The following is a 230,686-nucleotide window of genomic DNA, read 5'->3' on the forward strand; positions in this document are numbered from 1 at the left end:
CAGGGTGGGGAAGAAGGTCAGGATCTGGGCGATATTTGCCGAGATATTGCCCTGGGTGAGCTCTGCGCCCTTCGGGGTGCCCGTGGTGCCGGAGGTATACAGGATTAACGCGGTGGAATCACTGGTGACACAATCTGGGGTGCGAATTTCCCGCCCGTCGCCACCGAAGGCTTCGCTGGCCAAAGATTCAAATGAAATGGTGTTTGGGGCGAACTGGGAAAGCTGCTTGCGTTTTTCGCGGATCGACGGCAAGGGCAGGTAGCGCAAGGCCAGCTGTTTGGTGCGGGGCATCGCATTAATCATGTTGACCGAGATGATGGTCTCGAGCGGGGTTTTGCTGCGGACTTGCTCCAACATTGGGGCGGCTTTGTCCCAACAAATCGCGATGCGGGCGCCGTGGTCGCTAAACAGGCTTTCTAGCTCGTGCGCCGTGTACAGCGGGTTGTGCTCGACGACGGTTGCGCCAATTTTTTGGATGGCATAAAACGCAATAACGTGCTGCGGGCAATTCGGTAGCAGGACCGCCACGCGATCACCAGGGCCGACACCGAAGGCCTTCAGGCCAGCCGCCACAGCGCGCACATTCTTGTCGAGTTCGCTGTAAGTCATCGACTCGCCAAAAAAGTAGGTGGCCTGCCGATGGTGGTTATTGGTCAGATTCGAGTCGTACAGACTCAGCAGCGTCTTGTGCTCGTATTCCGGCTTTTCTGGGATATCGCCGTAGTGCTGTAGCCACGCTTTGGTATCCGAAGCGGTCATTGCTACCTCCTTGCGTAGGGGTGCTTTACATCACACGTTTTTGAGATGGTCCCCACACTACCAATTGGTGAGTCGTTTCACATAAACTACGCAAGTTTTTAGTGCGGTTTGTTAAAACCGCAGCATAAAAGGGATGAAAAATGGAAGTGGGGCGGATCGACGTAGCGGTATCGACGTCGGCCCGCCCAAAATTAGCGTGATTTTACGAATCTATATTCGTGCCCTGTGCTCGTGGGATAGCGAACAAAAACTTCGCCTACGCCTGCTCCAAGCGTGCAATCAGGTCAGCCTGGACCTCGCGGCGACGAATCTTCCCCAGCTGGTCCCTGGCTAGTTCCTCGAAGTGGTAGAAGGTGCGCGGAACCTTATACCGGGTCAAACGTTCACGGCAGAACTCGCGCAAACCTTCCGGATCTAGCTCGGCACCGTCGTTAAGAATCACACAGGCAACAACGTCCTCCGAGCCGTCCTTGCGTGGGCGACCCACCACAGCAACGTCAGCGATATCCCGGTGGGCGCTGATGGTTTCTTCTACCTCGGCAGGGTGGACGTTAAACCCGCCAGTGATGATGATTTCTTTCAAACGCGAAACCAGGCGCAAGAAACCGTCTTCTTCCATCACGCCCATATCGCCAGTGCGGAACCAGCCATCATGGAATGCTTCCTCGGTAGCTTCCGGCTTATTTAAGTAGCCCTGGAAAACCTGTGGTCCCTTGACCAGTACCTCGCCTTCCTCACCATCCGGCATGGTCTCGTCGAGGTTTTTGGGGTTTGCAATACGGATCAGCGTATTTGGCATCGGAACGCCAATGAAACCTGGGCGTCGGTTTTCATTGACGGGGTTGGCCACGATCACCGGCGAGGTTTCGGTCAAACCATAGCCTTCGACCAACAAGCCGCCTGAAAGTTTTTCCCATTCGTCGACGGTGGATGCCGGTAGCGGGGCAGCACCGGCAAAAGAATAGCGGATGCCCTGCAGATCGAGGTCCTTCTTTTGGGCTTCCTCGGAAATTTTGTCGTAGAGTGTCGGCACACCGGGCAACCAGGTGGGCTTGCGCTTCTTGATGGCATCGAGAATCAAGGGGATTTCCGGTTTAGGCAGCAGGATGATCTCACCGCCGACGTAGGAAGCCAGCGCGCCAATGAGGGTCAGACCGTACACGTGGAACATAGGCAGTGCACCCATGAGAGTTTCGGGCTTTTCGCCAATTCCGGGCAGCCAGTACTTTGCCATTTGCACGTTGGAGCAGATATTGCGGTGGCTAAGCATCGCACCCTTCGGGGCGCCGGTGGTTCCGGAAGTATAAAGGATGAATGCGATGTCGTCCGGGGTCAGCGTCGGCTCTGGTTCCAGGTTTTCACCAGTGCCGCCGATCGCGCCGTCGAGAAGCATGCGGTAGGGGATCGCGTTATCGGCTTTTGCAGTGAGCATCTCGCGCTTTTCACGCACCGCAGGTAACGGCAGATAGCGCAACGCCAGCTGCTTGGTTACGGGCATGGCCTCAACCATGTTTACCGCGATGAGGTTTTGCAGCGCTGTGGCGTGGCGAAGCGGCTCCAGCGAACTAGCGATTTTGTCCCAGACGATGGCAGTGCGCGCTCCGTGGTCTTTGAATAGGCCTTCTAGCTCATATGGGGTGTACAGCGGGTTGTGCTCGACGACGGTTGCACCTAACCGCAGGATGGCGTGCACCGCGACGATGTGCTGCGGGCAGTTAGGGAGCACCACAGCCACCCGGTCGCCTTTGCTGACTCCTAGTGATTTTAGGCTTGCGGCTACCGCGCGGACCTGCTTATCAAGTTGCGCATACGTCGTCGATTGCCCGAAAAACCAGGTGGCGTTGCGATCCCGGTGATTTTTGAGGTTTTCGACGTAATTGTCGACAAGGGTGAGATCCGCGAAATCGATTTCGGGAGGGCAGGCGTCGTTATAGTGCTGTAACCAGGCGCGGTTTTTGAATGCGGTTGCCGCACCGGTGTTTGCGTTGTCGTTTGGATTGTTGTTTGTGTCCTCATTTCTGTTGTTGTTTGTGTCGGTGTTGAGAGCATGTTTGGGCTCTGACATGGGAACAATCCTCCTGTATTGGCGTTTGCTGGCTTCGCTTGCTGGGCCGTAGGTGGGCAAACCTTGCGGGGTGTACGAACCGTCGCTAGCGAACTGCACCGAAATATTGTGACCTGTATTGCAGTTTTGGTTCCATAACCACAGTAGGCGATTGGGGCTCGCTTGGCTAGGGTGTGTTCGTTAAAGCGGTACTTTGGGGCCAGACTGCGGCACGTGGAAAGCACATTAACTGATTTGCAGGCAAACAAAATAGTTGGTGTTCGTAAGGGGGTGGTTAGCGAAGATCAACCGGAAAAGCGGGGAGGGGCTGTGCCAGCCTGACAGAAAACTGGCAGACAGAAACCGGCCGAGAGAAAATTGACAGAGAGAAACCGGCAGACAGAAAACCGACAGAGAGAAACTGGCAGACAGAAACCGGCAGAGAGAAAACTGGCAGACAGAAACCGGCAGAGAGAAAACTGGCAGACAGAAACCGAGAAAAAGAAAACCGCCCGGAAAACCGGGCGGTGAAAACTGTATCCAGAAGCGATAAGAAGGAACTACAGAACCTGTAGCCCTCCGCTAGCTCGCATCCTCTAAACGTTTCAGCAGGTCAGACTGTACCTCGCGTCGGCGGATCTTCCCCAATTGGTCCTTCGACAACTCCTCAAAGTGGTAGAACGTGCGGGGAACCTTATATGGAGTCAGTCGCTCCTTGGCAAAAGCACGCAGCCCTTCTGGGTTCAGCTCGGCGCCATCGCGCAAAACCACACAAGCCACGACATCCTCGGCACCGTCGGAACGCGGACGGCCCACCACGGCGCACTCGACGACGTCGGCATGGCTCAACATCGTCTCTTCCACCTCACCCGGATACACGTTAAAACCACCGGTAATGATGATTTCCTTGATGCGCGAAACCAGGCGGATAAAACCATCCTCTTCCATTACACCGACATCGCCGGTGCGGAACCAGCCGTCGTGGAACGCAGCCTCTGTAGCCTCCGGGTTGTCGTAATAGCCACGGAAAACCTGCGGCCCACGGGCGAGAAGCTCGCCTTCCTGGCCGTCGGGAAGCGTCTCATCCAGGTTGTCCGGGTTTGCGATCCGAATTTCGGTATCAGGAAATGGGACACCGATATAACCGGGCCGACGGTTCTGACTCATGGGGTTACCCACCAAAATCGGCGAACATTCAGTCAGACCATAACCTTCCACCAAAAGGCCAGAGGTGGCTTGCTCCCAGTTTTCCACGGTGTGTACCGGCAGAGTAGAAGCACCAGAAAATGCATTGCGCACCTGAGAAAGGTCAATATCTTTGTCCTTGGCTGCCTCGATGATTTTCTCGTACAGCGGTGGCACACCCGGGATCCATGTCGGCGGGTGCTTTTTCATAATGTCCATCAGCAACGGAATCTGTGGCGACGGCAGCAGAACCATCTCGGCGCCCAAAAATGGCCCCAACGTGCCGAAAAATGTCAGACCATACGCGTGGAACATGGGCAGCGCCCCCAACAGGCGTTCTTGTTCATCTCCTAGCCCGGGAACCCAGTGCTTGCCCTGCAAAATGTTGGCATACAGATTGCCGTGGGTCAGCTGCGCGCCCTTCGGTGTGCCAGTAGTGCCCGAGGTATACAAAAGCAGTGCGGGTGTGTTCTTGTCGACGCCGTCGGCAGGCACAAAATCGCCCGCCGAACCGCCCATAGAGCCGTCGGCAAGCACAGAAAACGGAACCGTGTTTGGCGCAGGTGCGGTCAACTGCTTACGGGTTTCGCGAATTTTCGGCAGTGGAATGCGCAAGGCCCACTGTTTGAACTTCGGCATCGCTTCGACCATGTTCACCGAAATGATCGTTTCCAGCGCTAGGTCGCGGTCCTGGCGTAGCTTCTCCACCGTTTCCGCGGCCTTATCCCAGACAATCGCCACACGGGCGCCATGGTTGACGAAAGGATCGTACAACTCATGTGCCGTGTAGAGAGGATTGTGTTCGACGACGATCGCGCCCAGCTTGAGCACAGCATAAAACGCGGCCACGTGTTGCGGGCAGTTCGGCAAAATGAGTGCGACACGATCGCCCGGGCCGACGCCAAGGGAGCGTAGGCCAGCGGCAATACCGCGAACCTGCTCATCAAGCTCGCCGTAGGACATGCGGTGGCCGAAAAACCACGTCGCGGGCTTGTTCCGGTTGATCGCTAGGTTGTTGTCATAAACATCCAGCAAGGTGACGTTGCCGTAATCAAGCGTGTGCGGAGTCGATGGTGCGTAGTGCTGCAACCATGCCTTCGATTCAAAAGCCGACATAGAACTACTGTGCTTCCTTCATGCTGGGTGGGTGTACCGGGACTGGTTTTGTAGTGCGGATTGTTTTGTCCGGACTGGAGAACTCTTTCCAGTGTACTCCCGGCAACGTGGGGCGTTTCGTGGGAGCGTGTCAAGTTGTTTGTATGCGAGGTCTAGTGGTTACGCTGGGCTTATAGTTCTAGGTCGCGACCTATAGAAGCTCCAGTTCTGCTGCAGTACGCCAGTATCTTTAGGATGCAAGTATGCGCATCGCCATGATCTCTATGCACACCTCACCCATCGAGCAGCCGGGAATCGGCGATGCCGGGGGCATGAACGTCTACGTCTTAAATATTGCCCGCCAGCTCGCGAAACAGGGTATTGGTGTCGATATCTTCACCCGCGCCACCCGATCCTCCCAGCCGGAGGTCATGCAACTTGCCGATAACCTCCGCGTTATCAACATCATCGCGGGCCCTTATGTCGGATTAGAAAAAGAATCGTTGCCGACGCAGCTGGTTGCTTTCACCGGGGGCATCGTGCAGTTCGTCAACAAAGAATCCCAGCCGGCGGCAAAGCAGGAATCCCGTACTGGCTACGCTCCCTGCCACGCACCGTACGATGCGATCCATTCCCATTATTGGCTCTCCGGCCAGGTTGGCTGGTTGTTACGCGACCTGTGGGGCATCAGCCTGGTCCACACCGCCCACACGCTTGCGGCGGTGAAAAACGCCTACCGCTCGGCTGACGATACCGCCGAATCTGAGGCCCGGCGCATCTGCGAACAGCAACTCGTCGACAACGCCGACACTCTCGTCGTTAACACCGACGAAGAAGCCCGCGACCTCATCGGCCATTATGATGCCGAACCTTCCAAGATCATGGTGGTCCCGCCAGGTGCCGACCTAGAACTGTTTACCCCGGGCACAGACCGCAACACTGAGCGCTCCCGACGCGAACTCGGCATCCCACTACACACGAAAGTGGTCGCTTTCGTCGGCCGGCTACAGAAATTCAAAGGCCCTGAGGTGCTCATCCGCGCCACCGCCGAGCTTTTCCGCCGCGAGCCGGACCGGTGCCTACGAGTGGTGATCTGCGGTGGCCCTTCGGGAAGCGCAGCCAGCCCGGATTATTATCACAATCTTGCCTGTGAACTGGGCGTCGGCAAATGCATCCGGTTCATTGATACCCGCCCGCCGGAGGAGCTGGTCGCGGTGTATCAAGCTGCTGACCTGATTGCGGTGCCGAGTTACAACGAATCATTCGGGCTCGTTCCCATGGAGGCACAGGCTTGTGGCACCCCGGTGGTGGCTGCGCGGGTCGGTGGCCTGCCGATTGCGGTCGCTGACGGTCGCACGGGCACGCTTGTCGACGGCCACGACCCTGCTGATTGGGCCGATGCGTTGGCAGATTTGCTGGACGACGACGAACGCCGTGTCCAGATGGGGCAGGCCGCGGTGGGCCACGCCGCGCAGTTCTCGTGGGCGGCGGCTGCGGACCGGCTAGTGGGGGTATTCCAGGATGCGATTGCGAGTGCTGATGGGGCAGCAAGGTTGCACAACCGGCAAGCCAGCGGGAATTAAAGGGGAACTGACGGGGAACTGAAGGGGTGCGGAGTCTGGCGAGCTCGCCGTGGCTCCGGCACTGATTCCGCCGACCGTGGCATGCTAGAAGCTATGACTGGACCTAATTCTGAACCGAATTCTGCCAACGGCAAGCTCATCTTGCTGCGCCATGGCCAATCCACCTGGAATGAATCCAACCAGTTCACCGGCTGGGTTGATGTAGACCTGACCGCACGTGGAGAAAGCGAGGCGCGCCGGGCCGGAGAATTGATTGCCGCTGCTGGGCTGCAGCCAGAGGTGGTCTACACTTCGCTGCTGCGTCGTGCTATCCGTTCGGCAAATATTGCGTTGTCTGCGGCCGACCGCCACTGGATTCCTGTAGTCCGTAACTGGCGCATAAACGAACGCCACTACGGTGCCCTGCAAGGCTTGAACAAAGCCGAAACCCGCGACAAATACGGTGAGGATCAGTTCATGTCGTGGCGTCGTTCTTATGACACCCCGCCACCGGAGCTTGCCGACGACTCCCAGTACTCCCAAGCTGGCGACCCGCGTTATGCGGATGTGGACAACCCGCCCCGCACTGAATGCCTGAAAGACGTCGTAGCCCGGGCCATCCCATATTTCGAGGCGGAGATTTTGCCACGCCTGCGGGATGGTCAGACCGTGTTGTTGGCTGCGCACGGCAACTCGCTGCGCGCACTTGTTAAGCACCTGGATGCGATTTCGGACGAAGATATTGCCGCGCTGAATATCCCGACCGGTATGCCACTGGTGTACGAATTTGCCGCCGACGGCAGCATCGTGAACCCAGGAGGCGACTACTTGGACCCAGAAGCCGCGCAGGCGGGTGCTGCTGCCGTAGCGAATCAGGGCCAGGCCAAGTAAATCACGTGACGACAACCCAGATTGTTGTTCTTGCCGTCGTGGTGACGGTACTGGTCACCGCAGTGCTACTTGTCGCTGGGGCGGTGTGGTTGCGCCGCGGTGGGCAGCTGGGCCGGTTCGGTGCTGAAGAACAAACCCAGGACTCGGACCGGATTTTGGAATCTAACCAGGTTGCCACCGTCGGCCAGATGTTGCATTTGGTTATTCAATCATCGCCGACGGGCATCGTCGTAGTGGACCGCAATGGCGATGTCATGCTGTCGAATGCCCGCGCTCACGACATGGCTCTGGTGCACGCGCGCACCATTAACCCACAGGTGTGGCGGGTGGCTGCAAACGTCTTTGACGACGAAGAAAAAGAAAACCGCTACCTCGAGCTTTCCGTGCCTAAGCATCGCACGGGTAATCGGATTTCCAACGTGCGCGCGCTGGTTAAGCCCTTAACCCTTGTCGACGATCGTTTCATGATTGTCTATGGCACCGACGAATCCGAAAACGTGCGTATGCAATCGGCACGGCGGGATTTCGTCGCGAACGTATCCCACGAGCTAAAAACCCCGGTTGGGGGGATGGCGCTGTTGGCCGAAGCGCTGTTGGGTTCGCCGGATGATCCGGAGCACGTGACGCATTTTGGGCGTCAGCTGCAGCGCGAAGCTAACCGCATGGCGGATATGGTCAATGAGCTGATTTCCTTGTCCAAGTTGCAGGGGGCGGAAGCGCTTCCAGAGATTGCGCCGGTCTCCGTGGCCGAGGTCATTAGTGCGGCGATTGCGCGTAACCAGGTGGCAGCAGAAAACCACGGCATTATTCTGCGAAACCTGGGGGCTGTGAATGGAACCAGCGGCGCAACTAGCGACGATGCAACCAGCGGTGCAACTGGAGGCGACGCAACTAGTGGTGACGCAACCGGTGGTGCCGAATCAAACTCGGGGCTATTCGTCGTCGGTAATAGAAATCTGTTGGTTACGGCAGTGTCGAACCTAGTCTCCAATGCCATTAACTATTCCCCAGATTCCACACCGGTGACTGTGAGTTACGAGGCAGTATCCGCTGAGGAAATCTGCATCCACGTCGTTGATCAAGGCATTGGTATTGCTTCCGAAGACCAGGAGCGCGTATTCGAGCGGTTTTTCCGAGTCGACAAGGCCCGCTCCCGACAAACCGGTGGCACGGGCCTGGGGCTGGCGATCGTGAAGCATGTGGTCGCCAACCACGGTGGCAATATCAGATTATTTTCCGAATTGGGCGAGGGCACCATGTTTACCCTGGCGTTGCCGCGTTACCAAGGTGACGGCATGGGCGGGCATGAACTGGAAGACTTAGAAGAATTAGAAGATTTGAAAGGCCTAGATAACCGGGGAACCCCAGAAAATCCGGAAGGCCTACCCAGCCGGGAAAAACCAGAAGAACCGTGATTTTTTAGCGGCGAGCTGTTATAGAATCGCCCCTGTGGCAGGAAACAGGTTGCGGCCGTCGAGCCGGCGAAACGTTACACGCCGTTGAACGTCGAAAGGACACAAGCCCCATGGCTACTGTTTTGATCGTGGAAGATGAAGAGTCGTTATCTGATCCGCTGGCATTTCTTCTGCGCAAAGAGGGATTCGAGACGGTCATTGCCGCTGATGGCCCCACGGCGCTGTCGACGTTTCAGTCACAACACGTCGATATCGTTTTGCTGGATCTGATGCTTCCCGGGATGTCGGGCACTGAGGTGTGTAAGAAAATCCGGCTTACCTCGCAGGTTCCGATCATTATGGTCACCGCACGTGACTCTGAGATTGACAAGGTGCTCGGGCTCGAGCTTGGCGCCGACGACTACGTGACCAAGCCATATTCTGCTCGTGAACTCACCGCCCGCATCCGGGCGGTGCTGCGTCGAGGGGCCGAGAAAAACACAGAAGCAGAGACTATCGAGGCCGCCGATAACGTTTTGGAAGGCGGCCGCGTGCGCATGGACGTCGACAGCCATATCGTTTACGTCGATGGCGAAGCAGTTCCAATGCCGCTGAAAGAATTCCACCTGTTGGAATATTTGCTGGAAAACGCCGGACGCGTTCTTACCCGCGGGCAACTGATCGACCGCATCTGGGGCTCTGATTACATCGGCGACACTAAAACCATCGACGTGCATGTCAAACGGTTACGCTCCAAAATTGAACCGGAACCATCCCGCCCGACACACCTGGTGACTGTGCGCGGGCTAGGTTATAAGTTCGACGCCTAGTTTCTTTCAGGTTTAATTTCCAGTTGCCGCCCGCGTCGCCGGATGCTGGGGGAGATTCACGCCTGCCGCGCGGGCAGCATCACGCATCTGGCAGTGGTTCGCCAAAATTTCGTAATTGCGTTGGCCCATTACCGCCACCAACTCTTCCCGGTGTGTCTTCCACAACGGATCAGTCGTCGTGTGACACTGCGGAGCCGAAGAACACCACCAGTCGAATTCCTCGCCACCGTTGCCCCACGCGCGGCGGTCATACTCACTGATTACCGTGCGTAAAATTTCCACTTCGTCGCTGCGAGTTTCATAATCCTCGTGTCGACGAATAGGAACCTGCCAGCATACTTCGGGCTTGACAACGGTTAGCTCTTCATCCTCCGCGACTGCCCACTGGTGTAGCGCACATCCTGCGCCAGTTGCCCAGCCATGACGGTTGGCGAATATACAACCACCATCAACAGTTCGGGTTTTCAACGACGGCTCCATTTCACCATCCTCGTTTTCCTCTTCGTCCCACACTAGCCACGGCTCTAACTCGCCAGCAGGCGCTATTCCCGACAAGTGCTCATCAGTATTGCTCGGGCGCAATTGCCAGTATTTCGCGGGCATGTTGCGGACGGCGTCGAAAAGTTGATCCTGGTCGGTTTCGTCGGCAAGAAACGCCCCATGCGTGCAACAAGCCACGTCGGTAATTCCTTCGCGGATGCCGAAACAATCCGAGGTGCCAAACTTGCAACTGTAATGAGATTCAACCCATGTCAGGTCGACGGAAAAGACATGCTCGGGATCGTCCGGGTTGGTGAATTCGAACCACTCGCGAGCAAAATCCGGGGCAACCTCCCGGCCAGCACGAATAGATTTGCCGGCAGGAGAGTTTGCAGGAAAACCAAGGAAAATGGAAGAAGACTGTGCGTGATTCACACCTAGACACCGTAGACCGTTTAGGCTAGGAGTGTGCGATTAGGTGTAATTGATGTGGGCAGCAACACTGTCCACCTAGTAGCAGTAGATGTTCGGGACGGCGGTCGGCCAACGCCCATGAGCGATTGGAAGACTTCGCTAAAGCTGGTGGAGCAGCTCGACGCTGACGGAAATATCCACGAGCGAGGTTTGAAGAAACTGATCTCGTCCGTTGGGGAAGCTAAAGAACTCGCCAACAAACTCGGATGCGACGAATTCATGCCCTTTGCCACGTCTGCCATTCGCTCCGCCACGAACTCCGCCTATGTGCTGGATGAAGTGGAAAAACAGACGGGGGTGCGCTTAGAAATCCTCTCTGGCAAGGACGAAGGCCGGTTGACATTCCTGGCTGTACGACGTTGGTTTGGCTGGTCAGCTGGTCGCATCACGAACATTGACATCGGTGGCGGCTCGCTCGAATTATGTACCGGCACCGACGAGCACCCCGATGTTGCCAGTTCGCTGGATTTGGGTGCCGGCCGGTTGACGTATAACTGGTTTGATGCGGATCCGCCGGGCAAAAAGAAAATCAACACGCTGCGCGACTACATCGACGCTGAGCTCAAGGATGTTGCCGCCGAGATCCGCGCCTACGGTGCCCCAGGAATCGCGGTAGGCACCTCGAAGACAATCCGTACCCTGGCGCGACTTACTGGTGCCGCTCCATCGTCGGCAGGGCCCTATGTACGACGTAATCTGACCGCACCAGGTTTGCGTCAATTGATCGCATTCATTTCCCGCATGACTGCCGCCGACCGAGCCGAATTAGAAGGCGTGAGCAATGACCGTTCGCATCAAATCGTTGCCGGTGCTTTAGTTGCAGAAGCTAGTATGCGAGCATTAGGAATCGACGAACTCGAAATCTGCCCCTGGGCACTGCGCGAAGGCGTAATTCTGCGTCGCATCGATAAAGGACTGGAATAGGGAGAAACAGCATGTCTGACGACAAGCAATTAACAGTCGCGGAATTGTTGGCCCGCGCCGGGAAAGAGAACTCCGATGGCCAAGGGAAAGCCGACGCTCAAGGCGGTTCTGGTGCACGGAAATCCGGAGGCGACTCGGAGAAACCACGTCGACGTCGGCGTCGCAGCATGGAAGACGGCGGAGGTGTCTCCGTCGCTGAGCTGACTGGGTCATTTCCGAAAGTCACCGCGAAGCCAAAGGAATCCAAGCACGGGTCCCCCATTGATGAAACCAGTAGCAATGAGACCAGCAGCGGTGAGACCAGCAGCAACAAGGGTGCAAAAGCTGCAAACGCAGGTTCCGGGGCTGCGCAGAATGCGGCGACGGAAAAACCATCGGGACCAAAAGCGCCTGTGGCTGCCGAAAAGAAGCAACCGGCAACACCGCCAACTACCCGGAAGAAGTCCAAAACCATCACGGTTGGCCATAAGAGCGGTGACAAAAACAATGGCGGTACAGGGACAAAGACCGGTGGACAGGCCAACAGTGTTCAGGATTCCAGCCAAGAGAAGGTAAGCAGTGTTAGTGCTGGTGCTAGCGGTAGTGGTGCTGGTATTGGTAGCGCAGCTAAAGGTGTTGGTATCGGTAACGCCGGTAACGTTGCTGGTGCTGGAAGTGCTAAAGCTCCAGAGAAACCGACACCGGCCTCAGACGAGACCGCAGAAATCTCCCGAGTTACCGACACTACGAGCGCACGAACTGAGGGCGGTTCTGATAAACAGAACCAGCGCCCCAACGGCCGCGATCAGAAGAACCAAGAACGCAAGGAAACTAGTCGCGAGGACTCCGAGACGACTGGTGAGATTCCGCGTGTGCAAGGCGGCAAGCCAGTTGATAAAGCTGCGAAGACAGCAGACACCGCTAGCCAGCCGGTGAAACCGGGTAAGCGAGCTGATGACGATACCTCCGAATTTCAGAACATTCCGGATTCGCTTACGCAGGCAGCCGCGGGTGCCCCGGTTGGTGGGGCTGGCCAAAACGGTGCAAAATCTACCGGAATAAATTCCACGCAGAAGAAAGCTGCTCAGGGTGCTCAGCAGACAGGGCGGCCTGATAATTCGGCGCAGGAGAATGGCCAACCGTCGGGCGGACCATCTCCCGTCCACGCTGATGCGGATCAGGATGACGCAGTCTCCGAAGGCGAAGGTATGAGTCCGGTTGCGGTGATTTTACTGGCACTGGTCGGCATCGTGCTTGGCGTCGTTGTATTCAAGGGCTTCGAAATGCTTTGGGGTGCTCTGAATAACTACCTGGTTGCCGCGTTGGCAGTCGGCGTTACCGGTGTTATGGCTGGCATAGTTCACGCCCTGCGCACGGAGCGTGATGGATTGTCGATGACATTGACGGCTATCGTGGGCTTGTTGTTGACTTTTGGTCCGGCGATCTTGGTAGTGCTCTAGTGTTTCAGTGATTGGCTATCTCGCCGCTTGGGACAAGAACGTCTAAAAACTGGTTGTGGTTAACACGACCGTCACGAGCTAAGCTATGAACTCGATTGCACATTAAACCCCTAGTCTTCCACAGTGTGGTGGCTAGGGGTTTTGCTTTCTGGCATCGTAGAAACCATGACTAACATTGCAGTTCTAGGTGGAGGCCAGATCGGAGAAGCTCTCGTTTCCGGTCTCGTAGCCTCTGATTACGACCCAAAGTCCATTACCGTGACTAACCGTAGTGCCGAGAAATCGAGCTACTTCGAAGAAAACTACGGTGTGCACACTACTTCGGATAACGCGGCTGCGATCAAGGACGCCGATTATGCGTTTTTGTGCGTCAAGCCTTATCACATTATTGATCTGTTAGAAGATGTTTCCGAGACTCTGCAGTCGAGGGAAGGTAAAACTGTGGCCGTATCCATGGCCGCAGGTTTGACCTTAGAGGCTATGGAAAAAGCGGCTGGCAGCGGGGTGCCAGTGGTTCGTGTGATGCCAAACACCCCGATGCTGGTCGGTAAAGGAACTAACGCTGCAGCGCCAGGAAGCAGCGTATCCGATGAACAGATGTCGGGAGTTTCAGAACTGCTCGAGGCAGTTGGTGAAGTAGTCATCGTAGAAGAAGGCGATATGGATGCTGTAACCGCGATGTCAGGTTCCTCGCCAGCGTATTATTTCTTGGTCACTGAGGCTCTTATCGACGCCGGTGTGCAGATGGGGTTGAAGCGCGATGTCGCCGAGAAACTGGCTACCAATGCCGCCCACGGTGCAGGAAAGATGCTGACGGATTCTGGTCGTGATCCAGCAACCCTTCGGCAGAACGTCTCTTCTCCAGGTGGCACCACTGTGCATGCTCTTCGTGAACTTGAAGAGTCTGGTCTACGTGGCATGTTCTTCCGTGCAGCTGAGGCCTGTGCTAACCGCTCCAAGGAACTTGGCTAAAACTTCTTTTATGCAACGGCAGGACACTTGCTCGGTGATATGACTGTCTGGTTGTTTAATGCCTACTAAAAAGCTCGCCGCATCATGACCGGTTGAGCTTCAGAGATAACGCCCGCCGACCGCATCGTTGCCAGAATACATACTGGCACTGGTGTGGTGCGGCGGGTTTTGCGTACTTGTGAGCAGTTACGTTCCAGGAGATATTCGGGGGTTGCAAGCGATAGATGGGATTAATGTGCAGGGCGGGTCGCAATAGTCACAAGTGACACGCTAGACTAGTTTGAGCACGTGCGTGTGAAGTCCTGCGGGAGGGGAAGCCTGCAGCGCACTACGAGCTGAAGGGTGAGATACATATGGCACATGAAGACAAAGGAACGTTTCTGACCATCGCCGAGGTTGCGGAGATGATGCGCGTCTCGAAAATGACGGTCTACCGCCTTGTGCACGCTGGCGATTTGCCGGCTGTTCGCGTGGGACGTTCTTTCCGGGTTCACGAAGAAGCCGTGAACGAGTACCTGCACTCGTCGATTTACGAGGTTGGGTAGTTTTACGGACTCATCACAATAGCGATTGAGTTATTACCGGAACTTGCAAACCTTTAATCGGCTTTGCACCCTCGCGGCAGGCATCTGTTGATGCAGGGACACCGAGCCAGGCTACGTCATTAAGACTTGCCAGTTCTGGGAAATCCCCGGAGTTTGCCCAGATTTGGGTAAGCTTCTTGACAATCGCTAAAGTGTGAGCATTAGTGTCGGCAGTTTGTACACATATCAACTAAGAATTGAGGGTACTGACCATGGGTTCAGTCATTAAGAAGCGCCGTAAGCGCATGTCCAAGAAGAAACACCGCAAGATGCTGCGCCGTACTCGCGTTCAGCGTCGTAAACTGGGCAAGTAAACTAGCTCACGTTATTCAGTTGGAGCCAGATCCTATGTGGTCTGTCTACCAGCACGCACCCTGTGGAACAGGCTGGAGTTCGGCATCCAAATTACCGTCGAGTCTCCATGCCACTAGTTTCCACAGGGATTTTGTGTATCTAGTGCAGATCCGGGCTATGCGGCTCTGTTTTTGGTGCGCGCCTTGGTCGGCGTTGGAGAGGCTGCCAGCAACCGACGACCTGGAGCATTGTGTGCGGCAATCGTTTCATTGATGTCGATCTTTCCGGTGCTGGGGTTAAATTTGCCTACAAGATGAGTATCGTTTTCTCTTTCCATGTGGCCCATGTTGTTTTGGCCGTCACGTTGGTCGTTATTGCCTCGGTGATGATAGGCGCAAAGTAGCGTGAGGTTTTCGATGTTGGTCTTTCCACCGTGAGAATACGCAGTTATGTGATGGCCTTCGCATTTCGCCGCTGGCTCTGAACAGCCAGGGTGGCTACAAACTAGCTGCATTGCAGTGAGAAAGGCTCTTTGGATCTGAGTCGTGTTGCGTACTGAACCCGCGTCGAGAAGCTTTGCCCTGCCATTGTCCGTGATTCCAAGATGGCATTCGGAGATTCCCAATTGCATAATTTCTGCCGGGGTTAGCGTAGTGCCGGTATCTGTCCGGAACCTCGTTCGTGGTCCCATATTTAGGTAGTCATCGATTGTGCCGACCAGCACCAGTTGCGCAGACACTCTAGCAGTTGTTGCTTTCTCTGCTGATTCCGCTGTGACTTGGGACGCTTCCGAGTTTGGTGTAGGCCCGAATATAGCGTTCATGAAGTAGTCGTGGACAAATTGTGAAAGTGTTCGAGTCTCCGTGACAGTGGCGTCGGCCTGACGGGCTTTCCAGACTCGTGTGGCTTTTGCCCGAATAGCTTCAATGCGCGTGGAGAAGACAGGGTCGGTGGTAATTCCGAAATTTATCATTCCGTTGGGAAGCTCTCGGGGTTGAGAAATGTAGCGCTTAGAGCGTGCAGATTCTTGGGTTGCCCGTGCCTTAGCAGGCGACGAATAAGCGTCAGGATGATTATTTGCGTTGCGTATACGCTCACGACACCAGTGGGTGAGGTCGGCACAGTTGCGTCCCTTGTCAGCCTCTTTCATGGATTCTAGACGAACCTGGTGTTTTCCTGGCACCGCGGTGTCGTTAAGGTGGCGTAACTCCCGATCAATTACGTCGACCTTGTCTGTGGAAATTTTTCGTGCAAGTTCACGACCGGTAGATTGGGCATATCTTTCCTGGTTAAGCTTGTTTTTTGCTAAACGCATCCGTTTTGATCGCTGATTGCTAGATTCAACTTCGACTTCCTCGTCATCTGGATCGTATTCGGCGATATGGATGTGTCCGTAGGCGGTTGTTGCACGATTTTTTACAGTATTGGCGTGTGATGTGGAATAACCTAGGCGTTTGGTATAAAACCCACGAGCGGTCGTTGTGCCTACCAATCGACCAATTTCGGTTCGCTCTGCACACCATGCAAGGGAAGTTTCGCTGGATCGACGGGCAGAAGCAGCCTGGGAAAGGTATTCGAGTGCTTGCGCAATAGATGCTCTGTGGTCGAGGTGTTTACTTTTAGATTGCGCTAGTTCATCGCAAAGATCTGCTAATTCTGCGTCTAATTTCGAGAGGATGGACGCAATGTCGGAGACTCGTTGCCAAGCGTCTGCCCGTTTTTGGTTATGTAGGTGTGGAGGACGTTTCCGGGAACCATGCTGGTGCTGTTCTGGGGAAAACTCACGTAGCTTGCCTAAAGGTGTCATGGAACTGACGTTAAGAGCCCGGGGCGGATAGTTGCAGTGGAAATGGGGGAACAGTCCGAAAAGCTGTGGAGAAACGGAGTTATCCACAGCCAATGATGGGGTTGGGTTGCAGCAAAAGATGAATGAACGTTGTTAAATTTATTGGGCAGCAATCTGTGCTTGAATTAACCAGCTTTTGATTTACCTGGCTTTTAGTTTGAACGGTGGCTATTTGCTTTCTATGTGGTGGATTTTTTCTTAGAAGGCCCTAATATTTTCCAGCCACCGTAAGCACCGTAGGAAAATAGTGCGGTAATTAATGCTGGTACACCGAAGGACCGCACGGCCTTGCGTAGGGAACGGTAGTCGTTGATTTTCCACCCTCGCGATTCCGCTTCCTTGCGCAGTTCCCTATCTGGGTTAATAGCTACGGCGGTGCCGACCATTGTCAGCATCGGAATATCGTTGATTGAATCTGAATAGGCAGTACAGCGATCAAGATCTAGCTTCTCCATCGCAGCCAAAGCAGCGACTGCATGTTTTTTACCTGGTCCGTGCAGGATGTCGCCGACTAGTCGTCCAGTGAATTTGCCGTTTTGCACCTCTGCCACGGTGCCAAGCGCACCTGTAAAACCAAACCTTTGGGCTAGAATTTGGGCGAGTTGCACAGGTGTTGCCGTCACGAGCCATACTTGTTGGCCGGCTGCCAAGTGTTTGTTCGCTAGTTCACGGGTAGCAGGATAGGCTTTGTCTGCAACCCTTGAGTCCACGATTTCTTGGCAGATGTCGTTGAGCTCTTCTACGGTGCGGCCTTTAATAAATTCCAGGGCTTGTTCGCGCCCTGAGGCTACGTCATTGATGTTTTCGGAGCCGGTAACGCGGTATTTTATTTGTTTCCACGCGATCGGGGCGATATCGCGCAAGCGAAAAAACCGCTTCCGTGCCAGGCCCATAGCGAGAACGACGAGTGATGATCCTTGAATGAGGGTGTTATCTACGTCAAAAAACGCAGCTGCGCCGATATCTTGCGGTATGGCGGGGTCGGGCTGAGTGAGTTTAAAGCTTCCTGCGGCTTTCACTGATCCCGAGACCGAGGCGACGCCCGAGTCAAAGTCGGGGAGGCCGATGCCAAAAGTTTCGCTAATGGCGTTTGCGGCGGCGGCTTCACCGGCTTCTTGTTGGTGTGCCTCGTCCAGCGGTGGCATAACGGTGTTTTCTAGGAAACGTCGTAAATTGCCGCGACTTGCAGACCATTCCGCGAGGAAATCTTCTGCTGAGTTCGGCCCACTGCCGTCAGGATCAGACAAGAAATTCACTCGCTAAACTTTACCTGTTGTATGTAAAAACCCATTAATATTTCGTGCTGTATTTTCTCTGGTGTAGAACTGCTTGGGCGAACTTTCGGGGGCCAGTTCAACTGCGGTCGGGTGGATTGGCCAGATAGTATGTGGTTGTGGAGCGGTTTCTAGTCGCCTTGAGAGTGTAGTTCGGGGAATACTGTGTTCGAGATGCAAGCAGAATTTGGTTACCCAGTGTGCAGCTAAGATGGTGCCATGAAGCTGGCGTTGAGCCGCACTGGACCTGGGGCTAGAGCGGCCCGCAGAACATAGACCCGTATAGCTTAGAAGTTAGAGAGGCTAGTTTGCATGATGAATGACGCTTGGCGATCCGGGGAGTCCGCGATGCAATCGCGCCACGATAATTCTGTTGGGGTCGCTCGAGCTGAGGAAGATGCCACCGAGAATAAGGCTGAAGCTGGTTATATTCCTAGACCTAACTCCACGCCCACGCACATCGTAGAATTGATGGTTCGGACAAATTGTGGGTCGTGTGTTCGCGTTCGCGAGCAGATCGCCCCAATCGTTGCAGCCGCAGATGCAAAACTGGTCGTGCGTAACGTTGATAATGATGCTGAGCTTGCGGTCGAGTTTGGAGACCGGGTGCCGGTGGTGGTTCTTGATGACGAGGAATTCGCGTGCTGGGAGGTCGACAACGATGAGTTGGCCGCTGCTTTGCAGAATGGGCTCTAGGAGCTGGTAATTTGCTTGCCCATTGCCCTGGAGATTCTGCTTTCTGTGGCCATTGGGGCTATCCTTTTGGTTGATATCATGGGTAGACCTCAGTCGTGAGTGTGGGCCTACCCAAATCCGGGACAGCTGGAGGGCTCTAGCTGGAGTGCCCTAACTGGTGGGCGCGGAGTGCTGGGCGAAGCCCTGAGTCGTTCCAATCGTGACGTGGATTACTGTAGTTAAGTTTTGTAGTTGAGTTAGTGAGATTGCGGAGGAAAATGTGAGCGTGCTCGTCGTGGGAATGTCCCATCGTTCGGCTCCGGTCGCTTTGTTGGAGCGACTGAGCGTAGATGGCATGCAACGCGAGGAGACGAATGCTGAGCTCGTGGCCACTTCGTCGCTGAGTGAGGCAATGATCATCTCCACGTGCAACCGCTTGGAGGTCTACTGCGTCACGAATTCATTCCATTCCGGAGTTCAAGATGTGGTGGAAGTCCTGCACCGTATTTCTCACATTGATATCGATGAACTGCGTAGCTATCTCTACGTGCGCTATGCGGATGCTGCTGCTGAGCATATGATGGTGGTCGCCTCCGGGTTGGACTCCATGGTGGTCGGTGAGCAGCAAATCATCGGGCAGGTACGCAAGGCGTACCAGCGTGCAGTAGCCGCAAACACGGCTGGAAAAACTCTTCATGCCCTGGCGCAATCTGCTCTGCGAGCAGGAAAGAGAGTGCATACCGAGACTAAAATCGATGAGGCAGGCGCATCTATGGTTACTGTTGCGTTGAACGAAGCGCTGCAGTATATGGATTTGGGTTTGCAGAGCGGTGATGCCTCCGCAACTGTTCACACCCCCGACCATGTCGACGAGCCTTTGCTGATCGGGCGTACAGCTTTGGTATTGGGAGCCGGCGCGATGGCGTCCTTGGCTGCCACACATCTGGGGCGGTTGGGCGTCGACAAGATCATTGTTGCTAACCGCACCCGCGAACGGGCTGATAATCTGGTCGACCATGCGCACCAAGCTGGCGTGTGTGCAGAGGCTGTGAACTTCGAAGACCGTCAGCAAGTTTATGGCAAAGTAGACATCATCGTTTCGGCGACGGGCGCAGACAATTACACGGTCGACCGGGCTTCCATTCCGGAACAGCGCCACGGTCACCTGGTACTCATTGACCTTTCATTGCCACGCGACATTGCGGATGACACCGCAAAGCTTCACGGGGTTGATCTGGTCAACATCGAGAGGCTGCATCAGTCGTTGACGTCGCAAAGCGATGAAGATACCACTGTCGGCCACCAAGACGCGAAACGCATTGTTCGTGAGGAGTTACAAGCCTTTGCTTCTGAACAGCGCGTACGCGAAGTGGTCCCCGCAGTTTCTGCCTTGCGCAAGCATGCTGCTGGCGTGATTGAGTGTGAGATGGCGCGTCTTCGGCAAAGGCGTCCGCACATGTCGGAGGATGATTTCGGACAAGTACAGGTAGCGATTAGGCGTGCCGTCGACAAGCTATTGCACGAACCCACCGTGCGGGCGAAAAAACTCGCAGCGGAATCAGGCGCGGTCAGCCATGAAACAGCACTCCAAGAAATGTTTGGTTTGGAGATCGATGGTAGCTCGATTGCTGTCGATGCCGATGAGTTACCGTCCGTGCAGGAAGTTATTGCTCTGGGTAATAACGCCGGGAACCATTCCAGGGCCGAGGATAAGGCTGGGACGAATAAAAATTCCGTGGATAATTAGCGTTAAAGAATCCCTTTAAAAAGCTTTAAGAGACGCAGAAGGCACCCGCATGGGGGCCTAAGGAGTAGAACATGTTGCAGATTGGTACCCGGGGCTCGAAGCTAGCTACTACCCAGGCTGGCCACGTGCGTGACTGGATTATTGCAGCTGGTGCGCCCGCGGAGTTAAAGATCGTTAAAACGGAAGGCGATGTGAATATGGCCCCGGTTGAGCGTATCGGAGTGGGCGTATTTACACAGAAACTGCGGGAAGTACTTGATGCAGGAGGCTGCGACGTGGCCGTGCACTCGTTTAAAGACTTGCCGACGGCTGCGGACGACAGGTTCCATTTGGTAATCCCGAAGCGCGAGGACAACCGGGAAGCCCTGATTGCGCGCGATGGTCTGCGCTTGGATGAATTACCGGAAGGTGCCCGCGTGGGTACTTCGGCGCCTCGCCGAATCTCACAATTGCTGTCCTTACGCCCGGATCTCGATATTCGTCCTCTGCGCGGGAATATCGAAACGCGAATGAGCAAGATTGACGACGGCGAACTCGATGCAGTGGTATTGGCATATGCCGGGCTGATCCGAAATGGCTATCAGGACAAAGCGACCCAGGTTTTTGCTGTAGATGAAGTGATGCCAGCTCCAGCGCAAGGGGCATTAGCCGTGGAAGTACGCATGAATGATGCTGCGGTTGTGGAAGTCGTCGACAAGCTCACCAGTGTCATCGACCGTGACTGCGCATTTGCGGAACGCGTGGTGCTGAATCGTTTGGAAGCAGGATGCACCGCTCCGGTCGCGGCGTATTCCACCTTCGATGAGCAGACTGGAATGATTACTGCCCATGGTGGGGTGTTTGCACTGGATGGGAAAAAGAGGTTGCTCGCCGCTGCCAGCGGTACCGACCCTATCGCGGTAGGCGAAGAGGTTTCGCAGGCATTGCTTGCCGACGGCGCTGCGGAACTCCTGGGTGATTCCTAGCGCACCACCGGTGCCACGCTGGGACACTGAGATTGGGTGCTAAAGGGGTGCATACTACTCGCCCTAAGGGCGCAACCTGACGTTAACCCTCGAGTTTCAATGAGTCCCGACTAATCCGTTTGTTTTTTAGTTTTCCGGCGTCTACTTTAAGCTGGTACTAGCACACGATAATGCACCGTCTACGGTTTGGGTCCGGTTAAAGGCAAAACCGCAGATGACGGTGCTTCGTCGTGGTTTATTTTTGTTTACTGTCCGTGACCGCGCGTAGAAAAGGTCTATATGAGCAACGCCCCCTCCGTCGCCCACCAAGGCAAAGTGGTGTTCGTCGGCGCCGGACCCGGCAACCCGGACCTTCTAACAGTTCGCGCCAGGGAAGTACTCGCGTACAACGCTATTGCGGTCGCAGACTCGCAGGTGCTTGCTGGGGTACGCGAAATTGTGGGCTCGGCACTGCCAGTGCCCCAAGAAAAACTAGATGCTGCAGAGCAGGAATACGCCCGCATGTGTGCTGAGGCGAAAGCCCAGGGGGCTCGTCGGAAGCCGCCAAGGCCAGCAGCCCCGACGGCTGCTGATGTGCGGGAGTTTGCTGGTTCGGAGCAGGTCGTCACCCAGCTGCACACGGCGTTAGAAGAGGCCGGAGGCAGTGATGTCATCCGGTTGGTTGCCGGTAACCCATTAAATCGGGAAGCGATTTTGGCGGAAATCTCCGCCGTGAGTGCCGCTGGCATGGAATTCCAGGTGGTTCCTGGGATGTCGTTGCCTTCCACAGTGCCGTCGTTTGCAGGATTAGCACTGGGCTCAACCTACACCGAAGCCGATATGACCGATGGCGACGTCGACTGGGACCAATTGTCTGTCGCCACACAACCTATCGTGTTGCAGGCTTGGGCTTCGGACTTGCCGACGATCGCCGACGAGCTGAGTACGCGTGGGATGAGCGTTGACACCCCCGCGTTTGTCACAGTCAATGGCACAACACGCTTGCAGCGCACCTATGAGGCGACCCTAGCAACGCTGGGCAAGCTGAATGCAGAGCTTGACGGCATCTTAGTGGTGACCTTAGGGCGCAGCTTTGATGACCGTTCCAAGTATTCCTGGTGGGAGAACCGCCCCCTGTACGGTTGGCGGGTGTTGGTTCCGCGCACGAAAGAGCAAGCCGGTCCAATGTCGGCGCAGTTGGCTTCCTATGGGGCAATTCCGCAATTGGTGCCGACGATTTCTGTGGAACCGCCGCGAAACCCAGCCCAGATGGACCGCGCAATCAAAGGCATTGTCGAAGGACGCTATAAATGGGTCGTGTTCACCAGCGTGAACGCGGTAAAAGTAGTTTGGGACAAGATCGCGGAATTGGGCCTGGATGCCCGCGATTTTGCTGGCGTGCACTTAGCTGCGGTGGGAGGAAAAACCGCCGAAGCTATTCGTGAAAAAGGCATGGTTCCGGAAGCTTTGCCGAAGGCAGACGCACAAAACGCTCATGGCTTGGTGGAATCTTTCCCACCATATGTGGAAGATATTGACGCTGTTGGTCGCGTCCTGCTGCCGCGCGCGGATATTGCCGGTGATGCGTTAGTAGACGGGCTACAGGCGCTCGGTTGGGAAGTTGACGATGTGGTCGCGTACCGGACGGTTCGCGCGGCTCCACCATCAGCGGAAACCCGCGACATGATCAAAACGGGTGCCTTTGATGCGGTGGCATTTACCTCCGGGTCGACGGTGCGCAACCTCGTGGGCATCGCGGGGAAACCACACCAGCGCACTATCATTGCTTGCATTGGCCCGATGGCGAAAGCCGCGGCAGAAGAGATGGGGCTGCGCGTCGACGTCGTCCCGGAAGTCGCTGATGTTCCACATCTTATCGATGCCCTGGCGGACCACGTGGCACACCTCCGCGCAACGGGCAACCTTCCGGCTCCGCGGAAAAAACGTCGTACGCGTCGGAAAGCGGCGGCTTCGGTAAGTACTGATTCTGGAAAAGCTGCCTCTGGAGAAGCTGATTCTGGAAGTACCAATTCTTGAAATACTGATTCTCGAAATGCTAGTTCTTGAAATTTGCTGTCGGAAAGTAGTACCCAGGCAAACAAGAGTTAGAGCGGAGCCACCGTGTTGTTTCGCTGACTATGTAACTGACTATGCACTAGCTCCACAGCCCCTCTTACCTGGAAAATAAGAAATTTAAGGAAGGTCCCCGAAGTGGATTACCCGCTGTCCCGTCGCCCCCGTCGCCTACGCACCACCCCCGCATTACGGGAATTAACAGCGGAGACGCACCTGCGCCCCGCTGATTTCATCCTTCCGATGTTCATCGCTGATGGTTTGGACGCGCCGAACCCGATTTCGGCGATGCCGGGCGTTTCTCAGCACACTTTTGATTCCTTGACCCGAGCTGCAGAACAAGCACTGGAACAGGGAGTACGTTGCGTCGATTTGTTTGGAGTCCCGCTCCCAGAGCACAAGGATGAGAACGGATCACAAGCGTGGGCAGAAAGCGGCATCTTAAACCGCGGGATCGCACACCTGCGTAAAGAGTTCGGCGATGACTTGTTAATCATGGCTGATACCTGCCTGGATGAATTCACCAGTCACGGACATTGTGGGCTTCTTGACGCCAACGGAGACGTGCTTAACGACGCAACAGTGGATTGTTACGTGGATATGGCAGTGAGTCAGGCGGCAGCAGGCGCACACCTGGTTTCTCCATCAGGAATGATGGATGGTCAGGTGGCAGCGATCCGCCAGGGGCTGGATTCTGCAGGGCATTCCGATGTCGCAATCATGGCTTACTCGGCGAAGTATGCGTCGGCGTTTTTTGGCCCGTTCCGAGAAGCCGTCGGTTCTTCATTGCAAGGGGATCGGCGTACCTACCAACAAGACCCGGCAAACCGACGGGAATCCTTGTTGGAGGTGCAGCTGGATATTGATGAAGGTGCAGACTTTGTCATGGTAAAGCCTGCTCTGGCGTACTTGGATATCATCAGCGAGGTTGCCGAGTTTTCCCCTGTGCCAGTTGCCGCATATCAGGTTTCTGGTGAATATTCGATGATCCAAGCTGCTGGTCATAACGGTTGGATTGACCGTGATGCCGTAATGATGGAGTCATTGTTGAGCATTAAGCGTGCGGGAGCCAATCAAATCCTGACGTACTTTGCGACGGATGCAGCCCGGCTGTTAAACCAGCGCTAAGAAGATGCCCGCCGGGTGGCCCGTTCTGTCTTCTACAGTGCACAAAAACCACACAGTGTATAAGGTGCACCCTATGGTGAATTTGCAGCCTCAGTCCCGTGAGCCAGAGTTGTCGACTAAGAATGCCACTAAGGCGAACAGCGTTTCACCAAGGGCTGATGGCGCGAAAGGGAAGAATTTGCAGGAGCAGAGTGTGACAAGCCCGTCCCCGAAAAAATCCCAACGCCCGCAACAGCCGGAATCTGTGCGTTTTTATACGCGGCTGTGGGCGTTCGTACTGGTTGTGGAGTTTGTCCACCAAGTTCTCAATATCGCGCTGGCGCTGTGGGATCCTTCCGAACTGCAAGCCCAGGCTGCTAGCAGTATCGAAGAAAGCGGCCAAGCAATTAGTGAGAGTTTGCTGAACTTTGGTGTTTATGGCTCGATCGTATTGATGGGGCTGATCTCCGTACTGCTGCTTGGACTACTGGCAACGATGCTGTATTTGCTTAATAAGCAACATAAGCGGGCAGGTTTGGCACGGCGGATGCTGTTTTTCTTTGGCCTATATTTCACGTTCCGCCTGGTTGTGATTTTTGGGTCTTCTGGCAACCCGTTGTCCGAAATTCCGGAAGTTTTCTACATTATTGACGGCAATCTGCAGGTTCTTGTTGGTGTTGCTGCTGTCCTTACTCTCATATTCGGAGGCCGAAATGAGACGCTGGACTACACCGGGGAGCTAGAACGTATGCGCCAGATGGAGCAAGAGCTACGCGCTGAGCAGGAACGGCGCGCGCAAAAGAAAAAAGAGAAGCAAGCTAAGAAGCAGGCGGAGCGCGAGGCCCGAAATTCCGGGAAAAGCGAAGATGCCCAAAAAGCGCAGAAGACCTCGCAGGACGCAGAGCGCTAAAGAAAAAATGCTGGTGGAAGTTCCTGCATGACAGCCTAGGGACGCTGCTAGGCCGGTTTCGTTCTAGGTTGCGACCTCGTGGATAATGGGAGCTATGACGCGTCGGAATTTAAACAATTCGCCTTTCCTTGATGCCGCCTTTGGGCGGACCCCAAGCCGCACTCCGGTGTGGTTTATGCGCCAGGCTGGCCGTAGCCTTCCTGAGTACCGGAAGTTGCGCGAGGGCACGAGCATGTTGGACGCGTGCTTTCAGCCTGAGATGCTCGCTGAAATTACAATGCAGCCTGTGCGGCGCCACGATGTCGACGCCGCGATTTTGTTTTCAGACATTGTGATCCCGTTGAAAGCAGCGGGTGTTGATGTCGAAATTGTTCCGGGGCGGGGGCCGGTGATGGCGCAGCCTGTGCGTACGCCTCAGGACGTGCGCGATCTACCGGTGCTGGACGACGACATTTCGGAGGTATCCGAGGGAATCGAGATAATTCTGGATGAACTGACGGATTCGCAGGCGCTGATTGGTTTTATTGGTGCGCCGTTTACTTTGGCTAGTTACCTCGTGGAAGGTGGGCCGTCGAAAAACCATGAGCGTACAAAATCGTTGATGCATTCTGATCCAAACACCTGGCATTTGCTGATGGAGAAAATCACCCCTACGGTGACGCGATTTTTGCAGACGCAGATTACGGCGGGAATTGATGCCATGCAGCTGTTTGACTCCTGGGCTGGGTATCTCACAGAGCGTGATTACCGCCTATTTGTGTTGCCGTATTCGCAGCGCATTCTGGAATCGGTGCGAGGTGAGATCCCCCGTATTCATTTCGGTGTTGGCACGGGTGAGTTGCTGGGTGCCATGAGTCAGGCAGGTTCTGAGGTTATGGGTGTGGATTGGCGCGTGCCGCTGGATAGTGCAGCTGAGCGAATTTGCCAGGCCGCGGGGCCACGTGTGTTGCAGGGCAACTTGGACCCAGCGATTTTGTTTAGCGGCGAGCAGGCGATGGCCCGCGAGATTACCCGTATTAAAGGGGAAGCTGCGGCTGCGGTTTCCGCTGGTAATGCCACGGGACACATTTTCAACTTGGGGCATGGCGTGCTACCTAACACAGTCCCGGAAGACATTACGAAGGCTGTGGAACTTATTCATGAAACTGGTACTGGGGCAGTTGCTGCGCCAGGAACTCGTTGAAAGAGCATGGGCGCCGGAACTCGCGCGCCTAAAGCTATTTAGACGGCTACCGCCGTCGCCTTCACAACCTGACTAATTCGGAGTATTTTTCTCATGACTCGTTGCGCAATTATTGGAGCCGGACTCGCCGGTTTGACTGCTGCTTATCAGCTGCGCCAGGAGCTGCCCTTTGCACAAATTGATGTGTGGGAAGGTGCGGAGCGCATTGGCGGTAAGTTGCACACGGTGCCCTTTGACGGTGGCCCGGTTGATATGGGGGCGGAAGCGTTTTTAGCCCGGCGGGATGATGCGCGTGAGTTTTTTGCAGAGTTGGGCCTTGCTGACGAGATTGTTTATCCCTCTGCTTTGCGCCCGTTGCTGTATTCCCAGGAGACCACTCATGCGTTGCCAACCGCCGGGGTGATGGGGATTCCGGCAACAGGGCAGGCTGTGGCGGGTCTTGTGAGTCCAGAAACGGTTAAGTCCATTGATGCGGAAGCGCAACGAGAGTCAATTGCCTGGGAGCTGGGTGGGGATCAAAGCCTGGGATTATTGGTGCGTGATCGTTATGGGGATGAAGTCGTCGATCGTTGTGTTTCTGCGTTGTTGGGTGGGGTGTATTCCTGTGCTGCGGATGATTTGGGGGTTCGTGCCACGGTTCCGGCTTTAGCGAATGCTTTAGATGAGTTGGTGCGCGAGGGCAGGCCGGTCACGCTGAGTGCTGCTGTTGCCAAGGTTCTTGCTGCGGGTGAAAAAGCCGCATCGCCGCAGACTTCTAGTGGGGCGAAGCCCGCCCCGGTTTTCGGCACTTTCCGCAACGGGTATGCCACTTTGTATGAGCGGTTGGCGCAGGCTTCTGATGCTGAGATCTACCTGGAAACTTTTGTGACTGGAATTGCGGAGGTCCCGAGTTCGGAGGTCCCGAGTTCGGAAGGTGCAAGCCATTCGGGGGCTACTAGCTCCGACCAGATGGGCTCCGACGCTCAGCAATCTGACTCTGCTACTTTGCAGTCGGCACCTGCCGCAGCTTCCAGGTATCGGCTGCTTGGCCTGGGCGTGGATGAAACTCTTTACGACGCCGTCTTGGTTGCGGCTCCAGCTCCGATGGCAGCGCGGATCTTGAAATCCTTACCTGGTCCTACCGCGAAGGCGGCGGAGATCATGAGCTCCATCAAGTTGGCAAGTTCTGCTGTTGTCGGTTTGCGTTTTGCTTCGGATGTGGATCCAGAAGGTAATGCGCTTCCGGAAAATTCTGGGATTCTTGTCGCTGCTGATCAACCCGGGGTGACGGCGAAAGCGTTTACATTGTCATCTCGGAAGTGGCCACATTTGGCGGAGCGAGGCACGATAGTGCGCGCCAGCTTTGGTCGTTTTGGTGATGACACGATCACGCGGGCGCCGGAAGATGAACTCGTGGATTATGCTCTTGATGATCTCGCCGCACTCACTGGTTTCGACGGTCGTGCGGCTGGTGTTGAAGAGATTTATACGCAGCGTTGGTTTGGTGGGTTGCCGCGTTATGATCACACCCATACAGAAACTGTGCAGCGTGCGGAAGAAGTGCTTGCCGACGTAGACCGCATCGCCGTGACTGGAGCGTGGGCTGGTGGCGTTGGCGTCCCGGCGGTGATTGAGCATGCGCGCAAGGCAGCGCAAAATCTTGCTCGTCAGTTGTAGGAACTCGCAGGTTCTAGAGGGGGCACCACCTCTAGGCCTGAATTCTCGTAGATGACAGACCCCGTAAGCTAGGGGTTATGACTCAGGACAATTCACATACAGCTGTAGATTCCTCGACGGTAGAAACCACAAGTGTAGAAACCACAAGGCATTCTGCTTCCGGTGCCTCTACAGGTAACGGGGCTGACGTTGATGCCAGTTCCGGTGCTACATTGCCTTCGGCACGCTCGGAAGAGTGGTTTCGTCGCGCTGTGAATATCACCCCGGGTGGTGTGAACTCTCCAGCTCGTACCTTTGATTCGGTTGGAGGCACTGCGCGGTTTATTGCTCATGGCAAGGGCTCTCGTTTGTTTGACGTTGACGGAAACGAGTATGTCGATTTGCTGTGTTCTTATGGACCAGGAATTCACGGTAATGCGCATCCGGAGATTGTTGCGGCGGTAGCTCGTGCCGCGGAGAAGGGGGTAGGTTTCGGCACACCGACCACGGGTGAGGTGGAACTGGCTGAGTTGATTGCGCAGCGCACTGCCGTGGACAAGGTCCGCCTGGTTAATTCGGGTACTGAGGCCACGATGACTGCGGTTCGCCTGGCACGCGGTTATACGGGGAAGAGCAAGATCATCAAGTTCCAGGGCTGTTACCACGGGCATGTCGATGCTCTGCTGGCTTCCGCAGGTTCGGGTGTATTGACGTCGTCAAGCCCGGATTCTCCTGGTGTGACTAAGGCACAGGCCTCGGAAACCATCGTCGTCCCGTATAACGATTTGGAGGCTGTGCGCCAGGCGTTTGCCGAGAATCAGGGGGAGGTTGCTGCGGTGATCGCGGAAGCAGCCGCCGGGAATATGGGAACTGTCGCCCCGGAGGATGGGTTCAACCAGGCGTTGAAGCACCTTGCGCACGATAACGGTGCTTTGCTGATCCTCGATGAGGTCATGACTGGGTTCCGTACTTCGTATCAGGGGTGGTACGGCATTGATGGTGTGGCTGGTGATTTGGTGACCTTCGGCAAGGTCATTTCGGGAGGGTTGCCCGCCGCTGCTTTCGGCGGCCGTGCTGACATCATGGCTCACCTGGCGCCAGAAGGCCCCGTTTATCAGGCTGGAACCTTGTCTGGTAATCCGGTTGCTGTTGCCGCGGGCACCAAGTCGTTGCAGCTTGCCGACGAATCCCTATACCAGCGCATCGGCGCGCACGCGGATACTCTTAGCGAGATGATTTCGCGTGCATTGCAGGCGGAAGGCGTTGCCCACAATATTCAGCGTGCCGGCACCATGTTGTCCGTTCGTTTTGCTGAGGGGCCGGGGCGCAACTTCGCTGATATGCAAGCTGCCGATACGTTCCGTTTCGGTCCGTTTTTCCATGCTTTGCTGGATAACGGGGTAGTAGTTCCACCTTCGGCTTTTGAGACCTGGTTTGTGCACGACGCTTTGGGCGATGCAGACTTTGAAATTCTCGAAAAAGCGCTCGCACCGGCGGCGAAGGCTGCAGCTGCTGCACAGCCGATGAATTAATGGTTGCGGTTTAGTCTCCGCGCACCGACCACGCCTCGACTGGGATTCTGGGATTCTGAGACTCTGGGGTTCTGGGGTTCTGGGGTTTTGAGGTTCAGGGATTGCGAGCGTGCTCTAGTCGCTCGCGTCCAGCCAACAGTGAACCTGCGCTAGGCTGGACGCTATTCGAAATGCCATTTCGTGCAGCTGACGAATCCTAATGTCAGGAAAAGGAGAATTGCCCCATGCTGAATATCTCATCCAGTGATCACTCTGCAGCCAACCAAGCGAAACAAGCCAACCCAGCCAACCAATCGCATGAAACCAAGAAATCCGGTGGTACTGGTTCGGAGGTTCCGGTGACTATCGTGCACCTGGTACGGCATGGGGAAGTTTTTAACCCGGGCAAGATTCTTTATGGCCGGATTCCTGGTTATCATTTGTCTTCCCGGGGCCACTCTATGGCTGCCCGCACTGCGCAATCTTTCGCAGGTCATGATGTGGCTTATCTGGCGGCATCACCGTTGCTTCGGGCGCAGCAGACAGCGCAACCAATCTCTAAAGTCACAGGCCTAGACGTTGAGGAATGCCCACAGGTTATCGAATCGGGTAATGATTTCGAAGGTCTGCGCACGAAGGGCTTGCGTTCGCAGTTGTGGAACCCAAAACGCTGGCTGCAGATGTATAACCCTCTGGAGCCATCTTGGGGCGAGCCGTTTGTGGATATTGCTGATCGTATGATGGCAGCAGTGCACGATATCCGCGATAAAGCCGAAGGCCACGAGGGTATTGTGGTTTCTCACCAGTTGCCGATCGTCATGGTGCAACGCACGGTGCGCGGCCAGGCGTTGGCACATGCCCCATGGAATCGCGAGTGTGCGCTGGCGTCGGTAACCAGCTTGGTATTTAGCGGAAAGGATATTATTGATATCCGCTATTCCACGCCGGCTCGGGAAATATAATTTCCATACCAAGGTGAACCATCTGGGGTTTGGTGTCCAGGTCTCAACTTGGCTCAGCTGTCATGTTGGGTGATACTAGGGGCACTATGATTACGACTTTTGGACCATCCCGGCGTTCCCGTACCGTCGCGTCTCTTGTGCTGGCAGGTGTAATGTCGTTGACTTTGGCGGCATGTGCGTCGGAAGAAGCCAATAAGAATGCTGTTTCCGACGTGGGCGGTACTTTCGAGTTCCATACTCCGGGTGGGCAAACGGAAATTTTCTATGACGAATCTGAGCGTCGTCCGATTGCGAATCTACGCGGTCCGTCTTTGATGAACGAAGATGAGACCTTGTCTCTTGATGATTTTGCTGGAGAGGTCGTCGTTCTGAACTCGTGGGGCCAGTGGTGTGCTCCCTGTCGCGCGGAGGTAGACGATTTGCAGCGTGCTCATGAGGAGCTCAGTGAATCGGGCGGCACCGTGTTGGGCATTAACGTCCGGGACTACAATCAAACGATCTCACAGGATTTCGTTAAAGATAACGGCGTGGAGTACCCGTCGATTTATGATCCGCCGTTCCGTTCCGCGGCTGCGTTGGGTGGTATTCCGACTTCTGTGGTGCCGACGACGATCATCCTGGATAAACAGCACCGCCCAGCTGCGGTTTTCTTGCGGGAGGTTACCGATCAGGACATTCTTGATGCGGCATTACCGCTTCTCGACGAAAGTTAAACGCTGGTAGTGTCTGTCGTGCCTGTAGCCTCTATGGATTTTATGAACCCATCAAACCTGTCGAACCTATCGAACCTATTCAATTCGGAGTTCTCGCGTGCAGCGTTGTCGGAACAAGCAGCGAGCGCCGGTTTTATCGCAAGTGCGAGTGTCAGTGCTAGTACTAGCAGTACCGCGGTGTCCTCGGTTGCTGCTGCGTCGGCGTCTGCGTCATCATTCGCAGACGCCGCGGCAAGTGGCCCGCTTGTCCTAGGTTTTCTTGCCGCCGCGTTGGCCGGACTCGTGTCTTTTGCTTCCCCGTGTGTCGTTCCGTTGGTGCCCGGCTACATTTCTTACCTTGCGGGTGTTGCGGGTGGCTCGGTGGAGCTGGATGATCGTTATGGTGTCCGCGTCGCCAAGCGTCGCCAGTGGGCAGTGGTTGGGGCTTCGTTGCTTTTTATTGCCGGTTTTACCACGGTCTTTCTCCTGGCAACCGTCTCTGTTTTTGGGGCCTTGAGTGCCATTAACGCCAATGCCGAAACCCTGCAACGGGTTGGTGGTGTCGTCACGATCCTGATGGGTGTCGTGTTTTTGGGTGGCGTGAGGTTCCTGCAGCGTGACACCCGTGTGGAACCGAAAAAATGGAGTACCTGGGTGGGTGCTCCGCTGCTGGGGGGCGTGTTTGCGCTGGGCTGGACTCCGTGTTTGGGGCCGACTCTTGCAGCGATCATTTCGATTTCGGCCGGTACTGAAGGCAGTACCGCGGCCCGGGGTGTGCTCATGATCATCGGTTATTGCCTGGGTCTGGGGCTGCCGTTTGTGCTGTTTGCGCTGGGTTCGGCCAAGGCCATGCGCTCTATTGACTGGTTGCGGAAGAATTCCCGCATTATCCAGACCATCGGAGGCGTACTCATGATCCTTGTTGGGCTTGCCCTGGCAACGGGTGTATGGGCGGAGTTCATTAACTATATTCGGCAGTGGACTTTTGATTATGGAACGACTCTGATTTAGCCTGCCGCCCCAGGCCCATCACCCCAGTTCTATCACCCTAGCCACCCAACCCGCTGACTATTCCCGCGATTTTCCTTAAGGAGCTCACCGTGGACAACACCGCGCGCAAATCCTGGTTGCCTTGGCGATTGTTGAAGCGAGCCTGGCGTTGGTTAACCAGTATGCGTACGGCGTTGGTGTTGTTGTTCCTGCTGGCCATCGCCGCGGTGCCGGGTGCGCTGTTGCCACAGCGTTCGTTGAATGAGGAAAACGTCAACGAGTACATCGCAAATAACGGTAAGCTCGCCGAGGTTTATGATTCGTTGCAGCTTTTCGACGTCTTTCAGTCCTCGTGGTTTATCGCGATTTTCACGTTGCTGGCGGCCTCGTTGGTTGGCTGTATTATCCCGCGTAGTTGGGATCACTATAAGGCGTGGCGTGCGCGCCCGACTCGAGCCCCGCGTTTCTTGCACCGGATGCCGCATCACCACACGGGCACCTTGGACAAGTCGCTTGCCGACGCCCGTGCGGAGACGTTAAGGCTGCTGCGCCGCTGGCGGATCTCGGAATTTAGCGCCGATGAGGACCGCGCCGGGAGACCGTCTATTTCTGCGGAGCGCGGTTATGGGCGTGAATTGGCGAATTTGTTATTCCACATCGCGTTGGTTGCCATTTTGGTGACGGTGGCTGCAGGGCGCATGGTCTATTACGAGGGCCAGGTCATTATTGTTACTGAGTCTGGTAGTTATGACCACGCGGCGGAGCTGGATCAGTCCACTGAATTCTGTAATACTTCCGTCTCAAGCTATGACTCTTTCCGCGCCGGGCCGCTTTTCGACGGCACGGGCCTGAACCCATTCTGTTTCATTGCCCATAATTTTCAGGCAGATTATCTGCCTAGTGGGCAGGCGGAGATGTTCAGTTCTGATATTTCCTATGCCCTGGGCGACGAGATTTTCTCGGACCCGGAGACGTGGGACGACTATCAGTTGCGGGTGAATGATCCGTTGCGTATTGATGGCGATCGCGTGTATTTGCAAGGTCACGGTTTCGCTCCGACGTTTACCGTGAAGTGGCCTAATGGGGAAACCCGGACCCAGACTTGGCAGTTCCGGCCGGATGATTTGGTGAACTTCTTGTCTTCCGGTGCGATGCGTTTCGATCCTCCCGCCGGCATGTATCCCGATCTGTATGAGCGCCGACAGAATCAGATTGCGCTGCAGGGGCTGTTCGCGCCGACGGCTGATTGGCAAGGTGAAAACGGTGAGCTATTGACTTCGGCTTTCCCAGAGATGCGTGATCCTGCGGTCGCGATTGATGTTTACCGGGGTGATGCCGGATTGGATACGGGTATCGCACAATCGATTTTTGACCTGGACCAAACGCTGATTCATAGCGGCCAATTGCAGAAGTTGGAGCGCGTGAACTTGGAAGTAGGCGAGTCCATCACCCTGGACGATGGTACAGAGTTGACTTTCGACGGTGCTTCGGAGTTTGCGAACTACCAGATCGCGCATGATCCGTTCCAGCGGTGGGTGTTGCTGTCGACGATCGTGATGTTGTTGTCGTTGGTGGGTTCGCTGGTGATTAAGCGCCGCCGTATTTGGGTGCGGTTTACGGATAACGGCGATGGCACCACTGGTATCGAGATGGCTGGCTTGGCGCGCACGGACCGCGCCGGTTGGGGTGAAGAACTGGACAGGATGTACCGGGAGTTGTTTGCTTTGCCGGATCCGGATGATGTGGAAGAAGACGATTTGTATGCGCGGGATTAAGTCATCTGGCTGCTAAGCCAGATCGGTTGGGCCAGATCGGTTGGGCCAGATCGGCTAGGTCAGATCGGCTAAGCCGGTGGTGCTCGGTTTGGTGGGACACCGCCTGGTGGTTCAGGCTTAGGTATTTATCATCCGAAAGGATTATGTCCAACCTATCGTTAGTTGAGGTGGGGACTCGTTCTGCTGTAGTTTGAAAAGGCCATGTTTCCTGCAACATCCGCTGGTGTTCGCCCGGAAACGTCGAAATCACGATAGGAAATTGTGAATTAATGCTTGCTGATCAAACGCTGTCCAACTTCTCGGACTTGATGTTCCGGACGACGTTCGTTATTTATGCGATTGCCCTGGTTGTGGCCCTGGTGTTTTATGTCAAGGTGCAAAGCGTGATCGACGCACATCGGCAACGCGAACACGTTGGGGCCGACGGTCGCGCTGCTGACGATAACCGCGATGCTGATGCAGGGGCCGGTGCTAAAACAGTCGGCAAATTGGAAGCTGGTGCCCGCAAGTGGTCAGGTATGGCGCAGACGCTGATCTGGCTGGGAATTATTGTTCATGCAGGGGCTGTGCTTACTCGTGGCTTGGCGAACAGCCGGTTCCCGTTCGGCAACATGTATGAGTATTCGCTCATGCTGACCTTGTTTACCATGGTTGTGGCGGCCGTCGTTATCGGCCAGCGGCAGGAATGGCGCGTGCTGTGGCCCTGGCTGCTGATTCCGGTCATCATCTTGATGTTCGTTGGCGGTTCACACCTATATGCAGAATCTGCCCCATTGGTTCCAGCGCTGCGTTCGTTCTGGTTGCCGATCCACGTGGGCATTGCCGTCTTAGGCGGTTCCATCGGCATGCTTTCGGGTGTCGCTTCGCTGTTGTACTTGTTGCGACGTTGGCAGCCAAAAGACGAGGAGAGTGACGGCATTGCCGGCGCGATCGTGAAACCACTGCCTAGCGCGAAAAAGCTTGACGGGCTGGCCTATAAGTCTGCGATTGTGACCTTGCCGGTCCTTGGCCTGGGAATCGTGCTCGGTGCGATTTGGGCAGAAGCCGCGTGGGGCAGGCCGTGGAACTGGGACCCGAAAGAAACCGTTTCCTTGATTTCCTGGATTTTGTACGCTGCCTACCTGCATGCCCGTGCCACAGCCGGGTGGCGTGCGATGCGGGCGGCTTGGATCAATATTATCGCGCTGGCCACCATGATCTTTAACTTCTTCTTTATCAACATGGTGGTGTCGGGCCTACATTCTTATGCTGGGCTGAACTAGGCTGCAACGTGTGCCCTGAGATGCGCGCGCTGCGGCGTGTGTCCGGGGCAGCTGTGTCCGGCAACTAGTGCTCGGCAAACAGTGTTCGGGGGAGCCCATGCCCGCGGCTATTTTCGGACTCTCCCCCCAACGGTGCCAACTTAAATGACGCGATACCGCCATGCTTAATGTCGGCGGTATCGGCTGAAGTAGGTTTTACTGGTCGTCGGGTTTCGCGTCGTTTTTCTTATTATTTGGGTAACGCGAGTCGTTTGTTGGGTCTGATCCAGTTGCATCGCCCGAGGGGGTTGTGTCGCCGGGGAGATTTGTATCGGGAGCATCATTTGTTTGGGATGCTCCCTTGGCCTCGCCTTGGCTACGAGGTTGCCGCTGTTGATGCTCGTGGCGTTGCTGTCGCTCTTGTTCTTGACGGCGACGTTCTTTAAACCGATTCTTTTCGATATTCCACAGGAACTCTTCGTCATCGTCTGGCCCTTTAATCGCTGGGCGTTCAGCAGTTTTCATCTGGCGATTTTGATTCCAGGATGCTGGACCAAAAGCCTTCCACACCAAGACTGCAGCCAGGATTATTAGCGCTAACAAGATCAGCTTTCCCATACTGATCATTTTACGGCACGATCGGTGCGTTTTAGGATGAATCTTGTGACTAATCAACCAGACAGTAATGGTGCACGAACCCGTATCCCGAATGGGGTGGATCGGGAAGGCGCACAAGGCGCAGAAGGCTCGGGTCCGTCCAGCAATAGCCCGCGTGCCACCGATAGTGCTAACCCAGCCTCGCGTGATGAATCCCAACACAGTTTTGCACCTGCTGAAGAACCCCAACTGGACCCGCAAACTCGCAAGCAGGCAACCCGTGCGATGCTGAAATACGGGGCTGCCCGCTTGGGGCTGTTTTTGGGGCTGACCATCGTGATTCAGGCGCTAGCAGTACTCATCGGAGCCCAAGTTCCATTAGTTGTGTCTGCACTTCTGGCGCTGTTGGTGGCGCTGCCGCTGTCGATGCTGATCTTTAAAAAACTTCGCATCGAAACCACCGAGGCCGTCGCTAAGCTGGCGCAGCAGCGCAAAGCCCGCAAAGAATGGGTCAACCGGGAACTAGCTGGCCGTTAGCAACCTGCCGTCACGTTAACTACCGAAAATCCCGGCCACCACGGCCATGACCGGCAGGGAAGCAAACGTCGTCAAGAAAACGGTATCGCGGGTAACAGTGAGACCTTTTTGGTAGGTCGCGGCGTAGTTGTACACGTTTTGTGCCGTCGGCAAGCAGGCTAAGATCACGGCGACGTAGAGGTGGTCGCTGCTTAGCCCCAGTGCCAGGCCAGCCAACCACGCGAATACCGGCATGAGCACGAGCTTCATGACAGTGGAGGTGATGACGGCGGGGCGGTCTGCTGGGTCGTCGAGGAGATGGATTGAGGTCAGAGAAGCGCCAAAACTGATCAAAATCATCGGGATGGATGCGCCACCAATAATCGACATCGGCTCCATCACAACCTCCGGGATTTCCCACCCAGCCACCGCAACAATCATGCCTGCAATTCCCGCGAGCACCAGCGGAGACAAAAACCCGGAACGGATGCCATCAACAATCTTCGCACCTCGGGTGCGCCCGTGCCCGTCGTTGAGCGCAGCCAGAATAAACGGGGTGAAAAACACCATCTGCAGCATCAAGATCGAAATTACCCAGGTGGCTTCACCTACCACGTAGATGCTCACCGGCAGCCCGATATTCACGGAGTTGAAATAAAACGATGAGGCCGCGCCCATGGTGGTCGTCGGCAAGTCTTTCGGGAAAAACAGGCGGGAGGCGATGATATAGCTTGCGCCGGTGAGCAGGCTGGCGACAACGACGGCGGCAAGTACCGGGGAAAAGAGCGTGCCCGGATTGGATTTCGCGAGCGAGGTAAACAGCAGGCAGGGTGTGGCGGCGTAAAAGGCAGTTTTGTTCAGGACCAGCCGTTGGGAATCGTTGCCGATGACACCGGATTTGGATAGAGCAAAGCCCACGGCGATGATTGACAAGATGATGGTAAAAGCAGTGATCACACCTGCCATATATGCCCTCCTATGGGCTTTTTGAGGCTTCTTGGGCCTTTCTTAGGCTTGACGACGACTACTGACTCCGGTGTCGGTCAAGACCAGAACTAATCCTGACTTACGCTCAACCTAGGCCAACGGAATCTAGGCTAGCGCAATCTAGGCCAATGCCAGGGCGATAAACATGAGCCCGGACCACAAGGCCATCGCGCGCCCAGTCAGTGCCAACACGGTGACCAGTTGCCCACCGCGTGCCCCCGAATTTACTCGGTGCAGGGCTTTCAGTGTCCAGTAACCGGAAACAAACGCGATCCAGGTGGCCGGGAATGCCAAGATGCCGACAAGAAACGTTACGACGTATGGGATGGCAAGCAAAACGGTATATAGCTTGCGGGAGGCTGAGTCGCCCAGGATCACCGCCAGGGTGCGTTTGCCTGCTGGCTTGTCGGTGGCGATATCGCGGATGTTGTTGGTTAAGTTCACCGCGGACGACATCGCGCCGACGGAAATAGCCAAACCCATACCGACTTCAGAGATGGCACCGGCTTGGGTGTATTCGGTACCCAACACGGCGATGAGGCCAAAGAAAATGAAGATCGCGACCTCGCCCAGGCCCTTATAGCCATACGGGTTTTTCCCTCCGGTATAAAACCAGGCCCCGGCCAAGCACACCGCACCTACAAGGATCAGCCACCAGGCAGAAAGTAGCGCCAGGATCAGACCTGCCACACCTGCGACGCCGAAGGAGATGAAAGCAGCCTTTTTCACGTCTGCAGGCCGGGCAAGCTTGCTGGCGGTGAGCCGGGTGGGGCCGGTGCGTTCGTCGTCGGTGCCACGGATGCCGTCCGAATAATCGTTCGCGTAATTGACCCCGATGACCAAAGCCCAGGAGACGATCAGGGCTAATAAGAATGGAAAGAATTTCCCGGAATTTTGGTACAGCGCTGCGCCTGTTCCGGCCAGAACCGGAGCGAACGCATTCGGCCACGTATGCGGTCGTGCCGCCTGGATCCAATCGCGGGTAGTGGCCGAATATGTTGTAGCGCTCATGCATTCATTGTGCGCTACATTGCATGTCATTAACAAACACCAAATGACATTGATGGAATTCGGTGCTGCGGGGGTCAGCAGGTTTTCGTCATGGCTTGACTGAAGCATTCGTGAGGCTTAGCCAGGAACAGAACTAGTTGAAGGTTGCGACCTAGAGTGGGGGTATGACGCATCCACACAATCCGAAGTCGAAAACCCAAGACCACCCATCCCAAGATCACCCAACCCAAGACCAGCCAGCACCCGTCGGGCCATTAAATCTATTCCCGATTGGGCTGGGGTGCACCGGCATGACCCCGCATTCCTATTCGGACTCACCCCGCCGCCAGGAAATGATCCAGGTGTTGCGCACCGCTGCCGAGCTTGGCGTGGAATTCTTCGACACCTCTGAGATCCAGGGTCCGTACACCGGTGAACAGCTGCTTGGCGATGCCTTCGCCCGCGCCCACACGCCACCTGCGGTCTCTGCAGGTTCTTCTGCGCAGCCCCCAACGATTGCCACGAAGTTCGGTTGGAATATCGACAACGGCGAACCCACCGGCGAGCTTAATTCCCGTCCGGAAACCATTCGCCGTGTCGCCCAGGAATCCGCCCGCCGTTTGGGCGTCGAGCGCCTGGACCTTTTTATGCAGCACCGCGTCGACCCGGAGGTGCCCATCGAAGAGGTCGCAGGCACCGTTGGTGAGCTTGTCGACGAAGGCCTCGTCGCCCACTTCGGTTTGTGCGAGGCTTCGGCCACCACCATCGCCCGCGCCCACCGTGAATTCCCGGTTGCGGCGGTAGAAAGCGAATATTCCTTGTGGTCGCGAGGAGTAGAAGAATCCGTGTTGCCAACTTGCGCGGAGCTCGGAATCGGGTTTATCGCCTACAGCCCGCTGGCCAAGGGAATGTTGTCCGCCCAGCTCACTGAGCCCAATGCGGATTCCAACAGCCCACGCCTGCACCCGGACAATTTCGCGCAAAACCAGCGCAACGCAGCCCGGGTTGCGGAAATTGCGCACCGTTACGACGCAACGGCCGCCCAGATTGCCTTGGCGTGGTTGTTGGACCGCGGTGCGCGACACCCGGGCGGCATGCTGGTTTTGCCGGGCAGCATCAACCCGGCGCGCATTAAGGAGAACGTGGCGGCAGCCAACGTGACGCTTGCCGACGACGATCGTGCCGCGCTCGACAACCTCTTAGACACCCACCCTTTGGCGGGCGAGCGCTACGTCGACAAGCATCTGCGGTTTATTGACCGAGACTAGGGACAGTTCCCGTTGGCTAGTCGGTAGCTAGTCGGCAACCAACTAGACCCCGCGACTAGCTAGCCCCGTGGCTGGAATAGTTCGGCCACACCAGCCCGGTGGATTTTGCCCAGCGACGTCCGTGGCAGTTCGTCGACACGCAGCAGTTCTTTCGGTAGTTGCCAGCGGGGGAGCTCGTAGAGGGCATCGAAAATTTCTCCGACCTCGGCGCTACCTTCATAGGCTGCCATGATGGCTTGCCCGAAACGGCGATCATCCACGCCGACGACGCAGGCCTCTTTGACCCCGGGGACGGCCAAGAGCTCTTTTTCGATGATTTCCGGGTGTACCTTCAAACCACCGGTGATGATCACCGCATCGAGGCGCCCGCTGACCTCCAACCGGCCGTCGACAATGCGCCCGCCGTCGGAGGTGGCGAACCAGCCCGGCCAATCGGGGTGGGCGAAGGCTTCGTGGCCCGGCATATTGCGGTATCCGGCGGCGATGGTGGCGCCACCGAGCATGATACGGCCGGATTCCACGGCGACGGAGCTGCACGGTAAGGGGTGGCCGTCGTAGATGCAGCCCCCGGCGGTTTCGGCGCTGCCATAGGTGGCCACGAGGTGGATGCCCAGCTTGCGAGCCGATTCCGCCAACTGCGGGTTCAGTGCCGCCCCGCCGATCAAGATGGCGTCGAAGCGTCGTAAAGCAGTAATGCCCTCTAGGGTTTCTAGGGCTTTATCCAGCTGCATCGGGGTTAATGCGGTGTACATGGGTTCGCGGGCATCGGGGGTTTTTCCGCCCCGGGCGTGGTCTAAATATTCCGTGGCGGCGGCGAAAGCGGGAATGCGGAAACCCTGCGAAAGATCCAGGCACACCGGGTCCACCCCGGCGACCAGGCTGCGCACCAGAACCTGGATTCCGGCGATGTGATACGCAGGCAGGGCCAATAGCCAGTGCCCGGGGCCGCCCAGGACTTCGTGGGTGGCATCGGCGGAAGCCACCAGGTTGGCTGCGGTGAGCTGTGCGCCTTTGGGCGTGCCAGTGGAACCTGAGGTGGGCACCACTAGGGCAATAGCATCGTCGATTGGCTGGCCGACGCGTTGCGAGGAATACAGCAACTCAGTACGCGCCCGGTCGCCAGCGGGCACCGGAAGATAATGCGCTTGGCCTGCGATGGCGGCTTCCAAGTCGTCGAGGATCGCTGCGGGATCATCAAGCCGGACCGGAAGCGCGGTCAGCACCGGTTCGTGGGCGGGGGGAGGAACGGGCATTGGGCTTGGACTCGGTTGTCCTGCTGAGTCGGCCGCGCGTGAGCTACTTGCGCCTGCGCTACTCGCTCCTGAGCCCCTACCACTGGAGCCCTTATCACTGAGGTCCTTAATAGTAATAAGGAAACTCCTCCCAATTCGGGTCGCGCTTTTCCAAAAACGCTTCCTTACCTTCCACAGCCTCATCGGTCATGTATGCCAAGCGGGTGGCCTCGCCGGCGAAGACTTGTTGACCGGCCAGCCCGTCGTCGGCAAGATTGAAGGCGAACTTCAGCATGCGTTGCGCCGTCGGGGATTTGGAGTTGATCTCGCGGGCAGCCTGGATGGCTTCGGCCTCAAGCTCGGCGTGATCGGCGACGATATTGACCGCCCCCATCTTCATCATGTGGGTGGCATCGTAGGACCGGCCCAAGAAGAAGATCTCGCGCGCGTTTTTCTGGCCCACCATCTGTGCCAGATAGGCCGAACCATAACCGGCATCAAAGCTTCCGACGTCGGCGTCGGTCTGTTTAAAACGGGCATGTTGGCGCGAAGCGATCGTCAGGTCGCACACCACATGCAGCGAGTGCCCGCCACCAGCGGCCCAACCATTAACTACCGCGATGACTACCTTCGGCATCGTGCGGATCAGCCGCTGCACCTCCAGGATGTGCAAACGCCCACCCTCGACTTTCTCGCGGGCGGTATCCACGCCAGATTCGTCGGCACCGGCGACATCCGTGTCGTGGTTAGTGGCATAGCGGTACCCGGAACGACCACGAATGCGCTGGTCGCCACCGGAACAAAACGCCCACCCGCCATCTTTCGGCGACGGCCCATTACCGGTCAACAACACGGTGCCCACATCAGGGGTGCGGCGGGCGTGGTCGAGAGCGCGGTAAAGCTCGTCGACGGTGTGCGGGCGGAAGGCGTTGCGTACCTCTGGCCGGTCGAAGGCGATGCGCACGATTCCGTCGCGCCGGGTGTTGCCTACGTGACGGTGGTAGGTGATATCGGTCAACTCTTCGAAGCCTGTGACGGTGCGCCATTGGGTGGGATCGAAGGGGTTGGCCTCGGGGTTGGCCTCGGGGTTGACGTCGGCGGTGGTGTCGGGTGCTGTATTGGGGCTGGCCTCAGTTTTGTGCTCAGGTGTGGTAGTCATGGCCTTCAGTCTAGCTAGGCTTGGGGCATGAATTTTCCGAATAGTGGCGCTCGGTTGCCTCAGTCACCGCGCCCATCGAAGCAACCTCGCTCATCTCAGCCGTTTCTGGCTCCTCTGCCCCCTCTTGCAGACATTCTCGAGCGCGCCCACGTCGTTTCTTTGCCCATGGCGGTGAAATTCCGCGGCCTGCGCCACCGGGAAGTGGTGCTTATCGACGGCCCGGCCGGCTGGGGAGAATTCGCCCCGTTCGCTGATTACTCCGCCCGCGAGACCGCGCCCTGGCTGCGCTCTGGGTTGGAAGCTGCCTACCAGGGGTTTCCTTCCCCAAACCGTGACTATATCGAGGTCAATGCCACGGTCCCGGCGGTGGAGCCAGCCCAGGTTCCGGAGGTGCTTTCCCGCATGCCCGGCGCACGTTGCGTCAAGGTGAAGGTGGCTGAGCCTGGCAAGGATTTCCGGGATGCGCTTGCCGACGACATCGCCCGGGTGTCCGCGGTGCGTGAGGAGCTGTCCGGAATTCCGGGCACCCGCATCCGTGTGGACGCTAATGGTGCGTGGACGGTTGAGCAGGCTGTGGAAGCGGTATCAGCGTTGGCCCCGCTGGATTATGTGGAACAGCCGTGCGCCACGCCAGAGGAACTGGCGGAGGTTCGCACCCAGCTGATGCGCCGCGGGATTTTTGTTCGCGTCGCTGCCGATGAGAGCATCCGGCGGGTGGAGGATCCGTACCGGGTGGCGGATTTGCAGGCGGCGGATGTAGCCGTCGTCAAGGTGGCCCCGCTGGGTGGGGTGCGTCGGGTGTTGCAGCTGAGTGCGGATCTGCGCGCGCGCCATATGGATGTGACAATTGCCTCGGCTTTGGACAGCGCGGTGGGGATTAATGCCGGTTTGGCGGCGGTGGCGAGTTTGCCGAAGTTGAACGACGACGAGGACATCGATGTGGCTCCGGCACCGGCGGGCTTGGCGACGGGCTCGCTGTTTTTGGAGGATGTGGCCGCGCCGCGTTCGCTTGTCGACGGCATGCTGGCGACTGCCCCGGTGGCACCCGATGCTGACCGGCTGGCCGCTTTGGCAGCGGACGGTGCGACGCGCGACTGGTGGTTGGACCGGTTGCGTGCGGCCTATGCGCAATTGGAAGCGCACCGTGCCCGAGAAAATGGTGAAAGTTGGGCACCGCAGTAAAGGTCCGCCCCCGGCTAGACTGGAGGTTATGCCTTCTTCGGATCCTGCACACCTGCCACAAACCGACGCCTCTGACCAGCAGCAAACCATACAGGTCCCGACCTGCGTGAGCATCCATGATGCCCACCTGCACAATTTGCGCCATATTGACGTGACCATCCCGCACGGTCAGCTGGTGGCATTCACCGGTATTAGTGGCTCGGGTAAATCCTCGTTGGCGTTCGGCACTATCCATGGGGAAGGCCAGCGTAGTTACCTGGAATCGGTGGCTCCGTTTGCGCGCCGCTTGATCAGCCAGGCGACTGATCCGCAGGTCGGTTCCATTGAGGGGCTATCGCCGACGGTTGCGCTTCAGCAGCAGACCACGGCGCCTGGGGCGCGTTCGACGGTGGGCACGATTAGTTCTACATCGAATATTGTTCGTCTGTTGTATTCCCGGTGTGGTGATTACAGCGCACTGTCTGGCGCTACAACGTCTGGCAGCGCCCCATCCGACACCCCGATCACACGCTTGGCCTCAGATGCTTTCAGCCCGAATACTGCCGATGGCATGTGCCCGGAGTGCCGTGGAACGGGCACGAAGTTCGTCGCCACGGAAGCGTCGATGGTGCATGAGCCGGAGTTGTCGATCCGCGACGGCGCGATTACTGCATGGCCGGGCGCCTGGGCGGGGAAAAATTTCCGCGACATCCTGGAGGCCCTGGGCTATGACCTTGACCGCCCGTGGCAGGAACTTTCCGAGTCCGACCGCAACTGGATCCTGTTTACCCGCGAGCGCCCCGTCGTCGAGATTGTTCCGCACCGCGGTGCTGACCAAGTTCAGCGCACTTACCAGGGCACGTGGCGTAGCGTGGCCGAGTATTTGTATAAGACACTGCAGGAAACGGAATCGGATTCGTTGCGACGTCGCACGGAGTCTTTCCTGGAATCGCATACCTGCAGCAATTGCGGTGGCGCGGGTTTGCGGCCGCAGGCGCTGCAAGTGCGCTATTTGGATGTTCCGATTAATGAGCTGAATGCGTGGTCCTTGGACTTTCTGCACCAGGCGTTGTTGGACCGCCAGCAGGAGCTTGGCCAGCGTGCCGGCGCAAGCAACGCCGCCCGTGATGACCAACCCGACACTGCTGCGGCCCCGGCCACCCGTACTGCGCAGGATGATGCCGAGGCCTTGTTATTAACCCAGATTGTCCCTCCGCTGGCTGCTGCACTGGAGCTTGGCCTGGGGCACTTGAGTCTGGACCGAGCCGCAACCACATTGTCTGCCGGGGAGCTGCAGCGCTTGCGCCTGGCTTCCCAGTTGCACAGTTCCTTGTTTGGCGTGACCTATATTCTCGACGAACCCACCGCGGGTCTGCATCCGCAGGAACGCACGGCCGTGCTTACGGTGATCCGTCGCCTGTTGGCCGCGGGAAATAACGTTTTTGTCGTTGAGCATGACATGGATTTCGTGGCCCAGGCTGATTACCTCATCGACATCGGCCCTTATGCCGGTGACGGGGGAGGGACCGTGGTATTTGCGGGCAAGCCAAGTGAGCTTGCCGACGCTAATGGGCAGCTAGCGGAATCCCCAACTGCCCAGGCCTTGGCAAACCGACGTCTCGAGCTTGCCGACGCCCCGCGCGATGCTAACGGCCACTTGGTGCTGCGGGGAATCAACCACCGAAACCTGCGCGAGCTTGACCTGGAGCTCGGATTGGGCCAGTTCACCGCGGTGGCTGGGGTATCTGGTTCGGGTAAGTCGACGCTGGTGACAGATGTCGTCGGCAAGCGCGCAACGGAGCACCCGGACATTAGCCGTGTCGTCACGATAACGCAGAAACCCATTGGCCGTACTCCGCGTTCCACCCTGGCGACGTATACAGGAATGTTTGACCGCGTCCGCAGCATTTTCGCTGCCCAGGCGCGCCGGGATGGCAAGGATGCGAAGAAGTGGAATGCCTCGAAGTTTTCCTATAACACGAAAAAGGGCCAGTGTCCGGAGTGCTCAGGGGCTGGCCATATCGAGGTCGAGTTGGTGTTCTTACCTGGGACCTACACGTTGTGCCCGCGGTGTCAGGGCGGCCGGTTTAACGACGAGACACTGGAAGTGCGTTGGCACGGGCGCACCGTGGCTGATGTGTTGCAGTTGCGAGTTACCGAAGCGTTGGAGGTTTTCCGTGACCTTGCCGGCGGCGGTACTAAAGATCCCGACCATTCCCAGATCGCCCAGGTGGTGCGGGCTCTAGAGGTTTTGGATGAACTTGGCCTGGGCTACCTCCGCTTGGGGCAGGGTGCGCCGGAGTTGTCTGGTGGCGAGGCCCAGCGCATCAAGTTGGCGACGGAGCTGCAGCGGACGCAGAAGAAATCCAGTTTGTATTTGCTCGACGAGCCAACCATGGGGCTGCACCCGCACGATAGCGCGAAGTTGCTGGACAAGTTGGAAGCGCTTGCCGACGCCGGCGCCACCGTCGTTATGGTGGAGCACAATCTGCAGGCGCTGGCTCGTGTGGATCGTGTGATTGAGCTTGGCCCTGGGGCGGGAGCTGCTGGAGGTCGCATCCTAGCGCAGGCGAGCCCTAAGAAGTTGGCGGAAGAAGATACTGCTACGGGTCGGGAATTGGCCCGGCGGGTGGGGCCGTAAAATGTCTAGACTGGGCCCAAGCCTTGAGGAGGATTGATGACACCTAATTCTGGCAATTCTGGTCATTCCGGCCGTTCTGGAGCGAACCACGGCGGAGCAAACCATGGTGGCTCGAATCATAGTGGCCGCCCGGGTCGCGATGAACGTACCGAATTTTTCCGTGGCGACGATCGCACGGAATATTTCGGTTCGAACGAGCAGACACAATACATAGACCGTCCGAACATAGACCGTCCGCGGCAGTACTTTCCGGATCAGGACCAGAACCAGGGGCCCCAGGGCCAGCAAGGTCAGCCGCAGACTCAGCAGTACCAGGGCCCGTACACCCAAGGCTTTGGCCAGAATCAATACGGGCAACAGTATGGACAGCCATATAACTCCGGTTATGCCCCTGCGGCACAGCAGGCTACCGTGCACAACGCGCACCAGCCGCAGCAAACAGCACAGGCATCGGGTGGCTCGAGTTCCTGGCAAATGTTGCTTGGCATCATTTCGGGTTTGGCGTTACTGCTGGCCGTAGTGTTTTTCTTCCTGTGGCGTTCCGCTGATAATGAGCAGGCTACGCCGCCGACACCAACTACTGTGACCTCCACACAAACAGAAGAGGTTAATGTCACGGTGACAGAACCAACCACCGTTATCGAAGAACCCGTTTTACCTGGCGGCGACGGTGGAAGTTGGCGAGACCAGATCCCAACTGAGGTGCCGGAGGAACTGTTGCCGCCAGAAGGTGAAGAGTTCGATCTGCGCAGCTGGTTGAGCAATATTTTCGGCTAGTTCTTTACCTGAATAGGCACCTGATTAAGCCTGACTAGTCATGACCTGCCCGTATCAACGCTCACCCGATCGTAAATATTGCGCTCATAAATACTGAAACTGTAAATCCTGAGTAGGAGATCATGCCCGAATCCCCACAGACCGAATCCCCACAGTCCGAAAACCAGGTGCAACCTGCGGCCGTCCAGTTGGCCCAACAGGTAGCTGCCCGGCTCGCAGAATTCGCCACCGATGTCGTGCTGTGTCCGGGTTCGCGTAACGCCCCGCTTTCGTTGGCGCTCATTGCGCACCCAGGATTGCGGGTGCATGTGCGCCTGGATGAGCGCAGCGCAGCCTTTTTGGCGTTGGGGTTGGCGCGCGTGCAGCAGCGGCATGTTGCGGTGGTAATGACTTCGGGCTCGGCGGTGTCGAATTGTTTGCCTGCCGTCGTTGAGGCTGCTCATTCTCATACGCCGCTGCTGGTGTTGAGCGCGGATCGGCCGCAGCGACTCGTCGGCACGGGGGCTTCGCAAACAATCCAACAACAGGGCATTTTCTCCACGTTTACCCAGACCACGCAGATCAACACCGTGGATGACCTCCCCGCGTTTTCTAAACGCCTTAGCGCTGACCGCTTGGCACACATCAATGTGGCTTTTGATGTGCCGCTGGTGGGAAGCGAACTGGCCGAGCCTCGTACAGATGGTCTTGCCGACGCCCACTTTGCCGATGCCAACCTTGCCAGCGCCCACTTTGCCGACGCCCCCGCAATTGCACCGGTGGATCCCGCGCACCCTGCCCGCCGCAGGCTGCCTACCTGGTCTGATCACGGAGAGGTTGCCGTTGACCTGAGTAAACCAACCCTGGTGATTGCCGGCGATGAAGCCTGGCGTGTCGACGGGCTCGAAGATGTGCCGACGATTGCCGAGCCGAGCGCCCCGGCTCCGTATGTTCCGGTGCACCCGGGGGCGGCCGCGATTTTCGCCAAAGATGATGCCCAGGTTGGCGAGTACTACGTGAGCACCAAACCTGACCAGATAATCGTCGTTGGGCACCCTACTTTGCACCGCCGGGTGCTGTCGCTGATCACGGATCCGGATACCGAGGTTATCGTGCTGTCCCGCACCGATGATTTCTTGAGTCTGCGTGAGGGCGGCGCTCAAGAAACCCGCGGTACTCGTGTGAAAACCAATGGTGAACCTACCCGGGAGTGGTTGCAAGTGTGCCAGGCCGCCTCCGATCTGGCTGCTGGGGCAGTACGCGAGGCGCTGGAAGATGAATCGTACGGTTTTACAGGACTGCACGTTGCTGCTGCTGTCACGGACACGTTGGCGGTTGGAGATACCGTGTTCGTCGGCCCGTCGAACCCGGTCCGTGATGTTGCCCTGACTGGTTTGCCGTTTGATGGCGTCGACACGTATTCCCCGCGGGGAGCTGCCGGGATTGACGGCAATATTTCGCAGGCCATGGGTGTAGCTATTGCTGCGCAGTCTTTGCGTGCCGACGAAATCCGCGCCCCGCGCACCGTTGCCCTGCTCGGTGACATCACCTTTTTGCACGATGTCGGTGGACTGCTGCGTGGGGTGGATCAGCCGGAGCCGGAAAACCTCACGATCGTGGTGGCCAACGATGACGGTGGCGGAATTTTCGAGTCCCTCGAAGTAGGACAGCCCGGTTTGCGTCGTGATTTTGAGCAGGCCTTCGGTACCCCGCATGGGGTGGACATTGCCGCGATCTGTGAGGGCTACGGCCTGCCCTACCAGCGTGTGGAGAGCCCACAGGAGCTTCTCGACGCCTTGGCCGCCCAAACCGAATTTCCGGAATCGATCCTGGTTATTGAGGCGGCGACCACTCGGGCGACGCGTCGGCAATTGCACCAGGCGATCGATGCAGTTCTTGGGGGATAAATCTGGTTCCCTATGGCAGATTCTGTAGATCCCCAAGCCACGAGTGCGCAAGAAGCCAGCCCGGATAAAACTGCACCTTCCGCCGCACAGTCTTATGATCCGCGGCGGCGACGTCGGCAGTGGCAGCGGCGCATGCACCAGCTGGTTGCAACCTTGTGCTTAGCTGGGCTACTGGGCTCAGTTGCCATGATTGGCGGGGCAGCGGCGAATGATCACCGGATTGAATCTGATCCAGGTCGCGCCCTAGCGACGGTCACGGGTACCTCCTTGTTGCGCACTACCGTGGAATTCCGGGACGGCGAAGGTCTGTATCGGGCACCGTCGACAGGCGTGTTGTACCCCACCGGGCTTGCCGAGGGTCAGCAGGTTTGGGTGCAGTATTCGCGCGTGGATCCGGACCTGGTGAAAGTAGCAGGCCGTGGTTGGACGTTGGCGATTATCCCTGGGCTGAGTGTCGCGGCGCTGGTTGTCGTCGTCACGTTGGTGTTGTGGCAGTTGATTAGCTTCGCGACGCGTCCCACAGCGCATCCTCACAGGACGCCGACGAGCACACCAAGAACTCCCAAGACAAGTAATCGCGGGTGATGCTAGTTGTTGTCTGCACCTTCGGCCCGATCGCGGCTGCGCGTAGCCATCGTCGCCGAATCTTTTTTGCCGCACGTGAACGGGGTCAGCAACTCCGTCCTCCGCATTCTGGAATATCTGAACGCGCACGGCCACGACGCCATCGTTATCGCACCCGGTCCACACGGTAGGGGGCCAGACAGCAGAGTCCCGGACCATCCAGAAATCTCCCACTACGCGGGTTTCCGGGTCGTGCGCGTGCCGACGATTCGCTTGCCGTTCGTCGATTCTCTGCCCATCGGCGTGCCAACGCCGACCGTCTACCGCACGCTCGCCGAATTCCGCCCGGATATCGTGCACTTGGCCAGTCCCTTCGCGCTGGGGCGCGGTGGTGGTTGGGCTGCTCGGCGTTTAGGCATTCCCAGGGTGGCGGTTTTTCAGACTGATATTGCAGGTTTCGCCGGGCTGTACCAGCTGGGGGCATTACAGCGCGCTACCTGGCGTTGGATCAGGCGGATGCATAACCATTGCCAGCTGACGTTGGCGCCGTCGACGGAGACCATCCAGCAGTTGGAATCGCACGGGGTGCGCAATCTTGCGCATTGGGGGCGCGGGGTGGATACGCAGTTGTTTCATCCGGAGAAACGCTCGGATGCGCTGCGTCGGAAGTGGTGCGCAGGGCGGCCGAAACAATCACCGCCAACTATCGTCGGTTACGTGGGACGCCTGGCTAATGAGAAGGGTGTGCACCGGTTGGCTGCCTTGTCTGCCCGGACTGATGTGCAGCTCGTCATCGTCGGTGATGGCCCGTGCCGTTCTGAGTTGGAAACGGCGATGCCGGATGCGGTGTTTTGCGGAGCACTCAGCGGTCAAGATTTGGCTGCTGCCTATGCCAGTTTCGATGTTTTCGTCCACCCTGGTGAGCTGGAGACTTTTTGCCAAACCATCCAGGAAGCGCAGGCTAGCGGCGTGCCGACGATCGCCCCGCGGGTAGGCGGCCCAGTCGACCTGATCCGGGATGGTAGCAACGGGAACCTTGGTGACAGTAACGGAAACTCTGATGGCTGCACTGGGCTGCTACTGGATCCCGATAATTTCGAAGCAGAGCTTGCCGACGCGGTCAGCTGGCTGGCCGCCCCGAGCCGTCGGCAAGAATTATCCGCTGCAGCTCGCGAGCACGTGGAGGATAAGACCTGGCCGAGGATCTGTGCTCAGTTGGTGGACTATTACCGGCAGGTGCTGGCGGAGGTGAACCCAGCTGCGTGGGAATCTCCGGGTGCCAACCATTAAGCTGGTGGGGTGGATTCTTCGAATAAGGCTGAGCAAGACAATAAAGCCCAAGGTGCTAGCGCCCAGGACAAAAAGGCCCAGGACAAAAAGGGCCAGGACAATAAACCTCAGCAAGCACCGAAACTCACTCGTGCGACGCTGGATAAGGCGCCGGTGGATGTGGCGTCGATGTTTGATACGGTCAGCAAGAATTATGACCTGACCAATACCGTCCTCTCGCTCGGAATCGATAATTATTGGCGCAAACGCACTCGTGAGCGTTTGGATCTGCAGCCCGGGGATAAGGTGCTGGACTTAGCAGCCGGAACCGCGGTGTCTACCGTGCAGTTGGCGCGCTCTGGAGCCTGGTGCGTGGCCTGCGATTTTTCCACCGGCATGCTGGCCGCCGGCGCCCACCGTGATGTGCCTAAGGTCGCTGGCGATGGAATGCATTTGCCGTTTGCGGACGATAGTTTCGACGCCGTCACGATCTCGTATGGGCTGCGTAATATCCACGACTTTCGCGCCGGGCTGCGGGAAATGGCGCGGGTGACCAAACCGGGCGGCAAGCTCACAGTGGCTGAATTTTCTACCCCGGTGGTGCCCGTATTCAGCACGGTGTACAAGGAATATTTGATGCGCGCGCTGCCGGTGATCGCGCGGGTGATTTCTTCGAATGCGCAGGCGTATGAATACTTGGCGGAATCGATCCGTATGTGGCCGGATCAGGAGACTTTGGCTGCCGAGATCAACGCTAATGGGTGGACTGAGTGCGGTTGGCAGAATCTGACGGGCGGAATTGTGGCGCTGCATTCGGCTGTGAAGGCTTAATTGGTCTGGGCTGGAGTTCTCTTAGCATTACCCGCTGCATGGGTTCTTTATCGCGCTACTACCGGCGGCCTCCAGGAAATGCCTCTACATGAAGTCATCGCGACTGCTGTTTATATTTTCGTGCTTCTGGTGCTTGTAGAAACAAAACTCGTGCTGTCGGAGCGTAAGAACACAGGAGTCACGAGTGACGAAAACACTAAAAAGCCCAGATATTAAAAAGCCCAAATAAATTGGCCAGATTCCTTAATATCGGAGGTGGCTTTGTTTGGCCGTGTTTAGTTATGCCTCGCCATTGGTTTTAGCATCGCAGGTTCCCCATATTCCCTAAACCGTTGAATCCCACAGCGGCGTGTCGGCCCGCACCGTTGCCGCGTATTTTCCGGCCTTCTTCCACAACCGGGAAATCAGGTCGCGGTCTTCGTCGGTAACTAAGTTGCCCATCAACCGAGCAGCCGCTGGCATTAAATAGCGCGCCGCCGGGCCCCGCAACCCTAACGGGCCGAACACAGGCAAAAACTGCGGGTAGGTCAAAAGCCGGGCCGCGGTGCGTGCCCACATGAACGCCTCGCCGAAATGCGCCCGCAACACTTCGGGCCACACCAAGGTGAGGTCGACGCCGTTGCCCAACAGGCCCACGGCTAGCTCGGCGGTTTCCAGCCCGTAGTCGATACCTTCACCGTTTAATGGGTTCACGCATGCCGCCGCGTCGCCGATCAGCATCCAGTTCGCCCCGGCTACGTTCGATACGGCCCCACCCATGGGCAATAACGCCGAGGCCACTTCGTCCGGATCCCCTAAACCCCAGGCTTTGCGCTGTTGGCTGGCATAAAATTCCAGCAGTTTCTTGGTGTTGATCGCTGCCGGACGTTTATCTGTCGACAATGCGCCGCATCCCAGGTTCACTGTGCCGTCGCCAAGCGGGAAAATCCACCCGTATCCAGGTTGAACGGTGCCTTGTTCGTCGGTCAGTTCCACGTGCGAATGCATCCACGGTTCATCGGAGTATGGCGAGCTGCAATACGACCGCGCGGCGATCCCATAGACTTCGCTGCGGTGCCAGGTACGCCCTAGTTTTTTGCCAAACGTCGAGCGTACCCCGTCAGCCACGATCGTCCACCGCGGGCGCAGCGTAATCTCGCTTGCCGACGGCTGCTGGTCGTTTGTTGGCTGTTGGCTGCCCGAGGATGCCGACCGCTCCGCCGCCCGCTGGCCACCGACCCGTCGCACCGTGATGGTCTCAATCGAATTGTTCTTGACGACGACATCAGCACCCGAATACCCGGTCCACACCCGTGCGCCTGCTGCCGCGGCTTGCTGCACCAGGTAGTTGTCTAATTCGCGCCGTGGCCAGGCGGTGCCCACATCCCCAAAATGTCCGTTTGGCCACGCGGCGGTCACTGATCCGCCGAAGCCGTGCAGTTTTAATCCCCGGTTGCGGTATCCCGGGTTCACTCCATCCAGAAGCCCTAGCTCTCGGAGTTTCGCCATCGCGCGTGGGGTGAGACCATCGCCGCAGGTTTTATCGCGGGGAAAGGTTGCTTGGTCTACCAATACGACGTCCCATCCGGCGCGTGCGGCATAAATCGCAGCCGCGGCTCCAGCTGGGCCACCGCCAATAACCGCGACTTCGCAGGAGACAGCGTCATTGCCGGTGCTGGAGGCGTCGGCAAGAATTTCGCTTTTCGGAGGTTTCGACGTGGAAGATGCAGTGTGGGACCCGGAATCGGGCCGAGCGGGGGAGTCGTCGGCAAGGCTCATGGGCATTATTGTTGCATGAATAAGCCCCCGGAAGTGTTTTGCCCTGTTTCGTCGGCTACTGTTAGGACGGGAATTATGGGAACGAATAAGCGCAAGGATAAACCTCGGATATGACCACTGGCCAAAACCAGGTTTCTGGTTACACCCCCGCTGTGGATTTGGGGGATGAACAGCTCAATTCGCGCATTGCTGCCGGGATGGAAACGGTCGAAGACCTGCTGCGTTCGGAGCTTTCGCAGGGCGCGGAATTCATCACGGATAAGGTTTTGCATTTAACTACCGCTGGTGGCAAGCGGTTCCGTCCAATGATGGCGCTGCTTGCTGCTGAATATGGCCCGCATGCAGAATCGGACAACGTGTATAAAGCAGCGGGTGTGGTGGAGATTGTGCATTTAGCCACGCTTTACCACGACGATGTGATGGATGAAGCCGATCAGCGGCGTGGGGTCGAATCTGCGAATTCGCGCTGGAGTAATTCGGTGGCGATCTTGTCTGGTGATGTGTTGCTTGCGCACGCGTCTCGGATTATGTCGACGATGGATAGTCTGACTGTGCGCCACTTCGGGGAAACTTTCCAGGAGCTGGTTACTGGGCAGATGCGTGAGACACTTGGCGCGGGTGAGTCCGACCCGGTGGAGCATTACCAGAAGGTGATTGAGGAAAAGACCGCCGTGCTGATCGCCTCGGCTGGGTACTTGGGTGCGTATCATGCGGGTGCGGATGAGCCGACGCAGCGCTCTTTGCAAACCATTGGCGGTGCGATCGGCATGATCTTCCAGATCGTCGACGATATTATTGACCTGTTTTCTGATCCAAAAGATTCTGGCAAGATTCCGGGTACTGACTTGCGTGAAGGCGTGTTGACGCTGCCGGTGTTGTATGCATTGGCAGAAGATAGCGCTGCTGCTAATGAGTTGCGTTCTTTGTTGACCGGCCCATTGGAGGCTGAGGATGATGTGCAGCGTGCGATTGCATTAATTCGGGAGACAGAAGGACGTGCGAAAGCACTTGCCGACGTCCAAGCCCATTTGGATGTTGTCGACCGTGAGTTGGACAAGCTGCCGGATATTGCCGCGACGCGCGCCCTGCGCTTGCTTGCGGAATACACCATGCGCCGGGTGGGCTAGCAGGGTGCTTGCTGGTAATCGTGGCTGTTTCTGGCTGTCGAAACCCTGTTTGTAGTGCTGGTTTGTAGGTTTATTGGGGGTTTATAGTAGGCTAAGAAACCGCACCAAATGGTGCTTGCCAGGTTGCCCGAGCGGCCAAAGGGAGCGGACTGTAAATCCGCCGGCATTGCCTTCAGAAGTTCGAATCTTCTACCTGGCACAGTTTGAAACCTCACGCGAATTATCGCGTGGGGTTTTTGCATGTGGGGGTCTGGGGTTAAGTAGGGGTTAAGTAGCAAAAAATGTGTCTGATCGGCGTGTCGCCAATTCCCTAGATCTGGCCTTTCCGGATACCGAATGAGTGTGTGTATTCAACATCGATGCCCTGGTCGTAGAAGGCTGGCTGACCAGATTACTGGCCAGTGGTGGAACTGGATGCATCCTAAGGCATAACTTGATTTCAGGTCGCATTTCTGTCCGTATAGTCCACAAGGAAGCGTAAAAACAGCCGTGCTGGGTCGGAGAGTCGGTTCTTCGAGCTCCACACCACCCGCAGCGGACGGTCGAAATTGACTCCAACCACCGGAACCTCGAGGTATTCCCCGGTGGCTAACTGCGATGATACCGCGCGCCTCGCGATCACCCCTGGTGCTCCTAGAGTGCCTATCCCGGTACGTTGTGCTCCTAGCGATCCAAACTCTCCTATCGGTGGGGCGAGACCTTCCAGAGCGTCTTCTACGACTTCTCGAGTGCCGCTTCCCTGCTCGCGCAGCACCAAAGGTGTGGATTGCAACTCCTCTTTCGTTATCGGAGCCGTCCCTGTCACTGGTATGGATGCTGAAGGCATATCCAGGTCATTGTGATTGTTTGATTTTGCCCAGGGGTGATGCGCGGGTGCAGCAACGATTAGCTCATCGTGCCCTATCACTCGCTGGTGTAGTTCATGGGCCACCCAGTTACCCTCAACTAGAGCTAGTTCCGCATCTCCCTGGATCACGTGACGTTGGGCCTCCCGACTGTTGAGCTGACGCATGTGCAGATGAGTCTGCGGGTGACGGCGTTGGAAGGCCGCTGCCCACCGGGGGTAGTCTATTTCCGCCACAGTATGAGAAACCACCAGCGTAAGCCCCTCGGTTACAGCGTTGTTGGTGGCTGCTTTCAGACCATGCGCGCAATCGTTGAGTGCCCTTTCTAAGCCCTCAAGCACACGGATCACTTGGTGTCCCACTTTTGTCGTGGAACTGCCCGCGGCGCCACGCCAAAAAATACGTGTATTTAGGTGTTTTTCCAATTTGGCGACGCGTGTGCTGACCGTCTGTTGGGAAACATTGAGATATTTCGCAGCCTGATTCATTCCTCCGTGTCGGGCTACAGCGAGGACGACGTCAACCGTGAGGGCATCGGGAACGTAGCTTCGTCGAACGGAAGAGAACCGAGAGTCATCACCATCTCGTGCGGGGTACATGCTTTCATTGTAACCCTGTACGGATTTTGTGCCCTCCCGTAAACGTTCAGCAGTACATAGCCTGAAGCGCATGCTTAAAATTGAGAATAAAATGGAACTTCCGCCACTCGGACCTGGCTGGGCCGGAGCAGTAATGGGACTAGGGATATCCTCGTCCCTCATTGAGACTCATCTCAGCCCCGTTGTGGGGCATCTCCCCGCGAAGATCATGATTGTTGCCGCAACTCTTCTCGCTCTGGCGCTCTCCATAGGCTTCATTAGGCACCGCAATCCGGGCTTTCGCCCCAATAACATGCCCGCGTGGGGCATGGTCTCTATGGGGATTTTAGCTTTAGGCAGCGCCTACTCGCTTATTTTTAATGCCTGGATGATTCATATTTTGTGTTGGGCAGCCGGAACCATCCTTGGTGTGATTACCTGCCTAAGGTATCTGCAGTTCCTTATTTTTGACCGTTCCGTTGCTCCTGCTTTTACCTTGGGGTTGCCCCTGGTTGCACCGATGGTTTCCGGAACCTCCTCGGCTCAGTTGGTGCCGCACGCGGGGGAGTGGGGGTCGCTGGTGCACGACATTGGCGTAATGTGCTTTGCATTGGCATTGGCTACGTCAGTGCCGACGTTCGCCTTCGTTTATTTGCGTACATTCCCCAATCTTCCCACCAGCTTTGCCGCCACTGCCTGGATTCCGCTGGGCCTTGTCGGCCAGTCCACAGCGAGTGCGCAGTTGATTGCCGGTGAGCAGTGGCATTTCCGGGCAATGATCTATGGAGTTGTGATGCTTAGTCTCGGGATTCCGTTGGCTGGTTATGCCATTGTCAAGCATTGGGGGGCAGTTCTTGGCAGCAGCCCAATGTCGTATAACCCCACGTGGTGGGCCAGCACTTTTCCGGTCGGCACCTGTTGTCTCGGTACGCATACCTTGTCGACGCAACCCGCAGCATTGGAGTGGGGTATGGGATGGATTGATATCGTCAGTGTCGGCCTGCTTGTTCTTCTTTTGCTCCACGTTATGTGGGCATCTTATGGAGCCGTCAGGATTACTGTGTTTAGCCGAGGATGATCCGGAAAGAATCTCGGTACTTCAGCAATGCTGGTCTCGACGTCGGTTAAAATTTGGTCACCTTTCAGCCCCCCGCGCAACGTCGTAGGTTTCTAGTTCTGATACTGCCTGCAGTGACCATAAGGCGGCCTAGTGCCTGTGGCCATCATAGGACAATGACCTGTCGATAATCGTGAACTGTTGAATGTGGATGATTGTTCCAGAAATTCCGTCTTGAACTGCGGATTTGTGTATTTATAATAAACTGAGTTAGGCTGTGTGAGGCTTCAACGGAGCGCAACAAAGTAGATCGAAAGACTGCAAAGTTGGTTTCGAGGCTGCGCCCCCTTAGCTCAGTCGGTAGAGCGTTTCCATGGTAAGGAAAAGGTCGACGGTTCGATTCCGTCAGGGGGCTCTGTTGCTGTTTAGGGCCGAACGCCTTAAACGCTGCAACACCAGGCGGTGTAGCTCAGTGGTAGAGCATACGACTCATAATCGTTGTGTCGCGGGTTCAATTCCCGCCATCGCTACTGGGATTTTTCCCATTACCTCAAGCCTTGTGCTGACCGGTTCCCGGTCTGCTAAGGTGAAGGCTGCTGTAAGTTCAGGTTTCATCTTTGGATCCCTGTTCTTTTACCCAGCACCCTCTAGGGGCGTGGCGCAATTGGTAGCGCAACGGTCTCCAAAACCGTAGGTTGCAGGTTCGAGTCCTGTCGCCCCTGCCATTATTTTTATGAGGTCATTCACCAAGGTCTCCAAGGCCATTGAGGAGTTATTGACGTGAGCGAAGAAAACAACGCTACCGGTGGAGCGGCTCGCCCAGTCGGTAAACGTCAACTCTCGGGTGCTTCCACGACATCCAGCGCTTCCTACGAAGCGAAGCGCGTCGTCAATGTCGATGACTCATCTGTTCGTGATGACAAGCCCGGTGGCGGTCCAACCAGCTTTGTTCCAGAGGTCGTCTCTGAAATGGGTAAGGTTGTCTGGCCTACCGCAAAGCAGATGGTGCAGTACACCATCGTCGTGTTCGCCTTCCTGTTCGTCCTTACTGCGCTGGTTTGGAGTATTGATACTGTTGCCAGCTTGGGAGTTGATGCAGTTCTTAACCCTTAGGTATAGTTGCTATATATCTGGTTGTTATCCCGCTTATCCCTCGTTGGATAAGCGGGATAATTTATGAGACAACCGCACCAGAATTACCCAATGACCCTATGCATAAGGGAGTAGAACGACCGTGAGCGAAGATACGCAGAACGAAAACCTTAACGACAGCGACGTTTTTGAAGACGTCACCCCGGAAGTAGCCAGGGCGAGCGAAGCGGCAGAGCTCGCTGCTGAGGAAGACCGCGAATCGCTTGGTGATGACTACGATGCGGATTCCGATGATTTCGCCAAAGACCACGAAGAGGCCGTCAAGGCTACTGAAGCTGCCGCAAAGTCTGTAGAAGGCGCAGACGATGCCAGCGCAGAGGCTACTAATGATTCCGCTGAGTCTGATGCTTCTGCAACGGAGACGGATGCAGATGCGGATGCTGCCTACCGTATGCGTTTGCGGGAGTTCACGAAAGAGCTGAAGAAGCAGCCGGGGCAGTGGTACATCATTCAGTGCTATTCGGGTTACGAAAACAAGGTGAAAACCAACCTGGATATGCGCATCCAAACTCTTGAGGTTGAGGATTCCATCTTCGACGTCGTAGTTCCGATTGAAAATGTCGTGGAGAAAAAAGACGGCAAGAAAAAGATCGTCAAGAAGAAACTCCTGCCAGGCTACGTTTTGGTTCGCATGGAGATTAACGACCGCGCCTGGTCTGTGGTTCGTGATACCCCGGGTGTAACTTCTTTTGTGGGCAACGAGGGCAATGCGACTGTCGTCAAGACCCGTGAGGTGGCCAAGTTCTTGCTGCCGAAGACCACCGAGGCACGTGAAGAGGCGCCGGCACAGGCAGAAGAAGAGCAGGTGGCAAGCCCGCAGAAGCCAGCCGCATCTGGCATCAATCACGATTACCAGGTTGGCGAAGCCGTCACGATCCTGTCTGGTGCGCTGGCTTCGGTTTCGGCTACTATCTCCGAGATCGACCCAGAAACCGGCAAGATGCAGGCGCTGGTGTCGATCTTTGGTCGCGAAACCCCTGTGGAACTCACCGCAGATCAGGTCGAGCGCATTATGTAGTTTGAGCCTGGCGCCCGGGTTTGGGCTTGGCGCCCGGGTTACAGTACGCTAGGTCTTCGTGTGTGCGTACTGATGCGTGCGCAATCGCGTTTGCAGCAGCACACCGGAAAAGAATTGCACATCCCCGGTTGCCGGCGAAGGCCGGAATCCGGACAGCCCCCGTTATTCATCGTGGCGGGGTGCTGGTACCACGGAATTGAGGTAAAACGATGGCTCCTAAGAAGAAAAAGAAGCAAGCAGGCTTTATTAAGCTGCAGATCCAGGCTGGTCAGGCAAACCCTGCTCCTCCAGTCGGCCCTGCCCTGGGTGCCCACCAGGTCAACATCATGGAATTCTGCAAGGCTTATAACGCCGCTACCGAAGACAAGCGCGGCGAAGTTATCCCTGTAGAAATCACCGTCTACGAGGACCGCTCCTTCGACTTCAAGCTGAAGACCCCACCTGCTGCCAAGTTGCTGCTGAAGGCTGCTGGCGTACAGAAGGGCTCCGGCGTTCCGCACACCCAGAAGGTCGGAACCGTAACCTGGGAACAGTGCAAGGAAATCGGCAAGACCAAGTTCGAAGATCTGAACGCTCGTGACGAGGAAAACGCTGCCCGCATCATCGCTGGTACCGCTCGCTCCATGGGCCTGAACGTTGATGGACACCCAGACGCGTAAGTCGGAGACCTCGCAAGCGTTAAGGTCTGTCGTACCGCAGCCTTGATGTTCGCCATGGCCGCATTCGGATGCGGCCACATCCACCGTGGCAGAGCCAGCTACGGCTCGCTGACCACGACAATCCCCAAACTTAAAGGAATTGAGAAATGAGCACTAAGTCCAAAGCTTTTAAAGAAGCCGCGACCAAGATCTCCCGCGACCACCTGTACCGCCCACTAGAGGCAGTAAAGCTGGCTAAGGATACTTCTTCGAAGAACTTCGATGCCACCATCGACGTCGCTATGCGTCTGGGCGTTGACCCACGTAAGGCTGACCAGTTGGTTCGCGGCACCGTGTCCCTTCCAAATGGCACCGGTAAAGATGTTCGCGTTGCTGTTTTCGCGGCTGGCGAGAAGGCCACCGAAGCTGAGCAGGCTGGCGCCGACATCGTCGGTGTTGATGAGCTGATCTCCCAGGTCACCGAAGGCAAGATCGATTTCGACGTCGCAATTGCTACCCCTGACCAGATGGCTAAGATCGGTCGTATCGCGCGCGTCCTGGGCCCTCGTGGCCTGATGCCAAACCCGAAGACCGGTACCGTCACTAACGACGTCACCAAGGCGATCAAGGAAGTTAAGGGCGGTAAGATCTCTTTCCGTGTTGACAAGGCTTCCAACCTGCACGCCCTGATCGGTAAGGCCTCGTTCAGCGAGCAAGCTCTGGCTGAGAACTACGGCGCATTGTTGGATGAAGTTCTGCGTCTGAAGCCATCGGCTGCAAAGGGTGTTTACCTGAAGAAGGTTACCGTTTCTTCCACCACTGGTCCTGGTGTTCCAGTTGACCCATCGGTGCAGAAGAACTACACCGTAGAGGCTTAAACACCTCCAGGCTTAACCATCCTACGCTTAGGTAGCTCAAGACTTAAGCAACTGAGTGCCCGTGTGTTTTGCCCGAGGATCTCGCGCCCGAAGCACTCGTACTGCACTCCGCCCACCTTCACTCCCGTCCATTGGGATAGTGCAGGTGGGTTTTCTAGTATCCGTCAATTACCCTGCTATTGCCCCCTATTAACTCTGTTGTGCACGGGGTAATCTTGAAAGTACTATGCGGTATCTCTATCTGGCCCTTGGGCTGTTGTGCGTGGGGCTCGGTGCTTTCGGTGCGGTAGTGCCGTTGGTACCGGCGACTCCGTTCGTGCTGCTGGCGTTTTTCTTTTTCACGCGTAGTTCGCAGCGGTTGGAATTCTATATCGTGCACCGCTCACCGCTGCGTAGTTATCTCATTGATTTTTACTCTGGTTCGTTAAGCCGCAGACGTCGGATATACATCATTGCGACGGCCTGGGCCTCAATGATCTTGTCAACGATTTTGGTGGGAAAATTGTGGTTCGCGGTCATGATGGTAGGCATCGGGATGATTGCCGCGACCGTAATTTGGCGCCGCGAGCCCAAACCAGAAAAAGTAGCTCGTTTTTGGCGCCGTTATGAAGAGTCTGCTCGTCTCCAGAAACGTCGCCAGCAGGAACAGCACCAACTGGATCAGCACCAACAGAAACGTCGTCAGAAATGACGCCGCGGATAGGAACGCCGTCAGAAATGACGCCAATACGGTCGCCGCATATCGCAGATGCTTAGATTTAACCTATGAGTTGTGGTTTTGCCCGGTCTTCCTTCGCCCACAATGGCAAGGCCCGGGTCGCCGTGATTGGTGCCGGCCCTAACGGCCTTACTGCTGCAGCAGTTTTAGCGCAGGCTGGCTGCCGGATAGAAGTTTTTGAATCCGCCGACCATATCGGTGGATCAGCACGCACCCACCCTGCGTTCGGGGCGGGGAGCGCGGTTGATTTCGGTGCTGCGGCTCATCCGTTTGGAGTCGTGAGTCCGGTGTTTCGCCAATTAGGCCTCGAAAATTATGGGCTGGAGTGGAAGCATCCGCAGTACCCGATGGCGCACCCGCTTGTCGACGCACCTGCGGTTATCTTGCATCGCGATCTTAAGACCACCGCCGCACAGTTTTCCGACCATGACCGCCGCGTGTGGAACCACCTGCACAAGCCGCTTGTCGACGACGTCGGCAAGCTTGTCAACTCTGTGCTTCCGGTCCGCCCACGTTACCCGCTTGCTCTCGCGCGCTTGGGCCTGCGGGGTGTGTGGCCGGCGAGAAGCTTAACTTCGCGACTGCTTGTTGACGAAGCTGCCCGGGCCTTGCTGGTTGGTTCTGCTGTGCACGCGATTCGCCCGCCGAGCCAGCCAGGTACCGCAGCGTTTGGATTGTTGTTTAATTCACTCGGGATGACCACGGGTTGGCCGGTGGTTTCCGGCGGTACTGGACAATTAGTTAGGGCTTTGGCACGCGTGATTAAGCACTACGGCGGGACAATCAAGACCGGTGCTAAGGTCCAGGATCTTTCTGGTTTTGTAACCTATGACGCTGTGGTGACTACGCAAACTCCGCGGCAGCTACTGGCCTTGCAAGGGCTAGATTTGTCTAGGCCGCGTTCGCGGAGTCTACGACGATGGAAGTACGGTACCGCGGTGTACAAGGTGGACTATTTGGTTAATGGTCCGGTGCGGTGGAATGATCCGCGAGTAGCAGGGGCGGGCACGGTGCACGTGGGTGGAACCGTGTCTGAGATGCAGTTAGCGGAAAGCCAGGCTGCAGCGGGGACGTTGCCGGAGCGCCCATTCGTGATGGTCTGTCAACAACAGACCGCGGACCCTACGCGTTTTTCTGGCAGTTGGCGGTCGTTGGGGGTTGGGAGGGTGCTCTCGGCGCAGATAGATGCAGGGAGAATACCGGAGGATGCCAGGCAACCGCACATCCTCTGGGCCTATGCCCACGTGCCGCATGGTTACCAGGAGCAATTCCCGGGTGAAGTAGCAGGCCTGATAGAAACGCAAATTTCGCGATATGCCTCTGGGTTTTCCGCGCAAATTATCGAACGCCACCAGGCTTCTCCAGTCCAGCTGCAGGAAGCCAACGCGAATCTGATCGGCGGGGATATCGCCGGTGGGGCTATGAATTTGGCGCAGATGGTAAGGCGGCGTCAATACGTTGGCACGCTGACGATGAATCCGGAGGTTCCGGTGGTGCAGGCGAGTGGGGCCAGCCTGCCAGGCGCAGGTGTGCACGGCATGGCCGGGTGGCGAGCAGCCCAAACGATTCTCCGTAGATTTGGTGCTACCGAATTCAGCTGATAGGCTTTTTCCTGAAGTTTGAACGGCTTTTGCCGCGCTCAAGTTTCACCGAAGACCGTCGGTTATCCGCGTAGCGGATCGAAGGTCACCCCACGAGTTGCTCGTGGTGGCGACGACCCACGCAGGAGACACTTGTGCATTCCAACCAGAAGGTTGTATGCGCCCTGTGCTCTTGCACGGGGCTTTTTTGTTGCTAGCTTGCCAGCCCCAGTGGCATGGTCTTGCTAGAAGCAGGGGAGTCTCGTGGTGACACCACTAGGATGTATCGAAAGGAGGCGTGAGTAACCATGGCAAACCCGAAGAATGTTGCGGAATTGGCCAAGCTGAAAAACAAGCTGGCTGAGTCTGACTCGGTAGTTCTGACTGAATACCGTGGTCTGACTGTTCCGCAGATTTCCGAGCTGCGTGATCAGCTGGGTTTCGATGTTGAATACTCCGTCGCCAAGAACACCCTTCTGAAGATTGCCGTTAACGAAGCGGGAATCACTGACCTTGACGAATACTTCCAGGGCCCAACCGCCGTCGCCTTCATTAAGGGCGAGGCTGTTGACGCCGCGAAGGTATTCAAGAAGTTCGGTTCCGAAAACGACGCTCTTGTCGTTAAGGCCGGCTACATGGACGGCAACGCACTGAATGCCGACCAAGTCAAGGCATTGGCTGACCTGGACAGCCGCGAGGTAACCCTTGCGAAGCTGGCCGGCGCTATGAAGGGCAACTTGGCAAAGGCAGCAGCAGTGTTCAACGCACCTGCTACCAAGATGGCTCGCCTCGGCGCTGCTCTCGAAGAGAAGAAGCAGAACGAAGGCTAAAAACCACACGGTGCTGGCCCTCGCGGTTGCAAGACCTGGCTGGATTATCCAGCCCGGCTCGCATGCCGACGATGCGCCGGAACCAACGACAAATTGTGCACTGTGAAGCGCGAAAGCGCAGAACACGCAACTATAGAAAGGAAGCCTGACATGGCTAAGCTCTCCAAGGACGAGCTCATTGAAGCGTTCAAGGAAATGACCCTGATCGAACTTTCCGATTTCGTTAAGGAATTCGAGGAAGTATTCGACGTTGAAGCTGCTGCTCCTGCAGCTGTAGCTGCTGCTCCAGCCGCTGGTGCTGGCGAAGGCGCTGCTGAAGAGAAGGACGAGTTCGACGTTGTCCTGACCGACGCTGGCGCTAAGAAGATCGGCGTTATTAAGGCTGTCCGCGAAATCGTTTCCGGCCTGGGCCTGAAGGAAGCCAAGGAACTCGTAGAGTCCGCTCCAAAGGCTATCATCGAGGGCGCTTCCAAGGACGACGCCGAGGCTGCAAAGACCAAGCTGGAAGAAGCTGGCGCTTCTGTCGAGCTGAAGTAGTCTTTACTACCCCAAGCATTCTTGCCACCGCCGCGAGTCGGTTATAACTCGTAACAATCGCTAACCCGCGGGTTCACCTTTTCGGTGCCCGCGGGTTTTGTTATGGGATTTGGCAGCGTTTCCGGTCGTTTAATCCGATAAACCCCCAATTAACCCTGGCGCGGCTCGGGGTGTTGCCACAACGATGTCACTGGAAGGACAAATATAGTGTGCCCGTCGTCGTGGAATCGGAGTGCCTTATCCCCGAGGTAGATAACGACGGTTGCCGCTACGCGTTGACCTAGCTGTGAGCCAATGGTTTTTAGGTGTTTCCACGCGCGTGCATCGACGTCATGCGAGCTTTTTACTTCGATGAGAATAACCCGCCCGTCGGCAAGCTCAACAACGATATCGATTTCTTCGTTTCTTCGCCGGAAATGAGCGATGGAATACCGCTCGGTAGACCAGGTCTGTTGTTTGCGCAGTTCTCCGACGATGAATGCTGCTAGAAGTGCACCGTATAATTCAAAGCCGCCGGATTGCAGCGATTTTTGCACGGTTAGTCCTGATAAAAACGCGGCGAGCCCTGTATCGGAAACGCTGATTTTTGGGCGTTTCACGCTGCGGTTGGTAAAACCGACGCCCCAGCCGGGAATAGAGTCGACCAGATACATCCGTTCAGCGAGCTGTAGATAGTCGGTAAGTGCAGTTTCGGAGATTCCTAGGTTCCGGGCGACTTTTGCTTTGACAAGTTCAGCTTGTCCTTGGCTTGCCAATATTTTTAACAATGGTTGCAGATATTCTGCGTAGTCACTGCTTCCTGCTAATTCACGTGCGCCATGGGTAGCTAAGCGTTCCAGATATGAAGAAAATCATCGGTCCCGTCGGTGACCAGGCTCTCTCTTTAGTGGCTCTGGGTATCCACCTGCAATAACAATCGATCTTTGCTGCTCAGGGCGAGCAATATTTTCGTGCTGGTAGTGCTCGCCGACGGAGTCGATCGTGGTACTGGAAGTGACAGAAAGGATCCAGTGGACCCAATCTTCTGGGGTTGACCTATTGGCTAATTCTCCCTGACTGAGCCCGTAGAGACGTAGTGATTCCGCTCGTCCGGCAAGAGAATCGGATACCCCGGGGAGAGTGAGCAAATCGGTGGATCCGGTAATGGCATACCTGCCCGGACGGCGGTCTAAGTCAATGACGCGTTTCATGGCCAAAGCGAAATTGGGCGCGCGCTGTGCTTCGTCAATGACAAGAGTCTTGTTTGGTGCTTGTTGTAGAAATCCGATTGGGTCAGCCTGTGCATATTCGCGGTCTACGTCGACATCCAAGGTGACAAAAGCGGCTTCATCGTTGCTGAATGTTTGCCGTAACAGGGTTGATTTGCCGACCTGGCGTGCTCTCTGTACTACCAGTAATGGAGAGTCTTCAATGATCTCTCGAGCGATTACCGTAGGCTATGCCTACGTACTTCGTACGAGAGGTTCTTCATGGCTAAATAATAGTAGGTGAACACGCTGCACGGGGTTTGTGTAGCTCAAGCGCGAGGATTTACCGAAGTTAGCACGGGGAAAAACCAATGATAGCGCAAGGATTAACCACAATAGACGCGAGGATTTTGTCGAACAAGCAGGTGCGGTTCCGGCGGGTGGGAAATCGTTCTGCCGTCGAGTGTGTTCCACACAAGGGCCCTCCACCATTTACTCATACTTTCGGATGATTTTTCGGATCCAGAAGAGGTAAACTAAAGCCTAGTGCTGCCACCACAATTGGCGGCAGCGTCGGCACTGTCGGCATGCTACCCGCGCAGATGCCACCATTTGTGAAGAAAGGATTCCCCATGACTGGCACCCCGAACACCCTTCTCGTTTTCTTTTCTCGTAGCGGTGAAAATCTCTGGGATGGTGGTCGCCGCACACTAGAAATCGGTAACACCAAGCGTGTCGCCGGTATGATCGCCGAACGCATCGAATGCGACATTTTCGAGATCACGGCCGCTGACCCTTATTCCGACGAGTTCGATTCCGTTGACCAGCGCTCGGCACAAGAACTACGCGACAATGCTCGTCCAGCCATCGCTGGCGAATTGCCCGACGTCGGCAAGTATGAGCGCATCATCGTGGGCAGCCCGGTGTGGCACGCAGAACTCCCCATGATTCTGCGCACCTTCTTCGATGAGACCAACGGTCTGGCAGGCAAGGACGTCTATCCGTTTGTGACGTTTACTGGCGGTGCGGGGGCGGCATTGTCGGAGGTGGCTGCGGCATGTCCGAAGGCGACGGTGCACCAGGGGCTGCCGGTTCGCGGTGAGGATGTGGACAATGCAGGGGAAGATGTTGACGCCTGGGTGGCAGTCGAGTTCCACGGTGAGGAGCTTTGAGTAACCACTATGTAGCGCGATCATCTCACATGGTGTGACATGATGCGGCATAGTGCGGGGGCCACCCAGGCGCCTCTCGGTCCCTGGGTACGGTAAACTGCCACACATGCTGCCTGCCTCACGCGTTTTGTCTGCCATTGCGATCGGCATTGGCCTTGCCTTGGTGGTCGGCGCCGGCCTGGCTTCGCGTTTCGTGCACATTGACGCGCGATTACCGCTTGATGTCCAGCACACCACCTTTCGGCTTGTAGACGACGCCACTGGTTACCAGCGCCAGTTGCATTGGGACCTGCTGGAGCCTGCTGATGCAGAATCGGTCGCCGTTCGCGTTGGTTCGACGCTTATACGAAGCACCGAGGAAAACCAAGCAGGCCAGCCCGACGAGCAGCCAGGGGGTAACCACGCGCAAGACAACCCGGACGCAACCGAGCTTGTCGACGCCGACGTTTGGGCCTTCGATATGGACCGTCGGAGCGGGCAAGCGCTGAGTACTGCGCAACTCAGCCACACGTTGGTGACTCCGGCTGCACACGTCGAGATCGATGGCCAGTGGTTAAAATTCCCAGTTGACGCGGAAAAGACCAGCTATGACGTGTTTGACGAAACGCTTCGGGAATCCCACCCGGCGGCGTTTCAGGAGGAAGTTACAGTAGACGGGGTGGAGCTGTACCGTTATCGTCAGGTCATCGATCCGGTGAACGTCGCCTCGAAATACGCGGATGCGCGCAACACTAAACAGGAAGACCCGGTGGTTCCTGATAGAGCTCCTGCAGAAAACGCTGAAGAAGCGCCTGTGAAAACTCCAGAAGAAAACGCAGAAGAAGCGGACGCGCTAGAACAAGTTCCGGCACCCACAATCAGGCGGCAGTTGTATTTGCATCATTCGGCGACGCGTGATTATTTTGTGCATCCACGCACAGGCATGATCGTCGACGTGCACGAAACTGTCGACGATTATTTTGCGACTCACACGGGAGAGCGTATCGAAGACGGCATTGCATATGAGGCGCAGCTTGCCGACGCCGACGTCGAAAAGCTTATTACCCAGGCGGAGTCATTCCCTGACGATGACACAGTGCGTCTTATCCGCTACATTGTGTTGGGACTTGGTGCGCTTATTACAGTGCTGGCGTTGATCGGCGTGTTTGGTGGCTTTCGGCGAGTCCGACAGAACTAGGTCTGAGCAGCAGGTGCTCCGTTAACTCCCTCTGCCACAGTTGCTAATCAGGACTTTACAAAATAAGCAAATTGCAATAGACTGCTACGTTGCGCTGGAATCTGTGGACTAGTGCATGCTTGAGCCTTGTTGATTTTCGTGAAAACGTTCACTTGACAAGGTGATTTTATGCTATCTGATCACGGAATTCCACAGCAATAAAAGATGCTAAAAAATACCAGCGGTTGTAGGGCAGTCACATGCCAGAGTGGCTGAAACCCGCTTCCGCGTGAGGTGCTGGAAGGACCCATCTTGGCAGTCTCCCGCCAGACCAGTTCAGTGGCTAATATTCCCGGAGCCCCGCAACGGTACTCGTTCGCGAAGATTAACGAACCGATCGCCGTCCCGGGGCTTTTAGACCTACAACGAGACTCTTACGATTGGCTCATCGGTACGCCCGAGTGGCGTGAGCGCGAACAAGAACGTCGCGGTGCCGATGCGCAGATTACTTCAGGGCTCGAGGATATCCTGAATGAGCTTTCGCCGATTGAGGATTACTCCGGCAACATGTCTCTTTCGTTGTCTGAGCCCCGTTTCGAACCGGTGAAAAACACCGTCGACGAGGCGAAAGAAAAAGACATTAACTACTCCGCACCACTGTATGTGACTGCGGAATTCATTAATTCCGATACCCAGGAGATCAAGTCCCAGACTGTTTTCATCGGTGATTTCCCGATGATGACCGAAAAGGGCACCTTCATCGTGAACGGTACAGAGCGCGTCATTGTTTCGCAGCTGGTCCGTTCCCCGGGTGTTTACTTTGATCGTTCTATCGACAAATCCACCGAGCGTCCGCTGCATGCGGTGAAGGTTATCCCTTCTCGTGGCGCGTGGCTGGAATTTGACGTTGATAAGCGTGACACCGTCGGCGTGCGTATTGACCGCAAGCGTCGCCAGCCGGTTACTGTGCTGTTGAAGGCTTTGGGTTGGACCGAAGAGAAGATCCGGGACCGTTTCGGCTTCTCCGAACTTATGATGTCCACGCTGGAAGCTGACGGCGTTGCCAATACCGACGAGGCTTTGTTGGAAATCTACCGCAAGCAACGTCCGGGCGAGCAGCCTACCCGCGATCTGGCGCAGTCGCTGCTGGACAATTCTTTCTTCAACCCAAAGCGCTATGACTTGGCACGCGTTGGTCGTTACAAGATCAACCGCAAGTTGGGCTTGGGTGGCGATCATGATGGTCTGAGCACCCTAACTGAAGAAGACATTGCCACCACGCTGGAATATCTGGTGCGTTTGCACACCGGCGAGCGGGAGATGCAATCGCCGGAAGGTCAGCATCTGATGTTGGACACCGACGACATCGACCACTTTGGTAACCGTCGTCTGCGTACTGTCGGTGAGTTGATTCAAAACCAGGTGCGCGTCGGTTTGTCTCGTATGGAGCGCGTCGTACGTGAACGTATGACCACCCAGGATGCAGAGTCGATCACTCCGACTTCTTTGATTAACGTCCGTCCGGTCTCTGCTTCGATTCGCGAATTCTTTGGTACTTCCCAGCTGTCCCAGTTTATGGACCAGAACAACTCACTGTCTGGTCTGACCCACAAGCGTCGTCTCTCCGCGCTGGGTCCTGGCGGTCTGTCGCGCGAGCGCGCCGGCATCGAAGTTCGTGACGTGCACCCTTCGCACTACGGACGCATGTGTCCAATTGAGACCCCGGAAGGTCCGAACATTGGTCTGATCGGTTCATTGGCATCGTACGCTCGAGTGAATTCCTTCGGCTTTATCGAGACCCCATACCGCAAAGTTGTGGATGGTCGCGTTACTGACGAAGTTGAGTACCTGGCTGCCGATGCGGAAGACCGTTATTCCATTGCCCAGGCTGAGGTCCCAACCGCAGAAGACGGCACGATTACCAGTGACCGTATCGAGGTCCGCCAGAAGGATGGCGATATCGCCGTTACCACTGCTGACGGCGTAGATTACGTTGACGTTTCCCCACGACAGATGGTTTCTGTCGCTACCGCGATGATTCCGTTCCTGGAGCACGACGACGCTAACCGTGCTTTGATGGGTGCGAACATGCAGCGCCAGGCGGTTCCTCTGGTCCGTTCCGAGGCACCATATGTTGGCACGGGTATGGAATTGCGCGCCGCTTATGATGCTGGCGACGTAGTCATTACGCCGAAGGCAGGCGTTGTGGAAAACGTCTCTGCGGATCTGATCACCATCATGGATGATGATGGCATTCGCGATACCTACATGCTGCGCAAATTCGAGCGCACCAACCAGGGCACCAACTACAACCAGACTCCACTGGTTAATATTGGAGACCGCGTCGAGGCAGGCCAAGTGCTTGCCGACGGCCCTGGTACCCATAACGGCGAAATGTCGTTGGGCCGCAACATGCTGGTGGCGTTCATGCCGTGGGAAGGCCACAACTACGAGGACGCGATCATTCTGAATCAGTCCATCGTGGAAGATGACTCTTTGACGTCCGTGCACATCGAAGAACACGAAATCGATGCTCGTGACACCAAACTTGGTGCCGAAGAAATTACTCGCGAAATTCCGAATGTTTCGGAAGATGTTCTACGAGACCTCGACGAGCGCGGAATCATCCGCATCGGTGCAGACGTCCGCCCAGGCGACATCCTGGTCGGTAAGGTCACGCCGAAGGGTGAAACTGAGCTGACCCCTGAGGAGCGTTTGCTCCGTGCCATCTTTGGTGAGAAGGCTCGCGAAGTTCGCGATACCTCGATGAAGGTTCCACACGGTGAGACCGGCAAGGTCATTGGCGTGGCGCGCTTCTCTCGTGAGGATGACGATGATCTCTCGCCAGGCGTCAATGAGATGATTCGCGTCTACGTTGCCCAGAAGCGCAAGATCCAGGATGGCGATAAGCTCGCTGGCCGTCACGGTAACAAGGGTGTCGTCGGCAAGATCCTGCCGCCGGAGGATATGCCATTCATGGAAGACGGAACCCCGGTTGACGTCATCCTGAACACCCACGGTGTTCCTCGTCGTATGAACATTGGTCAGGTTTTGGAGATTCACCTGGGTTGGCTGGCACATGCCGGTTGGAAGGTTGATCCCAACGATCCGCAAAACGAAGAACTTATCAAGACCCTGCCGAAGGAACTGTACGACGTTCCAGCCCATTCGCTGACCGCAACCCCGGTTTTCGACGGTGCTTCCAACGAAGAAGTCTCTGGTCTGTTGGCTAACTCCCGTCCAAACCGAGACGGCAATGTCATGGTGGATCGCCATGGTAAGGCTCGTTTGTTTGACGGCCGCTCCGGTGAGCCATTCGAGCACCCGATCTCCGTCGGTTACATGTACATCTTGAAGTTGCACCACCTGATCGACGAGAAGATTCACGCTCGCTCGACTGGTCCTTATTCCATGATTACCCAGCAGCCGCTGGGTGGTAAGGCACAGTTCGGTGGTCAGCGCTTCGGTGAGATGGAGGTGTGGGCAATGCAGGCATACGGTGCCGCCTACACCCTGCAGGAGCTTCTGACGATCAAGTCCGACGATGTGGTTGGACGTGTGAAGGTCTACGAGGCGATCGTGAAGGGCGATAACATTCCGGATCCGGGTATCCCAGAGTCCTTCAAGGTCTTGCTCAAGGAGCTGCAGTCGCTGTGCCTGAACGTTGAGGTTCTTTCCTCTGACGGAACTCCGATGGAGCTGTCTGGCTCTGACGAGGACGACGAAGCCGGACCATCGCTGGGCATTAACTTGTCCCGCGATGAGGGCGCCGCTGCAGACATCTCCTAAACGGCAAAACCAACGCCGAAATACCAAAAGTCCTTAATAGTCATTGCAATCCCTCCTTCATCGGAGGGGAAAGGGTATTTACGTGTTTGACGTAAACCTCTTCGACGAACTCCGCATTGGTCTTGCCACTGCCGACGACATCCGCCGTTGGTCCAAAGGCGAGGTCAAGAAGCCGGAAACCATCAACTACCGCACCCTGAAGCCGGAACGTGACGGCTTGTTCTGTGAGCGCATCTTCGGACCAACCCGCGACTGGGAATGTGCCTGTGGCAAGTACAAGCGTGTCCGCTACAAGGGCATCATTTGTGAGCGCTGTGGCGTTGAGGTGACCAAGTCCAAGGTGCGCCGTGAGCGCATGGGCCACATCGAGCTGGCTGCTCCAGTGACCCACATCTGGTACTTCAAGGGTGTTCCTTCCCGTCTGGGCTACTTGTTGGATTTGGCTCCAAAGGATCTGGAGCGCATCATCTACTTCGCGGCGAACATCATCACTTCAGTAGATGAGGAAGCCCGCCACAACGACTTGTCCACTCTGGAAGCAGAAATGCTTTTGGAAAAGAAGGACGTCGAAGACGACACCAATTCTGAGATCGCCGAGCGGGCTCAGAAGCTCGAGCAGGACCTAGCGGAACTGGAAGAAGCAGGTGCGAAGGCCGACGCACGTCGTAAGGTGCAAAACGCTGCCGAAAAAGAAATGCAGCACATGCGTGAACGCGGCGAGCGCGAAGTTGATCGTCTCGACGAAATCTGGAACCACTTCGTCAAGCTGGCTCCAAAGCAGATGATCATCGACGAGACCATCTACGAAGAACTCGTCGATCGCTACGAGGATTACTTCACCGGTGGCATGGGTGCGGAAGCCATCCAGACTCTGATCCGTAACTTCGATCTTGAAGCTGAGGCTGAAGAGCTTCGCGGCATCATCAATGAAGGCAAAGGCCAGAAGAAGATGCGCGCTCTGAAGCGCCTGAAGGTTGTTGCTGCATTCCTGAATTCTGGTAACGATCCTGCTGGAATGGTTCTGGATTCCATCCCAGTTATTCCGCCAGAGCTTCGTCCAATGGTGCAGTTGGATGGTGGCCGATTCGCTACCTCCGACTTGAACGACCTCTACCGTCGTGTGATCAACCGCAACAACCGTCTGAAGCGCATGCTGGATCTCGGTGCTCCGGAGATCATCGTGAACAACGAGAAGCGCATGCTGCAGGAGTCGGTGGATGCACTGTTCGACAACGGCCGACGCGGCCGTCCTGTCGCTGGCCCGGGTAACCGCCCACTGAAGTCCTTGTCCGACCTCTTGAAGGGTAAGTCGGGTCGTTTCCGTCAGAACCTGCTTGGTAAGCGTGTGGACTACTCCGGCCGTTCGGTTATTATCGTCGGTCCGCAGCTGAAGCTGCACGAGTGTGGTCTGCCGAAGTTGATGGCGTTGGAGCTGTTCAAGCCATTCGTCATGAAGCGCCTGGTGGAAAACGACTATGCGCAGAACATCAAGTCCGCCAAGCGCATGGTTGAGCGTCAACGTCCAGAAGTTTGGGACGTTCTCGAAGAAGCAATTTCGGAGCACCCAGTGCTGCTGAACCGCGCACCAACCCTGCACCGTCTGGGCATTCAGGCATTCGAACCGAAGCTGGTCGAAGGTAAAGCCATCCAGCTGCACCCACTTGCCTGTGAGGCCTTCAACGCCGACTTCGACGGCGACCAGATGGCGGTTCACCTGCCGCTGTCCGCCGAGGCACAGGCCGAAGCTCGCGTGCTGATGCTGTCGTCGAACAACATTTTGTCCCCAGCATCCGGTAAGCCATTGGCCATGCCGCGTCTGGATATGGTCACCGGTCTGTACTTTTTGACCATGAACAAGCGTGCCGACGAACAGGGCGGAGAGGGCCGCTACCAATCTGCCGACGAAAATGGTCCGGCACAGGGCGTGTACTCGTCGTATGCGGAAGCCATCATGGCACGCGACCGCGGCGTTCTGGGCTTGCAGGCGCCTATCAAGGTCCGTATTTCTCACTTGCGTCCACCGCGCGAAATCGAGGAAGCGCAGTTCCCAGAAGGTTGGCAGCGCGGCGATACTTGGTTGGCTGATACCACCCTGGGTCGCATCATGTTCAATGAATTGCTGCCATGGGACTACCCGTACCTTGAAGGCGTCATGGTGCGTAAGGGCGGTGGCTCGGAGAAGATCCTGCTGGGTGATGTCATTAATGACTTGGCCGTAAAGTATCCAATGATCTCCGTCGCACAAACGCTGGACAAGATGAAGGATGCCGGCTTCTACTGGGCAACCCGATCCGGTGTGACCATTACGATGCATGACGTTTTGGTGCTGCCAAACAAGACCGAGATCCTCGAGTCTTATGAGGCCGAAGCAGAGCGTATCGAGCGCAAGTACTGGGAGCAGGGTGCTCTGACCGAGCGCGAGCGCTATGAGCGCTTGGTCGAACTCTGGAAGGATGCGACCGACAAGGTCGGTACTTCTGTTGAGGAGCTGTACCCAGACGACAACCCAATTCCGATGATCGTGAAGTCGGGTGCCGCGGGTAACATGCGTCAGATCTGGACGCTGGCCGGTATGAAGGGCATGGTTGTGAACTCGAAGGGTGACTACATCACCCGTCCGATTAAGACTTCCTTCCGCGAAGGTCTGTCGGTTCTCGAGTACTTCAACAACTCGCACGGTTCCCGTAAGGGTCTGGCCGATACCGCTCTGCGTACCGCAGACTCCGGTTACCTGACCCGTCGTCTGGTCGACGTTGCCCAGGACGTTGTTGTCCGCGAAGAAGACTGTGCGACCCGCCAGGGCGTGCGTGTGCCAATCGGTGAGCAGATCACTGACGACACATACGCAGTGCACGAGCTCTGGGAGACCTCCGCTTCCGGTCGTGTGGTTGCCTCCGATGTCAAGGACGCCAATGGTGAGGTTTTGGTCGCTGGCGGCGACGATTTGACTGAGGAGAACACCCAGAAGCTGGTCGATGCCGGAATCACCGAGATCAAGGTTCGTTCGGTTCTTACTTGCCAGACTCCAGCAGGTGTCTGTGCGAAGTGCTACGGCAAGTCCATGGCTTCCGGCAACTTGGTCGACATCGGCGAGGCCGTCGGTATCGTGGCTGCCCAGTCCATTGGTGAGCCTGGTACCCAGTTGACGATGCGTACCTTCCACCAGGGTGGTGTCGGTGGAGACATTACCGGTGGTCTGCCGCGTGTTCAGGAGCTGTTTGAGGCCCGCAACCCGAAGAACCGTGCCCCAATTGCATCGGTCGCCGGTGAGATCTCGTTGTCGGACGAAGGAAACTTCTGGACCCTGACCATCCACCCAGATGATGGTTCGGACAATGTCGTTTACGAGAAGCTGTCGAAGCGTCAGGGCCTGGCCCAGGTGCGTCGCCCAATGGAATCCAACCCGGATGCCATGATTGAACGCGCACTGCGAGACGGCGACCACGTCGAGGTCGGCGAGCGTTTGCTACGCGGTGCTGCCGATCCGCACGATGTTCTGGAAGTTCTGGGACGTCGTGGCGTCGAAAAGCACCTTATCGACGAAGTGCAAGCCGTGTACCGCACCCAGGGTGTGGCTATCCACGATAAGCACATTGAGATCATCATCCGCCAGATGCTGCGCCGCGGTACGGTCATCGATTCCGGTACTACATCGTTGTTGCCGGGCAACCTGATCGACCTCTCCGAGGCCAAGCAGGTCAACGCGGCCCAGGTCGCAGAGGGCGGACAGCCTGCCGAGATGCGTTCCGAGATCATGGGTATTACCAAGGCCTCCCTGGCTACCGAGTCGTGGCTGTCGGCTGCTTCGTTCCAGGAGACCACCCGCGTTCTTACCGACGCCGCCATTAACAAGCGCTCTGACTCGTTGATCGGTCTGAAGGAAAACGTCATCATCGGTAAGCTCATCCCGGCTGGTACCGGTATTAACCGTTACCGCAACATCACCGTTAAGCCGACGGAGGCTGCTCGCAATGCGGCATACTCTATCCCTACCTATGGTGACTCCATCTACGGCGACGATGGCTACAGTGACTTCACTGGCGCTTCCGTCCCACTGGACGAGACCTTCGAGCTCTAAAGCGCTGTTTGTGTCCCGCAGCTTCCATAGGCGCAGGGACCCACAGCATTAGGACTATTATCGCCACTCGGTGCTAGTCCTAAGCCGTTCTGCAAGGCCCTATCCCTTTTCGGGGTAGGGCCTTTTGCGCGCCCAGATCGTGCTTGGTGTTTAGACTCGAGTGAGCCTTGTGGGCGGGCTGAGCCGAAATTACCGGCATTTCAGACAGGTCAAGGCCGTGCGTGCCTGGTGCACCACCTGGGTGTGGTGATTGTTCCCATAAGTGCTTGGAAAAACTTAGCCTTGGGTATAGCGTAAAGCGGGCTTAGAAACTTAAAAGGATCATTAGAATTTCAGAAAGGCAGCCATGTCTGATCATTCCTCCAATGCGCGCGCGACAGCAGAACCGAAACGTAGCCTGACTTGGCGCCCGATCGACATCGTCATCGTCGCCATCTTGGGTGTGGCGACTGGATTCATCTTCGTAGTCTGGAACAACATCGGTTACGCGTGGTTTACCGCTATGGATAATCTCACGCCAGGGCTGGGTGGTCTGGCGGTGGGCATTTGGCTGCTCGGTGGTGTGCTTGGTGGATTAATTATCCGGAAACCGGGTGCGGCGATCTTCGTCGAGGTTTTTGCGGCCAGTGTTTCTGCAGCTCTGGGTTCGCAATGGGGGCCGGAAACCCTCTATTCCGGTTTGGCACAGGGGTTGGGTGCGGAATTGATCTTCCTTATCTTTGCCTACCGCAAGTTTAATATCGTCGTCGCCACGCTTTCTGGTATCGGGGCAGGTGTTGGCGCCTGGACGTTGGAATTGTTCCTCTCTCCGAACCTGGCAAAATCGCTGGAATTCAACATTATCTACCTCGTATGCGTTGCCATTTCGGGTGCGATCCTGGCTGGCATTCTGGGTTTTTCGTTAATGAAGTCACTGGCGAAAACGAGTGCTCTCGACCGTTTCGCGGCTGGTCGGGAGCACCGCGCATAGAGCTTCCGGACCAAAAACACTAGCTCTCCATCATTCGACACCAATCGCATCCTTATCGATATGTCAGCAACAGCGGTCGAAATTGCTAATTACACCTGGAGGCATGCTGGGCGCGCGAAGCCAGCGATCGACAATCTGAACCTAGAGATTGCGGCCGGCGAACGTGTGCTCATTTGTGGTAATTCGGGTTCAGGGAAATCCACTTTGGTCGCTGCCATCGCTGGTGTGTTGGGCGGTGATGAAGAAGGCGATGAATCTGGCCGGTTGTTGCTTGCAGATGCCAGCGGTAGAAAAGAGCCTGCAGGAACCTCAACACCAGTGGGCCTGGTATTACAGGATCCGGACTCGCAGGTAATAGCTGCACGCGTGGGGGACGACGTCGCATTTGGCTGCGAAAATCTAGGATTGGAGCGCACCGAAATTTGGTCCCGGGTCCGTGAGGCCCTGCCATTGGTGGGTTTGAATCTCCCGTTAGACCATCCGACTGCATTCTTGTCTGGTGGCCAAAAGCAGCGCTTGGCTCTGGCGGGTGTTATTGCCATGCGTCCGGGCATCATCATTTTGGACGAACCCACCGCGAATCTTGACCCCGAAGGCGCGCGTGACGTGGTGCAAGCGGTAACCAACGTTGTAAACCACACTGGAGCGACATTGCTGGTCGTCGAGCATAATTATGACGTTTGGCTGCCATTATTAGAGCGTGGTTTGGAGTTTTCTGCAGGTAAACTTGTCGACGACGCACCGGCCAAAGACATCGTAAACCGGCGCCGCATTGGAAACCTCCCAGAGGCAGCGCCGAAGTTAGCAAACAATGCCGCAGCGCTCACGGCGCATGAGGTCATAGCAGCGGAACAACCTGCTCATTTGCCTGCACGCAGCCTGCACCTGCCTGAACATGCGTCGACGGTGCTTACCGGCGCTAATGGTACTGGTAAGACTACGCTGCTGATGACGCTGGCGGGCTTGCGGCCTCTTGCCTCAGGCCGGATTGATTTGGCAGATTCTATCCGTGATGGCCTACGGGGCAACGTCGCAAAGTGGAAGTCTCGGCAGCTGGCCCAGCGCATTGGATATGTGTTTCAGAACCCGGAGCATCAATTTGTCGCCCGCACGGTATTGGAAGAACTGCAAGTGGGTCCGAAGGTGATGGGTCTGGAGGTCAGTGCGCGCCGCTATGATGAGCTGTTGGAGCGGCTGTCCCTGGCCCATCTTGCACGAGCCAACCCCTTTACCTTGTCCGGTGGAGAAAAGCGGCGCCTTTCTGTGGCTACTGCCTTGATAGCCGCACCGAAATTATTGCTTTTCGACGAGCCGACTTTTGGGCAAGATCCCCATACCTTCGGCGAACTGGTCGCAATTGTGCGTGGTTTGGTTGACGAAGGTGTAACCGTGGCCTCAGTGACGCACGATGAGAACTACCGTAATGCGCTTGGTGATAACCATGTCGAGTTGTTAGCGACAGGGGGTAAGTGAGATGGCTTCCGAGCAGATCCCTTCTGTAACGCTTATCCCTTCTGGGGCGCCGAAGATTAACCCGTTGACCCGCATTTTGATCATGCTGTTGGTGACCACCCCTTTGTTGCTGAGCCTGGATTGGCTAAGCGCCACGGTCTCGTTGGTTATCACTATCGTGGCAGCTCTTATCGGGGGAGTGGGATGGAAGAAACTGGTGGCCACGCTTTGGCCTTTACTGTTGGTCGCGCCGTTGTCGGGCATCTCGATGCTGCTATATGGCGCCGAAGGCGGCGAGGTCTATTTCGAGTTTTGGTTGATGACGATCTCTGACAACTCCATTGAATTGGCCATTGCAATCATGATTCGAATCCTTGCGGTGGCGAGCCCGGTGATTTTGTTGGCCCGGAATATTGATCCCACACGCTTGGGCGATGCGCTGGCACAGATAGTGCGTGTTCCGGACCGCTTTGTCATTGGTTCGGTGGCAGGTGTACGAATGACGGGCTTGTTCAAAGACGATTGGGTGGCGATGAATCGCGCTCGTCGTGCTCGCGGCTTGGGTGATCGGGGAAGAATTGCCCATTTCTTCACTATGGCTTTTGGCCTGTTGGTGCTGGCTTTAAGGCGTGGCGGCAAACTTGCCACCGCCATGGAAGCTCGTGGGTTTGGCCGCCGGCCGCTCTATGGGGAGCACCGATCGTGGGCGCGGCCCTCGCGCTTGCGCACCGCAGATTGGCTGGCTTTGGGGCTTGCCCTCGTGTGTGCCGCAATCCCGGTGGTGGTCGCAGTGATGGTCGGCAGTTGGCGCTGGTTTGGTCTCTAATCTGCTTAGGTATCCGCTGTTCTGGCCGTATTTTGTTGTGCGGGGTGAAGGCCTTTGGACGGTGCTGGTGCGGCACTTGTCGACGCCGCTTGCTAAGGAAATACACTGAGTAAGCCAGTTGAGGGCCCAATCCAGGCCGGAAAATTGTTGCGCTCGGACAAACAGGTGCACTGAGGCAATCTTCTCTGGCAAGGACGGTCCTGGATTGATAGCCCCGCCGATTGAACTCGCGCTTGAGAAGTGCTATCCTACGAGTTGGTTCGTCTCACTTAAGTGGTGGGATGATAAGTCTGATCATCTTCTTGGCGCAGAAACGCCAATGGAGACGTTCTGGACACGCGGAAGGGCCCCGGAAAAGAGCCCCCATTTTTGCGTGTTTGGATGCGTTGTCTAGTCCAGCTCCGGCTGGCGCCACAAAGGTGAAGAAAACTCAACCGACAAGAAAGACTGGTTTATGCCAACTATTCAACAGCTGGTCCGCAAGGGCCGCCACGATAAGAAGTCGAAGGTGGCAACCGCAGCGCTGAAGGGTTCCCCACAGCGTCGTGGTGTCTGCACTCGCGTCTACACCACCACCCCAAAGAAGCCAAACTCGGCGTTGCGTAAGCTTGCTCGTGTTCGTCTGACCTCTGGTGTAGAGGTTTCGGCCTACATTCCAGGTGAGGGTCACAACCTCCAGGAGCACTCCATGGTTCTGGTCCGTGGTGGACGTGTAAAGGACCTTCCAGGTATTCGTTACAAGATCGTCCGTGGCGCTCTTGACACCCAGGGTGTTAAGGACCGTAAGCAGGCTCGTTCCCGTTACGGCGCAAAGAAGGGGTAATAAACAATGCGTAAGAATCAAGCTCCAAAGCGTCCAGTTGTTAAAGACCCGATCTACCAGTCGGAGCAGGTATCCCAGCTGGTCAACAAGGTCCTGCTCGATGGTAAGAAAGCTACCGCTGAACGCATCGTGTATGGCGCTCTAGATAAGTGCAAGGAAAAAACCGGAACTGACCCGTTGGGCACCTTGGAGAAGGCACTGGGCAACATCCGTCCAGACCTTGAGGTCCGTTCCCGCCGTGTCGGTGGCGCTACATACCAGGTTCCAGTAGAAGTACGCCCAAGCCGTGCGAACACTCTGGCCCTGCGCTGGCTGGTTACCTTTACCCGTAAACGTCGCGAGAACACCATGATCGAGCGTCTAGCTAACGAGATCTTGGATGCCTCCAACGGTTTGGGTGCTTCCGTCAAGCGTCGTGAAGACACTCACAAGATGGCTGAAGCCAACCGCGCTTTCGCCCACTACCGCTGGTAATTCGCTGTTTAACCAGACTGCGAAGCTTCTCCCGTTGAGTTATGTCTCGGCACGGAAGCAAACGCAGTCCGGACACGACAGATTGACCCGCAATGCGCCAGCCCAACCTGGAGGATTACGGGTCATTTGTTTAGCAGCCCGCATGCAAAATCGGCGACAAAAGCTTCGGCCAAGACTGTGCAAAGGACGTCGATAATAGCTAAACGGCTGCCAAACGAAACTTTTCGTGGCATTATCGCAATTAACGCGACTATCGCGCGGAAATTTACAGCAACAACTATTTTGATGGGGTAAAACTGTGGCACAAGAAGTGCTTAAGGATCTAAACAAGGTTCGCAATATTGGCATCATGGCCCACATCGATGCTGGTAAAACCACCACCACCGAGCGTATCTTGTTCTATACCGGTATTAACCGCAAGGTTGGTGAAACCCACGACGGTGGTTCGACCACCGACTGGATGGAGCAGGAAAAAGAGCGCGGTATTACCATTACTTCCGCTGCCGTTACCTGTTTCTGGGAAGGCAACCAGGTCAACATCATTGACACGCCTGGCCACGTCGACTTCACCGTCGAGGTTGAGCGTTCCCTGCGTGTGCTCGATGGCGCCGTAGCTGTTTTCGATGGCAAGGAAGGCGTTGAACCGCAGTCCGAACAGGTTTGGCGTCAGGCTGCGAAGTACGACGTTCCGCGTATCTGCTTCGTGAACAAGATGGACAAGCTCGGTGCAGACTTCTACTACACCGTGCAGACCATTATCGATCGTTTGGGTGCCAAGCCACTCGTTATGCAGCTCCCAATCGGCGTTGAGGATGATTTCGACGGCGTCGTCGACCTGCTGCAAATGAAGGCTTATATGTGGCCTGGCAAGGTCGAAGTCGGTGCTGAACCTCAGCTGACTGAGATTCCTGCAGACCTGCAAGAAAAGGCCGAAGAATACCGTGAGAAATTGGTCGAAGCTGTTGCTGAGACTGATGAAGAACTCATGGAAAAGTACTTCGGTGGCGAGGAAATCTCCATCGATGAGTTGAAGGCACAGATTCGTAAGCTGGTTGTTAACTCTGAAATCTACCCGGTTTACTGTGGTACTGCGTACCGCAACAAGGGTGTCCAGCCATTGCTGGACGCTGTCATTGATTTCTTGCCAAACCCAATGGACGTTGGCGAAGTCATTGGCCACGAAATGGGCAACGAAGATGTTGAGATGCGTCGTAAGCCATCGGCTGAAGAACCGTTCTCCGGTCTGGCGTTTAAGATTGCTGCGCACCCATTCTTCGGCCAGCTGACATTCGTTCGCGTTTACTCCGGACGTGTGGAGCCAGGCAACGAAGTTCTGAACTCCACGAAGAATAAGAAGCAGCGAATCGGCAAGATTTTCCAGATGCACGCCAACAAGGAAAACCCTGTTGACGAAGCACTCGCAGGAAACATCTACGCGATTATTGGTCTGAAAGACATCACCACCGGTGACACCATCTGCTCCAAGGAAGACCCAATCATCCTGGAGTCCATGGACTTCCCGGATCCAGTTATCCAGGTTGCAATCGAGCCAAAGACCAAGGCTGACCAAGAGAAGCTATCGACCGCTATCCAGCGTCTCGCTGACGAGGACCCAACCTTTACCGTTAAGCTGGATGAAGAATCCGGCCAGACTGTTATCGGCGGCATGGGCGAGCTGCACTTGGACGTCCTGGTTGACCGCATGAAGCGCGAATTCAAGGTTGAGGCAAACATCGGTAACCCACAGGTTGCCTACCGCGAGACCATCCGTAAGTCGGTTGCTTCCTTGGACTACACCCACAAGAAGCAGACCGGTGGTTCCGGACAGTTCGCTAAGGTTATCGTCTCGATCGAGCCTTATGCTCCAGACGAGAGCGAGCTGGAGGAAGGCGAGAGCCCGTTGTACAAATTCGAGAACGCGGTTACTGGTGGCCGTATTCCGAAGGAGTACATCCCTTCAGTCGACGCAGGTATCCAGGACGCCATGCAGTATGGCTACCTGGCTGGCTACCCGCTCGTCAACATCAAGGCAACCCTTGAAGACGGCGCTTACCACGACGTTGACTCTTCGGAGATGGCCTTCAAGCTGGCCGGATCCCAGGTACTAAAGGAAGCAGTAGCTAAGGCTAAGCCTGTGCTACTGGAGCCATTGATGGCCGTAGAGGTAGTTACGCCCGAAGAATTCATGGGTGACGTCATTGGCGACATCAATGCTCGCCGTGGACAGGTCGAATCCATGGATGACCGTTCCGGCGCCAAGGTCGTTAAGGCCCGCGTGCCGCTGTCCTCTATGTTCGGTTACGTTGGCGATCTGCGTTCCCGTACCCAAGGTCGTGCTAACTACACCATGGTTTTCGACTCCTACGGTGAAGTTCCACAATCTGTTGCAGAAGAAGTTATCGCCGCACGTACCGGCGGTTCCACAAACTAAATCGAGAAGAAGTGGGGAAATGGCTCCCCACCTGAGTCCGGGCGCCAAACATTCGGCAACTAACAACCCTGTTAAGCACCGTTTATTGGGTCGCTCGGCTCAATTCTCGCCGGGTTGCGGCCGCGCTGAGCTCATTACTTTCCGTTCTTTCGCATCGTAGATTATGAACTTTCCTAATCGCGAAGCCATTCGTCTCCGTTGATACAGAGCGGTTCAAGTGTTTAGGACATTGCTAGAATGGGCTGAGCCGGCCGTTACCCGATGGCCGTTGATCTGACTGATATGGTTACTTAAAACCGTTTATATGCATGAACGGTTTGATATATCTGTGCCATAATTCTAGGATCAGGTAACGGGCACACCTGTAAGACGTTGCCTGCCGCTTGTCTGCGACCTAGTCGTAGACGACTTAGTAGGCAAAATATACAAACCACGTGGCTGCGAAGGTCGTAGCCACCGATAAAGTCCAGGAGGACATACAGTGGCAAAGGAGAAGTTCGAGCGTACGAAGCCGCATGTGAACATCGGCACTATCGGACACGTCGACCACGGCAAGACCACCACCACCGCAGCTATCACCAAGGTTCTGTCGGACAAGTATCCTGATGAAAACCAGGCATTCGCGTTCGACATGATCGACAAGGCTCCTGAGGAGAAGGAGCGCGGTATTACCATTAACATCTCCCACGTGGAGTACTCCACCCCTAAGCGCCACTACGCGCACGTGGACGCCCCAGGCCACGCTGACTACATCAAGAACATGATCACTGGTGCCGCTCAGATGGACGGCGCTATCTTGGTTGTTGCAGCTACCGACGGCCCAATGCCACAGACTCGCGAGCACGTTCTGCTGGCTCGCCAGGTTGGCGTTCCTTACATCCTGGTTGCACTAAACAAGTGCGACATGGTTGACGACGAGGAAATCCTCGAGCTCGTCGAGATGGAGATCCGCGAATTGCTGGCTGACCAGGAATTCGACGAAGAAGCTCCAATCGTTCACATCTCCGCAGTCGGCGCCTTGGAAGGCGAAGAGAGGTGGGTTAACGCCATCGTTGAACTGATGGATGCTTGTGACGAGTCGATCCCTGATCCAGACCGTGCTACCGACAAGCCATTCCTGATGCCTATCGAGGACATCTTCACCATTACCGGTCGTGGCACCGTTGTTACGGGTCGTGTTGAGCGTGGTTCCCTGAAGGTCAACGAAGAAGTCGAGATCATCGGCATCAAGGAAAAGTCCCAGAAGACCACCATCACCGGTATCGAAATGTTCCGCAAGATGCTGGACTACACCGAGGCCGGCGACAACGCTGGTCTGCTGCTTCGCGGTACCAAGCGTGAAGACGTTGAGCGTGGACAGGTTATCGTTGCTCCAGGTGCTTACAGCACCCACAAGAAGTTCGAAGGTTCCGTCTACGTTCTTTCCAAGGACGAGGGCGGCCGCCACACCCCGTTCTTCGACAACTACCGTCCTCAGTTCTACTTCCGCACCACCGACGTTACCGGTGTTGTTACCCTGCCTGAGGGCACCGAGATGGTTATGCCTGGCGACAACGTCGACATGTCCGTCGAATTGATTCAGCCAGTCGCTATGGACGAGGGCCTGCGCTTCGCTATCCGCGAAGGTTCCCGTACCGTTGGTGCTGGTGTCGTTAACAAGATCCTGGATTAATTCCTTGACTTGTTGGCGTAGTGTCAACGCCCATGGCGTTCACTAGGCTAGACGCTTTTCGCCGCTACCGAATTTTCGGTAGCGGCTTTTTGCGTGGTGCGGGAGATTGTGTGTTGCAAGTCTATTAGGTTTAGCCGTACGTGCCCGGTTTACGCGGCTATTCGGTTGGAATAGTGGCCGTGGTGCTGCAACGATCCCACCTGGAGTATTGCTGATTTACCTTCCTTGACAGGCGACTCCCTTACTATAGTAGGGTGCTGCGATTGCGTAACCTTATACTTTTTCGCAACGGATCGAAAACAGATGTGATTCTGAAATTGTGGTCACGTATTGATGGCCACGCGAGGGAGAAGGTATTACGAACTCGTCGGGGTGAGGACCAGTTCGTTTTGATGTCTTGTGTTTTGTCAAGCTTTCTTCAACACCCAATGAGGTTTGCTAGGAATGGGGAAATAGCGACGGTTAGTGCTCCTCCTGCCACGAAATAGATGCCGTGTGTTGCTGCATCAATTTGGATTCGATTGCCACGCCGGTGACCGCAACAATGATTGGCAGACCGCTCGCGGAATACATCCCGACTTTCAGCCGCTCGCGCGGATTTGTGATTCCAGAGCCTGTGTTGCTGAATACCTCTCGTAGGTACACCGGCGGGACGTGCGTTACCAAAAATAGAGCGGCTGAGAATAATTCCAGCGGCAAATGGGCCTGGCGCAATAGCGACATTCGAAAGCTGCAGCTACTGCCCTCAGAATAGCCATATTCATTATGATTAGGCGCAAGCTAGTTTGGTTCGTTGCTCCGGCGCCAGATACGAACGCACGCCCGATCCCAGGGATCGCGTGAATTATTGCTGCGGGAGTTGAATGCACTGAAAAATACGCGCCGATACCGCAGCGATGGCGCAGATAACCCAAGTTGATAAGGCGGTTTTGGCTTGCTGGAACGCATCGACTTTAGATCAATTTCGTAACCTGCGAGTAAGAAGACGCGCCCCGGCCTAGCCCTTTACGTATTCCTATGCTCGTATCTTCTGTTGCAAGGTCTAGCACAGGCGGGCCGATAAGCATCCCAAAAAATAATAAAAGTGTGACAGCAGGGATGCGATTAGTGAAGGCGAAGGCCATCAAAGGCGCGAGTAACGCCGCAGCCATGATCCCAGCGAAGGAAACCAGAGCATCGGCATATTCCGTTGCCCCAGCTGTGAGTACTAACGTGCCAGTAGTGTCTATGCTGTCAACTGCCATACGTTGTTGCCTAAGCACTAACTAGGACGAATCATAATCCTGCACTCATCTAATGGCAGGTTTTAGTATTTGGTGAAAAGAAAACCGCGTGTCGGGAACAGACTTCCACACGCGGTCTCTTTAGTCTCGCAAATTCGATGGCGCTGAATAATGTATTTGCGCAGATTTTGCTCTCTAACGGCCTTTCCGTGCCGTGATGTCTTCGTTAGTAGGCGGGTTTTACCTTTTCCATGTGCAGCAAGTAGACAGTATCGATATCAACATCTTCGATTGCATCACGAAGATCTGCCTCGCTCGTTTCAATCATGTCATTGAGCTTGTTTAGATCGGCCTCTGGACGCGCATTAATGGTGAACTCGATAGTTGGCCGTTTTCGGTCGATAGAAACCTTCTGCTTTGCTGAAGTCACGTCGGAGTCTGTCGCTAACTGAGCTGCCACTGCCTGCGCGATATGACTAATGTGCATAGAAATATCGCCCTTTTCGTCGGAAGCTGAAGAACCAACTTGCGAAAAGGTCCGGCGGCGTAAGTTGATGATGATCAGCCACAAACCAATGATAATCGTTCCCGCTAGGATGCCCCAGAGTAGGTATTCATACCAATTTTGGTCTGGCAATGACCGCCAAGCGTCTGGGTCGCGCCAGAGTGCGAGCTCCTTCGCGAACTCTACATCGAAGTGCGCTAACACTGGCCAGAGTCCAAAGAGGATTAGCGTAATCGCGAGCAAGAAGAATATGAAGCGGTCAATGAATGCGGTCAGTTTGCTCATGATACGCCCTCCTGAGAACTGTCACCCTCGACCTGAACCTCGATCTTCGGCTGTTGTTGCAAGAATGCAAACTTAGTTTTGATTGCTTCCTCTACGCGCTGGGGTAACGAGGAGTCGTTGGTATCACCTTCGACAATGACTTGCAACCTCTTCCGCGAAATCTTGGAATGCGCGGAACGCGCACCAGGCAATTGTTGCGCAGTTGCAGAACTGACTCGAGCCAGATCCACGGGACGTACCCAGACCGCCGCATTGCTGTTTAGTATGCGGTGTGTTTGTCTACGTGGTTTGAAGGCAACAATCAGGAGCAACACTCCGAGCACGATCGCGCCCGCGCCCACCCATACGATCCATTCGGGAAGCTCATTCTGTCCAAAGAAGTCCGTAATTGGTGTAATCCAGCTCTGCTGGTCTTGATTCGGTAAGACGAACCAGATTTCCCGGATCATTACGCCGGCTACCGCGAGTAGAAGTAGGCCAAGCAGCACAGCAAGCCCACGGGCGATCGGTGACGCCTTTGGCGCTTGGCCACGATAAGCCTTTTGTTCAGCCACGTGAGCCTCCTCTTAGATCTCGAAGTACTTCCTTTGTGTCTTTCCGGTAGATAGCGCGCAGTGGGGCTGGTTTCGGAACGGTCACCGTTCGGAATGGGTGATCGGCAGGTGCGTAAGGCTTACGCAGTTGTTGTTTCATCGGCGTCCGTACTTTGCGAAGAGCACGGGCCTTGGGGACCTCCGGCTTGCGTGGCTGGCCCCAACTCGCAACATTTATTTCACGCAATGCGTGTTGTTTAGGCGGCTGTATTTTTCGCAGTTTTTTACGTCGAATGTTTACTGGTTGTGGCTTGCGGGGTTTCGGCACTGAAACCGAGCGAAGTTTCCGTTTCCTTGGCGTTTCGACTGACCGTAGAGCGAATGACCGTGTATTGACGTCAATAAGTTCCCGCGGTTGTGGCGAAACCACTTCGCGCAGTGGCTGAGGTTCGGGTGCTTGTACCGAAATGCTTCGCATTTCACCGACGGTAACCGACCGCAAAGCAGCCGGTTGCGGCACGGAAACTTCACGCAACGGGGCTCTTTTCGGAACCGAGATTGCCTTTAACTTCCTTTGCTCCGGTACTGAAGGAGAAAATGGTGTTCGAGGCTTCGGTGCCTCCACCTTTCGCGGACTCGGTAACTCGTTTACCGTGATTTCGGCTAGGGGCCTTGCTTCCGGTGCAGAGACGCGGACGGGCTCCTTGGGGTCATCCACAGAGATAACTCCGAGAGGTTTTGGCCAGGGAGTTTCTACTTTCCTGCGGATAGCTAGTTCGCGGGTCTCAACTGCAGTGAGTTCCGCAAAGCCAGGCGAGATCGTTATCTCCCGCAAAGGAGCAGCTTCTGCCGTCTCAATCTCCCGCAGGGTCTCGGTCTTTGAGGTCACGTGAGGATGCGCAACTTCGAGTTCATTGACTGAAATCGCGCGCGGTGTGAACTCGGAGCGAGCCTCGACGTCATCGCGGGTGATTCGTTGCTTCGACGGCACGGCTTCGCCGATTGTGACATTGACCCGCGTGGCTTCATATCCAATATAAGTGTCAAGCGCTTCGGCTATAGCTTTTCGCACTTCCGCAGCAACCCTCACCGCAGGAGATGGCCAAACCACGGCGATGACAGCATCGACCGAAGCGACCCGGCGCTCTTGATCCAATCGGATATCAAACCTTGGGTAGTTGCGTGATAACAAGCCGCCGTTAATGTCCGTGGTGCCCGGTACTTGGTAAATCGCGCGCTCAACGACGTGTTCGGCGACGCGAGTTTTGTATGTTGTCACGCCTGCAGCCTGCGACGAACCTGAAGACTTGACGGCCTTATGGGCCTGCTCGGTCTTGTCGACGGCGCTGGGGGAAGAAGTCGCAAGTGATTCCGTGGTGGCCGCAGGTTTATCCTGCTTTTCCATTAGCCCTGACCTTTACCCGAAGAGAAGATGTTTGTCAGATCGATACGACCATCGAAATGAGCGCCAATGGCGGCGCCGATCAGGGCAAATGGGATAGCCCAAAGGGAGTACCATCCGGTGATAGCGATCAGCAGCATTATACCGATGCCGACCAGCGCGCCAATCAAAGTGTAACTAATGTTGTTCATAAAACCCGTCCTCAAAAGTCTTACTACTGGGTAGATGTGGAGCTATCGGTGGCATCAGAAAAGATCACGTCCACGCGGCCTAAATCGATGGAGCAGGCTTTCTGAGCAACATCGCGGATGTCAGATGCGAGATCGTGTAAATTCACGCCCGCGGAGAAATCCGCGGTGATGTGAATTTCGATGTGTAGTTCACCTGCACCAGAAACGCGGCGTAGGCCAGAAATGCGTTCTCCGGAGTACAGCAGGGCGACTTCGCCGAAACGGCCGGAGTGTAGCCCAGCGACCCCGTGAACATCTTTAACTTTGGATGCGATGGATCGCGCATCCGCCACCTCAAGCTGGGGTGCTTGAGTTGCGGCCATTTTTAGCGATCCTGGCCAGAAGAGATTGCGGTTTGCTCGTCTTCGTTTTCGTCTTCTTCATCACCAGGAAGCTTGACGTCGTGAACGTTGACATCGACGCCGGAGACGTTCAAACCGGTCATGCGCTCGACGGCGGAAATAACGTTACGGCGGATAGCGTCAGCCAGCTCGTGGATGGCAACACCGTATTCTGCGGTGATTGCAACCTCGACGGAAGCGGTACCTTCTTCTACTTCGACAGAAACGCCTTGCTTGACGTCTTCGCTACCGAAGGTTTGGCGGATAGAGCCCATGACACGCTGAGAAGTCGATCCCAGGGCAGCAACTCCCGAAACTTCGCGGGTAGCCAGGCCAGCAATCTTGCCAACTACACCGTCGTCGATGGTGGTGGTGCCGTGCTCGGTTTCCAAGTTGCTGTTTACCTTGCGAGCAGGGGTGTTGTCAGACGATTGGTTCTGGTTTTGTTTTTGGTCGGCCATTGTGGCGCCTACCTTTCTGCTGTCTCATGGTTAAGAAATGAGACCCCGGTGACTTGCTAGCCGTGGCGGTACCGCCGTTGAGAATATGGAGGTACCCGGGGTGTATTTGAATCTGCCAAGCGGTGGAAATCACACGTTGATGTGTGCCATTTCCCTTGACTGACTTAATCCTACGGAAAAACGTTTATTAGCGTCGTCTCGTAGTGCTGTATATCCTACAGGTGGGGAGGCTGTGGGGGTAAATAGAGGTAGGTTGAGTTTTTCCGAATGACGTGTTTAAATGGCCAAGTTGCTTAAACAGGGTGTATTCCATCTATTGGTGCGCTGTCAGGTGCCGCAATATACGGTATTCCGAGTGCTGCCTCAATAGTCGGAGATGCGCTGTGGTTAAGCAAACATGACACCTTCGCCGTGCATGGCCCCTAAAAAACTCTCAAAACATCAGGGGCTGACACATGTGCACAGAAGGGCTACCAATCGGGCTAGGTTCGTCGTCATAGACAGAGCATCCCGAGAGGTAGTGCCGGAGAAGGGGCATAGCAAGTAAACAGCGGCAGTACACAGTCAGGTTCCATCGGAACGTTTGGCTTCAGTGCGCGCAAGAATTGTGTGCCTGGCCGGATCCGGTGCGTGTCAATATAGACCGAATACTGGCGTTGTTTGCCTTCAGCTAGCCCTGGATGCGGACAACGTTGAAGAGAAATCGAAGAGCGAGCTTTCATCGTCCGATGACGGAAAGCAAGCGAGGAAGAGGATAATCGTGGCGGGACAAAAAATCCGCATTAGGCTAAAAGCCTACGATCATGAGGCAATTGACGTCTCGGCAAAAAAGATTGTCGAGACCGTCACCCGCACCGGCGCCCGCGTGGTTGGGCCTGTGCCGCTGCCGACTGAAAAGAACGTCTATGCCGTTATCGGTTCTCCACACAAGTACACCGATTCGCGTGAACACTTTGAAATGCGCACACACAAGCGCTTGATCGACATTCTCGACCCGACGCCTAAGACCGTTGACGCATTGATGCGCATCGATCTTCCGGCCAGCGTTGATGTCAACATCCAGTAATCGCGAAGCGAACACTACATAAAACTGTCTAAAACTGTCAGTGGAGAACAAATAATGAGCGAAAAAGAGATCAAGGGCATTCTGGGCACCAAGCTCGGCATGACTCAGGTCTTTGACGAGAACAACCGGGTCGTCCCGGTTACCGTCGTCGAAGCTGGTCCTTGCGTGGTTACCCAGATCCGCACAAAAGAAAAAGACGGCTACTCGGCCATCCAGATTGCGTACGGCGAAATCGATCCCCGCAAGACTGCTAAACCACAGGCTGGCCACTTTAAGAAGGCCGGTGTCACCCCGCGCCGTCACGTAGCTGAAATCCGTATGGATGACACTTCGTCCTACGAGGTCGGTCAAGAAGTTACCGTCGACATCTTCGAGGGAGTTAACCTCGTTGACGTGACCGGCATCACTAAAGGTAAGGGCTACGCCGGCGCTATGAAACGCCACGGCTTTGCAGGTCAGGGTGCTGCACACGGTAACCAGGCCGCCCACCGTCGCGTCGGTGGTATCGGTGGTGCTGCAACCCCAGGCCGCGTATTCAAAGGAAAGCGTATGGCCGGGCGCATGGGTCGTGACCGCGTCACCACTCAAAACCTGAAAATCCAAAAGATTGACGCAGAATCCAACCTGTTGCTCATCAAGGGCGCTATCCCAGGTGTCAACAAGGGCGTCGTCACCGTTAAGACTGCTGTGAAGGGTGGTGCATAAGCATGAGTAACCTCACGCTAGATGTACAGACCGCTGAAGGCTCCACCAACGGTACCGTTGACCTACCAGCAGAAATCTTTGACGTGACCACCTCGGTTGCCACCATGCACCAGGTAGTTACCGCTCAGCTTGCTGCCGGTCGAGCCGGTACCCACAAGGTAAAGACCCGCGGAGAAGTCCGTGGTGGTGGCCGTAAGCCATTCCGTCAAAAGGGAACCGGTCGTGCTCGCCAGGGTTCGATTCGTGCTCCTCACTACACCGGTGGTGGCATTGTGCACGGTCCAGTCCCACGTGACTACGCACAGCGCACCCCTAAGAAGATGATCAAGGCTGCTCTCTTTGGCGCACTATCCGATCGTGCTCGTAACGGTCGTATTCACGTCATCGACGAATTGGTTCCAGGTCAAGAGCCTTCCACCAAGAAGGCCAAGGCATTCCTGGAGCGCGTTTCATCCAACAAGAAGATCTTGCTGGTAATCAACCGCGAAGATTTGAACGCTCAGCGCAGCGCCAACAACTTGCCGAACGTGCATATTTTGGACTCCGGCCAGCTCAACACATATGACGTTTTGAACGCTGACGACGTTGTCTTCTCGGCCGCAGCCCTGCATACCTTCATCAACCGCGGCGCAGAAGCAGCCGTTGCAGGGGAGGAAAACTAACATGGCTAAAATCGTAAACCCACGCGATATCATCATCGCACCGGTTGTTTCCGAGAAGTCCTATGGCCTTATGGAGCAGAACACCTACACGTTCTACGTCGCCAAGGACTCCAATAAGAACCAGATCAAGAATGCCGTTGAAGAAATCTTCGGCGTGCAGGTCGCATCCGTCAACACTCTGAACCGTGAGGGAAAGCGCAAGCGTACTCGCACTGGTTTCGGGCGTCGGAAGGCAACCAAGCGCGCCTACGTAACTCTTCGCGAGGGCAGCGACTCCATCGATATCTTCGGCGCTAACGCCTAAGACTTCGGAAGGTAAGGAAGAATTATGGCTATTCGTAAATACAAGCCGACAACTCCGGGTCGCCGCGCGAGCTCCGTTTCCGAATTCGAGGAACTGACCCGTTCCACCCCGGAAAAGTCACTTTTGCGTCCACTGCACAAAACCGGTGGTCGTAACGTACACGGACACATCACCGCTCGGCACATTGGTGGCGGTCACAAGCGCCGCTACCGTCTGATCGACTTCCGTCGCAACGACAAAGATGGCATCCAGGCCAAGGTTGCGCACATTGAGTACGATCCAAACCGCACCGCGAACATCGCGTTGTTGCACTACGCCGACGGTGAAAAGCGCTACATCATCGCCCCTAAAGGCTTGAAGCAGCACACCATCGTTGAATCCGGCCCTGACGCCGACATCAAGGTAGGTAACAACCTACCTTTGCGCAACATTCCAACCGGTACTACGATTCACGCAGTTGAACTGAAGCCAGGTGCGGGCGCCAAACTTGCACGCTCCGCTGGTTCCTCGATTCAGTTGCTGGGTAAGGAAGGCAAGTACGCCATCCTCCGTATGCCGTCTTCGGAAATTCGTCGCGTAGATATCCGCTGTCGCGCTACTGTGGGTACCGTAGGCAACGCTGATCAGATGAACATCCGTTGGGGTAAAGCTGGACGTATGCGCTGGAAAGGCGTTCGTCCAACCGTTCGTGGTGTCGTGATGAACCCGATCGACCACCCACACGGTGGTGGTGAAGGTAAGTCTTCCGGTGGTCGTCACCCTGTGTCCCCATGGGGCAAGAAGGAAGGTCGCACCCGCAACCCGAACCGCTATTCCAACAACATGATCGTGCGCCGTCGTCGCCCGAACAAGAAACGCTAAGAGGAGGTAAAACGATATGCCACGCAGCCTAAAGAAAGGCCCGTTCGTCGATGAGCACCTCCTCAACAAGGTGGACGCTCAGAACGAAAAGGGCACCAAACAGGTAATCAAGACCTGGTCCCGCCGTTCCACCATTTTGCCGGATTTCATCGGACACACCTTCGCGGTGCACGATGGCCGCAAGCACGTTCCCGTCTTCGTAGAAGACTCAATGGTCGGACACAAACTCGGCGAATTTGCACCTACCAAGACCTTCAAGGGTCACGTCAAAGAAGATAAGAAGAGGCGATAAGCGATGAGTGACGTTATCACCAGCGCAACCGCCACTGCTCGGTACGTGCGTGTAACCCCAATGAAGGCACGTCGCGTCATCGACCTGGTGCGCGGAAAGTCAGTATCTGAGGCTCTAGCCATCCTGAAGTACGCACCACAGGCCGCTGCGAAGCCAGTTGCAAAGGTCGTTGCCTCGGCCGCGGCTAACGCAGAAAACAACTTCGGGCTGAATCCTCGCACATTGGTTATCTCCGAGGCATACGCCAACGAAGGACCAACTATGCGTCGTTTCCAACCGCGTGCTCAGGGTCGTGCGTTCATGATCCGCAAGCGCACCAGCCACATCACTGTGGTAGTCGAAAGCCAGGAAGAAGGTGCCAAGTAAATGGGTAACAAGATCCATCCACACGGCCTACGTTTGGGAATTACCGCTAACTGGAATACCCACTGGTTTGCTGAAAAAGACTACGCAGACTACGTGGCCGAAGACATCAAGATCCGCAACTTCTTGTCCAAAGGACTAGACCGCGCGGGTATCGCAGATGTGGTCATCGAACGCACTCGCGATCGCGTTCGCGTCGACATCCACACTGCCCGCCCAGGCATCGTTATTGGCCGCCGTGGTGCAGAAGCCGACCGCATTCGTCGCGAGCTCGAAAAGCTGACCGGCAAGATGGTCGCGCTAAATATTCTTGAAGTTAAGCAGGTCGATGCCAACGCAACCTTGGTTGCCCAGTCGATCGCTGAACAGCTCGTGAACCGCGTTGCTTTCCGTCGTGCTATGCGCAAGGCAATCCAGTCCGCGATGCGTCAGCCTCAGGTCAAGGGCATTAAAGTCATGTGCTCGGGCCGCCTCGCTGGTGCCGACATGTCCCGCGTTGAGCGCTACCACGAAGGCCGTGTTCCCCTGCACACCCTTCGTGCAGAGATTGACTACGGAACCGCCGAAGCCCACACCACCTTTGGCCGCATCGGCATCAAAGTGTGGATCTACAAGGGCGACGTCGTCGGCGGCGTACGGGAATCCGAACTGAACGCACCATCCGAGCGTCGTGGCCGGGGCGATCGTCGTCCTCGCCGTGGTGGCCAACGCCGCCAGCGCGCTCAGCAGAAGAAGGACTAAAGCATGCTTATTCCTAAGCGCGTGAAATTCCGTCGCCAACACCGCCCAAACCGTAGCGGTGTCTCGAAGGGCGGAAACCGCATTAACTTCGGTGACTACGCGATCCAGGCCCTCGAGCCAGCGTATGTGACCAACCGCCAGATCGAATCCGCACGTATCGCCATCAACCGCCACGTTAAACGTGGAGGTAAAGTGTGGATCAACATCTTCCCGGACCGTCCGCTGACCCAAAAGCCACTCGGTGTACGTATGGGTTCCGGTAAGGGACCTGTCGAAAAGTGGGTAGCTAACGTTAAGCCGGGCCGCGTACTTTTCGAAATGTCGTACCCGAACGAGGCAGTTGCGGTTGAGGCTCTGCGTCGTGCCAGCCAAAAGCTGCCATGTAAGGTCCGCATCATCAAGAAGGAGGACCAGCTCTAATGGCAACCGGTACCCCTGCATCCGAGTTCCGCGAGCTCGACGAAAAAGAGCTCAAGCAGCGTCTAAGCGACGCTAAGGAAGAACTATTCAACCTGCGTTTCCAACTGGCAACCGGTCAGCTGACGAACAACCGCCGCATCGGCGTCGTCAAGCGCGACATTGCCCGCGTTTACACCGTGCTTCGGGAACGTGAGTTGGGTATGACCGAAACTCCAGGAGCTGAGGCATAACTATGAGTGAGGCAACTGTGACAGATTCCACCAAGGGCCCTACCCCGAAGAAAGAAAAGGAAAAGGGCGCCCGCAAGGTTCGGATCGGCTACGTCGTATCTGACAAAATGCAAAAGACCATTGTCGTCGAGCTCGAAGACCGTAAGCAGCACGCGCTGTACGGCAAGATTATGCGCTCGAACAGCAAGGTTAAGGCTCACGACGAAGACGAGATCGCCGGCATTGGTGACCGCGTCCGCATCGTCGAGACCCGTCCGCTGTCGAAAGACAAGCACTACCGTCTCGCAGAGATCGTCGAAAAGGCTAAGTAGTCCAACAACGGACAGAACTTATACCTGTCGACGGCGACACTCGTTTGAGGCGCCTGGTCGTTAGCTAACTTACGACCTACCCGAATGCCCCGCATTGGCTTGCCTTTGCGGGGTCTTTCTGTAACTTAGGGCATCCATATCATGATAGGCTAATCTGAGTTGACTTCAGCCGATTTCAACGAAACACGACGAAAGGTGAATGGATGTTCCGCCGTTTTAGCATCAAAACCGCAGTAACCGCGAGCCTGGCCGGCTTTGCATTGCTCGCTGCAGGATGCTCGAACTCGCAAGACTCTGCCGACAGCGCAGATAGCTCTGACGAAAAGATGGAGGCCACTTCGGAAGAACGAATTGCGGCAGTCGGCCTGGGCGATGCCGATACGGTCCTGGCTCTCGGCGAGACCCCAGTCGCGATTGCCCCGTGGGCAGGCTCCAACGATGGGGTAGGACCGTGGTCGGAAGATCTATTGGGTGACGCTGAGCCTACCCTGATCCGCGATACTTCCGCCGGCTTCGATCAACAGCACATCGAGACGATAGCGGCAACTGACCCCACGAAGATCATCGCGGTCAACCACTCAATTGATGACGAAACCAAGAAGAGATTCGAAACCATTGCGCCGACCACGCTGCACTCCGCAGAAGATAGCGATTGGCAAATTCCGTGGGAAAAGCAAGTAGAAACCATCGCCAAGGCATTGGACAAAGAAGACGAAGGCCAAAAGCTTATCGACGAGACGAATGCTGCCTTCGAGAACTTCCGGGAGGACCACCCAGAACTGCAGGGCAAAACCGCGGCCATCGCATTGCCATCCGACAACCAGCTGAGCCTGTACACCTCTGGTGATGGTCGTGGGCAATTCATCGAAGACCTTGGCTTTGTCATTCCGGAGGATCTGCAAGAAACCGACGGCGAATTCTACCGGACCATCGCGGCTGAAAATTTCAGCGAATATAACCAGGTCGACTACCTGTTCATCGTGGACTGGGAAGGTGCAGCCGACAAGATTAAGTCCCTGGAGGCATTCCAAAACATCGATGCCGTGAAAAACGGCAACGTCTTTTACTTCGATGACCTCACCGGGACCGCCATGTCCTTGCCGAACCCTCGCACCATCCCATATTCCATCAGTAAATTCACTGAGAAGCTCACTGAAAAGCCCAGTGATAGCACGAAATAGACTCGCGCTAGCGAGGCTTTCGGGGGTCCAACGGGCACACGGACGGTGTGCCCGTGACGGGGTCGGGGACCACCATTGCCGCTAAACCGTAGACGTCTTCGACCAATTGGGCGTCTAATACTTCACTGGGGGCCCCGGTGGTCACGATCTCGCCTTTTTTCATCACGATCAAATGATCGGCATACCGTGCTGCTTGATTTAAATCGTGCAATACCGCGACGATAGTTTTTCCTCTTTCGTGGAAATCGCGCATGAGCTCCATCAATTCGTACTGGTGCGCAATATCCAGAAACGTAGTTGGCTCGTCCAGCAACATGATCGGAGTTTGCTGCGCCAACAACATGGCAATCCACACGCGCTGGCGCTGCCCACCCGATAATTCAGCTACCAATTTCCCTGAAATATCTTCCAAACGAGTAGCGGCCAGTGCCTCAGCGACAGCCTGCTCATCCTGCTTGCTCCACTGGTGAAACAGGCTCTGATAAGGAGCACGCCCACGCGCAATCAAATCAGCCACCCGAATTCCATCTGGCGAACTAGAAGACTGCGGCAATAGCCCCAACTGTCGCGCGACCTGTTTAGCGGGCAAGCTGGCGATGGCTTTGCCATCAAGAAGCACCTCACCTTGCGATGGGGTGAGTACCCGCGAAAATGCGCGCAGCAAGGTTGATTTACCACAACCATTCGGGCCGATGATTGCGGTGAAGGAATTATCCGGGATATCGACGTTGATATCGCGGGAAATGGTGGCGGTGTCATAACCGACGGTGGCATTGACGACGCGGAGACGTGGAGCAGTAGAGTTCATCGTTATTGCTTCTCAGAGTGGGGGAGTATGTGTGGGGGAGTTCGCGTGGGTTAGTGAGTGGACAGCAAGGTGTGAGCCGAGGTGGATCCTTCTTTGTCAGCCGGTGCCGTAATGTCGCTTAGATTCGCGTATCAGTAGCCACAACATGTACATGCCGCCGATGACGACGGTGATCAAGCCGACCGGAATTTGCCGGTAGAACGTGGCAATAATCAACGACAATACGTGCGCTCCGGTTAACAACACCGCGCCCATAGCGGCGGCGCCGAGGAGAGAAACCCCAGCGGTGTGCATTAATCGGCGCGCGATTTGCGGTGCGACCAATGCAATAAACGAAATTGGTCCGGCAGCTGCTGTCACGAGCGCAGTGGTAGCAACCCCCACCACGATTAGCAGCAGGCGCGCACGGTTGACTTCGAAGCCTTGCGTCGTCGCGGCGTCGTCGCCAAGCTCTAAGTGCCGTAGCGGACGCGACAGTATTGCAGCACCGATGATGACGATTACGCCGAGCACCAGCGTGGGCAGCAGACCTTGCCAGGTCACTTTCGTGATGGATCCGGCTGCCCAAAAACCAACCTGCATGCCTTCTTCCACATCGGCGCGGGTGATGAGATACGAATTCAACGATGTCAACATGGCGGAGATGCCAATGCCGACGATGATCAACCGGAACCCCTGTACGCCTTTACGCCACGCCAAGACGTAGACCGCTAAGGCGGTGATGATGCCACCGATAATGGAGGCGGCGGCGATCGACCAAAAACTACTCGTGCCGATCACCAGCATCGTGATGACGACGGCGGTATAAGCACCCGCATCGAAGCCGATGATGTCCGGCGAGCCGAGCGGATTGCGGGTCAGTGATTGGAAAATTGCCCCGCCGATGCCAAGTAACGCACCGAAGGCGACGGCGGCTACGGCGATGGGTAAGCGCCATTCGCGCACGATGGTGGTATCGAAACCATCTCCGCCGCTGAACAAGGCGGTTATCACTTCGCCCAAATCCAGTGGATATTCGCCGAGAGTGATGGCCGCGATCGCTCCGATCACAGCTAGGGCGAACAAGCCCAGCGCGGTCAGTAGCAGGCGGGTAGGGAAGTGCAGTGAGACCCACCTGGTGCGCACGACGAGTTTGCGGTAGCCAGGGTCCACCGACGCAGGTGCTTGTGTGTCCTGAGACTGTGTACTCATAGTCCACTCGCTTTCCGACGGCGTACCAGCATGATCAGCACTGGTGCGCCGACCACTGCAGTGATGATGCCGACTTCAATTTCTCCAGGACGCGCGATGATGCGGCCGATGACGTCGGAAGCCAACACCAGCACGGGTGCTGCCAGCGCTGAATAAATAATGATCCAGCGCTGATCCGGGCCGACTATCCACCGTACGACGTGGGGAACCATCAGACCGACGAAAGCCAGACCGCCCGTCAGTGCGGTGGCACCACCTGCCAGCAGCGTGACTGCAATGATGCCCAGCACGCGGGTACGCACGACTTTGGTGCCAAGTGAAGCAGCGAGGTCGTCGCCAAGCGCAATCGAATTCAGTGACGACGAAATCGCCAGCGCGAGAACCAAACCTGCCGCGAGGAATGGTGCGACGAGAGCGGTATCAGAGAGGTCAGCGCGGGCAACAGACCCCAAGCTCCAGTTGCGGATGGCTTGGAAAGTGTCGGGGTCGATCAGGGTAAGAAACTGTGTGATTCCAGAAAGCACCGCCGCCAAAGCCACACCGGCTAGCACCAACGTCGCGGGGTTTGCCTTGCCGCTCGCGCCTAACGATGCGCCAGAGCCAATGAAATAAACCACCACGGTGGTGATCGCTGCGCCCAGGAAGGCGAACCAGATATACCCGCTGATGCTGGTCAATCCGAAAAACCCGACGCCTAAGGTGACCGCGAATCCGGCGCCGGCATTGACTCCGAGGATGCCGGGATCGGCCAGTGGGTTGCGTGTTAACGCCTGGATGAGAGCACCCGCCACGCCGAAGGCCGCGCCGGTCGCGATCGCCACGACGGTGCGGGGGATGCGCAGGGTCCAGACAATGATGGCGGCTTCGGAGTTATCGCGGGCGAGCAGGCCATTCCAGACTTCACCCCAGGGCAAAGGGTTAGCGCCGAGGGCGATGCTGAAGCAGATCATCACCACGATGGCGGCGAGTATCGCCAGCATGCCCAGCGTACGGCGGGCAAAAAGTGCAGGTGCCTGCATGAACCATCCTTCGTTTTTAGCAGGCCGGAGAGTTTTTGACCGTCGAGACCTGCCACCGAAATGCTTTCAACTTGGACAGCCTACCCTCTCAGGAGTGGATTAGCCATGCCTAGGCTATTTGTTTGATTTAGATATGCGTTATCGCGCATCGATTGCGCAAATTATCCCGGACGCGACCACCGGCACGGCCGCAGCTACAAGTCGCGAACTGAGTTGAACAATCATCCCAGGCTGTGGTTGAATGGCAGGGTTGCCGATGCAGGTCGGCGGATTTGTGATGCGTTTCCGAATCGCAACCGCCGAGACCCTTCGACCGTCACTGACTTTTTCTGTGGTGTGTTCGTCGACAAGCATCAGGTAGCTGCAAGAACAAGACCGAGTGCGATCAGGACGGAAATCTTTTCGCACATTAATCCAGGTCAGGAGACCAACTGTGATTCAACAAGAATCGCGCCTGAAGGTCGCCGACAACTCCGGTGCACGAGAAATTCTCGTCATCCGGGCCCTCGGCGGATCCGTGCGACGCTTCGCAGGCATTGGTGACATCGTTGTCGCTACTGTCAAAGAAGCAGTCCCAGGCGGAAACGTGAAAGAAGGTGACGTCGTTCGCGCCGTCATCGTTCGCGCAAAGAAGGAAACCCGTCGTGCGGACGGTTCCTACATTGCTTTCGACGAAAACGCTGCTGTCATTCTTCGTTCCAACGATAATGACCCACGCGGTACCCGTATCTTCGGGCCTGTCGCTCGTGAGCTGCGTGAGAAGAAGTTCATGAAGATTGTTTCTCTCGCACCGGAGGTGATCTAGGTGAAGGTACATAAGGGCGATATGGTCCAGGTCATTTCGGGCCCAGATAAGGGCGCGCAAGGCAAGGTCATTGAGGCATACCCAAAGACCAACAAGGTTTTGGTTGAGGGCGTCAACCGCATCAAGAAGCACGTTGCGAACTCTGCGCCGGAGCGCGGCGCCGAGTCTGGCGGAATCGTTACCCAGGAAGCACCAATCCACGTCTCGAACGTCGCGGTGCTGGATTCTGACGGTAACCCAACTCGCGTTGGCTACCGCTTTGACGAGAACGGCAAGAAAGTCCGCATTGCTCGTCGCAACGGGAAGGATATTTAAGGCATGAGCGACAACTACACTCCACGTCTGAAAACCCGTTACCGCGACGAAATCAAGAACAAGCTGAATGACGAATTCTCTTACGAGAACGTCATGGAGATCCCTGGTGTTGTCAAGGTTGTTGTCAACATGGGTGTTGGCGACGCTGCTCGCGACTCCAAGCTGATCAACGGTGCGGTTGAGGACCTGACTCTGATTACTGGTCAGAAGCCACAGCTGCGTCGCGCTAAGAAGTCCATCGCGAACTTCAAGCTGCGCGAAGGTATGCCAATTGGCGTGCGCGTCACCATGCGTGGCGACCGCATGTGGGAGTTCTTGGACCGTTTGTTGACTATCGCGCTGCCACGTATTCGTGACTTCCGCGGCTTGTCCGATCAGCAGTTCGATGGCCACGGAAACTACACCTTCGGTCTGTCTGAGCAGACTATGTTCTACGAGATCGACATCGACAAGGTTGATCGTCCACGTGGTATGGATATCACCGTTGTTACCAGCGCTACCAACGACGATGAAGGTCGCGCACTACTTCGTGAGCTGGGATTCCCATTCAAAAAGTAGTTTTGCAGTACTGAATAAGTCTGTTTGTTAAGAACTTTAACCCCTCCGACATGAAACCGGAGGGGTTAAAGTCATTTTTTGGTGTCCTTGGGTTGTTTTCTTCTTGGGTAGAAATACCATGCAGCTAGAAAAGCGATGAGGCTGGGGATGACGGCGATGATTAACTCAGAAGAATCTCGTATGAAGTACAACAACCAGTGAAAAAGACCGAGCAACATCAGCGTTGTAAAACAAATCCAATCATCGCGCCGTTTTTTATCTTTTGTCGCCACAGTACGCGTACCTCCTTATCGCGCCAGTGCAACGGCAACCTGCTATGCAATGGATCTGGCGGTCATTGTCAAATTAATCACCTGCGTGTATTGCTAGAATAGCTACAATCGCTATTTAGAGTGGTGATGCAAGAAACCTACAAGGAGCCAATAACTATGTCTACAATCCCAAGCATTCTTCTCCGCGCTATCCCAGGTGCCCTCATCGCGGATTCTGGCATTTCCAAGTTGGGTATGGATGCAGAATCCTCGAAAGGTCTACAGGACTTTGCTGCTACGGGCATTCCGCAGGTGAAGGAACTGCCGTCCGATAAGTTTGGCACTATCATCGGTGCTTCCGAAGTCGCTGTCGGTGGCGCGCTGTTGGCGCCATTCGTTTCCAACCGCCTTGCCGGTCTCGCGCTGACCACCTTTGGCGCAGGTCTGTTGAGCATTTACTTCCGTAACGACGATATGACCCGCGAGGATGGCATCCGCCCAACTCAAGATGGCATGTCTATCGCAAAGGATTCCATGATGGTTGCGATTGGCACAGGGCTGATCGCTCTGGATCAGCAGGATCGTATCTCTGGTGTACTGCAGGAACGCAAGATTGCTAAGGCAGAAAAGAAAGCTGCCAAGAAGGCCGCACGAAAGGCTAAGAAAGACGCAAGGAGAAACTCCTAAAGCTAATTTGCCGGTGACATTGGCACGCAGAGTCGGCTAAGCGTTCTAATGGTTGGCCGAATCGCCTCAATCCTGCTAGGGTTGGGGCGTCTTGTGCTTTTTGGGATACGTGTGTCTAAAACACCGTAGCCTGAATAGAGATTTAGCGTCGGCGGGAAGAACCGTTTTAGCGTTTACTCTGCACGCACAGACTTGCAAGTTTTTCCTACGTTTGTTGTAGGCCCCTCGCCATCATGGCGACCGAGCTTCATTGAGGTAGCGAGCAAACATGCTATTGAGCATGGGAGCGTTAAGTTGCCCAAAACAGCCCGGTAACGCCCTTAAGGTGAGTTCGGGAACCGCAACGAGAAAGGTTCAAGGTCAACACATGACCATGACTGACCCGATTGCAGACATGCTCTCACGGGTGCGCAACGCTAACCACGCGCAGCACGACACCGTGTCCATGCCTGCATCCAAGATCAAGGCGAATATCGCTGGAATCCTGAAGCAAGAAGGCTACATTTCCGATTATTCCGTGGAAGGCGAAAAGGCAAAGAAGACCTTGTCGCTGGACCTGAAGTACAACGGCCGCGAGCGCGCTCTGTCTGGCCTGCGTCGCGTTTCGAAGCCAGGTTTGCGTGTCTACGCAAAGGCTACGGAGCTCCCTAAGGTTCTGGGCGGACTGGGTGTGGCTATCATTTCCACCTCCCACGGCCTGTTGACCGACCGCGAGGCTGAGCAGAAAGGCGTAGGCGGAGAAGTCATCGCCTACGTCTGGTAAGGGAAGGGTGATTATTAATGTCACGAGTTGGTTTGGCACCAATCGCCGTCCCTAGCGGCGTCGAGGTAAAAATCGATGGCCAGAACGTTTCTGTCAAGGGCCCAAAGGGCACCTTGGAGGTGGACGTTCCAGAGCCAATTTCCATCGTCCAGGAAGACGGTGAACTTCGCGTTTCACGCCCGGACAACCACCGCAAGAACCGTTCTCTGCATGGTCTTGCACGTTCTTTGGTGAACAACTGCGTTATCGGTGTAACCGAAGGCTACGAAATCAAGATGGAAATCCACGGTGTTGGTTACCGTGTGCAGCAAAAGGGTAAGGACCTGGAGTTCGCTCTGGGCTACTCGCACTCCGTACCAGTCAAGGCTGATGAAGGCATCACCTTCGCTGTAGACGGCAACACCAAGTTCTCTATCTCTGGTATCGACAAGCAACAGGTTGGCCAAGTTGCGGCGAACATCCGTCGTCTGCGTAAGCACGATCCTTACAAGGGTAAGGGCATCCGCTACGTCGGCGAACAGGTACGTCGCAAGGTCGGAAAGACGGGTAAGTAAGCAATGTCTAATTCTGAAAACACCAAGCGCACTCCGGTCGGTAAGGATATTTCCTCCCGCCGTCGTGAAGCACGTGCCCGCCGTCATTTCCGTATTCGTAAGACGCTGCGTGGAACCCCACAGACCCCACGTTTGGTCGTTCACCGCACCGCGCGTCACCTGCACGCCCAGCTGATCGACGACCTCGCCGGCCACACCCTGGCTGCCGCATCTACCATGGAGATCCGCGACGCAGAGGGCGACAAGAAGGCACGTGGTGCCGAGGTCGGCAAGCTTATCGCACAGCGTGCCCAAGAAGCAGGCATCGAAGCAGTTGTATTCGACCGCGCCGGTTACAAGTACCACGGTCGCGTTGCTGCTTTCGCTGACGCCGCACGTGAAGGTGGTCTGAAGTTCTAATGATCAACGCAGTTGCACACACCAACGGAAAGGACGCGTAATGTCGGATCGTGATCAGCGCGACGGCGGACGCTCCGCCGACAACAAGAAGAACGATCGCAACAATCGTCGTAACGATCGTCGCAATCAAGACAACGAGCGCGATAAGTACATCGAGCGCGTTGTAGCCATCAACCGGGTTTCCAAGACTGTCAAGGGTGGCCGCAACATGAGCTTCACCGCTCTGGTCATCGTCGGTGACGGCGAAGGTATGGTCGGAGTTGGCTATGGCAAGGCCAAGGAAGTTCCAGCAGCAATCCAGAAGGGTGCTGAAGAAGCCCGCAAGAACTTCTTCCGCGTCCCAATGGTGGGCGGAACTATCACCCACCCAGTACAGGGTGAAGACGCAGCAGGCGTCGTTATGCTGAAGCCTGCAGCTCCAGGTACTGGTGTCATCGCTGGTGGCGCCGCACGTCCAGTACTGGAGTGCGCTGGTGTACAGGACATCCTGTCCAAGTCGCTGGGCTCGGACAACGCTCTAAACGTCGTTCGCGCCACTGTGGACGGCCTAAAGCAGCTGGTGCGCCCTGAGGAAGTTGCCGCACGTCGTGGCAAATCCGTCGAAGAGGTTGCTCCAGCCCGTATGCTGCGCGCTCGCGCAGGACAGGAGGCATAAACCGTGGCTCTGAAGATTACTCAAACACGTGGCTTGGTCGGTAGCACGCCGAACCAGAAGGCCAACATGGAAGCACTGGGCCTGAAGCGTATTCGCCATTCTGTTGTCCAGAAGGACACGCCGGCGATCCGTGGCATCATTCAGAAGGTGCGCCACCTGGTCACCGTAGAAGAAGTGGCAGGGGAGTAGATACACCATGAGCGATATCATCAAACTGCACGACTTGCGCCCAGAAAAGGGTGCGAATAAGGCTAAGCGTCGCGTCGGCCGCGGTGAAGGCGGCAAGCGCGGTAAGACAGCTGGTCGTGGTACCAAGGGTACAAAAGCACGTAAGCAGGTAGCAGCAAACTTCGAGGGTGGCCAAATGCCAATCCAGATGCGTTTGCCAAAGCTGCGTGGGTTCAAAAACCCGAACAAGGTTGTATTCCAGGTTGTTAACGTTACCGATCTGGAAAAGGCCTTCCCACAAGGTGGCGACATCACCGTCGCTGACTTGGTCAACAACGGTTTGGTTCGCAAAAATCAGCCGGTTAAGGTCTTGGGCAACGGCGAGATCTCTGTCAAGGTCAACGTTACCGCGCAGAAATTCTCTAAATCGGCCGTCGAAAAGATTGAAGCCGCTGGCGGATCTACCACCAAGGCATAATTTCTATGCGATGACTAGCTTATGGGCTTCCCAAAGAATGCTCTAAGCATCGCTATCGCCTAACGCCCCTGAGGCTGCACTACGCAGTGTCAGGGGCTTTGTTATACCCGCACCCTGGGTCGTTTTCCCAAGAATGATTAAGGTTGTCCTATCACACATCGACGCGAGGTGTTTTCAGTTAGAGAAGACTGGTAGGCTACTAGGGTCACGCGCGCATAAGCTTGCACGCAGGTATTTGGATTTAGTCGGCGACGGCTAACCCTCAAATGCACACAAATAAGAACTAATCGGTTGCCTTTGCGTCACTTTCCACGGTGGCAGTAGTTGGGCTAGGAGGCTTTAGTGTCTGCCATCATTCAGGCTTTTAAGGATGCGGATCTTCGGCGCAAGATTTTGTTCACGATTCTTTTGATCGTGATCTACCGCGTCGGCGCGCAGATCCCATCACCGGGCGTGGATTATCAAAACATTTCTGGGCGACTCCATGAGTTGACCCAAGAAAATGACAGCTTGTATTCCGTCATTAACCTGTTTTCCGGTGGCGCACTGCTGCAGCTATCGATATTTGCCATCGGCATCATGCCGTACATTACGGCCTCCATTATTTCGCAGTTGCTCACCGTCGTGATTCCACATTTTGAGCAGTTGAAAAAAGAGGGCCAATCCGGCCAAGCGAAGATGACCCAATACACCAGGTACATGACGCTTGCCCTGGCGCTGTTGCAATCGGCGGGCATCGTCGCCTTGGCGGACAGGAACCAGCTGCTGGGGCAGGGTGTAGAGGTTTTGGATCCTGACCGCACCGTTTTTGACCTCGTTCTTCTCGTGACGGTGATGACTACCGGCGCGATTTTCGTGATGTGGCTTGGTGAGCTCATCACCGAAAAAGGCATTGGAAACGGCATGTCGTTGCTCATTTTCGCCGGTATCGCAACACGCCTTCCTACCGATGGTTACAGGATCTTGCAGGACAACGGCGGAGTCGTTTTTGCGGTCGTATGCGCAGCTGTGGTGGCGCTCGTTGTCGGTATTACCTTCATGGAGCAAGGCCAGCGTCGGATTCCGGTTCAATACGCAAAGCGGATGGTCGGCCGTCGTCAGTACGGTGGATCTTCGACTTACCTGCCACTGAAGGTCAACCAGGCCGGAGTTATCCCGGTTATCTTCGCTTCGTCGTTGATTTACATGCCGGTTTTAATCACCGAGATTGTGAACTCTTCGAACCCGACACCACCTGACAACTGGTGGATGCGCAATGTAATTGCGAATCTGCAATCGCCATCGTCGTATGTCTATATCGCGGTTTATGTCACGCTGATTATCTTCTTCTCTTATTTCTATACCTCGATTCAGTATGACCCGAATGAGCAAGCAGAAAACATGAAGAAGTACGGCGGCTTCATTCCTGGTATCCGCCCAGGCCGCCCAACCGCGATGTACTTGAGCTTCGTCATGAACCGGCTTCTGTTCGTTGGTTCTATTTATCTCGCGTTCATTGCGATCCTTCCGAACCTTGCGCTTGACTTGGGGGTTGGCTCCAATGATTCCGCAGGCATGACTGCGTTTGGTGGTACTGCTATCCTGATTATGGTATCTGTGGCTCTTACCACAGTGAAGCAAATCGAATCCCAACTTCTGCAATCCAACTATGAAGGGCTGCTCAAATAATGCGATTGGTACTCCTTGGCCCAGCTGGCGCCGGTAAAGGCACCCAGGCTGAAATCCTCAGTGAAAAACTTAATGTTCCGCATATCTCTACTGGTGATATCTTCCGGGCAAATATCTCAGAAGGCACACCGCTCGGCGTCGAAGCCAAGGAATACATCGACGCCGGAAAGCTGGTCCCTACTGACGTTACAGCTCGGATGGTTGAGTCCCGCTTGGAAGAGCCGGATACCGAGGAAGGATTCCTTCTTGATGGTTTCCCGAGGACCGTGGAACAAGCTCAGATTCTGGAAGACTTGCTCGGCAAGAAAAATCTGCGGCTCGATCACGTAGTCAACTTCGAAGTTTCGGAGGATGTTGTCGTTCAGCGCATGAAGGCACGCGGGCGTGCTGACGACACGGAGGACGTAATCCGCACACGGTTGGAGGTATACCGTGACGAAGTAGTCCCGCTGATTAAACACTACGGTGACAACGTCATCAATGTGCAAGCCGAGGGAGAAGTCTCGGAAATTAACCAACGCACCATGCAGGCGCTCGGGAAATAGCCAGCTATCCGATAAGCTATGGGGGATCGCCAGCAGGCGTCCCGTTTTATTAAAAGGACAACTCTTCCATGACTACACGCAAAATCGTTGCCGGCCTCGTAGGCAGCTTGGCAATGTTGGTATCCGTTATGCTTCCGGGCGTCTCCGCGCAAGCACAGCCACTGCCAGGCTCGTCGGCGGCTATTGACCGGTTCCAAGCCCCGCAATTCCCAGACTTCAATCAGCTGGTCCAACAGTTTGATCAAGGCAACCGAGACGGTGCTTGGCATTTGCGAACACAACTCGTGCATCAGGCTAACATCTTGAACCCTCAATTTGCAGCGGGTCTTGCGCAGACCATCGACCAAGCGCTGGAGTTCGTATTCCCGGGGCTGATCGCCCAAAAGCAACAAGCCGCTCGTGGTCCCGCGGAGCCAATGACCCCGGCCCCGTCACGCGGCCCGCACATCGACACCGGAGCATGTCCGGCTGACGCTCGCGTTTGTGTGGATATCGACGGCCGACGCACTTGGCTGCAAGATGGTCATGGATCTGTCACCCATGTCGCGTCCGCGATGGCTCCCGGTAAACCAGGTCAGGACACCCCTCGAGGTACTTTCCACGTAAACCGTAAGGTTAAGGACGAGATCTCTTACGAGTTTAATAACGCCCCGATGCCATACGCGATTTATTTCACCAATAACGGACATGCGTTCCACGAAGGTTCTCCGGCTTACGATTCCGCCGGATGCGTACGTCTTCCAAATCAGGATGCGATCACCTTCTGGAACCACTTGAATATCGGAGACAAGGTCTTCATTTACTAAAATCGCCTTAAGCTTCCTGACAGGCAGGCTCCGTCTGAACTGAGCGAAAGCACAAGCAAACCTGGAAAAGTTTGTTTTTGCTGCTAGTGCTCTGTATAGTTGGAGCTTGGTCTGTCAAGGTTTAGTCTTGCTGCGTTTGACCAGCATGACGCGACTCAATGACACCGGCCGCGGCCGGTGTTTTTGCATTTATAAGACTCTTTCAGGCCGGTAAAGCATTAGACAAGCAATCGGCGCAGTTCGCCCTGTGCCAGGAAGCCGGAGGATATGGCTAAGGAAGGCGCAATTGAGGTTGAAGGTCGGGTAACCGAGCCTTTGCCAAACGCAATGTTCAAAGTCGAGCTAGACAACGGACATGAGGTGCTTGCTCATATTTCGGGTAAGATGCGCCAGCACTACATCCGTATCCTTCCCGAGGATCGGGTCGTCGTGGAGTTGTCTCCATATGACCTGAACCGTGGCCGTATTGTCTATCGCTACAAGTAAAGACTGTAAGCCTCCCTACTCAAAACAATCTGTCCGCAAATAACTCTGCGGACAATTGTTCGTATACCTCAGGCCGCGGTGGCCCGAGCCTGGTGTGCATTACGGCGCAATATTTTGCGTCTACGCCGCACGATCCAGGGCGGGTAGGGAGAAAACCACCGTACATACCCCGAAAGGACTCGCCTTATGGCACGTCTCGCTGGTGTGGATCTCCCACGCAACAAGCGTATGGAGATCGCTCTCACCTACATTTACGGCATCGGTCCAACCCGTGCCACCGAGTTGCTGGAAGCTACCGGCATCTCTCCTGATTTGCGTACCGACGCCCTCACAGACGATCAGGTGTCCTCGTTGCGCGACCAGATCGAGGCTCAGTACACCGTCGAAGGTGACCTTCGTCGTGAAGTCCAGGCCAACATCCGTCGCAAGATCGAGATTGGAAGCTACCAAGGTTTGCGCCACCGCCGTGGTCTGCCAGTCCGTGGTCAGCGCACCAAGACCAATGCTCGTACTCGCAAGGGTCCAAAGAAGACGATCGCAGGAAAGAAGAAGTAGTTTATGCCTCCAAAGACTCGCTCTGGCGCACGCCGTGGCCGTCGCGTCGTAAAGAAGAATGTGGCCCATGGCCACGCCTACATCAAGTCGACCTTCAACAACACCATCGTGTCTATTACTGACCCTGCCGGTGCTGTTATTGCATGGGCTTCGTCTGGTCATGTTGGTTTCAAGGGCTCCCGTAAGTCCACCCCATTCGCCGCACAGATGGCTGCTGAAAACGCCGCCCGCAAGGCAATGGATCACAACATGAAGAAGGTTGACGTTTTCGTCAAGGGTCCGGGCTCTGGCCGTGAGACCGCCATTCGTTCCCTGCAGGCTGCAGGCCTTGAGGTCAACTCCATCACTGATGGCACACCGCACCCATTCAATGGCTGCCGCCCACCGAAAAAGCGTAAGTTCTAGGGGAAGGAAGAGGTTTAAAACATGGCTCGTTATATTGGCCCCGCAACCCGCGTATCCCGCCGTCTGCGCGTCGACCTAGTCGGCGGAGACTTGGCATTCGAGCGTCGTCCTTACCCACCAGGACACGCTGGACGCAACCGCATTAAAGAATCTGAATACCTGCTGCAGCTGCAGGAAAAGCAGAAGGCGAAGTACACCTACGGTGTTTTGGAACGCCAGTTCCGTCGTTACTACACCGAGGCTAACCGCCTGAACGGCAAGACTGGTGACAACCTCGTCATCTTGCTCGAATCCCGCCTGGATAACGTCGTCTACCGTGCAGGTCTGGCCAAGACCCGTCGTCAGGCACGTCAGTTGGTTTCCCACGGACACTTCACCGTGAATGGCAAGAACATCGACATCCCGTCCTACTCGGTTACCCAGTACGACATCATCGACGTTCGCCCACGTTCGCAGAAGATGCAGTGGTTCGAAGAAGCCCAGGACTCCCTTGCCGACGCCGTCGTTCCGGCTTGGTTGCAGGTAGTCCCTGATACCTTGCGCATCCTCGTGCACCAGTTGCCCGAGCGCGCTCAGATCGACGTTCCGCTGCAAGAACAGCTCATCGTCGAGCTTTACTCGAAGTAATCTGGCTTCGGATCTGCAGCTTTACATTCCTCATTGTTGTCCTAGCCGGCGTCAAATAGCGGGCGCCAAAGGAGAAAATTCATGCTTATTTCACAGCGTCCCCAGCTGAGCGAAGAATTTATCGATTCTTCCCGCTCCAAGTTCGTCATTGAACCATTGGAGCCGGGGTTCGGCTACACGCTGGGTAACTCGCTGCGTCGTACGTTGCTGTCCTCGATCCCTGGGGCGGCGGTCACCTCCGTCAAAATTGATGGCGTACTCCACGAGTTCACGACCATTAACGGCGTTAAGGAAGACGTTTCTGAAATCATTCTCAACGTCAAAGACCTTGTGCTGTCCTCGGATTCGGACGAGCCGGTAGTGATGTACGTCTCCCAGCAGGGGGCGGGCACTATTACGGCCGGTGACATCCAGCCACCAGCGGGTGTGGAGATCCACAACCCGGATCTGCACATCGCAACGCTGAACGACGATGCTCGTTTTGAAATGGAGCTCGTTGTTGAACGCGGTCGTGGCTACGTACCTGCTGCGGCTACCTCGGGAGACATCGGACGCATCCCAGTAGATCAAATCTACTCGCCAGTGCTGAAGGTGTCCTACAAGGTGGAAGCAACTCGTGTTGAGCAGCGTACTGACTTCGATAAGCTGATCATCGACGTCGAGACGAAAAACTCGATTTCCGCTCGGGACGCGCTCGCTTCCGCCGGCGGTACCCTGGTCGAGTTGTTCGGTCTGGCGCGCGAACTTAACACGCAGGCAGAAGGCATTGAGATTGGACCATCCCCACAGGAATCCGAATACATTGCCGCTTACGGTATGCCTATTGAGGAGTTGAACTTCTCTGTTCGCTCGTATAACTGCCTGAAGCGTCAGGAAATCCACACTGTTGGTGAGCTCGCCGAGTGCACCGAGTCTGATTTGTTGGATATCCGCAACTTCGGCCAGAAGTCGATCAATGAGGTCAAGATCAAGCTGGCGAATCTGAATCTGACTCTGAAGGACGCACCTGAAGATTTCGACCCAACTGTGTTGGAAGGCTACGACGCAGAAACCGGCGACTTCAAGGATCCTGCAGAAGATTCCGAGTAAAGCGCATATGTTCTGGCAGGTTCACTGTTTAGTGAATACTGTGCCGACACTGCAAGCACAGTTCCCTAGTGTCCCTGCTTACGCGCTCACTTAAATAATACGAGGAGAAACACTATGCCTACTCCAAAACGAGGCGCCCGAATTGGAGGCTCGGCTCGCAACCAGCGTCACATTCTGTCGAATCTGGCCGCTGCACTGTTCGAGCACGACTCCATCAAGACCACCGACGCCAAAGCTAAGCTGCTGCGTCCATACGCAGAGAAGCTGATCACCAAGGCCCGTTCCGGCACCTTGGCTGACCGTCGTGAGGTACTCGCACAGGTTCCGCAAAAGGAAGCTGTTGCTCGTCTATTCAACGAACTTGCTCCAAAGTTCGAAAAACGCGATGGCGGCTACACCCGCATGGTGAAGCTGGAAAACCGTACCGGTGACAACGCTCCTATGACCCAGATTTCCCTGGTTCTGGAAGAGACCGTGTCCGCTTCCGCAGAACGCACCACTCAGGCTGCTGCTGCGAAGGCCGATTCCGACTCCACCGATCCATCTGACGAATCCAACATGGATTCTGAAGGTGCCGCTGCTAACACCGAAGCAGACTCCGAGGAGAAGTAATCTCGCGGCTTTCTAGCGGTGGGCTAGTGGTTTGTTATTTATGACCAACTGCTAGCTCTCGGTACCTTATCTGCAGCACACCAACACGGTTGTGTGTAATGAAGATCACTAAGCTCTATTTCCTTGACGAAGAGGAAATAGAGCTTTTGTGCATTAAAGTGAAGTTATGAAACGCAACGAATCTAACCAAGACCGTGGAATCCGTGCTGTAGTCGGCATTATTGCTTTGCTCATTGGGCTGTTTGCAGTAGGCGGTTTCCTCCGCGCACTGTTGATCATCGTCGGCCTCGTTCTGGTGATCACCGCAGCAGTGGGCTTCTGCCCGCTGTACCGCCTGCTGGGAATCAATACCTGCAAAGTGCGGCGTTAACAAAGCCTGGCGTTAACACATACTGGTATTAACATAGTCCGGCATCAAACCAGGGCGGCGTTTACCTAGCGGCGGTCTAGCCTAGGCAAAAGCGGGAGCACGTTTGCGACCGTGCCGCCCCAAAGACATTGAGCCGAGCGCCGCCACCAAGAGCAGGGCATAAGCGAGGGTGATTGCCACAGCCGCGGGGATGTCTATGCGATACGCGCTCCAGAATCCCACCAGGCTGCCTATTAGTGCAATCACGACGGCACTGCCCAGAATTTGGGTCAGCATGGAAATGCCCGGTAGGCGAAAAGTGACAGCGAAGATTCGCCCGGTAGCCGCAGGCAATACCATCATCGCGATCACCAGCATCACACCGGCGGCGTAAAAACTCGCAGTGACCGTCAAAGAGGTTAAGGCGAGCGTCGTCAAGCGCAATGCCCGTACCGGTACGCCAGCGACTTTGGCGGCACGGTCGTCGAAGGCACAAGCTCCAAGCAGGGGGAGGAGCCAGCCGACGAAGACGATGTTCGCCAGCATGATCGGCACTAGCGTCCATAGATAAGACGGTTGCGAAAGTGCGGCCAGATTGAGATTGCCGACTAACACGGTGTGCACGTCGAAGTGCACGTTCGAGAAATTCAAGCTTAGCAGCACGATCCCGACGGCGAACATGGAGGGAAAAACCAACCCCAGTGCGCCGCCTTCTGCGATTAACCCGGTGTCAGCTAACCACCTCGTGCCCAAAGCCACCAGAAACGCCGCGGCTCCCGCGAATAAAACGAGTAACGGGGACTGCACTGATCCGGAAATCAGCGCGCCCACCACGATTCCTGGGAGCACGGCGTGCCCCATGCCGTCGAGAAGCATTGCATCCTTGTTTGCCACCACGATCACCCCAGGAATCGCGCAGGTAATAGCGGTAACGACGGCCAAAATACTGACGGTGACGACGAAACTCATTGGGAAAACACCAATCCGCGCTTAGGGGCGAAAATCAAAGAGACGAGGGCGAAGCAGGCCTGCACAACGGCGATAAGTGGGCCGGTAGGGATCGAGCCAATGACCACGGCCAAGTAGACCCCGATTAAGCAACTAGCAGCACCGATCACAGCGGCAAGGACCGTGACGACGCCGAGCTGATTAGACCATTGCCGTGCGGCCACGCAGGGGGCGATGATGAACGAGACCATCAAGATCACGCCGACGACTTTGATGCCGTTGACGACCACTAATGCGAAAGCGGTCATGGCGACGATGTGCAGCAGGCGGGTGTGTACCCCGGAGGTTGTGGCGAAGGTTGGGTCGAAAAGCCAGCATTTCAGCGTGGGGAAGTACCAGATGAGTCCGCTGAGAATAACCAGGCTGAGTACGACGGAAATCCGTAAATCTGCGATGGTTACCGAGCTAGCATTACCCAACAGATAGTCTTGAATTCCGCCTTTGCCGGGCAGTGGCTGCTTGGTGATGATGAACAACCCCAGCATGCCTAAGGCAAAAGACACGCTGAGTGAGATGGCCATGCCGGTATCGACCGACAACGGCGTGTGGTGAAACAACCAGTGGGACAGGCCGACGGCTAGTAATGCGGTCAGCAACGCACCAGCCGCTAAAAACAGCGGGTTGCGCGTCGGCAAGTTGAGGTACGCGGCGATAAGAAACGCGAAGGTAATTCCCGGTAAACTGGCGTGGGAAATCACGTCGGAAATCAGTGCTTGCTTGCGGAAATACACCACGGGGGACAATGCACCGGCTGCGACGCCGATGACCATGGTGCCGAGCACCGCCATGAGATACGTGTGGGTGGTCAGCAATTCCCATGGTGTGATCATGACACCGACCTGCGATCCCGCGTGAGGTTCGCGGAGAAGTTGCCCGGCAGATTATAAGCGTCGCTGATGGCGGTGTCGGTGAGAGTTTTGTGCGTTGGTCCGTTAGCGGATACCTTGCCGTTGGCTAACAACGTCACGTGGTCGCAGTATTCGGCGACTTCTGCCAGGTTGTGGTGAACCATGATGATGGTGGTCCCTGACTGGTGTAGTTCGCGGAGGATGTCGACGATTGTTTCTTGGCTAAATGCGTCGATGCCCTGGAAAGGTTCATCAAGGACCAGCAGCTCCGGGCTGTTGACGAGCGTGCGGGCTAATAGTGCGCGTTGCCTCTGCCCACCGGAGAGTGCGCCAATCGCTGCGCCGGAATATTTCTGCAAGCCGACGGCGGCAACGGCCTGGCGCGCAGCTTTTTTATCTGCCGAATTTGGCCAAGGCCACCACGAGCGTTTGCTAGCAGTACGCCCCATCAAGGCCACGTCCAGGACAGTGGCCGGAAAGTCCCAGTCCACCTGTTGACTTTGCGGCATATAGCCGAGATCTGTCCGGATGGCACGCAGCGGCTTGCCAAAAAATTCCACCTGTGCCTGCCCCCGGGTGGCTTTGGGCAATAACCCCAGGCAGGCTTGCAACAACGTGGACTTGCCGCTCCCGTTTGCGCCGACGATGCCGGCGAAACTACCGCGCGGGATTTTGACGTCCAGCTCATCCAAGATGACGCCGGTGCCGTAATTGACTGTCAGGCCACGTACCGACAATGCAGTGGTGGTAGTGGGGGCGGGTGCAAGCATGGCGGTCTCCTGGACGGTGGTTGAAACCTTGATTTTCTTGATTACTGGGGCCGGTGCACACTGTGACCGGTGGTGCTATGACCGGTGGGTGCTGTGAATGCTGGGTACATAGCCCAGAGTTGCTGGTTCGGTCTACTTCAGTGCGGCAGCGATTGCTTCGAAGTTGTGGCGGAATGCGCCAAGGTAAGTATCAACTGGGGCTTCGGCTCCGAGGCTATCGGCGAACAGTTCCTCATCAGAGATTTCGACATCCCATCCGCGCGCCGCGATGGCTTCGCTCAACGCGTTGATGGCCTGTGGGTTGACCTGGTTATCGTAGAAGATCGTCGGAACCTTGGCTTCTGCGATCTTTTCGGCCAACTCATCGAGTTCACTGGCAGATTTCTCGGCTTCGGTGGACACGAAGTCGGTTGCTTCCACATCTAGGTCGTAGGTATCGCCGAGGTAGTTGAAGGCATCGTGGCCGGTGACCAACAGACGAGAGGACAAATCGCTGAGCGCATCTTTGGCTTCTTGGTGCAACGTCGCGATTTCGTCGTTGTACTTCTCGGCGGCCTCGTGGTAACCCTCGCTGCCGTCTGGGTCGATTTCCGAGATATGGTCGGCGACGATATCGACGACTTCTTGCCACAGTTCCGGCGAGTTCCAAATGTGTGGGTCGTATTCTGGTTCGCCTTCTTCCTCAGCTTCTGGCCAAGGTAGCAACTTGGTTTCGTCGAGCTGATCACCAACGGCAACTTGCTTATCACCGAGGGCTTCTAGCTGCTTATCCATCTGGGCTTCGAGGTGCAGGCCGTTCCACAACACAACATCGGACTTTTGCATTGTGTCGATGTCTTGCGTGGTGGGCTGGTAGGTGTGTGGGTCGCCGCCAGGGCCAACCAGGGTGATCACCTCGGCATCTGGTGCGATGTGCTGGGCGGCGTCGGCAAGGTAGCCGGTAGTGGCGAAGATGGTCAGTTGTTCGTCTGCGCCGTTGCTGCCATTAGTGCCGCTGGCATTGGAATCGGAGTCATTGCTGCATGCAGCCAAGCCGCCTAAGCAGGCTAAGGCTGTGCCGATGGTGGCGGCGGTGCGGATGGATTTGCGTGTCATGCTTACCTTTCGTGGATGAATCTTATTTTATGAAAGTATGCTTAAAAAAGTTCAGCAATATGGATAATTGAAATCCTAGACACTGGTGTTTGAATCTTCAACTGAGTTTCTGTGCCTACCTGCCCTAACAGTGACGTGGCAGGTATTTGCCAGCTAGAATGGCCGCATGCATATTGGTGAGCTGCCGCAACGGACCCAGGAATATCTGAAATTGCTGTGGGGGATCTCAGAACGTTCCGGTGAATCCGGGGGTCAAGCATCGGTAAGCCTTTCCGAATTATCCCGTCGTGCGCAGCAAAAGAATTCCACTACTTCTGAGGCCATCAAACGCCTGCAGGCTCGTGGCCTGGTGGAACACGAACCTTATTCTGGGGTGAAGCTCACTGAACTGGGCGCACGGTTGGCACTTGTGATGATCCGCCGCCACCGCTTGATCGAAACGTTCCTGGTGGAAACCCTTGGTTATACCTGGGATGAAATTCATACCGACGCCGACCTGCTGGAACACGCAGCCTCGGACCGTTTTATCAACCGCATTGATGCGCTGTTGGATTTTCCAACTCGTGATCCGCATGGCGACCCGATTCCGTCTGCCGACGGTCAGGTGGAAGATCTTGGTGTGATGAGCCTAGCGGAGTGCGAGCCTGGATTACCGGTGGTCATCGAACAGGTTAATGATGAAGATCCTGAATTGCTGCGGTATTTGGCCGCGCATGACATCGCACCGGGTTCTCGAGTCCGGGTGACGAGTCCGTCGGTGGCAGGTTTGGTGCACGTGCAGGTGCTTTCGTCGACGACTGATGAACCGGCAGGCGATCCGGTGGCGTTGGCTGTGAAAGCGGCTGCAGATGTAAAAATTAGTGTGGATAACGATTCGCTTGCCGACGTGCACCCCACTGCCGAAGACTCTATTGCAGAGCCCATTGCAGAACGTCACTCTAATGAAAACTAGTACTGAATTGTCTCGCGAGAAGTGTTCTGACAAGGTGCGCCTGCGTATCGACCTGGCCTATGACGGCACAGATTTTCACGGTTGGGCCCGACAAAAACCACAAGACGGCCAAGAATTGCGCACTGTGCAAGGCGTTGTCGAAGATGCCTTGTCCTTGGTGCTGCGTGCGCCGTTACAACTGACGGTGGCAGGGCGTACAGATGCCGGGGTGCATTCGGCGGGCCAAGTGTGTCATGTCGACGTGCCCGTGGACGCTCTGCAACAGCGCTCAATTGATGGCCAGCCGTGCAAACTGGTGCGGCGCTTGTCGCGGCTGTTACCGGAGGATATTCGCATTAATGCGGTGGAGTTTGCACCCACAGGTTTTGATGCCCGGTTTTCTGCGTTGCGCCGTCATTATGAATATCGTGTGACTGCGCATCCGGGTGGGGTGCTGCCGACGCGGGCACGTGATACTGCGTTATGGGGTGCAACAGTTGACCTTGCTGCCATGCAGGATGCCGCAGATGCGCTGGTGGGTTTTCATGATTTCGCTGCGTTTTGTAAAGCGAAGCCACATGCCACCACGGTGCGGGATCTGCAAATTTTTCAGTGGGAAGATGTCTCTACTGCCACTGAGCCGGCGACGTATCTCGCGCACGTAGTTGCTGATGCGTTTTGCTGGTCAATGGTGCGCAGTCTCGTCGGCACGTGCCTGCAGGTGGGGTCCGGGAAACGTGATGTGGATTTCGCCGCGACGTTGTTGGGGCAGGATTCGCGTAGCTCGAAGATCCAGGTGGCGCCGGCAAATGGGCTGAGTTTGGTACGCGTGGATTATCCGGCCGACGCGGAACTGGCGGCGCGTGCTATTGAAACTAGGCAGCGCCGTGACTAGGCAGTGGCGCGAATCGTGATGTAGCATACTGGCGTCTGTATGAACTTTCGGGGAGGGGACGTTCTATGGCCGCGGGGGATAATAACGAGAATTTGCAGAGTCCTGGCCGTGCTCTGGCGAGTAACGATGGTGGGCAGAAGAAAAGCGGTGCGCCGCAGACCATGCTGCCGACGACGAAAGCGCAAGTTAGTGGGCATAAGTTTTTGCGTCGCCGGGTGGAACATGGGGTGGTTACTGGCGATATCCGGATGATTCATGATCCGCTGGCCACGCGTCGGCGAGCGTTGATTTTTGGTACTGTCGCCACGGTGCTCATCGGTGCTGGTGCTGGCGTGTTGGCGTGGTTGTCGCCGGAACCAGATCCGGGCGATGCTGTGATCGTGCGCAGTGAGCACGGGCAGCTCTACACGCTGCTGGATGGGCGTTATCATCCGACGACGAATCTGGCCTCGGCCCGGTTGCTGGCTGGCAGCCCCGAGGACCCGGTGGCGATCGGTGCAGATAACCTCGCGCAGCGCCCGCACGGCATCCCGGTGGGTATTGTCGATGCACCAAATAATTTGCCAACGGCTGATGATCTTGCCGACGCCGCAGCTGGCGGTAGTTTTGCAGGTCGTATGCCTGTATCCGGTTCTGATGCTTCTGATTCACCAGCTCCCAGCCCGTGGGCGGGGTGTATTGATTTTGCATCCGCTGCGTTGAGCGTGGTCGCCGATAATCCGGAAGAGGCATTCTTGCTGGATACGGTCGACGACGATGCCGCCGCACTCGTCGAACATGATGGCGTACAGTGGCTGGTCAGCGCCGATGGGCGTGTAGAACTCCCGGATGGTGCAGATCAGTTTTCGCGTGCCGTGCGGCGCGGCCTAGGCGTGAACCACGACTCTGCCGTGTGGGAGGCGCCGCCGGAATTACTCGCGAATTGGACAGCAAAGCCAGCTTTTTCTGTGCCACCGGCTGAAGAACTTCCTGAGGTTTTAGAGGTAAAAGCCCCAGCCCCGGATGCCAATCAGTGGTGGGCGTTGCTTGAGGCTGGTGGCACCCCACAAGAATCACGCGGCATCACTCCGTTAAGCCAGCTAGAAGCGCAGATCTTGCAGGATATGGGTGCACAATCGCGCCGCACAGATTCCGCTGAGGTGCACCGTTACCCGGATGCGCAGCCAGCGGCTGTGAATTGGAATCTGCCTGAATTCAGGCCGGATTTGCTTGACGACGCTCACGGCCAAGTGTGTGCTGGTGGTAACGGAGAATTGGTGGTGCTGAATCACGTTACAGAACCTGATCCCGATGATCCCAGTGCTCCTAGTGATCTCCGTGAGCCAGGTGCTCCCAGCGCCGAGGCCTCGGATCCGGTCCAGGTCAGCACGGTAGAAATTTCTGGCGCCGCGGCCGCGGATTATTTTGTCTCCACGCGAACCTTCAGCCATGGTGTTGCCAGCGAACACGGCTATCATGTGTTGACGCCTTCGGGTCGGATACATGATGTCGATGGTGCAGAAGCTATGCAGGCTGTGGGCGCGCCGGTGGTGCAGGATGAGCTGCTCGTGGAAGAAGTTTCTTGGGACTTGCTGCGTCTTTTGCCGGAAGGCCCGAGCCTGGATGAGCGGTCCGCACGGCAAGCTAGGGAATAACCTGGCTATCCTGGCCCCTGAAGCGGGAACCCTGCTGGCAGTTAAAACCCTGTTCGCGACTGAAACCCTGTGCGCAATGGAGATTCTGTGCACAGGGTTTTTCGTGAGTGGAGGCACCGACTACGTCTGCTCGTTTCTCCGCATGCGTGCCGAAATCCCGAAGGCCAGCAAGGTGACAACAAGCGCGCCGGTAAGTACCACAACGGCCAGTGCCACCAGGCTTCGAGCTGTAACCAGGGTTTCATTACCCGGTGGACCAGCCATTACCATGCGCGGCTGCGCGACAGCAGCCTGGTCGTGCTCGGAGGGCGCACCAGCATTCTGAGCACTGTCACCACCGGCACCACCGTCATCATCGTTACCAGCAGGTTCTACACCTGGGGCGGGGTGCGTGAGCACGCGCACCGGGTCGATAAAACCATGCTGTGGGTAGCTAGCAGTAACCAAAAGCTCCCGGATTTCTGCTGCACTGGCATGCGGATAGCGTTCCCGCAGCAAAGCCACGGTTCCGGTCACCACCGGGGCCGCGAAACTCGTGCCATGCAGCCCGGATGGTTGCCCATTACGGATGATCCCGGACGCCCAGGCCTGCGATTTTGGTGATAGTCCAACAGAAACTCGGCCCGGCGCGGAAAGTGCCACGTCGTTCGGGCCGCCGGAGTTGTACGCGGCATCCCCGTCGTCCCTGGCATCCCCGCCATCTCCGTCACCTGCGCCGGTCGGGTGACCAAGCTGCGGCATGGAATATTCGGCGTGCTCGTGTGGGGTGGCGAGTGCACCGACGGTAACGACGGTTTCGTTGTTTCCTGGAAAAACGATTGAGCCGCGTTCGCACCCCTGTCCGGCATTTCCGGCGGCAGCGACGACGGGAACTTGCTGGTGTTCGGCGCGGGCGAGTGCGTCGTCAAGGGCTTGTGTGTGTAGATGCTCTGCGTGTTCCGGTGGGATGCAGGAAACCACTGAGGCGTTGATGACCTGTGCGTCATGGTCAATCGCGGTGTGGATGGCTTGGGCAAAACTGCTGAGAGTGCCGGTGAGCTCTGGTTCCTCGGCATCGGGTGCGTGCTGATGGTCTGGCGTGTTGTTCGACTGGCGGGAGCTGTAGTGCGCCGAGGATTGTCGGATGGACAAGATCTGTGCGTTCGGTGCAACGCCCGATTGTTCGGCTCCGATGATGCCCGCGACGATGGTGCCGTGCCCGTCGCAGTCGAGTAGTGGGTTGTTCTCAGCCGGGGAAACCAAATCGGCGACCGGTTCCACGTGCAACTGTTCGTGGTCGAAAACTCCGGTGTCAATAACTGCCACGCGTACCCCGGCTCCGGTGGCGAATTGGTGGGCGGTGCGGTAATCCGTGCCGACGGTGAGCGGCTGTTGGTGGTGTGTGGGCTCGGATCCTGTCTGTTCCGTGCGGCCATAATGGTCTGGCGCAGAACCGGGGGAGCTGCCAAAAGCATCCTGCCAGGGCCTCGAAAATTCAGCCTCGGCTCCCGGAGCCGCCGGAGTTGGTGCCGGAGCCACAATGGGGTCAACGCAGTCAACGGTGCGGCGGACCTCGACGTCGTCACGAGTTTGTGCCTGCGCGGTCGCGGAACCCGTGCTGCCTCCAACCGGGAAGAACATAAAACCATGTAGCCCGAGAGCACCGGCGGTGCTTGCCACTAAAAGCTGCTGTACTTTCTGCATTAACCCAACCCCCGAATCATGGCGAATACTCCGATGACCTGCAGAGCGAGTGGCAAGCATGCGGCAACGGCAAGCGATTCTGCTCGTTCCAGCCACACCATTGTGGTCGGTTCCAGGTCTTGTACTTTTGGCACCCACACCGGGCTTGCCGACGCTGCCACCATGACCACCAACGCCACGCCGATCGCGCCGGGGTGGTCTAGCCCGGCCCAAATGCTGCTGCCGATGGCAATGACTGCGGCTGCGACTACCAGCAGCAATGCCCACACCGCAGCGCCGTGGTGGTGCCGGGCGGCGTGCAAACAGACTGCACCAGCTACTGCGAGGCACAGCATCTGTGCAAAAATTTCGCCTTCCATGCCTACTGCCAATAGCGCGGGCACCACCATTGCCGCAATGCCGCTGACGATTCCTGCGTGCACATCGTGAGTTCGCTGGGCTAATGTGAGAGATTTTTCTTCGTCCGACCGCGTCCGCGCAGCAGCATGGTCAGTGGTGGACAGCTCCTGCCCGGCGGTGGGCAAGCGTGGAATAGGAATGCCGGAAAATTTGGTTGCGAGCATCGGTGCGAGTGCTAAACCGAGGACCCCGCAAGCGATGAGTGCGCCCGCAAAAGCGCTGGTAATGCTTGCCGACGGCAATGACAGCGCAGAACTAGCCAGCACGAGCAACACCGCCGCGGTTGTGAGTGCGGCAACCGTGCGCATGGGTAAAGCGCGGTAAATGATCATAAGCACCAGCAATAATGCTGCCACCGCCACGCCGGATAATAACGCCCATGCGGTATCGGCAACGGAAAGTTGTGCTATCAGATCCGCTGGTGCTCCAGCAGGCTGTAGCCCCCAGGCAACGAGAAAACCACCGGCTAGTCCGGCGGAAATAATCGAAGAGAGTGCAACTGCAGAACTGTCACCATCGACAGTCTTGTGCCGTATGCGCTGCTGCCAAGGCACGATGACCACCCCGATAAACGCAGCCACCGCAAACGCCAGCCACCACCACGCCAACCCGGCGGTCAGAAGTGCTGCCCCGGTTTGCGCGGCAAGTACCACCGCGGACAGCTGCCGACCACCACGATTGCCGTGTGCGGTGGCAGCCAGTGATTCTGCAGAATCCCGCACCACCGGCGAGCGCAATTCCGCTCGTGGGTGCACCAGGATGGTGTCGCCGTCGGCAAGCCCAATTTCTCCCACCGGCGAGCCCATATCCAGTGGTTGGCCCACCACGGTAGAGGCCTGCCATGGCTTGGAAATTCGTGGTGCCTGGCACAGCTGCGTGCAGCGCGGCAACAACTCCAGTATTGATGCGTGCCGCGGGATTGCGACATCGACCTCGCGGGAAAATTCCCCGACAACAAAACACAAAGAAACACGCAAACACTGCGTGAGAGACATAGAATTCCCCTCCCGAAATTCCCCTCCCGAATGCGGGTACGCGGTCACTGGGGGCGTACCCGCCCCTACATCACCCCCATGCTGCAATTGTGACCTACAATGTGGTCTGTGTCTAATGATCGGGGGAGAGACATAATTCGGGGAGGGGTTATGAATTCTGCGTATCCGACAACCACGGAAGCAAGTAACACAGCTGCCATTAACCAAGCAGCCAGTGATAATGCTGTTGCGGCTGCCGTGGGCACTCGGCAACCCACAATAGGCCCGCAAGAGTTTACGGTGGAGCCAATAACGCAAGCCCAGCGTGATCCGTTGCCGCCGTTACCGCAGGGCAGTCTGCGTGTCGACGCGGTTCCGGCTGCACAAAAACCACAAGCAGTGCCCATGCTGCGGATTCTGTTGCCGGTGGTGATGATCGCGGTACTGGTGCTACTGGTCGGCGTGATGTTCTTCGGTGGCGGTTCGGTCAGTGGGGTGGGCATGTCACCGATGCTGCTGATCTTTCCGCTGATGATGGTGATGTCGATGGGCATGATGTTCATGCCGCAGGGCCAGCAGGCCGACGCCGACGATACGCGGCGGACCTATCTGCGCCACTTGGATGTCATCCGGGATAAAGCAGAAAACAATGCCGATAAACAGCGTGCACACCAGTTGGCCCGCCATCCGCACCCGGAGGATCTGCACGCACGGCTGAGCACTAGACGGCTGTGGGAGCGCGCTGGCGATGACGACGATGTGTTGCAGGTGCGGCTTGGACTCGGCGAAGCGGAGCTGTGCACCCCGGTGGAAGTCAGCGAATCGGGTGCTCCGGAAGATCTGGATCCGGTGTGTGCGGTGAGCGTACGTCGTACGGTTGACCAGGTCTCGCAGGTTGCGGAGCTGCCCATCGTCGTCCAGTTGCAGGCTTTTGGCTGCATTGGGGTATCAGGTATTCGGGCGCGCGCACTGGCTCGTGCGCTGCTGGCGCAGTTGGTTGTTCACCACGGCCCGGAAACCGTTGGCATCAGTGTGGTGGACAACAGCACAGCACAGAACTGGGAATGGCTGAAGTGGCTACCACATACTCGCAGGCCAGAAGATGCGCAGTATCGAATTCTGCTGGTTGACGACGTGCCGACCACCGGAACTGAGGATTTTTTGGTCGACGATGAGTGGACCACCATTATCGACATCAACTCGCGGAGCACCACTGCGCTGGGGATCCGTGCCGAAATGGAAGGCCTATTGCTGTTTGCCGACGACGAACTGGCGGTGCAAACAGAAGCCGGCTTGGAAAATCTTGGGTTAGCCGATGGGCTTGCCGACGGTCAGCTGTATGCATTAGCGAAAGGTCTGGCGAAATATTCCCGGCCTTATGCCACAGGCAGCGCCGGAGAGACCACGCGCAATGAGATGGGCTCACTGCTCGGCATCGATGATCTGCGGCAGTTGGATAATTCCACAATGTGGCCAGAACGTGAACGCGATGACCGCCGCCTGACCGTGCCGATCGGTCTCGGGCCAGATAAGACCCCGGTGCAACTGGATTTGAAGGAATCTGCCCACGGTGGCATGGGGCCGCACGGTTTATGCATTGGCGCCACCGGGTCCGGAAAATCCGAGTTGTTGCGAACACTGGTCACAGCATTGGCTGCCACCCACAGCCCGGAAGAACTCAATTTCGTGTTGGTTGATTTCAAAGGTGGCGCGACTTTCTTGGGGTTGGACTCTTTGCCGCATACCTCTGCCGTGATCACCAACCTGGAAGATGAAGCCGTGCTGGTGGACCGCATGTTCGACGCCCTGTCCGGAGAGATGAACCGGCGGCAGGAGGTACTGCGTAAGGCCGGGAATTTCGCCAACGTCGGTGAATATAACCAGGCGCGCCGGAGTGGCCGGGATGATCTGGAGCCGTTGCCTGCTCTGGTGATCATCGTCGACGAATTTTCTGAGTTACTTGGGCAGTTCCCAGATTTCGCTGACCTGTTCGTGGCTATTGGGAGGCTGGGGCGTTCATTGCATGTGCATTTGTTGTTGGCTTCGCAGCGGTTGGAAGAAGGCCGGTTGCGGGGGCTGGATTCCCACTTGTCGTATCGCATCGGCCTAAAGACATTTTCGGCGATGGAATCACGTCAGGTGTTGGGTAGTGCTGACGCCTATCATTTGCCTGGCCAACCTGGTGCGGGGTATGTGAAAACTGATGCGGAAGAGTTGCAGCGTTTCCAGGCGGCGTATGTTTCTGGCCCGTTGGAGGTTCCGGCAACAGCTGGTTCCGGAACAACCGCCAGGTTGGGCCGTTCGGGAGCTGGTGAACTCGAGCAGGAAACTGCTGATGCGCAGGTTATTGAATTTTCTTGCTGGGCTGATATTGACCAGCCGTTGGCATCAGAACGCGATCCGATTGCTGATCCCGCAGGCGAATTGAAATCTGCCGGAGACGTGGAAGCTGCCGATGCACTGGAACCTGCCGATGCGGCAGAACCAACGAATATGGACACACTTGCCGTCGCCAGTGAGCCCGCGGGTACCACCATGGACGCCGTGGTTGATGCTGCTGTGGCCACGGCGCGCACTAGGGGCCAGGAGGCACACCAAATTTGGTTACCGCCGTTGCCGAAATCCATTGAGCTGGCCAGCGTAGCAGAACGCAGCGCACACCTTACCGCGGGCATCGGAATTATCGACCAGCCGTATCACCAGCGCCAAGATTTGTTGGAGATTGATTTCTCAGCCCACGGTGGCCACGTCGCATTGTGCGGCGGTCCGCAAATGGGTAAATCAACCGCCTTGCGCACTATGGTGGCGTCGCTAGCTGCGACCCATTCCACCGCGGAGGCACGTTTTTATGTCATCGATCTTGGTGGTGGACAACTAGAAACCTTGTCGCGGCTGCCGCACGTGGCCGGGGTCGCTGGACGTCATCAGCCAGAACGTATTCGTCGTGTCGTTGACGAAGTCTCTGGTCTGCTCAGTGATAACACCCAAGCCCACAGCACAGTGAAAACCCAGCAGCAGACTTTTCTGGTGGTCGACGGTTGGCACAATATCGGTACCTCTACCGCGGAGTTCGAGGACCTCGCTGAACCAATTACCCAAATTGCCGCCGATGGTCCGAGTGCTGGAATTCATCTACTGGTTGCGACCCCGCGGTGGAATACGCTGCGCCCGGCGATCCGCGATCTCATCGGCACACGCCTGGAGCTGAAACTCGCAGAATCCATGGATTCGCTGTGTGATCGCAAGATGCAAGACAAACTGCCGGCGCTTCCGGGGCGCGGACTGAGCGTCGACAAGAAATACTTGCTGATTGCGCAAAGCTCGAATCAAGACCTGGCACATATCGCTGCGGTCAGCGCTGAGCGTGGCGACGAGCCGGTTGCTGCGCTGCGAGTGCTGCCGGAGAAGATCGAGCGCACAGAACTTACAGCCGCTGGCACGCTTGCCGACGCCGACCCCTCCGGCACCGCTGCAGTGCCCGGCTTGCCAGTTGCGGTGGGAGGTCCGAGGCTGTCGACGTTGGCCTGGGATCCGTCGACAAGCGATCACTTCTTGTGTGTGGCTGCGCGCGGAATGGGTAAAACCACCACGCTGCGCACCGTCATGGCTGGCATTAGTGACTTAGGCCGCGAGCAGGCGCGGATGGTCGCGATTGACCACCGGCGCGCACACCTGGGAACGATCGATCAAGACATGCTGGCGGCCTATTCGCATTCCGCACCGCAGACAGAAAAAGTTCTGGCCGATGCCGTGACTACGCTGCGCCAGCGCCTGCCTTCGGCTGATATTTCCCCGGAACAACTTGCCCGTCGTGACTGGTGGGACGGCCCAGAGATCTACCTGGTTATCGATGACTATGACTTGGTTGCCGATAATGTGCTGCACCCGCTGATCGAACTGATCCCACACGCTCGGGATATTGGCATGCACTTGGTGGTTGCGCGGAAGGCTGGTGGGTTTAATCGTGCTGCCTTCGGGCCGGTGCTCAGCGCGATCCGCGATTCACAACCATGCGTCGTGGTTTTGGGCGCAGATAAAGACGACGGCCCTTTCTTCGGTATTAAACCAGCGCCGCAACCTTCCAGCGGACCACTCCCAGGGCGGGGTATTTGGCACGACGACGGTTCGACGGTCGGCACTTGTCACGTTGCCGTGCCGGGGCCTGCTTCCTCTGCAGACGGGCCTGAAATTGAGTCGCAATCTGTACCCGTGAATGGATTGGCAACCACGAATGTAAGCTCCGCTGCTGATTTAGAGGTGGAGTCATGATCCGAGCAGACTACGAGACAGAAAGTCAGCCACAGCATTCCGGGGCGCAGGTCTCGGTATATTTCTACGATGATGCCACCGTCTTCGGTATCGCGGGCACTGATGAGACTATCGTGCGCTACGACCTTCCCGCACGCGGAATTACCGAGGGATGGACGGTATCTGCCGTGTTGGAACAGACTGAGGCAATGGCTGAAGAAGAATGGCCACAAATCGATGTAGAAATTTTTGCGGCTGATGCCGAAGTTTACGACGATTTCGCCCGCGTACTCACCCAACATGGCGTGCGGGTGCTTGCCGACGACGTTGGAGCCGTTGCTGCAGAACCGGACAACGCTTCGCATGTTACGGATGCTGCGCACTCCGCCCCGATGCACAGCGACGAGGATGCTTTCGCTGCTGCCCGCGCCGGGGTGAGCCAGCGTGCTACGGAAAACCAGTCGGTGGGGTCGAATTTTGTGCAGCTGATTGCGCGTAAGCCGAAGCGTCGTCGGCACGCGAAGGCTGGTTGGCGGCCCAGCCCGTTTCAAATTTTGGTGGCTGCGGGTATAGCGGTGACTGGTTTGTCTGGGTGGTGGGTATTGGATCGCTATGGCGGTGCTGTTGGTGTCGATGAGGTAAATGCAGTGATCACTGCTGATAGTGCCGGTGGTGCTGGCTCTGCCGAGACCACTGACTCCGAGACCACTGACGTTGAGACTCCTGATGCTGAGACTACTGACGTTGAGTCGGCTGGTGTTGGCGAGAGTGCCGCTTCTCTGCGTCCTGCGGAAAGGCCCCAAATGGTGCACGAGCATTCTGGGATGCGGCTGGTCACACCACGTGGTTTTGCTATTGGTGATAGTTCACAACCCGGGGTGTTTGCTGCGACGGGGGAGGACCCGAATTTACGCATTTATGTCACTGCCGATCAGTTGCATGACGACGCCGCAGCTCAGATCAATCATGATGAGGTGTTGACTGACATCATGCAGACGGTTGTCAGCAGCCCGGACTTGCAAGAAGGGCGCCGTGAACACGAACCACGCGAACAAGTTCGTTATGTGGAAAACCCGGGTGATGGATCGCGTATTGCCTGGACTAGTTGGGTGGAAGAAAACCAGCAGTTGACCGTCGGGTGTCACAGTAGGCACACAGCAACAGCAGAACACAAGCAGGCATGTGAGCTGGTCGTCGGGAGTTTAGAACGAATTTAAAAAATTATTTGCTTGTATTGGGAACCACAGTCGGTTATACGCAGTCCAATGACAATGAGAGCGATGAGATGACGACGGCAGGATGCCGGGATCTCTTATCGTTCGGGCAAAATTTTTTTAGACTTCTAATCCGGGGAGGGGATTTTTTATGGCACAACAATTTGCCACCGAAGCAGATGTCATGGTCGCAACCGCAGGCCGTGTAGATACCGTCAACAATGAGGTGCAGTCTGAGTTAACGCGCCTGCAGGGCACAGTCGATGGGGTACGTGCTAATTGGCAGGGCGCGGCACAGGTCTCGTTTGACAACCTGATGCAGCGTTATCAACAGTCGGCAAACGAACTACAGAATGCGCTGGCCTCTATCAGCGACAATATCCGTAATAACGCGCACCACTTTGACGACATGGAAGCGCAAAACGCGCAGGCGTTCAACAACGTTGGTGGCGGAGGCCTGGCTCTCTAACGCCAGCCTGCTGCAACCATGAGTGCTATTGCGTGAGCACGTTATCAGAAACTCCGTGAGCATCACGGAAACAGAGAAAGGCGAAAATTCAATGTCACAGATCAAATACCAATTCGGTGCCATCCAGGCTGCTGCGGCAGATATCAATTCCACCTCGGCTCGTATCAATGGGCAGCTCGATGACTTGAAAGCACAGCTGCAGCCGATGGTTTCGACCTGGGAAGGCGAATCAAGCATTGCTTATCAGGAAGCGCAGGCCCGTTGGGACCAGGCAGCGGCAGAACTCAACCAGGTCTTGGCGACAATCTCGCGCACGGTGACTTCTGGCAATGACGCCATGAGTGATGTCAACCGCGCAGCTGCAGCTTCCTGGAGCTAACGGCTGGTCTAAATCCAAGTCTCTTTTCGTCTGCTGCACTCCCGTATTTGCTGCGGGAGTGTTTTTCTGTGCGGTTAGGGCTTGGATTCTCAGGGTCGTTGCACAGGTTGTTATAGCTGTGCGTTTCCAGTAGAGTTATCTAGCTGTGTGCCCTGCTGGCTCATAAGCGATTTCGTCAGAAAATGCAACAGGTGTTTTCTTGACGTAATCATTATGTGAGACGGCAACGCTACCTGCAGGTCTCCACCGGCCGCTGTGGGGTAGTGCTGAGGCATTCGATAGAAGTTGGCCGGCAGTCCAAGACAGACTTTCAAGGAGTCATTGTGTCTACATTCCACCCAAAAAGTGGTGACATTACCCGCAAGTGGTATGTCATCGACGCCACCGACGTGGTGCTGGGTAAGCTTGCTTCCACCGTCGCAGACGTCTTGCGCGGTAAGCACAAGCCACAGTTCGCACCAAACGTTGATACCGGCGATCATGTCATCATCGTTAACGCTGACAAGGTTCACATCTCCGCTAACAAGCGTGAGCGTGAGATGCGCTACCGTCACTCCGGCTACCCAGGTGGTCTGAAGACCATGACCCTTGGTCAGTCGCTGGATAACCACCCGGAGCGCACCGTCGAAGAAGCTATCCGTGGCATGATGCCGCACAACAAGCTTTCCGGTGAATCCATCAAGAAGCTCCACGTTTTCGCTGGTTCCGAGCACCCATATGGTGGCCAGAAGCCAGAAAAATTCGAATTTAAGCAGGTGGCACAGTAATGACTGATCAGAACTTTGAAGAAAACACCGTCGCTGACGCTTCCGACATTGCTGCTGCAACCGCAGCTACCGAGCAGTTCACCAACACCATTGGTGATTCCCTGGCTCCGGAGGTTTCCGACGAGGTAGAAACCGCTGCTCCAGAAATCCACGAGGGCCCAATCCAGACCGTCGGTCGCCGTAAGCGCGCCGTCGCTCGTGTACGCCTGGTGGAAGGTTCTGGCCAGATTGTTGTTAATGGTCGTAGCTTCGAGGATTACTTCCCATCTAAGCTGCACCAGCAGGACATTATGACCCCGCTGACTTTGCTCGAGCGAGAGAACCAGTTCGACATCAAGGTTACCCTTCACGGCGGTGGCCCAACCGGTCAGTCCGGTGCACTGCGTCTGGCTATTGCCCGCGCACTGAACGTTTACAACCCTGCTGAGCGTGACCAGCTGAAGAAGGCTGGCCTGCTCACCCGTGATGCTCGTGCCGTTGAGCGTAAGAAGGTTGGTCTGCACAAGGCACGTCGTGCCCCGCAGTACTCCAAGCGTTAAATTTTCTTTTACGCTTTTCTATCTCGTTGTCCGCCCGGCGCACCCTGCGGTGCACGGGCCGCGAGAAAAGCCAAGCCGTCGCTTCCAATTCGGAAGCGGCGGCTTATTTGCTATTTAGAACGCGGAGGCCAACGACGAGGGTGGAGGAGTGGGTGGTGCTATCATTTGCGGGCTACTGGTTTAAGCGTAGTAGCAAGAATAGCCTGTGGAGGGGTTTTAGCGCTGATTGCAATGTTCGGATGTGAAGAAGCGAAAAAGCGAGTTTGTCGTAATGCGAGAGGGTAAACTCTTCCATTGCATGAGCATAGAAGTTCTTTCTTCAGAAAGGCATCCGATTTCATGACTGATGGCACCCGTGCGACTGAAAAAATTACTTTTCCGAGGGTATTATACGTACTGGTTTTACTTGCTATATCCTCGCTTTTTGGTCTATTTTTATTTTTTGCTACGTATCGAAACATGTTGGCAAGCTTTTTAGTGGTTATAGCCATTCTCTTATTATGGCTGGGGTGGGAGAGACTGTCTCGTAAAAATCTTGTGTATGCACATCAAGAGGTGAATGCACAGAAAATGCCTTTGCCGAAAAGGCTTGTAACCGTTAGCTTGCCATTTCTGTTCTTCATTATCAGTCAACTTGGGCCAGAACAGAATTTATTTGCAGCGACGACGGCTGTGCTTGGAATGATAGCAGTATTTAGTATATCGCTAGTTAATAGCTAACTGAATAAGTTGTACTATTATGAATGTTTGCTGAGGATACTTGGCGAGTTTCAACGGTACCGATGTCTGGGCCTAGCGAGGGTATCTGATTTTTTGTGTGCGGGGCTTTGGTTTACAAATAGTCCGCGAATTGATCCGGGTAAGCCACGGCTAGTTGGTTAATGGATTGTTTCCACCCGGTGGCTTTCGCTCCTTCAATATAGCCGTTGCATTCGATCTCGCACTTGGCTTTCTTCGCTTGCTGGGCAGCACGCTTGTCTTCGATGTTGCAGATCATCAGCCACAGCGTCTTTAGTGCGGCAGTATCGTTCGGGAATTAACCCCGGTTACGGGTAGCTTTACGCAGTTTAAGCGTTGAGCGATTCGATCGAGTTGGTGGTGTAGAGCACTCGCAGCGCTGCTGGCGGGAACTGCAGAAACGGCCGCGAGCCGCTCCCATGCGTCGCGCCAGACTTTGACCGACTGGGGGTATTTCCGGCCAAGTTCACTGGCTTTAAAAGCATCCAGGCTGGTACGTGCGGTGTCCTCGTTAGCGGGAGACTGCTTTGCGGTCCTGGTAGGACACCCACCGATTCGCAGCCCGAATCAGGTGCACAATACAAGTCTGCACCATAGAATTCGGCCAGGTTGCCTCTACTGCTTCTGGAAGGCCTTTGAGCCCGTCGCAGCACACGATGAACACGTCGTTAACGCCACGGTTAGCCAAATCTGTGCACACTGATGCCCAGAATGCAGCATCTTCGCTGTCATCGATCCATAATCCCAGGATGTGCTTGATGCCGTCGATGTCACCACCGACCGCCATGTAGCAGGCCTTGTTGATCACGCGGTGACCATCACGGGTTTTCACTCGTAACGCGTCGAGGAAGATCACGGGGTAAAACTCATCATATTGGCGGTTTTGCCATACCTAGAATTGACGGTCTTGGTCTACGCCCCGTTGCGGTGATTGCTGCTCTGTGCGGTTTCCACCTGGGCTTTGGCCTTGCGGTCGGAATGGCTATAGCCCAAATGTGCATCCATCTCTGCCTGCAGACCAGCGTTGATCGATGCCTGCAGCAGGCCTTTGACCAGTTCGCTGGCGTCATCTGTGGACGTTGTTAGCTCGCTTATCAGGCTGGCGAGCTTGAGGGTTTTTCATGAGCTTCTTGCTGATTTCGGTGACCCTTGTCGGGTCATGGCTTTTCTTCGGTGACACGGTAGTCATTATCGGTGAAACTCCTTTTAGATCGAGCCTCACACACAAACTTCCTGACACCCTCAACAAAACTTGGGACACTTCAGTTTGTCGCACTGTAGCCAATCGCAAACGTAACTAGTCCCGCGAATCCAAGGCCTATTGCGGGCGCCATATGTCCTTGGAAGAGGTAAAACGCTGAAGTGAGGTAAAAAATCGTAGCTATGCAAAATGAGCATACGCCTATTTTTGATGGTCTTTCTACCGATGGGTGCTTAGGGTTTTGCTTCCCTGCAGAATACGCAGCACTACCAGACAATATTGCTGCACTCGCTACGACTAACAGAGGAAACCACATATTATCCACATTTCTTTAATTTACTTACCGCAGTTGCTTACCTTTTTGTTCCGGGAGCTGGAATGCAGCAACGGCAGCGATTGCGAAGCTCAGCCCGAACAACGCGAATAACAAGCCTTGCCCGCTGAGATTCAGAACAACCGGCACCAACAGCGGAGCTAGGATCGATGCTAGGCGGCCGAACCCAGCAGCGGCACCAGTTCCTGTCCCGCGCAGCGCCGTCGGGTAGAGCTCCGGCCCAATCGCGTACAGCGCGCCCCAGGCACCCAAGTTAAAGAAACTGAGTAAGCATCCTGCGATAATGATCGTCGCTTCGGTGGAGCTGAAACCATACAACCCAGCTGCCGCAGCGGAACCCGCTAAAAACGTCGCCAAGGTTGCCCGCCTGCCCCAACGTTCAATCAACCAAGCCGCTACCGCATAGCCGGGAAGCTGTGCCAAGGTGATAATCAGCGTGAATCCGAAAGATTTCACCAGGCTAAAGCCTTGTTCATGAAGCAGTGACGGAATCCAAATAAAGGCGCCATAATACGACAAGTTGATGCAGAACCAGATGATCCATAGGTTGCGGGTACGCGACCGCAAAGATGGCGACCAAATGGATTTTCCACCCCGCACCCCGGCGTTTTCTTGGACGTCGTCGGTACGCTTGGGCAAGCGCTTGGCTTGCCATTTCAGCCGTGGGGAATCCTCAAATTCCTGCACTACTTTTTCGGCTTCGCGTGTTTTCCCGCGGCTTTCCAAGTAGCGCACGGATTCTGGCAGTGCCATTCGGATCACCAGGCCATAGATGGCTGGGATGCATCCTAACGCCAGTGCCCAACGCCAACCGTTGTCGCCAGAAGCCACCACGAATGTGCCGATCACCGCAGCGAGAATCCAGCCCACGGCCCAGAAAGCTTCCAGGATCACCACCATGCGTCCGCGGATAGAACGCGGCGCGAATTCGGCCACGTAGGTCGAGGCCACAGGCAGTTCTGCACCCAGACCGAGTCCGACGATAAAACGCAAAATGATCAACACCGCCAGCGAACCAGCCAGGGCAGACGCGCCCGTCGCCAAGCCATAAAGCAACAGCGTGGCGGCAAAGACTTGCCGTCGGCCGAATTTATCCGCCAACAATCCGCCGAGCGTAGCGCCAATGGCCATGCCCACAAACCCGATGGAGCCCAACCACGATGCTTGCCCAGGCGATAGTCCCCACTGGGCGACGAGCGCGGCCATCACGAACGAGATCAGACCAACATCCATGGCATCGAGTGCCCAACCAATACCGGAGCCGCCGAGTAGTTTTCCGTGCGCACGCGTCAAAGGCAGTTGCTCAAGCCGTTGGCTTCGGGTGAGTTGTTGTGCGCTCGCCGTGGCCTTGCCAGATTTCCCATCGGAGCTGGAGGAGGAATTCATGGCTTATAGGCTACTCCAACGGTATGCCTGTACTGCGCGGGGATCTCAGGGCTAAAGCCAGCAGATAGGTCGCGATCTTGGCTAAGGGTGCATAATTGAGGGCATGACTCGTCTATTTGGAACCGATGGTGTCCGTGGTCACGCTAATGAGGTACTCACAGCTCCGCTGGCTCTGCGTTTGGGCGCAGCAGCGGCAGAAGTACTGACTTCGCAACGCGATAGGCAGGGGCGTCGCCCAACTGCCATCATTGGCCGTGACCCGCGTGTTTCCGGAGAGATGCTCGCTGCTGCGATGGCTGCAGGCATGGCTTCTCGTGGGGTGGATGTGTTGCGCGTAGGCGTACTTCCCACACCCGCGGTGGCGTTTCTTACCGACGACTACGGCGCGGATATGGGCGTGATGATTTCTGCTTCGCACAACCCGATGCCGGATAACGGCATCAAATTTTTCTCCGCTGGTGGGCGCAAGCTGCCGGATCACGTGGAAGACGAAATTGAAGCGCGCATGAATGTATTAGAGGAGTCCGGCCCTACTGGCTCTGCCATCGGGCGCGTGGTTGAGGAATCCCCGGATGCACACGAACGATACCTGACGCATTTGCAAGAAATTTGTGCGACGGATCTTAGCGGCCTGCACGTTGTCGTCGACTGTGCAAATGGCGCCGCTTCTAAGATCGCTCCTGAAGCCTATGCGGCAGCTGGGGCTCGCGTCGATGCGATTTACAACGCGCCTAATGCCTACAACATCAATGATGACTGCGGTTCTACGCACATCGAGAAGGCACAGGCAGCCGTGAAGGAATATGGTGCGGATTTGGCCTTATCGCACGACGGTGATGCGGATCGCTGCTTGGCTGTCGATGCCGAAGGCAATGTCGTCGACGGCGATCAGATCATGGCGATTTTGGCCGTTGGCATGAAAAATGACTCTGACCTTCGCCACAACACGTTGGTAGCCACGGTCATGTCGAATCTCGGACTGAGCCTGGCTATGGAGCAGCAAGGAATTGAGATGATCCAGACCAAGGTCGGCGACCGTTACGTTGTGGAGGCACTGCATGACGGTGGGTTCGCCTTGGGCGGAGAGCAATCCGGGCACATCGTTCTGCCAGAGCACTGCACGACTGGTGACGGCACTTTGACTGGTTTGCTGTTGATGTCGCAAATGGTCAAAACCGGCAAGAGCTTACAAGAACTTGCTGGGGTCATGACGGTGCTTCCGCAGGTGCTGATTAACGTTCCGGTCTCGGATAAATCTGTGATCATGGGCAACGACGACGTCCGAGCGGCTATTGCCAAGGCTGAAGAAGAGCTGGGCAACGGCGGGCGTGTGTTGTTACGGCCTTCTGGTACCGAGGAATTATTCCGGGTGATGGTGGAAGCAGAACAAGAAGAAACTGCACGGAAAGTCGCAGGTCAACTCGCGGCTGTGGTCTCTGCAGTATAAAACTTCCCCGAAAATATTTCTCCGGGAACCGCACCTCTACTTCTGCAGTCCAATATGGGCGAGAGAAAACGTTGGATGATTCTGCTCGTCTTTCTGGGTAAATAGTGCACATTACGTGCCCCCAGATTTGCAGTGGAGAAAAGGAGGTGCGGTTTTTCATGTCTAATGTCGATTTTGACTATGAGGCATTGCGTGAGGGATTCCGCCACGTAGTTCATGCTGATAATGAGCACCAGCACGCGCATGCTGCTGACCGGCCGGTTTATCCCTCTCAGGCTGCTGGTCAGGGTTTTAGCCATTATGGTGCGCGTATTGCAGCAGCACTCGAAGCTGTGCATGCGCAGGGGAGTGCACGGATCTACCGACGCCAGCAAACTGCGCAGTCGGGCATCGTAGAATGCGATAATTTCTGCGTCCGAGATGACCACAATGCAGCACCATTTAGTGCACAGCAGGTGGGACGGGTTCGATGAGCGTAGCGATTAATCGATTACTTAATGATTTTCAGCAGTGTTTGGCAGAACTTTCTGTAGTATCCGGCGGTAGTTATCAGCCACCGGTGGGAGTCGTGGATACCATGCGGGAAGCTGCTGGCAGGGTAGATGGACTGGATTCTTCGCAACTGGTAGCTCAGTCCTCGGCAGCATCTGGTGCAAAACGAGATAAGGGCGATGGATTCAGCTACGTCTTAGACATCTTGACTTCCGGTTCGGGGATGCAGCTTGCCGGAGGTGGTCTGGAAGAAAGGTTGCGCGACTTTCAGTCGGATCACGAAGAAGATGAAGTAGCGAGCAAGAAGTTTGCCGATGATGCTCAGTCCTGCGGCACTGCCGTGGACGATATCCGCGATAGTTCAGAAATTGGTTTATCAGAGATTCTGGGGTCGGTGATACCAATCATTCAGTTGGTGACCCGTTTGCTGCGCCTGCATCCGATCATGCGGATTACCGGCATGGTGGGAACGTTGGCCAGTATGGTGATCGAACCTGCGGTCTCGGCGTTCATGCGCATGATTGGTGATCGAGATGATGCTATCTGTGGCTGTTACGAAGAGTTTTTGCGTAGGTGTGAGCAGCTATGTGAAAAAGAACTCGTCGACCCACCAGCGCAGGCGTCGGAAGCATCCAGCCCGGCAATAGGCGGCAAACAAAAAACTGCAGAATCTACTTCTGTAGTGGAAAATCCAGGAGGCGCTCCGCCAATCTCAACTGCTTCGTGCGAACCTGGGACACCAAGTCATCCGAGTCACCCAGTTGGCCAAGCGGAAGGTAAGACGGCCACAGAGCAGAAACTAGGGCTGACCGGGACAAGCGGCTCCGCTGCTGAGTACTGCGAAACGTCCGGGGTTTCCGAGAAGGTCACCGATGAACGGTTACGGACAGAGTGCGTGCCAAACGCACCCGAGCCACAACCCACTCCGCTGCCAGAGCCTGAGCAGCTGGATCCCGCAGCACCACCAACGCATACGGCTAGTTCCGTGCAGTTTGGTTGCGAGGTTGCCAAGTCATGCGTCGGTGAATTGGCCCGGGCAGGTCTAGGGATGGCAGTGATGGGGGCACAGCTGGTGCAAGAAATGGCTACTGAATGTTTGGAGCAGCTTCGTTGCGAGGCCGGTCCATCCCAGTCAGAGCCCAAAGGTATAGAGCCTGACTATTCGTCAGCGCAGGAACCACAAACGGTGCAAGCTGCTGAGCCTTGTGCTCCTTCTACGTCGTGTGAAACTGAAACTGCACCAGAACCGGAACCTGAGCGTCTACCTGAACCAGAGTGCGCACCCGCACCAGAACCAGAGCCGGAACCAGATTGCCCTCCCGAGGAAAAGCCGGAACCACAACCGGAGCCTGAGCCAAAACCAGAGCCGGAACCAAAAGACGAGGTTATTGAAAAACCAATGCCGGAACACTCTGTGGACAAAAAGCAGTTCCATTCTGGTCCAGCACAGGTAGCACCGGAGACGCAGTCGAAACCAGAACCTGCACCAGAGCCGGTGCAACCAGCGCAACCTGCAACCCCAGCCCCGCAACCCGAACCCGAGACACCTGCAGAGCCCGAACACTCCGCTGCTTATGAGCCAGGTGATGGAGAAAACGAAGCTGAGAAAGCAGGCGGCAACACGCACAGAATGGGACAATGGTAATGGAATTTCAAGAATTCGCTGAAAAATTCCGGGAGCGCACAGCCAAGCGCCTGCTGGAATTTGAGAACAAGTTAGAAAAAGCCCAGCAAGATTTAGAGAAACAGGCAGAAACGCAGGCTAAAAAACCGTCTGGTCCGCAGCAGGGGCGTGGTCGGACTAGCGGCGAGTACGGTTCGCCGCAGAACCCACAGCAGGCTCAGACAAAACGAGCGAGCCCAACGGCGAATCGAATAAGCCACATGCGGGATGCGGCCGGAGCTGCTAGGCCGCGACAAGTGAAATCTGTGTTGCGTCGCGGACCTGGCTAAAGATGAGGGATTACTGGATTAGAACAGCTTGCCCAACAACCCAGAGGGTTTTTTCTCTTCTTCCAGCTCATCGCCGGTAGCGCTGCTGAATCCTTTTCCATCCGCTTCTGGATCAGAAAAATCGGAGTATTGCTTGTCGCCGTTGAGCTGGTGCAACAAAAAGCCAGTGACCAGGCCGCGCGCGGTTTCTACGGCAGAAGCTTTTCCTATGCCAATGCCTAAGAAAAACTTCCGTAGGGTGTCTTCACTAAACGTTGCTTGCTTGCCATTATCAACTGCGCGGTAGCAGACTGGGCCGTTCCAGTTCTGTGCCATCTGCGGTGGGTTACCAGCGGAGAAAATATCGGTATCTTCTGGGCCGATGATTAAGCCTGGCTTGTCAATATATTTAGCTGCGTCTTGTGAAGAAGGTGAGGTTTGCGCAGGGTACAGCGCGGCTACGCATTGCACCTTTTCATTTTCCAAGGCGGCAAGCACAGCGGCACCGCCGCCCATTCCGTGGCCGATTACACCTAACTTGTTTGGGCTGACAGTGATATTGCCCTGGCCTAGTTTCACGCCGGCAGCAATTTGTAACGAAGTTTCTAAATCAGATGCGAAATCTCGGTGATCTGGCCACATACCCATTTCGGTTTCAGGTGCGACCACTACAATGCCCCAACTAGCCAAATGCCGCAGGGTATGGCGGTAGTGTTTCAGCGAAATCCGCCAGTCATGCCCAAAAGCTACGGCAGGCAGAGAATTGCCTTCGGCTGGGGCATAAACTTTGCCGGGTAGGCCGGCATAATCTAAATCGCCGACCAGCACACGGTGCGGGCCACGCTTGGACACGTTTGCTAGCTGCTTTTTAAGACTCACACAGAACAGCCTAATGTATAGCTTCCTGTATAGCGACGATGCAGCGGTGGCGCGCCATCACGATTTTTCTGCGTAATGTAGTATCCAGCTCATGTGTGGAATCGTTGGATATGTGGGACACCCTGGCGCTGACCGTGAGTTTTATGCTCTTGACGTGGTGATGGAAGGCCTATCACGCCTGGAATACCGCGGCTATGATTCCGCTGGTGTTGCAGTTTATGCAGACGGTCAGATCGCCTGGCGTAAAAAAGCTGGCAAAGTTGCTTCCCTGGAAGCAGAATTGAAGAAGCGACCGCTGCCGGATTCCATTCTCGGCATCGGTCATACGCGCTGGGCTACCCATGGCGGCCCCAGTGACGTCAATGCGCACCCACACGTGGTGGGCAACGGCAAAGTCGCCGTCGTACACAATGGCATCGTCGAAAACTTTGCGGAAATCAAACGCGAGTTAAAAGACAAAGGCTATAACTTCGTCTCAGACACGGACACCGAGGTCGCTGGCACCTTGCTTGCCGACGTTTTCGCTACCGAGGCCAACGGAGATCTGGCAGAAGCGATGCGTCGTACCGCTAGCCGGTTTGCGGGTGCATTCACCTTGTTGGCCATGCACGTTGATCAACCTGACCGGATTGTGGCTGCCCGTCGTGACTCGCCGTTGCTGATTGGTCGTGGCGAAGGCCAGAATTTCCTGGGCTCTGATGTTTCCGGATTTATTGACTATTCCAAAGACGCTGTGATCATTGACAATGATCAGGTGGTTACTGTTACTGCCGATGACATCGAGATCACCGACTATGACGGCAACGTCGTCGAGCCGCGCGAATTCAAAGTGGAGTGGGATGCAGAATCCGCAGAAAAGGGTGGCTATGCCTCGTTCATGGACAAAGAAATCCATGACCAGCCCGCTGCGGTTCGTGATACCCTGATGGGCCGTTTCGACGAAAATGGCCAGCTCTCGTTGGATGAGGTGCGCATCGACGAGTCGATTTTGAAATCAGTCGACAAGATCATCGTGATTGCCTGCGGCACCGCAGCTTATGCCGGGCACGTTGCTCGCTACGCGATTGAACACTGGTGCCGCATTCCGACCGAGGTTGAATTGGCGCACGAGTTCCGTTATCGCGACCCGATTGTCAATGAAAAGACCCTCGTCGTTGCCCTGTCACAGTCTGGTGAAACTATGGACACGCTCATGGCTGTGCGCCACGCCCGCCAGCAAGGGGCCAAGGTTATCGCGATTTCGAATACGCGGGGATCCTCGATCCCGCGTGAATCTGACGCAGCGCTTTACACGCACGCCGGCCCGGAAATTGCGGTTGCTTCCACCAAAGCCTTCCTGGCGAAGATTGCCGCAACCTATTTGTTTGGTCTCTACCTGGCGCAGTTGCGCGGCAATATGTTCTCTGATGAGGTACATGCCGTGCTCAACGAGCTGCGCCAGATGCCGGAAAAGATTCAGCAGGTCATTGATGCTGAGGGTGATGTGAAATCTATCGCGGAGAAGATGCACGATGCGCGCACCGTGTTGTTCTTGGGCCGTCACGTCGGTTTCCCGGTTGCGCTTGAGGGTGCGTTGAAGCTGAAAGAGATCGCCTACTTGCACTCCGAAGGTTTCGCTGCAGGTGAGCTCAAACACGGGCCCATTGCCTTGGTAGAAGAAGGCCAGCCGGTTTTCGTTATTGTGCCATCACCACGTGGACGCGATGTGCTGCATTCTAAGGTTGTCTCGAACATCCAGGAGATCCGAGCCCGCGGTGCAGTAACTATTGTGATTGCCGAGGAAGGCGATACTGCCGTGGAGGATTACGCTAACCACATCATTCGCATCCCGCAGTCGCCGACACTTATGCAGCCATTGCTGGCCACCGTGCCGCTGCAGATTTTTGCCTGCGCGGTGGCTGAAGCAAAAGGTTATGACGTCGACCAGCCACGTAACTTGGCGAAGTCCGTCACCGTGGAATAGATCTGCACAGTGGAATAAGCCTGCACCGTGGAATAGATCTGGTGTGTATAAACCTGAGTTAAGCAACCCGCCGTCGCCGGAAAGAGCAAAGCCGAACGTATGAACATGCTGCGCAGTCGCATCGACTTGGATGCCATCGCCCACAATGTCCGTGTGCTTAAGCGGGCGGCAGGCGAAGCGCAGCTGATGTGCGTCGTCAAGGCTGACGCTTACGGTCACGGCATGGAGCGCGTGGTTCCGGTAATGGAAAAATCAGGCGCTGACCTTTTTGGTGTGGCCACGATCGCCGAAGCCCAACGCTTGCGTGAACTCGGTACAGAACTACCGGTCATGGCGTGGTTGTGGGATGCCGCGAGCCAGGATGCTGCACAGGTAGTTGCAGATGCTCTTGCCGACGACATCCAGTTGGCTGCGCCGTCATTAGATCACCTGGCCGTGCTCGTTAACGCTGGCATCCCTGCGACGATCACGCTGAAAGTTGAAACAGGGATGCATCGCAATGGCATTGATCCCACTGATTGGCAGCGTGCCTTCGAGATGGCGAAAAATGCCCCACACCTGGCCGTGCGCGGGTTGATGTCACATCTGGCGTGTGCGGATGAGCCGGATAATCCTGCTAATGCCGCGCAGCTTGAGCAATTCCGCGCCGCAATTAGGCAAGCACGCGCCATGGGCTTGGAGGTTCCGGTCAACCATATAGCTAATTCGGCCGCGACCGTGCAGCTTCCTGATGCTCATTTTCAACAAGTTCGCCCGGGCATTGCCTGCTATGGGTTGCAACCCGCTGCTGGTTTTGCACATGATCTACGCCCGGCGATGACTTGGGCAAGTACTGTCGTTAACGTCAAGCCCATTACCGCAGGTGAAGCCGTCTCCTATGGCTTGACTTGGCGGGCAGGAAAGACTGGGTATTTGGCGGTTATCCCTTGTGGCTACGCTGATGGTTTGCCACGCAGTATCCAGGGGCATCTTGTGGTGGGCATTTCTGGGAAGTGTTATCCGCAGGTTGGGCGAGTATGCATGGATCAGATTTTGCTGGATCTTGGCGAAAACCCCTTCGGCGTGCAACCGGGTGATGAAGCAGTGTTGTTTGGGGAAGGTGGCATGTCTGCCACGGAGTTGGCCGATGCTACGGGAACTATTAATTATGAGATCGTGACTCGCCCTGGCGGGCGCACTGTTCGGGAGTATGAAGGGGGAATCCAGCTATGAGTGCATTCTCGCTATTAGATTTTTCGCAGTCTGGCACCGTCGAGTTGCCCACCACTGATGCCACTCGTGAGTTCGGCGCATATCTCGGCTCCACGCTGGTCGCTGGTGATGTCGTTATCTTGGCCGGTGCGCTCGGCGCCGGAAAAACTACGCTCACTCAGGGCATTGCACAAGGGATGGATGTGCGTGGCAGGGTGACAAGTCCCACCTTTACTATTGCGCGCGTGCATCGGGCGCGGCGGTCAGAGGCCCCAGATTTAGTGCATGTCGACGCTTACCGTTTGCTCGGTGAATCTGCTCACCAGCCCGTGTCTTCAGCCACCGAATCACCTGTGGGGCAAGAGCTAGATGGTAGCACTGCTGCAGCTGATCCTTGGGGAGAGCTGGACGCACTAGATCTGGATACTGATTTAGAAACTTCCGTCGTGGTTGCGGAATGGGGAGCGGGGTTGGTGGAAGCTCTGACTCGTCGTTATTTATTGGTTGAGCTGGACCGCGAAACCGCAGCGGTGAGCGATCCGGATTCTGAAACGCGTATCATTACCTGGCGTTGGGTGGAAAACTAAGAAGTTGTCGCCACAATGTTGCTAAGGGGATGTTAGGCGGAAACCCCGTTTCTTGGAGCTGTTGGGCTACGCGCTATCCTTGAGACAGATTGCACGGCAAAGACCCCATGTCTGTTTTATTTTTAAGGAGCTTGTATGCCGAAAAACGGCGGAGCCATCATCGGTACCCTTGTTGCACTGTTCTGTCTGGCCTTGGCAACTATGGTTGGGGCAGCTGCATTGGCACAAGACGATTCCGCGCCGAAGGAATCGTTCGCTGGGACTCTACATAAGGTAGAACAGCAAGGTTTGTCGACCACCGGCATTTCGCCAGCCGATCTTTTCGGCGAGGAATGGGTTGCTGGAACCTTCGTATGCCCCGGTGTTACGGAGCAGGAATTGTTGGTTAGTGGTTTGAACCCGGCAGAGTTCAACCTGGTCAACGGTGAGATTGACAAGCACGATAACTACTTGCTGGTAGCGAAAGAAAACGGTGAGTACCACGTGGAGAAGATGTCCATTCACAACGTCAACCTCTGCACCATTCCGTTGCAGGGGCCATTCCAAACCCAGGCAATCATCCACGTGGAAAAAGATGAAGAAGGAACCTGGAACTTCATCGGGTAATTATGTCGTTTAGTCCTTCCACATCGTCTTCTCGGGGTACCGCGGATCACCGTGTGCTAGCCCTGGATACTTCGACGCCCACTCTGGTGACAGGCTTGGTGCGCACGCTTGCCGACGGCGGCAGTGATGCCACTGAGAACACGGTGGAAAACACCCGCGCGCACAATGAGCTGCTGATGCCAACGATTTTCCAGTTATTGGAATCCAGCGGAAGTGAATTGCACGAACTTACGGCCGTTGTGGTTGGCTGCGGGCCCGGGCCATTTAGTGGTTTGCGTGTGGGCATGGCGACGGCTTCTGGTCTCGGTCATGCTTTGCAGGTGCCGGTGTATGGTGTTTGTTCGCATGATGCGATTGCCTGGCGCGCCCAGGACGCTTCTGCTTCAGCAGAAGAGCATTTATTGGTCGCCACTGATGCGCGTCGTCGAGAGACTTACTGGGCGACCTATCGTGGTGCTCAACGTGTCACGGGACCGGAAGTCGGGCCCGCCGAAATCTTGCAGCCGGAAGTTTCCCGTGTGCTGGCTAACCCGACTATTGCTGCGCGGCTGCCGGATCGTTTGCGGGCGCTTGCTCAGCAAGAAGAGGTTCCGGCGGTTCCTAGTGCTCGTGGGCTGGTTGCGGTGGCGGATTTCGCAGTTGCCCCGCAGCCGTTGACTCCGTTGTATCTTCGGCGCCCAGATGCGAAAGAACCAGCCGCCAAACCGGTTTCTGCCGCGTTGCGTTGGGCTGAGCAGAACAATAAATGAGCAGAAACAACTGATGAGCAGAGCAACCAATGACGGATAGACAAGGTGGCGGGAACTCGGCCCGCAAGCGCCCGAGCGCACAATCCGCTGGCCCTGCGAGCCTGGCTTTGGAACAGCTGCGTCTCCGTGAATTAGGTCCGGCTGATGCGCACCGGTGCGCGCAGCTAGAACGTGAGTTGTTTGCTAATGAAGGCCCCTGGACGGAAGCTGATTTCCGCGCGGAGTTTGCCTCGGCGCATACCTTTTACTTGGGGGTGGAAGGCGTGGCGAGCCAAGAATCGGGCAAGCCTCCGGCGCGCGTTCTAGTGGGGTATGCAGGTTTGGCGCAATTGGGGCCGAGTGATGATCCAGAGTTTGAAATTCATACCATCGGAGTTGATCCACGAGCGCAGCGTCGCGGTGTGGCCCGGTTACTCATGGATAATTTTTGTTATGTTGCGGATCGCGTCTCGGCGCCGGTGTTTTTAGAGGTCCGTACTGACAACGAACCCGCGATTGGCCTGTATCGAGCCTATGGATTCGACACCCTGGGGCTTCGAAAAAACTATTATGCGGGTGGCGGTGATGCTTATACGATGCGTCGGCCAGCGAACTCAGCGGAATTGCAGCGAAAGGACGCTCCATGATTATTGCCGGAATTGAATCCTCATGTGATGAAACTGGCGTCGGCATCGTCCGCTTGCACACTGATGACGGAAGCGCTGCCAGCACCCAACCGCGCATTGAGGTTTTGGCCAATGTAGTCGCAAGTTCTATGGAACAACACGCGCGTTTTGGTGGTGTCGTCCCAGAAATTGCGTCTCGGGCGCACCTGGAAGCCCTGCCGCAGGTGATGCAACAAGCATTGGATGAAGCTGGCATCGACAAGCCCGATGCCGTGGCTGCCACCATTGGCCCGGGTTTGGCGGGTGCTTTGTTGGTTGGTGTCGCTGGTGCGAAGGCATACGCTGCGGGGTGGGGTGTTCCGTTTTATGGCGTGAACCATCTGGCCGGCCATGTTGCGGTAGCGAATTTGGAAGGCGAGCAGCTCCCGCATGCCGTCGCCCTGTTGGTTTCGGGTGGGCATACTTCTTTGTTGGAGGTTGATGCTGCGAAACAGCAGTACCGGGAACTGGGTGCCACGCTAGACGACGCTGCTGGTGAGGCTTACGATAAAGTCTCGCGGTTGCTTGGTCTGGGGTATCCGGGTGGACCATTGATTGACAAGTTGGCGCGAAAAGGCACGGTCACCGTTGATTTCCCACGGGGGTTGTCCCGGGCGGAGGATTTGCGCGGCGAGCATCGTTATGATTTCTCCTTTTCCGGTGTGAAGACTTCGGTGGCGCGGTTCGTGGAAAAAGCTGAGCGCAATGGTGAATCGATCAATGCTGAAGATTTGTGTGCTTCTTTCCAAGAAGCTGTCTGCGACGTGCTGACCAAAAAAGCTGTGCTGGCGTGTAAAGACACTGGTGCTAACACGCTATTACTTGGTGGTGGAGTGGTCGCGAACTCACGTCTGCGGGAGCTGGCGCAGCGGCGTTGTGATTCTGCAGGTATTAGCTTGCGAATTCCACGGTTTGAATACTGCACGGACAACGGTTTGATGATTGCTGCAGCGGCTGCACAGCAAATTGCGCATGGTATGCAGCCCGCAAACTGGGATATTGCCACTGATCCAGCGTTAGAATTAGGTGCATAGTAGCGCTTAGTGCCTGTGCAGTGTCATGCCGGCCGTTGCCACACTCCAGTCACACTCCGGCTGCGAAGCGAGTTCGGGCCAGCTGTCGGCAAGGCACCGGCACCCCGTCGGCAAGCGATTGGCAAGCGGGAGGCAAGTTGCTAGCACTACGCTCAAGATAGTTGTCACTTAGCACCCGGGTAGGTAGAGTGCTAATAGGTTGTTTGACCCACAGTTGTTCACCCGCGACGACGGCTGTGCTGGACATCCACAACCGGCACATAACAGCTTCGCGTGCTGGTCACATAGGTGATCGCGCGCATTGGACCTGATTTCACGAAAGGAATCATCGTGGCAAACATCAAACCGCTCGAAGACAAAGTTCTGGTGCAGATTAAAGAAGCAGAAACCACCACCGCATCCGGCCTGGTCATCCCAGACTCTGCTAAGGAAAAGCCGCAGGAAGCCACCGTCATCGCTGTTGGCCCAGGCCGCACCGACGACAAGGGTGAGCGCGTAAAACCAGACGTCAATGAAGGTGACACCGTCATCTTCTCCAAGTTCGGCGGCACTGAGCTGAAGTACGACGGCCAGGAATACCTGTTGCTTTCGGCTCGTGACCTGCTGGCAGTCATCGAAAAGTAAGGGGGAGTAAGCCACTATGGCAAAACTCATTGCTTTTGATCAACAGGCGCGGGAGCATCTGCAAGCGGGCGTCGACACGCTTGCAGATACCGTTAAGGTCACTCTCGGCCCTCGTGGTCGCAACGTCGTGCTGGATAAAGCATTTGGTGGCCCACTGGTCACCAATGACGGCGTGACTATCGCCCGGGATATTGATCTCTCAGAGCCTTTTGAGAACCTCGGCGCGCAGCTGGTGAAATCCGTTGCGGTGAAAACCAACGATGTTGCCGGTGACGGTACCACCACCGCTACGCTGTTGGCCCAGGCTCTGATTTTCGAGGGCCTGCGCAACGTTGCTTCCGGTGCCAACCCCGTGGAACTGAACCGCGGCATTGCTGCAGCTGCAGAAAAAACCGTGGAAGAGCTGAAGGCTCGTGCCACTCAGGTTAATTCCAGCGCAGAAATTGCCCAGGTCGCTACCGTTTCCTCTCGTGACAGTGAAGTCGGCGAGATGGTTGCTGGCGCGATGGACAAGGTCGGCAAAGACGGCGTGGTCACTGTGGAAGAATCGCAGTCCATGGATTCCTCTGTCGAGGTCACCGAAGGCGTAGCCTTCGATAAGGGATTCTTGTCGCCATATTTCGTGACGGACCAGGAAACTCAGCAGGCCGTCTTGGATGATCCATACGTGCTGCTGGTGCGCAACAAGATTTCTTCGTTGCCGGATTTCTTGCCGTTGCTGGAAAAGATCGCTGAGGCTGGCAAGCCGGTGCTGATCGTCGCCGAAGATGTCGAGGGCGAAGCCCTGCAGGCGCTGGTGGTCAACGCTATCCGCAAGACTCTCAAGGTCGCTGCCGTGAAGGCACCATATTTTGGTGATCGTCGGAAAGCGTTCATGGATGACTTGGCAGTGGTTACCGATGCCACCGTGGTTGACCCTGAAATTGGTGTCAATCTACATGAGGCAGGCCTGGAAGTGCTGGGCTCTGCTCGTCGTGTCACCGTCGAGAAGGACGAGACCGTGCTTGTCGACGGCGCCGGTTCCGATGCTGCCTTGGAGGAGCGCCGCGAGAAGATTCGCCGCGAGATCGAAGCCACCGACTCCACCTGGGATAAAGAAAAGGCGGAAGAACGCCTGGCTAAGCTTTCCGGTGGCGTCGCTGTAATCCGCATCGGTGCTGCTACTGAGACCGAGGTGAACGAGCGAAAGTTGCGCGTAGAAGACGCCATCAATGCCGCACGTGCGGCGGTGGAAGAAGGCGTGATCGCTGGTGGTGGTTCTGCGCTCGTGCAGATCGCTGAGTCGCTGAAGTCTTATGCTGAGCAGTTCGAAGGCGAAGCTCGCGTGGGTGTGGAATCGGTAGCCCGGGCGCTGACCAAGCCGGCTTTCTGGATCGCCCACAATGCTGGTGAAGACGGCGCCGTGGTCGTTTCCCGCGTTGCGGAAATGGCTAATGGCGAAGGCTTTAATGCCGCCAACCTGGAATATGGCAATCTGATTGAAAGCGGCATCATTGATCCCGTAAAGGTTGCGCATTCTGCTGTGGTTAACGCTTCTTCGGTTGCCCGTATGGTGCTGACCACGGAGGCGTCGGTTGTTGACAAACCTGCAGAGTCGGAGAACTCTGAGGCTGGCCACAGCCATCATCATCACTAAGCCGCTGCTTGCTAGCCGGTTGTGCACGATCTGTCGGCTGTGCTAGCAATCTTTCTAGCGGGAATTTTCCTGAACCGCCGGAAGCGCCAGGGTAATAACCTGGTTCTTTCGGCGGTTTTCCGGTTTTGCAGTTCCCTTATGACAGTGGAGGCAATGCCCAGACTATCGCTGGCGGAAGAAAATATTCTCTGTGGTGGGCCGGTAAAAATAGGGTCGAATAAATTATCGAAATTCGAGCAATTAATTTAACACGTGTTCGCACGCGGTTATATGATGGGACGAGAGTTTAGGTCGGCTTCGGCCGGAATGCCGCGCATGCACTTGTGTCGGCAAATTGGCCTGCAGTCAACGAAAGATTTGGGACGTGAGCGATTCTGATGAAGAACTCGCGCGGCTGGTTCCACTGGCAGTAGATGGGGATCGCCGTGCCATGCAGCAAGTCATGCGGATTATTCATCCGCAGGTGCTGCGCTATTGCCGCGCCCGTATCGGTGGCGGAAAAACTCCTACAGCCGAAGACGTGGCTCAAGAAGTCTGCCTGGCGGTAGCTAGTTCGGTGCAGAAGTTTGTGGACCGTGGCCGACCATTCATGGCGTTTGTTTACGGGATTGCTTTTAATAAAGTTGCCGATGCCCATCGCTTCATGGGCAAAGACCGGCTGCACCCTTCAGAGGAAATACCAGAAGAGCTGGATCTGATGCCCACCCCGGAGGATGCGGCTTTGGAATCTGATGGTTGTAACACAGTCCGCGGGATGCTCGATACTTTAAATGACAAAGCTCGTAATATTATCATCCTGCGCGTATTCGTGGGGCTGACGGCCGAGGAAACAGCACAAGCCTTGGGCAGCACTCCTGGCGCGGTACGGGTGGCGCAACATCGCGCGCTTGCGCAACTTCGCAAGCGTATGGAAAACGAGGATTCAAGGGAGTAAACGTGAACCAACGCGACTGGGAGAAAGACGATTTCTTCCTGGACCAGCTGGCGCAGGGCCAAGACCCTTCGCAGGGGAAGGACCCCCTAGCGGCAGCATTGTTGGGTTTGCGTACAGAAATCGAATCCGAGATGCCAGCTGCGCCAAAGCTTCCTGCAGATTGGGCAGTGGAACCCCACGCTGCGCAACCTCACGCCGCGCAGTCTCACGCTGCGCAACCCCAAGCTGATGCTCCTGATGAGTTGGCTGACGCCCGCCGTCGCCGAGCTGCTCGCGGAACCCACCGGGCCCCAAGGAGAGGTTTCGGTTTTGGCACTGGTGCCGTTGCTAGCCGACGTTTTGGGTGGACTAGTGCCTTGGTGGGCGCCGCGGCCGCCACAGCATTGTTTGCGGTTGGAAGTTTGAGCGTTTATCACGCGACCCCGAATTCTCCGCTGTGGGGAATGCACCAGGCGCTGTTTGATGATGAAAAAGCAGCTCGTATTGAGCTTGCCAGTACCTTGCAACAGCTGGAAGACAGCGCTAACCGGGGTGATGAGGAAGCCACCCGGAAACTGATCGCTGAGGCCCGCACTTTGCTGGAAAATCTGCGTGAGCGCAAAGAAGCCAAGCAGAGCAAAGGCGCGGGAGAGAATAAAGACCGCGGTGAGCAAGCGGACGCTGACGGTAAAGCGGCGAAAACCAAAACCACCGTTACCCGCGTGCGGCCGCAGCCGGAAGGTGAATCAGAACCGCAAACGGTCACAGAAACCAAGGAAGTTACCGTCACGAAGACTGTGGCTCCGGCACAGCAAAACCCACAGACAGTGCCGGGTGGTGGCGGTCCGGAGCCACAATCACGCCCGTCGGGTGAGCCGTCTATTGGTGAACAACCGCCTGCACAGCCACAGCAACCGTTGTCTCCAACGCAACCGGACGTCGAGTCGCGGGAAGACGGACAACGCGGCCAGGGCGGTCAGGGTGCAGGCGTATCCCCTGGAAATGACCACGCCGCCCCGGCTGGCCCGGAACACCAGGCGAGCACACGGGGCGGCGCGTCTTAAAATGAGTACTTGTTAATTCAAGTGCTTGCGGTTCAACCCATCAAAGAAACCAACTGCGTATTCCCAAGGGGTGTAGCGGTCGGTATTCGGTTGCGCGGAGGGCTCATGTACCGGCGCTAATTCACCAGAGAGGGTGGAGCGCATATTAGCGGCCATGATGTCCCAGTCGTAGTAGTGCTGTTCTTCGCAGTCCTCGCAGATGAAAAATATGCCATCGATGCCGAATTCCGGCAGGGTCTGTGCCATTTTGCGCACCATGCGTAGATCATGTTCTAGCATGAGGCGTTCTTCGTCAGAAAGCTCTGGCATGGGCTCGTCAGCGTCGAGGAACGACGCCGGATCGTTCGGATCATCTGCGAAGGGATCGCGGGGCATATTCGAATCAAAGTCCACATAGCACACACTATTGTCAAAACCATTCATATTCAATTCCCCTTTCCGTTCCCTCCCGGCTACCCCTTTTTCTTGGCCAGCCATTACGATATAAGGACATAGCTAGACAGCTAGCAGCGGATGACAGCGGTCTGACAAACGTGAAGCTGGAAAAGGAGAATCTTGGGAATGACTGATCAACGCGTACACACTGGTGGAGATGACCCAAACAAGGTTGCATTGTATGGCCTGACCTTTGACGACGTGTTGCTGCTCCCCGCAGAATCGAACGTTATTCCCTCTGAGGTTAATGTTTCTACGCGGTTTAGCCGCAATGTGAACTTGGGCCTGCCAATAGCGTCCGCGGCGATGGACACGGTTACCGAAGCCCGCATGGCCATTGCGATGGCGCGGCAGGGCGGTATTGGCGTGCTGCATCGCAACCTCTCCATTGATGAGCAAGCACAGCAGGTTGAGATTGTGAAACGCTCCGAATCCGGCATGGTTACTGATCCGGTGACTGCCCGCCCGGATATGACAATCACTGAGGTGGACGACCTCTGCGGGCGTTTCCGCATCTCCGGCCTGCCTGTGGTCGACGCCGACGGTCGCTTGGTCGGGATTTGCACGAACCGTGATATGCGCTTTGAAGCAGACCCGAACCGCCTGGTGCAGGATGTTATGACGCCGACTCCACTGGTGGTGGCGAAAGAGGGCGTCAGCAAACAAGAAGCATTGAGCTTGCTTAGCGAAAACAAGGTAGAAAAGCTGCCTATCGTTAATGAGGACAATAAGCTCGTTGGCCTGATCACGGTGAAAGACTTTGTGAAGACTGAGCAATTCCCGCACGCCTCCAAGGACAAGGAAGGTCGTCTGTTGGTCGCTGCCGGTATCGGCACGGGTGCAGAGTCTTTCCAGCGCGCCGAGGCTTTGGTGGAAGCTGGCGTCGACGTGCTTGTGGTTGACTCCGCGCACGCACACAACAACCGCGTGTTGCAGATGGTCTCGGACGTGAAAAAGGCCTTCCCGCAGGTCGACGTCGTTGGCGGTAACTTGGCAACGCGTGAGGCCGCGCAGGCCATGATCGATGCGGGAGCTGACGGCATCAAGGTGGGCATTGGCCCAGGTTCGATTTGCACCACCCGCGTGGTTGCTGGTGTGGGCGCTCCACAGATCACCGCCATTTTGGAAGCAGCCTCTGTTGCTGGCCCAGCTGGCATTCCCGTGATTGCCGACGGTGGCATGCAGTACTCCGGTGATATCGCCAAGGCCCTGGCTGCTGGCGCGGACTGCGTCATGCTGGGTTCCATGCTGGCCGGAACCAAGGAATCGCCTGGCGATATCGTTGTTGTGGGCGGTAAGCAGTACAAGCGCTACCGTGGCATGGGTTCGATGGGGGCGATGCAGGGGCGCGGCCTGACTGGCGAGAAGCGTTCCTACTCCAAGGACCGTTACTTCCAGTCCGACGTGCGCAGTGAGGACAAGCTGGTGCCAGAAGGAGTGGAAGGCAAAGTTCCGTACCGCGGTGAGATCGACGCGATCACCCACCAGATCATCGGTGGTCTCCGCGCTTCGATGGGCTACACCGGTTCTGCTTCCATTGCGGATCTGAAGACCAAGCGCTTCGTGCAAATTACCGCGGCAGGCTTGGCGGAATCGCACCCGCACCACTTGCAGCAAACCATGGAAGCTCCGAACTACCGCTAGAGCTACCTCGAGAAGCTCACGCATAACGTTGTCGTTATAGGAAGGTTTATTCAGTGCGCGAATATGCAGAGATAGGGATCGGCCGTGAGGCGCGCCGTACCTACGGGCTTGAGGATATTTCCATCATCCCGACCCGTCGTACCCGCTCCTCGAAGGACGTCGATACTACCTGGAGCATCGACGCTTATCACTTCGATATCCCGGTCTGCTCGCATGCTTCTGATGCGTTGGCTAGCCCGGAGTTCATCATTGAGATGGGCAAGCAAGGTGGTCTGGGCATCATCAATGCGGAAGGGCTGTGGGGGCGTGTCGACGACCTCGCTGGCGCCGTCGAGGCCGTAACCAAGGCGGAAAACCCTACTGAGCACCTGCAAAAGCTGCATGCGCTGCCACTCGATGTGGAGCTGCTGGCGCGCCGTATCGCTGAGGTCCGGGAATCTGGTGTGACCGTTGCAGTGCGTGTTTCGCCACAGCGTGCGCGGGAGTTGGCGCCGACGGTCATTAGCGCGGGTACGGAAATCCTGGTGATCCAGGGAACATTGATTTCTGCTGAGCATGTCTCTGCCAACGGCGAACCGCTGAACTTGAAGGAGTTCATTGGTTCGTTGGAAGTCCCCGTTATTGCTGGTGGCGCGGTGGATTACACGACTGCGCTGCATTTGATGCGCACGGGCGCGGCGGGCGTGATCGTCGGCGGCGGCGTGAATACCAACGATATTTCGTTGGGTATCAATGTCCCGAAAGCCACCGCGATCGCCGATATTGCTGCGGCGCGCCGGGATTATTTGGATGAGACCGGTGGCCGTTACGTGCATATTCTTGCCGACGGCATGCTGGCGAATGCTGGCGATATTGTTAAGGCAATCGCGTGCGGCGCCGACGCCGTCGTCCTCGGCCCGTTGTTGGCACAGGCTGAGGAAGCGCCTGCGGGTGGTTGGTTCTGGCCGTCGGTGGCTGGCCACCCAAGCTTCCCGCGCGGATATGTGGAAATCTATAGCGATATTGAACTAGGCGAGGGCGTTACTGGGGAAGATCAAGCTTTCGATCCCACGACGGTTGTTTCCAAAAATTCCCCGCTGGAAGTTGTGTTGCACGGCCCGTCGTCCGATCCATTTGGGCGGCAGAATTTGGTCGGTGGTTTGCGTCGTGCGATGGCAAAGTGTGGGTACACCGATTTGAAGGCTTTCCAAAAAGTCGACTTGGCTGTGCATTAGCGGCTCGTGGCTGTGCATTAGTCGCTATGGCGACGTCGTGGCACAACTTTTCTGCCAACGTCCTGTAGCTTTTTCAGCTTCGACCGGGGCGCGCCATCCGCGCCAGAACCCCCGGTTCCGACGGTTTGTACTACGGATGCTGCGATAACCACGCCGATGGCTACTAGTTTCAGCGTGCTGATGTTTTGCGCGAGCAGTAGCCACCCGAAGAATGCGGCGAAGACGGGTTCGAGGGAAATCAGAATAGAAAAGACATTGGGGGCCAGCCCGCGCAGCGCGATCAATTCCAAGGAATACGGCACCAGGGACCCCAAGATTCCGGTGCCGATGGCAAACCACAAGGTATCGGTGGAGGTCACCAGGTTCCATGCGCCGCCAGCGCCCATTGGTAGCATCGCGACGCCGCCAACGATGAATGCCACGGCCAGCCCGCCCTGGCCGGGCACCAGCGCACCGGCGTTTTTATTCGCCAGGATATAAATGGCCCAGAACAAGGCTGCCCCCAGCAAGAATGCGACGCCCAGTGGGTTGAGCGGGTTACCGTTGAAAGCATCCAGGCCCAGTAGTGCCATGCCGGTCATGGCGAGGATGACGCAGATGCCGTCGCGCAGAGACCGCGATAAAAATGCTGCCAGGAGCAGTGGGCCTAAGAACTCGATGGTCACGGCGGGTCCGAGGGGTACTAGGTCAATTCCGGCGTAGAAAAATCCGTTCATCAGCCCCAGCGATAGTCCAAGTCCGAGTACCCCGGCCCATTGTTGCCGGTTCCATTCGTGTACCCGCGGGCGCGTGATGGCCAGTAATACCACTGCCGCGACGAGTAGCCGCACCGCCGAGGTACCCCAGGTGCCGCCGTCGTCGAAAAGCTTCACTGCCAGCGCAGATCCCAGTTGCAGCGAGATGCACGAGCCGATGATACACAGCACAGAGATGGGGTTTGCCGAAGATGCCATGGCAGTGATTATTCCGTCTGCATGATTTTTGCGTCCAATAGTCCAACCCACTAGTACCCGCTAGTTTGCAGCGCGCATCATCTGGGTTGTGTATCGGTTGGGTTATGTGCCGTCTGGGTTGTGGCCGTGAGTTAAACTATGGGGCGTGACTGATGCAGCAACTCCACGTCCTGTCCTTGTCGTCGACTTCGGTGCGCAATACGCGCAGCTGATCGCGCGTCGTGTGCGCGAGGCGCAGATGTATTCCGAGGTCATCGCCCACGATGCGCCGATTGCGCAGTTCCGGGAGAAAAACCCGGCTGCGCTGGTGCTCACCGGTGGCCCGAGCTCCGTGTATGCCGATGGTGCACCGTCGTTGCAGCCAGAATTGCTGGAGCTCGGGGTGCCGGTTTTCGGTATTTGCTACGGCTTCCAGGCGATGACGCACGCGTTGGGCGGCACTGTCGCCCAGACCGGTAAGCGCGAGTATGGCCGTACGGATTTGACGCTTGCCGACGGCTGCGGTGTGCTGCACGAGGGCCTGGCAGAGACCCACAAGGTGTGGATGTCGCATGGCGATTCTGTCTCAAAGGCTCCGGAAGGCTTCGACGTTACTGCTACTTCTGAGGGTGCGCCGGTGGCGGCGTTCGAGTGCTTGGAAAAGAAGATGGCCGGTGTGCAGTACCACCCTGAGGTGTTGCACAGCCCGCATGGTCAGCAAGTGCTGGAGCGTTTTTTGACGCAGGTTGCGGGCTTGCAGCCGACGTGGACCCCGGGTGCTATTGCGGAGTCTTTGGTGGCTGATGTTCGCGCCCAGATCGGCGAAGGCCGCGCTATTTGCGGTCTGTCCGGTGGCGTGGATTCCGCGGTGGCTGCGGCACTGGTGCAGCGCGCGATTGGTGACCGTCTGACTTGTGTGTTCGTTGATCATGGTTTGTTGCGTTCCGGTGAGCGTGAGCAGGTGGAGCAGGACTTCGTTGCCGCTACCGGTGCGCGCCTGGTGACCGTCGACGAACGCGAGGCTTTCTTGCGCAAGCTGGCCGGTGTGACTGAGCCGGAGGCCAAACGCAAGGCGATTGGTGCGGAATTCATCCGTTCCTTCGAGCGCGCGGTGGCAGGCGTGCTGGATGATGCTCCAGAGGGCGCTTCCGTGGACTACTTAGTGCAGGGCACGTTGTATCCGGATGTTGTGGAATCCGGCGGGGGATCGGGTACTGCGAATATTAAATCGCACCACAACGTCGGTGGTTTGCCAGATGACGTGGAATTCGAGCTGGTGGAGCCGCTGCGTTTGCTGTTTAAGGACGAGGTTCGCGCTGTGGGCCGCGAGTTGGGCTTGCCGGATGAGATTGTTTCGCGCCAGCCGTTCCCGGGCCCTGGTTTGGGCATCCGCATCATTGGCGAGGTCACCGCGGATCGTTTGGAAACCTTGCGTGCTGCCGATCTGATTGCCCGTGAGGAGTTGACTGCCGCCGGTATGGATGCCGAGATCTGGCAGTGTCCGGTGGTCTTGCTTGCCGACGTGCGCTCTGTCGGTGTGCAGGGCGATGGCCGTACCTACGGTCACCCGATTGTGCTGCGCCCGGTGTCGTCGGAGGATGCGATGACTGCCGACTGGACTCGCGTGCCGTATGAGGTGTTGGAGACGATCTCGACGCGCATTACCAACGAGGTTGCGGAGGTTAACCGAGTGGTCGTCGACGTGACCTCGAAGCCACCGGGAACCATCGAGTGGGAATAAGGAGTAGTTGAAAATGCTGGGCCTGAAGCTAGTTTAGATCTCAGCTTTCTTCAGGCATTTGGCGTTAGCGCTTTCGAGTCTCAGCTCCGGAGATGAACACGATCAGTGCTAGTGTCGCTATTGCCATCGTCGCTAATGTCGAAGCTATTTCGGTAATAGTCAATATGATAGCAATTAACGCTAGCACTATGGATGCAATGTTATGAATCCGCATTTTTTTTAAAAGCAATTCTCACGAATTCCCGAAATTTCGGCATGAGCCTGGCTTTGAATAGTACCAAAAGATACTGCCGCCACTAGATTTCTCATTTTTCCTCCCAGTCAGTGGGCTTGACAACGCTGTGCTTATGCAGAAACCCCTCTTGGGTAAGATTATTTTATTAAACTTTGCCTAATCTTTTCAATAATTAAACTTTAGGTAAGGATAGGGTGTATGGAAAATAATCTGATTTTCTGGGTCTACACATTGGAAATGTGAGATTCTTGATAGCCCCAGGGTTACTTAATGTCTTATTTTGACTGATCGCTAAGATGCAGCACTCGTTGTCATGTAGATCCATCAGGCTAAGATAGCTTGTCCATTTATCTAGGTGTGATACCCCCAAGTGTTCGAACATGATTGCGCGTTTAGAAAACCTGTGCCATACTGTCGCTATGGCTCAAACAGGTATTCGTGCGCAAGGTGGGCGGTTGCAGGATGGTTCTGTGGCTGTTCCTGCCGACGTGCGTGCGGAGCGTGTGGCGTCATTACGGAATAGAATTGCTGGTTTAGAGTCCGCAGCAAACTTAACTCCTGTTCAACAAAAACCGCGTCTGCTCAGTAATGATTCCGTTTCTGATGGAAATGAATCTTCTGCAGATCTATATCGTGTGGTGGAATTGTCTGGTCAGCTCGCTGGTGTTATTTCCACCGGTGGGTTGCCGAAAAACTCTGTATCTCATTGTAGTGATTGCCCTGCACTCGTCTCTGAACTTATCGCACAAATTAGCGCACAGGGAAAAACAATCGCTATTGTGAACTGGTCAGAACTTTCCCTGGCACAGGTCGCGGAAAGCGGGGATCTCTCCAAAATCATCACGGTTCCCAACCCGGGTAGGGAGTGGATCACGGTGCTCGGCGTGCTGGCAGAAGGTGTAGATGTGCTGATTTACCGCAGCCCGCGCACCCAGACTTTGAGTCCTACGCAAGCACGCCCGTTGCTGGCGAAAGTCCGCAAGGGTGGGGCGGCTGTGCTCACTGTTGGTGTACAAGTACCCTCACCGGCACTGACAATTAATGCTCAGGTCACTGGTTTTTCTGGCATCGGTTGCGGTACTGGGCGCATCCGAAATACAGAAATTGCGGTCAGCTCCTACAGCAAAACCCACAGGAATGGGCCTGTCATGCTCACGTGTGGTGCGCGCTCCAGCGCCGTACCTAGCAGCGCCGAACCACTACAGGCGGTGCAGTAAATGACTGCCGCGGTTCCGTCTCGCATTCAGCCTGCAGTAGAGAGACAACAGCATGCCCGCAGGGGAGACAACCGCATCGCCGTGCTGTGGTTTCCGGACTGGCCCGTCCAGGCAGCGCTTTTGGAAGAAACTCGCCACGGTATCAGCCCAGAAAGCCCGGCTATTGCACTGGCTAGTAATCACCGCATCACAGCGTGCTGCGATAAAGCCCGCGGTCATGGGGTGCGCCGGGGCATGAAATTGCGGGCAGCTCAAGCGCTCTGTCCATCTATGGTGGTGCGTGATACTGACCCGCAACGCGACGGGCGCTTGTTTAGCACCATTGTCGAGGAACTGGAGAATGTCTCTGCATCCCTTGAGGTGCTACGCCCGGGGATGGTTGCACTGAATCTGACTGCCGCCACGCGTTTCTACGGCAGTGAGCAAGCTGCCTTGGAACATTTCATTGATGCTGCTGCACACGAGGGAATCGATGCCACCGCTGGGGCTGCCGACGAGTTACCCACTGCCATTATTGCTGCCCGGCACCGTGTGCTTGGAGCCGTCGTTCAACCCGGTGATTCTGTTGCATTCTTATACCAGCAACCGTTGTCCGTCCTGCTCGCAGAACCTGCATTGGGCTGTCAAAAAGACACTGTAGAAACCCTTGCTGGACTCGGCATTTCTACCCTGGGTGAGCTCACCGAACTGCCAACCACTGCCATTAGTACTCGTTTTGGCAGCGCAGGGTTGCACTGCCATCGCATCGCTAGCGCACAACAACAACGCAAAGTTGCTCCTGGTGCAGTGGAACTGGATTTGTCAGCTTCTATCACACCGGAAGCACCCATCACACGCGTCGACGAAGCAGCCTTCATCGCGCGCATGCTCGCCGACCAGGTGCACCAACAGCTGGCCACGCAGGGGCTGAATTGCGTGCGCATCAAGATTGCTGCAGAAACCGACGACGGTACGACGATCTCGAAGATTTGGCGCACCACCACTGCGCTGACAGAGCATGCCACTGCCGAACGCGTACGTTGGCAGCTTGATGGGTGGCTCTCCAGTGGCGGCGCCGGAGCAATCGTGGAATTGTCTTTGACTCCACTAGAAACTCAAATACCAACAAACACCGGATCTATCATCGAAGCCGATACCGCTGTGGCAGAAGAAACCACCGTGACCGTGGTTTCTCGTTTGCAGTCAATGCTCGGTTTTGATGCCGTACAACAACCGCATGCTGTTGGCGGCAGGGGAGTTGCCGAGCGGGTGCGCTTTTTGCCCTATGGGCAGGCTGCAGAAAATATTCGGGAACCTGGCCGGCACAGTGCAGAATGGATCGGTGCCATCCCCTCCCCATTACCAACGCGACTGGGCGGCGGGCTGGACCACCCCGTCAGCCGAGTGCGCTTGGTGGATAAACACGGAAACCCGGTTTTTGTCACCGCAGAGGCACTATTGAGTGCCGATCCCGCCGGCATGTCCTGGGGAAAAAAGAAATTCCAGGTGCTTGGTTGGTCGGTGCCATGGCCCGTGGATACCGGATGGTGGGAAAGCGAGATTTTTGATGAAAGCCAGCGGCTAGCGCGGATGCAGCTCGTCGGCAAGAACACCGGTGATCAGCATCCAAAAGCGTGGCTCTTAGTGTGGCAACACCGTGCTTGGCGTATCGAAGCCATGTACTAATGCAAAATATCAATGACCAGCCGCGTCGGTCCCCGTAAAACCTGTACCGAAAATGGCTGTTTCATATCCAACCCCAGGAAATACTGGGCACGGCCGTCATGCATACCACCAGGGATGAACTCCTTGACGACGCCGAGCTGCTTGCCCAGATCAGACTCTAATTTGGCTACCTCCGCATAATCTGGGCTGGGAAGATCCTTTGCAACCTCATCCGAGCGCACCACGCCGTCGATATTGATGTTCAAGGCCACCAAATGCTCCATATCCACAGTGCGGCCGGAGCCTTGGTAGAAGGGCTGTTCGGTATAAGAGACGTACCAGCCCGGCATGCCGTTGCCCGCCATTTCAAAAACCACACGATCGAAATCATCATGCCCAGCAATGCGGATATCCGTGACAGCCAATTGGGCCGGTGCCTCCAAACGCTCCGTTTTTGGCGCGCCATTAGTATCGCCAAGAGCCGTCAAACCAGCCGGTGCCGAATGCTCAGGCTGTGGCGAGGCTGGAGTTCGTGGGGTAAGCGCACCGTCGGAACTTGAGCTTCCTTTCTGCGCTTTACCAGAAGCATCCGTGTGTGCGGGATGTGAATTCACAGAATCGTTATCAGGCCGGTGCCCCCCGAACCCCATCCCGGCAACATTCGTCCCGGAATCCGTGCACGCGCCCAACAGCATACAGCTTGCTACCGCAGTAGCTAAGCCTGGCACGTATCGCTTCCGGGAAACCATATTCATTACCGTAGTCGCCCACAATACTGGGGGCCAAGACAATCAGCGTACAAGAGCAAAGCGATAGAAAGACTCAACCAAATCGTTGCCTAATTGTGTTCTAGGCTGGGGGTATGACTGAACCTGAATCCCGGAACCACAATCCACGATGTTCTGATGTGCAAATAGAACCATTGCCCGGTACCGCTAAACGCGACCGGATGTATGTGGTTTTTGAATGGCCCGCCGGTTGGAGTCATGACGTACTTGATGGTGATACCTTCGGCGCGGAGCTCTCCAAGAAAATCAAAGAGCACTTGGGTTCTGGGGTCGGTTTTCAGCTCATCCGCAAACCTGGTCGCGCCGGGCACCAGATGCCCCGACAGCACCGGGTGTACTTGGTGTATCCGGAACAGGCATATACGGAGCTGCTTTATATCAGTGGGCCGGAAGATCTTCTGCACCTGGATCTGACAGGGCCGGGGAACAATAAACAATTTGCTGCCCGCCCCAGCAGTGAACCACTGCTCCTGGTATGCACGCACGCTAAACGCGACGTTTGCTGCGCGGTGAAAGGGCGTCCGCTGGCTGCATACTTGGAAACGAAATCGTCTGCCGGTGATGTGGTTTGGGAAACCTCACACACTAAAGGCCACCGGTTTGCACCGGCGATGCTGTTGCTGCCGTGGGGCTATAGCTTTGGACGGCTGAATGAGCAGGCTGGTGGTGAACTTTTACAGGCGGCACTGAAAGGCAAGTATTTTCATCCCGCCAACCGTGGGCGGGGAATTTACGATGAGCCGAGCCAGGCAGCGGAAGTAGCGGTGGCCGGTGAATTGTTAGCCGCCGGTGAGTATTTGTCCTACCAGGACTTGGTTTATGCTCGGCAGGTTGCAGAACGTGCCACCGGTGCCCCCGGCGAATCCAGCGGGACCGGTGGCCCCGGTGCAGACTCGCGCGTGGTGGAAGTTGCACACCGCGACGGCCGTACCTGGCGGGTTGCGTTGGAACAGCAGCTTTTCGACGGTGTCGTGGCTTCCTGCGGGAAAAACCCTGCGACGAAGCCGGGCTGGGTGGTCACTGATTTAGCGGCGTCCTGATATTTTCGCGCCGGCTATTTCACTTCTTTCCCGAATGTGGTTGCGATTTTCCGTGCGGTTTCTTTGGCGAAGGGGCCGACTCCGGTGATCGTTGCTGACCCGGGGCCAGTCCAGTCACCGTAACCGACTAAGTGTAGATCGGTATATTTTGGTGTCGTGCCATTGAGCAGATGGCGAATCGGTTTTAGTGCTGGGCGGAAACCTGTGCACCAAATAAGGTGATCGGTGCTTACCTCATCGAGTGAGTCGAACATGGGGGTTGCCTGCAACCGCCCGGAATCACGAGCCTCGCGCACTTTCGGCAGTGCGACGATGTCGCCCAGGTTGCTATCAGCCCCAGGGTCTTTGTCACCGCGTTGCATGGCTAGGGCTCGTTTTCTGTTGCGGCGAAATAACACGCGGCCATCGACATCATCAGGCATCCACCGTGGTTCATGCCGGGTGTACCAGGTGACATCGGCATAGTCGGTGAGTTCGGCGGCTATTTGTGCCGCAGAGTTTCCGGCACCTACTACAGCTACAGAAGAATCGCGGAAGGGTTCCGGACCGGGATAATTCGCGGAATGCCACTGGGTGCCGTCAAACGTGCCTGGGTAATGCGGAACAAAAGGGCTAGACCAGGTTCCAGTGGCAGCGACGATGTGTGTTGCGGTCCAGGACTGCCCGCCAGCAAAAACCTGGTAGCCGTCGTCTTTTCGTTCTACCTGGTCAACGTGTACAGGGCGCTCGACGGGGACCCGGTAGCGCTGCTCATATTCGTCCAAATAAGCAACGACGTGCTCAGCCGGAGGGAAGCCATCGTATTCTGGCATGGGTTTGCCCGGAAGATTAGAAAAACTCGCGGTGGAAAACAACGTCATGGACGGCCATACGTGACGCCATGCCCCACCAGGGGCGTCTTGATCATCCAGAACGAGCGTATCAACCCCAGCGCGCAGTAGATAGTATGCGGTAGCTAGGCCGGCTTGGCCCCCTCCAATAATGATGGCTTCGTGGTGGTCAATGTTGGGGTTGCGTTCGTGAGCGCGTGTGCCGGTCGTATTCATAGATTTTGTCCCTTGCGATGTCTTGCCTTCCATCGTGTCGCCGTTGCTGTTTGCTTAGTTCTATCCGATCTGCAGGACGGTACGTAGTTCTGCGAAAAGCTGTGGACGCACGCGGTGGGTGACCGTACGGCCGATTCGTACCTTGGTCAATAAGCCGACCTCGGTTAAGCGTGCTAAATGATGGGATACGGTAGGTTGGCTCAACCCTGATAATTCTGTTAACTCTGCGACGCTAACTGGTTCGCATCCCTCCGCAGCTAGCCGCGAGAGTAATCGTAGGCGGGTGGGATCGGACAGCGCTGTGAACAGAATGGAATAGCGTTCAGCTTCACTTTTGGTCAAAAGGCCAGATCCCAGGGAACAACAGGAGGTGAGATCAGTCAGCGGGAGAGTCTCTGGGGAGGTCATAACAACTATTTTATATTGACGGCTATCGATATAAAATATTGATAGCTATCGATATAAGTTTAGGATTCTGGCTTGATGCTCAGAATTGTTTTTAAGGAGTTTTATGACCGTTGCCCAACGTCCGCGTATGTCCTGGTTGAATCGATTTTTACCGGTATGGATCCTCGTCGCGATGGGTGTTGGACTACTCCTGGGGCGCACGATGCCGGGAATCGGAGAAACGCTGGCGCGGCTAGAAGTAGGTGGTATTTCTTTGCCTATTACACTCGGTTTGCTGGTGATGATGTACCCGCCTCTAGCGAAAGTTCGTTACGATAAAACCCGCAAGATCGTTGCAGATAAGCGGTTGATGACAGTATCAATCGTGCTTAATTGGCTGGTGGGGCCAGCCTTCATGTTTGCATTGGCGTGGTTTTTCTTACCTGATCAGCCGGAACTTCGTACTGGATTAATCATCGTTGGCTTGGCCAGGTGCATTGCAATGGTGCTGGTGTGGTCAGATCTATCCTGTGGTGACCGGGAAGCTACAGCTGTTTTGGTGGCTATTAACTCTGTATTTCAGGTACTTATGTTCGGGCTGCTTGGCTGGTTTTATCTGCAAGTATTACCCCAATGGTTGGGGCTGGGTGCCAGCGAAGTGGAGTTTTCCTTCTGGACCATCGTGAGTTCTGTGTTGGTGTTCCTCGGAGTGCCTCTGGTTGCTGGTGCTTTGTCCCGGGGTGTGGGAGAAAATATCAAAGGGCGGCAGTGGTATGAAACGAAATTTTTGCCAGCTATTTCACCATTGGCGCTGCTTGGGCTGTTGTACACCATCGTTTTATTGTTTTCCCTGCAGGGTGAACACATTGCAGCGCAACCGACGGCAGTAGTTCGTGTAGCCGTCCCATTGCTGCTTTATTTTGTTGGGATGTTTGCTGTGTCGTTGGTTGTTTCAAAACTGGTGGGGATGAATTATGCGCAGTCTTCGTCGGTGTCGTTTACAGCTGCCGGAAATAATTTCGAATTGGCTATTGCCGTATCCATCGGTACTTTCGGAGCGCATTCCGCACAAGCGTTAGCTGGAACAATAGGTCCGATGGTCGAGATTCCTGTGCTTGTCGGGTTGGTTTACGTCATGTTGTGGGTTGGGCCAAGGCTTTTCCCTGGTGACGCAACCTTGCCGGGTATGACCACGCCGACTACCGGACAGTAACCTGACTGCAGTTGTGTTTAATGACGTGCTGTTCGTATGGAAAAAGCCCGGCGATTAAGCCGGGCTGGGTGGTAGTAAAGGGACGGACACTAGCGGTGCATGATCTAGCGCCAGATGATTTAGCGGCGCATGATCTTTTTGGACAACCAGTTGCCGAAGAACTGCGCGGCCTGCACCATCAGGATGATCACAGCAGTAGCAACCAGTGTGACCTCGTAGTTGAAGGCGCGGTGTCCGTAGACGATGGCGAAGTCACCCAAACCACCGCCGCCGACGTAACCGGCCATGGCGGACATGTCGACAATCGCGATGAAGATGAAGGTGTAACCCAGGACCAATGGCCCCAGGGCTTCGGGGAGGATCACGCGGGTGATGATTCGCCACGGGCCAGCACCCATTGCGCGGGCAGCTTCGATAATGCCGGGATCGATCGCGACTAGGTTCTGTTCGACGATACGGGCGACGGCGAAGGTTGCGGCAATCCCCATCACAAATGCCGCGGATTCGCGGCCAATGGAGGAGCCGATCACTCCCACAGTCACTGGTTGTAGCAACGCCAGCAAAATGATGAAGGGGATTGGGCGGACGAAGTTCACCAGGATGTTTAGGACCGTGTAGAAGAATTTGTTCTGCAGGATCCCGCCTTCGCGGGTGGTGAATAAGAAAACGCCGGTGACTAGGCCGAGGATGCCGCCGACAGCCATGGCGAAAGCAACCATGACCACTGTGTCGACGATTGCGTCGGAAAACATGGGGCCCAGGCGGTCCCAGTTGGTATCAGCTGCGGAAATCATCGCTTAATCTCCTCAATGTGGGTGCGCTGGGATAGGGTGCGGTAGAACTCATCGATGGTGTCATCAGAGCCGTTGAGACGCACAGTCATTTTGCCAAAGGACTGCTGCTGCAGGGTGGTGACGCCACCGTGCACGATATTGATGGAACCACCGCCTGAACGCAGCGTGGCGGCGGCTTCAAAGAACCCGGAGTTTTCGGTCAGCTCGATGGTGAACAGGCGCCCGTCGTGGGCCAGTAGGTCATCGGCTTCAATAGAGTCCGGTTCATTGCGTAGGGCAGTAGCGACGAATCGCTTGGCGACGTCCGTTTTCGGCGCAGAAAAGATTTCGTAAATCTCGCCGTATTCCACGACGGAGCCGTTTTCCATCACCGCGACTTTGTCCGCGATGGAGCGCACGACTTCCATTTCGTGGGTAATCACCACGATGGTGATCCCGAATTCTTGGTTGACTTTCCGCAATACTTCCAAGATCTCTTGAGTAGTCTCTGGGTCGAGTGCGGAGGTGGCTTCGTCGGCAAGCAACAGCGACGGGTTTGTCGCCAGGGCGCGGGCAATGCCGACGCGCTGTTTTTGTCCGCCGGATAGCTGCTCGGGGTAGGAGTTGCCACGTTCGCCGAGACCGACGAATTCGAGTAGCTCTTGCACGCGTTTTTTGCGTTCGGCTTTTGCGATACCGGCGAGCTTCAGTGGGAACTCGATATTTGCAGCTGCGGTACGGGAATTAAAGAGGTTGAATTGCTGGAAGATCATCCCGATATTGCGGCGTAGTCCGCGCATTTTTGCTTCGGACATGCCGACGATCTCTGTGCCGTCGAGTTTTAGCGAACCGGAAGTCGGTGAATCTAGGCCGTTGATCAGGCGCACCAGGGTGGATTTACCTGCGCCGGAATAGCCGATGATGCCGATGACTTCACCGGACTCAACGGTCAAGGTGACATCGTCGACGGCGGTGACCTTCGCAGAGCCTTTCTTCTTGCTCGCAAAGACTTTCTCGACGTTGGTGAATTCGATGCGGGTGCCGCGGCGTTCGCCACTTCCGCTAGTAGGGCTTTGGCCCGAGTGTTTTACCACGAAAAACCATCATTTCTTCTTAGACGGAAAACGCTTAGTCGCAGCTATGTTAGCCGTGACTAAGCGTATTTCGTTACTAGCCTGGTTAGAAATATTCGGATGAGTCCCGAATGTGCTCCGAATTAGCCCTGCTGTAGTTCCTCTTCCAGCTTGTCCAGGATCTCTTGCAGTTCTGCGCGTGGACGCTTGATTTGCACGGCGGTGCCGCCGGATTCTTCGCGTACAGCTTCTGCGACGCGCTCGTCGTGCCACAGTTCTGCCAGCTCGTTCAGTACAGCATCGTCGACGTTGTCGGCACGCACGGCCCATAGGTTGATGTACGGCTCGGCGCCTTCACCATTTGGATCATCTTCGAAGATGGCTTCCTTTGGATCAATGTTGGCCTTCTCCAGGAAGGAGTTGTTGATCACAGCAGGGCGGCCTTCGCCGTACAAGCGTGCGGTCTGGGCAGCGTCGATCGGGGTGACGGTGACCTTGGAAGCGTCTTTGTCGATATCAGCCGGGGTTGGGGTGTACTTGGAATCGCCGGTCAGCTTGATCAGGCCAGCTTCCTGTAGCAGCAACAGCGCACGACCCTGGTTCACGGTGTCGTTCGGGATGGCGATTTCTTCGCCCTCGATCTGGTCAACGTCGAGCTTTTCGGCGTCCTTCCAGTACAGGCCCAATGGGTAGATCTCTGTGGAAACCAGTGGCGCCAGGTCGTCGCCGGAGCCAATGTTGTGCTGTGCCAAGTACATCAGGTGCTGGAATTTGTTGGTATCCAGTTCACCCTGGGTTAGCGCTGGGTTTGGGGTGGAATATTCCGCGAAGTTGCGCAGATCGATGTTGAAGCCGTGCTCTTCTGCGACTTCTTCGAATACTGCCCACGATGGCATCGAAGCATCGGTGGTGCCGATAACGATGGTGTCGTCTTTGGAGTATCCGCCTTCACCGTTAGCGGAATTGGCGGAGTCATCGCTGGAGCAGGCAACCAGGGTGGCTGCGGTCAGTGCAGCGGTGCTGCCTGCAATAATACGGCGGATCTTCATAGGGTGTGGGGTCCTTTCATGGGAGTTTCCAGCATGCAGTTTTGGCCCTTGGTGCATGCGGATGCAATGACGTGGAATCTAGCAGACGCTATACAGCTTTGTCTACATTTTTGTTCAACTGCTGCTGTTTAAGGGTGTGTAGATTTTGCTTTGTTCGAAAATGTATACGTACCCGTGCGGCTTTCTGTGTAGGGTTGCACTCATGAATTTCAATGGTGGTGCGGGCCTGCCGTGGTCCCGTTTGGAAAGGATCTTATCTGGGCATCCAGTGCCTGCCCCCGTATTGCTGCCCGCACGTGCTGATATTGTCTCTAACTCGCAAGATTCTGCAGGATATAAGTTTGCCGACGGCCCAGCCTTTGCGGAATTAACTGCGGTGAGCTCCTATAGCTTCCTTGTGGGGGCTTCGGATCCAGAAGCCCTGGTGGAACGTGCCTGTCAACTGGGCTTGACCGCGTTGGGTATCTGCGATCACGACGGATTTTATGGTTCCATCGTCTTTGCGGAAGCTGCAGCTAAAGCTGGTTTACCGACCATTTTTGGTGCTCGGCTGAGTCTGGATCATGGCAGTCTTACCGTCCTGGTGCGCACCCCGGAAGGCTACCGTCTGTTGTCTCGGGTGATGGCGGCTGCGCATATGGCTAGTGATGATCGGCGCCCGCGGTATCCAAGCTTGGAATCTTTGGCCAAACAATTGGCCGGGCAATGCTATATTCTCGTGGATTATTCTTGGCTTAGTATGCTCGATACCTTGATCGAATGCTTCGGAATAGACAGCTTGGTTCTACACTATGAATCTAAGTTATTACCGGAAGACGCTGATCACTTTGCTGCTTTGGATTCCGCTGCTGCGGCGGTGAAAACTGCAGAATCTGAGAATTTGGTGCAAATAGCTGCCGCACAAGGTCTTAAAACACGTGGAACTAACGGGGAAACTACGCGGAGAAGGCCGCGCCTTCGTGCCATCATTAGCGCCAGCCCACATGCTGCTACCCGTAAGGAAACTCGTCTAGCTAGTGCGAAAGCTGCGTTGGCGCAGCGCGAATCACTGGACACCGCTAGTTGGCACACGCACCCGATGGGGGCGCAGTGGTTGCGTGATGGCCGTGGCATGCTGCGTTTAGCTCCGGGGCGGGAACAGCTGCTGCAAGAAACCGTCGATATTGCTGCAGAATGTGCTTTTAGTTGGGATATCGTGGCTCCGCGCTTACCGCATTTTGCTGTACCCGACGGAGAAACTGAAATGAGCTGGCTAAGGCAGCTGACCTTTGAGCGGGCCCGGCAACGCTACCAGGCGTATCCGGAACAGGTCTATCAGAAAGCTAAAAACCAGATTGCGCATGAGCTCAGGGTTATCGAGAAACTCGGGTTTCCTGGCTATTTTTTGATCGTGATGGATATTGTTGATTTCTGTGTGAAACAGAACATCTTGGCCCAGGGCAGGGGGTCGGCAGCTAATTCCGTGGTGTGTTTTAGCCTGGGGATCACCAACGCGGAACCAATCAGTGCGCAGCTGCTATTCGAACGCTTCTTGTCGGCAGATCGCGATGGTCCACCAGATATTGACCTTGATATTGAATCCACTTGCAGGGAAGAAGTCATCCAATACGTCTATGCCACGTACGGGCGTGACCGTGCCGCGCAGGTGGCTAATGTGATTACTTACCGCCGGAAAGGTGCGGTTCGTGATGCTGCGCGGGCGTTGGGGTTCCCACAAGGCACCGCAGATAGCTGGGCGCAAGGCAAAACAGAGCCTCCGGATAATGTGGTGGCTCTTTCCGAGCAATTCCTGGGACAACCACGCCATTTGGGGATTCATTCCGGGGGCATGGTTTTGTGCGACCGGCCAGTCACCGACGTGGTGCCCACGCAGTGGGCGGCGATGGAAGGCCGCAGCGTCGTGCAATGGGACAAAGACAGCTGCGCGGGCGCAGGCTTGGTGAAATTCGACTTGCTGGGGCTGGGCATGCTGGAAGCTTTGCACCACATGATTGACCTGGTGCAGGAGCAACACGGGCATACCGTGAATCTTTGGGAAATCGATTTAGCAGACCACAATGTTTATGACATGCTGTGCCGGGCTGATGCCGTGGGCGTATTTCAGGTGGAATCACGTGCGCAATTGAACACCCTGCCGCGGTTAAAACCTCGCTGTTTTTTCGATTTGGTGGTGGAAGTCGCACTGATCCGCCCTGGGCCGATCCAAGGCGGTTCCGTGCACCCGTACTTACGACGGCGGGATGGCCTGGAAAAGATCACCTATGACCACCCGGTGCTGGAAAAAGCTTTGGCGAAAACCCTGGGAATTCCATTATTTCAGGAACAATTAATGCATATCGCGGTTGATGCCGCAGGTTTTAGTGGCACAGAAGCCGATGACCTCCGCCGGGCGATGGGATCGAAGCGCTCACCTGAGCGCATGGCCGCGCTGCAAGAACGCTTTTTGCGCGGATGTTGGGAAACCAACCAGATCGAGGCAGAAATAGCCTATAAGCTGTGGTCAAAGATTGTAGCCTTTGCAGCTTATGGGTTTCCGGAATCGCATTCGCAGTCTTTTGCCTCACTGGTGTTTTTCTCTGCCTGGTTCAAGTGCTACTATCCGGCAGAATTTTGTGTGGGGCTGCTGCGCGCCCAGCCGATGGGTTTTTATTCTCCGCAGTCGCTGATTCAGGATGCCCGCCGCCACGGGGTGCAGATCCTGCCAGTTTCGGTGTTGGATTCGCAGGTAGAAGCCAGCGTGACCAGCGGGGCCATCCGTTTGGGGCTTGGTTCTGTGAAAGGCTTGTCGACGTCTACCGCCGAAGCTATCGTCACCGCGCAACCCGCGTTGTCTCGACAGTCTTCGGTAGCCGATCTGGTGCGCCGAACCGGGGCATCAGTACGCGAGGTCGAAGCACTCGCCCGCGCTGGGGCATTGGAAATACTCGGGCTGGATCGTCGGCAAGCGCAATGGGTGGCTGGTGTGGCTGCTACCGAACAGCCGGGTATGTTGCCGGGGCTTTCGGCGATTGCTGCACCGGCGCTTCCCGGAATGAGTGGTTTTGAAATGCTGGTGGCAGATCTTGCCAGCACCGGAGTAACCCCGGATACCCAGCCGATGGAGTTGCTGCGGCATGCGTTGGCAGGCCAACAGGTGCTGCGTGCTGCGGACTTGTTGCGGGTTACGGATGGTAAACGTATCCGTGTGGCAGGCATGGTTACCCACCGGCAGCGCCCGAATACCGCTAGCGGGTCGACGTTTCTGGGAATGGAAGATGAAACCGGGCTGATTAACGTTATTGTTTCGCCGGGGTTGTGGAAGAGGCAGAAAAGACTAGCGCGCACCGCCAAAGCTTTGGTGGTGCGCGGGATAGTGCAAAACGCCAGCGGGGCAGCCACCGTGGTGGCCGACCGGCTGGAGCCCCTAGAAATCAGTGAGTTGCTTGCGGTGCGCTCGCGGGATTTTCAGTAGCTGAGCTTATGCAGCCGAGCTGTACTTATGCAGTGAAAGCCCAGATCATGCAGCCGGGTCGAGCGCATCAGTTGAGCTTATTTGCTGTCTGCATCCAGCATTTCTAGCAGCTCTTCAATGACATCAAGGGCGTGCATTGCGGAGTAATAAGCGCCTTCATGGGTCTGCTCATCAGAGCGGACCACGGCCTCGTTCTTCACCGCTGGAATCTTGCCGAACTGTGCATTCGACTGCAGCGATTGCCAGACGGACTTCTCGTTGACCAGGGCCACCAAGGCGTCGACGTCGGCAAGCTCATCGCCAATCTCATCGACAGAGTACTTGCCAGTGACACCCTCCAGGGCTTCGTTGAATGCCTTCGAAGGTTCCGCGCCGAGATCCTGCAGCATCTGCGAGAGCAAACGGGTTCCGTTGATGACGAACTCTTCGCCGTCGTAGCTGACCGGGGCGAACTTGTTGTCCGCCAGGACCTTGGCATACTTATCCGACAGCTTGCCGACGCGTTTCTCATAATCGGCAATCAGGCTGCCACCCTCTTTTTCAGTACCGGTGGCAGACGCAACCAGCATCAGATCATCTTGCCAGGTAGCGGTGGAAAAATCACCGATTGGCAGAACCGGGGCGATCTCTTTGAGTTCGTCGTGGATCGGGGTGACATCCTGGACCGCACCGATGATTAGGTCCGGGTCGGCTTTTTTAACAGCGTCGATGTCTACTTCTTCATCACCAGCGGTGTACAGCGTTTCTGCGCCATCTTCGTCGGCTTGTTTGATTTCTGCAGCCAATGGCGAATCCAAATCAAACGCCTCTGGTGCCTTCGGATAACCGGTGACCGGCAGCTCCAAAGATAGAGCAATATCGAGGTCGCGGCTGCCAGTCAGCACCACGACGGATTTCACATCGGCAGGTACTTCTACCTCGCCGAGTTCGGTATCCACAGTGCGGGATTCGCCATCCTTGTTGGCGGTTTTCTCGGTGTCCGAAGCAACCGAGGATGCGGTGCTTGCTGCTTCCGAGGCTGCGTCTTTGACAGAATCAGCGGCTTCGTCAGCAGAAGAGCACGCGCTCAGGGTCAAGGCAGCAGCTACACATAGCGGAACAATCTTTTTCATAATTATTACGTTAGCAAAAAAATCTGCTGCCAAAACTCTAGAAATTACATCTTGGATTCGATGTACGTTACGTGGGTTTCGACGAATTCCATGATGCCGTGCTTGCCATCGGCACCGCCGATACCAGAGTTGCGACGGCCAGCGTGGAAGCCCTGCATTGCTTCGAAGTTTTCGCGGTTGATGTAGGTCTCGCCGTAGAGCAGCTCGCGGGCAGCCTTGTGGGCTTTGTGCACGTTCTCGGTATATACCGACGAGGTCAAGCCGTATTCCGAGCTGTTCGCGAACTCAATGGCCTCATCCAAATCCTTGACGGTAACCACCGGTAGAACAGGACCGAAGACTTCTTCGCGGGTAATCGCAGCGCCTTTTTCTACGCCGTCCAACAGCGTTGGCTGGTAGAAGAAGCCTTTGCCTTTATCCTCAGCAGCGGCACCGCCACACACCACCTGGGCGCCGGCGTCGACGGCGGCTTGCACCATTTCGCTGACATTCGTCAATCCGGCCTGGTTGATCAGTGGGCCCATGTCCAGCTCGTCCTCGGTGGAAGTATCGCCGTAGCGGGTGGACTCGAATTTGTCCTTCAGCTTGGCGACGAGCTCATCATGCACGGCTTCTTCCACGAGCACGACTTCCGCGCAGTTGCATACCTGGCCGGTGTTGATCACGCGTGAGTTCCAGATGGCGGTGGCTGCCAGGTCCAGGTCGGCGTCAGCAAGCACGATCGCTGGTGCCTTACCGCCGAGTTCTAGGTTGACGCGGGTGAGGTTTTCCGCAGCAGCTGCCATGATCTTCTTGCCGGTTGCTACCGATCCCGTCATCGAGATCATGTCGACGTCTTTGTGGCGGGTCAATGCATCACCCACGACAGATCCGCGGCCACCGACCATGTTGAATACGCCCTTAGGCAGGCCGATGCCGTCGACCAGTTTGGCGAACTCGAAGGCGTTGATGGGGGTTTCGTCTGAAGGCTTGATGACGATGGTGTTGCCGGTGACCAGGGCCGGAGCCATTTTGCGCACGATGAGGAAGAACGGGAAGTTCCATGGCAAGATGCCACCGACGACGCCAATGGGTTGGTAGGTCAGGAAAATGGACTCGTTGGGACGATCCGATGGGATGACTTCGCCTTCAATGCGACGGGCAAAACCAGCCATGTAGTCGAGGTAATCGGCAGTGAAGCTGACCTCGACTTTGGCCAGGCCACGGGCTTTACCTTGCTCACGCACCAAGTAATCAGCGAAACGGTCGACGTGGTTGCGTAGTTCTGCTGCGATCTTGGTCAAATACCCGGCACGCTCAATGGCAGGTAGCTTTGCCCATTCCACCTGGGCGGCCTTGGCTGCCTGGACTGCTTGATCTACTGCTGCGGCATCGGAAGCTGGTGCCTGGGCGATGACCTCACCCGTTGACGGGTTGAGAACGTCGTGGAATTCGGCTGGGGCGACGAATTCGTTGTTGATGTAGTTCTGGTAGCTGGACATGAAAACTCCTTGGTTGGTGTAACTACTGGGTTAGTTGCACTACTGCGTTAGCTGCGAGCAGTGTCAATGAGTCGAGCAATTTCTTCCTGCTGTGCTCTTGTTAGCTCGATATATGGCTCATGCGTGGCGGTACTGAAATCTGCGCCGCTGGCATAACGCACAGCGTGTTTTATGGTGTGGATGAAGTGATCACCTACCTCGTAGACAGACATCAGAGCAGCAATCTTTTCCGCATTCTGTGCTGCAGCGGCTAAATCACCAGACTCATATGCGCGGTGCATGTCGCCGAAAATCTCCGGAACGACATTGGTGAGTCCACACAAAACGCCCTGGCCCCCTGCGATGCGGTTAGGGAAATAGTACTCGTCGAAACCGGAAAGCACGGAAAAACTATCTGGGGTATCTCGGATTACCCGTCTAGTGTGGGCTGCGGAATCCACGGTGTCTTTTACCCCGACGATATTTGGGTGTGCCTGTGCAATCCGGCTGATAAGTTCTGCCGAAAGATCATTGCCTGTGCGGTCGGGGAAGTTGTACAGCACGATGGGCAACTCAGAAGCGTCGGCAAGCTCAGTGAAATATTGCACTGCAAGTTCATCGCTGGGGCCAAAATAATATGGGCTGACGACAACTGCAGCATCGGCCCCATGTTTCAGACCATGGGCATTGAGTTCTTTGACTTCTTCTATTCGGGCGCTGCCCGAGCCAATAAAGAAATGCATGCGGCCTTGGACAACCTGGCTAACAAATTCGATAGCCTGCTTCTTTTGTTCCGTGCTCAACGCATAGAACTCACCGATGCTGCCGAAGATTAAAACACCGGAAATGCCTCCGGAAATCAGTCGCTCGAGATGGGCTTCCCAAGCCTGAAAATCAATGCTGCCGTCGCTGTGAAATGGAGTTATTGACGGGCAGTAAACTCCTGTAAACATTTATTTTCCTTTCAAGTTATAAACGGAACGGGCAGTACTGGAAAACACATCAGGATCATCGCCAAACACTTTCCGTATTGCGGTGATATGCGTATGTAACTCGGTATAAATACCGATGACCGGCCAGTTTGATGCAAACATGAGTCTTTGCGGGCCGAAGATCTCGCCGAGAAACTCCAATAGCCGGTAGGCATCTGCTGTGGATTCGTAACTTAGCCCTGAGAGTTTGCAGTACACATTGGGGTGTTCGGCTAGAGCTCTCATATTGCTGGCAAACTCGCCATTGAGATGTTGGGCATTGCCGCAATGGTCAATAACAACGCGGGTATTTGCACACTCTGCATAGGTTGTCGAGAAATCTCCTAATTCCGGGGTGCGCATGCAGAGATCGAAAACCTTTGCTTGGCTAGATAAGTTCCTGCAACCCGCGGCGAAGCTGTTTTCTAAGCAGCGGCCTCGGGGTACGTTATCGTTATGCAACACTTCCCGCACTCCGGCGGCACCTAGAGTAACCTGCAAATCTTTGTGTAAATAAGCGTGCGTAACGAAGCCTTTTAGTAACGGTTCCTGCTGCATTAAGGATGTAATGCGAGCGTCTTCGTCAACAGGATCAGCGACGTCGGCTTCCACATGCAGTGCACCGACTAGTTCGACGTCCTCCAGACCTTTGTCGTGCAGGTTGTTGTAAGCCTGCTTAAGGTCAGAAAAACTGAAAGACCTATGCAACATGGAATCTACGCCCTGCAGCCAGTCGAGCTGTTGGGCTGCAAGATCCCACACATGAATGTGAGAATCGAAAATCTTCAGATTAGTCATTTCCCGTACCGTTTTCGCGATTACAGCTGTCGTTGCAACCTGCTTTACAAAGCCCGGTCTAAGTGCACGTAGCCACCATCCGGATGGATCCACTGGCCGGTAGTGTGCGAAGACCGGTCCGACAGTAAGAACACTGCTGTATCAGCGAGCTCTTCGACCGTGGTCATGCGGTTGTGCAGGGGAATTTCGTTGGTGATGAGCTGTAGACGCTTCTGTTGAGCCTCTTCATCGCCAAAAGATTTAATCCACTTCTCGTACAAAGGGGTCCATGCTTCTGCGACGACGAGTGCGTTCACGCGCACCCCATGGGGAGCTAATGCAGCAGCCCATTCACGGGTCAGGCCTAGGATGGCACCTTTAGCGGCTGCGTAGGCTGAGGTTTTTCCTTGGCCGGTCAGCGCGGTTTTCGAGCCGATATTGAGAATGGCTCCGGCAGATTCTTGCAGGTATCTTTGAGCTGCGTGAACGGTCTCGTAGTAATGCGTGAGATTGCTATGCAAAGATTGTTCAAACTCACGCCAGGAAGTTTCTTCGAGCGCTTTATTATCGTTGGCACCCGCATTGTTTACGATGCCGTCGATATGTCCATAACGCTGGTAGGCATCATCGATAATGCCTGCTATGTCGTCGGTGTTATTCAGATCAATCTCGTAGGCAGCGTAATCTGCCGTGAGATTTTCGATTTCGGTTCTGTATTCGTCGTTGAGGGGAGTGCGATCAAGGATGACCGGAACCGCACCTTCGCGCGCGAGCGCAAATACGATTGCTTTGCCGATTCCGCCCATGCCACCGGTGACGACGAAAACTTTTTTGTCGAGGTGAAGGTCCATGCTGCACCATCCTTTGGTTCTATGGTGTGAAACCCTGTTTCATGTTTTTTCTCATAGTACCCCAAGAAAATGTGAGATGGAACCCGCAATATCAATTAGTGTGATCTAGCTGGAATATTTCGTCGTATGTGCACCCAAATTATGTGATATTTCGGCTGCGGCTTCGGTGATCAACGGCGCAAACCGTTCCACCTGCTTCAATGTGTTTTCCATTGCCAGGGAGGTGAGGGAAATCCCGTATGTAGCTTTCCCGGAGTGGTTGAAGATCGGTGCACCAATGCAGCGAATTCCGGGGACATTTTCTTCATCATCGAAGCTGTAGCCACGGGTGCGTACGACCGCGATTTCCTGGTCGAGGTCTTCTGGGGTGGTAATGGTGTTTGGGGTTAGTGCAGCGAGTCCTGCTTGCCTGATGGCGCTTTCTAGTTCTGACTTATCCATGCCGGCGAGTAGGCACTTTCCAATTGCAGTCGAGTGGAGTGGAAGGCGTTTGCCGATTGTGGATGGGATCTCGTAGGGGGTTGGGCCTTGGCGTTTGGCGACGTAAATTGCCTCATTGACGTTGAGCGCACCAACGTGCAAGGTGTATCCAGTTTCTTCGGCAAGCTGTGTCAGTACTGGGTTGGCAACTTCGGAAATGTCAATCGAATTAAACGCTCGGCTGGCGAGGCGAAGTGAGGTGACACCAGGCGCATAAGTCCCATCATTTGCGAGGTAGACAAATTCGTAGTCAAGTAGCGTTTGCAGGATTCGGTGCACCGTAGCCTTGGCGAATCCGGTAGCTGTGACGATGTCTGAAAAGCGTTCGTGCTCAATGGCGGCTTGTAAAACAAGCAACGTTTTGTCGGCGGCAGTGAGGCGAGCGTTCGGCGCAGTCATTATTGGGGGTGCTCCTCGCGGATATTGGCAGGCATGGGGTGAAAATTACTTCATCAGTAGCTGGGCTAATGCCTATTGTCGCACGATTGTTATGGGTGGTTTGTGCGTGAGGTTGAACGTAATTTGTATAACCCCTTGCGTATGTTCGTGACTTGAACTACATTCCTAACTACACAATTTAGGAACTAGGTTCTGTCATGTGAAACTTCACGCTTCATGGTGCGCGCAGAGCCATCCGGTAAGGAGGGCACAATTGTCCAGAATCACGCAGATAAAAACCTACGATTTTAGATTTCCAACCTCGCAGTCACTCTCCGGCTCTGACGCGATGAACCCCGACCCGGATTATTCTTCTGCGTACGTAGAAATTTCGACGGACGCAGACGACGGGCATACTGGTATCGGCTTCGTTTTCACCATCGGACGTGGTAACGACGTCGTGTGTAAAGCTATTGAGTCGCTTAGCCAACGATTTATTGGGCAAGAGATAGAACCATACCTCGACAATATGAAGCGTGCCTGGGATGACCTGGTGCATGATTCCCAACTGCGCTGGCTGGGCCCAGAAAAAGGCGTCGAGCATATGGCTATCGGTGCAGTGCTGAATGCGTTCTGGGACCTGAAAGCTAAACGTGCAGAGGTGCCACTCTGGCGGTTATTAGCGGAGATGGATCCAGCCGACTTGGTGGCGACTCTCGATTTCCGGTATCTCACGGATGCTTTAACTCCAGAAGAAGCTATTGATTTCCTAAAAGATGGTAAAAGAGGCCAGCAAGAGCGAATCGATAATCTTTTGGCTCACGGCTACCCGGGATATTCCACGGCGGCCGGATGGCTGGGCTATTCCGATGACAAGATGGTCAGGTTGGCGAAAACGGAAAGCCAGGACAAAGGCTTCCAGCTGATCAAACTCAAAGTCGGCCAGAACCTTGATGACGATTTGCGTCGGTTGGCCCTAGCCAGGGAAGCAATCGGTCCCAACGTTCGCTTGGCAGTGGACGCCAATCAGGTATGGGACGTCCCACAGGCAATTGATTGGATTAAACAATTCCACGAATTCGATCTCGCGTTTGTGGAAGAACCGACCAGCCCTGATGATGTGCTCGGGCACGCTGCGATTGCCCGCGCCGTGGACCCAATCCCCGTAGCAACCGGCGAGCAGATGCAATCCCGAATCCTCTATAAGCAATTTTTGCAGGCTAATGCCTTCGGAATTATGCAGGTAGATGCTACCCGGGTGGCGGGGCCACAAGAACTCCTCATCGAGTATTTGCTGGCACATAAATTTAACAAGCCTGTGGTGCCGCATGCTGGCGGTGTGGGTTTGTGCGAGGCCGTGCAACATTTTGCGATGTTCGATTATCTGTCAGTGTCATGCACATTGGAAAACCGGCTGATCGAATATGTCGATAACCAACACGAGCATTTCGTGGACCCGGTCGTGATCAAAAACGGTAACTACATGCCGCCACTGTTACCGGGAAACAGTTGTGAAATGACTCTGGCCAGCACAGAGAAATATCTTTACACGCCTGGTGCCTAACAGGATAAATCGCCACCACCCAGAGCCACTACCCAAGGCCTAAGCCTTCATTTTCTAAGGATGCGATATGAATGGAAAATCAAATCTGAACCCAGCGAATAGCGCGGGAACAGAAGCTACAGGAACGCAAAAATCTACTGGAACGAAGAAAAACGAATCCGGTGGATTCCTTTACCCAGGGTTGCTGCTTCCCTTCGTCCTGATCGTTTCGTGTTTCGCGGCGTGGGGAATTTCGACTGACCTCACCGCTCCAATGGTTAACGTGTTCAGCTCGGTTTTCGATATGAACGCGTTTCAATCAGCTCTCGTACAGTTTGCATACTTCGGGGCATATTTCTTACTTGCCATCCCGGCAGCCATAATCAATACCAAGCTGGGATTCAAAGGCGGAGTTGTCCTGGGCATGAGCATGGCAGCACTGGGCGCCTTCATGTTCTTCCCTGCGTCACAAATTATGACCTACGGGGTATTCCTTGCGGCACTGTTTATTCTTGCCGGTGGATTGTCGATTGTTGAAACTTCAGCGAATCCGTACGTAATGTCACTGGGGCCGGAGAAGAATGCGACTCGACGCCTGAACTTTGCGCAGGCCTTCAACCCGATCGGTGCCAACATCGGCGTTTTGATGGCCACCCTGTTGGTAGCACCTCATATTCGTGAATCCGTCGACAAGTCCGGACTTAGCGAAGACCAGTTGCTCGAGCAAACCTCCCAGGAACTGGAAAAGGTGATGATTCCATACATCATCCTGGGCGTGTTGTACGTAGCGCTGGCGCTATCGATCTTCTTCGTTAAAGTTCCAAAGAACAAAGCGATGGAAGAAACCGACTTCTCCAATGTTCCGAAGGGCGTTGTTGGGCGCCTGTGGAACAACGGAACCTATCGTTTCGGCGTCGTCGCGCAGTTCTTTAATGTGGCGGCACAGACTTGTATCTGGACTTTCATTCCGTTTTATATCCAGTACACGCTCGATGCAGACCTAAAAACTGCTGGTTGGTGGCTGCAGATCTCACTCGTGTTCTTCTTGGTTGCCAGGTTCGTCATGGTCTGGTTGATGGGGAAAATCGAAGGTCGCTACCTGTTGACCATAATGTGTGGTCTAGGTGTGGTATTCACGATCATCGGCATCCTTTCCGGAAACGTCTTGGGTGCATTGTGCATTGTCGCTTTGTCCGCGTGCATTTCGCTGCTGTTCCCAACCATTTACGGAATTTCTTTGACTGGAGTGGGGCGCGATACCAAATTCGCTTCCTCGGGTCTGGTGATGGCGATCATTGGTGGTGCAATCGCGCCAATGATCCAAGGTGCGATCCAAGACGCGACTAACCCGCAAGTTGGTTTCACTTTCGTTCTGCTGTGCTTCATCGTTATCGGTGCCTTCGGTTTGTACGCCATCAAGCACCAGAAATCTGATGATATTGAGGCAGCACCAACGATGGGGAAGAAATAACAATGTTGCGCGGAATATCGCCCTTACTGACTCCCGAATTATTGTCAGCACTATCCGCAATGGGGCATGGTGACGAGATAACGCTTGCCGACGCCCATTATCCCCGGTTCGGTGATGGGCAGCGTGCCATCCGCATGGATGGACTAGGAATCCCTGCTTTGCTTGAGGCAATCATGCCTTTGTTTAAACTCGATCAATACGAGGATAAACAATATTTGCTCATGGCACCGGTAGCAGGTGATTCTGACGCTCCGGTCTGGGACAGCTATCGCAAGATAATTTCGGCGTATGACCCAGGTGCAGAACCAGAATTTTTAGAGCGGTTTCGCTTCTATGAGCGCGCACAGAGTTCATATTTAACAGTCGTGACTGGTGAAACCGCCCAATACGGCAATATCATTTTGCGGAAAGGCGTAATTCTCGGTTAAGTCGCCCCGGTAGGCTGGCTGCCATGTGCGCAACGTATGGGCTCGATTCGACCATGGAACTGCCGAATTACGAGCCGTTGTTTTAACCAGTGCAGTTCTAACCAGTGCAGCGGTGCCACTGGTTCCGTGTGACCACTAATGCAGCGCGCCGGGTCGCCGGGTTGTTTAGCAGTGGGAATCGCTTTTGCTCAACCCCGCGCGTTCCCACGCATTCAAGAAGGCATCGGCTTCTTGTTCGCTAGTCACGGAAATACGTACGCCTTCGTCGCCGTAGCGGCGGATGATCACGCCTTCATCAAAGATGCGTTGTTCCACGTCCGCCGCATCCGCGCGTGGTAGCCACACGAAGTTGCCTTGCGATGGTGCCGCGCCGATAGCTTGTGCAATGCGATCACGCTGGCGCTTGGATTCTTCCACCCGCGGGCTAAAAGCTTCGCGGTGTGCCAGGGCAGCAATTGCTGCCTGTTCCGCCATTCCGGTCACGGCCAGTGGCAGTGCCACCAAGTTCAGCGCTTTTGCCAATTCTGGCTGGGCAAAGCCGTAGCCAACCCGCATGCCGGCCAAACCGAAGGCCTTGGAAAAGGTCCGTGCGCCAATCAGGTTTGGGTAATCCTGAATTTCCTGCACTGCATCTGGGCGCTCCGGGTCATCGTTAAATTCCCAGTAAGCTTCGTCGATCAGCACCACAAGATCATCCGGGATCATATCCATGAACTCGCGGAATTCTGCGCGGCTAAAAGTCGTGCCGGTAGGGTTGTTCGGGTTGCACAAGATCACCAGTTTGGTCTTGTCCGTGATGGCTTTGGCACAGGCACGCAAATCGATGCTGTAGTCGTCGGCAAGCGGGACCGTGACTGGAACGGCGCCAGCCATGCGCACATACAGCGGGTAGGCCTCGAAGCTGCGCCAAGGAAAGACCACCTCATCGCCGGTATTACAGGTGATGCGGACGGCGCGTTGCACGATGGATGAAGCGCCAGGGCCAACGCAAAGATTGTCCTCGCTCAACCCAAGGTATTCCGCAAGCGCTGCTGTGAGCTCCGGGGACCTGAATTCGCCATAGCGGTTGCCATACTGCACAGCAGCGTGGATGGCATCTTGCACGAATGATGGTGGGGCGTAGTCGGCTTCGTTGGATGAAAGCTTTACTTTCCCCTCGGCGCTTTTGCCCGGGCGATAATACGGGAACTCGCCAAGATCTTTGCGCAGCATGTGGCTGACCTCCTAAAAATGCGGGGATGAAGAATTAGAACAGATCCCAGATGGTGATGAGCATAATGACCACACCGAGTCCAAGAACGAAATAGTTCGCTTTGTCCTTGCGGAAGTGCTTGTACACATCCAGGTTGCGGAACATATAGACCGGCAACAAGTAGACCATAAAGACCACGAAAACGCCGGCGACCAGAGATGCCAAGGTAACGATCGACGGGTTGAACACAGCGACCAGCGTCGTGGTCACGAAAGCGAAGACGTAGATGCCGATGAGCAGGTTGCGGCGTGGAATGCGCTCGGCAGTTTTTGGTGCCACGGTTTTGAAGAGGTATTCGGTACCTTCCTCGCTGCCCAACAGGTGGCCGAAGTACGACGAGACGATCGCACAGACCACAACCATTGGCGCAATCGCGGCCATGATGGGAGTTCCAGTGACGTTGGCGAAATAGGACAGCACCGGAATATTTTGTTCACGCGCCTCGCGCATACCGTCCGCGCCAAGAGCCAACACGCACGACCACACGAAGACCATGGTGAATACGACCAGCAGAATCGCGGTGTAGAACTCAATTTTGGACACACGCTTTTCCGTATTTTTGCCATATGCCGGTTGCATGTCAACGGACAGCTGTGAGAGTGCTGCCATATGGGAGAAAGCAAAGACCATCACCGGCAGGATCAGCAAAACACCCTTGACGACGGACAAGAAACCGCCGTCGCCATATTCGAATTCCAAGAAGCTGGAAATATCCCAGCGTGGAATGAGGTAAATCGAGGTGATCGCTAGGAAACCGATCAGCGGGTAGACCAACATTTGCGCGAGCCACAGCATAGGTTTGCGGCCGAAGGCAAAACCGGCGGTCATCAAACCAACACACAGCGTCGCCAAGACCCAACGGTTAATGGAGGGCCCGCCCATTTGGTGCACGATGAAGCTATCGACGGCATTGGTGATGGAAACCCCGTAGATGAGCACAGTGGAAAATACTGAGATCCAGTACAGGATGGCGATGGCTACACCACCACGCCGTCCCAGGTATTGCGTGCAGAGTTCTAAAACATCTTTGCCGTGGTCTTTTTCCGGTGCGCCGGAGACGATGCGTGCGTAGGTGCGGTGCGAATAATAGACCAGTGGAAATGCGATGATCGTGGCGAACAGCAGCGGGATGAAACCGAAAGAACCAGCGTTGATAGGCAAAAACAGAATGCCCGCGCCCACGGCGGTGCCGAACAACGTGATTACCCAGGTGGAAGTAGAACCGGCTGGCTCTGCCTTCTTCTTTTTCCGTTGCTTCGTGCTGGTGGGGCTAGCTTGGCTAACCCCGTCGGGGTGCACGCCGGTGTTGCTGGCGTTCTGGTTGTTTGTGCTCATAGCGGTTGCTTTCTTGTTTGAGCTGGGTACTGGGTGCTGGGTTCTAGTGGTTGGGTTCTAGTTGTTGAAGTCTAGTTATTGGGCGCTGTTTGTTGGCTGCTAGTTGTTTGGGTGACGAATTGTACTCGTCGTAATGCTACTCCTCAGTGTTTTGCCGAATGGTGGGGATGGAAAGTGCTTGGTCGGTAATCACGTTAATTAATGCCGGTTTCCCTTCACGCACCGCGGCCAGGGCGCGCTTGACTGCGCTGGTGGCGTCCTGGTCAGAGGTGACGGTTTCGCCATGTGCGCCGAAGGCCGCGGCGGCGGCAGCGAAATCTGGGTTCGCCAGTTGCGTGCCGGATACTCGCTTGGGGTAGTGGTTGAGTTGGTGGGTGCGGATGGTGCCGAACTCCGCGTTGCTCATGACCACCACCAGAAAGGCCCCGCCGGCTTGCACCGCGGTGGCAAGTTCTTGCCCGTTCATCAGATATTCGCCGTCGCCAGCAATGGTGATGACGGTGCGTTCCGGGAACTGCAACGAGGCCGCGACGGCTGAGGGAATGGAATAGCCCATTGAACCGTTACGCACGCTGAGCTGCGAAGGGTATGTTTCCGTGCGTAGGTAGCGCTGCGCCCACAAGCAGTGGTTTCCCGCGCCAAAGGTGTACAACGCATCGTATGGGGCCTGTTCCTGGATTGCAGCCATGATGGCTGCCATGTGTGCGGTGCCTTTTGCGGTGGCGGGCCAATCTTCTGGCTTGCCGACGTGCGAGAACGCTAGGTGTTTGCGGTGGGCAGCGGTGAACCATTCGTGCTGCGCGGCGGAGATAGCAGCATCTGTGCTGTCGCTGGTGCCCGTGCTAGCTTCACTGCCAGCGGTGACCCGCTCTTCGGAGCCGATGCGCTTGGCCAGTTCCTCGGTAACCTGCGCGAACGCTTGCGGGCTGGCCAGAATGTGGTGGCTGACGGCCGCGGAATTCCCCAACAAAGTGGTATCGGTAGTGATTACGATATTTTTCGCGTCCAAGTTCTGGCGCAGTGTGTAGCCATCGGTAGGGACATCTGTGAGGACGGCGCCGAGTTCTACGACCAAGTCTGCTTCGCATAGCAATTCAGCGGCGGCATCGTTGCGGCCATAGCCCAACCAGCCGGCATTTGCTGGCGAGGAAAACGCGGTGCGGTCGCTGGCGCGCCAGTCGTGCACTACCGGGATCTGCTGTTGCTCAGCGAATTTTTGTACGGCTGCGCTGGTTTCCGGGCTCCAGTGCGCGCCACCGGCAAAGATCAGCGGTTTTTCTGCTGTTCGGAGCTCGGAAGCGAGGTAATCGAGGTCGGCATCGCTGAACGCGCCATGGCTGGCAGGTAGAGGATTGCAGAGATCGCCGGTGAATTCTTGGTGTAGGACGTCTTCCGGTAGGCCGATGACCACCGGGCCGGGGCGGCCCTGGGTGGCTAGATGGAAGGCTTCGGCGACGACGCGGCTGGCGCGGGAGGCGTCGTCAAGCACATAAACGCGCTTTGCTTGGGTGCCGAACCACGCTTTGATGTCGAATTCCTGGAAGGATTCGCGGTCGCGGTCGTTGGTGGGTACCAGCCCTACGAACAGTACCAGGGGAGTAGCGTCCTGCCAGGCGGTGTGGATGCCGACGAACGCATTCGCGGCGCCCGGGCCGCGGGTGACCATGGCGACGCCGGGCTGTCCCGTGGCTTTGCCGTGGGCTTCTGCCATATAACAGGCGCCGCCTTCTTGGCGGCACACGATGGTGTCGATGGATGATTCGTAAAGACCATCCAGTACCGGAAGGAAGCTTTCGCCTGGTACCTGGAAGATTCGTGGGACGTCGTGGAGTTCAAGACTACGGGCGATTGCTGTGCCCACGTGGCCTACGTTCATGCTGTTACCTCGTGATGTAGCAGGGATATTAGTCAGCGACCATTCTAGTGATCTGAAGCAAATTGCCCTTGTGTGTAGAGACGATCGGCCTGCGTAGTTATGCCTGGTTTCTCCGTGTTTTCCGTGAGTTTTCTGCGGGGGTTTTGTGGGTTTTTGTGCTAGCTGGGCGCTTCTTATGCGGTTGCTTTCGCAGCAAACGGAATACAAAAAGCCGCATGGCGGGTAACAACGCCATGCGGCCGGAGCCGGGGGAGTTGAGCCAGTAGTTACTTGCTACTAGCGACCGGCTACTAGTGGGGATTAGCGCTCGGAATATAGAGCGAGAACCCTCCAATTACCATCGGGCCCCTTCGCAATGCCGATGCCGGTTTGTGTTGCTTGCTCGTTCGCCATGTTCGCGTGATGTCCTGGACTATTGGCCCAGCCGCGCACTATTGTTGGCGCGAAATCGAAGCCATCGGAGAGTTGAAAAATATTTTCACTGACTCCGCCGTGGTTTGCTACAAGCGAGCCAAGCTCGAAGTGATGGAAAGCGTTGTTCCGCGCAAGCTCTTCGGCGCGACGTTGTGCTTCGGCATTAAGCGCAGGGTTGCTCTGCAGCGGTTGTGCCCCTTGCTGTGCGCGGAACTTATTCGTTTCTGCGATGACTGCTGCCCGTTTAGCTTCCACGCTAGATGGGGTAGAAGGCTTGCTCGGTGCACCAGGGGTTCCAGGCGTGCTCGGCCGGTGCTGCGTACCAGGCGTGCTTGGGGTTCCCGGCTGCTGTGGCGTCGGCAGGCTAGAAGAAAGCGGGATGCTGCTTGTAGGCAAGTTGAAAGCTTGTGCCTGAGAGCTAGCTGGTGCAGCGATCATTCCAGCGAAAACTCCGGCAGCAGCAAAAGTTGCCGCGAATGTACGGGTGGAAAACTTCACGGTAATCTCCTTAACTCTGTAAAGAGCTCAGTAAACAAGCTGTTCTAAACAGCCCAGTAAACAGGGAAACGCGGGGGAGCGTTCATTTCAACGATGCCACACGAGCGCGTTGGGATGCCCTGAATTTCGATATTTTATTCATGTTAGGAGCAATTTATGACAGACAGTGCACGTATTTTTGGTCCGCGTAGCCCGCATAATCCGCGTATGAGCCGACGTCGTGGTGTACAAGTCATCGCAGCACTCTGGGCAAGTGCTATTGCCCTGGCGGGATGTTCGCAGGCTGATGACGCCGCTGATGCAGCAAACAACGCGGCCGACAGTGCTAGTGAAATCGTAGAAAGCGCAACTGAAGCCGCCACTACTGGGAAGGAAGAAAAGTTGACCTTTGAAAAACAGCAGGTTGCAGACCTGGACGTGCAGGCGAACCCCGTACCAGCAGCGGCGGCGAAATTGCCGCAAGGGTTTGATTTGCAGTCACACCGTTTTGGGCGTGGCGAATGGATCGAGTCTTCGCGTGAGGGCTTGGTTAATTCCCTGAAAATGGGCGTGACCACCCTTGAATTCGACATCGAGTTGTCTGCGGATGGGGTCCCTGTCGTCTGGCACGATACGGAGATCGATGCCGAGAAATGCCAGGACACCAAGCCTGTTACCGAGGGTGATCCACAGTTCCCGTACGTCGGCAAGCTGGTCCACGATCTGACTTTCGCACAGCTGTCCACGCTGAACTGCAATAAGAACCTGGACGATTTCCCGGACGCTGCCCCGCAGGACGACAACCGTTTGCTGCAACTCTCTGAGGTCTTCGAGATCGCCGCAGATTACCCGGATGTGCACTTCAATATCGAAACCAAGCTGGAGCCGGAGCACCGCGAACAAACGGCATCCCCACAGGAATTCGTCGATGCGATCATGGATGAGGTGGAGAATGCTGATGTCGCGGATCGCACCATGATTCAGTCCTTCGATTGGGCATCGCTGCCGCTGGTGCGTGAACGCGATGCTGAGATTCCGCTGGTCTTGTTGTGGGACGAAACTACATGGAAATCGGGCTCGGCCTGGATTGGCGATGTTGATTATGATGCCGTCGACGGTGACATCGTAGAAGCCGCAAAACAGTTAGGCGTGCAGGTGCTTTCGCCTGGACATGCGGTTCCTTATGGGCAAACCCCGCGTGACGACGACTACCACCCGGTCGCTACACCGGAGCTGATTACTCAGGCGCACAAGGCGGGCATGGCGGTGGTGCCGTGGACTGTCAATGATGAAGACACTATGCGTGAGCAGATTGCTGCCGGCGTAGATGGCCTCATCACCGATTATCCAAGCAAAGGCCAGGCGGTACTGCAGGAGAAGTAGCGCGCTAGTGAGAGCAGTAGCGCACGTGATAAGAACGCGATGAGCTAAGAAATCTTTGCCGTATTCGGGTGGACTAATTTCGCGCTCTGCGTAGCGGTGGAGTTCAATATTGCTTATGTCTGAAGTAGATCCGCTCATTGAATCCTTGTACCGCTGGTCTGATGTCAGCGGCGTGCTGCTGATGGGAATTATCGGCGGCACTATCGCTCGGAAAAGCGGCTATGACATCATCGGGTTCTTTTTTATCGCGATGTTCTCCTCGCTGGGTGGCGGTATGGTGCGCGACGTGCTCATTAACCAGGGCACCGTCGCGGCAATGAGTGAGCCAGAATATCTGTACCTGGCTTTTACTGGTGCGCTGATTGCACGCTTTGTCTATTTCAAGGGTAAAACCTGGGATTATATCCAGGCGCATGGCGACGCCGTCGTCTCTGGCCTGTGGGCAGGAACTGGTGCGGTGAAGGCTATTACCTACGGTCTGCCGTTGATTCCGTGCATCATGATGGGCGTGTTTACCGCTACGGGTGGTTCCATGATTCGTGATATTTCCATGGGGCGGGAGCCAGCTGTTTTTGGCAATAATCAGCCCACGGTCATTCCGGCGATTGCCTGTGCCAGCATTGTGCTCATCGGTAATCACTTCGGCATGCTGGCCGTCGGCATGGTCGTCGGCCCGTTAGTTTCTATTTTCCTTGCACTGTTGGGTATTTGGGCTGGTTGGCGCGTGCCTGCCCACCAGGATTGGGCACCAATCAATGACACCGCGGCGCAGGTGAAAGTGCTGGCTAAGAAGGCTGAGCATAAAAGCCGCGCGGTGGGGCGCAAGCTGGAACCACACCGCGTGCGTTCTTGGAGGCACCGGCAGATGGAAGCAGCGCTGCAGCGTCGTATGGAAAAAGAGGCACGCTCGGGCAAGCACAAGAAGATGACGGAAGAAGAAGTCAGCGACTTTATGGATTCTTTTGATTCTGATGTGGATCAACTCAGCGCTAGTACCGACTCTGGCGCTGCTGACGAGACCGACTTCGGCATGGACTTGAGCGGTGATTCTTATGACACCGAAGAGCCGGTATCCACGGAAGAATCGCAGCGGTTGCTTGATGCCATTTTGGCGGATGACAAGCTCACAGATGAACTCATTGAACGTTTGATGAGCCGCTATAATTCCCGCGATTAAAAGTAGCTTACGGGGTTTAGAAAGCTTAAAACTTAGAAAACATGCCAATTTACAGTGCACAACCAGATCTGGAAATCCCGAATAGCACTGTCTACGACGTGTTGTTTGGCAACCTGACCGATGAAGATCGTGACCACATCGCTATCACCGATGATGCGACCGGTTCCACAACCACCTACGCGGAACTCAAAGCGCTTGTCGACGCATTTGCTGGTGCGCTCACGCACCGGGGAATAAAACCGGGAGATGTTATCGGGCTGCACTGCCCGAATAGTCTTGCTTTTGCCGTGGCATTCCACGGAAGTTTGCGCGCCGGGGCGAGCGTAACCACGTTGGGCGCACTGTTGAACACCGCGGATATTGCGCAGCAGCTCAAAGATTCTGCTGCGAGCTACTTGTTCACCACCAGCATGCTGGGGCAAGCTGGCTTTGCCGGAGCTGAAGAGGCTGGAATCGTTGCTCAGAACATTGTGGATCTTACTGATGAGAACACCGGTGTGCAGGCTCTCGTGGCTGCAGGGTATGCCCCGCCGGATCTTGATATTGATCCTGCCACGCATGTGGCTGCGCTGCCTTATTCTTCAGGAACCACGGGGCTTCCGAAGGGCGTGCGTCTTAGCCACCGGAACTTGGTGGCGAATATTGTGCAGATGAGTGCGCGGCTACAAGCTAACGGGGTGCACCGCGATTCTGTGCTTATGTGCGTGCTGCCGTTTTCGCATATATATGGCATGAATGTGTTGTTGAACGTTGGTTTGCGTTTACGTTCGCACATCGTGGCTATGCCGAAGTTTGAATTGGGAAGTTTCTTGGCCGCGCACCAAAAATATGGGGTGACTTTTACTTTTATCGCTCCGCCGATTGCTGTGGCGTTAGCTAAGCATCCGTTGGTTGCTGATTTTGACATCAGCGCTTTAGAAACTGTGCTCTCCGGGGCGGCCTCCCTGGATGGTGAGTTAGCGCGCGCCGTTGCTGATCGCTTGGGGGTTAACGTTATTCAGGGGTTTGGTATGACAGAAACCAGCCCGGTCACAAACGTCGGCGATATCGGCGTGACCCCACTGGATTCCATCGGGCTGCCGGTAGCTAATACGGAAATCAAGGTGGTAGACGTTAACTCTGCCGCTTGCGAGGAAATTCTACCGCCAGCGCGTGCGGGCCAGCGTTCGGCCGACGGTGAGTTGTGGGTGCGTGGCCCACAAGTGATGCTGGGGTATCTCAACAATGAGGCGGCGACCCGCAGGATCATGCTTGACGACGGCTGGCTGCGCACCGGTGATATCGCAAACCTGGATCACCGTGGCAACGTTTACGTGGTTGATCGCTTGAAAGAATTGATCAAGTACAAGGGCTATCAGGTTGCGCCTGCGGAGTTGGAGGCGCTGTTGATGACGCATGAGGCCATTGCCGATGCCGCGGTAGTGGGGCACCGGCGTGAATCTGCTGGGGAAGAGCTACCGCGTGCGTTTGTGGTGCTGCAGCAGGGCGTTGATGCTGCTGATCCAGCTGTTAGTGCCGAGGCTTTACTGGAATGGGTGGCGCAGCGTGTGACACCATACAAAAAGATCCGCATGATGGAGTTCATCGACGTGATTCCGAAATCAAGCACCGGGAAGATCCTGCGCAAGGAGCTGCGGAACCTCCCTGTGACTGAGACTGAACGCTGAGAAGAACTGAAAGGAAGCAAAATTCATCATGGCCTTGCTCGACATACTCATTACTAATGCCCGTATCTGGACTGGCGTCCGCGAGAATCCGTCGGCAAGCGCAGTTGGCATTGTTGGTGACCGGTTTTTCATCCTCGATGAGGCCCAAGCCCATCAGTTGGGTGCGCGCCGCCGCTTTGATGCGAACAACGCGTTTATCGCGCCGGGCTTTAACGATGCGCACTGCCACTCGGTGTGGTTTGGGCTGACTCTGGCAGAGATTGATCTGAGTGATTGCCACAGCGCACAGGATGTGTATGACACTTTGGCCCAGGCAGAGAAGGAGCGCCCAGACCAGGATTGGTTGATTGCTTCGAATTTCCGTCCGTCGAAAATGGGTGGGGAAGAACTGGACATCGCTGAGCTGGACCGCGCCACCAACAACCGCAAACTGGCCATCAAGCACAATTCTGGCCACAGCATGACGGTCAACACTGCGGGCCTGCAAGCTGGTGGCATCAATGTCGACGATCCGGAGCAGCCCGAAGGCGGCCAGGTGGTGCTTGACGACGATGGCAACCCGACCGGCTTGCTGGAAGAAAACGCCATGCGTGCAATTAACGATCAGCTCAGCCCGGAATCTGTCGACGAGCTTGCCTATGCGTTGCAGCTGGCACACCGTCGTTATGTAGAAGAAGGCCTGACCTCGGTGACTGATGCCGGAATCGCCGGTGGCTGGATCGGACACAGCCCGCGCGAGATGGCCGCGTACCAGCAAGCCGCGGCGGCTGGGGACCTGCTGGCCCGTACCCAAGCGATGATCACCAGCGACGTTTTGCACCCGCTCGACGGGCACGCTGATGATCCGGAGGGGCACGGTCTAGATGCGGGCATCCGCACTGGTTTGGGTAACGAGCGCTTGCAGATCGGCCCGGTGAAGCTGTTTACCGACGGCTCAATGTTGGGTACCACCGCGGCGATGACTGAAGCCTACTGTGGCTGCAAGCACCGCAAGGGCTATTTGCAGGGAGATCCGGAAGATATGGCTGCGCAAGCCATCAAAGCTGCTGGAAATGGTTGGTCGCTGGCCTTACATGCCATTGGCGATGCCGCGGTAGATTTGGCGCTCGACATCATCGAAGAAGCTACCGAAAAATACGGCGCACCGGAGATGCCGCACCGCATCGAACACGGCGGGGTAGTGCGTGCCGATCAAATTGAGCGGCTGGCGAAAAATAATATCGTGGTGGCCCCGCAGCCGCGGTTCATCCCGGAATTCGGTGGGATCATGGCAGAAATGCTCGGCGAAGAGCGCACGAAACTGGCTTACCCGGCCAAGCGTCTGCTGGAAGCAGGCATGATCTTGCCGGGAAGCTCGGACCGCCCGGTTGCCGATGGCGAACCACTCAAGGTTATTCAGGCATTCGTGCAGCGTAAAACAGAAAACGGGGAAGAGTTCGGCCCAGCAGAAATCATCACCGTCGACGACGCGCTCTACGCATACACCGTGGGGTCTGCGGCAGCGACCGGCTGGGCTGGCCGCAAGGGGCAGATCGCGCCGGGCCAGTTAGCAGACTTGGTGGTGCTTGCCGACGACCCCCGGGAGGTGGATCCGGATACCATCAGCGATATCCAGATCCTGGCCACCATGGTCGGCGGTGAATTCGTCCACGGTGGGCTGGAAGAAGTGTAGTTTTACTGCAATCTGCAGCGGGCCTCGCCTATTATACCCGCTGCAGATCAGCTGTTAAACCTGCTGTTTTCCGGCGCCCATGGATGTCACGGTGAGGCCGGAGGCCCGAATCAGGAATTGGATGCCGTCGGTGTCGCCGAGAACTATTTACCAGTGTGTATTCGCAAGGGCTGGGTAATGAGTAGCCGGAACCGTTGATTAGATATGTTATTAAACACAATCGTCAATAGTTTTTATTTGTTCTTTGCGGAGGCGCCGTGCCCATCACTATTACCGCCGAATTTAAAGATGCCCTGGATATTATTGAGCAGGGGCGGAATGTTTTGATTACTGGCAAGGCGGGTACTGGTAAATCCACCTTATTGCGGCATTTTTTGGACAGCCACAGCGATAAAGAAATTCTAGTAACCGCGCCTACTGGAGTGGCTGCACTGAACATAGATGGGTTTACCATACATAAGTCCTTTGGGTTCCGTCCGGGAATGTATCCGGATGCGCTCGCACCTGGTGGTGAGTGGAGTGCGTCGAGCAGAGTTTCTAAGGTGCTGAAAGCTATCGACGTGCTCGTGGTTGATGAAATTTCCATGGTGCGCGCGGACATTTTCGACATGATGGATATCGCACTGCGGAAAATTCGCGGTCGTGATGTTTCGTTCGGCGGAGTACAACTGGTGTTAGTAGGCGATCTACTCCAGCTTCCACCTGTTGTGACGAGCAAGGAAGCAGATCTGTTCAACAGCGTGTGGGATACGCCGTACTTCTTTTCCGCGAAATCTTATGCTGAACTGCAGTTAAAGGAGATTAACCTGACGACGATTTGGCGCCAAGCAGATTCCACGTTCGTCGATATCCTCAATGAGGTGCGCGAAGGCGTGGTTGGCAGTGAAGCTTTAGAAATCCTGAACCAGCGAGTAGACCCAGATTTTGTCGCTCCGGATGGTTGGGTTACGTTGACGTCACGTAAAGCTACGGTTGCAGCGATCAACCAAACGCGGCTGAGCCAGCTGCCTGGCCGTCGTTACGTTTCTTACGCCGAAAAGAACGGATACGCGGATGTCCACTCCTTTAGCGGCAGCGAAGAACTGCATTATGCTGTGGGGGCTCGGGTAATGACGGTGGTTAATGATGCCCACGGGCGTTATGTGAACGGCAGTTTTGGTGAGATAGTCGGCGCAACGGATAAAGAGATTATGGTGCGTATCGACGACACCGGCCAACTAGTGAAGATTGTCCGTTATACCTGGGAGATTAAACAGCCTGCTGTTGAGGGCGGGCGTTTGGTGAGTGTTCGAGTTGGTGCGGTGACGCAATTTCCGATTATTTTAGCTTGGGCGATCACGATCCATAAGAGCCAAGGCAAGACGATTCCGCGACTTTTCATTAATTTGAAAGGCGGAACTGCTACCGATGGGCAATTTTATGTCGCGTTGTCGCGGGCGGTTGATTTGGAGAATCTGCGGTTCTCGGCACCGGTGGAGCCCCGGCATATTCGGGCGAATAATGCGTTGGTGCGCAAGGTGCGACGGGAAGTGAGCGCCGGGATCAATGCTAGCCGCGTGGTGTTTTTGTCATTTAATGGAGTGAATTTTGGGCTTAGCCAGCACGTGGCACGTATTCACGCGATTATTTACCAAGATGGACGGCGGGTAGCTGATTTTGGTTCGTGGATTAATCCGATGGCAGACTTGGGTGATTTTGGCCGACAGCACAACATTCCAGCCAGGGGCTTAGCGATGGTGCCAACACTCGGCGATTTTTGGCCGTTGTTGCTGCGCCAGGCACAGGGAGGAATTGTTATTGGTGATCGCCTTGCGATGTTAGAAGGCGCAGTACGCCATCAAGAACCAGGCATGGATGTAGCGTTGGGTATCGGTTATGAAACTGGCGATTTTCAGTTTGAGGCGCAAGGCGAAACAGTGGTAGAGCGTTGCGAATCGATGGCCCGGGCTTACGAACAAGGCAAACTTGTGCCTGAACGTGGGCAGCTCGTCCCAAACGCAAACAAGGATGCGGAAGGTGCTGTGTATCGACCGCAGTGGGCGCCGAACTTCCCGATGATTTTGGATAATTCGCAGGCTACAGATTCCGATATCGCGTGGGCAGCAATGTCGGGAGGTGGTGCACAGCCGCAGGATTTTGCTGAAGTAGCAGAATGTGCCGAGCTTTTGTCCGCGTGGGCACTGTCGCGTGGTGCTTGGACCACGACGTTGGAGCATGAGATCAAACAGCGAGTTGCTCGTATTGATTCGCGTCCGGTTTCGCTCCCACCAGTGGAAGACGAAGTCGTGGACCTTTCTCAGCTGCTGCGCCCGGGCACCCGGGTGGCGTTTACGGGAGTCACCAGCTTGTTGGGCGGGTCTGCGAACGATGAAAGATCAGCAGAAATCTGTGCCGAAAAGGGGCTGGAGTACAAGAAGAATATGTCGAAGACGCGGTGCGACGTGGTTGTTGCCGCTGACATCGCTTCAATGTCGCGGAAGGCACAGGCTGCCCGCGAGTTTGGTAAACCGATTATTGCCCAAGAAGATTTTGAAGACTGGTACTACAACAACGATCATGCGCAGGAGACACAAACTCCGAACTACGTTGCGGTTTCTGCGCCTGCCCCTGAGCCAAAGGCTCCGGTAGTCGAAAAATTTGTTGCAGATTCACAACACTACCCGTATGGCCAGCAGCCGGAGACGGAAAAATCTGCTCTTCAGGTAGTTCGAGCAGACGAAGCTCTTGTCGAAGGCACCCGGGTTGCCTTCCGCGGTTCCACTGTCGTCAATGGTGAGTTGTACCCGCACGGGGATTCTCTGCAAAGGCTGTGCGCGATGCTTGGCCTGGACTACAAGCAGGCTGTTACTAAGACGCGTTGCGACGTCCTGGTTTCTGATGACATTACGGCTGAAGACGGTAAAACAGGGTTGGCCCGTCGTTATGGGAAGCCAGTTGTTACCGCAGCTGATTTTGCGCAGTGGGCGGAGCTCCAACTCGATGTGTCTTTTGCAGATGAGGCTTTTGCTACAGAAGAGGCCGAGGTTGACGAGCTTGCAGAACTAGCACAGCCTCTAGAACAGCAAGCTAGCGATGAGCGTAGAGTGCTTAACGACGAAGGCCAGCGCATCTGTAGCGCCGACCGCATTACTCGTGCGACACACAGGAACGAGGAAGCTACTCCACAACCACGGTCTATGCAGGCAGCGCGGGAAAATCTGGATCCAGAAATTGATGATGAGATTGGTGAGCAGCTGCTAGCCCAGGCACGTGCTTTGCGCTATGGCCCGATAAATGACGGCAGGGGCACTGATGCTGCACCAGTGCAATATCAGGCAAGTCATTCTGCAGAGCCTGCTAAACAAGCACAACCGCGGAAAGCGCCTCGCAGACTGAAACAGTCAGCGTTGACACTGGGTGGCATAACCGCAGTGACTATCGTTGCGGCTATTGCGGAAGCCCCAGCTGCGGTAGGGGGAGTGCTTATGCTCGGTTGGATGGCAGCCCTGGTCTGTGTAGTCGTGTTCGGAATCCTGGCGTTGGTGACGAAGAAATAACGATTGCCGAGGAACCAGGAACTTTGGGGGCCAGTTCAGAAAATGCTGCTCCATAATTCTGGAGACTAGTACCGCAACTGCAGTAGCAGTGGGATAACTGTTGTAACGATAATTCGATTCGATCAAGGGAAAGCTGCGAGGAGGCATCATGTCAGCACCATTATCGACTCCACGTTCAACGGAGGAGCTTCGCAGCGATCGTAACCAGGTCGAAAAAGAAATGTATCCTTACACAGTGGCGATGTTGCGGCGACTCCGAGAAGCAGACGCTCTCGAATTCAAAGAAGAAGAACTGCTCGATCGCTATGAAGCACTTTCGTGGCTCATTGAAGACTAATTTCTGTGGACACCAGCTAGTTATTATCGTTGCCTGCCCCGTCGAGGGGGCCGCAGCATCAGTCACGGGGTCGATTGGGAAGTAGACGTGGAAGCGGGGTATCGCCGACTGGGGTCCGGGGTCCTTTCGCCCTCTGGTGGTTCCTGCTGGTGGCGGTCATCAACGCCACACCCGCCATCCGCTTAGCCAGCGATTCCGGGGTGACCCATTCAGCCAGGTCCTCGGTGTGGGAGTTGTCGACATTCATGACCAGGCAGTTCGAGGTCACGAAACTGCCCGCCCAGCGCCTACGGCGTAGGTATTCGGCAACCACATGAACCAACCTGGCGACCGCCTCCAGGTCTACCGCAGTGGTCACAGTGTGCGGGTTTGGGTAGTGGCGTTGTTTTGCTGGACTGCCACCTGCCTGGTGAACATCGTCATTGCCCTCGTAGGGTGACTTCCTCAAAATCAACGTCTAAATAGGTGATCGGCAGCTCGAGGTGGTGGGCCCATTCGATCTCGGCGCGCTGGAGATTCTTCAGCGCTTTGAACACGGTGGGGTCTGGGTAGCCCTCCGTGTTGTGGGGCGAGAAACCGAGGTCGATGTTGACAGCAGTCGTCGTCATGCCGCACCGCTGTCCTGCTCGATGACCGGCAGCAGGCCGTACTGCTTCTTCAGCAAGTCGTAGACGAAGAGCCGTCCCTTCTGGGTCCAGTACATGTGCGTGCGGGTCTTACGCCAGCTCATGCAGGATTTTTTGGAGCGCACCAGTCCAGTACATGTGCGTGCGGGTCTTACCCTTGTCGTACTCGTGGGTCTTGGACTGCGTGTAGCTCTGCTCGGCGAACCGGGCGTAGAGAAACCAGCGGCCGGACTGCCTGAACTGCACCCCGGCGTCGTGCAGCAGCAAGTTCAGCTTCTTTGCCGACAATCCATAGTCTTTGGCGATTTCCGTGATGGTCAGCAGCGAGTCCGACTGGAGCACCACGTCGTAGTAGGAGACCTTCGGGGCGGACTCAAGCAGGACCTGGGTTGATGTGAATTCCAGCAAGCCACGGGTGCGGCCGCTTTGGGCTCTCACGCATACGCCCCTGAGTCCACGCGAATCCGGACACCCCGACAGCAGCAACTTTGTATCCGTTGGGAGAGGTGCTGTATAGTAGGTTGCAATAGATCCCCGGTCAGGCCTCTTCCCCGTGAGGGAATGCACAAATGACCGGGGCCTTTCATTTCTATGGAGGCATACCCGATGCCGAAGGATTGGTTGAGCTACGAGCAACAAGTAGAGCTACTCGGTCGGCGCGGCATGCACATCGATGACGAGGCATCTGCAGCTGAATTTCTCGCGCGGGTCAACTACTATCGCTTCTCCGGATACTTCCGGCATTGGCAGCATGACCCAGCACGGGGCGACAATCAGTTCTTCAAGGGCGCCTCATTTGAGACGATTCGCGCTCTCTATGACGCAGAGCAGGAGCTGGTGGCTGTCTGTGATGAGCTCCTGCACCCCCTTGAGGTTCTCTTACGCACCCGGTTCGCCTATGCCTATGGTTGCCGTGTCGGTGTAACCGGGATGTTTGCACACGGCGAAGGTTTTACTCAATCACCTCACCCTGATGCTGAACGTGTCGAAGAGCACGCCCTTTCGAACCTTGATCGCAGTAAAGAGGCTTTCGTCGCCCACTACCGCGATGAAATCAAACAAGGCCATACCTACAAGCCTGAAGCCTATGACCGCATGCCAATCTGGGTCGCCGTGGAAGCTTTTTCTTTCGGTAGCCTGTCACGCCTCATCGAGGCATCCAGCTTGTCTGGAGTGTTGGATGACATTGCAGACTCGATGAATACCTCTCGCAGACTACTGCCTGGCCAAGTGAAGTCATTCGTGTACTTACGTAACCGGATAGCTCATTGTGCTCAATTATGGAACCACCGAGTGCTCGATGTTCCCGGCCTGCAGCCGAAGACCACCAGACGCATCAAACAGGACTACCGAAAATTCTCGGACCATTCGATTTACAAAATCCTTGTTGCACTCGACGACGTAGCTACCCGTTCTGGAATTTCGACCGGCTGGCTGTCAGAGACCATCGAGCCGATATTGGACAAGCATCGGTTGCTCGCGAAAGGAATCGCTGAACCGGCACGATACGGAGAACTATCTCCCGATACCCTTATCGACTAGTCCCTTTGGTAGAACTCGCACGAGTGGGGTTGCCCGCAAATCGTGGACACGTTGTTAAGCTCCTTAGGGGTTAAGCAGCGGCCTTCTTATTATCAATTTGATCAGCGAGCTGGGCTTCGAAATCGAAGAGGCTGATCATCCCGATGAACGAGTGGCAACGGCGCCGGTTGTGCAATCCCTAGTCGCTGGCAGACATTCCACAATTGTTCACTCGTGAACTGAGTGCCACGATCTGCGTGGAATACCAAGCCATCGGGTACGTCACCACGCAGGATCTAAGCCATGCGCAGTGCACGTTCAACCAGGTAAGAATCCTGCACACTATCCATAGACTATCCTAGGACTCGGCGGGAGTATCCATCGCGGATAACGCATAGGTACAGCCAGCCCTGGCTCGTGCGTAGATAGGTAATATCCGACATCCACACTCGATTAAGCTGCCCTTGATCACATAGACGTTTCACCAGGTCTGCAAGCGTGGACTTCCGCTTGGATTGAATCGTTGTTACGGGAACAAACGCCCTGGGTGGAATACCCTCAATACCCATCATCCGCATGCGTTTGGCCACGGTTTTGCGATTTATAGTAGCCAGAACGGGAAACCTCTAATAACCTGCTCATTGTTTTTATGCTGTGGTTCGCCTTGCTCTGGCTGTATTAGCTCAAGTTTTTCCGATTGCGTTGTTTCAAAGCGAAAAAGGCGGTGGCTTGTGACAAGAACTCATTATCCATTTTGGCCTCAGCTAACTCACGACGCAGGCGAGCGTTTTCGGCTCGTATATCGGCATCACTACGGCCATCTACCGAGCCTTGGCGTTCCCGCTCGAGTTTGACCACCAGCCTAAAAGGCCTGGTCCGACGCAAATCTCCTTTGACACATGAGCGATTGGGCGCTGCGACTCGATTACTAGGTTCGCGGCTTCACGTCGATACTCAGGTGTGTATTTCTTTCGCTGTTGACTCACAATGAACATCCGCTCTTACGGACACAGGATCCTTATTAATAGGGTGTCCACTACTCGAGGATAACCTCACGTTGAGCCTGAAGATACTCGCGAGATCATTGACATCAAAGAGCTCATTGCGGAGATTGAAAGTATTGTGATGCGCCAATCTCAGCTTCGCGATGCCATCGACGAGATCGTTAAGGACTTGGTAGAAGAATTCGTCGATTCCGTTACCGTAACGACCGCCGTTGATGAGGCCTGGCCAGCATACGTGCGCCGCAAAATGGCGCAAGAACTGAACCGCATTATTGAAGGCGAAAAATTAAAAGCAGACGCCACCTGGGATGTGGTACCCGCTGCTTTCGGTAGTGGAGCGGCCTACCTGGGCGGGGCGAAGATCGCGAAACTGCTTCCCCCGATGTCGCGGTTTAGCCGCGGCGGCGAGGACCGGAAAGAAAAACAATCGCGGGTTGAACAGAAACTACACGAGTTATTGGTGCGGTTTGATCCGCTGTTTGTGGAGGACGGGTCTGCTGAGCTCATGCAGATGCGTGGGGCGTAGTGATTTGCGCTTGCGAAGTTGGCCTGGGGTTGATGCCCAGGTGTTTAATCCTTAATCCTTTACTTCGACTGCTGTTTTTGCAGGGAACAACGGATAAATTCGAATGAAATAAGGCTCGTAATGATGCTGTGCGCGAATAAAGCTGGCGACTTTTTCGCATGGTGCCATCTCATCGAAGCATCCATTCCAATAGCTTTCCCACCAACGCAATTGGGCGTTATATCGAAAAGGAAATTGGCTGTCCATTGGTGGGGAATGCCGGAAATGTATTCTGGCGGCAAGAGTTTCAAAGGCAAATCCTGCTGTGCGTGCCAGAAGTTCTTGTTCGCTTCGGCAATACATGGACTGATTTGGCCACGGAAATTCATACATATACCCGTAAAAGCCGACTAGTTCTGGTTTTTGGCCTTGTGGTTTTTCTATTTCAATATCTGGATTGAAATGGACTGGGCGGCCTAGATTTAGTGCGGGGTCGACTGTGTGGGCATAACGTTTGATCCATTCGAGTAGGGAGGCATCGTCGAAAATTTCGAATTGGAGATATATGTGGTGGTGTAGAAATGGGGTAATTTGGGTGGCGATTTGGGATATTTTTGCGTCTACGATGCACCGTTGTATTGCTGCTTGGTAGAGGGGGTCAAAAAATGCGGCTTTATAAGCATCGTAGGCTTCTTTGAGAGCGGTCTTGTCTAGTTTTCCTGCAGCCTCGAAAGATAGAATCGAACCGTACAAGAATGAATGGGTTTTGAACGCAAGTTGGTCCCGCGAAGGCCATGGGCCCATGACAATGTAGCAGCTCCATGAGTTCGGGGCTAGCGTGTAAACACATATTGACCTGGCATGATTCATAGTAGGTGTCCTAAGCGTTTCCATTGGTTGACGTGATCGGGGCATCTCGACACATAGGGCTCTGACCTTCTGATTCCAGCTGGGTTGCACCATGCGGTAATGAGTCCGTTAGCCCACTTGGCGGTTGTTCCTGTGTAGTTTTTTGGCTTGAATGGATCGAAGATCACGGTTATTTCTTCTGGATCATAGACTTGTTTACAGTTATTGCGCGTGAAGCTAGGGCCTCCGCATGAATAAAAGTAAACGATTTTATCGAATCGGAAGTAATCTTTGTCAGGGTCAGAACTGTAGCCGATTGGAGAATGTTTGGACACTGCCTCCATCATTTTGTAATTTGAGAAGTTATGTTTGCAAAGTGCTTTTAACTGACCCCATCCGTCCATCATAGAGGCATCATAAAATCCCTTACGGATCATAAACCTAAATTCGTCTGGGTAGTCCCGTGAGTTTGTTTTGCCTTTAATGACAGCCCCTATTTTTACGGCGAAGTTTTCGTTTTTCTTTTGCTCTGAAACTGGCGGCAAGCTGCTGCATAAATTCGCCGAGCGGGACATTCCTGGGGAAATATGCGAGTCAGCATCCATGGTTAGACCCGCAGTGCGGGTGGCGATTTCATTGGGCCAGTATTCTTCGTCGGAAGGGATCCAAGCGAGACTGTCAGATGAGCCAAGGACGGTACCCTTTGTAAAGTCTTGGTGGATTGAGTCATGCATAGATTCGAGAGAGGGGATCGGCCACCCCAAATCATTTGGGGTGCCACGATGCTGAATCCATAGGTTAAATAATTGTCCCTGGAGTTCACGTGCACCTAAAAGGTTATTCCAGGCAATGACACCGCGATCGCCAAAGTTGACTAGATGAAAAACTCCGGCATGTTCGGCGACTTCATCAGTCTCCGGAAATCCCAGTGTTCCTGTTTCCCGGCCTAATGATTCCCAGACCCTACGAGCAGGCAAATACATATAGTGGCTGCGTCGACTACTGCGCTGCCACGTCATTACTCCGTTTGAAAAATTATTAAATCGATATTCATCGGTATTAGACAACTCATTACTAACTGGAATGCCAATCGGATGAGATGGGCCACCTATTGCATCATAACGCTGTTTCAGGTCGCCCCAAATTGCACCTCCAGTGACCGGTGAGTAATAGGTGTCTCCACCTTGGAAATTTTGGTACTGAGCGACTGGCAATGGGCTAATATTTTTTGGCCCGGATGTTGGATACCCAAGGACTCCTTGCTCCCAACCTAATGAACCCCATTGACGCATACCATCGTTTGTGATGGCGTGTGCTCCAGTTTCGGGATGCCAATAGATAGCACCGCCAAGAAAAGTAGATCGATAACCGACTTGATCGGGGTTACGTACTTCTCCGCTTGTTGGTGGTCCTAGCCATGATAGTGCTCCGCCGATTTCCTTATATTTAGCTTTAATTGCGCCGCACACAGAAAAGCGTGTTGGCCATACCCTTTCGCAAGCACTTCTGGATTCCCCTATTGATGCAGGGTCCTCAGGATTTCCTAAGGATTGCACTGGAGTTGTGGTTGTTTGGAGTTCGTATTCAGTAACTGTTTCCGGGTGCTCGAGCGCAAATTGTTTTATTTCATCCTCAGGCGAGGGTTGGTCACGATCTGCAACATAATCCTGGGTTTGAGTTTCTAAAGCTATAGCTTCATCGGTGAGGACATCGTCGCTGACGGCACTGACCTGTGCGGATGCAACCTCTGAGTTGAAAACTGCGAGCAGCGTGATTAGAGGAATGGCCAATATGGCTGTGTAGTGTTTGCGTCTCAATCTGATCAGTCCCTTTTGATCTCGTAGATCCTCGCAGATCTAAACGGTGAAGTGCACCCATTTTAGCAGAAAGTGACATAAATCGCTTATGTGATTGTGTGCAGTAAATTAGTGTGAGTTGACTAGTGGAGTTATCTAGCGTTCCCCTCAGCGTTTAATCCTTGACCTCGGATGATTGTTTTGCAGGGAACAATGGATAAATTCGGATGAAATGAGGCTCGTACCTACGCTTCGCGCGAATAAAGCTTGCGACTTTTTCGCATGGTGCCATCTCATCGAAGCAGCCATTCCAATAGCTTTCCCACCAACGCAATTGGGCGTTGTATCGAAAAGGAAATTGGCTGTCCATTGGTGGGGAATGCCGGAATTGTATGGTGCCGGCAAGTTCTTCAAAGGCCATTCCTGCTGTGCGCGCCAGAAGTTCTTGTTCATTTCGGTAAAATCCGGATACATTCGGCAATGGAAATCCATACATATACGCGTAAAAGCCGATTAGTTCTGGTTTTTGTCCTTGGGGTGTTTCTATTTCAAAATCTGGATTGAAATGGACTGGGCGGCCTAGATTTAGTGTGGGATCAATTGTGTGGGCATATTGTTTGATCCATTCCAGTAGGGAGTCGTCGTCGAATATTTCGGGTTGCAGATATAGGTGGTGGTGGAGAAATGGTGTAATTTGGGTGGCGATTTGGGATATTTTTGCGTGTATGATGCATCGCTGTATTGCTGCTTGGTAGCGGGGGTCAAAAAATGCGGCTTTATAAGCATCGTAGGCTTTTTTGAGAGCGGTCTTGCCTAGTTTTCCTGTTACCTCCTCGGAGAATTGGATATTATTGAACAAGAGTGAATGGGTTTTGAATGCAAGTTGGTCTCGCAGATGCGATGGGCCTTCGACAAAGTAGTGGCCCCATGCTCTGGAGATTAGTGTGTAAACGCATATTGAACTGGCATGATTCATAGTAGGTGTCCTAAGCGTTTCCATTGGTTGACGTGATCGGGGCATCTCGACACAACGGTGCTTTGTGACCCATAGTATTCCTGAATACCAGATTACGGATTGCTAGTGATCCTCCCACTGAGGATGCGGGGCAGAGCCTCCGCAGCGGTGGCTGTGACAATCACGCTGGCTAGCTGTGATAAATCCGTCGGCTGTGGGCTGACCTCCACGATCGGAATACCACGCCTATACGCCGTCACAGGCAGCCCGGCGGCAGGGTAGACCACCCCAGAAGTTCCCACGATGAGCAGCGCGTCCGCCGTGGACATCCGACGTTCCGCCTTTACCCACTCATTTTGTGGCAACGGCTCGCCAAACCAGACTACGCCCGGCCGAATGAGCCCACCGCACTCCCTGCATTCTGGTGGCGTAATCTTGTCCACTGGTCTGGTAGGCAGGGCAATCTGCTCACGATAAGGCGTTGCGCAATCCGTGCAGCGGAATTCGAACAAAGAACCATGCAAGTGGGCAACATCTTCACTGCCTGCGCGTTCATGCAGATTATCAATGTTTTGCGTTGTCACGGTCACTTTTCGTGCTGCTGCGAGGGCGCGGTGTCCGGCGTTGGGCTCGGCGCGTTGTGCCAAGTGTGCGCGCCATAAGTACCAGGCAAACATGGTTTCTGGATCGCGATGCCAGGCATCGATCGAAGCCATCGCCTGCGGGTCCACGTTCTCCCACAAGCCGGTCTGCGCATCCCGGTAAGTGGCGATCCCACTATCCGCACTCATGCCCGCGCCAGTAAACACTTCCACCTGTTTGGCGTCGGCAAGAATCTCGTGGGCGTCGATAAGCGATTGCTTCATGCCACAAGCCTACGGTGTGGTGCGAGTTAGCCACCGCGATCAGGCTCAAGAGTGCATGTAATTCGCTACCTAGCTCACGGCAGATTTGTCCTGTTCGCGCTGCGAGTTACTTTGCGTGCCATCACCCTGCACGCGTTGTTTCCGGTTGGATAGCCACAGCCAGATCACCAGGATGAGCAGAAAACTCAGCACTGCAAATGCCACGAATGCCAAAGAGATCACCACGGTATTGCGCGGCTCGTCGAAAAAGATCATGACCACGACCGAGGCTGCGAAGATTGCAGCGAAGAAAGTGATCAGCCAATTCTTTTTCGTGTGCTCCTTGAAGGACATGGTTTTAATTTTAATGGGGGAGCGTTTTGGAGACAATTTTTACCGCACCACAACAATCACACTGCTTGCTCAACTGGCTGTTTATCGACCTACATCTTTTGAAGGAACCTATTAGTAACCCCGCCGGTCATGAATTATTTTCCGACTATTTTATGAGGTATTTATAGGACTGTACACAGGTTATCTGTGCGAAGTCTTATAGATGGGATTTGGGTCATCATGTCTGAAGTTCAGCGCGCGTCCTTGGCAGAGGACACAGAAGATCGGTCGAAGCCGGTCCTCGCATTCAATAGTGCATGGGTGCAAGGTGTTGCACTGACCATGCTTTTCGGCTTTTTCGTCATGGGTTTTTTGGCGTATCGAACTTACGATGCCTCCATGCCGCAGCCGGAAAAGATTGTTTCGCAGGAGTCCGGTGAGACCATCCTGACTTCTGAAGAGATCACCCATGGCCAGGAATTGTTCCAGGCCCGCGGCCTGCAACAATATGGCTCTGTGATGGGGCACGGTGCATACCTGGGCCCTGATTTCACCGCGGAGTATCTGCGCATGGCCACTGAGCATGCCAAAGAGCAGAACTCAGCAAACGGCATCCCAGGCTTCATCTCGCCGGAGTCAACGGAAGATGAAGCCATTGTCGAGGAATTCCGCACCAACCGGTTCGACGAACAAACTGGTGTGCTGGAGTGGACCCCGAACCAAATCTCGGCATTCGAAGAAGCGCAAAAACACTACCTGGACTATTTCGGTACTAACTCCGATGTTCACGGTCTGCCGAAGGAGTTCATCAACAACGAAGACGAAATTCACGACCTCACCGGCTTTTTCGCTTGGACCGCATGGGCTTCTGCTGCAGAACGCCCAGGCCATGATTATTCCTACACAAACAACTGGCCAGCAGAGCCACGTGTGAACAACACTCCGACGGCTGACTTAGTTGTGTGGTCGGTGCTCTCGCTAATTGCACTGATCGGTGGTATCGGTCTGATCTTCGCCATCTACGGCCGCTGGTCGCGCCAGATTGGCTGGCACGCTGAAGAGACCCCAAACCTCGATTTCAAACAACCCGGGGAAGTAAAACTGTCCAAATCGCAAAAAGTGGTTGCCTGGTTCGTTCTGGTCACCATGCTGCTGTTCCTCATCCAAGCGCTGCTGGGTGCCGCAGTACAGCATTACCGCGTGGAAATCGAAGGCTTCTTCGGAATCCCGCTGCAAGAAATCTTGCCGTACAACGTCGCGCGTACATGGCACCTGCAATTATCCCTGCTGTGGACTGCCGGTGGTTTGCTGGCCGCCGGTATCTTCCTGGCACCATTCATTGCCCGCCGCGAACCTAAAAAACAAAGCTGGCTGACATGGGCTCTGCTGGGCGCCATCGCCTTTGTCGTCTTCGGTTCCATGGCCTTTGAATGGCTCTCGTCCTTCGGCATCGTGCCAGAAGGCAGCATTTGGTCGCAGCAGTGGGAGTTTTTGGATCTGCCACGCTTCTTCCAGATCCTGCTGACCATCGGCATGTTCCTATGGATCTTCATGATCTTCCGAACCCTGCACGGTCGCCTGAAAACCGAGCACAAGTCGAACATGCCGTGGTTGTTCTTCTTCTCCGGGCTGACCATCCCAGGTTTCTACGCCGTCGGCATGCTTGCAGGCTCGTCGACGCACCTGACTGTTGCAGAGTTCTGGCGTTTCTGGGTTGTCCACCTTTGGGTCGAAGACTTCCTGGAACTCTTTACGACGATCATGGTTGCCTATGTCTTCGTGTTGCTGGGTGTTATTCGCGAAAAGATCGCCCTGGGCATCATCTACTTGGACATCATTTTGTATTCCATTGGTGGCGTGATCGGCACCATGCACCACCTGTATTTCTCCGGTACTCCGGTTGAGCACATGGCGCTGGGGTCGTTCTTCTCTGCCGCCGAGGTGGTCCCGCTGACATTGTTGACCGTCGAAGCCTGGACGTTCATGCAGCTTGGATCTAAACAGCGTGCGACCGGCAAGCGGCCATTCCCACACCGTTGGGCTGTGATGTTCCTGGTTGCCGTTGGTTTTTGGAACTTCTTGGGTGCCGGCATCTTCGGATTCTTGGTCAACTTGCCAATCGTGTCATACTTCCAGATCGGTACCGCCCTGACGGCGAACCACGCGCACGGCGCGATGATGGGTGTTTACGGATTCCTTGCCGTCGGCCTAGGCGTGTTCGCGCTCCGTTACCTGACACCTCCGAAGTACTGGTCGGATAAGTCGATGCAGTGGAGCTTCTGGCTGCTCAACATTGGCCTGCTGTGGATGGTCTTTATTTCGCTGCTGCCGTTGGGCACATTGCAGCTCTACCATTCGGTTGCCGAAGGTTATGTTGAAGCTCGTTCGCTGGGATACATCACCCAGCCGGATAACGCGCTGATCGAATGGCTGCGCCTGCCTGGCGACGTGATCTTCATGGCCGGTATTCCTGGCTTGATCTGGGGAGCATTCAAGGCCGTGCGTCACAGCGGTGAGATACCAACGATGGAAGATGAGCAAGAATTCCCGGTCACGCCACTGTTTAGCAAGGTGGAATCCGAAGAAAACCTGGAGCCCGTTGGTACTGGAGCACAAGGCCAAGGCTCTCCGGTTGGATTGGTCTCCGGTGGCCATGGCCGCGTCGACAACCGCACGGGCGCAGAAGTCTCGGATACACTGGATAAGCACAAGTCCAACAGCTCCACCAAGTGGGGCGGTAGCTACAGCTCCGACAAGCGTGACGACGACAGCAAGTAAGCAAGCGAGATAGCAATGGAATTACCTGCGGTATTTACCATCCTCAGTTCCATCTATGGTCTGTTCCTGCTCGCCGTGGCGTGGGGCTTTGACCGGATGGCTCGGTCGGCATCCAATCGCACCAATGGCGATCAGACCGGTGGATTCCGCTATATGGAGTCCCACGATGCTTGGCAGTGCCCGGAAGACCAATGGCTGTGGCCTTCCAGCTTCGACCCAGAAAACCGCGTCATGCGTTACCGGGGTAACCCGACCGTGTGCAACACCTGCCCGGTCAAGCAATCCTGCACGATCAGTGCGAAAGGCCGCGAGGTTACTCGTCAGCTTGACCCGTGGCCACATTCGGAGACCGGACGTTTCCACCGTGGGGTTTCTTTGGCGGTGGCGTTGATGGGCTTTATTTTGCCACTCATGTCATTGCTTGTGCATTCGTCGACCGCAGATTTGGTGTTGACTGGTGGAGTGCTGGTCGTGCTGGTCGGTGGCACTATCCCTTTGGCGCGTCACCTGTGGTCTACCCCGTCGAACTTCCCCGAAGAGCTGCCATCGATGGATAATATCGAAGCCGAGGTTAATGCAGCCGTAGCTGATAAATACGGCGTGAAGTACCGTTCGACGAAAGAAGCCATCGCCGGTGTGCGTGACGACGAAGTCTCGCGCCTTGCGAAGAAATACGGCTCCGAGCGCATTCGCGCAACCGGCGAAAACCACGACGAAGTAATTGCTGCAAAATACAAGCACCACTATCGTTCGGATAGCCGATCGCAGCGTCGGTCGCGCAACAAACCAGTGGAAAACTCCTAAAACACACAAACCTCATTAGGCATAAAGGGTAAGGCACAGGCGAACTTTTCATGAGCGCACTAGTATTTTGGCCGATCATGGCATTGCTGGCATTGGGAGTGCTGGTGGTGATCATCAGCTATTCGTTTAAGGTCATCAAACAATACGAAAGGGGAGTGGCCTTCCGGTTTGGGCACTTGCGCCCGTTGATGGAACCGGGCGGGCATTGGATCATCCCGGTGATTGACAAGATGGAACGCGTCGACCAGCGCGTGGTTACGTTGACCATCCCGCCACAGGAGATCATCACGAAAGACAACGTCTCGGTGCGTGTGAATGCCGTTGTCATGTTTGAGGTGACCGATTCGATCAAAGCTGTGCTGCAGGTAGAAAACTATGCGGTCGCGACCTCGCAGATCGCGCAGACGACGCTGCGTTCGCTGCTGGGACGTGCCAGTTTGGACGATTTGTTGGCGCACCGCGATGAGCTTAATGAGGATCTTCGACGCATCATCAATGGTCAAACACACCGTTGGGGTGTAGAAACTCGGATTGTCGAAATCAAGGACGTGGAAATTCCGGAACTCATGCAGCGCGCCCTCGCGCGTGAGGCAGAGGCCGAGCGTGAGCGCCGTGCGAAAGTCATTTCGGCACACGGTGAACTGCAATCGTCGAAAGAGCTGCGTGAAGCGGCTGAGGAATTACAAAAGGCGCCAGCCGCTCTGCAGTTACGCTACTTGCAGACCATCTTGGAGCTGGGTGCTGACCAGAACTCTACCGTGGTGTTCCCATTGCCCATCGATATTCTGGGTGGGTTCATGGACAACATGGGCAAGTTCCAGCAGGGTTTTAGTGATTTGAACCAAAACCTCAGCTCATTGGTGGGCAATAAAGCTGATGAGTCGCCAACGAGTGACAACGACGACTCGTCAGCGGACAACAACTCCGATAGTGGCAAGCAGGCTGGTGAATTCACCTCATTGGATCTGCGGCCAGAGACTGCCGAATACAAGCTTGACGACGGGTATGGCAAGGGCGTCGACGGCGAGAAGGGCGACGATAAAACCGTCGACAAAGAGTAATCGCGCACCGTGTTATTCGCAGGCTACGCCGTCCTTGTCTCGGTCTAGCTGTGAGCGATAACCGGGATCGCCTGCGTGCAGGGGAGCGGCACCGGCTGCACGAGCGGCCGCGCAATTCTGGAAATACGTATCGCCGCCGGGTGCCGCCGGCGGGGCAGCAGGAGCATCGACGTGCGCCGGCGCCACCGGGTGCTCGTTCATCTCGGGATTCTCCCCCGGAGCCTCCGGTGCTGGTGGCTGATCTGCTGGTGCTTCCTGAGCACGCGGGAAGCGTTCGTCGTAACGTTCCGGGAGCACAGTGCCATTGCCACGCCCAGAATGCTCGTGCGCGTTGACTTTGGCTGGGTTTTCCGCTGCGTCTTCAGCACGTGCTTCTTCCATGGATTCTGCCGACGCGGTTGCAGTTTCCGTAAAGGTTTCCGTTGACGTTTCGGTAACCATTGCTTGGTCTGCTGAAGAATCCACATCCGTGCATGATGCTAAGAGGATGCACGTGGTAGAAAGCGTCGCTAAGAGTGTTTTGCGCAGGGAATTCACATGTGGAGATATTTCCTGATGGCTAGCTCTAAAGCAACTCCTACGTTGTTCAAAAACTAATCGTGCATATAATGTGCTCATGACTATTACAAAGACCTCTCGTCGCCGTACGCTCCGTTCCGCAGCCCTGGGCATCACCGCCGCATCCGCACTGGTGCTGGCCAGCTGCTCTTCTGAAGAAGTTAAAGACACCGCGGCATCGGTAACCTCCGAGGCTGCCGACGCCGCAGAATCCGCTACCAAGGCGGCTGGCGATGCTGCTGAATCCGCCACCGAAAAGGCCAAAGAAGCCGGGGACAAAGCAATGCAGGCCATTGACGCTGAAATGCGCGTGACCCCGGACCCAGAAGCTGGTGTGGAAGCAGACAGCGAACTGCAGATTGAACTGTCTGGGCTGAACCCGGATCAGGGCTACTACGTCGCCATTTGTGCTGACGACGAAAACGACTCTGAAGGTCGTCCACCACTATGCACCGGTGAGCATGGCGACGAAGCCACCCAGGCTTGGGTCAAGACTGAGGGTGGCACCGTGGACATGAAGGAAGATGGCACCGCTGTTGTCACCTTGCGCGCGACCCCAACCGGCGAAGGCGTCGACTGCACCACCCAGGACTGCAACGTGCAGTTGTTCGGTGACCACACCGAAGGCTTCAAGCGCGTCGAAGAAACCGAGATCAAGTTCGTTTAAGAACATAGATATGGCGGAACTCTAGCAAGCTACGGTAACTAAGCCGCAATCTCGTTTTGCATTGCCTTCCGCATTCTCTTCGCACAGCCATGCTGGTCATGATGACCGGCATGGCTGTTTTTGCGTTTGCGCAAGGCTGCACAACGAAAGGTAACCTGGGTTGCCATGAACCCAGTGTCGAGGAAACTGATCAAAGCGCGTTATCTTTCAGGTCTGCCCTGGGCCGTATTATTTATTGGTGGCTCTGTCGCGGCCGCGGTGTTCTGGAGCAATTGGCTGTGGATTGCCACTGCCGTCATAGCCGCCTTCGTCCTCTTTCGCATATGGCTCATTCCACGGCAGGTAAAACTACTCGGGTGGAAGGAAACTGAGGATGAACTTCTCATCACCCGCGGCAAAATCTGGCACACCTTCACCGTCGTACCGTACGGGCGGATTCAATTCGTGGATGTTTCTGCCGGCCCCATCGATAAACTCTTCGGCTTAAAAAACGTGAAGCTACATACGGCTTCGTCTTCGTCCGACTCCGATGTCCCCGGGTTAGAAGCTGCCGACGCAGATGCATTACGTCAGCGCCTGTCCGAAAAAGCCCGTGAGAGGATGAGCGGCCTATGAGTTCAGCAGAAAACCCTCAGCCGCACGATCAGCACCCCACGGCTTCGTACCCAACTGCCGCAGAACCAGCAGCCACACACCCACTGGCTGAGGCACAAACCAACCAGCAGCAGTGGCACCGAGTCCATTTCCTCACCCCGATCCTGGAATTCTGGTCGGTGTTGGTTGGTTTGGCCGTCATCATTTTCGTCAACATCAATTCGACGATTATCAACACGGTCTCCAGTTGGGCAGATGGCGAGGTCCTGACCGACTTGCTCATTGGAACCGCGATTCTGCTTGGCATCGCGGTGCTCGTCGTGGGGCTATCGTATTTCTGGTGGCGAGCCATGGGCTTCCGGCTTGACAACGAAGAAATCGCGCGCAAAAAGGGCGTGTTTTCTACCCAAGTGCGCTCGGCACGGTTCAATCGCATCCAAGCCGTCGACATCGTCGAGCCGTTCGTCGCCCGCATCTTTGGCCTCGCGAAAGTCCGCGTCGAGACCGCCGGCGGCTCGGATTCTGTGATTGAAGTCGAATATCTGCGCAAGAAACAGGCAGAACGCCTACGCGTGGAAGTTCTGCAGCGCGTGCGTGGTGAAAAATCACCCGAGCCTGATACCTCGCACCCAAGCATCACAGAGCCCGGTGCACCGGAAGCGACGCCAGCAGAAACCCCAGCCGGTGATGCCGCGCAAACACACAAGCCTGGTCTCGCCCATCCGGCTCATTCGACTGACCAACCGAACCGCGTAATCATCCCGCCGATCCCCACCGGACGGGTGCTCGGCTCAATGGTGCTGCGTCCCAGCACCATGATCGCGATTATCGTCGTGCTTTCTCAGCTGTTTACCGCTCTGAATATCTTCTCCAGTTTCGTCATCGTCCTTGCCGCCCTGGGCGCGTTGCTTGGCCACATCAACAATGCGTGGCAATTCACCGCCACGCTCAACGAGACCGGCGGGCCGAACAACTCGCCGTCCCTCGACATCGCGTATGGGCTCACCAGCAGGCGTCGGCAATCAGTGCCACTGAACCGCATCCATGCCGTCGAAATCCGCCAACCCGTCCTGTGGCGGCTGACCGGCTGGTGGATCGTGCAGGTAGATGTCGCAGGTTATGGCGCACTATCTGGCAAAGATTCCGGCTCCACGATGATCCTGCCCGTCGGCAGCAAACAACAGGCCCAACAGATTGCCGCGCTGGTCACCCCGCTTGCCGACGAGCACCTCACCGAATTTGCCCGGCCAGACGGTTTCACCCGCCCCCGGTACACCTCGCCGAAGCAAGCGCGCTGGTGCTCGCCGATTGATTACCAACAACAGGGCGTCACGCTTGTCGACGACGCCGTGATCATCCACCACGGTCGTATCGGCCGGAGCGTTGCGGTTGTCGCCGAGCCGCACATCCAAGAGCTCTCGTTGCGCAGAGGACCGATACAGGCGCTGCTTGGTTTGCGCAGTTTACGCCTGGACCTGGTCGGCGGGCCAGTGAGCATGGTAGGCGCGGATCTTTCCCCAGACGATGCCGAGGAACTCCTGGAATACTTGCGCCAGCGCACGTTGCCAGAACTAGAACAGGCGGGGACTTTTCACTAGACCCCACCGGCAAAGCCGAGCTGTCGCCACGCCTCAAACACCGCGACGGCAGCAGAATTCGACAAATTCATCGACCGCCGCGCTGGCAGCATGGGGATGCGCACCTGCTCGGTTATCCGCGGGTGCGCTAGCGCCTCGGCAGGCAGCCCGGTGGGTTCTGTGCCAAAAAGCAAAATGTCGCCGTCTTGGTAGTTCACCTCAGTGTGAAAGGTTTTGGCACCAGTGCTAAAAGCAAACACCCGGCCGTCGCCAAGCGATTCCAAACACGCGTCCAAGTTGGGGTGGATCTGCAGATCCGCTAGATCGTGATAATCCAGCCCCGCGCGTTTCAAATGTTTATCGTCGAAATTGAACCCCAGCGGCTCCACCAAATGCAGGTGGGCCCCGGTTACCGCAGCTAAACGGATCGCGTTGCCGGTATTCGAGGGGATCACCGGATTATCAAAGACAACATGCAAATCGGCCATGGCAAGAGTCTAGAATGGTAGCCGTGACTGCATTGACATTGGATGGAAAACTCTACCGAGACGAAATCTTCGACGACTTGAAAAAGCGCGTCGACAAGCTACGCGACAAGGGCATTACCCCTGGTCTGGCCACCGTGTTGGTGGGTGATGATCCAGGCTCGCACAGCTACGTCAAAATGAAGCACCGCGACTGTGAAGCTCTGGGCATCAACTCAATCCGTCGTGACCTGCCCGGCGATATCAGCCAGGAAGAATTGCTCGCTGTCATCGATGAACTCAACGCGGACCCAGCCTGTACAGGTTATATCGTGCAGTTGCCGTTGCCGAAGCACCTCAACGAGAACGAGGTGCTGGAGCGTATCGACCCCGAAAAGGACGCCGACGGCCTGCACCCAGTGAACCTGGGCAAGCTGGTGCTCAACGAGGACGCGCCTCTGCCATGCACCCCGAATGGTTGCATTTCGCTGCTACGCCGTTTCGACGTCGAGCTTGCTGGCGCAAAAGTTGTGGTGATCGGCCGTGGCGTGACCGTGGGCCGCCCAATCGGTCTGATGCTGACGCGTCGCAGCGAAAACTCCACTGTCACCCTGTGCCACACCGGAACCAAAGACCTGGCCGCAGAAACCAAAGCTGCTGATGTCATCATCGCGGCTGCCGGCGTGCCGCATATGCTCACCGCAGACATGGTGAAAGAAGGTGCTGCAGTGCTGGACGTAGGCGTTTCGCGTGTCGACGGCAAACTCGCCGGAGATGTGGCCCCCGATGTTTGGGAGAAAGCCGGTGCGGTCTCGCCCAACCCCGGCGGTGTGGGCCCGCTGACCCGTGCCTTCCTGGTGCACAACGTGGTGGAGCGCGCAGAATTGCATGCCGGATAAACCACACTCGCACCAGGCTGGGCGTCGCACTGGCCAACCAGTCACTGGCGGTGCGCAATCCCTGACGACCCGCCAAAAGAAGGCAGACCGCAGCGGCCTGGCCAACCCACACGACCTGAACCTGGCTGCCTCCTGCGTGCCTGGTTGGTTGCAATGGTCTGGCATGGCTGCGTTTATCGTGCTGCTGGCCGCCGCCGCGTGGTTTTTGTTCGCGGATCATTGGCGCCGAGCCACGTTTGCCCTGGGCGTGGCGATGCTCTGGCTGGCAGCACTGCGCCTGACCTGTGACTCTGCGAAGTTGGGCGTCTTTGCTGTGCGTTCGCGCCGGTTCGACGCCGCTTTCAGCGCTGTTGCCGGGGCAGCGCTGATGTTTTTATCCGCCTCAGTCGACGCACTGGGTAGTTAGTTGTGCGGTGCAGTTAGTTGTGCGCCGCAAATAGTAGAAAGTTGCACCAATGTCACCAATGGATACTTGGGAGCCCACACTGGGCACAGCACCGCTTTTAGCCATCGCCGCGGCAGCCGTCGCAACGATTTTGGTGCTGGTGATTTATTTCCGCATCCACGCGTTCATCACCCTGATCACCGTCTCCGCACTGACGGCCTTGGCGACGGGTATCCCATTAGCAGGCGTCGTCCCGACCATGACCGACGGCTTCGGCTCCACCTTGGCATCGGTGGCCTTGTTGGTCGGTCTGGGGGCGATGCTTGGTCGCTTGGTAGAAAACTCCGGTGGCGCGCAGTCGCTGGCGGAATTGCTGGTGCGTAAATTCGGCGAAAAGCGTGCCCCGTTTGCCCTGGGCGTGGCATCGCTGCTGATGGGCTTTCCCATTTTCTTCGACGCCGGGCTCATCGTTATGCTGCCGGTCATCTTTGCGGTCGCACGGCGCCTGGATGGCCCGATTCTGGCTTACGGCATCCCGGCAGCCGGCGCGTTTTCTGTCACCCACGTTTTCTTGCCACCGCACCCAGGGCCGGTAGCAGCTGCCGAATTCTACAATGCGGATATCGGGCTGATCTTGCTGTTCGGCCTGCTTATCGCGTTGCCGACGTGGTATATCTCTGGCTATGTGTGGGGGCAGTTCCTGGGCCGCAAATTCCCGCTGCCGGTACCTGATTTGCTGTTGGGCGCGCGCTCCGAGGCTCCGAAGAACCCGGCGGGTGCTGGTTCCGTCGCTACGATCCTGCTGCTGCCGATGCTCCTGATTTTCGGCAACACCGGCGCGAACACCGCCGCCACCGCAGGCTGGATCGACGGTGATTCTGGGCTTGTGCAGTTCCTACGTTTCCTCGGACAAACCCCAATCGCCCTGCTGATTACCGCATTCGCAGCCATCGCTGTGTTGGGATTGCGTAGGGGAGTAAGCCGCGAAGCCATTGAAAAATCCATGGACGGCGCGCTCGGTCCTATCTGTTCCGTCGTGCTGATCACCGGCGCTGGCGGCATGTTCGGTGGCGTATTGCGTACCTCGGGCATTGGTGACGCGCTCGCCGAATCCATGGAAGGCATGGGCATCCCGCTGATTCTCGCCGCCTACCTGATTGCTGCCGCACTCCGCGTTGCCCAAGGCTCGGCGACCGTCGCCTTGACGACGGCCGCAGCCCTGATGGCACCGGGCGTGGCTGCCGCGGATTACTCCGAAGTCGCGCTAGCACTGATCGTCTTGGCGACGGCCGCCGGTTCTGTCATTGCCTCCCACGTCAACGATTCTGGCTTCTGGCTGGTGGGCCGACTGATGGGCATGGATACCGCGACTACTCTGAAGACCTGGACGGTGAATCAAACACTGATCTCCGTTATCGGTTTCGCTCTGGTTATGGTGATCTACGGCGTCAGCGCGCTGTAATCCAGTCCTTCATTGCCTCCGCCACCAGGGTTGGTGGTTCGGCGACATCAAAACTCGCTCCGGGTTCATCCGCACGCAGCGGCTCCAAAGTAGCCAGCTGCGAGTCCAGCAAATGCGCCGGCATGAAATGCTTAGTCCGCTCCAGCATGCGTTGCTCCAGCAGTTCGCGTGAGCCTGTGCAGTGCACAAACACGGTGCCCGGGCACTCAGAGAGCAATACCTCGCGGTAGCTGTGCTTCAACGCGCTGCACGCAACGATCGCGCCGTGTTCTTGTTCGGCGAGCCAATTGCCGACGCGCCGCAACCACGGCCAGCGGTCGGCGTCGTCAAGCGGGATGCCGCTGGCCATTTTGTCGATATTGGCTTGCGGGTGAAAATCATCCCCGTCGAGGTAAACCAGCCCTAAAAGGTTTGCCAGTTCCGTGCCGACGGTGGTCTTCCCGCTCCCAGAAACCCCCATCACTACGATGTGATGGGGCAGTGGTGTATCCGGTGCATGTTCAGGCATGTTGGTGATCCTAACACCTGCCGGGAACCTCACTGGCGGCTGTGTTGTTGTGACTCAGCGTTGTTGTGTGGTGGCAAGCCCAAACTTGCTGCGTACGACGTAATCGCACTCGCTTGCGCCGGTGCCGCGATCGAGATGACGTCGCGCAGGTACGGCCACAGACGCGGGTGGTCTTTGCCGTAGTAGCCTTCTGCCAAGAACGCGAAATTCACGCAGTAGTCTATGCCGGTGTGGCCCAGTGCTTTCTCGGCAGCGTAGATGGGCAGACGTGGCGTAATATCTTCGCTGAAAAAATAGGTCCAGGTTATCCACCGCGCGATTTCCGCCCCAGCAGACGCATTCGCTGAGCTCACCACAGCCTTGGCTGCGGATAAATGCAGGGCAAGAGCATCGTTCAGCGTATTTTTCGCAGCCTTACTTCCTGCCAGGCTCAGCGTACGGTTGCTGGCAAGTTGCTTTATGAATTCCTCGAGGTACGGAAGCATCAATTCTGTATGCCCATGGTCAAGGAAATGCCGAAAAATCACCATCATTTCTTCAAACCGAGCAGTTTGTTCGTGCTTGCCGACGCCCGCGTTCAGACTTGAGTGCGCACCAGCCCCAGATGGCGGGCTGCTTTCTGTCCACCGCGGCGGCAGAAAGCTCCCGATGGCTTTGCCAAGGTGATCTTCGAGAAACTCCGAAATGCTCACGGTCGTGCCAGTATGCGCCAAGACATGTAGCTGTAGCGGGAGCTGGACCTGTGGTTCCCACTGAAAAATTTTCCGGAATGCACTAACGATTTCACTAGGGCTCGCGGTGTCGACGAAGTTTTCTAGGAAACGATCCTCAGGCGCTTGAAATAATGCGATGCTGCGTAAACCGACGGCGACGCAGTGCTTGCACCATTGGTGCTGCACAGGGCAGGTGCAATAGGTGATGGGCGTTCCTTCGACCAGCTTGATGTGCACCTCATAGGGATGGATTGCCGATCCCTGCACGAAAGCTTTAATAGATTTGTCGGTCACTGTGTGGCCGGAAATTGCTGTGGAATCAATTTTTGATCCCTTGTGGAAGCTTCCCGAATCTGTGTGGGCGGCGATGTAAGTACGAGTAAGGAGGTTAATTAAATAAGACTGCTGTGGCAACGACATAACTTAAGAATAAGATGCTGCTGCACACAGCGGTCCACGGTATCGAACTTGATTGCTAATCAATGAATATTCTCACACCCGCGGAGCCCTATGGCGGATAGACCGACCGGGGACGGGCAAGTTTAAATACTGTAGGGCTCCGGCAAAGACAACTTGAAAAACTTCCGGAAAATGCGATCTAACTGCCGGGTTTCCGTTAGGAACGCGTCGTGGCCAACCGGCGAGACAATCTTCGCCATACCCAAGAAGTTGCCAATATTCCGCGAGAGATGTTCCTGCTGGTGATACGGGTACAAAATGTCCGTGTCGACGCCAATGATCATTGTCGGCACGGTCGAACGTCCGAGGGCGCGATTGAGACCGCCACGCCCGCGCCCAATATCGTGCCGGTTAAGCGCCTCGGTGAGCGCGACGTAGGAACCGGCATCGAAGCGTTCCGACAGCTTGATGCCCTGGTATTCCAGGTAGCTATTGACCGCGAAGCGCTGGGTAGGGTCACGGAATTCGCCGAAGGGGTTTTCGTCTTCGTTCGCATCGGAACCGAAGCGTTCGTCGATCTCCTGCTCGCCACGGTAAGTCAGGTGTGCGATCCGGCGGGCGGCGCACAGACCTTCGAGAGGGTAGTCGTCGGTGTCGTAGTAGTCGCCACCGTGCCAGTTGATGTCGCGCTCAATGGCGGAAATCTGTGCGCACTGAATGCCAATCTGCCAACCAGAAGCACGGGCGGATACCGCCAGGATGCATACCGCATCCATCATTTCTGGGTAGAGTAGTGACCACTCGAGCGCGCGGGCACCGCCCATGGAGCCGCCAATAACGGCGTGGACCTTTTCCAACCCGAGCTTGTCGAGCAGCCGACGTTCCGCGGCGACAATATCCCGGATCGATACTGCCGGGAAGCGCGAACCCCATGCCCGGCCGTCGGAGGCAATGCTGGATGGGCCGGTGGAACCGTGGCAGCCGCCCAGCGCATTGACACAGATGAAGCACCAGCGCGAAGTATCGAGAGCTCGCCCGGGGCCGAGCAATTCACCCCACCAATCCGCGACGTCGGAGGAGCCAGTCAGGGCATGCTCGATCAGGATGACGTTATTGGGTCCGTCCAACTCACCCCGGAAAGCTCCAAAGACGTGATATCCCAGCGTGACCTCATCCATCATGGCGCCAGCTTCCGTGCGGAATTCGCCGATGCTGGCGTGGTTCAGCGTGGAGGTTGGGCCAAAAGGCGTGGTGTGAGGCATATCTGTCGCTTTCCGACGTGGACGGTAACTTGCTTCACACAGTCTAGATGAACAGAGCTGTCTACTTATAGAATTATATTCTGCTTCCGCGGCGGTGTTCGTCGGCAAGTCAGATGTAGCTGATGTAGTTGTGTTTCAGATCTGGTTTTCCATTCTTGTGATGTGGCTGACATAATGGTGTGGACTGCTCAACAATCTGTGATTATTAATAATCATTCTTGACGACGGAAAGGCTCCAGCTCGTGAGCGAAAAACACACTCCCGCTTCAGCGCAAACCGAAACCGCAGGCGGCCAAGGTACAGCTGGCGACCCCGGGACAACAACCGATCCTGGCCACGATCAGGACGTCCGTGGCGAAAAGCCAAACAATGCGAAGTGGGCCCTGGCGCTGTTTGGTACTGCCGTAGGTGCCGGTATCCTTTTCTTACCTATTAACGCCGGTAGTTTCGGTTTCTGGCCGCTGCTGGTGGCCACACTCATAATCGGCCCCATGGCATTTCTGTCACACCGTGCCTACGCGCGCATGCTCAGTGGCTCCTCGCAACAAGGCCAAGACGTGCTGGAAGTGGTCACGGGCTTCTTCGGCAAAAACATCGGTATTCTGATCGCTCTGATCTACTGGTTCACGGTGTTCCCGATCGTCATGATCTACGGCATTTCCATCACCAACACCGTCGACAGCTTCATCCAAAACCAGCTGAACGGACCAGAAATCTCGCGCCCAATCTTGGCGACGCTCTGCGTTGGCTTGATGACACTCGGCTTCGCCTTGGGCCGCAACGCTGCGTTGCTAGTCGCGCAATTTGTGATCTACCCGTTGATCGTGGCGCTGGCCGCTGTCTCGCTGTATTTGATCCCGCAGTGGGATTTCAGCTCGTTCTACCACTACAGCGCCGACGGTTTCGTCGCTAACCTTGGCGATATCATCCTGATCATGCCCGTGTTGGTGTTTTCGTTTAGCTTCCTGGCGGCAATTTCGCAGTTCGTGCTGGATACAGAGCGCTTTTACGGCGACGACGCCGAAAAGCAATCGTCGAAGATCGTCCTAATTGCTACCGCGCTGCTGACGGTTTTCACCATGTTTTTCGTCTGGTCTTCGGCACTTGCGCTGGGCGCTGATGGCATGGAGGAAGCCTACGAGCAGAACATTCCGGTGCTGTCTTATCTGGCAAACGAAACTGGCACGCAATTCTTGGCCTATATTGCACCAATCGTGGTTATCTGTGCGATCGTCTCGTCCTACTTCGGCCACCTGCTGGCGACGGTGGAAGGCACCCGGTACTTTGGCAAACTTGTGGCCCCAAGGCTCATGCGGGATACCAAACCACGCACCGTGGCCATTGCTATCTACCTGTTCGTTTTTATCGTGGTCACGGCCGTGGCGATCATCAACCCATCCATTTTGGACATGATCACCTTGATCGGTGGTATTTTCATGGGCTTCATGACTTACTTGCTGCCAGTGTGGGCCATCTACCGCATCGATGCGCTCAAGCGTTTCCGGCCGGTAGTCAGCAACTGGTTTGTGGTCATCATCGGTGTGGTTGTGATGGTCGGAACCTTCTGGGACGTGTTGCGCAACCTGGTGGGTTAAGCAAGGCTGCGGGGCGTGGGTTCCGCGAAAGTCCAGGTGAAAACTTTTGTAGGCCGAAGCTAGTGGTGTGTTTTTACAAATAGGCGCGAAAAAAGCCCCTGTTTTGCTGCACTATTTGTAAAAACGCACCAAACCGCGAATAACCAAGCAGTATCCAGGCATTATCCAGCGCGTCATTATCCGGCCAGCACCAAACCGCGAGCAACCGGGCACCAAAAAGCGCCCGAGGCAAAACCCTGCCTCGGGCGCTTTAAGCTTTAAATGTGTGTCTGCGCCGGATATCCGGCGCAGACACCGCAGCTACTCGTGAGGTTTTACTTCTTCAGATCTTCCATCAGCTGGTTGTAGGTAGCCGATGGGCGCATGACCTTGGAAGCCTTATCGTCGGATGGCTGGAAGTAGCCACCCAAATCAGCGCTGTCGCCCTGAACTTCCATAAGCTCGGCATCGATCTTGTCAGCAGCTTCGGAGAACTTCTCTGCGATTGGGGCGAAGTGCTCAGCCAGCTCAGAATCCTCCGACTGTGCTGCTAGTTCCTGAGCCCAGTACATCGCCAGGTAGAAGTGAGAACCACGGTTGTCGATTTCGCCTACCTTGCGGGAAGGCGACTTGCCCTCGTCGAGAAGCTTCTCGGTGGCCTTGTCCAGCGTCGAGGCCAAAACAGAGGCCTTCGCGTTGTCGTTCTTGGAAGCCTCGTGACGGAAGGACTCCGCCAACGCCAGGAATTCACCCAGGGAGTCCCAGCGCAGGTGGTTTTCTTCCAGAACCTGCTGCACGTGCTTCGGAGCGGAACCGCCAGCACCGGTCTCAAACAGTCCGCCGCCAGCCATCAGCGGAACTACCGACAGCATCTTCGCGGAAGTACCCAGTTCCAAGATAGGGAACAGGTCGGTGTTGTAATCACGCAGCACGTTACCGGTTACGGAGATGGTGTCCTCACCGTTGCGCATGCGCTCGACGGACTTCTTGGTGGCAGAGACCGGATCCATGATGGTGATGTCCAAGCCCTCGGTGTCGTGATCTTCGAGGTACTTTTTCACCAGCTTGATCAGGGTGGCGTCGTGGCCGCGGTTTTCATCCAACCAGAAGATGGCTGGCATGCCGGAAGTACGCGCACGGGAAACAGCCAGCTTGACCCAGTCCTGGATTGGCTCGTCCTTGGTTTGGGTGGCGCGCCAGATATCGTTTTCTTCCACGTCGTGGGAGATCAGAACCTCACCGGCGCTGTTGCGCACCTCGACGGTGCCTGCAGAAGGGATCTTGAAGGTCTTGTCGTGGGAGCCGTATTCTTCGGCCTTCTTGGCCATCAGGCCCACGTTTGGAACGGTACCCAGGGTGGTTGGGTCGTACTGGCCGTTCGCCTGGGAATCCTCGATGACGGTCTGGTACACACCGGCGTAGGAAGAATCCGGGATGATAGCCAAGGCGTCCTGGGTTTCGTCGTTCTTGTTCCACATCTGGCCGCCGGTCTTCATCATCGCAGGCATGGAAGCGTCCACGATGACATCCGAAGGCACGTGCAAGGCGGTGATTCCCTTGTGGGAATTGACGTAAGCCAGCGGGGCGCCGTCTTCCTGCGCCTTGTCGAAGGCCTGCTTGATCTCGTCGCCGTTGTCCAGCTTGTCCAGGTTTTCCAGGATATGGCCCAGGCCGTTCTCGCCATTCAGCCCGGCTTCGATCAGCTCTTCGCCGTACTTCTCAAAAACTTCGTGGAAGTACGCACGTACCACGTGGCCGAATAGAATCGGGTCGGAGACCTTCATCATGGTGGCCTTCAAGTGAGCCGAGAACAGAAGGTTATTTTCCTTGGCGTAAGCGACCTGCTCGCGCAAGAAATCATCCAAGGCTTTCGCAGACATGAAGGTGGCGTCGACTACTTCGCGGTCTTCAACCTTCAGACCTTCCTTCAGTACCTTTTCGGAGCCGTCGGCGGCCTTGAGGACAAACTTCAATTCGTCGTCGCCGTCGATGATGACGGACTTCTCGTTGTGTGCGAAGTCGTTGGCATCCATGGTGGCCACGGCGGACTTGGAATCTGTTGGCCAGTCCTGCATGGAGTGCGGGTGCTTCTTGGTGAAGTTCTTGACAGCCTGTGGTGCGCGGCGGTCAGAGTTGCCCTCGCGTAGCACTGGGTTTACGGCAGAACCCTTCACCGAGTCATAGCGGTTGCGGATGTCTTCTTCTTCGGCGTTAGCGGGCTTGTCTGGGTAATCAGGAAGGTCGTAGCCGCCTTCCTGGAGTTCCTTGATGGCGTTCTTTAGCTGCACGAGGGAAGCTGAGATATTTGGCAGCTTGATGATGTTCGCTTCTGGCTTCTGAGCCAGTTCGCCGAGTTGTGCCAGGGCGTCGTCCATTTTCTGCTCTTCAGTCAAACGCTCTGGGAACTGGGAGATGATACGACCAGCCAGGGAGATATCGGCAGTTTCAACATCAATATTCGCAGTGGAAGCAAAAGCCTCGACTACTGGCTTGAATGAGTAGGTTGCCAGCAGAGGGGCTTCGTCGGTACGGGTCCAAATAATCTTCGCCATCTCAGACTCCTTAAAATTTTCGTCACTAAAATGTCGCGGTACCAGGTTACCTACAAAAGCAATCGTCTGCCGTAAAGGCCATAAAGATTGTCAGCCATAAACGCCATGAAGCTGGCCCAACGCCGTGTGTTGTCGTGGCGCATAACACACAACAAACGGGAAACTAGGCACCTGCATGTTTTTCGGCGTAGGGTCACATGCGTGCCACACCTGAGTCATTTGCGCAAGATTGCTTCTGCCCCTCGTCGTCGAGCCCTGCCACGGCAAACTGAGATCACAGAGAAACGACGTTATATCGTCATGGTTGCCCTGGGGCTGGGTGGATTCGGTATTGGAGTTACCGAATTCGTGTCCATGGGTTTGTTGTCGCTGATCGCCGAGGATTTCGGGGTCACGGAAGACTCTGCGGGACGCATCATTTCCCTGTACGCGTTGGGCGTCGTCATCGGTGCGCCGGCGATCACTGCTGTCACAGGAAAGATTCCCCGGCGACGGTTGCTGCTTCTGCTGGTTGGTGCGTTCATCGCAGGAAACTTCTTGTCGGTCATCGCGCCGAGCTATGAATTCTTACTTGCAGCCCGTTTTCTTGCGGGTTTGCCACATGGCGCATATTTCTCGGTGGCGGGTTTGGCCGCGGCTTCGATGGCGCCGGAGGGTGAACGCGGACGTGCGATTTCCTTTGTCTCGATGGGGCTGTCCTTTGCCACCGTCGGCGGTGTTCCTGCAGCACAGGCGCTGGGGCAAGCCTTTGGCTGGCACGCGTCGTACGTTTTCGTCACGGCTGTTGGCGTTATTACGCTGCTGTCGTTGTGGTACCTGATGCCGCACATGGTGCGCATGGGTGCGACCTCGGTTCGTACGGAGTTGGGCGCATTGCAGCGTGGCCAGGTATGGCTCACCCTGGCGATGGGCACCGTTGGTTTCGGCGGCATGTTCGCGGTCTACACCTACATCTCCTGGACGATGACCGAACAAGCTGGGCTGGATCCGTCACTGATGTGGGTGGTCCTCATGGCTTACGGCATTGGTATGGTTGCGGGCACTTGGTTCGGTGGGCGCGTTGCTGACTGGAACTTGGAAAAAGGCATCCTGTTTGCTTTGGCGATGATCTGCCTGGTGCTGGTTGCGTTCTATTTCACCTCGTCGAATCCGTGGTTAGGTACCATCAACTTCGGCCTGGTAGGTTTTTTCGGTTCGACGCTGGTGCCATCGCTGCAGATTCGTTTGATGGATACCGCTGGCGACGCGCAGACTCTGGCTGCTGCGTTGAACCATTCCGCACTGAACATGGCGAATGCTGCGGGTGCTGCGCTGGGTGGTGCGGTGATTTCCGCCGGTTACAGCTACAGTGCTCCATCGCTTGCTGGTGCCGCTTTGGCCATTGCTGCAATCGTTATTTGGTTTCCGACTATTTGGTTGCGCCACAAGTCGTTCACTAAAACGGGACAAGCTGTTCACTAAGACCGGTTAGTTTCCACACTGTGACGCCCACCCTATACAGTGGGTGCCATGTCTGAACCTCAACTGACGATAGCCACAGTTAACGTCAACGGCATCCGCGCCGCCTGCAAGAAACGTAACGACGATAACCTGGGGATGAATCACTGGTTGGAAAATACCAGTGCCGACGTCGTCCTCATGCAGGAAGTCCGCGCGACCCCGGAACAAACCGAAAAGGCATTAGCCCCTGCGCTGGAATCTGGCTGGCACCTGGTAGTGGCTGATGCCGAGGCCAAGGGCCGCGCCGGGGTGGGAATTTTATCGCGGAGTCCGCTTGCCGACGTCCAGGTGGGCTTTGGCGGCGACAGTGCGTTTAATAATGCTGGTCGTTGGGTCGAAGGCACTCTGGGTTCTAGCTTTGGTGATGTCCGCGTCGCCTCGCTGTATTTGCCTTCCGGCGCACAGGGGACAGCTAAGCAAGACGAAAAATATGCTTTCTTGGATGAATTTGATTCGATTTTGAACCAGCGTGCAGCTGCACACGAGAACATGGTCATCGGTGGGGACTGGAATATTTGCCACCGCAGCCAAGATCTGAAAAACAACAAGCCTAATGAAAAGGTCTCCGGCCATTTGCCGGAAGAACGCGCCTTTTTTGATTCCGTCTTCGGGGCGTTTCCTGATGCTGCCCCGCAAGAGAAGAAGTTTCTTGGTGACTACCAAGGCGTAGTTGATTATTCGGCACACACCCGACGTGAACCGACCACCGACCCGCAGTGGTTTGACCTGGCGCGTCGTCTCAACCCAGATCCGGAACAAGACGGCCCGTATACCTGGTGGACCTACCGCGGTCAGGCTTTTAACAACAACGCGGGATGGCGCATTGATTATCAGGCTGCTACTCGCGCCATGCTGGAACGCGCGCAACGAACCTGGGTAGAAAAGGCCCCGACGGTCGAGCAACGTTGGTCGGATCACTCGCCGTTGTTGGTGGAATTTCACTAAGTTCGGCTTGGAGCTCCAGCTGCGTTCTAGCGCAGCCCCAGCGCCGCTCTAATGCAGCCCCAGCTTCGATTCCAGCTCATGTAAAGGACGTGCATCAATGACCGTGACGACGTTATTGACCGCGACATATGTCGTCGGTATTTCCGCAGAGGCCATGACCGCAGCTTTGTCTGCTGGCCGCCAGCGCCTGGATTTTTTCGCCGTCTCGCTGCTCGCCGCTATCACTGCCTTCGGTGGGGGAACAGTGCGTGACGTGTTACTTGGGCATTACCCGCTGGTGTGGGTGGAAAATCCGGTGTATTTGATTGTCGTACTGGCAGCTGCGGCGATCACTGTTTCGCTGTCGTTTTTCATGCACTATTTCCGTTCGCTCTTTTTGGCGCTTGATGCGGTGGGGTTGGCCGCCTTCACGGTGTTGGGTACCCAGGTGGCGTTGTCGGAAGGCCATGGGCCATTGATCGCTATCGTGGCCGCGATTTGTACCGGTGTCTTCGGCGGAATTTTGCGCGATATCTTAAGCGACCGTGTGCCGCTAGTATTCATGGGCGATTTGTATGCAGCCTGCGCACTGATCGGCTCGGTGACTTATATGGTCTTGGAACAATTAGGTGCCCCACCGGCAGTGGTGATTCCCGCGGGGCTGATCGTGACCTTTGCCGTGCGCATGTGGGCAGTGAAGTACAACAAGTCCATGCCAATTTTCGCGTATAACGACGAAAACCAGCCGGTGGATCCGCGCCTGCGCCTATCGGCGCAGTTTGTGCGCGAAACCGCGCGGAAAGCGAAATCGAAGGTCGCTAGGGGGATCAAACCGGAGGCGTCGAAGAAAACTAAGAACCCTGATAATAAGCAGCCAAAATCGTCGGAAAGCGACTAACCTGCTAGCATAAAAGGAACTTAACTTCTGACGCTGAGCGGAAAGAGAATTCAGTATGATTCGCGTTTTATCCTGGCTGATCATCGGCATCGCCATTTTGGCCGGTTCGATTGTCTGGTACCTGAACGTGCAGTATTCCATGGCAGGGCTGGTTTCAGGTATCACCATGGGTGTAGGCGGCGCGTTCCTCGTTGCTGCTTTCGCCACTGCGCTGGATCTCTATGATCCAACTTCGCGCAAGGTTTAGCTGAATACCTACTAGCTACCGTTAGCTTCGCGCCCTGCTGGTTGCACTCCCGCCAGCAGGGTTTTTGCGTGCCAGAAACCATTCGTTTTTTCAGTAAAGGATAAGAAGATGACTGCATCGGTGCCTACAACCGACAAACCACGCGTGCTGTCTGGCATTCAGCCAACCGCAGACTCATATCATCTGGGTAATTATCTCGGAGCGCTCAAGCAGTGGATTGAGCTGCAAAATGACTTCGACGCGTTTTATTTCATCCCAGATATGCACGCATTGACGGTGGAGCAGGATCCGAAACAGCTGCGCGAGCGTACTTTCGCTGGTGTCGCGCAATTGATCGCTTTGGGGATTGATCCGGAGCGTTCCACATTGTTTATCCAGTCGCATGTGCCGGAACATGCTGAGCTGAATTGGGTGCTGCAGTGCCTGACTGGCTACGGCGAGGCTGCACGCATGACGCAGTTTAAAGACAAGTCCGCTAAGCAGGGCGAGGAGCGCACGTCGGTGGGCTTGTTTACTTATCCGATGCTCATGGCCGCTGACATTTTGCTTTACCGTCCGCAGTGCGTACCGGTTGGTGAAGATCAGCGCCAGCATTTGGAACTCACCCGTAACCTGGCGGAACGTTTCAACACCCGTTTTGGCAGCACCTTTGAGGTTCCCGAGCCGTTCATCCCAGAAGGTTCGGCCAAGATTTATGATTTGCAGGATCCGACGATCAAAATGTCGAAATCCACTCCACATCCGAAGGGGTTGATTAACCTGCTGGATCCGCCGAAGACCTCGGCGAAGCGCCTGAAATCAGCGGTCACTGATGACCGCGGCGTTATTGCTTTTGATCGTGAGCAGCAGCCCGGGGTGTCCAACCTCCTGACCATCCAGTCTGCGCTTACCGGCACTTCTGTTGACGAGCTGATCGCCTCTTACGAGGGCAAAGGGTATGGCCATCTAAAGGTCGATACTGCGGACGCGTTGGAAGAATTCACCACTCCGCTGCGTGCTCGTTACGACGAACTCATGGATGATCGCGCACAGTTGGGCCAAATTCTTGCCGATGGAGCCGAGCGCGCCCGGGAAGTGGCTGCTGGAGTGCTTGCCGACGTTTACGACAAGGTGGGTTTCCTGCCAGCGAAGATACGCTAGTCCAGGATGCGTTAGAGTGAACAAGCAGCTCTCACAGAGAAAATTCAGGGCAGTCTAAGATTGCACTAGCCAACGTAGGTCAGCGCTGGCTAGTGCACGTCTGTGACAACACATATGTGACAACCCGCCTGAATGCACGACCAACACCAACCTAAAGGACACTGAAGTGGCAGCCACCACCACAAAGTCAAACGAGAAAAACCACGATAACTACGGCATCGAGCGAGTTCGAGAAGACGAGCCCGGTTTCGTCGACAAGATGCGCCAAAAATCGGACTTTTTCGACCACGTTATGCGCACCATCGAACGTTATGGTGCGCAGGGCGGTAATCAGTTTGCCGCCGGTATTACTTATTTTTCGGTGCTGGCGGTCTTCCCGATCGCCATGTTGATCGTCGCTGCGGCTGCACAGGTTCTGGCAGGACGTCCCGAGCTTTTTGCTAGCTTCCAGAATCAGATCACGGCATCTCTGGAAGGGCAGATGGGCGAAATCGCCAACGAGATCCTGGAAGGCGCGGTCGAACGCCGTGGTGCGGTCGCCGGTATTGGTGGTTTGACTGCGCTGTGGACCGGTCTGAACTGGATGCACAATCTGCGTGCCGGTATTTCAGCGATGTGGAATATGGATCCGAACGACGGGGCCAACTTCGTCGTCAAGAAGATTAATGATTTGCTGGGCTTAGTTGGTCTGATTCTCGCCTTTATCATTGCTTTTGGTATCACCGCCGCGGGTTCTTCCGGTATTGTATTTACCATTTTGGAATGGCTTCATGTAGAAGATGTGATGCCAGGGTTGAACTATATTCTGTTCTTCTCTGCGTTGTTCATTGGTATTCTGGCGAACTTCCTGGTCATGTGGTGGCTGGTGGTTATTCTGCCGCGTAAGAAGGTACCGAAGAAAGCCGGCTTCATTGGAGCATTACTTGGCGCACTTGTTTTTGAAGTAATCAAGCAGCTGTTTACCGTGATTCTGTCTTCGGCTACTGGTAGCCCAACTGGTGCAATCTTCGGTCCAATCATCGCTTTGATGATTGTGTTGTATCTGATCTGGCGTGTGGTGCTCTACGTTTCTGCGTTTACCGCCACCACCAAGCAGGCTCGTGCCACGGAAGAGGTTCCGGTTCCCGAACCAGCCGTGATCCGAGTACGCCACGAGGTGAAAAAGCGTCCATCGACCCGCACTCTGCTGGGCGCCGGTGCAGGCTTGGGTGCCGCCGGTGGTTGGGCGCTCCGACGGATCTTTAAGGAAAAATAACGTCTGGATAACGTTTTCCCGAACAATTGCTATCTTGGGAAAATATAGAGTTGTCCGTGGCAAAGAGCTTAACGCCTGCGCAAGATAAATCCAGCTATTGCCGCAATTCCGGCGCCAGCGGCGATGACAGCCAGCACCACAATCAAGATCGTCTTTTCGTGGGGTTCAGCATTCGTACCGGCATTGTCCGCGTCTGCGCTATCTGGCGATGTATCATCGGAATTTTGCGGTGCTGGACTAGCCCCCTGTGTCAGGGTGGGTTCGGTGTCTGCATTGGCGACTGGTTGCAGCATGCCGATATTCGTGCCCGGTGCCACAGAGAATCCCGAGTGCAATAGCTTCTGCGCCTGCTCCCACGCGCGGGCCTTGTCGACGGTGGTATCGAGAATTACCGCCATTAATCGCCGACCGTCACGGTTCAGTGCACCGACGAAGGTGTGGTTGGCATCGTCGGTGTAACCAGTTTTACCGCCCATGCCGTCCGGATCATTCATGAACAGGTGGTTGTCGTTCCATACTTCGAATCCTTCGTGCTCGTCGAAGCCCGGGAAGGCAATGAATTCGGTGTTCACGATGCGATCAAAAGTCGGGTTTTGGTAGGCCGCGCGATAAATCAACCCCAGGTCATACGCAGAAGCCGAGTTGCCCGCGACGTCCAAACCGGAATAGCTCGCGGCGTAGGTGTCTGTGGTTCCGAGCTCATCGGCAAGTTTATTGATCTTGCGCAGCGTCGCCTCGTCGCCACCGAGTTCCTGTGCCAGAGCGTGCGCGGCATCGTTACCCGATGCCAGCAACAAACCGTGTAATAGCTGCTCGATGGTGTATTCGCCACCGGCGCCGATGCCTACCCGGGAGCCGACTTGATCGGCAGATTCCTGCGAGACGGTCACGGTCTTTTCCAGGTCCAGCTCTGCAATGGCGACCAATGCCAGCAATGCTTTGATAATCGAGGCTGGGCGGTAGCGTCCGTGCGGATCTTTCTGTGCGATGATCTCGCCAGAATCGATGTCGGCAACCAACCAGGCCGACGCCAAGACGGATTCGTCGACATGAAATCCGGGAGCGGTACTTACCCCGCAGTTTTGTTTCTCCAGTGGCGGTAATGGGGTAGGAGAGGGCTGACCGGGTGCGACAGCCTCAGAGGTGGTGCGCGCTTGTGGTGGATGGACACGGTTCGGGCACGAGCTGGTATCGGGTGCTTCCTCGCGGCTGAGTGGTTCCGGAGCAGCCGTCTCGTCGGCCTCGCTTGGGGCTGGAGCGGGGCCTTCCAGTGGAGTGGGTTCTTCCTGTTGGGCGTGAAGCAGCGGGGCCGCCTCAGTGTGCGGGGTTGCGGCAGCGTGTGGGGACGCGGAGCCAAAAGCGCCAATGCCAAGCGTGGCTGCTCCTGTGGCCATGCCGACGACCAGAAGATTCGCGCAACAGGTTGAACTGTATCTCACAATGGCACGGCGGCCGGGTTTGCTCTCATTCATAACAGCCGATAATTCTACTCCGCGCGACCGGCAGCGTTGCTTATTCCGTAGGCGGGGTGAACCAATTGTCTTAGCAAACACAGTGTTTAGGCTCAGCGCACAAACACCGGCAATGAATCTCAGACCGCGAAATTCGGACGGTACCATCGTATGCATGATTGAGACTCCTGCGATTAGCCCAGAGCATAAAAACTTTGCTTCTCAGTTGATCACTGAGCTGCCGAAAGTCAGCATCCATGAATACTTGCCCACGCAGACCGACGACGGTTCCCAGGTGGCATCTCGCGAGCAATTGGCCAAACACATCCAGTCGACGGTGCGCCGCTATCGCGAGGATAATGTCGTCTACCTTGAGTTACGTGTTGTGGTGGAGGATTTCTGCACTGATGATTTTGTGCTTGCCGACGCCTTTGCCACGGCGCTAGATGCCGTGGCTGCCGAGGGGATCCAGGCGAGGTTGTTAGTGTGCGCGCGTGCCGATGGTGCTGCCGTTTCCGAATTGACGGAGCTGGCGGTACAAGCGCAGGGGGATCCCAACTTTGCTGGGATGGTGTTTATCCTGCGCGGGGATGCTGCCTGGAATGCTGTGGGTTCGGCCTTGACCGCTGCTTGCACGAAGCTGCGTGAAAATTATCTGCCCTTCGCGATCGACGGTACTGCCGGTATTAATGCGGTTGGCGCCGCTGTACAGCTAGGCGCGTTGCGCTTAGGTCGCCCGCTGGCGCTGGTGGATGACTTTTCTGCTGATATCACCGGTATTGTGCCAGGAAAGATTTCGAGTTGGGTGCGCGATAGGGGCATCACTGCGGAAATGACTCCGCTGTGGGATCTTGCCGACGAATTTTTGGGAGAGGCAGCCGTCGATGAGCTTCCGGATCATCCGTTGCCGCTGCTGCAGCAGCTGGGGTTTCGCTGCACCATTTCCGCTGGGCAATTACATGCTGGTAGCTGCAGCGATGTCATGAATTCGCTTACCGAGACCTTCGGCTATGGGCTCGAAGAGTTTTTTGACCTTACTGCAAAGACAGTCACGGCTAGTTTCTTGAGTGAGCCGGAGCGCCAGCAGCTGCTGGAAACCCAGATTTTGCCGCGCTATGAAAAACTGGCTGACGCAGAATTGCGGCAGCCAGAAGGAACTAATGAATCTGAGGAAGCGGAAGAAGCTGGTGAAACGGGGGCGGTAACTGAGGACGGCTCCGCAAGCCAGAACGCAGACTAGAACTTCGTGAAGCGTTTGACCAGCATGTCTTCCAAGCCGCGCCAACCTTTCGAGTGGTCGGTGTAGGGCTTGGAAGGCACGTAGCCGCTGGTTTGTTGTGAGCCGAGCATATAGCCCAGGTAATCCTGGAAACGTGGGTTGGCCAGCATATACGAGTTGATGGAATCGTCACCAGCCCAGTCTGCTGCATCGGCGAGTAGTTCGTAGCACGCCGACATTTGTGGCACGTCCACTGCTTCAGGCCCTTTTTCCATGTCCTCAGTGAGCCCCTGGAAGCTATAGGAGTTATCGCGGTGCACCGTGACATCCAGTTCACCGGCGTTGGCGGCAGTCACTATGTCTTCCCACGTAGAAACCTTTGCGAGGTCGTGTTCATCATTTTCGATGATCCAGCGCAACAACTGGCGGCTGGTCGCGAAGGAGTTGATGGTGCCAAAACGCCCCAAAAACACCGGTACGCCGTCGACATAGCACCGCAATGTGTACACAGATTTACCGTCGATGGTGATCTTAATTGGGTCGATACCTGCCGCGGCCCAGGCTGAGGAATCATAAGGATCGGCTGCTTCTGCCTCGCGCTTGCGTTCTTCCTCCCGCTTGGCGTGCTCTTGGTCGGCTTGCTCCTTCGAAGAAGCGATGCGCTTTTCGGCATCTTCGATGGTGGTTTTGTCGACGCTGGCGAATTCTTTGGTGACATCAACAATGCGCACGCTATTTGCCAGATTCGATTCGATCTTTTTCCAGTTGGTGAGCACCGCTCGGCCGACGGAAGACCACTCGGAAAGGCCGTGTTCGCCAGAGTAGTGGTCAGCGCCGCGCTGCACGTTATTCAGCACAGAGTGGGTAGAAAAGAAAATCATCGTGTCGTCATCGGCGCAGACATTGCCGAGGGCTTTGGTGATCGACAAAATTTTGGCAGAGGTAGCGACGGCGTCATACGAAGGACGATCGGCCAGGTAGTGGGGCAAGCCGACGATGTCATAATGATCGCGGTCTTCCGGGTGCGCGCGGTATTCCGGAAGTTCTGCGAAATCCTTCCACTTCGGGTGGTCACGCAGGTCGTGCTTCGTGGTGTTTTCTAAGTACACCAGCATTTCTGCCACAGTGGGAAAGACTAAGACGTTTTCATCGTCGCCCAGAAAGGCTTCCCATTGCGAGCCGTTTTCCTTCCAGGTTGGAGCCCACAGGGTGTAAAAGTCACCGCTGTTGAATGAAACAGAAACCGGGATGATCGCGCGATTATTCATGGGCACTAAGTTTAGCGAACCCGATTAAACAGTGTGCTGTAACGGTTCTGTGACGGTGCTGGGATGGCTCTGTGACGCGTGGGGCAGGCGATGGATTCGGCATGGCTTTGGCGTGGTTTTGGCCTGTTGAGTTGCTAAGCCGTCGGCCGATAGAAACCGTGAAAATTCATGTCTAAGTTGTTGGTCCGCAATGGTGAAGTAGATACCGGGCTGCCTGCCTCAATAAGCTCCCCGTTTCCGGCATACATGGCTACGTGCCCGTCCCAAACCGCGAGATCTCCTTCGCGCAATTCATTGACAGAAACCTGCTGGCCGA

The 230,686-nt window shown here is 55.8% G+C and carries 215 protein-coding genes, 4 tRNA genes and 3 pseudogenes (2 of these 222 cut by a window edge); 150 read left to right on the forward strand and 72 right to left on the reverse strand.

Annotated features, from left to right (window positions below; translation table 11 throughout):
• From O146_RS10680 to O146_RS0101430, 3 genes are all read right to left on the reverse strand, one after another.
• On the reverse strand, positions 1-759 hold the 5' portion of the coding sequence (locus tag O146_RS10680) for a long-chain-fatty-acid--CoA ligase (RefSeq protein WP_051619188.1). 1,029 nt of this gene lie to the left of the window's left edge; the window shows 759 of its 1,788 coding nt (coding positions 1-759); it begins with the start codon at positions 757-759; its stop codon lies beyond the left edge, outside the window.
• Positions 760-1,015: 256 nt separating this feature from the next.
• Complete coding sequence (locus O146_RS0101425) at positions 1,016-2,824, reverse strand: long-chain-fatty-acid--CoA ligase (RefSeq protein WP_023018887.1); 1,809 nt, start codon at positions 2,822-2,824, stop codon at positions 1,016-1,018.
• 561 nt (positions 2,825-3,385) lie between these two features.
• The gene (locus O146_RS0101430; protein WP_027017484.1) at positions 3,386-5,104 is read right to left on the reverse strand and encodes a long-chain-fatty-acid--CoA ligase; all 1,719 of its coding nucleotides are present in this window, start codon (positions 5,102-5,104) and stop codon (positions 3,386-3,388) included.
• Between the two features lie 242 nt (positions 5,105-5,346).
• Between O146_RS0101430 and mshA the strand changes: the two genes are divergently transcribed.
• From mshA to O146_RS0101450, 4 genes are all read left to right on the forward strand, one after another.
• On the forward strand, positions 5,347-6,666 hold the full coding sequence (mshA, locus tag O146_RS0101435) for a D-inositol-3-phosphate glycosyltransferase (protein ID WP_027017485.1): 1,320 nt from the start codon (positions 5,347-5,349) through the stop codon (positions 6,664-6,666).
• 93 nt (positions 6,667-6,759) lie between these two features.
• Entirely contained in the window at positions 6,760-7,536 is a 777-nt protein-coding gene (locus O146_RS0101440; protein ID WP_021352890.1) for a phosphoglyceromutase, read from the forward strand.
• Positions 7,537-7,541: 5 nt separating this feature from the next.
• Positions 7,542-8,951, forward strand: a complete 1,410-nt coding sequence (locus tag O146_RS10685; RefSeq protein ID WP_051619189.1) for an ATP-binding protein — start codon at positions 7,542-7,544, stop codon at positions 8,949-8,951.
• 110 nt (positions 8,952-9,061) lie between these two features.
• On the forward strand, positions 9,062-9,760 hold the full coding sequence (locus tag O146_RS0101450) for a response regulator transcription factor (RefSeq protein WP_023018892.1): 699 nt from the start codon (positions 9,062-9,064) through the stop codon (positions 9,758-9,760).
• Between the two features lie 12 nt (positions 9,761-9,772).
• On the opposite strand, the gene O146_RS0101455 is transcribed toward O146_RS0101450, so the two are convergent.
• A complete protein-coding gene (locus O146_RS0101455; protein WP_021352138.1) occupies positions 9,773-10,675 on the reverse strand; it encodes a DUF3109 family protein in 903 nt (300 codons plus the stop codon).
• Between the two features lie 33 nt (positions 10,676-10,708).
• On the opposite strand from O146_RS0101455, the gene O146_RS0101460 reads away from it, so the two are divergent.
• From O146_RS0101460 to O146_RS12325, 5 genes are all read left to right on the forward strand, one after another.
• Entirely contained in the window at positions 10,709-11,638 is a 930-nt protein-coding gene (locus O146_RS0101460) for a Ppx/GppA family phosphatase (protein WP_031267958.1), read from the forward strand.
• An 11-nt stretch (positions 11,639-11,649) separates the two neighbouring features.
• Positions 11,650-13,077 carry a hypothetical protein gene (locus O146_RS12930; RefSeq protein ID WP_027017486.1) on the forward strand — a complete coding sequence of 476 codons (1,428 nt, stop codon included), beginning with the start codon at positions 11,650-11,652 and terminating at the stop codon, positions 13,075-13,077.
• Between the two features lie 165 nt (positions 13,078-13,242).
• Positions 13,243-14,049 (forward strand): pyrroline-5-carboxylate reductase, encoded by an 807-nt coding sequence (gene proC, locus O146_RS0101470; protein ID WP_027017487.1) that lies wholly within the window; start codon positions 13,243-13,245, stop codon positions 14,047-14,049.
• Between the two features lie 353 nt (positions 14,050-14,402).
• Positions 14,403-14,594 (forward strand): helix-turn-helix domain-containing protein, encoded by a 192-nt coding sequence (locus tag O146_RS0101475; protein WP_021352134.1) that lies wholly within the window; start codon positions 14,403-14,405, stop codon positions 14,592-14,594.
• Between the two features lie 251 nt (positions 14,595-14,845).
• Positions 14,846-14,947 carry a 30S ribosomal protein bS22 gene (locus O146_RS12325; RefSeq protein WP_003855542.1) on the forward strand — a complete coding sequence of 34 codons (102 nt, stop codon included), beginning with the start codon at positions 14,846-14,848 and terminating at the stop codon, positions 14,945-14,947.
• Positions 14,948-15,102: 155 nt separating this feature from the next.
• On the opposite strand, the gene O146_RS0101485 is transcribed toward O146_RS12325, so the two are convergent.
• Positions 15,103-16,734 (reverse strand): HNH endonuclease signature motif containing protein, encoded by a 1,632-nt coding sequence (locus O146_RS0101485; RefSeq protein WP_027017488.1) that lies wholly within the window; start codon positions 16,732-16,734, stop codon positions 15,103-15,105.
• A gap of 218 nt (positions 16,735-16,952) precedes the next feature.
• Entirely contained in the window at positions 16,953-17,918 is a 966-nt protein-coding gene (locus O146_RS0101490; protein ID WP_369707193.1) for an HAD family hydrolase, read from the reverse strand.
• 600 nt (positions 17,919-18,518) lie between these two features.
• Between O146_RS0101490 and O146_RS0101495 the strand changes: the two genes are divergently transcribed.
• From O146_RS0101495 to ccsB, 14 genes are all read left to right on the forward strand, one after another.
• A complete protein-coding gene (locus O146_RS0101495; protein ID WP_031267957.1) occupies positions 18,519-18,743 on the forward strand; it encodes a glutaredoxin family protein in 225 nt (74 codons plus the stop codon).
• A gap of 259 nt (positions 18,744-19,002) precedes the next feature.
• Entirely contained in the window at positions 19,003-20,469 is a 1,467-nt protein-coding gene (locus O146_RS10690; RefSeq protein WP_051619190.1) for a glutamyl-tRNA reductase, read from the forward strand.
• Between the two features lie 71 nt (positions 20,470-20,540).
• Entirely contained in the window at positions 20,541-21,434 is an 894-nt protein-coding gene (gene hemC / locus O146_RS0101505) for a hydroxymethylbilane synthase (protein ID WP_027017490.1), read from the forward strand.
• A 279-nt stretch (positions 21,435-21,713) separates the two neighbouring features.
• Positions 21,714-23,450: a uroporphyrinogen-III synthase gene (locus O146_RS10695; protein WP_051619191.1), complete on the forward strand. Its 1,737-nt coding sequence runs from the start codon at positions 21,714-21,716 to the stop codon at positions 23,448-23,450.
• A 174-nt stretch (positions 23,451-23,624) separates the two neighbouring features.
• Positions 23,625-24,614, forward strand: a complete 990-nt coding sequence (gene hemB, locus O146_RS0101515) for a porphobilinogen synthase (RefSeq protein WP_027017491.1) — start codon at positions 23,625-23,627, stop codon at positions 24,612-24,614.
• A gap of 193 nt (positions 24,615-24,807) precedes the next feature.
• Positions 24,808-25,503, forward strand: coding sequence for a hypothetical protein (locus O146_RS10700; protein ID WP_208853935.1), 696 nt, complete (start codon positions 24,808-24,810; stop codon positions 25,501-25,503).
• Positions 25,504-25,588: 85 nt separating this feature from the next.
• On the forward strand, positions 25,589-26,686 hold the full coding sequence (gene hemE / locus O146_RS10705; RefSeq protein ID WP_051619193.1) for a uroporphyrinogen decarboxylase: 1,098 nt from the start codon (positions 25,589-25,591) through the stop codon (positions 26,684-26,686).
• A 93-nt stretch (positions 26,687-26,779) separates the two neighbouring features.
• Positions 26,780-28,342 carry a protoporphyrinogen oxidase gene (locus O146_RS0101530; RefSeq protein ID WP_027017492.1) on the forward strand — a complete coding sequence of 521 codons (1,563 nt, stop codon included), beginning with the start codon at positions 26,780-26,782 and terminating at the stop codon, positions 28,340-28,342.
• 77 nt (positions 28,343-28,419) lie between these two features.
• On the forward strand, positions 28,420-29,853 hold the full coding sequence (gene hemL, locus O146_RS0101535; protein ID WP_244266785.1) for a glutamate-1-semialdehyde 2,1-aminomutase: 1,434 nt from the start codon (positions 28,420-28,422) through the stop codon (positions 29,851-29,853).
• Between the two features lie 224 nt (positions 29,854-30,077).
• The gene (locus O146_RS0101540; protein WP_238632389.1) at positions 30,078-30,794 is read left to right on the forward strand and encodes a histidine phosphatase family protein; all 717 of its coding nucleotides are present in this window, start codon (positions 30,078-30,080) and stop codon (positions 30,792-30,794) included.
• Positions 30,795-30,880: 86 nt separating this feature from the next.
• Positions 30,881-31,507 carry a TlpA family protein disulfide reductase gene (locus O146_RS0101545; RefSeq protein ID WP_023018908.1) on the forward strand — a complete coding sequence of 209 codons (627 nt, stop codon included), beginning with the start codon at positions 30,881-30,883 and terminating at the stop codon, positions 31,505-31,507.
• Between the two features lie 42 nt (positions 31,508-31,549).
• Positions 31,550-32,497 (forward strand): cytochrome c biogenesis CcdA family protein, encoded by a 948-nt coding sequence (locus tag O146_RS0101550; RefSeq protein ID WP_244266786.1) that lies wholly within the window; start codon positions 31,550-31,552, stop codon positions 32,495-32,497.
• Between the two features lie 161 nt (positions 32,498-32,658).
• Complete coding sequence (locus O146_RS0101555; protein WP_051619221.1) at positions 32,659-34,251, forward strand: cytochrome c biogenesis protein ResB; 1,593 nt, start codon at positions 32,659-32,661, stop codon at positions 34,249-34,251.
• A 269-nt stretch (positions 34,252-34,520) separates the two neighbouring features.
• Positions 34,521-35,513: a c-type cytochrome biogenesis protein CcsB gene (ccsB, locus tag O146_RS0101560; RefSeq protein WP_027017497.1), complete on the forward strand. Its 993-nt coding sequence runs from the start codon at positions 34,521-34,523 to the stop codon at positions 35,511-35,513.
• Between the two features lie 195 nt (positions 35,514-35,708).
• On the opposite strand, the gene O146_RS12935 is transcribed toward ccsB, so the two are convergent.
• A complete protein-coding gene (locus O146_RS12935; protein ID WP_244266787.1) occupies positions 35,709-36,110 on the reverse strand; it encodes a hypothetical protein in 402 nt (133 codons plus the stop codon).
• A gap of 45 nt (positions 36,111-36,155) precedes the next feature.
• Between O146_RS12935 and O146_RS13145 the strand changes: the two genes are divergently transcribed.
• Positions 36,156-36,626, forward strand: coding sequence for a DUF4229 domain-containing protein (locus O146_RS13145; protein ID WP_336314000.1), 471 nt, complete (start codon positions 36,156-36,158; stop codon positions 36,624-36,626).
• 15 nt (positions 36,627-36,641) lie between these two features.
• Here O146_RS13145 and O146_RS0101575 read toward each other — a convergent pair whose 3' ends face one another.
• Positions 36,642-37,571 (reverse strand): AEC family transporter, encoded by a 930-nt coding sequence (locus O146_RS0101575; protein WP_027017499.1) that lies wholly within the window; start codon positions 37,569-37,571, stop codon positions 36,642-36,644.
• Between the two features lie 141 nt (positions 37,572-37,712).
• Positions 37,713-38,603: a 1,4-dihydroxy-2-naphthoate polyprenyltransferase gene (locus O146_RS0101580; protein ID WP_027017500.1), complete on the reverse strand. Its 891-nt coding sequence runs from the start codon at positions 38,601-38,603 to the stop codon at positions 37,713-37,715.
• 164 nt (positions 38,604-38,767) lie between these two features.
• On the opposite strand from O146_RS0101580, the gene O146_RS10715 reads away from it, so the two are divergent.
• Complete coding sequence (locus O146_RS10715; RefSeq protein ID WP_238632789.1) at positions 38,768-39,850, forward strand: aldo/keto reductase; 1,083 nt, start codon at positions 38,768-38,770, stop codon at positions 39,848-39,850.
• 59 nt (positions 39,851-39,909) lie between these two features.
• On the opposite strand, the gene menE is transcribed toward O146_RS10715, so the two are convergent.
• Together menE and O146_RS0101595 are read right to left on the reverse strand one after the other, a co-directional pair.
• Complete coding sequence (menE, locus tag O146_RS0101590) at positions 39,910-41,103, reverse strand: o-succinylbenzoate--CoA ligase (RefSeq protein ID WP_035000465.1); 1,194 nt, start codon at positions 41,101-41,103, stop codon at positions 39,910-39,912.
• A gap of 106 nt (positions 41,104-41,209) precedes the next feature.
• A complete protein-coding gene (locus tag O146_RS0101595; protein WP_027017502.1) occupies positions 41,210-42,241 on the reverse strand; it encodes a 1,4-dihydroxy-2-naphthoyl-CoA synthase in 1,032 nt (343 codons plus the stop codon).
• Positions 42,242-42,268: 27 nt separating this feature from the next.
• Here O146_RS0101595 and O146_RS10720 point away from each other — a divergent pair, with 27 nt between their 5' ends.
• The 7 genes from O146_RS10720 (at position 42,269) to O146_RS0101635 (ending at position 51,370) form a co-directional block, all read left to right on the forward strand.
• Positions 42,269-43,423 carry an o-succinylbenzoate synthase gene (locus tag O146_RS10720; RefSeq protein WP_208853936.1) on the forward strand — a complete coding sequence of 385 codons (1,155 nt, stop codon included), beginning with the start codon at positions 42,269-42,271 and terminating at the stop codon, positions 43,421-43,423.
• Positions 43,424-43,451: 28 nt separating this feature from the next.
• Positions 43,452-46,043: an ATP-binding cassette domain-containing protein gene (locus tag O146_RS0101605; RefSeq protein ID WP_244266788.1), complete on the forward strand. Its 2,592-nt coding sequence runs from the start codon at positions 43,452-43,454 to the stop codon at positions 46,041-46,043.
• Between the two features lie 36 nt (positions 46,044-46,079).
• The gene (locus O146_RS12065) at positions 46,080-46,820 is read left to right on the forward strand and encodes a hypothetical protein (protein WP_051619195.1); all 741 of its coding nucleotides are present in this window, start codon (positions 46,080-46,082) and stop codon (positions 46,818-46,820) included.
• 122 nt (positions 46,821-46,942) lie between these two features.
• Entirely contained in the window at positions 46,943-48,706 is a 1,764-nt protein-coding gene (gene menD / locus O146_RS0101620) for a 2-succinyl-5-enolpyruvyl-6-hydroxy-3-cyclohexene-1-carboxylic-acid synthase (RefSeq protein ID WP_051619196.1), read from the forward strand.
• Between the two features lie 12 nt (positions 48,707-48,718).
• Positions 48,719-49,291, forward strand: a complete 573-nt coding sequence (locus O146_RS10735) for a DUF3592 domain-containing protein (RefSeq protein WP_021352101.1) — start codon at positions 48,719-48,721, stop codon at positions 49,289-49,291.
• Positions 49,292-49,327: 36 nt separating this feature from the next.
• The gene (locus O146_RS10740; protein WP_081820546.1) at positions 49,328-50,560 is read left to right on the forward strand and encodes a glycosyltransferase family 4 protein; all 1,233 of its coding nucleotides are present in this window, start codon (positions 49,328-49,330) and stop codon (positions 50,558-50,560) included.
• A gap of 138 nt (positions 50,561-50,698) precedes the next feature.
• Positions 50,699-51,370 (forward strand): demethylmenaquinone methyltransferase, encoded by a 672-nt coding sequence (locus O146_RS0101635; RefSeq protein WP_027017505.1) that lies wholly within the window; start codon positions 50,699-50,701, stop codon positions 51,368-51,370.
• A gap of 324 nt (positions 51,371-51,694) precedes the next feature.
• Here the strand turns inward: O146_RS0101635 and O146_RS0101645 are convergent, their stop codons facing one another.
• On the reverse strand, positions 51,695-53,134 hold the full coding sequence (locus O146_RS0101645) for a geranylgeranyl reductase family protein (RefSeq protein ID WP_027017507.1): 1,440 nt from the start codon (positions 53,132-53,134) through the stop codon (positions 51,695-51,697).
• A 104-nt stretch (positions 53,135-53,238) separates the two neighbouring features.
• Between O146_RS0101645 and O146_RS0101650 the strand changes: the two genes are divergently transcribed.
• Together O146_RS0101650 and O146_RS0101655 are read left to right on the forward strand one after the other, a co-directional pair.
• Positions 53,239-54,255, forward strand: coding sequence for a polyprenyl synthetase family protein (locus O146_RS0101650; protein WP_021352096.1), 1,017 nt, complete (start codon positions 53,239-53,241; stop codon positions 54,253-54,255).
• 117 nt (positions 54,256-54,372) lie between these two features.
• Positions 54,373-54,454, forward strand: a tRNA-Tyr gene (locus tag O146_RS0101655).
• A gap of 240 nt (positions 54,455-54,694) precedes the next feature.
• Here the strand turns inward: O146_RS0101655 and O146_RS0101660 are convergent.
• The gene (locus O146_RS0101660) at positions 54,695-55,699 is read right to left on the reverse strand and encodes a LysR family transcriptional regulator (protein ID WP_244266789.1); all 1,005 of its coding nucleotides are present in this window, start codon (positions 55,697-55,699) and stop codon (positions 54,695-54,697) included.
• A gap of 70 nt (positions 55,700-55,769) precedes the next feature.
• Here O146_RS0101660 and O146_RS0101665 point away from each other — a divergent pair, with 70 nt between their 5' ends.
• The 12 genes from O146_RS0101665 to rplL all read left to right on the forward strand — a co-directional run bounded on the left by O146_RS0101665 (position 55,770) and on the right by rplL (position 64,086).
• Positions 55,770-56,756 carry a TDT family transporter gene (locus O146_RS0101665; protein WP_027017509.1) on the forward strand — a complete coding sequence of 329 codons (987 nt, stop codon included), beginning with the start codon at positions 55,770-55,772 and terminating at the stop codon, positions 56,754-56,756.
• 321 nt (positions 56,757-57,077) lie between these two features.
• Positions 57,078-57,150: transfer RNA gene (locus tag O146_RS0101670), tRNA-Thr, on the forward strand.
• A 43-nt stretch (positions 57,151-57,193) separates the two neighbouring features.
• Positions 57,194-57,265 (forward strand) — tRNA-Met (locus O146_RS0101675).
• Positions 57,266-57,384: 119 nt separating this feature from the next.
• A tRNA-Trp gene (locus O146_RS0101680) sits at positions 57,385-57,460 on the forward strand.
• A gap of 55 nt (positions 57,461-57,515) precedes the next feature.
• Entirely contained in the window at positions 57,516-57,848 is a 333-nt protein-coding gene (gene secE, locus O146_RS0101685) for a preprotein translocase subunit SecE (RefSeq protein ID WP_027017510.1), read from the forward strand.
• A 121-nt stretch (positions 57,849-57,969) separates the two neighbouring features.
• Complete coding sequence (gene nusG / locus O146_RS0101690) at positions 57,970-58,905, forward strand: transcription termination/antitermination protein NusG (protein ID WP_027017511.1); 936 nt, start codon at positions 57,970-57,972, stop codon at positions 58,903-58,905.
• A 209-nt stretch (positions 58,906-59,114) separates the two neighbouring features.
• Positions 59,115-59,564 carry a 50S ribosomal protein L11 gene (rplK, locus tag O146_RS0101695; protein ID WP_018121334.1) on the forward strand — a complete coding sequence of 150 codons (450 nt, stop codon included), beginning with the start codon at positions 59,115-59,117 and terminating at the stop codon, positions 59,562-59,564.
• A 146-nt stretch (positions 59,565-59,710) separates the two neighbouring features.
• Positions 59,711-60,421 carry a 50S ribosomal protein L1 gene (rplA, locus tag O146_RS0101700; protein WP_023018931.1) on the forward strand — a complete coding sequence of 237 codons (711 nt, stop codon included), beginning with the start codon at positions 59,711-59,713 and terminating at the stop codon, positions 60,419-60,421.
• A 226-nt stretch (positions 60,422-60,647) separates the two neighbouring features.
• On the forward strand, positions 60,648-61,112 hold the full coding sequence (locus O146_RS0101705; RefSeq protein WP_021352091.1) for a YbaN family protein: 465 nt from the start codon (positions 60,648-60,650) through the stop codon (positions 61,110-61,112).
• Positions 61,113-61,186: 74 nt separating this feature from the next.
• Positions 61,187-62,740 carry a phytoene desaturase family protein gene (locus O146_RS0101710; protein WP_051619198.1) on the forward strand — a complete coding sequence of 518 codons (1,554 nt, stop codon included), beginning with the start codon at positions 61,187-61,189 and terminating at the stop codon, positions 62,738-62,740.
• Between the two features lie 287 nt (positions 62,741-63,027).
• Complete coding sequence (rplJ, locus tag O146_RS0101715) at positions 63,028-63,549, forward strand: 50S ribosomal protein L10 (protein WP_023018934.1); 522 nt, start codon at positions 63,028-63,030, stop codon at positions 63,547-63,549.
• Between the two features lie 150 nt (positions 63,550-63,699).
• Positions 63,700-64,086: a 50S ribosomal protein L7/L12 gene (gene rplL, locus O146_RS0101720; protein WP_018121329.1), complete on the forward strand. Its 387-nt coding sequence runs from the start codon at positions 63,700-63,702 to the stop codon at positions 64,084-64,086.
• A 149-nt stretch (positions 64,087-64,235) separates the two neighbouring features.
• On the opposite strand, the gene O146_RS12940 is transcribed toward rplL, so the two are convergent.
• Together O146_RS12940 and O146_RS12945 are read right to left on the reverse strand one after the other, a co-directional pair.
• On the reverse strand, positions 64,236-64,841 hold the full coding sequence (locus O146_RS12940) for a DUF4143 domain-containing protein (RefSeq protein ID WP_244266790.1): 606 nt from the start codon (positions 64,839-64,841) through the stop codon (positions 64,236-64,238).
• Between the two features lie 96 nt (positions 64,842-64,937).
• Positions 64,938-65,513: an AAA family ATPase gene (locus O146_RS12945; RefSeq protein WP_341860314.1), complete on the reverse strand. Its 576-nt coding sequence runs from the start codon at positions 65,511-65,513 to the stop codon at positions 64,938-64,940.
• A 392-nt stretch (positions 65,514-65,905) separates the two neighbouring features.
• Here O146_RS12945 and O146_RS0101730 point away from each other — a divergent pair, with 392 nt between their 5' ends.
• From O146_RS0101730 to tuf, 11 genes are all read left to right on the forward strand, one after another.
• A complete protein-coding gene (locus O146_RS0101730; RefSeq protein ID WP_023018936.1) occupies positions 65,906-66,445 on the forward strand; it encodes a flavodoxin in 540 nt (179 codons plus the stop codon).
• 106 nt (positions 66,446-66,551) lie between these two features.
• Entirely contained in the window at positions 66,552-67,622 is a 1,071-nt protein-coding gene (gene pgfA, locus O146_RS0101735) for a cell envelope lipid trafficking protein PgfA (RefSeq protein WP_023018937.1), read from the forward strand.
• 273 nt (positions 67,623-67,895) lie between these two features.
• Entirely contained in the window at positions 67,896-71,390 is a 3,495-nt protein-coding gene (gene rpoB / locus O146_RS0101740; RefSeq protein ID WP_027017513.1) for a DNA-directed RNA polymerase subunit beta, read from the forward strand.
• A gap of 82 nt (positions 71,391-71,472) precedes the next feature.
• Positions 71,473-75,468, forward strand: a complete 3,996-nt coding sequence (locus tag O146_RS0101745) for a DNA-directed RNA polymerase subunit beta' (RefSeq protein ID WP_027017514.1) — start codon at positions 71,473-71,475, stop codon at positions 75,466-75,468.
• A gap of 346 nt (positions 75,469-75,814) precedes the next feature.
• The gene (locus O146_RS0101750) at positions 75,815-76,438 is read left to right on the forward strand and encodes an ECF transporter S component (RefSeq protein ID WP_027017515.1); all 624 of its coding nucleotides are present in this window, start codon (positions 75,815-75,817) and stop codon (positions 76,436-76,438) included.
• A 60-nt stretch (positions 76,439-76,498) separates the two neighbouring features.
• A complete protein-coding gene (locus O146_RS0101755) occupies positions 76,499-77,911 on the forward strand; it encodes an ABC transporter ATP-binding protein (RefSeq protein WP_023018940.1) in 1,413 nt (470 codons plus the stop codon).
• Between the two features lies 1 nt (position 77,912).
• Positions 77,913-78,716: an energy-coupling factor transporter transmembrane component T family protein gene (locus O146_RS0101760; RefSeq protein WP_023018941.1), complete on the forward strand. Its 804-nt coding sequence runs from the start codon at positions 77,913-77,915 to the stop codon at positions 78,714-78,716.
• A 454-nt stretch (positions 78,717-79,170) separates the two neighbouring features.
• The gene (rpsL, locus tag O146_RS0101765; protein WP_018121319.1) at positions 79,171-79,539 is read left to right on the forward strand and encodes a 30S ribosomal protein S12; all 369 of its coding nucleotides are present in this window, start codon (positions 79,171-79,173) and stop codon (positions 79,537-79,539) included.
• A gap of 6 nt (positions 79,540-79,545) precedes the next feature.
• Entirely contained in the window at positions 79,546-80,013 is a 468-nt protein-coding gene (rpsG, locus tag O146_RS0101770; protein WP_021352942.1) for a 30S ribosomal protein S7, read from the forward strand.
• Between the two features lie 298 nt (positions 80,014-80,311).
• The gene (fusA, locus tag O146_RS0101775; protein ID WP_021352943.1) at positions 80,312-82,444 is read left to right on the forward strand and encodes an elongation factor G; all 2,133 of its coding nucleotides are present in this window, start codon (positions 80,312-80,314) and stop codon (positions 82,442-82,444) included.
• A 481-nt stretch (positions 82,445-82,925) separates the two neighbouring features.
• Complete coding sequence (gene tuf, locus O146_RS0101780; protein WP_027017517.1) at positions 82,926-84,116, forward strand: elongation factor Tu; 1,191 nt, start codon at positions 82,926-82,928, stop codon at positions 84,114-84,116.
• Between the two features lie 953 nt (positions 84,117-85,069).
• Here tuf and O146_RS12950 read toward each other — a convergent pair.
• The 7 genes from O146_RS12950 to O146_RS0101820 form a co-directional block, all read right to left on the reverse strand.
• Positions 85,070-85,360, reverse strand: a complete 291-nt coding sequence (locus O146_RS12950; protein ID WP_023018943.1) for a hypothetical protein — start codon at positions 85,358-85,360, stop codon at positions 85,070-85,072.
• A gap of 205 nt (positions 85,361-85,565) precedes the next feature.
• Positions 85,566-86,129 carry an alkaline shock response membrane anchor protein AmaP gene (gene amaP, locus O146_RS0101795; protein ID WP_023018944.1) on the reverse strand — a complete coding sequence of 188 codons (564 nt, stop codon included), beginning with the start codon at positions 86,127-86,129 and terminating at the stop codon, positions 85,566-85,568.
• A complete protein-coding gene (locus tag O146_RS0101800) occupies positions 86,126-86,683 on the reverse strand; it encodes a DUF6286 domain-containing protein (protein ID WP_023018945.1) in 558 nt (185 codons plus the stop codon). Before O146_RS0101800 ends, amaP begins: the two co-directional genes overlap by 4 nt.
• Positions 86,676-88,067, reverse strand: coding sequence for an Asp23/Gls24 family envelope stress response protein (locus O146_RS12080; protein ID WP_023018946.1), 1,392 nt, complete (start codon positions 88,065-88,067; stop codon positions 86,676-86,678). The genes O146_RS0101800 and O146_RS12080 overlap by 8 nt, the downstream gene beginning before the upstream one ends.
• A complete protein-coding gene (locus O146_RS0101810) occupies positions 88,067-88,255 on the reverse strand; it encodes a hypothetical protein (RefSeq protein ID WP_021352949.1) in 189 nt (62 codons plus the stop codon). Before O146_RS0101810 ends, O146_RS12080 begins: the two co-directional genes overlap by 1 nt.
• Positions 88,256-88,278: 23 nt before the next feature.
• Positions 88,279-88,617 (reverse strand): Asp23/Gls24 family envelope stress response protein, encoded by a 339-nt coding sequence (locus O146_RS0101815; RefSeq protein WP_027017519.1) that lies wholly within the window; start codon positions 88,615-88,617, stop codon positions 88,279-88,281.
• Positions 88,618-88,619: 2 nt separating this feature from the next.
• A complete protein-coding gene (locus O146_RS0101820) occupies positions 88,620-89,096 on the reverse strand; it encodes an Asp23/Gls24 family envelope stress response protein (RefSeq protein WP_021352951.1) in 477 nt (158 codons plus the stop codon).
• A gap of 760 nt (positions 89,097-89,856) precedes the next feature.
• On the opposite strand from O146_RS0101820, the gene rpsJ reads away from it, so the two are divergent.
• From rpsJ to O146_RS0101880, 12 genes are all read left to right on the forward strand, one after another.
• A complete protein-coding gene (rpsJ, locus tag O146_RS0101825) occupies positions 89,857-90,162 on the forward strand; it encodes a 30S ribosomal protein S10 (RefSeq protein ID WP_018121308.1) in 306 nt (101 codons plus the stop codon).
• Positions 90,163-90,216: 54 nt separating this feature from the next.
• Positions 90,217-90,867: a 50S ribosomal protein L3 gene (gene rplC, locus O146_RS0101830; RefSeq protein WP_021353215.1), complete on the forward strand. Its 651-nt coding sequence runs from the start codon at positions 90,217-90,219 to the stop codon at positions 90,865-90,867.
• Positions 90,868-90,869: 2 nt separating this feature from the next.
• Positions 90,870-91,529, forward strand: a complete 660-nt coding sequence (rplD, locus tag O146_RS0101835; RefSeq protein ID WP_021353216.1) for a 50S ribosomal protein L4 — start codon at positions 90,870-90,872, stop codon at positions 91,527-91,529.
• 1 nt (position 91,530) lies between these two features.
• Positions 91,531-91,833 (forward strand): 50S ribosomal protein L23, encoded by a 303-nt coding sequence (rplW, locus tag O146_RS0101840; protein WP_021353217.1) that lies wholly within the window; start codon positions 91,531-91,533, stop codon positions 91,831-91,833.
• A 24-nt stretch (positions 91,834-91,857) separates the two neighbouring features.
• Positions 91,858-92,694, forward strand: a complete 837-nt coding sequence (gene rplB, locus O146_RS0101845; protein ID WP_021353218.1) for a 50S ribosomal protein L2 — start codon at positions 91,858-91,860, stop codon at positions 92,692-92,694.
• A gap of 16 nt (positions 92,695-92,710) precedes the next feature.
• Positions 92,711-92,986: a 30S ribosomal protein S19 gene (gene rpsS, locus O146_RS0101850; protein ID WP_018121303.1), complete on the forward strand. Its 276-nt coding sequence runs from the start codon at positions 92,711-92,713 to the stop codon at positions 92,984-92,986.
• A gap of 3 nt (positions 92,987-92,989) precedes the next feature.
• Complete coding sequence (gene rplV / locus O146_RS0101855) at positions 92,990-93,352, forward strand: 50S ribosomal protein L22 (RefSeq protein ID WP_021353219.1); 363 nt, start codon at positions 92,990-92,992, stop codon at positions 93,350-93,352.
• A complete protein-coding gene (gene rpsC, locus O146_RS0101860; RefSeq protein WP_021353220.1) occupies positions 93,353-94,090 on the forward strand; it encodes a 30S ribosomal protein S3 in 738 nt (245 codons plus the stop codon).
• Positions 94,091-94,093: 3 nt separating this feature from the next.
• Positions 94,094-94,510, forward strand: a complete 417-nt coding sequence (rplP, locus tag O146_RS0101865; protein ID WP_021353221.1) for a 50S ribosomal protein L16 — start codon at positions 94,094-94,096, stop codon at positions 94,508-94,510.
• Positions 94,510-94,740: a 50S ribosomal protein L29 gene (rpmC, locus tag O146_RS0101870; RefSeq protein WP_021353222.1), complete on the forward strand. Its 231-nt coding sequence runs from the start codon at positions 94,510-94,512 to the stop codon at positions 94,738-94,740. Before rplP ends, rpmC begins: the two co-directional genes overlap by 1 nt.
• A 2-nt stretch (positions 94,741-94,742) precedes the next feature.
• Positions 94,743-95,051 (forward strand): 30S ribosomal protein S17, encoded by a 309-nt coding sequence (rpsQ, locus tag O146_RS0101875; protein ID WP_021353223.1) that lies wholly within the window; start codon positions 94,743-94,745, stop codon positions 95,049-95,051.
• 203 nt (positions 95,052-95,254) lie between these two features.
• Positions 95,255-96,232, forward strand: coding sequence for an iron-siderophore ABC transporter substrate-binding protein (locus tag O146_RS0101880; protein WP_027017520.1), 978 nt, complete (start codon positions 95,255-95,257; stop codon positions 96,230-96,232).
• Positions 96,233-96,239: 7 nt separating this feature from the next.
• On the opposite strand, the gene O146_RS0101885 is transcribed toward O146_RS0101880, so the two are convergent.
• From O146_RS0101885 to O146_RS0101895, 3 genes are all read right to left on the reverse strand, one after another.
• Positions 96,240-97,040 carry an ABC transporter ATP-binding protein gene (locus tag O146_RS0101885; RefSeq protein ID WP_023018949.1) on the reverse strand — a complete coding sequence of 267 codons (801 nt, stop codon included), beginning with the start codon at positions 97,038-97,040 and terminating at the stop codon, positions 96,240-96,242.
• 96 nt (positions 97,041-97,136) lie between these two features.
• A complete protein-coding gene (locus tag O146_RS0101890; RefSeq protein WP_023018950.1) occupies positions 97,137-98,231 on the reverse strand; it encodes a FecCD family ABC transporter permease in 1,095 nt (364 codons plus the stop codon).
• Positions 98,228-99,250, reverse strand: a complete 1,023-nt coding sequence (locus O146_RS0101895) for a FecCD family ABC transporter permease (RefSeq protein WP_023018951.1) — start codon at positions 99,248-99,250, stop codon at positions 98,228-98,230. Before O146_RS0101895 ends, O146_RS0101890 begins: the two co-directional genes overlap by 4 nt.
• Before the next feature lie 433 nt (positions 99,251-99,683).
• Between O146_RS0101895 and rplN the strand changes: the two genes are divergently transcribed.
• From rplN to rplE, 3 genes are read left to right on the forward strand one after another with little or no spacing between them, the layout of a single operon-like run.
• On the forward strand, positions 99,684-100,055 hold the full coding sequence (rplN, locus tag O146_RS0101900; RefSeq protein ID WP_023018952.1) for a 50S ribosomal protein L14: 372 nt from the start codon (positions 99,684-99,686) through the stop codon (positions 100,053-100,055).
• A complete protein-coding gene (gene rplX / locus O146_RS0101905; protein WP_018121290.1) occupies positions 100,056-100,370 on the forward strand; it encodes a 50S ribosomal protein L24 in 315 nt (104 codons plus the stop codon).
• A 3-nt stretch (positions 100,371-100,373) separates the two neighbouring features.
• The gene (gene rplE / locus O146_RS0101910; protein ID WP_023018966.1) at positions 100,374-100,928 is read left to right on the forward strand and encodes a 50S ribosomal protein L5; all 555 of its coding nucleotides are present in this window, start codon (positions 100,374-100,376) and stop codon (positions 100,926-100,928) included.
• A 71-nt stretch (positions 100,929-100,999) separates the two neighbouring features.
• Here rplE and O146_RS0101915 read toward each other — a convergent pair whose 3' ends face one another.
• Complete coding sequence (locus O146_RS0101915; protein ID WP_023018967.1) at positions 101,000-101,200, reverse strand: hypothetical protein; 201 nt, start codon at positions 101,198-101,200, stop codon at positions 101,000-101,002.
• A gap of 156 nt (positions 101,201-101,356) precedes the next feature.
• On the opposite strand from O146_RS0101915, the gene O146_RS0101920 reads away from it, so the two are divergent.
• The 17 genes from O146_RS0101920 (at position 101,357) to O146_RS0102005 (ending at position 112,046) form a co-directional block, all read left to right on the forward strand.
• Positions 101,357-101,866, forward strand: coding sequence for a hypothetical protein (locus O146_RS0101920; protein ID WP_023018968.1), 510 nt, complete (start codon positions 101,357-101,359; stop codon positions 101,864-101,866).
• Positions 101,867-102,233: 367 nt separating this feature from the next.
• Positions 102,234-102,629 (forward strand): 30S ribosomal protein S8, encoded by a 396-nt coding sequence (rpsH, locus tag O146_RS0101925; protein ID WP_021353408.1) that lies wholly within the window; start codon positions 102,234-102,236, stop codon positions 102,627-102,629.
• Between the two features lie 17 nt (positions 102,630-102,646).
• Complete coding sequence (gene rplF / locus O146_RS0101930; protein ID WP_021353409.1) at positions 102,647-103,183, forward strand: 50S ribosomal protein L6; 537 nt, start codon at positions 102,647-102,649, stop codon at positions 103,181-103,183.
• A gap of 3 nt (positions 103,184-103,186) precedes the next feature.
• The gene (gene rplR, locus O146_RS0101935) at positions 103,187-103,582 is read left to right on the forward strand and encodes a 50S ribosomal protein L18 (protein WP_018121284.1); all 396 of its coding nucleotides are present in this window, start codon (positions 103,187-103,189) and stop codon (positions 103,580-103,582) included.
• Positions 103,583-103,622: 40 nt separating this feature from the next.
• Positions 103,623-104,237, forward strand: a complete 615-nt coding sequence (gene rpsE, locus O146_RS0101940) for a 30S ribosomal protein S5 (protein ID WP_021353410.1) — start codon at positions 103,623-103,625, stop codon at positions 104,235-104,237.
• 3 nt (positions 104,238-104,240) lie between these two features.
• Positions 104,241-104,426 (forward strand): 50S ribosomal protein L30, encoded by a 186-nt coding sequence (rpmD, locus tag O146_RS0101945; protein WP_021353411.1) that lies wholly within the window; start codon positions 104,241-104,243, stop codon positions 104,424-104,426.
• 7 nt (positions 104,427-104,433) lie between these two features.
• Complete coding sequence (gene rplO / locus O146_RS0101950; protein ID WP_021353412.1) at positions 104,434-104,883, forward strand: 50S ribosomal protein L15; 450 nt, start codon at positions 104,434-104,436, stop codon at positions 104,881-104,883.
• A gap of 342 nt (positions 104,884-105,225) precedes the next feature.
• Positions 105,226-106,551, forward strand: coding sequence for a preprotein translocase subunit SecY (gene secY / locus O146_RS0101955; protein ID WP_023018969.1), 1,326 nt, complete (start codon positions 105,226-105,228; stop codon positions 106,549-106,551).
• Positions 106,551-107,096: an adenylate kinase gene (locus O146_RS0101960; protein WP_027017521.1), complete on the forward strand. Its 546-nt coding sequence runs from the start codon at positions 106,551-106,553 to the stop codon at positions 107,094-107,096. Before secY ends, O146_RS0101960 begins: the two co-directional genes overlap by 1 nt.
• Positions 107,097-107,164: 68 nt before the next feature.
• Positions 107,165-107,902, forward strand: a complete 738-nt coding sequence (locus O146_RS0101965; RefSeq protein WP_027017522.1) for a L,D-transpeptidase — start codon at positions 107,165-107,167, stop codon at positions 107,900-107,902.
• Between the two features lie 267 nt (positions 107,903-108,169).
• Positions 108,170-108,388 (forward strand): translation initiation factor IF-1, encoded by a 219-nt coding sequence (infA, locus tag O146_RS0101975; protein WP_018121277.1) that lies wholly within the window; start codon positions 108,170-108,172, stop codon positions 108,386-108,388.
• Between the two features lie 186 nt (positions 108,389-108,574).
• Positions 108,575-108,943 (forward strand): 30S ribosomal protein S13, encoded by a 369-nt coding sequence (gene rpsM, locus O146_RS0101980; protein ID WP_021351969.1) that lies wholly within the window; start codon positions 108,575-108,577, stop codon positions 108,941-108,943.
• Positions 108,944-108,946: 3 nt separating this feature from the next.
• A complete protein-coding gene (gene rpsK, locus O146_RS0101985) occupies positions 108,947-109,348 on the forward strand; it encodes a 30S ribosomal protein S11 (protein WP_018121275.1) in 402 nt (133 codons plus the stop codon).
• 21 nt (positions 109,349-109,369) lie between these two features.
• On the forward strand, positions 109,370-109,975 hold the full coding sequence (rpsD, locus tag O146_RS0101990) for a 30S ribosomal protein S4 (protein WP_021351968.1): 606 nt from the start codon (positions 109,370-109,372) through the stop codon (positions 109,973-109,975).
• An 81-nt stretch (positions 109,976-110,056) separates the two neighbouring features.
• Complete coding sequence (locus O146_RS0101995) at positions 110,057-111,064, forward strand: DNA-directed RNA polymerase subunit alpha (protein ID WP_021351967.1); 1,008 nt, start codon at positions 110,057-110,059, stop codon at positions 111,062-111,064.
• A gap of 114 nt (positions 111,065-111,178) precedes the next feature.
• Complete coding sequence (gene rplQ / locus O146_RS0102000) at positions 111,179-111,676, forward strand: 50S ribosomal protein L17 (RefSeq protein ID WP_023018971.1); 498 nt, start codon at positions 111,179-111,181, stop codon at positions 111,674-111,676.
• A gap of 166 nt (positions 111,677-111,842) precedes the next feature.
• Positions 111,843-112,046 carry a YgaP family membrane protein gene (locus tag O146_RS0102005; protein ID WP_021351965.1) on the forward strand — a complete coding sequence of 68 codons (204 nt, stop codon included), beginning with the start codon at positions 111,843-111,845 and terminating at the stop codon, positions 112,044-112,046.
• Between the two features lie 81 nt (positions 112,047-112,127).
• Here the strand turns inward: O146_RS0102005 and O146_RS10760 are convergent, their stop codons facing one another.
• From O146_RS10760 to O146_RS0102025, 4 genes are all read right to left on the reverse strand, one after another.
• Positions 112,128-112,994 (reverse strand): metal ABC transporter permease, encoded by an 867-nt coding sequence (locus tag O146_RS10760; RefSeq protein ID WP_023018972.1) that lies wholly within the window; start codon positions 112,992-112,994, stop codon positions 112,128-112,130.
• A complete protein-coding gene (locus O146_RS10765; protein ID WP_051619199.1) occupies positions 112,991-113,863 on the reverse strand; it encodes a metal ABC transporter permease in 873 nt (290 codons plus the stop codon). The genes O146_RS10760 and O146_RS10765 overlap by 4 nt, the downstream gene beginning before the upstream one ends.
• Positions 113,860-114,651, reverse strand: coding sequence for a metal ABC transporter ATP-binding protein (locus O146_RS0102020; RefSeq protein WP_027017523.1), 792 nt, complete (start codon positions 114,649-114,651; stop codon positions 113,860-113,862). Before O146_RS0102020 ends, O146_RS10765 begins: the two co-directional genes overlap by 4 nt.
• Positions 114,652-114,783: 132 nt before the next feature.
• Positions 114,784-115,746, reverse strand: coding sequence for a metal ABC transporter substrate-binding protein (locus O146_RS0102025; protein ID WP_027017524.1), 963 nt, complete (start codon positions 115,744-115,746; stop codon positions 114,784-114,786).
• Positions 115,747-115,912: 166 nt separating this feature from the next.
• Between O146_RS0102025 and O146_RS0102030 the strand changes: the two genes are divergently transcribed.
• From O146_RS0102030 to eccB, 3 genes are all read left to right on the forward strand, one after another.
• Positions 115,913-116,698: a metal-dependent transcriptional regulator gene (locus O146_RS0102030; protein ID WP_018121617.1), complete on the forward strand. Its 786-nt coding sequence runs from the start codon at positions 115,913-115,915 to the stop codon at positions 116,696-116,698.
• Positions 116,688-117,572 (forward strand): tRNA pseudouridine(38-40) synthase TruA, encoded by an 885-nt coding sequence (truA, locus tag O146_RS0102035; RefSeq protein ID WP_035000468.1) that lies wholly within the window; start codon positions 116,688-116,690, stop codon positions 117,570-117,572. The genes O146_RS0102030 and truA overlap by 11 nt, the downstream gene beginning before the upstream one ends.
• Before the next feature lie 65 nt (positions 117,573-117,637).
• Positions 117,638-119,206 (forward strand): type VII secretion protein EccB, encoded by a 1,569-nt coding sequence (gene eccB / locus O146_RS0102040; RefSeq protein ID WP_027017526.1) that lies wholly within the window; start codon positions 117,638-117,640, stop codon positions 119,204-119,206.
• A 120-nt stretch (positions 119,207-119,326) separates the two neighbouring features.
• On the opposite strand, the gene O146_RS12085 is transcribed toward eccB, so the two are convergent.
• Both O146_RS12085 and eccD read right to left on the reverse strand, forming a co-directional pair.
• Positions 119,327-120,889, reverse strand: a complete 1,563-nt coding sequence (locus O146_RS12085; RefSeq protein ID WP_051619200.1) for a S8 family serine peptidase — start codon at positions 120,887-120,889, stop codon at positions 119,327-119,329.
• On the reverse strand, positions 120,889-122,283 hold the full coding sequence (gene eccD, locus O146_RS0102050) for a type VII secretion integral membrane protein EccD (protein ID WP_027017527.1): 1,395 nt from the start codon (positions 122,281-122,283) through the stop codon (positions 120,889-120,891). The genes O146_RS12085 and eccD overlap by 1 nt, the downstream gene beginning before the upstream one ends.
• A gap of 150 nt (positions 122,284-122,433) precedes the next feature.
• Between eccD and eccCa the strand changes: the two genes are divergently transcribed.
• The 7 genes from eccCa to O146_RS0102085 all read left to right on the forward strand — a co-directional run bounded on the left by eccCa (position 122,434) and on the right by O146_RS0102085 (position 130,598).
• Positions 122,434-126,531 (forward strand): type VII secretion protein EccCa, encoded by a 4,098-nt coding sequence (gene eccCa, locus O146_RS10775; protein WP_244266791.1) that lies wholly within the window; start codon positions 122,434-122,436, stop codon positions 126,529-126,531.
• Complete coding sequence (locus O146_RS0102060) at positions 126,528-127,727, forward strand: type VII secretion-associated protein (RefSeq protein ID WP_027017528.1); 1,200 nt, start codon at positions 126,528-126,530, stop codon at positions 127,725-127,727. The genes eccCa and O146_RS0102060 overlap by 4 nt, the downstream gene beginning before the upstream one ends.
• 148 nt (positions 127,728-127,875) lie before the next feature.
• Positions 127,876-128,193: a WXG100 family type VII secretion target gene (locus O146_RS0102065; RefSeq protein WP_018121610.1), complete on the forward strand. Its 318-nt coding sequence runs from the start codon at positions 127,876-127,878 to the stop codon at positions 128,191-128,193.
• Between the two features lie 91 nt (positions 128,194-128,284).
• Complete coding sequence (locus O146_RS0102070; protein ID WP_018121609.1) at positions 128,285-128,572, forward strand: WXG100 family type VII secretion target; 288 nt, start codon at positions 128,285-128,287, stop codon at positions 128,570-128,572.
• 323 nt (positions 128,573-128,895) lie between these two features.
• On the forward strand, positions 128,896-129,339 hold the full coding sequence (gene rplM / locus O146_RS0102075) for a 50S ribosomal protein L13 (RefSeq protein ID WP_021351957.1): 444 nt from the start codon (positions 128,896-128,898) through the stop codon (positions 129,337-129,339).
• A complete protein-coding gene (rpsI, locus tag O146_RS0102080) occupies positions 129,339-129,878 on the forward strand; it encodes a 30S ribosomal protein S9 (RefSeq protein WP_027017529.1) in 540 nt (179 codons plus the stop codon). Before rplM ends, rpsI begins: the two co-directional genes overlap by 1 nt.
• 339 nt (positions 129,879-130,217) lie before the next feature.
• A complete protein-coding gene (locus tag O146_RS0102085) occupies positions 130,218-130,598 on the forward strand; it encodes a hypothetical protein (RefSeq protein WP_027017530.1) in 381 nt (126 codons plus the stop codon).
• Between the two features lie 112 nt (positions 130,599-130,710).
• Here O146_RS0102085 and O146_RS12340 read toward each other — a convergent pair.
• Positions 130,711-131,805, reverse strand: a pseudogene (locus O146_RS12340) (IS256 family transposase).
• A gap of 352 nt (positions 131,806-132,157) precedes the next feature.
• Positions 132,158-133,537: an MFS transporter gene (locus O146_RS0102105; protein WP_051619201.1), complete on the reverse strand. Its 1,380-nt coding sequence runs from the start codon at positions 133,535-133,537 to the stop codon at positions 132,158-132,160.
• 103 nt (positions 133,538-133,640) lie between these two features.
• Here O146_RS0102105 and glmM point away from each other — a divergent pair, with 103 nt between their 5' ends.
• The 4 genes from glmM (at position 133,641) to O146_RS12095 (ending at position 137,429) form a co-directional block, all read left to right on the forward strand.
• Positions 133,641-134,984 (forward strand): phosphoglucosamine mutase, encoded by a 1,344-nt coding sequence (gene glmM / locus O146_RS0102110; protein ID WP_023018986.1) that lies wholly within the window; start codon positions 133,641-133,643, stop codon positions 134,982-134,984.
• A gap of 158 nt (positions 134,985-135,142) precedes the next feature.
• Positions 135,143-135,457: a hypothetical protein gene (locus O146_RS10785; protein WP_035000469.1), complete on the forward strand. Its 315-nt coding sequence runs from the start codon at positions 135,143-135,145 to the stop codon at positions 135,455-135,457.
• The gene (locus tag O146_RS12090; protein WP_051619202.1) at positions 135,454-137,121 is read left to right on the forward strand and encodes a hypothetical protein; all 1,668 of its coding nucleotides are present in this window, start codon (positions 135,454-135,456) and stop codon (positions 137,119-137,121) included. The genes O146_RS10785 and O146_RS12090 overlap by 4 nt, the downstream gene beginning before the upstream one ends.
• Complete coding sequence (locus O146_RS12095) at positions 137,115-137,429, forward strand: translation initiation factor IF-2 (RefSeq protein ID WP_126849933.1); 315 nt, start codon at positions 137,115-137,117, stop codon at positions 137,427-137,429. The genes O146_RS12090 and O146_RS12095 overlap by 7 nt, the downstream gene beginning before the upstream one ends.
• An 18-nt stretch (positions 137,430-137,447) precedes the next feature.
• Here O146_RS12095 and O146_RS0102130 read toward each other — a convergent pair whose 3' ends face one another.
• On the reverse strand, positions 137,448-138,287 hold the full coding sequence (locus tag O146_RS0102130) for a dienelactone hydrolase family protein (protein WP_023018989.1): 840 nt from the start codon (positions 138,285-138,287) through the stop codon (positions 137,448-137,450).
• A gap of 91 nt (positions 138,288-138,378) precedes the next feature.
• Between O146_RS0102130 and glmS the strand changes: the two genes are divergently transcribed.
• The 11 genes from glmS to O146_RS0102185 all read left to right on the forward strand — a co-directional run bounded on the left by glmS (position 138,379) and on the right by O146_RS0102185 (position 149,298).
• Positions 138,379-140,250, forward strand: coding sequence for a glutamine--fructose-6-phosphate transaminase (isomerizing) (gene glmS, locus O146_RS0102135; protein WP_023018990.1), 1,872 nt, complete (start codon positions 138,379-138,381; stop codon positions 140,248-140,250).
• A gap of 99 nt (positions 140,251-140,349) precedes the next feature.
• Positions 140,350-141,462 (forward strand): alanine racemase, encoded by a 1,113-nt coding sequence (alr, locus tag O146_RS0102140; RefSeq protein ID WP_027017534.1) that lies wholly within the window; start codon positions 140,350-140,352, stop codon positions 141,460-141,462.
• A complete protein-coding gene (gene tsaE / locus O146_RS0102145; RefSeq protein WP_021351943.1) occupies positions 141,459-142,028 on the forward strand; it encodes a tRNA (adenosine(37)-N6)-threonylcarbamoyltransferase complex ATPase subunit type 1 TsaE in 570 nt (189 codons plus the stop codon). The genes alr and tsaE overlap by 4 nt, the downstream gene beginning before the upstream one ends.
• 135 nt (positions 142,029-142,163) lie before the next feature.
• Positions 142,164-142,634, forward strand: coding sequence for a hypothetical protein (locus O146_RS0102150; RefSeq protein ID WP_027017535.1), 471 nt, complete (start codon positions 142,164-142,166; stop codon positions 142,632-142,634).
• Positions 142,635-142,636: 2 nt separating this feature from the next.
• Positions 142,637-143,383 carry a tRNA (adenosine(37)-N6)-threonylcarbamoyltransferase complex dimerization subunit type 1 TsaB gene (gene tsaB / locus O146_RS0102155; protein ID WP_023018993.1) on the forward strand — a complete coding sequence of 249 codons (747 nt, stop codon included), beginning with the start codon at positions 142,637-142,639 and terminating at the stop codon, positions 143,381-143,383.
• A gap of 116 nt (positions 143,384-143,499) precedes the next feature.
• A complete protein-coding gene (gene rimI / locus O146_RS0102160; protein ID WP_027017537.1) occupies positions 143,500-144,009 on the forward strand; it encodes a ribosomal protein S18-alanine N-acetyltransferase in 510 nt (169 codons plus the stop codon).
• A complete protein-coding gene (gene tsaD / locus O146_RS0102165) occupies positions 144,006-145,061 on the forward strand; it encodes a tRNA (adenosine(37)-N6)-threonylcarbamoyltransferase complex transferase subunit TsaD (protein ID WP_021351939.1) in 1,056 nt (351 codons plus the stop codon). The genes rimI and tsaD overlap by 4 nt, the downstream gene beginning before the upstream one ends.
• Before the next feature lie 324 nt (positions 145,062-145,385).
• Positions 145,386-145,685, forward strand: a complete 300-nt coding sequence (gene groES, locus O146_RS0102170) for a co-chaperone GroES (protein ID WP_126844147.1) — start codon at positions 145,386-145,388, stop codon at positions 145,683-145,685.
• Between the two features lie 16 nt (positions 145,686-145,701).
• Positions 145,702-147,321 (forward strand): chaperonin GroEL, encoded by a 1,620-nt coding sequence (gene groL, locus O146_RS0102175; RefSeq protein ID WP_027017538.1) that lies wholly within the window; start codon positions 145,702-145,704, stop codon positions 147,319-147,321.
• Positions 147,322-147,685: 364 nt separating this feature from the next.
• Positions 147,686-148,255 carry a sigma-70 family RNA polymerase sigma factor gene (locus O146_RS0102180; RefSeq protein ID WP_021351937.1) on the forward strand — a complete coding sequence of 190 codons (570 nt, stop codon included), beginning with the start codon at positions 147,686-147,688 and terminating at the stop codon, positions 148,253-148,255.
• A 2-nt stretch (positions 148,256-148,257) separates the two neighbouring features.
• A complete protein-coding gene (locus O146_RS0102185) occupies positions 148,258-149,298 on the forward strand; it encodes a hypothetical protein (protein WP_027017539.1) in 1,041 nt (346 codons plus the stop codon).
• Between the two features lie 12 nt (positions 149,299-149,310).
• Here the strand turns inward: O146_RS0102185 and O146_RS0102190 are convergent, their stop codons facing one another.
• Entirely contained in the window at positions 149,311-149,691 is a 381-nt protein-coding gene (locus tag O146_RS0102190; RefSeq protein ID WP_027017540.1) for a DUF5319 domain-containing protein, read from the reverse strand.
• A gap of 168 nt (positions 149,692-149,859) precedes the next feature.
• On the opposite strand from O146_RS0102190, the gene guaB reads away from it, so the two are divergent.
• The gene (guaB, locus tag O146_RS0102195; protein ID WP_023018999.1) at positions 149,860-151,377 is read left to right on the forward strand and encodes an IMP dehydrogenase; all 1,518 of its coding nucleotides are present in this window, start codon (positions 149,860-149,862) and stop codon (positions 151,375-151,377) included.
• A gap of 53 nt (positions 151,378-151,430) precedes the next feature.
• Positions 151,431-152,591 carry a GuaB3 family IMP dehydrogenase-related protein gene (locus tag O146_RS0102200; protein ID WP_021351933.1) on the forward strand — a complete coding sequence of 387 codons (1,161 nt, stop codon included), beginning with the start codon at positions 151,431-151,433 and terminating at the stop codon, positions 152,589-152,591.
• A 17-nt stretch (positions 152,592-152,608) separates the two neighbouring features.
• Here the strand turns inward: O146_RS0102200 and O146_RS0102205 are convergent, their stop codons facing one another.
• Positions 152,609-153,544, reverse strand: coding sequence for an EamA family transporter (locus tag O146_RS0102205; protein ID WP_027017541.1), 936 nt, complete (start codon positions 153,542-153,544; stop codon positions 152,609-152,611).
• A gap of 145 nt (positions 153,545-153,689) precedes the next feature.
• Between O146_RS0102205 and guaA the strand changes: the two genes are divergently transcribed.
• From guaA to O146_RS0102220, 3 genes are all read left to right on the forward strand, one after another.
• Positions 153,690-155,264 carry a glutamine-hydrolyzing GMP synthase gene (gene guaA, locus O146_RS0102210; protein WP_021351931.1) on the forward strand — a complete coding sequence of 525 codons (1,575 nt, stop codon included), beginning with the start codon at positions 153,690-153,692 and terminating at the stop codon, positions 155,262-155,264.
• A gap of 654 nt (positions 155,265-155,918) precedes the next feature.
• Complete coding sequence (locus O146_RS10800; RefSeq protein ID WP_051619203.1) at positions 155,919-156,716, forward strand: hypothetical protein; 798 nt, start codon at positions 155,919-155,921, stop codon at positions 156,714-156,716.
• Positions 156,717-158,381 (forward strand): Y-family DNA polymerase, encoded by a 1,665-nt coding sequence (locus tag O146_RS0102220; RefSeq protein WP_081820534.1) that lies wholly within the window; start codon positions 156,717-156,719, stop codon positions 158,379-158,381.
• Here O146_RS0102220 and O146_RS10805 read toward each other — a convergent pair.
• Positions 158,378-158,974 (reverse strand): AMIN-like domain-containing (lipo)protein, encoded by a 597-nt coding sequence (locus tag O146_RS10805; RefSeq protein WP_155896216.1) that lies wholly within the window; start codon positions 158,972-158,974, stop codon positions 158,378-158,380. The two genes, O146_RS0102220 and O146_RS10805, sit on opposite strands and share 4 nt — an antisense overlap.
• A 248-nt stretch (positions 158,975-159,222) precedes the next feature.
• On the opposite strand from O146_RS10805, the gene O146_RS0102230 reads away from it, so the two are divergent.
• Entirely contained in the window at positions 159,223-160,188 is a 966-nt protein-coding gene (locus O146_RS0102230) for a sucrase ferredoxin (protein WP_021351927.1), read from the forward strand.
• Between the two features lie 14 nt (positions 160,189-160,202).
• Here the strand turns inward: O146_RS0102230 and O146_RS0102235 are convergent, their stop codons facing one another.
• Positions 160,203-161,234, reverse strand: a complete 1,032-nt coding sequence (locus O146_RS0102235) for an ArsO family NAD(P)H-dependent flavin-containing monooxygenase (protein WP_021351926.1) — start codon at positions 161,232-161,234, stop codon at positions 160,203-160,205.
• A gap of 60 nt (positions 161,235-161,294) precedes the next feature.
• On the reverse strand, positions 161,295-161,642 hold the full coding sequence (locus tag O146_RS12345; protein WP_081703730.1) for an ArsR/SmtB family transcription factor: 348 nt from the start codon (positions 161,640-161,642) through the stop codon (positions 161,295-161,297).
• 103 nt (positions 161,643-161,745) lie between these two features.
• Here O146_RS12345 and arsB point away from each other — a divergent pair, with 103 nt between their 5' ends.
• Complete coding sequence (gene arsB / locus O146_RS0102240; RefSeq protein ID WP_021351925.1) at positions 161,746-162,834, forward strand: ACR3 family arsenite efflux transporter; 1,089 nt, start codon at positions 161,746-161,748, stop codon at positions 162,832-162,834.
• 119 nt (positions 162,835-162,953) lie between these two features.
• On the opposite strand, the gene O146_RS0102245 is transcribed toward arsB, so the two are convergent.
• The 3 genes from O146_RS0102245 to O146_RS0102255 form a co-directional block, all read right to left on the reverse strand.
• Positions 162,954-163,628 carry a methionine ABC transporter permease gene (locus O146_RS0102245; protein ID WP_021351924.1) on the reverse strand — a complete coding sequence of 225 codons (675 nt, stop codon included), beginning with the start codon at positions 163,626-163,628 and terminating at the stop codon, positions 162,954-162,956.
• Entirely contained in the window at positions 163,625-164,701 is a 1,077-nt protein-coding gene (locus O146_RS0102250) for a methionine ABC transporter ATP-binding protein (RefSeq protein ID WP_021351923.1), read from the reverse strand. The genes O146_RS0102245 and O146_RS0102250 overlap by 4 nt, the downstream gene beginning before the upstream one ends.
• A 122-nt stretch (positions 164,702-164,823) precedes the next feature.
• The gene (locus O146_RS0102255; RefSeq protein WP_021351922.1) at positions 164,824-165,729 is read right to left on the reverse strand and encodes a MetQ/NlpA family ABC transporter substrate-binding protein; all 906 of its coding nucleotides are present in this window, start codon (positions 165,727-165,729) and stop codon (positions 164,824-164,826) included.
• Between the two features lie 202 nt (positions 165,730-165,931).
• Here O146_RS0102255 and O146_RS0102260 point away from each other — a divergent pair, with 202 nt between their 5' ends.
• A complete protein-coding gene (locus O146_RS0102260; protein WP_027017545.1) occupies positions 165,932-169,180 on the forward strand; it encodes an error-prone DNA polymerase in 3,249 nt (1,082 codons plus the stop codon).
• Between the two features lie 77 nt (positions 169,181-169,257).
• On the opposite strand, the gene O146_RS10810 is transcribed toward O146_RS0102260, so the two are convergent.
• The 6 genes from O146_RS10810 to O146_RS0102290 all read right to left on the reverse strand — a co-directional run bounded on the left by O146_RS10810 (position 169,258) and on the right by O146_RS0102290 (position 175,230).
• The gene (locus O146_RS10810; RefSeq protein ID WP_035000470.1) at positions 169,258-170,292 is read right to left on the reverse strand and encodes an ABC transporter substrate-binding protein; all 1,035 of its coding nucleotides are present in this window, start codon (positions 170,290-170,292) and stop codon (positions 169,258-169,260) included.
• A 44-nt stretch (positions 170,293-170,336) separates the two neighbouring features.
• Positions 170,337-171,773, reverse strand: a complete 1,437-nt coding sequence (gene aldA, locus O146_RS0102270) for an aldehyde dehydrogenase (protein WP_027017546.1) — start codon at positions 171,771-171,773, stop codon at positions 170,337-170,339.
• Between the two features lie 47 nt (positions 171,774-171,820).
• On the reverse strand, positions 171,821-172,705 hold the full coding sequence (locus O146_RS0102275; protein WP_021351917.1) for a dihydrodipicolinate synthase family protein: 885 nt from the start codon (positions 172,703-172,705) through the stop codon (positions 171,821-171,823).
• The gene (locus tag O146_RS0102280; RefSeq protein ID WP_027017547.1) at positions 172,706-173,521 is read right to left on the reverse strand and encodes an amidohydrolase family protein; all 816 of its coding nucleotides are present in this window, start codon (positions 173,519-173,521) and stop codon (positions 172,706-172,708) included.
• Positions 173,522-173,565: 44 nt separating this feature from the next.
• Complete coding sequence (locus O146_RS0102285; RefSeq protein WP_027017548.1) at positions 173,566-174,351, reverse strand: SDR family oxidoreductase; 786 nt, start codon at positions 174,349-174,351, stop codon at positions 173,566-173,568.
• A gap of 105 nt (positions 174,352-174,456) precedes the next feature.
• A complete protein-coding gene (locus O146_RS0102290; protein ID WP_027017549.1) occupies positions 174,457-175,230 on the reverse strand; it encodes an IclR family transcriptional regulator in 774 nt (257 codons plus the stop codon).
• Positions 175,231-175,483: 253 nt separating this feature from the next.
• Here O146_RS0102290 and O146_RS0102295 point away from each other — a divergent pair, with 253 nt between their 5' ends.
• The 3 genes from O146_RS0102295 (at position 175,484) to fucU (ending at position 178,651) form a co-directional block, all read left to right on the forward strand.
• Positions 175,484-176,773 (forward strand): enolase C-terminal domain-like protein, encoded by a 1,290-nt coding sequence (locus O146_RS0102295; protein ID WP_023019015.1) that lies wholly within the window; start codon positions 175,484-175,486, stop codon positions 176,771-176,773.
• A gap of 67 nt (positions 176,774-176,840) precedes the next feature.
• Positions 176,841-178,223 carry an L-fucose:H+ symporter permease gene (gene fucP, locus O146_RS0102300; protein WP_027017550.1) on the forward strand — a complete coding sequence of 461 codons (1,383 nt, stop codon included), beginning with the start codon at positions 176,841-176,843 and terminating at the stop codon, positions 178,221-178,223.
• Between the two features lie 2 nt (positions 178,224-178,225).
• A complete protein-coding gene (gene fucU / locus O146_RS0102305; protein WP_027017551.1) occupies positions 178,226-178,651 on the forward strand; it encodes an L-fucose mutarotase in 426 nt (141 codons plus the stop codon).
• Between the two features lie 165 nt (positions 178,652-178,816).
• Here the strand turns inward: fucU and hisC are convergent, their stop codons facing one another.
• The 4 genes from hisC to O146_RS0102325 form a co-directional block, all read right to left on the reverse strand.
• Positions 178,817-179,863, reverse strand: coding sequence for a histidinol-phosphate transaminase (hisC, locus tag O146_RS0102310; RefSeq protein WP_021351909.1), 1,047 nt, complete (start codon positions 179,861-179,863; stop codon positions 178,817-178,819).
• Between the two features lie 34 nt (positions 179,864-179,897).
• Entirely contained in the window at positions 179,898-181,238 is a 1,341-nt protein-coding gene (locus O146_RS0102315; protein ID WP_027017552.1) for an amino acid permease, read from the reverse strand.
• Between the two features lie 136 nt (positions 181,239-181,374).
• Positions 181,375-183,114, reverse strand: coding sequence for a thiamine pyrophosphate-dependent enzyme (locus O146_RS0102320; protein ID WP_027017553.1), 1,740 nt, complete (start codon positions 183,112-183,114; stop codon positions 181,375-181,377).
• 300 nt (positions 183,115-183,414) lie between these two features.
• On the reverse strand, positions 183,415-184,026 hold the full coding sequence (locus O146_RS0102325; RefSeq protein WP_027017554.1) for a CAP domain-containing protein: 612 nt from the start codon (positions 184,024-184,026) through the stop codon (positions 183,415-183,417).
• A gap of 156 nt (positions 184,027-184,182) precedes the next feature.
• Here O146_RS0102325 and O146_RS0102330 point away from each other — a divergent pair, with 156 nt between their 5' ends.
• The 6 genes from O146_RS0102330 to O146_RS0102355 all read left to right on the forward strand — a co-directional run bounded on the left by O146_RS0102330 (position 184,183) and on the right by O146_RS0102355 (position 193,777).
• Positions 184,183-185,388, forward strand: a complete 1,206-nt coding sequence (locus O146_RS0102330) for a glycerophosphodiester phosphodiesterase family protein (RefSeq protein ID WP_244266792.1) — start codon at positions 184,183-184,185, stop codon at positions 185,386-185,388.
• A 115-nt stretch (positions 185,389-185,503) separates the two neighbouring features.
• Complete coding sequence (locus O146_RS0102335; RefSeq protein WP_021351903.1) at positions 185,504-186,565, forward strand: trimeric intracellular cation channel family protein; 1,062 nt, start codon at positions 185,504-185,506, stop codon at positions 186,563-186,565.
• 41 nt (positions 186,566-186,606) lie between these two features.
• Positions 186,607-188,232 (forward strand): AMP-binding protein, encoded by a 1,626-nt coding sequence (locus O146_RS0102340; protein ID WP_027017556.1) that lies wholly within the window; start codon positions 186,607-186,609, stop codon positions 188,230-188,232.
• A 28-nt stretch (positions 188,233-188,260) separates the two neighbouring features.
• A complete protein-coding gene (locus O146_RS0102345; protein ID WP_027017557.1) occupies positions 188,261-189,904 on the forward strand; it encodes an amidohydrolase in 1,644 nt (547 codons plus the stop codon).
• A 257-nt stretch (positions 189,905-190,161) separates the two neighbouring features.
• Entirely contained in the window at positions 190,162-193,440 is a 3,279-nt protein-coding gene (locus tag O146_RS10815) for an AAA family ATPase (RefSeq protein WP_023019024.1), read from the forward strand.
• A gap of 148 nt (positions 193,441-193,588) precedes the next feature.
• Complete coding sequence (locus O146_RS0102355; RefSeq protein WP_023019025.1) at positions 193,589-193,777, forward strand: hypothetical protein; 189 nt, start codon at positions 193,589-193,591, stop codon at positions 193,775-193,777.
• A 58-nt stretch (positions 193,778-193,835) separates the two neighbouring features.
• Here the strand turns inward: O146_RS0102355 and O146_RS0102360 are convergent, their stop codons facing one another.
• The 4 genes from O146_RS0102360 to O146_RS12960 form a co-directional block, all read right to left on the reverse strand.
• Positions 193,836-194,135 carry a hypothetical protein gene (locus O146_RS0102360; protein WP_027017558.1) on the reverse strand — a complete coding sequence of 100 codons (300 nt, stop codon included), beginning with the start codon at positions 194,133-194,135 and terminating at the stop codon, positions 193,836-193,838.
• A gap of 61 nt (positions 194,136-194,196) precedes the next feature.
• Positions 194,197-194,385 carry a hypothetical protein gene (locus tag O146_RS0102365; RefSeq protein ID WP_021351898.1) on the reverse strand — a complete coding sequence of 63 codons (189 nt, stop codon included), beginning with the start codon at positions 194,383-194,385 and terminating at the stop codon, positions 194,197-194,199.
• Positions 194,382-194,507: a phage antirepressor KilAC domain-containing protein gene (locus O146_RS13195; RefSeq protein WP_232218010.1), complete on the reverse strand. Its 126-nt coding sequence runs from the start codon at positions 194,505-194,507 to the stop codon at positions 194,382-194,384. Before O146_RS13195 ends, O146_RS0102365 begins: the two co-directional genes overlap by 4 nt.
• Positions 194,494-194,841, reverse strand: coding sequence for a phage antirepressor KilAC domain-containing protein (locus O146_RS12960; protein ID WP_232218011.1), 348 nt, complete (start codon positions 194,839-194,841; stop codon positions 194,494-194,496). Before O146_RS12960 ends, O146_RS13195 begins: the two co-directional genes overlap by 14 nt.
• 168 nt (positions 194,842-195,009) lie before the next feature.
• Here O146_RS12960 and O146_RS0102375 point away from each other — a divergent pair, with 168 nt between their 5' ends.
• Positions 195,010-195,945: an Abi family protein gene (locus O146_RS0102375; protein ID WP_027017559.1), complete on the forward strand. Its 936-nt coding sequence runs from the start codon at positions 195,010-195,012 to the stop codon at positions 195,943-195,945.
• Between the two features lie 657 nt (positions 195,946-196,602).
• On the opposite strand, the gene O146_RS0102380 is transcribed toward O146_RS0102375, so the two are convergent.
• Positions 196,603-196,782 (reverse strand): hypothetical protein, encoded by a 180-nt coding sequence (locus tag O146_RS0102380; protein WP_027017560.1) that lies wholly within the window; start codon positions 196,780-196,782, stop codon positions 196,603-196,605.
• 243 nt (positions 196,783-197,025) lie between these two features.
• Between O146_RS0102380 and O146_RS0102385 the strand changes: the two genes are divergently transcribed.
• Positions 197,026-197,454 carry a type I restriction endonuclease subunit R, EcoR124 family gene (locus O146_RS0102385; protein ID WP_272697788.1) on the forward strand — a complete coding sequence of 143 codons (429 nt, stop codon included), beginning with the start codon at positions 197,026-197,028 and terminating at the stop codon, positions 197,452-197,454.
• 51 nt (positions 197,455-197,505) lie between these two features.
• On the opposite strand, the gene O146_RS0102390 is transcribed toward O146_RS0102385, so the two are convergent.
• The 5 genes from O146_RS0102390 to O146_RS0102410 form a co-directional block, all read right to left on the reverse strand.
• A complete protein-coding gene (locus O146_RS0102390; RefSeq protein ID WP_021351892.1) occupies positions 197,506-198,237 on the reverse strand; it encodes a hypothetical protein in 732 nt (243 codons plus the stop codon).
• Between the two features lie 62 nt (positions 198,238-198,299).
• Positions 198,300-200,072, reverse strand: coding sequence for an LGFP repeat-containing protein (locus tag O146_RS12350; RefSeq protein ID WP_126849924.1), 1,773 nt, complete (start codon positions 200,070-200,072; stop codon positions 198,300-198,302).
• 181 nt (positions 200,073-200,253) lie between these two features.
• A complete protein-coding gene (locus O146_RS0102400) occupies positions 200,254-201,054 on the reverse strand; it encodes a hypothetical protein (protein WP_027017563.1) in 801 nt (266 codons plus the stop codon).
• A 92-nt stretch (positions 201,055-201,146) separates the two neighbouring features.
• A complete protein-coding gene (locus O146_RS0102405; RefSeq protein WP_021351889.1) occupies positions 201,147-201,899 on the reverse strand; it encodes an NAD-dependent deacylase in 753 nt (250 codons plus the stop codon).
• A gap of 69 nt (positions 201,900-201,968) precedes the next feature.
• Positions 201,969-202,232, reverse strand: a complete 264-nt coding sequence (locus O146_RS0102410; protein ID WP_023019034.1) for a hypothetical protein — start codon at positions 202,230-202,232, stop codon at positions 201,969-201,971.
• Between the two features lie 219 nt (positions 202,233-202,451).
• On the opposite strand from O146_RS0102410, the gene O146_RS10830 reads away from it, so the two are divergent.
• The 3 genes and pseudogenes from O146_RS10830 to O146_RS10835 form a co-directional block, all read left to right on the forward strand.
• On the forward strand, positions 202,452-204,989 hold the full coding sequence (locus O146_RS10830) for a nitric-oxide reductase large subunit (RefSeq protein ID WP_035000472.1): 2,538 nt from the start codon (positions 202,452-202,454) through the stop codon (positions 204,987-204,989).
• A gap of 15 nt (positions 204,990-205,004) precedes the next feature.
• Positions 205,005-205,610: pseudogene (locus tag O146_RS0102420) on the forward strand (hypothetical protein); the annotation flags it as partial.
• A gap of 260 nt (positions 205,611-205,870) precedes the next feature.
• A pseudogene (locus O146_RS10835) lies at positions 205,871-206,599 on the forward strand (SPFH domain-containing protein); the annotation flags it as partial.
• A gap of 267 nt (positions 206,600-206,866) precedes the next feature.
• On the opposite strand, the gene O146_RS12800 reads toward O146_RS10835, so the two are convergent.
• On the reverse strand, positions 206,867-207,319 hold the full coding sequence (locus tag O146_RS12800; protein WP_244266793.1) for an excalibur calcium-binding domain-containing protein: 453 nt from the start codon (positions 207,317-207,319) through the stop codon (positions 206,867-206,869).
• Positions 207,320-207,470: 151 nt separating this feature from the next.
• On the opposite strand from O146_RS12800, the gene O146_RS12805 reads away from it, so the two are divergent.
• From O146_RS12805 to O146_RS0102445, 3 genes are all read left to right on the forward strand, one after another.
• The gene (locus O146_RS12805; RefSeq protein WP_051619204.1) at positions 207,471-208,079 is read left to right on the forward strand and encodes a hypothetical protein; all 609 of its coding nucleotides are present in this window, start codon (positions 207,471-207,473) and stop codon (positions 208,077-208,079) included.
• Between the two features lie 165 nt (positions 208,080-208,244).
• Positions 208,245-208,694, forward strand: a complete 450-nt coding sequence (locus tag O146_RS0102440) for a PH domain-containing protein (protein ID WP_027017564.1) — start codon at positions 208,245-208,247, stop codon at positions 208,692-208,694.
• A complete protein-coding gene (locus tag O146_RS0102445) occupies positions 208,691-210,271 on the forward strand; it encodes a PH domain-containing protein (RefSeq protein WP_051619205.1) in 1,581 nt (526 codons plus the stop codon). The genes O146_RS0102440 and O146_RS0102445 overlap by 4 nt, the downstream gene beginning before the upstream one ends.
• Here O146_RS0102445 and O146_RS0102450 read toward each other — a convergent pair.
• Positions 210,268-210,738, reverse strand: a complete 471-nt coding sequence (locus O146_RS0102450) for a tRNA (cytidine(34)-2'-O)-methyltransferase (protein ID WP_027017566.1) — start codon at positions 210,736-210,738, stop codon at positions 210,268-210,270. The genes O146_RS0102445 and O146_RS0102450 overlap by 4 nt on opposite strands.
• A 23-nt stretch (positions 210,739-210,761) precedes the next feature.
• Here O146_RS0102450 and O146_RS0102455 point away from each other — a divergent pair, with 23 nt between their 5' ends.
• The 3 genes from O146_RS0102455 to O146_RS0102465 are packed head-to-tail and all read left to right on the forward strand — an operon-like array spanning position 210,762 to position 213,460.
• A complete protein-coding gene (locus O146_RS0102455; protein WP_126856375.1) occupies positions 210,762-211,613 on the forward strand; it encodes a bifunctional methylenetetrahydrofolate dehydrogenase/methenyltetrahydrofolate cyclohydrolase in 852 nt (283 codons plus the stop codon).
• Positions 211,603-212,019, forward strand: coding sequence for a DUF3017 domain-containing protein (locus O146_RS0102460; RefSeq protein WP_081820538.1), 417 nt, complete (start codon positions 211,603-211,605; stop codon positions 212,017-212,019). Before O146_RS0102455 ends, O146_RS0102460 begins: the two co-directional genes overlap by 11 nt.
• 58 nt (positions 212,020-212,077) lie before the next feature.
• Complete coding sequence (locus O146_RS0102465) at positions 212,078-213,460, forward strand: GntP family permease (protein WP_027017568.1); 1,383 nt, start codon at positions 212,078-212,080, stop codon at positions 213,458-213,460.
• Here O146_RS0102465 and O146_RS0102470 read toward each other — a convergent pair.
• The 3 genes from O146_RS0102470 to metX form a co-directional block, all read right to left on the reverse strand.
• Positions 213,447-213,968, reverse strand: coding sequence for a gluconokinase (locus O146_RS0102470; RefSeq protein WP_021351873.1), 522 nt, complete (start codon positions 213,966-213,968; stop codon positions 213,447-213,449). The genes O146_RS0102465 and O146_RS0102470 overlap by 14 nt on opposite strands.
• 29 nt (positions 213,969-213,997) lie before the next feature.
• Positions 213,998-215,101 carry an SWIM zinc finger family protein gene (locus tag O146_RS0102475; RefSeq protein WP_027017570.1) on the reverse strand — a complete coding sequence of 368 codons (1,104 nt, stop codon included), beginning with the start codon at positions 215,099-215,101 and terminating at the stop codon, positions 213,998-214,000.
• Between the two features lie 122 nt (positions 215,102-215,223).
• Positions 215,224-216,342: a homoserine O-acetyltransferase MetX gene (metX, locus tag O146_RS0102480; RefSeq protein ID WP_051619206.1), complete on the reverse strand. Its 1,119-nt coding sequence runs from the start codon at positions 216,340-216,342 to the stop codon at positions 215,224-215,226.
• Positions 216,343-216,584: 242 nt separating this feature from the next.
• Between metX and O146_RS0102485 the strand changes: the two genes are divergently transcribed.
• Positions 216,585-217,937, forward strand: coding sequence for an SLC5/6 family protein (locus O146_RS0102485; protein ID WP_027017572.1), 1,353 nt, complete (start codon positions 216,585-216,587; stop codon positions 217,935-217,937).
• A gap of 314 nt (positions 217,938-218,251) precedes the next feature.
• Here O146_RS0102485 and O146_RS0102490 read toward each other — a convergent pair whose 3' ends face one another.
• Positions 218,252-220,468, reverse strand: coding sequence for an NADP-dependent isocitrate dehydrogenase (locus O146_RS0102490; RefSeq protein WP_027017573.1), 2,217 nt, complete (start codon positions 220,466-220,468; stop codon positions 218,252-218,254).
• A gap of 201 nt (positions 220,469-220,669) precedes the next feature.
• Between O146_RS0102490 and O146_RS10850 the strand changes: the two genes are divergently transcribed.
• The 6 genes from O146_RS10850 to O146_RS0102520 all read left to right on the forward strand — a co-directional run bounded on the left by O146_RS10850 (position 220,670) and on the right by O146_RS0102520 (position 226,432).
• Positions 220,670-221,929 (forward strand): MFS transporter, encoded by a 1,260-nt coding sequence (locus O146_RS10850; RefSeq protein ID WP_035000476.1) that lies wholly within the window; start codon positions 220,670-220,672, stop codon positions 221,927-221,929.
• Positions 221,930-221,977: 48 nt separating this feature from the next.
• Complete coding sequence (locus tag O146_RS0102500; RefSeq protein WP_027017574.1) at positions 221,978-222,913, forward strand: exodeoxyribonuclease III; 936 nt, start codon at positions 221,978-221,980, stop codon at positions 222,911-222,913.
• A gap of 97 nt (positions 222,914-223,010) precedes the next feature.
• The gene (locus tag O146_RS0102505) at positions 223,011-223,790 is read left to right on the forward strand and encodes a trimeric intracellular cation channel family protein (protein ID WP_021351860.1); all 780 of its coding nucleotides are present in this window, start codon (positions 223,011-223,013) and stop codon (positions 223,788-223,790) included.
• Between the two features lie 55 nt (positions 223,791-223,845).
• Positions 223,846-224,037: a hypothetical protein gene (locus O146_RS0102510; RefSeq protein WP_021351859.1), complete on the forward strand. Its 192-nt coding sequence runs from the start codon at positions 223,846-223,848 to the stop codon at positions 224,035-224,037.
• Positions 224,038-224,145: 108 nt separating this feature from the next.
• Complete coding sequence (gene trpS / locus O146_RS0102515) at positions 224,146-225,177, forward strand: tryptophan--tRNA ligase (RefSeq protein WP_027017575.1); 1,032 nt, start codon at positions 224,146-224,148, stop codon at positions 225,175-225,177.
• A 166-nt stretch (positions 225,178-225,343) separates the two neighbouring features.
• A complete protein-coding gene (locus O146_RS0102520; protein ID WP_027017576.1) occupies positions 225,344-226,432 on the forward strand; it encodes a YhjD/YihY/BrkB family envelope integrity protein in 1,089 nt (362 codons plus the stop codon).
• A gap of 68 nt (positions 226,433-226,500) precedes the next feature.
• Here O146_RS0102520 and O146_RS0102525 read toward each other — a convergent pair whose 3' ends face one another.
• Positions 226,501-227,904, reverse strand: coding sequence for a D-alanyl-D-alanine carboxypeptidase family protein (locus O146_RS0102525; RefSeq protein WP_027017577.1), 1,404 nt, complete (start codon positions 227,902-227,904; stop codon positions 226,501-226,503).
• A gap of 154 nt (positions 227,905-228,058) precedes the next feature.
• On the opposite strand from O146_RS0102525, the gene O146_RS10855 reads away from it, so the two are divergent.
• A complete protein-coding gene (locus tag O146_RS10855; protein WP_051619207.1) occupies positions 228,059-229,123 on the forward strand; it encodes an amidohydrolase family protein in 1,065 nt (354 codons plus the stop codon).
• Here the strand turns inward: O146_RS10855 and O146_RS0102535 are convergent.
• Positions 229,120-230,370 (reverse strand): hypothetical protein, encoded by a 1,251-nt coding sequence (locus tag O146_RS0102535; RefSeq protein ID WP_027017578.1) that lies wholly within the window; start codon positions 230,368-230,370, stop codon positions 229,120-229,122. The two genes, O146_RS10855 and O146_RS0102535, sit on opposite strands and share 4 nt — an antisense overlap.
• A gap of 134 nt (positions 230,371-230,504) precedes the next feature.
• A protein-coding gene (locus O146_RS0102540) for a C40 family peptidase (RefSeq protein ID WP_021351853.1) crosses the window boundary here: on the reverse strand, positions 230,505-230,686 show its 3' portion. 835 nt of this gene lie beyond the right edge of the window; 182 of the gene's 1,017 nt are visible here — the last part of the coding sequence; its start codon lies off the right edge, out of view; it ends in the stop codon at positions 230,505-230,507.

The sequence above is a fragment of the Corynebacterium pseudodiphtheriticum DSM 44287 genome (assembly GCF_000688415.1).
In the GTDB taxonomy this organism is placed as follows: domain Bacteria; phylum Actinomycetota; class Actinomycetes; order Mycobacteriales; family Mycobacteriaceae; genus Corynebacterium; species Corynebacterium pseudodiphtheriticum.

Excerpts from the sequence above, each read along its gene's own strand:
- O146_RS0101425 (WP_023018887.1), bottom strand. The coding sequence starts at position 2,824 with ATGTCAGAGCCCAAACATGCTCTCAACACCGACACAAACAACAACAGA.
- O146_RS0101430 (WP_027017484.1), bottom strand. The coding sequence starts at position 5,104 with ATGTCGGCTTTTGAATCGAAGGCATGGTTGCAGCACTACGCACCATCG.
- mshA (WP_027017485.1), top strand. The coding sequence starts at position 5,347 with ATGCGCATCGCCATGATCTCTATGCACACCTCACCCATCGAGCAGCCG.
- O146_RS0101440 (WP_021352890.1), top strand. The coding sequence starts at position 6,760 with ATGACTGGACCTAATTCTGAACCGAATTCTGCCAACGGCAAGCTCATC.
- O146_RS0101450 (WP_023018892.1), top strand. The coding sequence starts at position 9,062 with ATGGCTACTGTTTTGATCGTGGAAGATGAAGAGTCGTTATCTGATCCG.
- O146_RS12930 (WP_027017486.1), top strand. The coding sequence starts at position 11,650 with ATGTCTGACGACAAGCAATTAACAGTCGCGGAATTGTTGGCCCGCGCC.
- proC (WP_027017487.1), top strand. The coding sequence starts at position 13,243 with ATGACTAACATTGCAGTTCTAGGTGGAGGCCAGATCGGAGAAGCTCTC.
- O146_RS0101475 (WP_021352134.1), top strand. The coding sequence starts at position 14,403 with ATGGCACATGAAGACAAAGGAACGTTTCTGACCATCGCCGAGGTTGCG.
- O146_RS12325 (WP_003855542.1), top strand. The coding sequence starts at position 14,846 with ATGGGTTCAGTCATTAAGAAGCGCCGTAAGCGCATGTCCAAGAAGAAA.
- O146_RS0101485 (WP_027017488.1), bottom strand. The coding sequence starts at position 16,734 with ATGACACCTTTAGGCAAGCTACGTGAGTTTTCCCCAGAACAGCACCAG.
- O146_RS0101490 (WP_369707193.1), bottom strand. The coding sequence starts at position 17,918 with ATGCCACCGCTGGACGAGGCACACCAACAAGAAGCCGGTGAAGCCGCC.
- O146_RS0101495 (WP_031267957.1), top strand. The coding sequence starts at position 18,519 with ATGGTTCGGACAAATTGTGGGTCGTGTGTTCGCGTTCGCGAGCAGATC.
- hemC (WP_027017490.1), top strand. The coding sequence starts at position 20,541 with ATGTTGCAGATTGGTACCCGGGGCTCGAAGCTAGCTACTACCCAGGCT.
- O146_RS10695 (WP_051619191.1), top strand. The coding sequence starts at position 21,714 with ATGAGCAACGCCCCCTCCGTCGCCCACCAAGGCAAAGTGGTGTTCGTC.
- hemE (WP_051619193.1), top strand. The coding sequence starts at position 25,589 with ATGGGAGCTATGACGCGTCGGAATTTAAACAATTCGCCTTTCCTTGAT.
- O146_RS0101530 (WP_027017492.1), top strand. The coding sequence starts at position 26,780 with ATGACTCGTTGCGCAATTATTGGAGCCGGACTCGCCGGTTTGACTGCT.
- hemL (WP_244266785.1), top strand. The coding sequence starts at position 28,420 with ATGACTCAGGACAATTCACATACAGCTGTAGATTCCTCGACGGTAGAA.
- O146_RS0101540 (WP_238632389.1), top strand. The coding sequence starts at position 30,078 with ATGCTGAATATCTCATCCAGTGATCACTCTGCAGCCAACCAAGCGAAA.
- O146_RS0101545 (WP_023018908.1), top strand. The coding sequence starts at position 30,881 with ATGATTACGACTTTTGGACCATCCCGGCGTTCCCGTACCGTCGCGTCT.
- O146_RS0101550 (WP_244266786.1), top strand. The coding sequence starts at position 31,550 with ATGAACCCATCAAACCTGTCGAACCTATCGAACCTATTCAATTCGGAG.
- O146_RS0101555 (WP_051619221.1), top strand. The coding sequence starts at position 32,659 with ATGCGTACGGCGTTGGTGTTGTTGTTCCTGCTGGCCATCGCCGCGGTG.
- ccsB (WP_027017497.1), top strand. The coding sequence starts at position 34,521 with ATGCTTGCTGATCAAACGCTGTCCAACTTCTCGGACTTGATGTTCCGG.
- O146_RS12935 (WP_244266787.1), bottom strand. The coding sequence starts at position 36,110 with ATGGGAAAGCTGATCTTGTTAGCGCTAATAATCCTGGCTGCAGTCTTG.
- O146_RS0101575 (WP_027017499.1), bottom strand. The coding sequence starts at position 37,571 with ATGGCAGGTGTGATCACTGCTTTTACCATCATCTTGTCAATCATCGCC.
- O146_RS0101580 (WP_027017500.1), bottom strand. The coding sequence starts at position 38,603 with ATGAGCGCTACAACATATTCGGCCACTACCCGCGATTGGATCCAGGCG.
- O146_RS10715 (WP_238632789.1), top strand. The coding sequence starts at position 38,768 with ATGACGCATCCACACAATCCGAAGTCGAAAACCCAAGACCACCCATCC.
- menE (WP_035000465.1), bottom strand. The coding sequence starts at position 41,103 with ATGCCCGTTCCTCCCCCCGCCCACGAACCGGTGCTGACCGCGCTTCCG.
- O146_RS0101595 (WP_027017502.1), bottom strand. The coding sequence starts at position 42,241 with ATGACTACCACACCTGAGCACAAAACTGAGGCCAGCCCCAATACAGCA.
- O146_RS10720 (WP_208853936.1), top strand. The coding sequence starts at position 42,269 with ATGAATTTTCCGAATAGTGGCGCTCGGTTGCCTCAGTCACCGCGCCCA.
- O146_RS0101605 (WP_244266788.1), top strand. The coding sequence starts at position 43,452 with ATGCCTTCTTCGGATCCTGCACACCTGCCACAAACCGACGCCTCTGAC.
- O146_RS12065 (WP_051619195.1), top strand. The coding sequence starts at position 46,080 with ATGACACCTAATTCTGGCAATTCTGGTCATTCCGGCCGTTCTGGAGCG.
- menD (WP_051619196.1), top strand. The coding sequence starts at position 46,943 with ATGCCCGAATCCCCACAGACCGAATCCCCACAGTCCGAAAACCAGGTG.
- O146_RS10735 (WP_021352101.1), top strand. The coding sequence starts at position 48,719 with ATGGCAGATTCTGTAGATCCCCAAGCCACGAGTGCGCAAGAAGCCAGC.
- O146_RS0101645 (WP_027017507.1), bottom strand. The coding sequence starts at position 53,134 with ATGCCCATGAGCCTTGCCGACGACTCCCCCGCTCGGCCCGATTCCGGG.
- O146_RS0101650 (WP_021352096.1), top strand. The coding sequence starts at position 53,239 with ATGACCACTGGCCAAAACCAGGTTTCTGGTTACACCCCCGCTGTGGAT.
- O146_RS0101660 (WP_244266789.1), bottom strand. The coding sequence starts at position 55,699 with ATGTACCCCGCACGAGATGGTGATGACTCTCGGTTCTCTTCCGTTCGA.
- O146_RS0101665 (WP_027017509.1), top strand. The coding sequence starts at position 55,770 with ATGCTTAAAATTGAGAATAAAATGGAACTTCCGCCACTCGGACCTGGC.
- rplK (WP_018121334.1), top strand. The coding sequence starts at position 59,115 with ATGGCTCCTAAGAAGAAAAAGAAGCAAGCAGGCTTTATTAAGCTGCAG.
- rplA (WP_023018931.1), top strand. The coding sequence starts at position 59,711 with ATGAGCACTAAGTCCAAAGCTTTTAAAGAAGCCGCGACCAAGATCTCC.
- O146_RS0101705 (WP_021352091.1), top strand. The coding sequence starts at position 60,648 with ATGCGGTATCTCTATCTGGCCCTTGGGCTGTTGTGCGTGGGGCTCGGT.
- O146_RS0101710 (WP_051619198.1), top strand. The coding sequence starts at position 61,187 with ATGAGTTGTGGTTTTGCCCGGTCTTCCTTCGCCCACAATGGCAAGGCC.
- rplJ (WP_023018934.1), top strand. The coding sequence starts at position 63,028 with ATGGCAAACCCGAAGAATGTTGCGGAATTGGCCAAGCTGAAAAACAAG.
- rplL (WP_018121329.1), top strand. The coding sequence starts at position 63,700 with ATGGCTAAGCTCTCCAAGGACGAGCTCATTGAAGCGTTCAAGGAAATG.
- O146_RS0101730 (WP_023018936.1), top strand. The coding sequence starts at position 65,906 with ATGACTGGCACCCCGAACACCCTTCTCGTTTTCTTTTCTCGTAGCGGT.
- pgfA (WP_023018937.1), top strand. The coding sequence starts at position 66,552 with ATGCTGCCTGCCTCACGCGTTTTGTCTGCCATTGCGATCGGCATTGGC.
- O146_RS0101750 (WP_027017515.1), top strand. The coding sequence starts at position 75,815 with ATGTCTGATCATTCCTCCAATGCGCGCGCGACAGCAGAACCGAAACGT.
- O146_RS0101755 (WP_023018940.1), top strand. The coding sequence starts at position 76,499 with ATGTCAGCAACAGCGGTCGAAATTGCTAATTACACCTGGAGGCATGCT.
- O146_RS0101760 (WP_023018941.1), top strand. The coding sequence starts at position 77,913 with ATGGCTTCCGAGCAGATCCCTTCTGTAACGCTTATCCCTTCTGGGGCG.
- rpsL (WP_018121319.1), top strand. The coding sequence starts at position 79,171 with ATGCCAACTATTCAACAGCTGGTCCGCAAGGGCCGCCACGATAAGAAG.
- rpsG (WP_021352942.1), top strand. The coding sequence starts at position 79,546 with ATGCGTAAGAATCAAGCTCCAAAGCGTCCAGTTGTTAAAGACCCGATC.
- O146_RS12950 (WP_023018943.1), bottom strand. The coding sequence starts at position 85,360 with ATGGCAGTTGACAGCATAGACACTACTGGCACGTTAGTACTCACAGCT.
- amaP (WP_023018944.1), bottom strand. The coding sequence starts at position 86,129 with ATGAGCAAACTGACCGCATTCATTGACCGCTTCATATTCTTCTTGCTC.
- O146_RS12080 (WP_023018946.1), bottom strand. The coding sequence starts at position 88,067 with ATGGAAAAGCAGGATAAACCTGCGGCCACCACGGAATCACTTGCGACT.
- O146_RS0101810 (WP_021352949.1), bottom strand. The coding sequence starts at position 88,255 with ATGAACAACATTAGTTACACTTTGATTGGCGCGCTGGTCGGCATCGGT.
- O146_RS0101815 (WP_027017519.1), bottom strand. The coding sequence starts at position 88,617 with ATGGCCGCAACTCAAGCACCCCAGCTTGAGGTGGCGGATGCGCGATCC.
- O146_RS0101820 (WP_021352951.1), bottom strand. The coding sequence starts at position 89,096 with ATGGCCGACCAAAAACAAAACCAGAACCAATCGTCTGACAACACCCCT.
- rplC (WP_021353215.1), top strand. The coding sequence starts at position 90,217 with ATGAGCGAAAAAGAGATCAAGGGCATTCTGGGCACCAAGCTCGGCATG.
- rplD (WP_021353216.1), top strand. The coding sequence starts at position 90,870 with ATGAGTAACCTCACGCTAGATGTACAGACCGCTGAAGGCTCCACCAAC.
- rplW (WP_021353217.1), top strand. The coding sequence starts at position 91,531 with ATGGCTAAAATCGTAAACCCACGCGATATCATCATCGCACCGGTTGTT.
- rplB (WP_021353218.1), top strand. The coding sequence starts at position 91,858 with ATGGCTATTCGTAAATACAAGCCGACAACTCCGGGTCGCCGCGCGAGC.
- rpsS (WP_018121303.1), top strand. The coding sequence starts at position 92,711 with ATGCCACGCAGCCTAAAGAAAGGCCCGTTCGTCGATGAGCACCTCCTC.
- rplV (WP_021353219.1), top strand. The coding sequence starts at position 92,990 with ATGAGTGACGTTATCACCAGCGCAACCGCCACTGCTCGGTACGTGCGT.
- rpsC (WP_021353220.1), top strand. The coding sequence starts at position 93,353 with ATGGGTAACAAGATCCATCCACACGGCCTACGTTTGGGAATTACCGCT.
- rplP (WP_021353221.1), top strand. The coding sequence starts at position 94,094 with ATGCTTATTCCTAAGCGCGTGAAATTCCGTCGCCAACACCGCCCAAAC.
- rpmC (WP_021353222.1), top strand. The coding sequence starts at position 94,510 with ATGGCAACCGGTACCCCTGCATCCGAGTTCCGCGAGCTCGACGAAAAA.
- rpsQ (WP_021353223.1), top strand. The coding sequence starts at position 94,743 with ATGAGTGAGGCAACTGTGACAGATTCCACCAAGGGCCCTACCCCGAAG.
- O146_RS0101880 (WP_027017520.1), top strand. The coding sequence starts at position 95,255 with ATGTTCCGCCGTTTTAGCATCAAAACCGCAGTAACCGCGAGCCTGGCC.
- O146_RS0101885 (WP_023018949.1), bottom strand. The coding sequence starts at position 97,040 with ATGAACTCTACTGCTCCACGTCTCCGCGTCGTCAATGCCACCGTCGGT.
- O146_RS0101890 (WP_023018950.1), bottom strand. The coding sequence starts at position 98,231 with ATGAGTACACAGTCTCAGGACACACAAGCACCTGCGTCGGTGGACCCT.
- O146_RS0101895 (WP_023018951.1), bottom strand. The coding sequence starts at position 99,250 with ATGCAGGCACCTGCACTTTTTGCCCGCCGTACGCTGGGCATGCTGGCG.
- rplE (WP_023018966.1), top strand. The coding sequence starts at position 100,374 with ATGAGCGACAACTACACTCCACGTCTGAAAACCCGTTACCGCGACGAA.
- O146_RS0101920 (WP_023018968.1), top strand. The coding sequence starts at position 101,357 with ATGTCTACAATCCCAAGCATTCTTCTCCGCGCTATCCCAGGTGCCCTC.
- rpsH (WP_021353408.1), top strand. The coding sequence starts at position 102,234 with ATGACCATGACTGACCCGATTGCAGACATGCTCTCACGGGTGCGCAAC.
- rplF (WP_021353409.1), top strand. The coding sequence starts at position 102,647 with ATGTCACGAGTTGGTTTGGCACCAATCGCCGTCCCTAGCGGCGTCGAG.
- rplR (WP_018121284.1), top strand. The coding sequence starts at position 103,187 with ATGTCTAATTCTGAAAACACCAAGCGCACTCCGGTCGGTAAGGATATT.
- rpsE (WP_021353410.1), top strand. The coding sequence starts at position 103,623 with ATGTCGGATCGTGATCAGCGCGACGGCGGACGCTCCGCCGACAACAAG.
- rplO (WP_021353412.1), top strand. The coding sequence starts at position 104,434 with ATGAGCGATATCATCAAACTGCACGACTTGCGCCCAGAAAAGGGTGCG.
- O146_RS0101960 (WP_027017521.1), top strand. The coding sequence starts at position 106,551 with ATGCGATTGGTACTCCTTGGCCCAGCTGGCGCCGGTAAAGGCACCCAG.
- O146_RS0101965 (WP_027017522.1), top strand. The coding sequence starts at position 107,165 with ATGACTACACGCAAAATCGTTGCCGGCCTCGTAGGCAGCTTGGCAATG.
- infA (WP_018121277.1), top strand. The coding sequence starts at position 108,170 with ATGGCTAAGGAAGGCGCAATTGAGGTTGAAGGTCGGGTAACCGAGCCT.
- rpsM (WP_021351969.1), top strand. The coding sequence starts at position 108,575 with ATGGCACGTCTCGCTGGTGTGGATCTCCCACGCAACAAGCGTATGGAG.
- rpsK (WP_018121275.1), top strand. The coding sequence starts at position 108,947 with ATGCCTCCAAAGACTCGCTCTGGCGCACGCCGTGGCCGTCGCGTCGTA.
- rpsD (WP_021351968.1), top strand. The coding sequence starts at position 109,370 with ATGGCTCGTTATATTGGCCCCGCAACCCGCGTATCCCGCCGTCTGCGC.
- O146_RS0101995 (WP_021351967.1), top strand. The coding sequence starts at position 110,057 with ATGCTTATTTCACAGCGTCCCCAGCTGAGCGAAGAATTTATCGATTCT.
- rplQ (WP_023018971.1), top strand. The coding sequence starts at position 111,179 with ATGCCTACTCCAAAACGAGGCGCCCGAATTGGAGGCTCGGCTCGCAAC.
- O146_RS0102005 (WP_021351965.1), top strand. The coding sequence starts at position 111,843 with ATGAAACGCAACGAATCTAACCAAGACCGTGGAATCCGTGCTGTAGTC.
- O146_RS10760 (WP_023018972.1), bottom strand. The coding sequence starts at position 112,994 with ATGAGTTTCGTCGTCACCGTCAGTATTTTGGCCGTCGTTACCGCTATT.
- O146_RS10765 (WP_051619199.1), bottom strand. The coding sequence starts at position 113,863 with ATGATCACACCATGGGAATTGCTGACCACCCACACGTATCTCATGGCG.
- O146_RS0102020 (WP_027017523.1), bottom strand. The coding sequence starts at position 114,651 with ATGCTTGCACCCGCCCCCACTACCACCACTGCATTGTCGGTACGTGGC.
- O146_RS0102025 (WP_027017524.1), bottom strand. The coding sequence starts at position 115,746 with ATGACACGCAAATCCATCCGCACCGCCGCCACCATCGGCACAGCCTTA.
- O146_RS0102030 (WP_018121617.1), top strand. The coding sequence starts at position 115,913 with ATGCATATTGGTGAGCTGCCGCAACGGACCCAGGAATATCTGAAATTG.
- truA (WP_035000468.1), top strand. The coding sequence starts at position 116,688 with ATGAAAACTAGTACTGAATTGTCTCGCGAGAAGTGTTCTGACAAGGTG.
- eccB (WP_027017526.1), top strand. The coding sequence starts at position 117,638 with ATGGCCGCGGGGGATAATAACGAGAATTTGCAGAGTCCTGGCCGTGCT.
- O146_RS12085 (WP_051619200.1), bottom strand. The coding sequence starts at position 120,889 with ATGCAGAAAGTACAGCAGCTTTTAGTGGCAAGCACCGCCGGTGCTCTC.
- eccD (WP_027017527.1), bottom strand. The coding sequence starts at position 122,283 with ATGTCTCTCACGCAGTGTTTGCGTGTTTCTTTGTGTTTTGTTGTCGGG.
- eccCa (WP_244266791.1), top strand. The coding sequence starts at position 122,434 with ATGAATTCTGCGTATCCGACAACCACGGAAGCAAGTAACACAGCTGCC.
- O146_RS0102060 (WP_027017528.1), top strand. The coding sequence starts at position 126,528 with ATGATCCGAGCAGACTACGAGACAGAAAGTCAGCCACAGCATTCCGGG.
- O146_RS0102065 (WP_018121610.1), top strand. The coding sequence starts at position 127,876 with ATGGCACAACAATTTGCCACCGAAGCAGATGTCATGGTCGCAACCGCA.
- O146_RS0102070 (WP_018121609.1), top strand. The coding sequence starts at position 128,285 with ATGTCACAGATCAAATACCAATTCGGTGCCATCCAGGCTGCTGCGGCA.
- rpsI (WP_027017529.1), top strand. The coding sequence starts at position 129,339 with ATGACTGATCAGAACTTTGAAGAAAACACCGTCGCTGACGCTTCCGAC.
- O146_RS0102085 (WP_027017530.1), top strand. The coding sequence starts at position 130,218 with ATGACTGATGGCACCCGTGCGACTGAAAAAATTACTTTTCCGAGGGTA.
- O146_RS0102105 (WP_051619201.1), bottom strand. The coding sequence starts at position 133,537 with ATGAATTCCTCCTCCAGCTCCGATGGGAAATCTGGCAAGGCCACGGCG.
- glmM (WP_023018986.1), top strand. The coding sequence starts at position 133,641 with ATGACTCGTCTATTTGGAACCGATGGTGTCCGTGGTCACGCTAATGAG.
- O146_RS10785 (WP_035000469.1), top strand. The coding sequence starts at position 135,143 with ATGTCTAATGTCGATTTTGACTATGAGGCATTGCGTGAGGGATTCCGC.
- O146_RS12090 (WP_051619202.1), top strand. The coding sequence starts at position 135,454 with ATGAGCGTAGCGATTAATCGATTACTTAATGATTTTCAGCAGTGTTTG.
- O146_RS12095 (WP_126849933.1), top strand. The coding sequence starts at position 137,115 with ATGGTAATGGAATTTCAAGAATTCGCTGAAAAATTCCGGGAGCGCACA.
- glmS (WP_023018990.1), top strand. The coding sequence starts at position 138,379 with ATGTGTGGAATCGTTGGATATGTGGGACACCCTGGCGCTGACCGTGAG.
- alr (WP_027017534.1), top strand. The coding sequence starts at position 140,350 with ATGAACATGCTGCGCAGTCGCATCGACTTGGATGCCATCGCCCACAAT.
- tsaE (WP_021351943.1), top strand. The coding sequence starts at position 141,459 with ATGAGTGCATTCTCGCTATTAGATTTTTCGCAGTCTGGCACCGTCGAG.
- O146_RS0102150 (WP_027017535.1), top strand. The coding sequence starts at position 142,164 with ATGCCGAAAAACGGCGGAGCCATCATCGGTACCCTTGTTGCACTGTTC.
- tsaB (WP_023018993.1), top strand. The coding sequence starts at position 142,637 with ATGTCGTTTAGTCCTTCCACATCGTCTTCTCGGGGTACCGCGGATCAC.
- tsaD (WP_021351939.1), top strand. The coding sequence starts at position 144,006 with ATGATTATTGCCGGAATTGAATCCTCATGTGATGAAACTGGCGTCGGC.
- groL (WP_027017538.1), top strand. The coding sequence starts at position 145,702 with ATGGCAAAACTCATTGCTTTTGATCAACAGGCGCGGGAGCATCTGCAA.
- guaB (WP_023018999.1), top strand. The coding sequence starts at position 149,860 with ATGACTGATCAACGCGTACACACTGGTGGAGATGACCCAAACAAGGTT.
- O146_RS0102205 (WP_027017541.1), bottom strand. The coding sequence starts at position 153,544 with ATGGCATCTTCGGCAAACCCCATCTCTGTGCTGTGTATCATCGGCTCG.
- O146_RS10800 (WP_051619203.1), top strand. The coding sequence starts at position 155,919 with ATGGCTCAAACAGGTATTCGTGCGCAAGGTGGGCGGTTGCAGGATGGT.
- O146_RS0102220 (WP_081820534.1), top strand. The coding sequence starts at position 156,717 with ATGACTGCCGCGGTTCCGTCTCGCATTCAGCCTGCAGTAGAGAGACAA.
- O146_RS0102230 (WP_021351927.1), top strand. The coding sequence starts at position 159,223 with ATGACTGAACCTGAATCCCGGAACCACAATCCACGATGTTCTGATGTG.
- O146_RS0102235 (WP_021351926.1), bottom strand. The coding sequence starts at position 161,234 with ATGAATACGACCGGCACACGCGCTCACGAACGCAACCCCAACATTGAC.
- O146_RS12345 (WP_081703730.1), bottom strand. The coding sequence starts at position 161,642 with ATGACCTCCCCAGAGACTCTCCCGCTGACTGATCTCACCTCCTGTTGT.
- arsB (WP_021351925.1), top strand. The coding sequence starts at position 161,746 with ATGACCGTTGCCCAACGTCCGCGTATGTCCTGGTTGAATCGATTTTTA.
- O146_RS0102245 (WP_021351924.1), bottom strand. The coding sequence starts at position 163,628 with ATGATTTCCGCAGCTGATACCAACTGGGACCGCCTGGGCCCCATGTTT.
- O146_RS0102255 (WP_021351922.1), bottom strand. The coding sequence starts at position 165,729 with ATGAAGATCCGCCGTATTATTGCAGGCAGCACCGCTGCACTGACCGCA.
- O146_RS0102260 (WP_027017545.1), top strand. The coding sequence starts at position 165,932 with ATGAATTTCAATGGTGGTGCGGGCCTGCCGTGGTCCCGTTTGGAAAGG.
- O146_RS10810 (WP_035000470.1), bottom strand. The coding sequence starts at position 170,292 with ATGAAAAAGATTGTTCCGCTATGTGTAGCTGCTGCCTTGACCCTGAGC.
- aldA (WP_027017546.1), bottom strand. The coding sequence starts at position 171,773 with ATGTCCAGCTACCAGAACTACATCAACAACGAATTCGTCGCCCCAGCC.
- O146_RS0102275 (WP_021351917.1), bottom strand. The coding sequence starts at position 172,705 with ATGTTTACAGGAGTTTACTGCCCGTCAATAACTCCATTTCACAGCGAC.
- O146_RS0102280 (WP_027017547.1), bottom strand. The coding sequence starts at position 173,521 with ATGACTAATCTGAAGATTTTCGATTCTCACATTCATGTGTGGGATCTT.
- O146_RS0102285 (WP_027017548.1), bottom strand. The coding sequence starts at position 174,351 with ATGGACCTTCACCTCGACAAAAAAGTTTTCGTCGTCACCGGTGGCATG.
- O146_RS0102290 (WP_027017549.1), bottom strand. The coding sequence starts at position 175,230 with ATGACTGCGCCGAACGCTCGCCTCACTGCCGCCGACAAAACGTTGCTT.
- fucP (WP_027017550.1), top strand. The coding sequence starts at position 176,841 with ATGAATGGAAAATCAAATCTGAACCCAGCGAATAGCGCGGGAACAGAA.
- fucU (WP_027017551.1), top strand. The coding sequence starts at position 178,226 with ATGTTGCGCGGAATATCGCCCTTACTGACTCCCGAATTATTGTCAGCA.
- hisC (WP_021351909.1), bottom strand. The coding sequence starts at position 179,863 with ATGCTGCGCAAAGATCTTGGCGAGTTCCCGTATTATCGCCCGGGCAAA.
- O146_RS0102315 (WP_027017552.1), bottom strand. The coding sequence starts at position 181,238 with ATGAGCACAAACAACCAGAACGCCAGCAACACCGGCGTGCACCCCGAC.
- O146_RS0102320 (WP_027017553.1), bottom strand. The coding sequence starts at position 183,114 with ATGAACGTAGGCCACGTGGGCACAGCAATCGCCCGTAGTCTTGAACTC.
- O146_RS0102330 (WP_244266792.1), top strand. The coding sequence starts at position 184,183 with ATGACAGACAGTGCACGTATTTTTGGTCCGCGTAGCCCGCATAATCCG.
- O146_RS0102335 (WP_021351903.1), top strand. The coding sequence starts at position 185,504 with ATGTCTGAAGTAGATCCGCTCATTGAATCCTTGTACCGCTGGTCTGAT.
- O146_RS0102340 (WP_027017556.1), top strand. The coding sequence starts at position 186,607 with ATGCCAATTTACAGTGCACAACCAGATCTGGAAATCCCGAATAGCACT.
- O146_RS0102345 (WP_027017557.1), top strand. The coding sequence starts at position 188,261 with ATGGCCTTGCTCGACATACTCATTACTAATGCCCGTATCTGGACTGGC.
- O146_RS0102355 (WP_023019025.1), top strand. The coding sequence starts at position 193,589 with ATGTCAGCACCATTATCGACTCCACGTTCAACGGAGGAGCTTCGCAGC.
- O146_RS0102365 (WP_021351898.1), bottom strand. The coding sequence starts at position 194,385 with ATGACGACGACTGCTGTCAACATCGACCTCGGTTTCTCGCCCCACAAC.
- O146_RS13195 (WP_232218010.1), bottom strand. The coding sequence starts at position 194,507 with ATGAGCTGGCGTAAGACCCGCACGCACATGTACTGGACCCAGAAGGGA.
- O146_RS0102375 (WP_027017559.1), top strand. The coding sequence starts at position 195,010 with ATGCCGAAGGATTGGTTGAGCTACGAGCAACAAGTAGAGCTACTCGGT.
- O146_RS0102390 (WP_021351892.1), bottom strand. The coding sequence starts at position 198,237 with ATGGGCCCATGGCCTTCGCGGGACCAACTTGCGTTCAAAACCCATTCA.
- O146_RS0102400 (WP_027017563.1), bottom strand. The coding sequence starts at position 201,054 with ATGAATCATGCCAGTTCAATATGCGTTTACACACTAATCTCCAGAGCA.
- O146_RS0102405 (WP_021351889.1), bottom strand. The coding sequence starts at position 201,899 with ATGAAGCAATCGCTTATCGACGCCCACGAGATTCTTGCCGACGCCAAA.
- O146_RS0102410 (WP_023019034.1), bottom strand. The coding sequence starts at position 202,232 with ATGTCCTTCAAGGAGCACACGAAAAAGAATTGGCTGATCACTTTCTTC.
- O146_RS10830 (WP_035000472.1), top strand. The coding sequence starts at position 202,452 with ATGTCTGAAGTTCAGCGCGCGTCCTTGGCAGAGGACACAGAAGATCGG.
- O146_RS12805 (WP_051619204.1), top strand. The coding sequence starts at position 207,471 with ATGACTATTACAAAGACCTCTCGTCGCCGTACGCTCCGTTCCGCAGCC.
- O146_RS0102440 (WP_027017564.1), top strand. The coding sequence starts at position 208,245 with ATGAACCCAGTGTCGAGGAAACTGATCAAAGCGCGTTATCTTTCAGGT.
- O146_RS0102445 (WP_051619205.1), top strand. The coding sequence starts at position 208,691 with ATGAGTTCAGCAGAAAACCCTCAGCCGCACGATCAGCACCCCACGGCT.
- O146_RS0102450 (WP_027017566.1), bottom strand. The coding sequence starts at position 210,738 with ATGGCCGATTTGCATGTTGTCTTTGATAATCCGGTGATCCCCTCGAAT.
- O146_RS0102460 (WP_081820538.1), top strand. The coding sequence starts at position 211,603 with ATGCCGGATAAACCACACTCGCACCAGGCTGGGCGTCGCACTGGCCAA.
- O146_RS0102465 (WP_027017568.1), top strand. The coding sequence starts at position 212,078 with ATGGATACTTGGGAGCCCACACTGGGCACAGCACCGCTTTTAGCCATC.
- O146_RS0102470 (WP_021351873.1), bottom strand. The coding sequence starts at position 213,968 with ATGCCTGAACATGCACCGGATACACCACTGCCCCATCACATCGTAGTG.
- O146_RS0102475 (WP_027017570.1), bottom strand. The coding sequence starts at position 215,101 with ATGTCGTTGCCACAGCAGTCTTATTTAATTAACCTCCTTACTCGTACT.
- metX (WP_051619206.1), bottom strand. The coding sequence starts at position 216,342 with ATGCCTCACACCACGCCTTTTGGCCCAACCTCCACGCTGAACCACGCC.
- O146_RS0102490 (WP_027017573.1), bottom strand. The coding sequence starts at position 220,468 with ATGGCGAAGATTATTTGGACCCGTACCGACGAAGCCCCTCTGCTGGCA.
- O146_RS0102500 (WP_027017574.1), top strand. The coding sequence starts at position 221,978 with ATGTCTGAACCTCAACTGACGATAGCCACAGTTAACGTCAACGGCATC.
- O146_RS0102505 (WP_021351860.1), top strand. The coding sequence starts at position 223,011 with ATGACCGTGACGACGTTATTGACCGCGACATATGTCGTCGGTATTTCC.
- O146_RS0102510 (WP_021351859.1), top strand. The coding sequence starts at position 223,846 with ATGATTCGCGTTTTATCCTGGCTGATCATCGGCATCGCCATTTTGGCC.
- trpS (WP_027017575.1), top strand. The coding sequence starts at position 224,146 with ATGACTGCATCGGTGCCTACAACCGACAAACCACGCGTGCTGTCTGGC.
- O146_RS0102525 (WP_027017577.1), bottom strand. The coding sequence starts at position 227,904 with ATGAATGAGAGCAAACCCGGCCGCCGTGCCATTGTGAGATACAGTTCA.
- O146_RS10855 (WP_051619207.1), top strand. The coding sequence starts at position 228,059 with ATGATTGAGACTCCTGCGATTAGCCCAGAGCATAAAAACTTTGCTTCT.
- O146_RS0102535 (WP_027017578.1), bottom strand. The coding sequence starts at position 230,370 with ATGAATAATCGCGCGATCATCCCGGTTTCTGTTTCATTCAACAGCGGT.